The organism is Tardiphaga sp. 839_C3_N1_4 (genome assembly GCF_051811045.1).
Taxonomy (GTDB): domain Bacteria; phylum Pseudomonadota; class Alphaproteobacteria; order Rhizobiales; family Xanthobacteraceae; genus Tardiphaga.
Map to the genome: position 1 here is coordinate 163,282 of NZ_JBPWQD010000001.1, position 216,847 is coordinate 380,128.

Consider the following 216,847-nt stretch of genomic DNA (forward strand, 5'->3'; position numbering starts at 1 on the left):
GCAGAAGCTGAACCTGGTTGCGCAGATGATCCGCGGCCGTAAGGCCTCGGCTGCGCTCGCCGACCTGCAGTTCTCGCGCAAGCGGATCGCGGTCGACGTGAAGAAGTGCCTGGAATCGGCGATCGCCAATGCCGAGAACAACCATGACCTCGACGTTGACGCACTGATCGTCTCCGAGGCGCATGTCGGCAAGGGCATCGTGATGAAGCGTTTCAGTCCGCGCGGCCGTGGCCGTTCGGGCCGTATCTTTAAACCGTTTGCGCAGCTGACGATTGTCGTTCGTCAGGTCGAAGCAGAAGCAGCAGCGTAAGCAGGCGCAGGAGAATAAGATGGGTCAGAAGATCAATCCAATCGGTCTGCGTCTTGGCATTAACCGTACGTGGGATTCACGTTGGTATGCCGGCAAGAACGAATACGGCAAGTTGTTGCACGAAGACGTCAAGATCCGCGAGATCCTGCACAAGGAGCTCAAGCAGGCTGCCGTCGCCAAGATCATCATCGAGCGCCCGCACAAGAAGTGCCGCGTGACCATTCAGTCGGCTCGTCCGGGTGTTGTCATCGGCAAGAAGGGCGCTGATATCGACAAGCTTCGCAAGAAGGTTGCCGACATCACCTCGTCGGACGTGGTGATCAACATCGTCGAAATCCGCAAGCCGGAGCTCGACGCGACCCTGGTCGCCGAGTCGATCGCACAGCAGCTCGAGCGCCGCGTTGCGTTCCGCCGTGCGATGAAGCGGGCAGTGCAGTCGGCGATGCGTCTCGGCGCCGAAGGCATTCGTATCAACTGCTCAGGTCGTCTGGGCGGTGCGGAAATCGCGCGTATGGAATGGTATCGCGAAGGTCGCGTGCCGCTGCACACGCTGCGTGCGGATATCGATTACGGCGTAGCCACCGCGTTCACGACGTTCGGCACCTGCGGTGTCAAGGTCTGGATCTTCAAGGGCGAAATCCTCGAGCACGATCCTATGGCTCAGGACAAGCGCATGGCCGAGGGTGACAATTCCCGGCCGCGTCGCGACGCTGCTTGAGCGTTTAATTAGAAGGTTTGAGGGCGTAAGCCATGATGCAACCAAAGAAGACCAAGTTCCGGAAGGCGCATAAGGGCCGGATCCACGGCGTTGCGACTTCGGGCGCCACGCTGGCTTTCGGTCAGTTCGGCCTGAAGGCAATGGCGCCGGAACGTCTGACCGCGCGTCAGATCGAAGCTGCCCGTCGCGCGCTGACCCGTCACATGAAGCGTGCCGGCCGCGTCTGGATCCGGGTGTTCCCGGATCTTCCGGTTTCGAAGAAGCCCGCTGAAGTCCGAATGGGCTCCGGCAAGGGTACCCCGGAACTGTGGGTTGCGCGCGTCAAGCCAGGCCGAGTGATCTTCGAGATCGACGGTGTCACCACGCAGATTGCCAAGGAAGCGATGACCCTCGCTGCCGCCAAGCTGCCGATCAAGACGCGTTTCGTTACGCGCATTGCGGAGTAGAGCCATGGCCGAAATGAAAACCAGCGATATCCGCGCAATGAGCCCCGATCAGATGGACGACGCCGTCCTCAATCTGAAAAAGGAGCGTTTCAACCTGCGCTTCCAGCGCGCCACCGGGCAGCTGGAAAACACCTCTCGCCTTCGTGAGGCGCGTCGTGATATTGCACGAATCAAGACCATCGCCGCGCAGAAGCGCGACGGTAAGTCGAAGTAAGGGGCCGAACATGCCGAAACGTACTCTGCAGGGCGTGGTCGTCAGCGACAAGCAAGCCAAGACGGTTGTTGTTCGCGTTGACCGTCGCTTTACGCACCCGATCTACAAGAAGACCATTCGCCGTTCGAAAAACTACCATGCCCACGACGAGAACAACGAGTTCAAGCCGGGCGACATGGTGTGGATCGAAGAGAGCAAGCCGATGTCGAAGCTGAAGCACTGGACGGTTGTCCGGGGCGAACAGAAGAAGACTGCCTAAAAATCGCGCATTAGCGCATAAACAGAGGACGAGGTGCATCAATGATTCAGATGCAGACCAACCTCGACGTGGCCGATAATTCAGGCGCACGCCGTGTCATGTGCATTAAGGTGATTGGTGGATCCAAGCGCCGTTATGCATCCGTTGGCGACGTAATTGTCGTATCGATCAAGGAAGCCATCCCACGCGGGAAGGTGAAGAAGGGCGACGTCATGAAGGCGGTCGTCGTGCGCGTCCGCAAGGACATTCGCCGCCCGGATGGCTCTGTCATCCGCTTCGATCGCAACGCCGCCGTGCTGATCAACAATCAGTCCGAGCCGATCGGTACCCGTATCTTCGGGCCCGTGCCGCGTGAGCTGCGCGCCAAGAACCACATGAAGATCATCTCGCTTGCGCCGGAGGTGCTGTAATGGCTGCCAAAATTCGCAAGGGTGACAAGGTCATCGTGCTGAACGGTCGCGACAAGGGCCGTACCGGCGAAGTGTTCGAAGTACGCCCGACCGAGGGCAAGGCGCTGGTTCGCGGCGTCAACCTGGTCAAGCGTCACCAGAAGCAGACCCAGGCACAGGAAGGCGGCATCATCTCGAAAGAGGCGCCGATCCAACTGTCCAACATCGCGATCGTCGGCAAGGACGGCAAGCCGACTCGCGTTGGTTTCAAGATCCAGGCTGATGGCACCAAGGTGCGTATCGCCAAGCGTTCGGGAGCAGAGATCGATGTCTGAGACCGTCTACATTCCGCGCCTGCGCGTCGAATACGACAAGTCCATTCGTGCCAAGCTGACTGAACAGTTCGGCTACGAAAACGTCATGCAGGTTCCGCGCCTCGACAAGATCGTCCTGAACATGGGCGTTGGCGAAGCTGTGAACGACCGCAAGAAGGCCGAAACCGCTGCCGGCGACCTGTCGCTGATCGCCGGTCAGAAGGCCATCGTGACCTATTCGCGCGTTGCTATCGCGACCTTCAAGCTGCGTGAAAACCAGCCGATCGGCGCCAAGGTGACTCTCCGCAAGACGAAGATGTACGAGTTCATCGATCGTCTGGTGAACGTCGCTCTGCCGCGCGTGCGAGATTTCCGTGGCCTGAACGCCAAGAGCTTCGACGGCCGTGGCAACTACTCGCTCGGTCTCAAAGAGCACATCATTTTCCCGGAAATCGATTTCGACAAGGCCGGGGATACGCCGCTGGGCATGGACATCACGGTGTGCACCACTGCGCGCACCGACGACGAGGCCCGCGCTTTGTTGACCGCTTTCAATTTCCCGTTCCGGCAGTGAGTAGCTGAAAAGCTTCTCAAACGCGGTAACCCAGGAGCCAAGCATGGCAAAGAAGAGTTCGATCGAGAAGAACAACCGTCGGAAGAAGATGTCCGCGAACGCTGCGCCGAAGCGCGCGCGTCTCAAGGCCATCATCGCCGACAAGACCAAGCCGATGGAAGAGCGGTTCGCCGCAACGCTGAAGCTCGCCGAGCTTCCGCGCAATTCATCGCCCGTTCGGATCATGAACCGTTGCGAAATCACCGGTCGTCCGCATTCGGTCTATCGTATCAACAAGCTCAGCCGTATCGCGCTGCGTGAACTGGGCTCGAAGGGCCTGGTTCCCGGGCTCGTGAAGTCCAGCTGGTAAGGGGGGCGGAACATGTCGACCCACGATCCAATCAGCGATCTCATCACCCGTATCCGCAATGCGCAGATGCGTACCAAGTCCAAGGTTTCGACCCCGGGCTCCAAGATGCGCGCCAACGTGCTCGAAGTGCTGAAGAACGAAGGCTACATCCGTGGCTTCGCCAGCGTCGAGCATTCGTCGGGCCGCTCCGAGCTCGAGATCGAACTCAAGTATTTCGATGGCGAACCGGTCATCCGCGAAATCGAGCGTGTTTCGAAGCCAGGACGTCGTGTGTACGTCTCGGTGAAGAACCTGCCGCGCGTGAAGAACGGCCTCGGTATCTCCGTTTTGTCGACGCCCAAGGGAATTATGGCCGACCACGACGCGCGCGACGCGAACGTGGGCGGTGAAGTTCTCTTCACGGTGTTCTGAGGAAGGATCAGTCATGTCACGAGTTGGCAAGAAGCCAGTGGCGGTGACCGCGGGAGTTACCGCGTCCGTCGAAGGCCAGACCGTCAAGATGAAGGGCCCCAAGGGCGCTCTTCAGTTCGTCGTGCACGACGACGTGGTGGTGAAGATGGAAGAGGGCGCAATCAAGGTTGCTCCTCGCGTCGAAACCAATCGCGCCCGTGCACTGTACGGTACCGCTCGCGCGCAGATCGCGAATCTGCTCGAAGGCGTTACCAAGGGTTTCGAGAAGAAGCTCGAGATCACCGGCGTTGGTTATCGTGCGGCCCTGCAGGGCAAGAACCTGCAGCTGGCGCTCGGTTACAGCCACGATGTCGTATACGCGATCCCGGAAGGCATCACCATCACGGTGCCGAAGCCGACCGAGATCAACGTCGCCGGCAACGACTCGCAGCGCGTCGGTCAGGTAGCCGCGGAGATCCGCAGCTATCGTCCGCCAGAGCCTTATAAGGGCAAGGGCGTACGTTATTCCGACGAGTTTATCTTCCGCAAGGAAGGCAAGAAGAAGTAACGGAGCCGGTCATGTCGAAACTCAAGATTACGAATGCCCGGCGCAAGCAACGCGTGCGGCTCTCGCTCCGCCGGACTGCCAATGGCCGTCCGCGCCTGTCGATCTTCCGCTCGTCGAAGCACATCTACGCGCAGGTCATCGACGACCTGAAGGGCGAGACGCTCGCTTCCGCGTCGTCGCTGGAGAAGGCGATGCGCGAAACCGGCAAGACCGGTGCGGACGTCGATGCGGCGCAGGCTGTCGGCAAGCTGCTGGCAGAGCGCGCGGTCAAGAATGGCGTCAAGGAAGTGGTGTTCGACCGTGGTCAGTATCTGTACCACGGCCGCGTCAAGGCGCTGGCAGATGCGGCTCGCGAAGGCGGGCTCAGCTTCTAAGCGATTTCACTTTCGTTGATTTGCAAGTTGCAGATTTGAACGGACACAGGGTTAGAAGCGAAAGCTTCGCAAGGATTGGAAAACACCATGGCAGGTGAACGCGAACGCGGCGGACGCGACCGGGGCCCCCGGGAAGAGCGTGATAGTGAGTTCGTCGACAAGCTCGTCCACATCAATCGTGTGGCGAAGGTCGTCAAGGGCGGTAAGCGCTTCGGCTTTGCAGCTCTGGTCGTCATTGGCGATCAGAAGGGCAGGGTCGGGTTCGGTCACGGTAAGGCCCGTGAAGTTCCGGAAGCAATCCGCAAGGCAACCGAGTCGGCCAAGCGCAACCTGACGCGCGTCGCTCTGCGCGAAGGTCGCACGCTGCATCACGACATCGCTGGCCGTCATGGCGCGGGTCGCGTGTATCTGCGTGCTGCTCCGGCTGGTACCGGCATCATCGCCGGCGGTCCGATGCGCGCTGTGTTCGAAACGCTGGGTATCCAGGACGTGGTGGCCAAGTCGATCGGTTCGTCGAATCCCTACAACATGGTTCGCGCCACTTTCGACGCGCTGAAGCATCAGGATTCGCCGCGTTCGGTTGCTGCTCGCCGCAACATCAAGGTGTCCACCCTGCAGTCGCGCCGCGTTGGCGGTGACGCCGAGCTGGTTGCCGAATAACAGGCATGATTCGGAAAAGTGGATCTCCACTTTTCTGATAAGGATCATGCCCTCTAAAAAGACTTTTTGGAGTTATCACGATGGCCAAGGCCGCAAAGATGATCAAGGTCGAGCAGGTCGCCAGCGCAATTCGCCGGCACCACTCGCAGCGTTCTACGCTGATCGGCCTCAAGCTCAACAAGATCGGTCGCGTCAGCGAATTGCAGGACACTCCTGAAGTTCGCGGCATGATCACCAAAGTGCAGCACCTCGTCCGCGTGGTCGAGGATAAGTAAGTTCACGTCGTCTCACTGCGGCCGCCAGGTTGCCGCAGGGATGACACTGTTGACCTTCGAGGTCCGGATCTGCCGGTAAGCCTCGGGAAGACAGGGCGAAACAGGGAAAAGAACGATGAAGCTCAGCGATATCGCCGATAACGCCGGCTCCCGTAAGAAGCGTATGCGCGTCGGCCGTGGCATCGGCTCCGGCAAGGGCAAGACCGCGGGCCGCGGCGGCAAGGGCCAGACCGCACGTTCGGGCGTCCGTATCAAGGGCTTCGAGGGCGGCCAGATGCCGTTGCATCGTCGTCTGCCGAAGCGCGGCTTCAACAATATCTTCCGTCTCGATTACGCCGAGATCAACCTGGACCGCCTCCAGGACGCGATCGATGCGAAGACCATCGACATCAAGGCCGTGATCAACGCTGAATCGCTGGTGAAGGCTGGTGTTCTGCGCCGCTCGAAGGCTGGTGTGCGTGTTCTCGGCCGTGGCGAGATCAAGGCCAAGATCAACATCGAAGTGCACGGTGCCACCAAGACGGCCATCGAAGCCATCGAGAAGGCCGGCGGTTCGGTGAAGATCATCGCGCCGAAGAAGGCCGACGGCGAAGCTGCGTAACATCTGCGGCATCGCCTGCGTCTGTGGGCGGCCTTGCGTGATGTGGCAGTAGATTTTATCAATGCCGAGCACCAAATAATGTCCGGCCTCCGCTGCATGCCCCGCTCTTTCGGGGCATGATGGCGAAAGGGGCGCGGGAGAAAGCCAAACATGGTCTCTGCAGCAGAGCAATTAGCAGCAAACCTCAACTTTTCGGCCCTCGGCAAGGCCGATGAACTGAAGAAGCGCATCTGGTTCACACTGGGTGCGCTGCTTGTTTATCGGCTCGGCACCTATATTCCGCTGCCCGGCATCGATCCGGCCGCGTGGGAACAGGTGTTCAAGCAGCAGGCCGGCGGCATCCTCGGCATGTTCAACATGTTCGCAGGTGGCGGCATCAACCGCATGGCGATTTTTGCGCTGAACATCATGCCGTATATTTCGGCATCGATTATCATTCAGCTGCTGACCACCGTGTCGCCCCAGCTCGAAGCTCTCAAGAAAGAGGGCGAGGCGGGCCGCAAGACGCTGAACCAGTATACCCGTTACCTGACTGTCATCCTCGCCGCGTTCCAGTCCTATGCCATTGCGGCGGGTCTGCAGGGCGCAGGCAATGTCGTCAGCGAACCCGGCATGTTCTTCCTGATCTCGACCTCGGTGACGCTGACCGGCGGCACGATGTTCCTGATGTGGCTGGGTGAGCAGATCACCTCGCGCGGCATTGGTAATGGCATCTCGCTGATCATTCTGGCCGGCATCGTGGCCGAGCTTCCGTCGGCGATCGCCAATATGCTCGAACTGGGTCGTCAGGGCGCACTGTCGACTGGTCTGATCCTGGTCGTCATCGTGATGGCCGTGGTCGTGATCGCCTTCATCGTGTTCATGGAGCGCGCCCAGCGCCGCCTGCTGATCCAGTATCCGAAGCGTCAGGTCGGCAACAAGATGTTCGAGGGCCAGTCCTCGCATCTGCCGCTGAAGCTCAACACCTCGGGCGTGATCCCGCCGATCTTCGCGTCATCGCTGCTATTGCTGCCGGCGACTATCGCAAGCTTCAACGCAGGGAAGGGGCCGGAGTGGTTCCAGTGGCTGACCACGCAGCTCAGCCATGGTCGTCCGCTGTTCCTGATCATGTATGTGTCGCTGATCGTGTTCTTCGCGTTCTTCTATACGGCGATCGTGTTCAACCCGACCGAGACTGCCGACAATTTGAAGAAGCATGGCGGCTTCATCCCGGGCATTCGCCCGGGTGAGCGGACCGCGGAATACATCGACTATGTGCTCTCGCGCATTACTGTACTCGGCGCTGCCTATCTCGCCGTGGTCTGCTTGATCCCCGAGATCCTGATTTCCTACGCCTCGGTGCCTTTCTACTTCGGCGGCACGTCGCTGCTGATCGTGGTCAGTGTCACCATGGATACTGTGGCGCAGGTGCAGGGCTATCTGCTGGCGCACCAGTATGAAGGTTTGATCCGCAAGTCGAAGCTGAGGGGCCGGCGCAAATGAGGTTGATTCTTCTCGGGCCGCCGGGGGCGGGCAAGGGAACTCAGGCACATCGTCTTGTCGAGCGTCACAACATCGTTCAGCTGTCCACTGGTGACATGCTGCGTGCTGCCGTGGCCGCCGAGACCGAAGTTGGCCTCAAGGCCAAGGACATCATGGCCGCTGGCGGCCTGGTGCCCGATGATATTGTGATCGGGATCATCTCGGATCGCATCGAGCTGCCGGATGCCGCCAACGGCTTCATCCTGGACGGCTTCCCGCGTACCGTGCCGCAGGCCGAAGCACTGGATGCATTGCTGAAGTCCAAGGGGCTTCATCTCGATGCTGCCGTTGAGCTCCGCGTCAACGAGAGCGCGCTGTTGCAGCGTGTCGAAGCCCGTGTCGCCCAGATGATGGAGCGCGGCGAGACCGTACGCATCGACGATACGCCGGAAGTGCTGTCGAAGCGCCTGGCGAGCTACCGCACCTCGACCGAGCCGCTGGTCCACTACTATTCGGAAAAGCGGAAGCTGGTGACCATCGATGGCATGATGACCATCGAAGAGGTGACGGCTGAGATCAACCGCGTGCTGGCAGCGATTCTCGCCGCCGATGAGTCGGCGAAGAAGCCGGCCCGCAAGCCCGCCAAGAAGGCCGCTGCCGCCAAGCGTGGATCTGCTCCGGCCAAGAAAGCGGCCAAATCGGCCAAAAAAGCTGCGAAGGCAGTCAAGAAGGCCAAGAAGGCGCCGGTAAAGGTCGCCAAGAAGGCAAAGACGGCCAAGAAGGCCGTGAAAAAGACTGTCAAGAAAACGGTCAAAAAGGCGGTAAAAGCGATCAAAAAGGCTGTAAAATCGTCTTCAAAGGCGAAAACCAGCAAGTCCGCCAAAAAGCCAGCCAAGAAGGCCGGTAAAGTGGCCAAGAAAGCCGGCAAAAAGCGCGCCAAACGCTAGAGCAGGTTGACGAAGCGAAGTTGAATACTTTAATAAGGCCCTCATCCAGTCGGAAGATTCCAACGATGCCGGGCCCCACTGAAATCCAGGGGACGGGCGTCGTGTTCGCGTTTGTGAATACCCGCCCGACAAATGATGATAATGCCGGTTCGTGATGGACTGGTGACAGGAGAGAAGTTGTGGCCCGTATCGCCGGTGTAAACATCCCGACCAACAAGCGCGTGCTGATCGCGCTGCAGTACATTCATGGCATCGGCCAGAAGAACGCCGCCGATATCATCGAGAAGGTGAAGATCACTCCGGAGCGCCGCGTCAATCAGCTCAGCGACGCGGAAGTTCTGCAGATCCGCGAAGTCATCGACCGCGACTATCTGGTCGAGGGCGATCTTCGTCGCGAGACGGGCATGAACATCAAGCGTCTGATGGACCTCGGCTGCTATCGCGGCCTGCGTCATCGTCGCGGTCTGCCGGTTCGTGGCCAGCGCACGCATACCAATGCGCGCACCCGCAAGGGGCCGGCCAAGTCGATCGCCGGCAAGAAGAAGTAAGCTTTCGAATACGAGTTTGCGGAAGCGGATAATCATCCGCTTCTGCAATTATTTTTTGGTGTAGCCGCTGGCATTACGGCGGCGTTGAGATCCTCAGAAAGGTTAGAGATGGCAAAGGAAGCCGGACGTATTCGTCGCCGCGAGCGCAAGAACATTGCATCGGGCATCGCGCACGTGAATTCGTCGTTCAATAACACGACCATCACCATCACCGACGCGCAGGGCAACACGATTGCCTGGTCGTCGGCTGGCACGATGGGCTTCAAGGGTTCGCGCAAGTCGACCCCGTATGCAGCGCAGGTTGCTGCTGAAGACGTGTCGAAGAAGGCGCAGGAACATGGCATGCGCACACTCGAAGTCGAAGTCGGCGGTCCGGGTTCGGGTCGTGAATCGGCTCTCCGCGCGCTGCAGGCCGCGGGCTTCACGGTCACCTCGATCCGCGACGTGACCTCGATCCCGCACAACGGTTGCCGCCCGCGCAAGCGTCGGCGCGTTTAATACTTTTTGATCGCGGGTGGCTCGGCTGCCCGCGATCGCTTTTGCGATGCGACTTACGCGGACTGATCCGCGATCTCCAACGCCAGTGAGTTTGATGGCATGGGTGACACAGTGACGATCCAGAAAAATTGGCAAGAACTTATCCGGCCGAACAAGCTGCAGGTAACCCCTGGCAGCGATCCAACCCGTTTTGCGACCCTGGTTGCCGAACCGCTCGAGCGCGGTTTCGGTCAGACCCTCGGTAACGCACTCCGCCGCATCCTGTTGTCCTCGCTGCAGGGCGCTGCCGTGCAGTCGGTGCACATCGACGGCGTGCTGCATGAATTCTCCTCGATCGCCGGCGTGCGTGAAGACGTCACCGACATCGTGCTGAACGTGAAGGACATCTCGATCAAGATGCTGGGCGAAGGCCCGAAGCGCATGGTCGTGAAGAAGCAGGGTCCGGGCGTCGTGACCGCCGGCGACATTCAGACTGTCGGCGACGTGACCGTTCTCAATCCCGACCTGCAGATCTGCACCCTCGACGAGGGCGCGGAGATCCGCATGGAATTCACCGTTGCCGGCGGCAAGGGCTACGTCGCTGCCGAGCATAACCGTCCGGAAGACGCGCCGATCGGCCTGATCCCGATCGACAGCCTGTACTCGCCGGTTCGCAAGGTGTCGTACAAGGTCGAGAACACCCGTGAGGGCCAGATCCTCGATTACGACAAGCTGACGATGACCATCGAGACCAACGGCGCGCTGACGCCGGATGACGCGGTTGCTTATGCCGCGCGCATCCTGCAGGACCAGCTCAACGTGTTCGTGAACTTCGAAGAGCCCCGCAAGGAAGTTGCTCAGGAAGTCATCCCGGATCTCGCTTTCAACCCGGCTTTCCTCAAGAAGGTCGACGAGCTCGAGCTCTCGGTGCGTTCGGCAAACTGCCTGAAGAACGACAACATCGTTTACATCGGCGACCTCGTTCAGAAGTCGGAAGCAGAAATGCTCCGCACTCCGAACTTCGGCCGCAAGTCGCTGAACGAAATCAAGGAAGTGCTCGCCCAGATGGGTCTGCACCTCGGCATGGAAGTGCCCGGTTGGCCGCCGGAAAATATCGACGAGTTGGCCAAGCGCTTCGAAGATCACTACTGAGCATCACGAGCGGCGTGGCCGGGGTCTAACCCGGTCATGGCGTTATGGGCGAACGCAGGCAGCCCACCTGCAACATGATGTCCGACGAACCGTCGCGGCAAACTGAAATATAAGGAATATTCCAATGCGTCACGGCAAGGTTCATCGCAAGCTCAACCGCACCGCAGAACATCGCAAGGCGATGTTCGCCAATATGTGCGCGTCGCTGATCAAGCACGAGCAGATCATCACCACGCTTCCGAAGGCCAAGGAGCTCCGCCCGATCGTGGAGAAACTCGTCACCCTCGGCAAGAAGGGCGGCCTCCACATGCGTCGCCAGGCCATCAGCGAGATGAAGGATCAGGATCAGGTCCGCAAGCTGTTCGACGTGCTGGCCAAGCGCTACGCCGATCGTCAGGGCGGTTACACCCGCATCATCAAGGCCGGCTTCCGCTACGGCGACAACGCCCCGATGGCGCTGATCGAGTTCGTCGATCGCGACGAAGACGCCAAGGGTAAGGATTCGGGTCCGGTGCAGGGCTCGGCCGAAGCGGCGTAAGCCACTCACATCAGAATTTCGGAAAAGCGGCGCCTTGTGCGCCGCTTTTTTTGTTGTGCTTTCGTCTTTTGGATGCAGTTGCATCTTTCAATCCGCGTTCCGATATCAGATCCGTCATTCAAACGGAGCACGCATATGAAAATCGATCTGACGGGCAAGACGGCACTCGTGACGGGCTCGACCTCGGGCATTGGTCACGCCATTGCCAAGGGGCTGGCCGCCACTGGCGCTGAGGTTGTTGTGAACGGCCGCAGTCAGGGCAAGGTGGACGCGGCAATCGCTGCGATCACCAAAGTGGTGCCTGGGGCCAAGGTGAAAGGCGTCGCTGCCGACGTGTCGACAGCGGAGGGCTGCAACGCGCTCGCCTCGGTACTCCCCGAGGTCGATATCCTCATCAATAATGCCGGCATCTTCGAGCCCAAGGGCTTCTTCGACATTCCCGACGAGGACTGGACGCGCTTCTTTGAGGTCAACGTCATGTCGGGCATCCGTCTGTCGCGCGCCTACATGCAGGGCATGCTGAAGCGCAACTGGGGCCGTATCGTTTTCATCTCGTCGGAGTCCGGACTGAACATTCCCGGCGAGATGATCCACTACGGCATGACGAAGACAGCGCAGCTCGCGATTTCGCGTGGCCTCGCGGAGCTTACCAAGGGCACGGCCGTGACGGTCAATTCCGTGCTGCCCGGGCCGACCATGTCCGAAGGCGTCGAGACCTTCGTCAAGGATCTCGCCAAACAGAATGGGCAATCGGTCGAAGAGGCCGCTTCCAACTTCGTCAAGCAGCACCGCTCGACGTCGCTGATCCAGCGCTTCGCCACCGTCGAGGAGATCGCGAACATGGTCGTCTATGTCTCGTCGAAGGAGGCATCGGTCACCAACGGCGCGGCGCTGCGTGCCGAAGGCGGGATCGTGCAGACCATCGCGTAACCGTACGCCCTGGAAAAGTACAAAGGCGGCGCTGAAGCGCCGCCTTTGTTGATTGTGGGACCGTGAGCATTCAGCTCCGAACGGCAGAACCGTTTTACTCTTAGAAAGCCACCTGGGTGCGCATCGCGAACACGTCGTAATCGGCACCGGTGTTCACGTTGCTGTTGACGGCGAACTTGTCGACAGTGCCGTGGATCCAGTTGAACATGAAGCGCATGTTCTGGTTCACATACCAGTTCACGCCGACCGTGGTATTCTTCAGTTCACCGCCGCGAATGACACCGTCATTCAGGCTGGCGTAGCTGTACCGCACCGCCAGTTCCCATGCGCCGAGATCGCCGGTCGCGAAGTTGACCGGACGGGCTGGGTTGATGCCGCCGAAGGCGCCGGCCGATGTGTTGTACTTGTGCTGTTCGCCGGTGATGACGTAGCTGGCCTGGCCGTAACCGCCATTGAAGCTCAGGTCGGACAGACCGTTGCTGCGCTGGATGTTGTAGTCGAAGTATTCGCCCGACGCCATGAAGCTGCCGAACTTGACCGCGGCTTCACCGCTCAGCACACGGGCATTGTTCACGAAGTTCATGGTGCCGGTGTTCAGCAATGCGTTAGTCGCCGGATCGACGCGAACTTCGATGCGATCGGACATGCCGAGCGTGTTGTTGGTCACACCACCGGTCTGGGCGAGATACAGCGCGTCGAAGCCGACGAGGACGGTGCCGACTTCGTTGTTGATCGGCAGACCGACGGCGCGGAAGGTGGCGCCGAGCGGCTGCGGCTGGCTGTGATTGACGTTGAGGCCGGTCGTCGGACCGGTCACGTAAGCGCCGACCCAGTACTGATCGCCGAAGACCTGACCACCGAACGCGGCGCGGTTGTCGCCTGCCGCGAGGCTGGTCGCGAGAACCTGCGAAGCTGCGCGTTCCATGAACATGATGTTGTTCGAGCTGGTCGCTTCGTCCAGCGTATACGGCACGTCGATATAGCCGCCCTGGATCAACAGGCCCTTGACGCCCTTATAGGCGACATAGGCGTTGTTGAGAGTGACGTCGCCATCGGTGGTACCGCCGGCATCGACAATCACGCCGTATTCCCAATCCTTGTTGAAGGTGCCGATCAGGCCGAGACGGGCGCGACGGGCATTGATGCCGTCATTCACGCTCTGCGGGCTGGTCCCGGCCGACTTCGGCGAGAACGAATAGGCGGCAGTGTCGAGGTGCAGACGGCCGGTGATGGCGATGCAGTTCAGACCGTCGTCGGTGCAGAAGGTCGGACGGTTGCCGGGCATCGTCAGGTTCGCGTTGATGAAGGGCACAGCCTTCTTGTGCATGGCGGCGTTGGCATTCGCGAAGTTCTGCTTGACCGATTCCGTCTGCTTCTGGGTGGTGTTGGCCTGCTTCTGAACGTTATCGAGCTTCTTTTCCAGCGCGCGGAGCTGCGCTTTCAGTGCGGCGATCTCATCATTCGATGACTGCGCATGCGCCGGGCCTGCGGCCAGCGCGCCGATCACGCCGAGCGTGCCCAGGATTTTGTGTGTCGTGAAAGACATGGAGTACCCCTGTAGAAGACAAAATCCGACACGCCCCGCGAATTGCTCCGCAGGTGATGGACGCGTATGGATCTGTGTTTGTGATCTTGCGAAAGAGAACGTCCGGAGGCTCTCGCCAGGGGGCGTTCTCATTTTACAAGCGAGCTACCGTTGAGCTCGCGGGCAAACTAGGCAAGCTTTGCGACAGTTCTGTAAAACCCGCATCGCATTGTAGTGAACGACACTGCGGTGTCGCTTTTCGATCACAAGCGATTTAGATAATTAGCTATCTATATTAGCTATCGTATGAGAAGAGCGCATCCAGGGATGCGCTCTGTTGTCGTAGGTGTCTTCAGGCGAGAATTTCGCGGTAGCAGTTTCGTGATCACCAGCCTTCGAGCACGATCTTGCCGTGCGACTTGCCGGATTCGAGCAGCGCATGCGCGCGCTTGAGATTCGCGGCGTTGATGGTGCCGAAGGTCTTGTCGAGCGTCGTGCGCAGCACGCCCTTGTCGATGAGATCCGCGACGTCGTTGAGGAGGTAATGCTGCGCGATCATGTCGGGCGTCTGGAATGACGATCGCGTGAACATCGATTCCCAGTGCACCGAGACGGCCTTGCCCTTGAACGCGGACATGTTGAATTCAACGGGATCGTCGATCAGTCCGAGCTTGCCCTGCGGGGCGATCAGATCGGCAAGTGCCTTGTAGTGCTGCTCCGTCCCCGTGAGGCTGGCGATGAGGGCGACGGGCGGCAGTTTCAATGCGTCGATCTGCTCCTTCAGCGGCTTGCTGTGATCGATCACCGCATGTGCGCCGAGATCCTGGCACCACTTGATCGTTTCAGGCCGGGAGGCTGTTGCAACAACTGTGAGGCCGGTGAGGCGGCGTGCGAGCTGGATCAGGATCGAGCCGACACCGCCGGCACCGCCCATGATCAGCAGCGTGCGCGGATCGAGGCTCTTGCCGGGAGCGACGCCGAGCCGATCGAACAGCAGTTCCCAGGCGGTGATCGCGGTGAGCGGCAACGCCGCAGACTGTGCGAAGGAGAGCGAGGAGGGCTTGCGGCCGACAATGCGCTCATCGACCAGATGGAACTCGGCATTGGTGCCCTGACGCTGGATCGAGCCGGCATAGAACACCTCATCGCCCGGCTTGAACACCGTCACATCGGGGCCGACGGCATCGACGACGCCGGCGGCGTCATAACCGAGGATCTTGGTTTCGCCGGCCGGCGGCGCCGCGCGCTTGCGCACCTTGAAATCGACGGGGTTGGCCGAGATCGCCTTCACCGATACGCGGATGTCGCGACCGGTCGGTTCCGGCTTCGGAGCCTCAAAATCGACCAGCGCGTCAACTGCGTCGACCGGGAGGGATTTGGTGTAGCCGACTGCTTTCATTGGGTGCGCTCCATGCTTCTGGCGGGAATGTCCCACAGGAGGTGTCCCGAGGCGACAACAATTGCAAGTACTGTCATTTCAGGGATATAGTCACCGAATGGATACTATTGGATATTTGCGGTGAAACGGCGTGATTTCGGCAATGGGCCGGGCTGTCCGGTCGAGGTGACGCTCGATCTGATCGACGGCAAGTGGAAGGGCGTGATCCTGTATCATTTACAGCAGGGGCGGCTGCGTTTCGGCGAGTTGCGCAAGCTGATGCCGCGGATCACGCAGCGCATGCTGACCAAGCAACTGCGCGCGCTGGAAGAGGACGGGCTGGTCGTCCGGACAGTCTATGCCGAGGTTCCGCCGCGGGTCGAATATGCACTATCGGAAACCGGGCTCGGATTGCGCCCGGTTATCGATGCCCTCAAGGCGTGGGGTGACGCGCACAAGATGCGCCAGAAGTCGGCCGCGGTCGCAGCGCCCCAGCCGCGCAAAAAAGCGCCGGTGGAGAAGGATGTGCCGGCGGACGCAAGCTAGTTCCCGCCCTTCTATTGCCCCGCTCAGCAGCCTATATTCGCCGCGATTTCCTCAAAGAGGCCATGATGATCCCATTTTTCCGCAACGCTGCGACCGTTTCCGCTCTGTGCGCCATTGTCCTGTCGTCCGCACTCGCGCCGGCTGTTGCACAAGATCGCCGGGTCCCGACCTCACCCACTGAAATGAAGCTGTCCTACGCGCCGATCGTGCAGCGGGTGCAGCCGGCCGTGGTGAATGTCTATGCGGCCAAGACGGTGCAGAATCGCAATCCGTTACTGGACGATCCGGTGTTCCGCCGCTTCTTCGGCGGCCAGGGCATGCAGCCGGAACAGATGCAGCGTTCGCTCGGTTCGGGTGTGATGGTCGACGCATCGGGCCTCGTCGTTACGAACAACCACGTCATCGAAGGTGCCGACCAGGTGAAGGTGTCGCTGGCGGACAAGCGCGAGTTCGAGGCCGAGATCGTGCTCAAGGATAGCCGCACCGATCTGGCAGTGCTGCGCATCAAGGACAGCAAGGAGAAATTCCCGACGCTGGATTTTTCCAACTCCGACGATCTGTTGGTCGGCGATGTCGTGCTCGCGATCGGCAATCCGTTCGGCGTTGGCCAGACCGTGACCCACGGTATCGTGTCGGCGCTGGCGCGCACGCAGGTCGGTATCACCGACTATCAGTTCTTCATCCAGACCGATGCCGCGATCAATCCCGGTAACTCGGGTGGTGCGCTGGTCGACATGACCGGCAAGCTGGTTGGTGTGAACACCGCGATCTTCTCGCGCTCCGGCGGTTCGCAGGGTATCGGCTTTGCGATCCCGGCCAATATGGTGCGTGTTGTCGTTGCTTCCGCCAAGAGCGGCGGCAAGGCTGTGAAGCGTCCGTGGCTCGGCGCGCGGCTGCAGAACATCACGCCTGAAATTGCCGAAACGCTCGGCCTCAAGACGCCGTCTGGCGCGCTGGTCGTCAATGTCACCGCGAACAGCCCGGCGGCAAAGGCGGGCCTCAAGGTCTCGGATCTCGTGACCGCCATCGATGGCCAGGCCATCGAGGATCCGAATGCGTTCGAATATCGCTTCGCGACGCGGCCGCTCGGTGGCACCGCGCAGCTCGATGCACAACGTAGTGGCAAGCCTGTGAAACTGACCGTTGCGCTCGAGGCTGCGCCCGACACCGGTCGCGATGAGATCACGCTGACGGCGCGTTCGCCATTCCAGGGCGCCAAGGTTGCCAATATCTCGCCGGCCGTTGCCGACGAGTTGCGGCTGGATTCCAGCACCGAAGGCGTCGTCATTACAGAACTGACCGATTCCGCCACTGCGGCTGGCGTCGGCTTCCAGAAGGGCGATCTCATCATCGCGGTCAATGGCACCAAGATAGGCAAGACCAGCGATCTCGACAAAGTGACGCGCGAGGGCGCGCGGCTGTGGCGCATCGTCGTGGTGCGCGGCGGCCAGCAGATCAACGTTACACTCGGCGGATGAGCCCGAAACAACCCACGCCTTCTGCAAACCTGTTTGCCGCAGCCGGGCTGGAGCAGGACGCGCCGCGTCCGCTGCCGGAGCGGCTGCGGCCGCGTGTGCTGTCCGATGTGGTCGGGCAGGATCACATCCTTGGGCCCGATGGCGCACTGACGCGCATGCTGGAAACGCGTACGCTGGGTTCGCTGGTGTTCTGGGGACCGCCCGGCACCGGCAAGACCACGGTCGCGCGTCTGTTGGCGGATGCCACCGAATTGCAGTTCGAACAGATCTCCGCGGTGTTCTCCGGCGTCGCCGATCTGAAAAAAGTGTTCGAAGCCGCGCGTGCCCGCCGCGAGATGGGCAAGGGGACGCTGCTGTTCGTCGACGAGGTGCATCGCTTCAACAAGGCGCAGCAGGATTCATTCTTGCCTGTGATGGAAGACGGCACCGTGGTGCTCGTCGGTGCCACTACCGAGAACCCGTCCTTCGAGCTCAACGCCGCTCTGTTGTCGCGCGCGCGCGTGCTGGTGTTCCAGTCACTGGATGCTGCTGCCATCGAGAAACTGTTCGCGCATGCGGAGAAGGTCGAAGGCCGCGCTCTGCCGCTCGACGCCGAAGCTCGCGCTGTGCTGGTACGCATGGCCGATGGCGATGGCCGCGCCGCACTGACACTGGTCGAGGAAGTCTGGCGCGCTGCGCGGACCAATGAGATCTTCAATGCCGCGCAGTTGCAGGACATCCTGCAACGCCGTGCGCCGATCTACGACAAGTCGGCCGATGGCCATTACAATCTGATCTCGGCATTGCATAAATCGGTGCGCGGCAGCGATCCCGACGCGGCGCTGTACTATCTGTGCCGGATGTTAGACGCCGGCGAGGACCCGCTGTTTCTGGCGCGCCGCGTGGTGCGGATGGCCGTGGAGGACATCGGTCTTGCCGATCCGCAGGCGCTGGTGATCTGCAACGCCGCCAAGGACGCCTATGATTTTCTCGGCCATCCCGAAGGTGAACTCGCCATCGCGCAGGCCGTGATCTACATCGCCACCGCGCCGAAATCGAATGCCGCCTATATGGCCTACAAGGCCGCGATGCGGACCGCGAAAGAGGGCGGCTCGCTGCTGCCTCCGAAACACATCCTGAACTCGCCGACCAAGCTGATGAAGTCCGAAGGCTATGGCGACGGGTACCAATACGACCACGACACGCCCGAAGCTTTCTCCGGCCAAGACTATTTCCCGGAAGCCTTGGGGCGGCAGACCTTCTATGATCCGCCTGAGCGCGGGTTCGAACGCGAGATTCGCAAACGGCTGGATTACTGGACCAGACTGAGGAACGAGAGACAATCATGAGCCGTCGCGACAAGAAGCCTCTCGCCAAGCGTGGCCCCGGTGGTGAGCGCAGCAAGGCGCCGCGTGGCAAGGGCGCAGCACCGAAGCGCGCTGCCTCCAAGGCCGCCCCGTCGAACGGCGAGCGGCCGTCATTCGGCAAGGCCGGCCGCGTGAGCAGCGACCGCCCGATGAGTGCGCGTCCGCCGCGCGCCCGGGCCGGTGAGCGGCCGGAACGCTCGGAGTGGGCGGAGCGGCCGGAACGTGCCGAGCGATCCGAACGCCCTCAGCGTGCCGAACGAGCCGAGCGCTTCGATGCGCCCCAGCGGTCCGAGCGACCGGGCAGCAAGCGTCCACCAAGCGCGCGTCCTTCCGGTTCGCGTCCGGGTGGGAAGTCCGCGCCGCGTTACGGTAATGCGCCGCTCCGCGAGCCGCGGCCGCCTGTGGCCTATCTCGATGAAGAGCCAGCAAAGCCGGAAGTCGCGCCGGCGCCGCTCCCCACCGCCGTGCAGAACGTCATCGTCACGCCTGACGAGAACGGCATGCGTGTCGATCGCTTTCTCGAAGCGCATTTCCCCGGCCTGTCCTTCTCCCATATCCAGCGCATCGTCCGCAAAGGCGAGCTACGCGTGAACGGCAAGCGCGCCGACAGCAAGGATCGGTTGGAAGAGGGACAGACCGTCCGTATTCCGCCGCTGAAGCTCGATGCGCCGAAGGTCGTCGGTGAACTCTCCGAGGCTGCCAACAAGACGCTGCAGGCGCTCAAGGAGATGACGATCTACGAGGACGCCGACGTCATGGTGCTGAACAAGCCGGCTGGTCTTGCGGTGCAGGGCGGCTCGGGCATGACGCGGCATGTCGACATGATGCTGGAGGTGATGCGCGACGCCAAGGGACAGAAGCCGCGCCTGGTGCACCGTCTCGACCGGGAAACGTCAGGCTGCCTGCTGATCGCCAAGACGCGTTTTGCAGCGACCAAGCTCACCGGTGCGTTCCGCGAACGCTCCGCGCGAAAAATCTATTGGGCGCTGGTTGCCGGCGTGCCGAAGCCGAAGCAGGGCCGTATCTCGACCTATCTGGCCAAGGAAGAAAACGAAGAAGACACCATCATGCGCGTCGCCAAGCATGGCGACGAGGGCGCAAGCCATGCGGTGACCTATTACGCGGTGGTCGAAACCTCGGCGCAGAAACTCGCCTGGGTGTCGCTGAAGCCGGTGACGGGGCGTACGCATCAGTTGCGTGCGCATATGGCGCATATCGGTCACGCGATCGTCGGCGATCCGAAATATTTCAACATCGAGAATTGGCAATTGCCGGGCGGCATCCAGAAGCGCCTGCATCTGCTGGCGCGCCGCATCGTGATCCCGCATCCGCGTGGCGGCGTGATCGACGCGACGGCGCCGCTGCCGCCGCATATGCTGCAGTCGTGGAATTTGCTCGGTCTCGAACACGACCGGTTCGATCCGATCGAGAACGCACCGGAAGAGTAGGGCGTTGTCGGGCTCCGACAACATCACAGGCGCGACGCCAGCAACAACCGGGGCGCCGGAGTTCGACGCCGCGTTTCGCGCGCGTCTGCATGATCTGTTCGTGTGGCGCCGCGATATCAGGCACTTCAAGTCCGATCCACTGCCTGCGGGCTTTCTCGATCGCCTGATCGATACCGCGTGCCTTGCGCCTTCGGTGGGCCTGAGCCAGCCGTGGCGCTTCGTGATTGTCGATGACGCGTCACGCCGTCAGGCGGTGCTGGAGAATTTCAGCGCCTGCAATGCCGAGGCCTTGAGCGCCTATACCGGCGAACGCGCGCAGAACTATGCGACGCTCAAACTCGCCGGCCTGCGCGAAGCGCCATGCCACCTCGCGGTGTTTGCAGACCACGCGACGGATGTCGGCCACGGCCTCGGCCGCCGTACCATGCCGGAGATGGCGGATTATTCGGTGGTGACGGCGATCGCTACCATGTGGCTCGCCGCGCGGGCGGAGGGCATCGGCATGGGCTGGGTCTCGATCCTCGATCCTGCAGCCATCGCAGTGACACTCGATATACCCCGTGATTGGCGGTTGATCGGCTATTTCTGCATCGGCTATCCGGAGATTAATGATGATCGGCCGGAACTCGAGCGCGCCGGATGGGAATGCCGTCACACGGCAGCGGATCACATTGTCCGGCGCTGACACTTGATGTGATGCGGGATCGTGACGACATGAGGCAGATGAGACATCGCCCCATCCCGTTCGCTGTGGCGGCCGCCGTTGTGGTGGTGCTGTCCGCTGCGCCGGTATCGGCGCAATATATCGGAGTGCCCGGCAACCCGGCTTTGATCACGCCACTGCCGCCCGCACCGCCACCGCCGCGGATAGAAGTACCTGTCGTGCCGCAACTCGGCGATCTGCCACGACAACAGAATGTGCCGCAGGCGCGGCGCTCCTTCAGTGATCGCATCACCGACTGCCTTCAGGACGGTGCTGCTGCGGGTCTCGGCCCCAATGATCGTGCGACCTATTCGCGAGCCTGCGCTAATCGCTGACACGAGCGATTTGATCTCGCGTGGCGCCTGTCTGTCGCGTAAAGTATGGCGGGATAACAGGATCAAGACCATCGATGCGTGAATTGTTTGACGAAGTGTACGGCCAGTCGCAGCTCGATCCGCAAGAGGCCGTGCGACGGTCGACGCGAGGTCCGCAGCGCAAGCGCTTCTACAAGACCGTTGGGATGAGCGAGACGCCCGATGGTTTTGCCATCACGCTCGACGACAAGACCGTACGCACGCCGTCGCGCCATCCGCTGGTCGTTCCTACATCGGCCATTGCCGAGGTCATGGTCGCGGAATGGGATGCGCAGCAGGATGTCATCGACCCCACGAGCATGCCGGTGACGCGGCTGGCCAATAGCGTGATCGATGCGATCCGCGACGAGGCGCGGACCCTGGCGGTGGCCGACGATATCGCAAAATACTTCAGCACCGATCTGCTGTTCTATCGCGCGGGCTATCCTGAGGCGCTTATCGCGCGCGAAGCTGCGGCATGGGACCCTGTCTTGTTTTGGGCAGCCGATGATCTCGGCGCGCACTTCATTCTGGCCGAGGGCATCGTGCATGTCAGCCAGCCCGAACAGGCCATCGCATCTGCCCGTGCGGCGCTGCCGAGCGATCCATGGGCGATCGCCGCGCTGCATCTGGTGACGACGATCACCGGCTCGGCGCTGCTCGCGCTGGCGCTGCTCCATGGTCATCTGAATGCCGATCAGGTCTGGACCGCGGCCTTTGTCGACGAGGACTGGAATATCGAGAAGTGGGGCCTCGATGAGGAAGTCGCCGCGCGGCGCGCGGCGCGGCAGGTGGATTTCAAGGCTGCCGTGCTGGTACTGAAGGCGGTCGCACCGTCAGCGGGTTAATCGGAAGTTAACATCTATCAACTTCGTGCCGCTCTAAGCAACTGATAAATCGAAACTAATTAAGTCGATCTGGTCCGCGGTCCTGAGATGGTCCCGGGTCTGTTTACGAGGCGTTCTTCGGACGGAATGCTACGCGCTTCTCCATGACACGGCGGTGAGCTTCAACCATGTCGCGGTCGTAGATTTCCGTCGTCTCGGTTTGTGTGTGGCCGGCAAGCTTGCTGCGATCATCCAGCGATGCACCAGCCTTGCCACCTTCGGTAATTCCGCCAGCGCGAAGGTCCCGATTCCACAGCTTCTTCGGCAGGCCGGCGGCCTGGAAGTCTCCCTTCCATCCGTCCTCGAATTGGTCAGCGAAGTAGGGCAGGCCGGTTTTAGAATTGATGATCATCGGCCCCGACGCAGGGATGGCGGTCAGTTCTTCGCAGACCATCGGGCACACTGACAGGTCAAACGATACATCGACCTCGCTGGTGTCTTCGGTCTTCGTGGGCTTGACCCGTTCCAGGATCATCCCGGTGCCGATCGCTGACCAATTCATGCCGACCCACTTCATGCCCTTATGCAGGATAGCGGACGGCTTCGGATCCGACAGGGGGAGCCATTGGCCGATGATGTCCCATTGCCGCAGCGTGGTCTCGAACTGCAGCGCATAGACCAGAGCGCGTTCCGGTGCGCCGCGGGCGTGGGCCGCCTTTCGGGCCGCTGTGATCTGCTCGGCCGATGGAGCAAACGTGCGACGCTTGGGACGTGGGAATTCCAGCTCACCCAGCACGTTCTGAAAGTCCTTGACGCCCGCCATGCGGCAGACCACGCCAAAGCTCACAGCGGCCTTTAGAACCGCGAGAACCATGCGTGCGCGCGGCAGCCGGTCTTTCCCATCCTCGTCGTAGCGCCATTCGTTGAACCAGCGCTTGACCGCCCGGCCGTCTGACAGCCCAATACGGACCTCGCCGATGTGACGCTTGAGGCGCCCGATGTAGACGCCATAGGTGTGCTTCACCCCGGGCTTGAGCGCGTGGAAGGTGCTCTCTGGATCGGTCTCGTAGATCTCCAGCAGCGAGTTGAAGCGGCCATCAAAAACAGCGCCAGGCTTCATGGCGCCTTTCATCCACAGCAGCATCTCGTCCTGCAGGCGGCGCGCACGTTTGACCAGTGCCGCAGGATCGTCTGCAAGCGCCGACAGGTTGGCCGACTTCACCTCGTAGCCCTTATCGGTCGCTTTGGGATCAGCGAACCAGTACGGGACCGGCGGGCCGTTCTTGCGGCCTCGCCACTTCAGACCGGGACTTGCCGGCCGTTTTCTTTGGTCCATGGAAATTACCCTCTATTCCATTGGGAGCGAGCGGGGTCACGGCCGACAGCCCGTAATCGCTGTCGAGATAAGCTTTGACGGCGGGCACATAGCGGCCGCCCCACACGGGATCCAGCTTCGGCATTCCGTACCGCTCCTGCAATGAGGCAAGACCCGAAAACTCCCTCCTACGGTCGTATCCGAGTACGGCTTCCCCAATTTCCTCGTCCGTGGCGAACAAAGGGAGGTTGGCCCAGGTCTTCGGGACACGGCTCATGGAGCCTCCCCGAGTTTTTGCGGAAGGGGCGCGGGAGTGCGGCGCTCCGCAGTTCGCGCCCTGTCACGGTAGCGCATCGCCAAATCAAGCCACTCTTTACGACCCCCGCGGGCCAAGACTCCCTCAGCTTTTTGCGCGCGACGATGAAGGTCGCTCACCCTATCGCGAAGCTCCGCTATGGTGTTGTTGACCGCATCGGTGAACCTTTGCCAGTCGTTCAGCGATCCAGTTGTCCCGGTAGAGGCCATCCGTTCGATCTCGCGAGCAAGATCGGGGAAGAGTTCAAACGCGTTGTAAGCCGGGACATTGCGAAGTGAAGGGTATGGAGATTCAAACGGCGTGCCATCTTCCTGGTAAAGAAAGATGCCCGATTGAATCTTCACGAACCGCATGTCGTCAGAACTGACTAGCTCGGCCGAGTGTCCGAGCATGGTTTCAATAGGACGTTGCCAATCAATGGTGTCACTCACGTCACGCCCCCAGTTCCACGAGAAGCTCATCGTCTGACATGATCTCTTCGAGAGTCGGAAACTTGACTCCATTGCGTTCAAGAAATTTGATTTCGCTGTCGCGCTCTTGTTCGATCATTCGCACATTGTGTTCGCGCCACTCACGGGCCTTCTTAGTTTTTTCCTGCAAGACGCGAGCGCGCTCATGCGATAGACGAAGTTCAATTGCGTCGAGATGGCTGAAATCGGTCAAGTCGCTCTCCATCGGTTGATGGTTAGAAGATATCATCTATTCCATTCAGATCAATAGATGATATCAACAAAATCACCTCTTGTAACAATACGTGATATCATCTATATTCTTCGACATGGGCAGAACACAGATCAACGAAGAGCAAATCCCGGCACGCTTCCCGAAGGGGACGCGCGCGCGGATAGACGCGGTACTGGACGAAAAGGAGCCGGTCGCAGAATTCCTGCGAGTGGCCGTCGAGCGAGAGTTGAAACGCCGAGAGCGCAAGGCCTAGCCTCCCACGTCTTTAGAGGGCAACGAAACACCCTTCAGTGCCTCGTCCACCATCAATCGCCATATTTCCCCTGCCGCTATGTCCTTATCGAGGTCATCCATCTCGCCATAGATGTTGCGGTAAGGCCAACTGGCTACCCGCGCTGCAGCATCCATCTCCCAAGTCGCCTCCCGCGGCACGACGACCGAGCCCTGGAGCGCGGCGGTGAGGGCGGCGCGGACCTTGTTCGAGACAATCTCACGCGCGGCAATCACGGCTGGATTGTCAGAGTGCTGGTCTTCCTCGAATAGGCCCGGCTCCATGATCTCAGCCGCCAGCCTCACCGATTCATCACTGATCTGCGTCATGATTTATCTCCGGCGGAAGCGTGGCGAACACAAAGTCCCGAGAGCTCAACGATGACGTAGCCTTCGCTGTCGCTATCGAGTTCGCAAATGCAGCCCTTGGCCGGGAATGGCGCTCGACCAACATGTTGGCAGTTCGAGCATGTTTTTCCATGCGCACGTAGAGATATCAGCGCTCGCTCGCGTTCGGCGTGAGCCAGTTCACGCTTTTCTCTTCGGCGCTGTCTTGCGGCGGTGCTTATCATTTACCGTTGCCCTCCGTCGCAAACAACGCGATACCGGTCTGCAGATCGTCGATTAGCTGATCGCCGTCATCGGGTGGCCAGCTCATATTGCAGATGGTATTCCGGACAGACTTCTTGCACCGATCGCGCTCGGCCAAGACGGCGGCGTCGCGTTCGGCGCGAAGCTTGGTGATCAGGTCATCGATCTGAGCAGCTAGATCCCGCGTCTCTGATGCGAGCACATGGCTGTACTGACTTGCGATATCCCAAGCCTCTTTGCTGTGCTGTCTCATGGCCTGCCTCCATTGTCAGCGTCGATAGCGGCCTGGATGGAGTCGCCTTGATCCCCAAGGATGAAAAGACCGCTCATTTCGGCACGTTCCGCTTGTCGCGCGTGACGATAATTGTGGATTGATGGTTGCCGCGCATGGCGTCGATTACGTTGGGATCATCAACGCGGTGCGGCGGTGCTTCCGGGTCGCCCTCGCCATGCAGAAGGCGATATGAGTTGAAATCGTCGGCAAGCTCGCGGAGGCTGGCCACGTATTCCGGTTCATAACCAAGCCGCTGGCAGATATCAGCATAGGCGCGCAAGGCATCAGGCGTTGCCGGATCTCGTGCGCCGAGCACAAAATGCGGCCAATGCGGTATCGATCCATCGCGACGGACTACCAGAAACTTCCCTTCGGAAAACTCTTCTGTTTTCGCCCAGACCTTCATGACTGATCTCCTTGGGTTGATTGTTTATTGACCGCCACTGACGGGCTGGGTTGCGCGGTCTCATAATCATCAAAACCAAACGCGCCGGATTCGATCATGTTGACGAAAGCCTTGTCCGCCATGCGGTGGATCAGGGTGGTGCCATTCTCGCTTTCGGCGTTCAGCTCTCGGCAGAACTCCTTGGCGAACTCGGCCTGATCTGTGACCTTCTGGCGCTTATCGATCACATTAAGACCCCAAGCTCCGTCGATGGCGGTCTGCATAAATGCGAGCGGAAAGCGGATGACGACAGCGTCGCCCTCGATTGCGGCGTAACCGCCATGAACTCTTGGCTGCGTCATGACGCCTCAACCCCGCGGCTCGGTGCGAAAATCGGCTGGTTAGCTTCCCATCCGGACTTCAACCCAATCCGGTAGGCGTGCGCTTCGACAGAGCGCGGTGATTTATTCATCTTCTCGCTGATCTGACGGAAACTGAGCCCTGCAGCGGCTAATTCTCGGAGAGTGATATCCTCGTCGGCGGAGTAGTTGCCACGGCGATTTCGGTTTTGCTCCGTCCTAGTAGCCCAACGGCAATTGGCAGGCTCGTAATTGCCGTTATTGTCGATACGATCGAGCGTGTATCCAGGCCCAGGGCGCAAGCCCATATCAGCATAGAAGTTTTCGAACGAGTGCCATCTGTCGCACACGGAAATTCCACGACCGCCGTAATCGGCATAAGCCTTGTGACTGGTTCGCATACAGCGAGCGCGCATATGCTGCCAAACGTTGAACTCAGGGGTGTATGTTAGGCCGTGGGATTTCATGACTGCATGCCCCCGCTTGTTTCGTCATTGCGAGGCGGCGCGAGAGCTAAAATGGCATCGGCTTTAGCGAGAGCGTCAGCTTGCTTGTGCTGCAAAATGCGATGGTGACTTACATTTGTTGCGGAGACCCAGGCGGACGGGTCAATGACCTTGGCCATATCGTCACGCGATGGCTGCCACGCCGAGGCGGGGGCTGCAGATAGGGCGGCGTCAATGTGATCGACAACGGTCTCAGCCGGCGAGATGCGATTTGGCATCCACAGCGTGCAGCACAGCACCGCCGGATCGGCTTCCATGATCGCAGCGCGGACGTTGCGCAGCGCCTCGCGTTCAGCGGTCGTGGCAGTAGAACTTGGATCTGACGGCGGGACTTTCACCACGGCGGCAGGGCGCGATCCCTGCATCGTGTCGTCGCAATTCCGGTCATTGCCGGACCCAGCGCTATCAGTTGCTTCCCCGCATTTGCGCGGGCAACCGCTTGCGCCGTCAGAACTGGTGTAAAGCGGCGTCAGCCCGCGAACAACGCGGACATAGGGCGGCACATCACCCTCGCAGAAATCGGGGCTCTCGGTGCCGTCGCCGTTCGACTTCCAATAGAAGTGGCCAAAGGGCTTCCGCATGCATGGGGCAGCAAGGCTGAGCCCGCGCTCGGCCAGCATCTCGCGCATTTGGCCGGCCTTGAAGTCGCCAGTAAGCCCTTCGACGTACTCCCAGAACTGTTCTTGCGTCCATTTCTCACTCACTTTGCGCCTCCCTCAGCCAGGACGGCGCGGCCGGCGTCAGTCGCGATGGCGCGGATGCTGCCGAAACCAGCATCACGGACTTCGATAAGGCTAAGGTCGTGCAATCTGATCATTGGTTTGTAGCGATCGACGCAAGTGGTGCCGTTTGTGCAGGCGGCGTCACGTAGAAAGTCGATCTGAGGCTTTGTCAGCTTAGCCACGGGCGCCTCCCAATTGGTCATGGGAGCACACGGAAATAGTCTCCGAAGCCTCAGCGTTCATCGAAAGTAGACTGGCTTCTTCAACTGTGAGGCTGATCGTCGTTTGATTGACGCCATCGTCAGACAGAATGCAAAACCACTGTTTGTCGTCTGACCACCAAAACTTAATCTTCTGGAAGCCGGCAGAGGCGCGCTGTTGGTCGGCTAGGATGGCTTGCGTGCGCTTCCATCCTTCATCCTGAAGGCGTGCCAGATCGTTCACGTAGGATGCGATCCGCTCCGCAGTTTCGTAGACTTCCTGGCTCTCGCAGCCACTGGTCTGCGCATAGCGTTCCGGGCTCACCCCGTCAGCGTGGTTCGCGGCGTCGCAGTGGTCTTTCCCACACGAGCATAACAGGTGGGCGATGTCTTCCCATGCCAAGTTCATTTGACTTCTCCAGTGCTTGTTTGGTCATGGGAAGCCAGCGCCACATCTTCGCGCTCAGAAATCTGATCGATCAGGTCATCGATAGCGGCCTGTTTAGTGGCGCCATGGCCAATGAGACATCCTTCACCGTCATATGTATCGTCATCCACGGCCGACCAATCAAAGCTACGAACCGGTATGGGCGGATATTCGAAGGTGGTACGGATATTCATTATCTTGCCCCTGGTGTTACGTTTCTGACGGTAGAACTCGGATGCGTCAGGCAGTCGGACGCTTCTTGAGATACGTCGCAGACAGGGCATCAATGCCCTCAAGCACTGACTTGATCTCGCGCTGACTGATCTTCCCGTAGTTCTGGCCGGTCGGGGCCGCATGCTGGATCAGCAGATACAAGGCTTTGTCGTTGAGACGGCCTGATCGAAGCTTCTTGATACCTTCAGAGATCGCAACAATGGCATTTGCCATGACCTCAGTCGGTATTTCGTTTGGTCCGGTCTGCTTCACGATTACCTTTTTCATCACCTGTCCCATCGTCATTCCCCTAAATGTTTTTAGCTATTGATCGTTTGAGTTGGCCTGGCCGTCGTGCTGCGCGACCGGTGATGCACTCAAGTACCGCCTTGGTATTTGAATCCCACAACGGATCGTTAAGGGGCTCGTCGCATCCTCGCTTTGAGGGAGGCGTCTCGATGCACAGTCCCGAACTTGTTGACATCGGTGTGCGCTTGCTGGGCGCGGGGATAATTGTCGGCCTTGTCGTGATGGCTTTTGAGACCAGACTGCAAATTCACTTCTCGCGTAAGAGACGCCGTCAACTGAGTTTGCGATCAGAGGTGCGGTCACAGCGATTCCTCCGAGACGGAATGTCTAACGACAGGTCGGCTTGCTGAATTCTGGGGCGGTAGCTTTGAGAATCCACGTGAGGCTATTTTTTGTTTACGTGGAGTGAGCCCGAACGACTTCTTCAGAACTCGATCAGCTTTCTGCATGCGCGGATTGTCTTCGGTGCGCGTTTTATTGCTGGAGCAAGACGAACGGCACCAAACTCCGCAGTTCTCTAGGATAGGTTCGCCTCCGAGGCCGTCCGCGACGATGTGTTCGTATTCGATGTTGCCGGATCGGAGTTCGATCCCGCAGCTTTCGCACTGAGGGACGCCGGGAATGTTGGCAACGCCTTCCACGAGACACTGCTTGCAGGAGCGGGCGAACGCAGCCTTGCGTACAGGCAGAGGAAATTCGCGACGCTCGTGGCCTCGGGGACTAGCCATCAGGAAATCTCCCGAATGGCAGCGTCGCAATCGTCCTTGCTGATCTCGCAGCGCAGACGGCGCTCGGTGAGGCGATAGACCGCCTTCATCCATTCTTGCTCTGAGGCGTTTGCCTTGCCGCCGATCAGTTGGAGCGCTTCGTTGTGGCGAGTCTGCAGGGACCTCGGGCGATCATTCACGCGCGCCATCGCCTTCAGGTAGGTTTCCTGCCAGTCAGGGGCGAGCGTCGATGGCTCGTCCGTGGGCTGCAGGACGTCGTGCCCGCCTGAGACGACGTCCTGCGCCGCGACATTGCCGGACACGATACTATCCACCGGCAATTCTGATTGGGTGCCCGCGGCATCAATGGGGGCATCAGCCGCGGGCGTATCCGTCTGACCTTGGGGGGCGTCAGACGAAAGGGATTCCGCGGCGGGCATTTCACCCGCCTGGTCGTCTTGAGCCGCCACGACTGGCGTTGTCACGGTATCCACAACTTGGGATTTGGATTCCTGCTCACGTAGATCGGTTTGAGTGCTGGCGCCTCCTGTCGCTGGATGATCCTCGACTACGCCGCCGCGGGACTCGCGCTCGACGTGAGAAGCATTGAAGCCGCGGCCCCTGTTGCCCTTGAGCCGGTCGCCCACGTTGGGGCGGTCGCCAACTGGCTTGGCGTTGTCGGGGCCGACGTGGTCGCGCAGCTCTTCCTGGCTGTAGACGCCGAGGAGAACGTCGGGAAAGTACGCGCGGCAGAAGTCCCGGCTCGTGTTGTAATAGAGCTGCAGGTCCGGCTTGGTCTTCCAGAGCGGCGAGTTCTTAGGCTGAATCTTGGAGAAAGGCGGAGAGATATACTCCAAGGTCTCGCCGGTCTCCCGCAGCGTCGCCGAAACGATGCAGCGCCGGTCTTCACCTTCGCCGTCAAACTTGTGCTTAAGGCGCCCGATGATCGGCGCGCGTTGCTCGATGACAGCGTGCACAAGCTGGCTCTCATAGCCGATACGGTCGTTCACGACATAGGACTTGTTCGCCACAGCGAAGGGCGAGAAGCGCCATTCCAGCGCCTGCACGCAAACGGCAAGGCACATGCCTGGATTGCCGCGCAGATGCTTCGGCACCGCCGTGTCGGCGATCGCCATGCACTTGGCGAATTCCATGACTTCGACCATGTTCTGGAAGCGCAGGCCGCCAAGGGCGTCCGAAACCTCCAGCGCGCCGACGGCGACGCGGTCGATACGGTCTTCAATGCGAGCGATATCGGCCATTACTGTGCCTCTGCCATTTCAAGTTGGTGATCGATTTTGTTCTGGGCCCATGCGGGCAGGGCGAGGTATTCGGCGTCCGTGGCACCTGGGCCCGGCCAGTCGCCTGTCTCGAGGCACTTCGCGAATGTCTTGATCGCCTGGAAGTTTTGGCGCTCGCCGCGGGCGAGATCGTCGTCCTTCAGCGTGACGATGCGGGTACAGTAGGGCGGCGTCTTCTCGACGAACACGAACGAGAAGCTTTCGATGTCGCGGGCGGTCAGGGCGTGCCATCCGCCAGCAATAAGCGCGGCCTGCTGGTGATACCCATGCTCGGCAATTGCCCGCGCGAGATCGAGGCTCTGGACGCTGGTGGTAGTCTTGAGGTCGGCAAAGTCGCCGGCGTCGTTCGGAATGGCGTCAGGGCGCACCTTGAGCCATACGCCGGTGTCGTTGCAGCGCCAGACGATGGTGTGCTCGATCAGGCCGTTGAGAATGCCGGCGTCGATCAAGGGATGCCTAACCAGCGACCGGGCAATGCCCCTGATCGTTTCAATCTGTGCCGGAAGCAGTACCGTCCGACCTTCCTTGCGTTGTTTCTTCAGCCACTCGATACAGGTCTTGTTGTTGCCATTCCAAGCGCGACCGTCCGGCGCCTCGGTCGGCCGTTCGATGTAGTGCGTGTTGAAGTCGTCTTCACCGAGCAGCAGGTGATGCGCTGCGCGGCCGAAAACTAGGGCTTCGGTTTCCTTCTGCTCGACGCGATCGGGATTGTACGGGCTCTCGCACCAATAATGCGCAGGCGAGTCGTTCGAAATCTTGCGCAGGCCAGACGACGAGATCGACGGCGCGTCACACAAGTCAGCGCCGTGATAGACGTCGATCGGGACGCCCGAGTAAATGCCGGGCTGGCTGATGGGCTTGCCGTTCCAGGGAATGATTTTCATACGCGTGGCTTCCGATTGATGTGCTCGAGGGTGACGCGGACGAGCAGGTCGCTCATGATCTTGATCTGACCAGCGATCTTGCTGCAGTCCTCAGCGGCGAGCTTCTGAGTGACGGCGCTGCGATTGCGAGAGCCTTCACGCAGGTTGCGGACCTTGACGGTCAGGACGTTGAGTCCGAGCGCGATTTCCTCGACGGCAAAGCTGGTGCCGTGAAAGAAATTGGGTTCTGCCTCCGTCTTCGGAATTGGCTGGTGCTTGTTCATTGAAGCACCGCCAGGATTGCATTGCCGTTCAGGATGACCGCGGCGCCGAGGATGATGGCTACGACGACCAGCAACTCAGCAACCAGCGCTGTGGAGAAGGGCGTCATTGCTGCGCTCCCATCTCGACGGCTGTAACGGCAAGCTTGCGCTGCAGGTCAGCATCGTGGTCACCGATGCGGACAACCTTGCAGGCGGCCTCGGCGGCGGCGACGGACGCGAACAGGGTGACGAGCAGCTCGGCCTCAGAGCCGGAGAGGCTGAACTCGCCGTTGCCGGTGGCGCGCACGAGCGCAACGATGTCGGATGCGGTGTGCTGGGCCATCACGCGGCCCGCCGAAACGAATCTGCCGCCTGCTTCGAGACGAACATCTCAACGAAAACGTACTGCCAGTCGGTGAGGGGCTCGGCTTCGTTGGCCCAGACGTTCATCACGTCGCGGGCGATATCGCTGGTCACGTCGCGACTGGTGCCTTCAACGACATTGCACTCGATCACCTGCACCAGATCCTCGATCTGGCCGGCGGCGATGTCCTTGACGGTCGACGCGCGGTCGAGGTCCGAAACGCTGCGCTCCTGAACGACGTCGCCGGAATTGGCGGCAACCGTGCAGAGGTAAATCATTCGGTCGGCGATGGCGGGCATTGGCGGGCTCCGTGACTGATGAAGCCAATGTATCCATAATGGAAACTAACCGTCAAGATTAAAGTTGCCAAAACGGAAACTAAATTCTAAGCAAGCATCGTCGCCGTCGTGGCCGGGCCTGGAATCAGGCGGGGCTCACCAGATCAGGGCGACGGGCGCGGGGTCGAAAGTCCGAAGGTGCCGATCTGGAGAACTAGCGGAATGTCCGGGACCGTAAGGCCGGGCGGCAGCTCTACACCCGGCTCATCTCAAGGGTTTGAGCGCCTAGTCTCCTGAACCTCCTTGGATTATTTCCAAGGGGGTTTGGGGGTCTATGGCAGATACCCCGGTCTAAACTCAGGGTTTGAACGACAAGGTTTAAGATGAGAATCAATAACTTAACAGCACGTCTATTGGTGAATGATAGACCGGCTAATGTGGGCAGGCGCAAGGTTGCGTGAAATTGTACGTCAACGGCTGCGGAAGGTGCCTTTCGGTCTCTCGCTCGGATGCCGTGAGCTAGTCATGCGCGGGAGCGCCTTAACTCCGAACGGTAGGCAATAACTGCCGACCGCAAATCAGTCGGCCTGCAAGAAAATATTAAGATCAGGTTGATAAGTTCGGTGCATATTTTACCAATTCGGAACTTTCGTGGTATTTATTCAGGTTCCGAAACGCCGAAGAGCGAATCGCTACGAACGATCCGCTCTTCAAATTTGAAACCAGTCCACGGCGAGTGAACCGACCCCCAAACAAGGCGGTTTTACTACTGCTGGACAAAAAGTCCAGTCGCCGTGGTCGCATCTCACAGGATACGCGACCGAATGCAGTATGAACTCCAAATCTTCCAATACGAATCCGAGTTTCAGTTCCGCACCATGGATATTAATGGCGAGAACTGGTTTGTCCTCGCCGATGCTTGTCGAGCCTTGGACATAAAGAACGCTTCTGACGCAGCGAAGCGTCTGGATGAAGACGAGAAGGGTATAGCTCCGGCCGATACCCTTCGTGGCACCCAGAGCATGCTCATCATCAATGAGTCTGGCTTATTCTCTCTGATACTTCGATCCGATAAACCGCAGGCAAAACGGTTCAAAAAATGGGTGACATCAGAGGTTTTGCCGTCGATCCGCCGAACCGGATCTTACATCGGTACGAGCGTCCCTGCCTTCATCAATCGGTTCAACCAGAATTGGGATCGCGTTGAAGTCGGGTACTTTTCCGTGCTGTCAGAGCTCGCGATCCGTATATGGGGTCGTTTTGAGCAGGTCGGGTACAGGATGAAGGAGAGCACAGCTGCCGGGGTTGAGCTTCGACCGGATATCAGTGTCGGCATGCGGTTTGCTGAGTGGCTGCGGAAAAATCATCCGAAAGAGGCCTCTCGGTTCAAGGAGTATTCGCACTGGACGCCGGCAGGCGAGTTCCCCGCTCGCCAGTACGAAAATAAGCTGTGGCCGCTCTTCATCCAGTTCGTTGATACAGTCTGGCTGGCAGAGGCGGCGCCTCGATACTTTAAAACGCGAGATCCTAGCGCACTCGAATACTTGCCGAAGTTGCTACCGGCGCCAATGAAAAAAGCGTCCTGATGCGATAGAGAAAGCCCGCCCCAATCGGCGGGCTTTTTAATCCTCATCCGTGGTCACCAAGGAACCGTTCTATATAATCGATCATCTCACCAACATCTTTCGCGGTGAACTTTTCTGGATGCCCATGCGCAGCATTATTGCGCACGTCAGCGATCGAAGTGATGCGCTTCTGCACAAAAAGGCTGTATACGCCCGCTTTGGCCAAGTCCGAGTTCATCTTATCGAGCTTGCCAAGCGGCAGTTCTAGCTTTGCACAAAGGTCGCGAAGCTTGGACTCCAAGACGACGCCTGCAACCACTGCGGCGGGAGCGTAGTATCCCGACCTGAGAAGCTCTTGTGCTTGGTCAAGTTCATCACTGAATAGCTCTGCCTGGACGAGAGATCTAACTGCGTCCAAATAGCCGCCATCGTAATCCTCCTGGGCGGCGAGTAAAATGGCCTTAAGCTGCTGCAGTTCACTCCAGCTGTCGCGCCACGCGCGGTCCTTTTCTGTTTCAAGGAACTGTCGGTAGTGCTCGGAGCTGATGCCGCAGGCTGTTGCTAACAGGCTCTTGCACTTTACTTCCCAGCCGAGCAATGCGTTGCTGTCCACGCGTTCCGACCGGCCAGAGTGTTCGGAATGGTGTGTGGCGCGTGTCGCTTCAATCGCTTTCGCCTGATCAAGCAGTTCGGCAAATCGCGTCGATAGTTTCTTTACAGCCATCAACGCGTCTCCATGGTCTCTGGGACCATGTCCTCAGTTTTCATCAGGGACGGCCTCGACGAACTTCTTCCAGCTCTTGAACGTGTGATTGCCGTCGCCAAACTCCGCGAGAATCTTACCGTCTTCAAACTTTGCATACCGAATGCCGCGGTATTCAAAGTTCAACCCATCTTCGGCCGGCTTGGCGACGACATAGACGGGCATCCCGTGACCGACCAACCGAAGTGGGGTTTCTGCCATCAGCACCGCAAGGCCAAAAAAGATCACGCCGGCCATCCACATTAACGTGACGTAGATCGCCGTTAGAATCGGTGCACCGAGGCCAGCAAAAATTGCGATGCCCAGGCCAATGAAACCCCAAAGGCAGAAGAACACAACGCCCAGGCGGCGGAGAGAACTTGCGTTTGGCTCAAAAACGGTCACGACCGAGGTCTCATGCCGATAACCTTGGCAGCCCATTCGATCACGACGTTCTCAATAGGTGGTTCGTCCGAATTTGATAGCAGGGTGAAGGAGCCATCACCCTCGCGTCGAATTGTTTTCAGGAGAATACGGTCATCCGCCAAGCCCACAACGCACGGCTGATTGAACATATCCTCTGTGATCGGCGACCTGACATCGTCATAAAAGACGAGCCACCCGTCCATCCGCGGGCCCCAGCTTTTGCCCTTAACGACAACGGCGATGGTCCGGTCAGATGCGCCAGCAGGAGGCTCCACAGTCTCAAAATCCTCATCCGCATATTTGTAGAAATGGGTTTCTGCGCCAGCTCCGACATAACCCTTGAGCTTGACGGTCCGAGGAGGAGGAGGACTGACAAGCGCCTCTGCAATGTCCTCTGATCGGAGGTCGTCCTGGTGCTCGTCGTCTGGGGGGCCGTACTTGTCCCAGAACATGATCCGTTCAGCCGGCATTCTCAGTGCTGGAGCAAATTTCTCGGCCCATTGGCGCGTCAGTTCCCTGGCGCTGGGGCCATCTGTCCGCTCGAGCTTGCTGATTTGTCCCTTGGATACGCCGCTGGCCTTAACCAGGTCGTCCTGGCTCATTCGCCGGTATTCCCGTGCGTGGTACAGACCTGTGGGATTTTCTGGGGGACTTGCTCGACGTGCCATCCCCGTATTGTTTCCACAACGGAAGCCTTTTCTAGCTGCCAAAATGGAAACCAAACCTTGACAGTTTCCAATTTGGATACTATCAGAAGGTATGAAACTCGACGCATGGCTCTCCACGACCGGTACCCCCGACAACGAATTCGCCCGTCGCATCGGCGTCTCTCGCGTCACGTTGTTTCGGTTCAAAACGGGAAGGCGAGTCCCTGATCGCTCCACCATGGAGAAGATCAGCGCGGAAACGAGAGGCGACGTCGCGCCGAACGACTTCTTCGGGCTTGGCGCGACGTCGATTGCCCCAACGCCGGAGGCGATCGCATCATGATCGCGCTCCAGATACTCGCCGCTTGGACTATCACCTCATTCGCGCTTGCGCTGATCATTGGACCAATGCTTCGCCGGCGCGCAGACGAGCAGCTTGAGCCGTTAGCTCCCGAGCTCGATCAAAAGCCTCAGCCGGATAGATCGCCCATTCAGTTTCCAGTTGGCCCCGCGCTTTCGCGATCAACCGGTCTGACAGCCGCTGGAGCGTCTCGGCCATGACGTTCCTCGGCACGGCCTTGCAATCAATCAGCAGCGCCACGAGCGCCGCGAAGCTGTCTTCCGCAATCATCTGTCTGGTGCCGCCGATCATGGCGGTGCGCGCGTCTGCGTTCTGCATCTCGTCCTCACGCTACTGACTACCGCCTATAGAGCGCCCCGGCGCGTGCGCCGCAAAACAATCTGACGGGAGAACATTGATGACCGGCCGGCCATATACCCGCGCTGATTATCTCGCCATCAAGTCCGCAACGCGCCGCGCATGTGAAGATGCTGGTCCGCTGCATGAGATCGCCACCAATACGCGGTCGGATCCTGCGCAGCTTAGTCGCTACGGCAATCCAGAGCGCAACGAGTTCATTCCGCTCGACGTCGCTATGGATCTCGACGCGCTGTCCGGCGGCGATCGCATCCTTCGAGCTTGGGCTGAGCTCCGCGGCTACGACCTCGTGCGAGATGAGAAGGGCGTGGCAGTCGAAGATATGACCCGGCACATCGGTGCGGTCGGCGTCGAGTCCGGCGAGCTTATCTCGGAAATGTGCAACGCCATTGCCGACGCAAAGATCACACCGCGAGAAGCCGAAGCGATCGAACGCCGCGCAGAGGACGTGCTCGACAACGTCCGCCTCCTGCAGTCTGACATGCGCCGGGTGAGGGCAGTCTGATGGGCAAAACCAAGCTCAGCGCCGAAACCTGGACAGTCGACCGCATCGAAACGTTGCGTCGGATGCACAACGCGGGCAAGAGCGCCCGTGCCATTGCGGAGGAACTCGGCGGCTTCTTCACCCGCAGTTCGGTGAATAGCAAGCTGCATCGTTTGGGATTGATCCCCGGAAGCGGAGTTGCCTCCGAAGCAGCAAAGAGCGGCATCGTCGGAGCGACAGCCTACGGGATCATCCACCGCATCAAGGCAAAGCAGAACGGCACAGGCTTGCCCAACGCGCTGCTGAAGCTTCGGCCCGACGCCGATGTGCAGCCGCGGCATATAGGGTTCGACGAGTTGACCAAGTCGAGCTGCCGTTGGCCGTACGGCGACGGACCATTCACGTTCTGTGGCTGCGAGAAGATCCCGGCCGGCCCGTATTGCTACGCGCACGACGTCATGTCCAAGCCCGTGCCGCAACAGCAGGCCACAAAGCCGAGGCGCGCGGCATGATCGGCCTGACCGCAGTCCAGAAGAACGCCGTCACCTTCATGGTCCAGCACAACCAAGCGGCGGGCGTCTATCCCTCGTTCCAGGAATTGGCCGACCATCTTGGGCTTAAGTCCAAGAGCCGCGTTGCCGAGATCATGGACGGCCTCGAGGAACGCGGCGCGGTGCGCCGTATCCGCCGGCGCGCACGGGCTTACGAGGTTATTCCAGACGGGGAAGGGCGCGGCGTGCTCGTCGACGCCTCTCTCTGGTCGCCACTTGTCCGCTACGCAATTGCAGAAGGCTGCTCGCTAGAGACTGCCGTCAACCAATTCATCCGCGATGGATTGGAGTCGGCATGATTTCTCTAGGGAAAGTGCAGTCTGAGGGGACCGGCGTCCGACAATCTAGCAGCGATGTTCTCGCGCGCCATTCGAACTATTTCGGATGTGTTGTCTCTGAAGACCGTCTCGGCCTGATCGCGACTGGGCGAAGCGACTGTGACGGCGCAAGCAACGCGACCTTTCCCATCAGACATCTGAAAATAGAACGTGTAACCGGATTCCGAGTCCTGCTTTTGCATTGTGCTTCCCCAAGACGTGACGCCCCCGCGCCACAAGACAAGCCTGTAGGCGGTTTGCGGCGTCACTATGTCTCAAATTGGGTCGGGGGTGGGCATGGGTGAGAGCTCGGCGTTTCGCGGATTCCGTAATGACTATCGCGTCATCGCGGCCGACCCGCCGTGGCAGTTCAAGTCGAATAGCCAAGTGAAGCCCGGTCGCAATGCGATGCGGCACTACGACTGCATGACGCTGCCAAAGATCAATGCGCTTCCGGTGGCCGACATAGCAGCGCCTGACGCAATCCTATTCCTGTGGATCACGGGGCCGTTCATGGCGATCGGCGCCCATCTGCCTTTGATGAAGGCATGGGGGTTCAAGCCGTCGGGCATGGGCTTCGTCTGGATCAAACTCAATCCGAAGGCCGCATCGTTGTTTTTCCTGAAGGACGACCTCGCGATGGGAGGTGGATTCACAACCCGGAAGAACGCCGAGTTCTGCCTGATTGGAAAGCGTGGCCGCAGCGTGCGGCAGAACGCTGGCGTGCACGAGGTCATCATCGATCCGCGTCGACAGCATAGCCGCAAGCCGGATGAGTTCTTCGACCGCGTGAAGGCTTACTCCGATGGTCCATACCTCGAGATCTTTGGCCGGCAGTCGCGGCCAGGTTGGGACGTTTGGGGCAACGAGTCCACCAAGTTTGATCAACCAGCAGCAGCATAGGAGAGGCGCATGGGAAGGCCCAAGGGCAGTAAGAATAAACCGAAGGACGGCGAGACGCCGACCGTCGGCCACAACACCGCAGATTTAAGCGATGCCGAAAAGCAGGCGCTGCTCGTTCGCGGGATAGCCGATCTGGAAACGATGCTCGCCGACAAGGACGAGATCGTCGCAGAGATCCGCACGCATCGCAAACGCCTGATCTCTTACGGCTTCGATACATTCGAGATCGACTTCGCGCTGAGACTGCGCAAGTCCGAGGACGCCGAGGCAATCGAGCGCCGGCGCCGCGAGGCCGTCATTGCCCGCTGGCTAAACCATCCGATCGGCACCGAGCCCGAACTGCCGCTTGATCAGGTCGATCGCACGCCAGCCGTCGATGCCGCGTTCGTGGCCGGCAAGGTCGCCGGCGCAGAAGGCAAGTCCGCCAACTCGCCGCACGCGCTCGGCACCGAACAGAACGAACACTGGATGCGGGGCTGGCATGAGGCGCAGGCAAGCTTGGCGTCCGGCTTCAAAAAGCTGGAAACGGTCGAGACCGCGTCGGCCGCTGACGAAGAGCTCGAGGTCGCCTGATGCGTTTCGTGGGCCTCGACCAGGCACTCAGGAATTCCGGCGCCGCCGTTCTCGACGGTGATCGGTTCGTCTTGGCCGAGGCCTTCCACGCGCGCGCGCAAGGGCAGGGCGCCGCGTTCCGCGAATTCCGGAATTGGTGGTCCGGTTTCCTCGATCGGCATAATCCGGATTGGGTAGCGATTGAGGAGCCGCTGCGCTCGGACATGATGCGAACTGCCGTGGCGTATCGGCCAAACGATGCCTTTGGGCAGTCGGTTGTTAAGTCCAAGGTTCCACTGACCAACATGCAGACCTTGCTCGGACTCTATGGCGTGCGCGCGATCGCCATCGAGGTCTGTGAGGAAATGAAGATCGAATACGTCGAGATCAACAATCAGACGTGGCGAGGCGTGATCCACGGCAAGAAGCCGCCGAAGGGCACGGCCAACACCAGCGAATGGTGGAAGGCCCAGGCAATGATGCGCTGCAAGCAACTTAATTGGGCTGTGCCGTCAAAGGACGCGGCCGAAGCTGCCTGCATCGCTGAGTGGCTGCGGATTTCCATGAGCCCCGCCGGTCGGGCTCGGAACGCTGACTTGTTCTCGGGGGTGGCATGACGTCAAAGATTAGCATCCCGGTCGAAAACGTTAGCCAAATCCTTGTCGAAGGCGCGGATATAGCGAGCCAAATCAACCATTGTTTGGTGACGGTTTTCGATCAGGGATTCGCGTTGAGCCCCGGGAGGCGGATGCTGGAACATGTTGATGACGGTATTTATAGTTGCGGTAATCATGAGGTAGCCAGCCTTGTCGCCGATGTTAAGGTCGCGCCAAGCTTCGGCAACCGCGAAGTATTGAAGCGTCATACTAAGTTGAGGAATCGCTGCGTCCAGGAGCTTCATCTGCTCGGCGATCTTGAACGAATAACTGTAGTTTTCGGCAGCCGTGGAGCGAGGCCAAGAGAGCGCATCCACCATCCTCTTGTTGATGTGAGCCACAGTCGCGGCAGCATGAACTGTCTGGGACAGGACAATTGCTGCTGCGTATTTTGCTTCGGCTTGTCGAATATTGTTAGCGTCAGCCTTAAGCTCAAGCTCGCGGTCAAACCGCCATTTCTGTTCCTGAATGTCGGACTGAACCGCAAACCACGCTACAATCGCGGCTACCAGAGTCATCGCGCCGGCAACGACGTTCCCGGCAAAGCCGATCCAATCAGAGGATTTGATGGGGTCTCCACTTGCAATGGACACAGGGATCATCACGACAATCGTCGTGCCCAATGCAAGTGCCAGCGATACAAGCCAAGCAGGAGTGAGGCCGGGGAGATTCTTCGGTTCCATGCGATGAGCCTGCCCAAGCTGGGTTCCTTTGTCGAGGGGGCGTTTGCATGAGCCGACTCCCCGATTCCCGCTTCACTCAGTGGAGAGAACGCGCCGAGGCCGTCGGGCTTCTCGCCGCCGCCCAGAAGTTCGGCGCCAAGCTCAAGAAGCATGGAGCGGAATTTCAAGGTCCATGCCCATTCTGCAACGGCGTCGATCGGTTTGCGATCAACCTCGCCAAAGGCAAGTGGCATTGCCGCGGCCACGGGGGCGGGGCGTCTGTGGTCGCCATGGCTATGCACATAGGCGGCCTGTCGTTCAAGGACGCCATCGAAGTGCTTACTGGCGAGCCGCCACCGGATGGCGCTGCCAAACCTTTGACAGAGACCGAGAAGGCGGAGCTTAACCGACGTCGGCAGGAAAACGCCGATCATCAGCATCGACAGCAATTAATTGAGGCAGCCTACGAAGAGGAAACCCGAGAGGCCGCGTCGCGTATCTGGGAGGCTTCAAAACCGATCAGCGGCACACTCGCAGAGACCTATCTCCGTCTGTTCAACCTTCCGATGCCCCCTGCAGGCTGGCCGGACGTTCTTCGGTTTCATCCATCGCTTCCGTACCCTGGAAAGAGATCAATGCCGGCCCTAGTAGCAAGGGTAGACGATGTAGCCGGCCAACTGACCGGCGTATGGCGGGAGTACATCCGGAATGACGGTCGCAAGGCCGATGTTCCGAACCAGAAACTTGGCTTGGGTCCGGTTGCGGGGGGCGCAGTAAGGCTTGGAGGCCGCGCCGAGTACATCGGCGTAGCAGAGGGAGTGCGCACGGCGATGGGCGCTTGGGCGCTTTCTGGATTTGAGAAGCCTGTCTGGAGCTGCCTGAGCACATCAGGACTAATCGGCTTTGAGGCCCCGGTCGGAGTTGATCGCATCGTGATTTACCCCGATGCGGATCATCCGATGAAAAGACAGGGCAACAAGTTTATCGCTGCCGATCCGGCGGGCATAACTGCGGCCGGAGCAATGAAGCGGCGGCTGTGCTCAGAGGGTATTCGCACGGTCATTGCGGCGCTGCCGCCCGTTGGGAAAGACTATCTGGATCTATGGCAGGCTCAGGCGAGAGAGCAGGCATGACCGAAATCTTGAAACGATCGGCCGCTATTGGCCTTGGGGTGAAGCAGTACTTCACCGGCAAGCCTTGCCCCCAAGGCCATGTCAGCAACCGATATGTCAACGGTAAGGGATGCGTCTCGTGTGCGCAGGCGTCACGCTTGAAATGGGGTCGTGAAAACCCCGAAAAGGCAAGCGCCCAAAAACGCCGCCAATATCTAAAGAATAGAGACGCTCGCATTGAACAAGAGCGAGGCCGCCGGCAGAAGTGTGCCGCAGCAATTCGTGAAGCAAAACGGAAGCACTACCAAAAGAACAAGACTCAAATTCTGGCGGCTGTGCGGTCCTACGCTGCAAACAGCCGAGAGATGTTGCGCGAGAAAAACGCCTCATGGCGCAAGAGCAACAGGGAGCTTGTGGCGGCCTTAGACCGAAACAAGCGGGCCAGACGACGCGGAGCTGTCGGTGCGCATACTAAAGCCGACATCGAGGACATCGCGCTGATGCAGCGCAATCGATGTGCTTATTGTCGTTGAAACCTCAAGAGGACAAAGCGCCATGTCGACCATATCGCTCCTCTGATTAGGGGCGGCTCCAACGATCGCTCGAATCTCCAGATCCTTTGTGAGTTTTGCAATCTGTCTAAACACGCGCGAGACCCCGTCGACTTCGCTCAATCTCTGGGAATGCTTCTATGACGCCGGACGTAGTTGCTAACGAGCGGGCGTTCATTGGCGCGCTGCTGAGGTCCCCTGAATCCTACTGGGACGCAAAGAACTTCGTGCGCGCGGAGATGCTGTCGGTTCCCGAGCATCAAATCGTGTTCGACGCCGTCGGCGGATTGCTTGAGGCGGGCCGACGGGTCACGCGATCTACGCTTGAGGCGCGATTGCCCTCCGAGTATGGCGACGGCCTGCCGTTCATGCCGTTGGTCGCGGTGCTTAAGGAGAACGCCAGCGATGCCGGCCCGGCGTTGGACTATGCCGAACCCATCCGCGAGCACTTCGCTCGCGCCAAGATCAGGAAGGCGGCCGAGGCAGCGCTCAAGGACTGCAGGGACCTGAGCAAGCCGGCCGACGACATCCTGTCCAACCTCGAAGCCCATCTCATGGATGCGATGCAGGACAATACTGCGTCGACCATTAAGTCACTCGGGGAGGCGGCCAAGGCGTCGCTAGCACGCACCGCGGAGAACTACCGAATTAAGGGCGATGACGTTCAGGTCGGCATCCGGACGGGTATTGTGGAGCTCGACCGCCTTATGGGCCCGGTGATGGGTGGTGACCTCGTCACGATTGCGGCGCCGTCGGGGCACGGCAAGACCACGCTCGCCATGCAGATCATGCGGCACGCGTCGCGCGGACATCACGCCAAGCCATCGCTGATCATTAGCCAAGAGATGACGTCGGTCCAGATCGCCACCCGGACCCTCGCAGCATGGGCCGACATCTCAGTCCGCAAGCAGCGCGCCGGCGATATTGATGTGTTTCAGTACAACAGCCTGAAGGAAGCCGCGGCGAGCGCGGAAGAGGTGAAGCTCTATATCGACGACGCCGGACAGCAGCGGACATCGGCTATCTGCAGCAAGATCCGGTCATTTCACCGCCAACATGGCCTGGGCTGCGCCGCGATCGACCATATCCTCCTGGTCAAGCCCGAGAATCCACGTTGGACCAAAGTCGAGACGGTCGAATACGCGGCCATGGCCTTCAAGGAACTGGCCAAAGAGCTGGACATCCCAATCTTCCTGCTGGCGCAGCTCACCCGAGGGTCTCAGGACAAGGCGAATTCCTGGAAGTTCACAGATCAGGCGCTGTACGGCGGTGACGCCGTCAAACAGGCCAGCGACGTGATGCTCGGCGTTACGCTGCCCCGGAAATGGCTAAAGCAGCGCGAGCCAGACGAGGGCAGCCGCGATCACGATGAATGGGCAGGGAAGATGGAGCGCTGGCGGGATAAGGCCGAGATCGGCGCGCTTAAAATGCGCGATGACGACGATGGGCACTGGCTGTCCATGCCGTTCGACGGCGCCACTTACAGTTTTGGGACGCCGTCGTGAGTTTATTGTCCGATCAAGCGATGACGCGGTGCCAGTCTCAAGGCCGCCGCTGCCAACATCTGGTCCAGCCTTTCCCGTTGTTCGGCAGGAGGCTCATGTCGAAAAAAGCCGGCCGGCCGCCAGTTCCCGCCTTGCCAAAGTATCTGAATGCGCACGCCTTCGGGGATAACAGCGCCATGATGTTCCAAATCTCGCCTGACCAACAGCTCAATTTCGCGGGGCGTATATTCTCCTGCCATGGGTATCTCCGGTCAGTGACTACTACGGCCAAAAACCATCTCATTCATTTCCTGTTCCAGGGAGATCTGAGATGAACGCGGTCGTCCTCGCTGGGATCTGCGGAAGTATCGATCCCGCAGTTCGTATCATTGAGCCGCACGTCACCCGTACCCCGGGAACCACGAAGTGTGGCCGCGTGCTGGAACGGATATTGGACAAGCACGGCGAGGAACACGTCACCCTGTTGCTGCGGACCATCATGGAGTCCGAGAACAACAGGATGGCGCTGGTCGAACCAATCATCTGGGCAGTGTCCGACGTGATGTTGGCCAACCCACGCTGGCCGGACAAGGGCATGAAGTGGCTCGAGGTCTTCGACGCCATCGACCTGTGCGACGTCTGGGCACGCGCGAAGGAGGCTAATGGAGCGCCGCCGGAGCGTCACGGCATTGCCAGCAAGATCACCGAACTGCTCCAAGACCGCTTCGGCGAAGGCAAAGAGGAGAAGCTGCTATGAACTATGAGCCCGAGGTGATCCGCGCGCGCTTCGTCGAGGCGGCATATACGGAACGGTTTCTGTCCTCCGCCGTCGCGCCGACGTGCAAGGGGTACTGGCCCGAGTTCATTCACGACACAGCGGACAAGGAAGGGTGGGACGACGCTGCCCATCTCGACAATGCCGCCAAGCGAATGGGCAGGGCGTCCACGGGTGCCATATCCCGGCATCAGGAATGTCTCGACTGGACCCGCACAATTCTCAAGGACGAATTGCGGCGACACGTCCTGTGGTCATGGGCATTCTGCAAGGCGAACGGATGGGACTTCGGCGCTCGCTGTAATCGCAAAGGATGGGCGCGCCCGACCGCCTATCGCCGCCTAAGTGCGTCAATCGAGGCCATTTCATATCGACTTCATATGGAGAGCGTCTTCGTGCGCTTGCCGGATGATAAATGGCTGAGACACGAAACCTCAGATATGGCACCTATTTCAAGCACACTGGGGAATAGCGACAACGCTTCCCCAGCAATCCCAAACAAGCCATATCGAACCGAACCATCCCTCGATCTGATCCAGACGCAGGAAGATGCGGACCTATTCGCCGCCTGGCTGAAGAAGCGGAACGAGCGAGAAGCCCGCCGCCGCGCAAAGCTCGGAATGGACGAAGAGTGATGCGGACCAACTATCCCACGCGCGAGCTAGGTCGGCAGATCGATTACGAGGCGATGAAGCGGAGAGCGTTTGAAGATCAGGGCGTCGTCGTCGCCAATCTAGATGATCCGCGCCTCGATACTTTCGAGCGGCAGTTTCTTAGAAATATCGGGCGGAAGATATTTAAGGCGTCTCCAGACTAAACGCGGCTATGGACCTCGATCAGCCTGCCGACGGATCTGAGGAGTTCGTCGCAAGCGGCCGATATTTTATTTAAAGATGGGAAGTTTCCGGGCATTCGCTTCGGATATCGGAACATGTGAGAGGCGTGGTAGGGGCTCAGGGCGTCAATAATCCCCGATGCGCTGCCTGATAGGTTCAAGCCGTAGTCCGCAGACAACAGGCGCAGCGATCTAAGATCGTGTGAATGTTTCCACATCTTCAGCGGCTCGTGACGGCGATATTGCAAAAGGGTTTTCAGTCCGTTTTCGATTGAGAAGCCGAGTAGCGTGAATATCGGCGCCAGAGGTAGCGGCATTTCCCCCCAATCCTTCGCAATAAGGGCTTCCGCTGCTATCGAGAAAGCCACAGCGGTTGCGAGCGTGTCTGTATCGGAGAGGGGCTCATCAGGTTCAGTCAAGGGCGCACCGCATTAGCATTCTTATATCTCGCTTCCCAGGAGGGGGCACAAACCTTGCGACCAGATCAATCTAGATCGTGCGTCGTGATAGTCGGGACCCTATCTCCAGCACGCGCCTTGGCCCGTTCTAGTGCCAGCGGCGTGGGGGCGTTCTCCATCACCATCACGGACCCAGCAACTCGAAAGGTCCCGCAGGTCCCGCAGCTGTATTCGACAAAGTCGCCTGTGCTGGGGTTTGCCTCGCACTCCAGCGAGCATATCGGGCAGTTGTCGCGCATCGGAGACCGCCTTTGAGAACAATCAATCAAAATCAATCTTGCTTCGAACAAATGGCCGGAGGCGAAGTGCTATCTCCCGCGCGTCATTTTGGACCGCCGGCTTTGAAATCATGCCTGCGGCCATTGCACCTCAGCGACCGAATGTTCCAGCCTTGCCTCGAGGTTTATTCATGAGATCATGACGTGTTTCTTTCGACTTCCCACAAGCAACATCAGTACATTTCCAAACTTCGCGTTGCCCATGCATGTCAACGTGGTCCAGACGGAATGATGCGGCGCCGCAATAGGGGCAGGAATCCCCGGGGCGCTTCCCGCCAGTGAGTTGTTCCAAAGCGGCCACTTTTTCCTCAAGGGCTTTGATACGTTCTGGGGCAGTGCCAAGCTCCTTCCATAAGGGGATATCCGCCAGCATTTTCCGGAAATCTTCGAGGATGCCCATGTCTAGCCCTTCGGAACGCTGAATATAGCAATGCGTACTTTGCCCTTATTGATCGTGTCGATAAGGGTGCCTACAAAAACGCGCTTCGTGTCTGCGTTGACCAATCGATAAGGGCCGTTGAGCATCTTCTCGCCCCGCTTGGTCGGGTAGCCTTCGATAGTGACGCTGGACTTTCTTGCGACGACCGGGCCGCGCTTCCGCACCTTCTTTGCTGCTTTGGCCAACGTATGCTCTCCATGAAAAATAGATAAAGTAGATGGCGAAGGGTAATAAAACCGGTGGTAGGCGTAAAGGTACGCTGAACAAGGCCACACAGGAGATTACTACCCTGGCCCGGGCTCATGTGCCTGCTGCACTGCAAGAGTTGGGCAGGCTCGCCACGGAGGCTCAGAGCGAAACCGCCCGGGTCTCCGCCATCGGCATGATCCTCGACCGCGCATACGGCAAGCCATCTCAGGCCATTCAGCATTCCGGCTCCGTCGGCACATACGACCTCACCAAGGTAACGGATGAAGACCTCGACCGCCTTGAAGCCATCCTCGGGCCGATTGCCCTCGCTGGCAGAGATCAGGGCGGAGAAGGCGAGGCGGGAGGCGAATAGGGAGCGTGAACGAGTAGCGCGCGACGCTGAGGGCATCCGTGCCCGGTGTCAGACGCTCGCCGGTTTCGTCAAGGAAGCCTGGCACGTCCTCGAGCCCAATGCGAAGTACAGCCATAACTGGCACATCGATGCGATCTGTGACCACCTCGAGGCCGTGACCGACGGTCGGATCAACCGGCTTCTGATCAACGTCCCGCCAGGCAGCATGAAATCGCTGCTGGTGTCAGTGCTCTGGCAGGCATGGGAGTGGGGCCCGAAAGGACTTCGGTCGCTCCGGTATCTGACCACGGCGTTCAACGATACGCCGGTGAAGCGGGACACGCGCAAGACGCGCGACCTGATCCTCTCGGAATGGTATCAGTCGCTTTGGCCTGAGGTTTCGCTCATCCGCACCGGTGAGACGTCATTCGCCAACAACTCTACCGGTACCCGAGAGGGCGTCCCATTCGGCTCGCTGACATCTCAGCGCGGCGATCGCCTAATCATCGACGACCCGCACTCGGTAGAGACCGCAGAATCGGAAACCGAGCGCAACACCACGACCCGTAAGTTCCGAGAAGGCGCCATCAACCGCCTGAACGATCAGGAACGGTCGGCAATAGTTGTGATCATGCAGCGCCTGCATGAGGACGACGTCTCGGGCACCATCATCAAGCTGGGGATGGGGTACGTCCATCTAATGCTGCCGCTGGAATTTGAGCCAGCGAGAGCTTGCAATACAGTTATCGGGTTCAAGGACCCGCGGAAGAACGAGGGCGATCTGCTCGATCCGGTGCGCATGCCGCGCGCCACGGTCGACAAGCTGAAGCGAGACACCACTGCCTACGCTCTGGCCGGACAGTATCAACAGAGGCCCGCACCGCGCGAAGGTGGCATCTTCAAACGCCACTGGTTTGAATTCGTGCCTGCATCGCCCGCCGGCGCCCGCAAGTGCCGCGGATGGGACTTAGCAGCCAGCAAGGCCAAGGTTGGTTCATCCGCTTCAGGTCCGGCGTACACCGCCGGCGTCAGGCTGAGCGAACTCAATGGCGTCTATTTCATCGAGAACGCAGTGCGGGAGCGCGGTGGGCCGGCTGATGTGGATCGGTTGATCAAGTCGACTGCGCAGGCCGACGGCGCAGCGGTTCAAATCAGCATCCCGCAAGATCCGGGGCAGGCTGCCAAGGGCCAGGTGCTCGCGTTCGCCAAGCTGCTTACCGGCTTCAACGTCAGGTTCTCGACTGAGACGGGCGACAAGGAGTCCAGAGCGCTGCCAGTGTCGGCACAGGCCGAGGTCGGCAACGTCAATATCGTGAAGACAGGCGTCGCCAGCAAAGATGCGTGGATCGACCCGTTCTTGGAAGAAATCAGTCTGTTCCCGTCGGGGACATTTAAGGATCAAACGGACGCTCTCAGCCGCGCATTCGGCGAACTGTTGAAGCCAAAGGCTCCGGTCGCGCTCACAGGCTCTTACCAGGTATCTCGCTAAATGGCCGGCAACGTCGCAGCAAAGGACGATCCATCGACGCCGTCCCGCGACCATAAGGCTATGGCGGACGACTGGCGCATGATCCGTGATATCCTCGCGGGTGCTAAATGGATCAAAGAAGCGGGCATCCGCTATCTGCCGCGGTTTCAGAAGGAGTCGCAGACCGCCTATGATCTGCGGCGCGACAGCACGCCGTGGCGTCCCGAGTTCGTGGACGCGCTGCGGTCCCTCTGCTCGAAGCCGTTCTCGAAGGAGGTCGTTGTCAACCCTGACGCACCGGACGCGGTCCAAGGCAAGGCGGTCGACCAGAAGACGAAGAAACGGCAGGGCGGGTTCGTCGACGACGTGGATGGACAGGGCAATAGCCTGCATGTCTTTGCCCGTGACACCTTCGCCAATGGTGTGGCATTCGGGCTTGAGGCCATCTACGTGGCGTGGTCGGCCGATCAGCCGCTGCGCACTCGAGCGGAAGAGCAATTGGCCGGCGCGCGGCCGTACTGGATCCACATCCGGGCCGAGAATATCCTTGCGCTTTACTCGAAGCGTATAGGCGGCCGCACCGTCGTCTCGCACATCCGCATTCTTGAGTGCACCGTCGAGCAGGACGGCTTTGAAGAGATCGAGGTTCAACGCGTCCGTGTGTTGGAACTGAATGCAGCCAATCAGCCGGTGTGGCAGTTGTTCAAAGCCAATGCCGACGGAGGCTTCGTTGCCGAAACACAGCCGGCGCCATTGCTGGGCGTCAGTGATATTCCCGTCGCTCTGTTCTTCACGGGCGAGCGCTCTGGCAATTACCGCGTTCGCCCACCGCTGATCGACCTGGCGTGGATGCAGATCGAGCTCTATCGGGCCATGTCTCGCAAAGAGCAGATCTTGACGCTCGCAGGTTCGCCCATGCTCAAGGCCAAGGGCATGGTACCGCCGCAGCCATCGCAGGTCACGGACGCGTCGGGCCGCGTGATCGACGTCCCTGCACCGCAGATTGAAGTTGGACCCGGAACAGTCCTCTTCGCCCCGCCCGCGGCGGAAGGCGTGCAATCGGATTGGGATTACGTCCAACCTGCTGCCGCGAATATGAAAGAGGTCCGCGAAGACGTCGACGGCATAATGGAAGACTTCCGGCGGCTGGCGCTGCAGCCGACCACGCCGAAGTCCGGCAACATGGTGGCGACGGGGCAGGCGATCGATGCAGCCAAGTCGCATTCCGCGGTTGAAGTCTGGGCCAACGGTCTCGTCGACGCGCTGAACCAGGCGCTGATGTACACTTGTCAATGGCTCAAGATTGCCGACACGGTGACCGCGGTCGTTCACACTGATTTCGGGGTCGACATTCAGGGCGCCGATGAAGCCAAGATCATCGGCGATGCTCAGAAGCGCGGTGTCTTGTCCAAACAAACCGAGCGCGCAGAACTTGCACGGCGCGGAATCCTTGGTCCTGACTTTGATGAAGACGAGGAAGTAGTTCGCATTGCTGGTGATGAAGAGGGGCTAGATTTAGAAGAAATTTTCAACCCAGTGAACGGAGAAACGGCCTAGCCGTTCGGCGGCCCGACATTAAGTCGCGAGCAGGTTCCGCTTGGTCCCCAAAGCGCACCGTGAGCAAGTCCAGACTGATCCTGAAACGTCACAGCGGTGAGATAGTATCCGTCGGGACATCTGATTGCGAGGCCCGGAACGGTGCGCGCGTCCTGCGATGCCTGAAGTAAACTCGATCGGGTACTGTTGACTAATTTATCGAGAGCCCTGTACCGCTCGTCGCTTACACCGACCAACGATGTCTTAAATTTCTCGTCGGCGAGAAGCGATTGAGAAACACCTTCAAAGCTCTTCTTTAGAAAACCGTCAACTTCGATTTGCTGAGCCGTTACTTTATCTCGTACCGTCTGTATATCCTTCGCCACTTTCTTTGTTTCGTCCAGCAAAGTCTCGGCCTGTCCACGGGCAAGAGTTGTAGATGTTGTCGTCGCAACGATAGAGGACAATGCCTGCCCATAGGCAGTGGCGTAAGCGCCACCGCGAGCTCCTTCGTTAAGAAGAAAGCCGACTATTGCTGAGAATATCGAGAGGGCGATCGCTGAAGGAGTTACGATCTTTATCATGTAGGAACGAATTGCGGACTTTGCTTCCTCACTTAGTAGGTCCGGCTTTGTGTCAACAATCGGTTCCGGCACATTCGTATCCTTTGCATAATAAGCCTGCGCTAAAAAGATCAGCTGCCCTTCCCAGGGGGTTGGGTAGCCAGAGGCGCAAAGCGCTGCTGCATCTCTGGGCTCATTCGTTCTTGCATGGTTACTGCGTTGCAGTAGTCGGGATAGGGTCCGCGCACGGCAAAGCACTTCATCCAGTCCGGTCCTGCTGCGGTCCCGACTTTAGCTTTGTCCTTCTTAGCGTCCGCCGATTTGGAATCGTTTTGATTGCCGGCGCTCGCGGCACCCTTCGGCAGTTCTAGAATATTCTTGAACTTGATGGTGACTTGGTTTCCACGGGTTCCTGAAGCGACAATTTGATCAGAAAAGCTAGCAGTTATGGGCACAGGGACCACAGCGGCAGGTACAGATGCTCCCACCTGCAGTCCCGTGGTCTCGGTGGACTGTGAGGAAACGTTGAATGTGACCGTCGCCTCGGAAGGATAAAGTCCAATCTTTGGCTGATTAGGATATCGTCCTCGCGCTTCGTGCAGCGACTCTGTCACCTCCATCACGGCTTGGCGAAGTGTGATGGCATTGGGATTTGCTACTTCTGTCGGCGTCACACACCCGCCCAAGCTTACGCTCGCCGCAGCAAGCACCACGACCACCGACCTCATAGTACGCCCCCATACTGTGCGGACTGATGCTATTTGAGAATACAACCTAGAGTCTAGTGCGATTTTGCCCCTCTGCGAAAGCAGAACGGGCGCAAGGCGGCGGATGCCGCGTATCACCGGGCGGATGCCCAGAGGACCACATGAAACTCAAACTCGATGACGCCGGCCACGTAGTGGTCAGCGAAGGCAAGCCTGTGTACGTGCACGACGACGGCAAGGAAGTGACTTTTGACGCACCCGCGACCGTTGCCAAGATCGGCCAACTTAATGGCGAGGCCAAAGGCCATCGCGAGCGAGCTGAGGCAGCGGAGGGAAAGCTGAAGGCGTTCGAGGGTATCGAAGACGCCGAGGCAGCTCGCAAAGCGCTCGAGACAGTCAAAAATCTGAAGGACGGCGAGCTCGTCACGGCAGGCAAGGTCGAAGAGATTAAGGCCGCGGCAAAGAAGGCCGCCGAAGATCAGGTCGCCGCCGCCGCGAAGGCGAGTAACGAGAAGATCAAGGAACTCGAAACCAAGAGCACGACTCTTGAAACCGCACTCTTCACAGAGAAGGTTGGCGGCGCCTTCTCGCGATCCAAGTTCATTGCTGACAAGCTGGCGGTGCCCGGCGACATGGTCCAAGCCATGTTCGGCAATCGCTTCAAGGTCGAGAACGGCAAGATCATCGGCGTCGGTGCGGACAATCAGCCCATCTACTCTCGCTCCAAGGCCGGCGAGATTGCCGACTTCGACGAGGCGCTCGAAAGCATGGTCGACGGTTATCCGCAGCGGGACCACATCCTGAAGGGCACCGGTAACCAGGGGGACGGCGCTCGCCATCCCAACGGCGGAGGTGGCGGCAAGGATTTGTCAGGTCTCTCTCCTGCAGCCCGCATTACGGCCGCCCGTGCTTCGGGACAGGCCAAGCGGCAGTAACAACCGAGACTTCACGACGGCTGCAATTCGGATGATGCGCGGCGCTTGAGGCGGATGCCTCGATCTACCTCAACACCAATCACCCATCATCAAAGGAATCTGAATTATGGCTCTGACACTCGTCGAGGCCGCCAAGATCAATAGCGGCGACGTCGTGAAGTCGGCGGTCATCGAGATGTTCGCTCGCGAGAGCGATGTGCTCATGACGCTGCCCTTCGAAGGCATCCAGGGCAACGCCCTGAAGTACAACCGGGAAGCCTCTCTGCCTGGCGTCGCATTCCGCGGCGTGAACGAGAGCTTCTCCGAAAGCACCGGCGTGCTGAACCCGATCACGGAAGCGCTGACGATCTCGGGCGGCGATCTGGACGTGGATCGCTTCATCATCGCCACCCAGGGCGAGGGCGTTCGCGCCACGCACGAGCAGATGAAGGTCAAGGCTCTGGCCGCCGGCTGGACCGCGAAGTTCATTAAGGGTGACAGTGCGACCAACCCGCGCGAGTTCGATGGTCTGCAGAACCGGCTTACCGGAGCGCAGGTCATCTCGGCCGGTTCCACCGCCGGTGGTGCAGCGTTGTCTCTGGCTTCCCTGGACGAACTGATTGATGCCGTGGACAACCCCACGCATCTAATCATGTCCAAGGCCATGCGCCGGAAGATCACCGCGGCCGCTCGTACACCCGCGGTTTCGGGCTACGTCACCTATGACAAGGACGCCTTCGGGCGCCGCGTCGCGCAGTACAACGACCTGCCCATCCTGGTCGCTTACGGCGCAAATGGCGGTGACGAAATCCTGCCCTTCAACGAAGCGGCGGCATCTGGTGCGGCGACCGCATCCTCCATCTATTGCGTCTCCATGGGCGACGGTCGTCTGACCGGCATCCAGAACGGCGACATGGATGTTCGCGATCTGGGCGAGCTTCAGTCCGCTCCGGTCTTCCGCACCCGCGTCGAGTGGTTCTCGGGCATCGCGATGTATCACGGCCGCGCCGCCGCCCGCCTGAACAACGTCGGCAACCTCGCAATCGTGGCGTAAGGGGAGATCAGCACAATGACCATCCGAGACTCTTACACCTACGACAACCTGACGCTCCTGAAGGACGCTGGGGCCATCACGGCCGATGGCGCTGCGACGGTCGGCGGTCAGGCTCGTTTCCTCGACCTTGGCGACGCCATGACCGAGGGGCACTTTATCGTCGATACGTCGGCGATTGACCTCACTAGCGCGGATGAAACCTATCGAGTCATCCTGCAGGGTTCGAACACGACCAACTTCGCCGCGACCGTCGAGCTTGCCTCGCTGGTCGTCAGCGCGGCAGGTCGCGCGGCGGCTCCATTCCAGACCCGGATCGGTTCCACCAACTACCGGTATGTTCGCGCATATACTGACGTTGGCGGCACCACGCCGAGCCTGAACTTCACCGCCTTCCTCGGCAAGTAAGGAGAGACTCAATGCCCAAAATCACTCTCAAGAACGGCGAGACCGGCGAGCTCGAAAGCTTCGAGCCAGTGGATGCACGCGAGATCCTGGCCAATCCGGAATCGATCTATTCGGTGCCGGACGACACAGTCGCCGGCATCGGCGGCCCGAGTGTCGCAACAGAGCTCAAGGAGGGTGCAAGCGCTCCTCAGCTGCAGGGCGGCGATGCAGAGATGCAAACCGGTCTGTCGATCGACAAGTATGGCCGCGAAGCTGTCGTGAAGGCAGAAGTTGGCAACGCCGGCGATATTGCACGCGTAGACGGCGAGCACGTGCCGGCTCCGCGCCGTAAGGGCGGTCGGCCGAAGAAGGCCAAGCCCGCTGAACCGGCTCCCGCCGAGTAACCATCGTGGCACTGGTCGTCGAAGACGGCTCTGGCGTCGAGGGGGCAAACGCCTACCTCGACGCTGCCGATTTCAAGGCATACGCCGACGCGCGGGGCATGCCCTATGAAGGCAAGTCCGATGACGAGATCGAACAGGCTCTCATCCGCGCAACCGGTTGGCTGGACGCGACCTATCGCAGCCGTTGGCCGGGAGTTCGTCTGAATGGCCGGGCTCAAGCGCTCGCATGGCCGCGGTCAGACGCGGCCGACGCGGACGGTGAAGAAATTAGCGATGATGAAATCCCTCAGGAAGTTCTCGATGCGACTGCGGAAGCCGCGTTCCGGGAACTGACTGAACCGGGCTCGTTGTCGCCCGATCTTGAGCGGGGCGGCGCGATCCGCCGGCTGAAGGCCGGTTCGGTCGAGGTCGAGTATGCCACAACCGCATCGGCCAGAACCACGTTCACCACCATCGACGGGGTACTCGCCGGGCTGCTCATCGCAGAAACCTCGTCGGGATACACGGCAATGGCGGTGAGGGCGTGATATCTTGGCTTCCAGCGAACATCACGGTGGATTTAGCGCGCCGCCCATCATCTTAGTTTGATTGACGTTGCCAGTTGGATCTTTGGTGTAGCCAGACCGCTGGTCAAGGCCCTGTCGAATGTTCAACTCCTTGAGCTTCTCTGTATTTCTTTCAAATAGCGTTTTTTCATTTTGTGCGATCGATTGTCGGTAATCATATTGGGAGATCTTTGCCGGGAGCTTCGCGTTCCAAGTGTTTCGGAAGACTACGGCTTCTGACTGTAAGAAGGGCATACCCCCTGGGCAGAATGGTCCATGACAAGTAGGTCGGGGAGGCGGCGCAGGCGGGCCGCAATTAAGATCATCGCAGTGGGGCTTGACAGCAGTCGTCGTAAGATTCCCGACCTTCAACATGTTCTTGTAGATCGCAGACTGGCCGTTTGGGTTTGTTATGATGACAATGGTCTTCGAAAGGTCGATTTCGTTCGTTGGCAAAACGAAGTTCTGAGAATGGGCTGGCACTGAAACGCACGCGAAAGCTACTCCGGCAATGACGTATCTTTTCACTTTATTCTCCCCATAATACTGCAGCATTCTATGGGTGCAGTACTTCTGAACACAACCCCCTTGATCATGCTGGAATATTCTGATGGGTTCATTGCTCGCAGGCTCATTGGCCAAAACGATCGGTGAGGCGTTCAACGGCCTTTTCTTGCCGGCGTCGCTAGTGCGTGATTTGCCGCAGATAGGCGAAGACCCGGCTGACCCGCTGCCGCCCACGCAGGCGTCGTACCCTTGCAAGGCGATCGTTGAAGGCTACAGCGATTACTTCAAGGCCAACAATCTAGTGAATGCTAGTGATCGCAAGGTGCTGATCTTGGCCACGTCAATTGGTGTCAAGCCTGCCGCGGGAGACCGCGTCACGATCTCCGGCATCACCTTCACGCTTCAAGATGTGAGCACTGACCCTGCTGAGGCCGTCTGGACCTGCCGCGGAACGATGTAAAGCGCTCTTCGATATGATCGGACCAGATCTGATGCTCTACTTCAGATCAAGTTGAAATGAGGCCCCAATACTTGGTGCAGGGCGCGATTGCGGGTGGCAATGTTTGAAGCCCATTCCGCATTTTTACACAGTTCTCTCCTGAAAGAGAGCAATACTCTAAGTGAAAGCCTTTATCTTCTGGCCACTCCATCCCCAAACTACTCTGCCACTTCCCGACGATTATTTTATCGGCGTGACCGAATGCTGTCGTCGCCTTTTCAACGCTGGTTGCGTCAAACAGTGTAATCTTGTGGCCCGGAGGAATGATTGATCCGGTGGCTAGCCAATTCGATTCCAAGGCGACGTCATTACAATGTTCTCGATTGCTTGCGCCGCAGATTGCAGGAATCGAAGAAAGCCGGTCCGCGAGCAGAACGGCGCTAATAACATTGAAATTGTCGGTTTGATGCTGTGCGTCGCGTAAGCGTGGGGACCAAAAACGATCGCCTAAAAAGTAGCTGAAGGCTTTTATCTCAGCTGTTCCAGGGCCCAAATTCACAAGACCGATGCCGGCTTGCAAGATTTCAATTTTCAGGTGCGGCGCTTGTGAGAACTGTCGTTCACGACGGTCTAAGCACGCATTGTACATCGAAGAAGTCAACAGCGACGCTGATACAGCTAATGCGCACAGTGCAACGACCGCCGACATACCGGTGGCCGTAGCTGAAGCTATCGTAGCTTTCGTTGATGCGGGCCTTCGAACCTTTGCTTCGCGATCAGGGCTTGGTTGATGTTTTGGGACCGAATGATCGTTGGTTTCCTGTTTGTGATGGTCGTGAGAATGTGGAGTGCCGGGCACCATAGCCTCCGACTGGAATAGAGATAATCTGTGAAAACGTCGTTTGAGGATATCATCGAACATTGGGACGGACGATTGCGCAAGGCGTTTCTGGATGCAGTCCAGCTCATGCGTAATGGTGCCCAGATCGAGCAGATCGCTCGAATGTTGGATAAAGGCGATGTAGAGGGAGCGCTCCGAGCGGTTGGCCTTGATCCGAGCCAGTTCCGCGTTTTCGACAAGGCCATCGTGGATGCTTTCGAGGCCGGAGGCGCGGCAACCGCTTCGTCCATTCCGACCTATAAGGATGCACAGGGTTTTCGGGTGAAGATTCAATTCAACATCCGCAACCCGGCGGCGGAGGACTGGCTTCGAAACCACTCGGGCAACCTGATCCGCGAGGTCTTTGACGACCAGAATCAGATGATGCGCGACGTCATGGTTAGCGGGATGTCGAAAGGGACGAACCCGCGAACTGTTGCCCTGGATCTCGTCGGGCGCATCGGTGCCAACGGTGTAAGACAGGGTGGGCTGATTGGTCTGACCCGCTCTCAGATGCAGTGGGTCGTCAATTATGCCCACGAGCTCACCGATGACCCGCTGAAGTCTCTTACCCGGACCTTGAGAGACAAGCGTTTCGACAAGACGGTGAAGGCATACGCGGCACGCGACGAAGAAGTTCCGCTTCGGCTCGCGACGAAGATGCTGCGGGCTTACAACAACCGCGCGCTGCGCTATCGGGCAGAGACCATCGCGCGCAAGGAGGCGATCACAGCGCTGCACACGGCGCAGGAGCAGGCCATGCAGCAGGCGGTGCAGTCTGGCGCCATCGCGTCGAGCACAATCACCTATGCGTGGCGCACGGCGCGCGACAAGCGGGTCAGGGACACACACTTCTTCATGGACGGGCAACACAGGCCTTTCGGATTACCGTTCGTTACCGGTTCGGGAGCGCGACTGCGTTACCCCGGCGATCCAGCGGGGCCGGCCGCAGAAGTGATCAACTGCCGCTGCTGGCGTGAACCGAAGGTGGATTTCTTAGCCGGGATCAAATGATGTCTGTCGTCGAGAACGTCAATTTCGCGGCAACGGTCGACGATTGGGTGAAGGAGACTGAGGCGCGCATGCTCGCGGTATTCCGCGAGAGCACTCAGCGTGTCGTCTCTATGGCGGCGAATGGAGTGCCAATTGACACCGGCTTCGCGCGGGCATCCATTCGCGCATCAACCGAACAGATGCCGCCAATAAACGCGGGTGCTGTGCCGCCTCGACGGCGCCGAGAAGATGAGGAACGCGGCTCTTTGCACAGCGTGGATCTCGGCAGCGTCGTCCTGACGATCAATGGCGCCCAGCTCGGCGATACCGTCTATGCGGGCTGGACGGCCGCCTATGTGATTTATCTGGAATATGGCAGCTCGTTGCAGGCCCCAGCCGGTTTCGTTCGTCTCGCGGCCGCTCAATGGCAAGTCACGGTTGATCAGGTGACACAGGAGGCGAAGGGGAGAGCGGGTCGCTCTTAGCGTCGGCATCCTCAGCGGCCTTCAGGAGCCCATTCTGCAGCATCAGCAGCGCAAAGCGGGCGGATTCAAGCGCGGTGTTCGCACTCACCGTCCTGCCGGGCTCCGTCCCAAGCAACTGGCGTGCGGCGTCAAGTCGCTCATGAGCCTCGTTATCTGAAAGCGATTTAGGCAATGGCTGAACCCGTTGAGGTGGCGATCGATAAGGCGTTGATCGAACGTGCCAAAGCTTTCGCAGCGGCGCAATCTCCCGCTCTCACAATTTCGCTGCCAAACGTTGCGTTCACGCCGCCAGCTGAGAACCAGACTGCAAAATGGCTGCGCGCCACCTTCCTGCCGGCGCCGTCCTTTGAGGTCGGCATCGCCTTCAATGCGCATGTGCAACACTACGGCATCTTCCAGATCGACGTGTTCCACGGCATCGGCGCCGGGGAATATGCACCCGGACGCATTGCCTCGGACATCATCAAGTATTTCCCGCGCGGGCTGCGATTGGCTCAAGACGGCACGTCGACCCTGATCAATCGCGCCCCTTACCGCGGATCACTGCTGAAGGACGGATCATGGATCATGATTCCGATCAGCATCCCCTACCTGTGCTTTGCACGGCCATAACCCTGGAGAATATCAATGGCTGGAACTGACCTTTACCCGGTGGCGGGTGCCAAGCTGTATATCGGTGGCGTGCTGGCCACTAAGGCTGCGGACTTCGTTGCTGCCGATTTTGCCAGCCAGACGTGGACGCTCGTCGACGGTTGGGAGCAGGTCGGCGACATCGGCGACAGCGCCGCGCTGATCTCGACCGACCTCGTCAACCGCGGCCGCACCATTAAGCAGAAGGGCACGACCAATGCGGGCTCGATGCAGAACGTTTTTGCCATCCTGACGGGTGATGCCGGCCAGCAAGCCATGATCGCAGCGTCCAAGTCCAAGTCGAACTACGCCTTCAAGATCGATTGGGGTGACGCCCCCGCCGTCGACGCCGATCCGGTCACCGTCACCATCGCTTCGCCCGGCGTGTTCACCGACACCGCACACGGCTTTGTCGGCGGTGAAACGATCAGCTTCACCACCACGGGCGCGCTGCCGACTGGCCTGACCGCCGGCACCACCTATTACGTTCTCGCGTCCGGTCTGACCGCAAACTCCTACTCGGTCGCTGCTACGCCGGGCGGCGCCGCCATCGCCACCACCGGCAGCCAGAGCGGCGTGCATACCCGGACGACGGTGCCGACCAGCACGCTGAATTATTTCGTTGGCCTCGTCATGGGCGCAGCGAAGAGCAGCGGCACCGCCAACAACATCCGCAAGCTGAACCAGACGATCGAGGTCAACTCGAACATCGTCGAAGTTGCGGCCGCGGCATAGGTGATCGATGTCTGACGTTGAGATTGAACTGAACGGCAAGTTCGAAACCCTCCGCTGCACGCTGAAGGCCGGCAAGTTGGTCAACAGCGGGGGCGGCTTCGGTGAGGTGCTGCGCAAGCTGGCCGTCTTCGACATGGACGCCTATGTCCACGTCGTTGCGGCGGGCCTCGGGCGCAAGCCGGCGGACGTAGAGGAAGCCGTCTACAAGACCGGCCTCGTCGACCTCACCGAGAAGCTGTCCGAGTTCGTCATGCTGCTCGCCAACGGCGGGCGGCCTCTGGCGGCAGGCTCCGGAGACGGCGCCGCGGGGGAAGCGTAAGCCACGCGGAATATCACGCGTGGCTCGAAGAGATAGCCGCGGGCTGGCTCGGCTGGTCCGAGGAACAAGCTCTCAACACCTCGATGCCCTACATCGAGACCGCTTATCGCGGTCGCATGAAAATGCTGCAGGCCTGTTTCGGCGGGGGCGACGCTCCACCACCGGACGATAAGCCAAAGCCCACCGAGAAGATGACCCCAAAGTTGTTCGCCGCCATGTTCGGCGGGCGCAAAGGATAACCATGGCCGACGTTGCCCAGCTTGGCATTGCCGTAGATAGTTCTCAGGCGAAATCTGCCACGGGCGATCTGAAGGGCTTGGCCGCAGCTGCCAACTCGGCTGAGCAGGCCTCAAGCAAGCTCTCCCAGGCTGGTCAGAAGTCGGAGAGCGCCCTGCGTGCGATGGACGCTGCGGCAAAGCGCGCCGGGGTCTCCACGGAGGAAATGCAGCGGCGCACGGACGCGTTCAATGCCTCAACCGCGAGAATGGCCGTGGCATCGCAGTCCGCACAGAAGGCTATCGTCAATCTCTCAACGAGTGCAAAGCAGGCGGCAAACGACAACGCCGACCTTGGCAAGAAAACCGAGGCGACGACCAGCACCATGGATAAATTCGCGTTGCGATTTACGCGGGGGCTCATCGCTGGCGCGGCTTTGACCGGCATCAAGGAGGCTGCGCAGTTCGTCTGGAACCTGAATTCCGCGCTTGCTGCGACAGCGGACGTTGCTCAACGAACCAATGTAGGCGGGCAGCAGTTTCAGGGCCTGCAGACCGCGGCGGCTTACAAGGGCGTTGGAAGCGACGCATTCAATTCGGCGATGCTCGCATTCAATGGCCAGGTCGACCAAGCAAAACACGGACTTGGCGACCTCCAAACGCTGCTCCGGTCCAACGGCAAGACGGTAAGCGACACCGCCACCACGTTCGGTGTCGTTGCAGACATGGTCAAAAACGCTGGCTCTGAAGCGCAGAAGTTCAGCATCCTTCAGCAGGCCGGACTGCCGGCGACGCGTGAGTTCGCAAAGCTGATGGAGCAGGGCGCAGACTCGATCACAAAGCAGTCCCTCGCAGCTACGAAGCTCACCGACCAGCAGCTTGATGATGCTCGTCGTCTCGACGAACGATTCCAGCAGATGTGGGTCAATTTTTCCCAATGGGGGAAAAAGTCGGCGCTCGACGTCCAGACCGGCTTGAACAACCTGAACACGCCATTTGCCCATCAGGGGACGTGGCTCGGTGGCAAGCTCCAGGGTATGGGCTTTGACCGGCCCGAAGATCCCAACAGCGCGCGCAACCAGGGCCTCGGTCTACTTCGGCAGGGCATGGGCACGCAGCTCGGCCAGAACGCGGCCAACGGCATCTACAACGCGACGGGCGCGTTTGGGGCTGGCCCGACCGACAAGAAGACATTCGATCCCGCGTTGGCGAAGCAGCAGATTGCACTTGAGCAGCAGCGGCTGGGCCTATTGGCGCCGCTTGCTACCGCAGAAGATGTGGTCCGACAGAAGCAGCTCGAGATCAACGCAGCCGCGCTCAACAACGTCAGCATTTCCAGGCAGCAGGCGGATAGTCTCAAACTGATCGCACTTGCGCAGTTCGAGCAGTACCGGATCCAACAGCAGGCCTCCGTCGGCGTGTTCGATTTTGCCAAAGCGCAGAAGGCCGCGAACGACAACCTGCAGGCTCTAGTCGCGCAGAAGCTGCTCGATCCGAACAACGTCCAGCAGTGGGCGGCGGCTAACACGATGGCTGCAAAGAGCGTTGAACAGTTGCGTGACGCGGCTGCTGTGGCCGGGGCGCCGCTAGATGGCCTGCAGCGTCTCGCTAACGAGGCTGGGAGCGCTCGGACGCAACTGGACCAGTTCGCCACCACGTCGGTGAATGCAGTTTCGCCGGCGCTGACCGATATGCTCATGGGCACCACGTCGCTTGCCGACGGTTTCAAGAATTTGGGCAACACCATCGTCAGGGCTGCAACGGATGCTGTGATCAAGCTGACGATCATCAAGCCGCTTATCGACAGCCTGCAGTCCTCGCTGAGCGGTGGTGGTCTGATGAGCTTCTTGGGCATCGGTACCGGCACGGTGGCAAACGGGGGAATTATGTTAGGCGGGCCGAGCGGTCCGACGCCGTTCGCAGCAGCCAATGGCGGCACGTTCGGACCGGGCTGGGGCGTGGTTGGCGAGCGCGGGCCCGAGCTTATCAACGTTCACAGCCGCGGCGTCACGGTCGTTCCAAACCACATCTCTAAGCCATACCTGCCAGGTTTTGCCGACGGCGGAATGCTGAACTCAGCGGGCGGGGTCAAACGCCTGCCGTTCGGGCAGAACAACGCACCGGTGAGCGTTAACATCCACAATGCGCCCGCCGGCACGACGGCGACGGCAGACACACGCCGTGGCGACGACGGGTCCATCAACATCGAAGTCATGCTCGATGCGGCCAATGCCAAGAATTTGGCAAACCCGGGCAGCGCGTCAAGTCAAGTTCTAAGCCAACGCGGCAGATTGGTACGTCGCGGTGGTTGACGCATGGCCTGCCGAATTTCCCCAGGAACTTGAGCAGAATGGCTTCTCTGAAGGCGTCGGCGATGGCGTGCTTGAATATCAACCGGATCAGGGGCCATCCATCAGCCGCCGCCGCACGAGCGCCGTCATGCGGCCGCTCTCGGGGACCATGCAAATGAGTGCGGCCCAGATTGCAACACTTCGAACGTTCTTCGACACCACGCTCATGGGTGGGGCGCTGCCGTTTGAATTTCCCGACCAAATTCAGGACGGAACGTTGCTGGTCAAATTTCCGAAGGGGGCGGGGCCCTCCTGGTCAGCCCTGAGCGGTGAGCTGTACCGGGTACAGCTATCGATGATGGTGCTACCGTGAGAGTGCTGTCACTCAATTTGCGCGAAGCGTTGTTTGGCCAGGAGTCCGGCGAGGTGCCGATCTTCCTATTGGAGATCACGCACCCGGAGCTGCCAGAGCCAATCTTTCTTACTACAGACCCGACGACGCGGCTTGGTACCGATCCGCTGGCCTATGGCACGATTAGTCGGGGCAACACGTATCTGTACGCGGGCATCGAGGTGACTATTCCAGATGAGCAGGACAAGTCACCGCCAGCCTCGAAGCTGACGATCGCCAACGTCGGGCGTGACCTTGTGCCGCTCGCACGTTCCGTGAATTCACCCCCATCGGTGAAAATCGAAGCCGTACTGGCGTCTGACCCGGACGTGGTTGAGATGAACTGGCCGGCACTCGACATGTCCAACTTGACCTACGACGCCTCGACGTTGCAATTCGATCTGACTATGGATGCGCTGACCAGCGAGGCTTATCCAGCAGGCGAATTCCTGCCGTCGTTCTTTCCTGGTCTCTTCATCTAATGACCTTCGATCGTTTTGTCGGCCTCCCATACGCCGACAAGGGCAGGGGTCCGACATACGATTGCTGGGGCCTGCTGCTGGCTGTAATGCGCGAACTGCGCGGCATCGAGCTCCCGTCCTATTCCGATCGATATGTCACTGCTGAAGATCGCGAGGCTTTGGCGGCGCTGATAGCCGACGAACTCGACCCGTGGGACGAGATTATCGCCGGGCAAGAGCAGGCCTTCGACGCCGTCCTGATGCGTGAAGGGCGTTTCCCGCGCCATGTGGGCATCGTCACCGAGCCGGGCCGGCTGCTCCATGTGTCGGCCGGCGAGACCAGCATGATCGAACGCTATCGCGAAGGCCCGCTGAAGCATCGGGTCGTGGGCTTTTATCGGTATCGAGACCATGAATGAACGCTCTCATCAAAGCACCGCTGCACGGGGAGATCATCGCGCCCGAGGCGTCGGTGCGCGCGATCGGCAAGACGCATCCGTTGAACGGCGGACGCATAGAGTGCCACGTTCGCGCGGGTCTTTCGGTCACCGAAATCCTGATGGAGGCACTGGCCAGCCGCCCAGGTATGGTTCTCCGGAGGGATTTCATTGTCCACATTGACGGGCATGTAATCAAGGAGCGCCTCTGGTCGCGTGTTCGCGTCAAGGCGGGCGCTACACTGACCTTCACGTTGCGGCCTCAGAACGGCAACCTCCTGCGCTCCGTTCTGTCGCTCGTGGTGGTCGTCGCAGCGTTCGCCCTTGCGGGCCCTGCTGGCAGTTGGTTGGCAGGAACGGCGCTGGGGACATCTATCGGGCTGAGCGCATCGGTCGCCGGCGCGTTGGTATCCGGCGGCATTGTCTTGGCCGGGACAATGGCGCTCAATGCGCTATTCCCGACGCGGCCTTCAGATGCTGCAGCATCCCTTCCGGGCTCGCTGAACTCCATTCAGGGCGCGCAGAACCAGGCGAGCCCGTTCGGTCCGGTGCCCGTGGTGCTCGGCCGGCATCGGCAGGCGCCGTACTATGCAGCGAATACCTACACCGAGTTGCTGGGTGATGATCAGTATCTCCGGCTGCTGTTCGTCTGGGGCTACGGCCCGATGGAGGTCACAGACCTTCGTATTGGCGACACGCCGATCACGTCATTCGCAGATGTGGAAATCCAGCATCGTCCTGGCTATGCCGATGATCCTGTCATCGACCTCTATCCAGGCCCGCTCGATGAGCAGGTGCTGTCCATCGAGCTCAAAAGCGTCGAAGGTTGGCAAGTCCGCACCACGGCCGACGATACGGACGAGATTGCTGTAGATGTCGCTGCGCCGCAGGGCATCTACATCATCAATGCAAACACCGGAGAGCAGGACAATTACGGGGTCCTTATCTCGGCTCAATACAGCCTTGAAGGCCAGAACAACTGGGTAGGGATCGGCACCTTCAACATCACGCGGTCGACCAGCCCTGTGCGGCAAGGCATGCGCGTGGCAGTGCCGCGCGGCAAATACGACGTCCGGCTGCAGAAGGCGAGTGCCGACGCCAATAATGACAAGGTCAAGGATCAGGTGTTCTGGACTGTGCTGCGCAGCTTCCGCCGCGCGCCGCCGATCACCTTTCCGAAGCCGCTGTGTCTGACGGCCATCCGCGTCCGTGCAAGCGGGCAGCTGTCCGGCGTCATCAACTCGCTGAACGGCCTTTGTCAGTCACTGGTCCCCGCGTTCGATGGCGCGAACTGGAACGCCAACACCGCCTCGCAGTGGCCGTCCGATTTGTTTCGGCATGTGTTGCAGGGTCCGGCCAACGCGCGGCCCGTGCCGGACTCGCAGATCGATATCGGCAACCTGCAGGCATGGTGGTCCTACTGCGTCGCCAACGGGTTCAAATTCAACCAGGTGCTAAATTCGGTCGGATCGGTTTACGATAAACTGTGCGACATCGCCGCGGCTGGCCGGGCAGTGCCGACCTTCATCGACGGCAAGTGGGGCGTCATTTGGGACCGGCCCACCGACACGCCGGTGCAGCACTTCACACCGCGCAACTCGTGGGGGTTTCAGGGCCAACGCACCTATGCGCAGCAGCCGCATGGCTGGCGGGTCAACTTCATCAACGAGAATAACGGTTTCACGTCGGACGAGCGCATTGTCTATGACGACGGATATGATGCGAGCAACGCGACGCTGTTCGAGGGCCTGCAGTTTCCAGGCGTCACTGATCCCGCATTAGCCTGGAAGCACGGCCGCTTTCACATCGCTCAGAACCGGCTCCGGCCGGAGAAGATATCGCTCAACGTCGGCTGGGAGCATCTGGTCTGCACGCGCGGTGATCGCGTCCGCGTCACCCATGATGTGCTGCTGATCGGTCTGGCGTCAGGGCGAGTGAAGTCCGTCGACGGCCAGGTTGTGACCTTCGACGAGGTCCTGACGGTCGAAGCCGGCAAGACCTATGGCTTCCAGTTCCGCGTTCCGGAGGATGCGCGGTCGCTCAATCGATCGGTCGACCCGACGACGGGACCCGGGGAGTATTCAAGCCTGACGCTGGTTGGCGACCTGTCGCTGATCAAGCGCGGCACATTGTTCGGCTTTGGTGAGAGCGAGCAGGAATCGGCCGTCTACCGTGTGCAGGGCATCACGCATCAGAAGGATCTGATCGCAACCCTGACGCTGGTAGACGACGCCCCGGAAATCTCGCTCGCGGATAAAGGGGCGATACCCGACTACAACCCGAACGTCACGATCCCGCCGGACCCGTTTACGCTGGCCCCGCAGGACTTCCGTTATCTTGAGGCGGTCGACGGGCAGGGCAATTCGGTTCGCGCCATCATCCGCCTGTCGTGGACGGCGGCGCGGCGCGGCAAGATTGCCTCGTCCGAGGTGCAGATCGCGCGGGGCGACGCGGCATGGCAACCGCTGACCGTGCTGGCCTATCCGCAGTTCTCGGTGGATGTTCCGCTCGAAGCGCCCGGCCTCTGGAATTATCGCGTCCGGTTTATCTTCGACGACAACACCGTCTCCGGGTGGGCGACGCTCTCGAACCTGACGCTGCTCGGGCTTTCGGCGCCTGCGCCAGATGTGACGGTGATCCGCGGGGCGGTCTATGTCGACGATAATGGCTCGATCTCATGGGACGAGGTCGTCGATTACAGGCCACTGCGTTACGCCGTGCGGAAGGGCGACAGCTGGGAGGCCGGCCTTGAGCTCGGCACGGTGGCGCATCCACCATTCCCGGCACACGGCAACGGTCTCTATTGGGTCAAGGCCTATGTCGGCCCGGACCAGCAGCGGGCGTACAGTGTCAATGCTGCTGCGGTCGAAATCGTCGGCTCGTCTCTGGTCCGCAACGTCCTGGCGGTGCGGGACGAGCAGGCCGACGGCTGGAATGGTGTCTTCACGGGCACGGTGGCCAAGTCCGGCTCCCTGATCCGCACAGGCGGTTCAAGTGACTATCTCTCGATCGCGGACTTCCTCGCTGCGCAAGACGTCCTTAATGCCGGCGGGCAGGGCAACGGCACCTATGAGATCCACCCGTCCCGCTATGTGGACGCCGGCCGCGCAACGGCCTGCCGGGTCACCATCACATGGAAAGGCACCAGCCAGGTCGTCACCGACGATTATCTGGCCAACCCTGACATTCTCAGCAGCCCGGACATCCTGGCGACCGGCAACGGCGACTTGGTCCAGGTCTATCCAGAGGTCTCCGTTGCGCAAAACGACGTGGTGGGCGACGTGTTCGCGCTCGATCCCGTCGACAACCCCGGCAACGACATTTTTGCCGAACCGGACGTGTTCAGTTCTGACGTGTCGTTCGGCCCATGGGTGAAATATGAACCGGGCCTCTATGTCGGGCGGCACTTCCGCGCGCGGCTGGTGCTGAACACGCTGGACCCGCAAATCGTCGCAATAGCTCTGGCATTCACGATGACGGTCGACGTTCCAGATCGACTTGATACGTGGGCGCTTGTCGCGGGCGTCGGCACGTCACTGAACGGCATCACAGTGCCATCAACTGGGCTGGCGCTCGTCTTTGCATCGAATGGCAAGACGATTGCGGAGCCGTTCAACGGCGGGCCCAACACGGACTACCTGCCGGCGATCCAGATCACCAACACGTCGGGGTCGCTTTTCACCTTCGAGGTAACCAGCCTGACGAAGAACGGCTGCACCATCATCCCGCGCCTCGCCGGTACGCCGACCGACGCGCCCAAGACCAACATCACCATCCAGGGCTGGTGATCTTCTAGCCATCAAAGGACTGAACGAATGAAGGCTCTCCGCTTTCTGCGAGCGCTCCCGCTTGCGTTGCTGATGATCGCGCCCGCGCGCGCCGACCAAGGAACCATCGTCGGTCCCGTCGTGGGACCGAAGACGATGGCCGAGGTGATGACCACGATCAACGGCGCGCTGCTGGCGATCCAGTCGTGCAACTCGGGAACATCGGCGCCGGCCAACGGTCCAGGCGCCGCGCCCAAGGCGTTCCAGTGCTGGGCCGACACCAGTGCCTTGCCAGTCGTCACCTATAAGACCCATGACGGCACGTCGTGGGTGGCCTTTGGTCAGCTCAACACGTCCACCCATGTTTGGACGCCGTATCGCAATGGCGCGCTGATCGCTGCGGTGGCGACCAGCTCCAGCGCGGCCGACCTGACGACCGGCACGCTGCCGGCTGCGCGGTTGCCCGTTCCCACGGCGTCAACGCTTGGCGGCGTGCAGTCCAAGACCTGTTCGGCCTCGCAGTGGCTCAACGAGATTTCAACATCGGGCGTGCCGAACTGCGCCCAACCGAATTTCACCGATCTCGCGGGGACAGCGGCGGTCGCGCAATTGCCGGCGTTCTCTGGAATGTCCGCGGCAGCCGCGGCGGCCGACGCCGATACGTTCCCGACCAACCAGGGCGGGGGAAACCTTAAGCAGACGCTGGCCGCTATCAAGACGTGGATCAAAGCCTGGATCGTCAAGGCTGATGTCGGTCTCGGCAACGTCGACAACACCAGCGACGCCACGAAGTGGGCTTCCGCCAAGACATTCACTAACACGACCTTCAATTGCGGTTCGACGGGCAACGTCTGCACGGTACGGCTGGCGTCCGACATCACCGGATTCGGCACCGGCGTTGCGACCGCCCTCGGCGTCAACATCGGCTCGGCCGGCGCGCCTTTGCTGTTCAACGGCGCCGGCGGAACGCCATCATCGATGGTCGGGACCAATATCACCGGCACCGCCGCGGGCCTGACCGCCGGCAACGTCACCACCAACGCAAACATGACCGGCGACGTGACGTCGGTCGGCAACGTGACCACGCTGACGAATGCTCCCGTGATCGCGAAAGTGCTGACCGCGTTTGCTGCCGGCGCCGGCACCGTTTCGCCGTCAGACTCGATCCTGACGGCTTTTCAGAAGGTGGTGGGCAACATTGCGCTGAAGCTCAACGCAGCTAGCCCATCGATGACAGGGACGGCTGACGTCCAAGGAACACTGAAGCTCTCATCCTTCGTCACGTCGACGCAGCTGACGGCCAACCAAAACGACTACACGGCCACAGATGGCAGCAACACTTGCGCGACCAAGACCTCCCTGCGGATCTCGACCAATGCGTCCCGCAACGTCACGGGGCTGTCCTGCTCGCAGGCCGAGGGTGATATCCGGATCATCCATAATGTCGGCTCGTTCAATGCTGTCCTAACCAATCAGGACGCGGGTTCGACGGCCGCAAACCGCTTCCTCTTTGGCGGCGACATGACGCTCGCGGCCGACACGTCGGTGACCATCAAGTACGACGGCGTAGCTTCGCGCTGGCGGGCTATCACGACACCAGGCGCTGGGGGCGGCGGCGGCGGCGTCACCGGCGTGACGATCGCCGCCGGGCAGGGCGTCGGCCTCTCCGGCACCTGCGCTATCACCACGACCGGCACATGCACGGTTGCGGTCGGCGACAACATCCTGATCAATCCGGAATTCCGGATCAATCAGCGTGGATATGCATCGGCCGCCACTTTGGCGTCTGGCGCAAAGGGACACGACCGATGGAAGGCTGGCAGCAGCGGCGGCGATTATTCGTTCACGCAGTCGGCTGGTCCGACGCAGATCACCATCGCGGCCAACAAGACGCTGATGCAGGTCGTTGAAGACAAGAATGTTGAGGGCGGCACATACACTCTGAGCTGGACCGGAACGTGCCAGGCGCGCTTCGGCATCAATACGGCGACGCCTTCGGGCTCGTATTCGGCCGGGCCGGTGACGATCAGCGGACAGACCGGCGGCACGACCATGGCCGTTGAATTCGGCAATGGCGCAAGCAGCTGCACGCTCGGGAAAGTCAAGCTGGAAGCCGGCGCTGTGGCGTCGCCCTATCGGATGCGCAGCATCACTGCCGAACTCAGTGAGAGCTATCGATATTACTGGAAGCTGATCAACGGCAACGACGATGTCGCCGGCACTGTGCGGACAGGATCCGACGCAAACGTCATGATCCAGTATCCGGTCGTGATGCGCGCGAACCCGACAATCGCCTATGTCTGGGCAATCAGCGGGGCGACCACAAGCTCGGTGCGTGTCGGCACGCGATCATCCTGGCTCACCAGCGCCACGAACTCGGACTACATCGCATCGTTTACAGCCGAGTCTGAGCTGTGATCGCGCGCGGATCACATTAGCAATCTCCCACTGAACGAAGGACTTCCCCGATGAAAACTCGGTTGATGGCGCTCGCGATCGCGGGTGTGATTACGCTCTGGTATGCGCAACTCGCTCAAGCCGCGCAGGGCTCCGGCTGCCTACCCACGACAGGCACGGTCTCCGGCCTGACGATGACGCAGAAAATGAACGATGCCATCGCGGCATTGACGTCGTTCTTCTCGGGTGCTTCGCCGCCGTCGACTGATTGCTCTGCAGCTCCGGTCAAAGGGCAGGCCTGGCTCGACACCTCGGTGACGCCTAACGTCGAGAAGCGCTATGACGGTACCAATTGGGTCGTCGTCGGCTCCATCGACAGTGTGAACCACGTCTGGTCGCCGCCAGTCGGGGGCGGGACGTCTTCGATCACAGCCAACACCACGACCGACATCTGCGCATCTCCGTCCGCGCTGCAAACCATCACCGGAACGACGCCGATCACGTCGTTCGGCTCGGCCTGCGCGGTCGGCGTGCGCAAGACGCTGATCTTCAACAGCGCCACGCCGATCACCTATAACGCGACGTCCATGATCTTGCCGGCGCTACGGGATTACACGGCTTCTGCGGGGGATGCAGCCGAGGCGGTGTACCTTGGCAGCGGAAACTGGCGTGTCTTGACGGTCAACAGGATCGATGGCGGTGCCGTCACCAATCCGGCGGTCCCTCTGGGGACCGTGCTGCATGGTGATTTTGCGACCATTCCGGCCAAGACCGTCGTCGGTCAGGGACAGGCAATCGCACGGGCCAGTTTTCCTGACTACTTCGCGGCGATGACACGGTCGCAGACCGGGACGCTGACGTCGGGCAACAACACGATCACGTCCGTTCCCAATACCGCTGGCCTCGGCGCCGGCATGCCTATTGAAGGCGTTGGCATTCCATCGGGAACGACTATTGCCAGCGTCACGTCTTCGACCATCGTTATGTCGTCGCCCAATACCGCGACCGTAACGGGTTCGCAGACCGTGCGAACGATTATTCCTGGCTACGGCATCGGGGGAGACAGCACGACGATCGGTGTCAAAAATTGCCAAGGCGTGGCGATCGTAGGTCGGGATTCTGGAGCCTCACGATTGCCCGGTGCGAGCGTCTACAACACGCTGCTGGGCAGCGCCACCACGACGCTAAACACTATCAACCTGCCGCCCTACACGCCTTCGGGCTTGGTTTCGACGGGGTTTAGTTCGCCGCAGCAGTTCTATGGTGGCACGCAAGCCTCCAACATTCAGCAAGGTGCAGCTAGCTTCGTTCCGTTTGCTGCGGTGAGCGCGACGACGCTCGATCCGAATAACTGGGGTCTAAATTCCTCATTTTCAGGTTCCGCGCAAGGCGGCACGAGCACGCCATTTACTAACGTGCAGCCGACTTCCGTTGCTGAATGTGTAGTTGCGGTGCTGCCCTAAGCGGTCACGAGCCGAGCCGCGATATGAGAGCTGCCAGCCTGCGATGCAGCCCTCTCAGGATCTTCAGCGTCGTCGGGTATCGCTCCGTCTTGCGCTTGGTTTCTGTTTCTCGCTTGGCGATATAGACGGTGCCGATGCTTGTATCGGGGCAATGGCGCCGTTCGACAGCCCATCCACGTCGATTGAGGCTTTTACGGAAGTACGTTTCCGTGAAGCCAAGCTCCAGCCATCCGAAATTCCGGATAGCCCAAAGCGTTTGACCGTCCGATCTAATGCCCCACGGAGCATGGAAGGCGTCAGTGATCGGCTCAGCAGCAAACACCACTATGCCGCCGGGGTTGACCAGATCATCGAGTATATCAAGAAGGTCGTTGTGTCTGGCGCAATGGTGGAAGCACTCAAAGAAAAGGAGGGCATCAAACTTGCGCCCCAGATTCGCGGCGTCGAGGAAATCACCTTGAATTACTCGGAGGCTCAGAGACTTCCGACGTGCACGCTCTTCTATCAAAGCGACAAAATTCTTCTCAATCTCGATGCATGTGACATCATAGCCAGAACGTGCGAGCGCGATGCTCGTATTCCCCCAACCCGGTCCGAATTCGAGGACAGAAGATCCGGCCTTTAGCTCCATGCACTTGATGATGAATCCGATTCCCATCAAGTGATCGCCAATCACCTGCCAGCCTTGCGTCACGTAGGGGAATGGTACGTCGGCCGATGTGATGGGATCGAAGGACGTAACTTCGTTGGCGGTCGAATAGGTCTTACCGGCGATCTTTTCATAGATCGCGAACTGCTCGTTTCGATATTCGTCGCTGTCTGGATCTTCGGCCTTTGGCGCCGAAAATTCCATGCAGAACCCGTCAAACTCTTCACGCAGCTTGGCGTCCGAGATGCGCCGGGCGTCCTCCAGTCGCACAAGGTGTCGGTCAAGTTCGTCGAGATCTGCAATGACCTTCATCGCTTGGCGCCTCCGGTGCTCTGCTGAACACAGCCCGCGAAAGTGCGGGCCCTAGCCGAGCAATTACCACACCGCTCTTAAACAGGAAATCCACCATGACAATCGCCGCACTCGTTGCGTCCGGACCCTTGCGCGTGGGCGCAACGGGGCCGGCCGTGACAGCCGTACAGCTCGCTTTGCGCAACGCGGGGTACGACCTCGAAGCCGATGGCGGTTTCGGAACCATCACGCAGACGGCCTTGAAGGCCTTCGAGGCGAGCCACGGGCTGGCGCCAGATGGGGTGGTGGACGCGCCGACGGCTCAGGCGCTCGACAAGATTGCCCCGCCGCCGTCGGTGCTGAAGGTCGCGCCCTGGCTCTCGACGATGCGCGCCATCACCGGCACGAAAGAAGCCCCGTCCTCGAAGGACAACCCATTCATCATCGAGATGGCGCACGAGATCGTGCGGCGTTATCCGGACCTGAAGGGTAACGTCGGTTGGTACAATCACGACAGCATCCCGTGGTGCGGCCTGGGCATCGGTTACGTCTTCGCCGTGAATGGCATCAAGCCGGCCAGAGCACCGCTCTCAGCGCTCGCGTGGGCAACTTGGGGCCAGCGGCTCAAAGTGCCGACACCCGGCGCTGTGATGGTCTACAGCCGCACCGGCGGCGGCCACGTCACGCTCTATGAGTCCGAAGACGCGAATTATTACTACTGCCGCGGCGGCAACCAGTCCGACAGCGTGAATGTCACCAAGATCCCGAAGTCCCGCCCCATTGAGGCGATCCGCTGGCCCGCCGGCGTGCCGCTGCCGACTGCTGGCCGCAAGATGGGAGTTACCGGGCAGGCGGTGAAGGCGGGGTCGGAGGCTTGATTTCCGATTGGTCCTCAAGCATGGCGCGCGCCCGTTCCAAGATCCTGCGTGCGGCAGCTAGTTTGGCTACCTGTTCACCATTAGATCCGACGACCGTTGTTCCGTCTTTTGTGATCATGGCTCTCGTACTCATTGATACCAAATCGGCAGGTAGACGAGGCTGACGATCACAGCCGCGGCCGCAAGGGCCGCGAGGATCAAATCGTTCGTTTCTTCCCGATCATTTTCCGGCAGCCGCATCTGATCATCCTTTGAGCAGACAATCACGGCAGCCGCTTTGTGTTCCGCCGCGCGACTGCATCGCGCATCCTGTCGGTGGCCGAGCTATTTGACGATCGACGCGATGGCCTCGAATGAGATCCCGGTGAGCAGAACAGCCCCGTAAATCGCGATCATCGCTAGCTCAAGTTTTCTGCGCATTTGCATCTCTGATTTCCAGCGCAGTCCGTACCGCGCTCGGCGGCCTCCGAGCAAATTGAAACCCTCAAAGGTGAAACTATGAAGCGCTTTGTTCTGGCGGCCCTTGCGGCTGCCCTCTTTGTCGTGGCCGCACCGGCCGCATTTGCTGCCTCGATCGACATCGGCCAAGCCATCAACGGCAGCCTGCAGGAAATCGTCAACGGCGTCGTGACGGCTCTGATCGCCGGTTTGATCGGCTGGGTGGCCATTGTCGTGAAGAATAAGTTCAACATCGATATCGAGGCCAAGCACCGCGAGGCAATCACGGCCTTCGTTCAGCGGCAGGCCTCGAGCCTGATTGCGATGGGTGCCGTCAAGCTGGATGGCGTGAAGGTCGAGGTCCAGAACGCAGCTCTCGCCGACGCGGCCAACAAGGCCTTAGCCGCCATCCCGGACGCCTTGAAATTCTTCGGCATCACGCCGGCGTCGATTCAGCAGCGGATCATCGACATGTTGCCGAAGGAACCCGCGGTGGCACAGGCGCAGGCCGTGGCCATCGACGTGGCGAACCCGGCGACGCCGAGCACCGCCGATCCCTCCGGCGCCTGAGCCATGCTCGCGATCATCGCGGCCTGGGCCGCAAAGGAGGGCGTCGGGCTTGTGCTCGGCGCTCTCGCCAAACTCGCGCTCGATGCCTGGAATTCTTATCAGGCAAATCAGGCGCTACGGCAGGCGGGCGCCGCAGAGGCCGTCAACAAAGCGAACGTGGAAACGGTGGAGACCAAAGATGCGATGGAAGCTGTTCCTCGTCCTTCCGACGACAGCGTTGCTGACAGCCTGCGATCCGGGAAGTTCTGACGTTGTTGTCAAGATCGTGTGCCCGACGATCATGCAGTACGACGCCAAAACCCAGGAGCGGGCGCTGGCTGAGTATCAGGCACTCCCGGCAAGGTCAGCCCTCAGGCAATTCATCGGGGACTACAAGCGCCTCCGGGACCAGGTCACCGTCTGTCGGACGCGGTCGGCAACGTAGTGAGCATTGGAATGGAAAATGGCCTCGCATGGGCCGCCGTCGGTGCCGCGGCCGGTGTGGTGATGTGCTCAATCGGATTCGCCACGTTCTGGATGAGCATCCAGCGCCAGATCACTGAGGCGAAAACAGAGGCCAGCGCCGCCGGGCTGCGCGGCGTTCAGGCCAACCTGAAGATCGACACGATGCAAACCAGCCTCTCCGACTTCAAAGTCTATGCTGAAAAGGAATTCGTGAACCACGACGACCTGAAGGAACTAGTCGGCCGCCATGAGGCGCAGTTCGATAATCTGCGCGAGGACCTGAAGGGCATCACCACGCGCTTAGATCGGCTGCTTGAAAGCCGAATTCCCCCGGGAGCTCACGCCTAAACGAAACGGCCCAGCGGCGAGAATTCAACCGCCGGACCGCCTCGCCGAGCTCGGGTGCGGAATGATCCCGAGTCCGTCGATAGAAATTCAGGGAGGCTCGGCGGCGTTGAGTTGGGGACAGGGGAGACCGCCGAGCCAGGTCAACAGCCTCTGCAAAAGATGCTGACCGGCGAGAAAAGAGACAATTACGATTCTCGTTCCAGCAGGCCTGGCAAATGAAACGGCCCGACGCTCAACCGAATCCATGAGCGCCGGGCCTGCCTAGGGCGATCTGGAATCAATCCTCAGCCCGGAATTTCTGCATCACAACCAAAGGAAACTCAATGATCCGCCTGGTCTCGGCGTGCGTTTTGCTGTGCGCATTTTTCATTTCTCCAGCCTCTGCCTAGGACTTTCTCGATGGGTGGTCTCGATCAACGTCACCCTGACCAGGGAGGAAAGCCGTCAAGCTCGATGCGCTCTATCTGGGTTTCCTGAAGGAGGGAAAACCGGAAGCGGAAGCCGCGCGCCTGGCTCAAGAGAAGTTCGACGCTTTGAACATAAGCCGCTCCAAGGCAGACCAACACCCATGAACCGGTTTATCATCTTTGCGTTGCTGTTCCCGCCGATTGGGATGCTCGTCTTCCAAAGCCCCGACTTGGTCTCGAAAGGCATTCCTGCGAGCGAGGAGTGGTTGGCGTGGGTGATTTCATCGTACCCCATCGCAATCGTCCCGGCGTTGTTGATGGCGTGGGTAGACCAGGTACTGTCGAAGCAACCCCTCCACCCTTTGAAAACAACAGCAGTGGGAGGTCTGGCTTCCTTACTGGTTCTCGTCTTCCTAGGTGGACTTTCGGCGTTTTGGTCAAGTGTGATGGCCATTCTTTTGGGCGCAGTTCCAGCGGCGGTGTGTTCGTGGCTGTCGGATAAGCTGCACCGCCAGCCAGTACGGCGTCGGTGACGGCTACCATGGCAAGCGGACGGCTTCCGGCGAACGGTTCAACACCTACGCCTTGACGGCCGCGCACAAGACCAGGCGCTTCGGCAGCCACGTCACAGTCACGAACAAGGCCAACGGCCGCTCGGTGCGGGTGCGCATCAACGACCGGGGCCCATTCATCAAAGGTCGCTGCATCGATCTGTCTCGAGCAGCGGCCAATGCGATCGGCATGGGCGGTACCGCAAGAGTCACTGTCCAGGTAGCACAGTAGGCCGTCGGAGTGGCCTGAAGTTTGCACCTATGCGGCAGTGATTGACGCATGGAGCTCTACGATGTGGACAACATTGATGGTTTGCTTCGCTTGTTTTTTGATCGGGGGGGGTATGCGGGCCTCTGCTTTGGCTACTGTGCCGGCAGGGAAGTGATCCGAGAAGAAGTGCGACAGATGCTGAACGGGTCGGGGGCGATCGCAGATGGTCAACCACGTCCCTGATCATATTTGCGGCGGCAGTGCCTTCTCCGCAAAGTGAGCGAAGGCGAACGTGGCCCCTCCTTAATTTGCAAGCGACCTCATTCCGCTCGTAGGATCTCGGCAATCACCCTTATTCTGAAGATAGGTTTTCCGAACTCGTCCAGAACCTCAATGCTCTACTCAGGGATAACGGTAAGTTTGATAGCGATGTCCCGGGCAAAATCCGCCAGCACCGAAGCGGCCTCTTCGCGCGCGGCTGACTCGTCGATCAGGTTATCGGTCCGACGTGATCGATATTGGAAAATCCGCCCCCGATTTTGAAATAGAAGTCGGGCATCGTTTTGAAATAGCGAGCGGCCTATTTCGGCCAGTTCCGATTTGCTGGTAGCGCTCGGTGATCCGGTGGCCTTAGCGATTGGAAATTTAGGATTAATCCCGATGGGCTGATCGACAACACAAACGAGATAAATAACGATGCGACTAACCAAAGTCGAAATGAATACGGCGGAACCGGACGGCGTATCGAGCCGGAACCCGCATCAGAAAGCCGTCCGGTGTCATGTCCGGGCGGCTTTTTTGTTATTCGATCGGTCTATGGTGGCCGTCGGAGAAACTGCCTATGGCATCAACAACCTATTATGTCGCGCTTCCCTTCGCCCCGGGCCCCGATGGGCCGGTGCCCGGTGAACCTATCGAGTGTCAGTCAGCGCTTTCAGCCAAGGCCACTGCGCGAGCGCTCAGCCACACTTCCAAGTACGTCGGCGCCATAGCATTTCAACGGACTGGCGACTTTAATGAAGGTGAATACGGTGGCGCCGAGATCATCGAGCGGTATGGCAATGCGCCTAAAGACCTGTCCGCGCTTTAGTCCCGTTTAATTGGCCGGCACCAGCGATGGTGGCGGGCGTTTTTTTGCGACTATCCGGGAAGGACACCTCCACTGGTGTTCCGCTTCACCAGCGTTTTCATGTCTTTCAGCTCAGCCTCGGTCCAATCCCGACGAGGTCAGGCTGCTGCCGCCTTTTTCGCGGTCTTCTTCGCTTTCTTTGCCACGCGTTTCTTATAGTACGACCCTCAGGCGCCCATAGCCCTTCCGCAAGCGCTCCTGAGCGGCGACGACATCTTGATGGTCCAGAATCTCGAGCATGCGCGCGAGGGTGTCCAGCGAGTCGCGCGGTCCAGGTTGGATATAGTCGCGCAGCACAGCCTGAGCGTCTTCCACGGCCTTGTTGATGATGTCGATGTCGCGCATCACAAATCCTCCCGGAATCCCTTAAACACCGGATGGCGTAGCTTTCCTTCGGCCGATCTCGCCTTGTACTCTACCTCCGCCAATAGCGATGGCTTCACCCAGACGGCGTTAGGCTTCTTGATTTTCTGACTGTAGGCCTGAGCCTTCTGCACCAACGGTGCCAGGCGCTTGCGAACGTCGGTAACAGTGCCGGGGGTAAAGCCGTGATCGACTTTGCCGGCATAGATTAGTTGGTCGCCGTCCTGGCGGCCTACGTAGAGTCCGTCGAAGCGGTTATCCTTCAGAGAAAAGCCGACAATCTGCAGAGTTTCGCGCTGTCGGCATGTCATCTTGACCCAGGCGTCAGTCCGGTCGGATGTGTAACGGCTATCGCGCCGCTTCGAGACGACGCCTTCCAAGCCCATCTCGCACGCGGTCTTAAGCATGTGTGCGCCGTCGATATCGAAGCTCTGGCTGAGCAAAATATCGGTGCCCTTAAGCACCTTCTCTAACTCGGCCTTTCGCGTGACCAGCGGTGCTTTCCGCATGTCGTACCCGTTTAAATACAGGAGATCGAAGGCATACATCACAAGCAGGTCCGAGGGCCGGCCGGCGCGCAGCACTTTCTGCAGGACAGCAAAGTCTGTTGTCCCATCCTCCGCTGGCACAACGACTTCACCGTCGATGATTGCCGACTTAGTTTTCAGATGCCAAGCATTGGTCGCAATCTTCTTGAAACGATCAGTCCAGTCGTGGCCGCGGCGCGTGTAGATGTGAATGCCTTCGTTCGCGATGTGCAATTGCACGCGATAGCCGTCGAATTTTACTTCATGTATCCAGCGGTCACCCGACGGCACCTTGCCGATCGAAGATGCCAGCGCGGGCGCAATGAATCCCGGGAAGGCCGCTTTCACGCCACCTTCCGGGACTTTCGGTTTAGGATAGGGCATCTTACGGCCTAGGAGCTTCGGGTACTGCAGATGGTTGCGGCGCCGGATTTCTCAGCGTCTGCGGCGAGACGCATAGAATGCCTCGCTCCGCTTCGTCAGCGAGCAAACGGAGCAGGCGAGCCGTGTCCTGATCCTTTTCCGCCAGGGCTAGTCGACGATAACGGACGGCCCGGGGATTGGTCATGCGAGCCTCAAATTCAACTGTCGCTCGCGGCCGGCATGGCGGATGACGAAATCTTCAATAGTCGATGAGACATCTTCATGGGCAGCGTCGGCGAGGCGCCTGATCTCCCGAGCAATGTCTTCGGACACGTCGTCAGCCCAATGCTCGAATGTATTGAAGGCAACGACCCGCTGCGGATCATTGTACTGGCCGGACAAAAGGTCTTTGATCACGGTCTCTAGGTCGGTTTCCCCTGCGTCGGCCTCGCGCCACGCGCATCCAGATCGCTCAAAGCAGTCCAGGACGAGGTATACGTTCTGATCGCCGACAATCGGCACAATAGAGGGTGTCCACCGGGACTGACGCATACTGGAACTCCAACGCAACTGACGGCGGATTCAAGCTTGCTGCCGGTGATTCGTTCCGAAGATGCCGGGAACTAGTTGATAGAATTCTCGTTTTCAGTTCGCCGCGGTATTGCGGTGCTCGGGAGGCGACAAGAATGGCTACGAACAAACCGACGGGCGACAATGCTCGCAAAGGCGCCGTGAAAAAGCGCAGCCAGACCAAGACAACGATGGGCGGTGCCACTACCTGGACGAAGCGGGACAAGACTTCCGGCGAGTTCATGGCCGTCAAGAAGGCCAAGAAAGCTGCCCCGAAGAAGGCCGCTGCCGCAAAGAAGACCGCTAAAAAGACGACGGTGGCGAAGAAGTTTAAGGGGGTTAGGCGGGAGAAAAAGTAGGTGGCGAGCCCTAACGACTCGGCAACTCCTGTCCGTAAGCGGTCGGTCATGATTGACGGACACAAGACAAGCGTAAGTCTGGAGGATGAATTCTGGGATTCGATCAAGGAGATCGCTGCCGAGCGTGAACAGCGACTGACAGAGCTTATCAATGTCATCGCTGAAGGCCGCGATAGCGCAAACCTGTCGTCGGCTCTGCGAATTTTTGCGCTAAACCACTATAAGCAGACGCGAAAGCGATAAGCAGAGCAACGGTTGTTTGGCTTAGACGGAGGGCTCAGCCAAACAACCCAAAGGCCCATCCCAGGACACCGAATAGCGGAATTAAGGCTATCCCGATCAGTATCAGGGGCGCAGGCTCATTCCCGTCGTCATTCGGTTTGAAAAACTTCATGAGTAGTCCCCGCCTCAATCTGAAGGCCGACGGCCAGTATGTGAATTGAGTGGACCTTTGCGTTCGCGAAGCAGGCCTTCCGGGATGGGATCATCAGCGCCCGGTAACGGTTGGCTTCGGACATCAGCACCATGCTGAGCTGCCTCATGGGCCGTCGGGGCATCCTTCACTTGATAAGGTTGCTGCTTCCCCGCAGGAGAAATCGGGTCGTAGGTGCCGCTGCGCAGGTCGCGGCCGTCGGTATGCATGTCGTTTGCCATTAGAACCTCCTTTTCCAGGGCCCAATGATTAGCAGACGGTGTCGTTCCGCGGGCATCGATCATAGGCGCTACGAGACGGCCTGCGGCGTAACGCAGCACGGAGTGGCGGAACATCGTGTGAGCGGAAGGGTTCGATCTCTGATGCGAAACGAAAGAGTATAATGCCGACAGGTCAGTCAACGCCGCCACCGCGCGGAGCAGGGAAGTTCGCCGTCATCGCGGCGGTGATCGTCGGGATGATGATCATCGTGATTTTTGTCGGCATGAATATGCAGCACGCGCAGACTGCAAAGGAGCAGGAGGCGGGACAAGTGAAACCGGCCGATGCGCCTATGACTGAAAACGACCTTGGTAAATTGCCCGCGAAGCCGAATTAACTGCGGTTAGGATGTCCCATGCGGCAAAGGCCATATGTAATAGCTGCCGTATTTCTTCTTTTGGTGCTCGGAGGGGCGCTGATCTTGCGCAACTCTGGCACCCCCACGCCGCCCGACCAGGCCTTCAAAGCACAGCGAGAGTAAGCTAGGCGTCCTGCGGGTGATCTGTGCCGGGAAGTTCACCTTCGGGCGTTTGGTCATTCCACATAAAGAACCCACCGCATTCGTGCATTTTGATAATGCCGTCAGCAATAAGCTTGTCTCGACCGATCGTGTATTCGGCAACGCTCGCCTTATCTTTCCATATGAAAGTTGAATTCCACTCGCCAACGGGTATGCGGCCTTCGTCGATACGGAGCGTCTTGGCGATCTCAAGCAGTCTGGCGGCTGCGGTTTCAGGATTGGCGTAGGGACGGTCTTTTACGTGCTTCTCGAACGGCTTGCTCATGGGGTAGACGCTTCGTCTTTCTTGGTGCCGCGAGCGACGACCTTGAGAACGCCGTCCGGGAGGGGGCGCTGCAGCTTCATGGCGTCGTCGGTTGACGCCGTCATCCAGGTTTGAAGATCTTCTGGCGTCGTCAGGATGACGGGCATGGCTTTCGGATGGATTGCGCCGACTTCGGCGTTCGGCTCGGTGGTTAGGAAGGCAAAGAGGTCGTTGGTCGTCTCGCCCTCTTTGACCTTCCGAACCGATGTCCAGTTCGTCCAGATTCCCGCGAAGAATGCCAGAGGCCTTGCCTCGTCGAACGCAAACCAGATGTCGCCGCCCTCAGCTTTGTTGAACTCGCTGAAGGATGTGAATGGCACAAGGCATCGGGACTCGACCCCCAGCCATCGCTTCCAATGCTTGCTGTCGAGGTTGCGGATGTTCGTTGTCCCGCTGTCCGGCTCCATCCGTAGCAATTCCTTGAAGTCGACTGGCTTACCTTTCTCCTCAAGCTTGGCCGCGCGCTTCTTGGCCGCCTGCATTTGGGCGAATTGCGAGGAGGGCATGCCCCAGCGCGCGAGCGTCAGTTCAGTCGCGCCGGCATTGTTGCGCACAATCGGCGCTGAATAGTCTGGGAAAATGCCGGGCATAGTCGGAAGATTGCCGGTGGTGTCGCGGTCGACCTTGAACAAGTTGCGGATCGCCGCCTGGTTCTTCGTCATCGAATAGAGATTGCACATGGGATTATAGTGCCGAGAAGACATCGCCCGGTCCAGCTCAACTGGCTCCTTGGCAGGCTTTTGCATCTCCAAATGTCCAGGCGAGATCTATGGGCATTAATTCGGCCGCAGCACCACCTTGATGACGCCGTCCTCCTTGTCCCGGAATTTTTTATACATCGCCGGCGCGTCCTCGAGGTTCGCCGGGTGCGTCACGACAAAGCTCGGATCGATATCACCCGCCTCAATCCTTTTCATGAGCGGCTTGGTGTAGGCTTGGACATGGGTCTGGCCGGTCTTGATGGTGAGGGCTTTGTTCATTGCCGCTCCCAGCGGGATCTTGTCGCCCATGCCGACATACACACCCGGAATGGATACGGTGCCGGCCTTGCGGCAGCACATGATCGCCTGGCGAAGAACGTGAACGCGGTCCGTGGCCAGGAACGTCGCCGCCTTGACCTTGTCGAGCACGGCATCGGCCGACCCGTGTCCGGACGCTTCGCAGCCGACCGCATCGATGCAGCTATCAGGGCCGCGCTTGTCGGTTCGTTTCATCAACTCGTCATAAACGTCGGTTTTTGAAAAATCGATTGTTTCCGCACCGCCGGCTTCCGCCATCGCCAGCCGCTCGGGCACTTCGTCGATCGCAATGACGCGCCCGGCGCCGAGCATGAGGGCGGAGCGAATCGCAAACTGCCCCACGGGACCGCAGCCCCAGATCGCAACGGTGTCACCTGGCTCGATCTGTGCGTTGACTGCAGCCATATAACCGGTCGGGAAGATATCTGACAGGAACAGTGCTTGCTCGTCCGTTACGTTGTCCGGCACCTTGATCGGTCCGACATCGGCCATTGGGACGCGGAGATATTCGGCTTGCCCGCCGGCATAGCCGCCGAGCATGTGGCTGAAGCCAAAAAGTCCTGCCGGCGAATGCCCCATGGCCTTGGCGGCAATTTCGGCATTCGGGTTCGTCCGATCGCAGCAGGAGAAGAGGCCCTTTTGGCAGAACCAGCATTGGCCGCAGCTGATGGTGAAGGGAACGACGACGCGATCACCGATCTTCAGATTTGTCACTTCTGAGCCGAGCTCGATCACTTCGCCCATATTCTCATGCCCAAGGATGTCGCCACTCTCCATGGTCGGCTGATAACCATCAAGAAGATGAAGGTCCGAGCCGCAGATCGCGCACGCGGTGATTTTGATGATGGCATCCCGCGGATGTTGGATCTTGGGATCCGGAACGGTATCGACGCGAACGTCGCCTTTGCCGTGCCAACACAATGCGCGCATGGTGAAACTCCATTTTAAAGGATGGCATGCAGTCGCTGGTCATGCCTTCCGAGCGCAACAGAAGCGGGAAAGCAATGTTCCTAACTTGATCGAAGGTTTCTCGCTTGAATGCGGAAGATGATGTGAACGGCTCCGCCGAGCGAGGCCAGCGGCATAGGTTGATCCAAACTCGGCCGCTGAGCCGGAACAGGCCAAGACCTACGTTCCCGGGAGCCGCCCGGTGATGTGTTCGATATGGGCCATGGTCTCTTCGTGGATGCCGGGGTTGAACATCGCGCCACAAGCGCACCGGATCGGGCCTCGACCCAGCTTGTTGCGATATCCAGCATCCCACAGCGCGTACTTGTTGGCAGTCCACTGTCTCTGCCGGCGCGAGGCTTCGAATTCAGCCTCGGTGCGTTGTGGCAAGAACGTCTTCCAGGCGGCAAAAAAGGCGGCGTGGGCCGTTTCGAAGGTTGACGCCTCGCCCCTGAAACATTGGTCGTGATGGATCGGATAAAAGCCGCATGACCATTTCCAAATGGCAGACCTCTCCGAGCTCGGATTCCAGTCTTGCTGAGAGACGGTACCGACATCTACGTCGCCGTAGCGGATTATCCACGTCTCAAGTGGGGCGTCGGTGCGATGGCGGGTAAGCTCGAGCATCACGGCCGCTCCGGCGCGTGCCGTTGTCCGGGTGCCAACTGCAGCAATGTCGCGAGTGGCCGCTTGCCGCCTTTCGCGCATCGCTGGCAGCGCAGGCGGGTCGCGAGGTCGTGGATGCATGTCGTGTCGACGTGCGGTAGCTCTGCGAGGCTAACATCGCGCTTGGCCCGGCATCTTGAACATTCTATCTCGAGCCACGGAAAGCCGCCGTTCAGTGCCTGGTCGACGGTCGGTGATGGATCGATCGGCTCGCCGTCCGCCCACATGCGCTCGTTCCAGCTTTCGCAGGATAGCTTGTCGGCTTCCCTGATCAGCGCTTCACCCTTCGCGCGTAGCTCGTCCGATTGACGTGCAAGCATCAGCGTCACGCCGCGCGCCTTCGTCAGCTCTTTATTGAGAGCCTTGCGATCGCCGCCTGATAGGGGCGTGGGGTGATATTTCGGAGCCATATGGGCGTCCAAGCGTGCCGGTCAAAAAATGAAAAATCAAAAGCGCTATGTCGTCTCAAAGGACGGCCAGCAACCGTCCTCTTCGAGGCGTCCTGTTCGTTCCCGGCAGCCGTTGTCGAGCAGCTTCATGCCGACATCTTTCCAGGTGGTATGCGCACCGTAAAGACGCACCGCATCGACGGTCTGAATTTCTACGATGCGGTCACAGCGGCGACACGCCACGCGCAGGACGTGCCGGGGAATTTCAGAGAGACGTCGCTGCTGGATAGGGACACCGGTGCGGATCTGGCCGCGGGGGTCCCGGATGATCGAGTTCCAATATTCCTCCGGCAGATCGTCCGCCGGTCCAGGCGTTGGCGTCGCCGGCTCGGGTGGGCGGCTCGGCCTGGAAGCCAGCCTTTCCATCTGTTTTGGCGTCGGCATACGCCAGCTCGCGGGTCTATCGCTCATGCCCTCAATTAGAACATATAGAGAACAAAAGTCGAGTCCGTAGAGGTTGAATTTTGGGCGCTCGGAGCTTCCGTTGGGAGGTCCAAGACCATAACGGCAGGGTTTATTGCTCACGGCGAAGCTCTGACGGTTGCTTTGGCCAGGCCGAAGCTGGATCGGCTAGACACGCCGTAATTGCGCATGTCCCTAAGTAAGGCCGCCTACTGAGGCGGCCTTAGTTCATCTTGCTGAGCTTCCGAATGATCGCACGAAGGTCGTTCGCGTATTCCTCAGCAATCCGCCGCGCCTCCTCCAGCCGGGATGGTCCGGGCTCCTTCGCCTCAGTCTCGTTCGATTGGTCGCGCTTAGCCATGAAGTCAAAAGTCGATCCGGCATGGGACGTTCCTTGAGCCAGATCAAAAGTTAGCTCACTTCGTCTGGCCGTGCATCGCGGGTAAACTGTCACCTTCGCGGGCCGCGTTCTCCTCATTGGCGATAGCGTCTCTGATCATCCGGTTTACGGCAGGGCTCTTAACCCCAAACCGTTCTGCGATCAGCGACGAAAGAACCCCCGATCGATGTAATTCAAGAACCTTTCGGCAGCGTGCTTGGTAGTCTGTCACGTAATGTTCCCAGTCTGGGGGGGGGGCGCTATGGCCCGCCTCTCAATGAGGGAATATTTTGCAAACTTGCCCGGGAAAGTCCTGTGCACTTTGTGCCAAAAACCAGATCAGGCCACTGCCGTTTTCAAAACAGGCCACTGAGGTCGGAAACAGGCCAGTACCCTTGCCCGCGGCACCGCAGCTCGGAACGATTCTCGTAATCTCACATTCGATCGGTGAGGCTGTGCCCCAACGTGGCTTCGAAAAGGCCTGTCGCATTGGAGTCTTCCGGTGCGGCGGGCTTTTTGTTGGTCAGTGGGTATTGGTGTCTTTCCATGTTTGGCGCGGAACGAATTCAATTCCTGCCGTTTGATTAGGCATGAGAAGTCCTCACCAGCTGGTTCACCTCGCTGTACTCATGGAAGAGGCGATCCAGATTGCATGGGATTATCTGGAACGGGCGGGCAAGATCGAGGACGCAGAGTTCTGCAGTCACATTCTGCTTCACTCTGTCGAAACAATGATACGGCAGGGCATAAGGAATCGTCTGCTGCTCTCAAACAGAGCCATTACTCAGTACATGGAAGCTCTCGACGCTCGCACGCTTCAAGCGGCCTCGTAGAAAGGCAATGACGATGGTGATGGGTGGAAATCGAATATATCTCAGGCGCCAGCAGACGGGCTTTGGATGCTCGTCGAGAAGTGGCTGGCTTATCGTCAGGCTGAAAGATGTCGACGGTCGAACCGACGGACCCAAGAGAAGTAAATGGCGACGATAACCTAGGACTTGGCGTCCTCGTCATTTTCCTGCTGGTACTAGGCTTGCCCGTAATGCTCTTGTGATCAAAGCCAAGCGACGGACAATAGAAATGCCGCTGTCGCAATGAGTGCCGCGCGGCTGTCCCCGCCGCAATCGCATTGAGAGCATGTGCCGTAGCGAAGCGGATGTGCACCCAATCTACAAGAGCATATTGCCAGGATCAGATATGCTGCGCAGAATCGCTCAAGGCTAGAGGCGGAACTCCCTGCGGCGCTGGCCGTCATGTTGGCAGCGGTCGCTAAGGTATACGGTCCCTCTACCAATCCCTTTGAGTCTGATGGAGCAGGTCGCTGCGTTGGTGGTGAAGACGCTGAGATGACCTAATCGTTTCCCGTGATATCAAGATCGAACGGGAGGCCCTACCGGGGCCGGTAAGATGGAATGGCATGCCCAATCGTCTTGAGACCCGCGATCCCGTCGGGATGGTACTGCCGTTGGGCAAGCGGAACAATAGGCGCGAGTCGGCATTGCAGAACAATGGAAGACAGGCTCTACCGAGTCCTTCTCGCGTTCGGCATAGTCGGGCTGATTACAGCATTCGTGGTTTTGCTCCTCCTAGGGCTTTATTGGGCAGTAGGTAGTATTTGAGCGGGCCGCCTCAGTGGGCGGCCTCTTTTATATGTGGCCTCAGGGTACGGTGTAGGGAGCCGGCGTGAACAAGCACTCATGACAGCTTGGTCCTGAGGCGGCAGTCCCAGTATTTCTCCACCATGATGCCCGCTATCAAAATAGCGAAACACACGAGACAAAAGACTGCCAGCCGACTGTTGGTTTTCATCCCTCCATTTTATGGCGGGGAGGGCGTCACGCGAGAGGCGTGGTGTTCTCGCCAGAGTGTTGAAGCGCCATAGAAAATAATGGGGGATCCGCGCGCTCAGCTCCAGTTCAGAAAGGAACAGGTAAATGGTGACTGGGGCTTTTGAATTACAGGGAATACCAGATGAAGTTAAAGTTGGCTGTTTTCGGGCTGCTCGCTCTAGCAGGCACGGCAGTATCAGGTGCGGCATCGGCGATGCCGCTCGGTCTGGCAACCGGCGCAGGTGTCGGACATAACACTGAGCAGGTGAGGCTGGTTTGCGACCGCTTCGGACGTTGCTTCCGCACCCCCGGCTATGCGCCCCGATACGGATACGGTCCACGGTATGGATACGGTCCACGCTATGGCGGGTGGGACCGGGGCTGGCGTGGCGGGCGCCGCTGGTAAATCATATCAGGGGCCGCGAAAACGCCCTTATCGTTTTTGGGCTCCAGCCGGGATCACTTAACGATCTTGCTCAAGAGCGCGCACCCGCGGTCACTGTGGCGCCGGCGGAGAAAACGGCGGCGATGCTACGCCGACGCCGCGATATAACGGCTTCTGCCGAGAAATCCCGCGCGCGGCATCTCCGCCAGAGCGTCAACACGGGTCAGGGCATGACCATGAAAGGCTTCCTCAAGACGAAAGAGGCCGCCCACTGAGGCGGCCTTTTCACATCAGGTCCTGACCGCAAAGCGCTCGCTGGTATTGCACTTGGCGCATTCGAAGGTGCGCAAGTCCATGCCTGGTTCAGTAGGCTCAATGGAGGCAAGCCGCATAGGCATGCCGCATTAGAACAAGGCAGGATTCCGATTTCAGCGCGGCTGAATAAGGGATTTGGATGCATTGATGACATGATGCTTCCCTCTAGTCGGCGGGAGCACAACACTCTCAGTCACCGGTATAGGCCACGAAGGGGCCGGTGATGGATGAACTAGACGCCTCATAAGTCCGGTTGTCGACTTAATTCAAATCAGGCCACTGTTGTTTTCAAAGTAGGCCACTGAGGCCAGAAACAGGCCACCACGATTGGTGGTGGCTTCACTCAGCCGCTATGACGGCTTCCAACCCTTCAGGTCTTCGATAATCTGCCGGAAGGCGATTTTGACTTCAGAAACTTGAGCCAGATTTGGCAGTCTGATCTCGCCCGGCAGATCACCGCTGCCGGCGCTGCCGTGCACCGCAAGTATGGCGTTCTCGAAGCCGCGCACATCGGGGTCTCCAGCGAGAAATTCGTGTTGAGGGAAGGCTGCGTCCAACTCTGCAATGACGCGTTCGAAAGCAGATGAAGATGCGTCAGGCGTCAGCGTGAAGATGAACGTGGTCATTCAGTTAATCTTCCGATATCCCGCGTCAGTCAGCTTTACATGATCGTCGATGACCTCGGCCAAGCCCATCTCAAGCAGCTCCTGCAACTGGTCTTCCGTGATCGGCAACAGCTTTAGCCGGCCACCGTAAATGTCGCGGAGTGTCCAGAGCAGTTCGATTTCATCCTTCCAGTTTTTCAACTTGCTCTCTTGGGTTGATCGCCAGCACGCCGTGGAAGGGGGCAGGGGTTGTGTTTTTCCGAAAACTCGCCTGTGTGGCGGATTTGTGACAGCATTTAGGCGCGCCTTTTCGTACCAAATCAACGTTGGAATCGCTAAAAAGGAACTCTCGATGAAGAAGATGTTGCTGGCCACTGTTGCGTTCGCCACTTTAAGCACCGCATCGGCGTTTGCCGCTGATCTGGCGGCCCGCCCGTACACCAAAGCCCCCGCGGCTCCGGTCGCAGTCGGTTACAATTGGTCGGGCTTCTATGCTGGCGTCATGGGCGGCTATAGCTGGTCGGATCGCATCCGCGTTGACGGTTTCACCGCTGCGTCGAGCGACATCAATGGAGGCTTTGGCGGCGGCACCATCGGCTACAACTGGCAGACGCCGGGCAGCAACTTCGTTTGGGGCCTTGAGGTCGACGCGGCAGGCGGCGACGTCAAGTACCGCGAAACGGGGTTGTTCGGCATCGTCCCGGTTACCGCGGAAGATAAGATCCGCGCCTTCGGCAGCGTCACGGGTCGCCTTGGTGTGACCTCTGGGGCGGCTCTTTTCTATGTAAAGGGTGGCTACGCCTGGGCTGATAATCGCCTTTCATTCACCACTCCTGGCGTGACGCTCTTCTCAGAGAGCAAAGTTCACTCGGGCTGGACCGTCGGCGGCGGCGTCGAGTATATGTTCGCCCCGAACTGGTCGCTAAAGGGCGAGTACATGTACGCTGACTATAGCAGCGAGCGTTACGGCACCGTGCTCACCGGTTTCACGGACCTTGGGGTGACGACGCACACTGTTAAGGGCGGCATCAACTACCATTTCAACTGGGGCGGCTCGAACTTCTAAGTCCGACCACTGAATTCACAAGATCGGGGCCCGGCGAACGCCGGGCCTTTCTTCTGTGATAATCCCCGCCAATGGCGATGAGGCGCTACCGGGATTGGTCAGACGCTGGAGTCGGCCAGACCGCGGCGCCGGTCGAGATGCTACGAACAGTGATTTTGTGAGGGGCATTGCTTCTGTGCAGCCTCTCAGCAACCTCGACAGCGATCTTGAGATCGGCATAGGTGCCGCCAGTGCGCTGTTCGTTTACGAGAACCTCATAGTCGCCTGGCTCAGTGCGCATGTACTGTCCAATCCCATACTCATTCGCGCCGGAGCAATCGTGCACTCCGTTAGATTACCGACGGCGGGCTGGTAGGCACGGCGATCGGTCACAGTCGCATCAGAACGAGCCGTCCCTTGGTCCCTGGTGTGTCTGAAGGATTAGCACTACGCCGAAGAGGAAGATGCCCAAAGTCATAAGATCGAAAAGATGGTCCTGCATCGCGCCATTTTACACGATGGAGGGGAGGGCGTCACGGAGGCAGGCCGCAACGCATCGGCAGCTTCAAAAATTCATTTAATCAGTGCCCCCTCATCGAGAACCTGCAGGTCCTAGTTAAGGCTCAGAAGGACATTTCTTGTCAAAGAGGGGTGAATTCACCTGAGCGGAACCATTTGATCGAATGCACATTGTGTGGGCATCGGTATCTATTCCGGAGCCGCTTCAATGGGAATTTCAAAATGATTGATACTGTTGTCGTGCAGCCGGCTGCCGCTGGCCTGGATGAGCCTTCCGTGGCGGGTGTTTCGTGGGCTGCAGTTGCGGCTGGTGCCGTCGTTTCGCTCGCGTTAACACTCGTTCTTATCGCTTTCGGGGCAGGGCTTGGATTATCTGTCGTGTCACCCTGGTCCTCCAGCGTCTCGGCTACGACATTCAAAATCACGACGGGGATTTATCTAATCGTCATTGCTATGATCTCGTCGTCGATCGGCGGATATCTCGCTGGTCGTCTGCGGTCGCGCTGGATTGGCGTTCATTCAGATGAAGTTTATTTTCGCGACACCGCGCATGGATTTCTGGCATGGGCATTTGCAACGGTGCTCGGGGCAATACTGCTCGCTTCGCCAGCGACGACAGTTTTGAGCGGCGCGACGTCGGGAGTTGCTGCTGGTGCGACCGCGTCTGCAGCGCAGGCGGGACCCGCCGAAGGCTACATCGACGCACTATTGCGTCCATCGACACCCTCCGGCGATGGTAACGGTGCTGACGCGCGCGGTGAACTGTCCCGCATAATGGCCTCTAGCCTCCGAGCCGGTGAGCTGAAGCCTGCCGATCGCGCTTACGTCAATAAAGTCGTGGCCGCTCGCACAGGTTTGAGCGAAACCGACGCGGACAAGCGCGTTACCGAAGTCATCAATGATGCCAAGGCCGCTGCCGATACTGCTCGCAAGGCTGCAATGCAGCTCGCCTTTTGGCTCACGGCTTCACTATTGATCGGCGCTTTCTCTGCCAGCTTGGCGGCGACCGAGGGTGGTGGGCTTCGTGACGGAACTTGGAAAACGCGGCGCACGCGATAAGGAGAGAGAGATGCCTATTTTGCTATGGCTACTTGGAATTCCGATCCCGCTGATCATTCTGGTTCTGCTGCTTAGATGAATTTAGGCCCCGCGGTGCGGGGCCTTTATTTCATTGGTCATGTGCGCGGTACCCAAGCCCAATCGCCCACTCGGCGTTCGATATAGCCTTTTCGCCAAAGCGAAATCTTGACGTCCTTCCAGGCTTTGGACTGCAGGTTTTTGTCGTCTCCGTTGTGTCGGATATGCTGAAGCGCGCGGATCTCGATATCCGTCAACTCCGCCGTTTCATACACTGCTGCCGCCATCATCAGTCGTCCTTATTCGGAAGTGTGAGGGTAGGGTTCAACGATCTCGACGCCGGCCGCGCGAGCCAATCCTACCATGTTCGCAGTGCCGGAACCGCCGGGGAATGCCACGACTAGATCAGGCTTCCACTCCAGCATTCGCGCATTGCGGATCGGCCCGGCGCGCTTGCCATACTTCTCCCATTCCGCATGGCACACAAAGCGTTCAATCGCGGGTTTGGAAGTAGCCCATTCCTTCGCGAGTGTATCAGCGCCGACCGCGCCGCCTTGCATCAGAGCGGTTATAGGCCGTTCCGCGTGCAGCCTGTCCAGCGCACGCCAAACCTGCGCCGGCTTGAAATAGTCTCTGCCTCCACAAACCAGCACTCTCATGGCATCGTGTTCCTATTCCAGAACCAAAAGAGCCTACCGGAAATCACCGTACTTCTTCCGAAGGGCGCGCATATAGAAATAGTCCCGATAGAACTCAAAGCGCCACTTGCCGCCACATCGCTGGATCGTGACGACCGGATTGTGGTCGGAGTGCTGGTAAGCGCAGAACGACCAGCCCATGCCTTTGACGCGGCTGAAGTGAACGCTCGGCTTCCATTTCCATACGGGCGGGCAAGTCATCTGCTCTCACTCCATGCCGCTGGCGGCGCGGCGGTTCAGCCGGAAGATTTGGACCTCAGCCTCGATTTGGTCCGTAGGGCATCCGACTTCATTGAGAAGTTCCCGATACTCTTCAACAGCCAAGGCCTCAGTAGCGAGGTTGATGTCCGAGAATTGTTGAACAGTCACGATTGTGCCCATCAGTGTCACTCCATGATGGCGGAAGGGGATGCCCACGCCGCCAGAATATAGGCGACTGCTTCAGCATCCGTCTTGAAGCGCGCGACGATCTTATTGCCATGCTTTACGCGAAAGTCGTCCTCAGCAGCGACGAAGGTTGAGTACGTGCGAGCCGGGCTCTTGCGCTTGGCCGGAGCAGGCTTCTGTTTGATCTCGGGCTGGCAGTGGTAGCAGCGTCGGCGCTGAGCCTTCGACGGCTCCATGGCGAGTTCGCCGCAGGACAGAGGACGATTGATGACGTGGCCGCAGGCCAGCTCTTCGGTGAGATAGGTGGGACGGGCGACAATGGCGCGGAGGGGGTGTGTAGCAATCGAATTCATGTCGCTCTCCATCAGTTGATGGTTGAGTTATAAGCGGTACCGGATATACTGTCAATAACCGATACCGCTTATAGGTGGATTTTGACAACAATTCCGATACCGGATACTTCCCGGCGCATGGGTAGGCCGCCGCTGGGGATCAAACCGACGCAAGTTCGTCTCTCGGAAGAGACGCGCGAGCGGATTCGAGAAATCGTCGGTGAGCAGGGGATGGCTCAATTCATCCGTGAGGCTGTCGAGCGCGAATTGAAGCGGCGGGAAAAAGACCGCTGAGCCACGGACCCGCGTTTCTGGGGGCAGTGCTAGGCGGTGACCCGTTCAAGCCAGGCCTTGTAGTGGCGCACGGATTCGTCGGTCGGCTTGGCGATGACAAGCAAGGCCTTCCGCTCGTCATCCTCCAGGTACAGGCAATGGCTGATAGCGATCAGCGCATCCATCTCGCCGGCAAAGATCTGGACGAAGCCCTTGACCGCCTCGAAGCTGCCAGTGACGTCGAGCGCTCCGCTTTGGAATGCGTTGCGCAGGTATTCTTTCGCGACTTCGGCTTGATAAGTCATTGGGCTTCCTCCGTGTTTGTGGGTGACTATTCGGCCGCTTGAGCGGATTTCAGTTCGCCGTGCTCGTCCCTGTACCGCCACCAGATGGCCTCCAAGTCATCGAGGGACTCGCGGGGCCAACCGATCTCCAGGCACTGGCTCAGCCACTTTGCGCAGGCCATTCGCGCTTCGACCTTGGTCATGGTTTCCATCCTTACTGATGTGTGCGCCACAGCATTTCGCTGGCTAGGCGTTCGAGTTTGTCGGGGTGCTCGGTCCCGCCGATCGCCTGTGCCGTGCGACCGACAAACCAGCCGATGAGCTGCGGCCGCTCGCGCGCCTGTGTGACTTTGTCCGGGTTCTCTTGAATGAGGGTCTTAAGCGCCGCTTGCGCGCGCTCGCACTCCTTCTCCCATTCCCACTTGGCGCCTAGGGCCACTCCCATCACTCGACCTCCCGCGGCCGGATCTGCGTCGTTGCCGGCGCTCCGTGCTTGATGGCGGCTATCTCGGCGAGGGTGGCGACGAGGGCGAAGAGCAGCTTCTCGCGCAGCTCGGGCGTCTCGGCCTTCTCGGCGTTTTGCAGCTGCTCAATTGCGCGGCTGGCTCGGGAGCCGATCGGACTGTCGGCCTTATGCTCGTTCCGCAATGCGATGAGCTGCTTTCGGGCTTCGGTGATGTCGGTCATGGTTGATCCTTTGTTTTCGACGAATTCGATAAACTCTGGGACCGCGGGCCAGTTTTCTCAATGGCTTAGAATTAATCGGAAGTTAACGACCGTTAACTAGCGTAGCTGCACCATTGTCCGGTGCCGCTCACCATGCCGACTCCCGTCAACTCGATCTTACCGGTTGTGTCCGCGCAAGGCGTGGCGAGCGAAGTCGCGTTTCAGCCCGGCAGCGTGATTGCCGGCCGCGTGCTGTCAGTCTCACCAGACAATCAGGTTCGTATCGCCATCGGGCACAGCACCATCGACGTGCAATCGCAGGTGCCGTTGCAGGCCGGGCAGGTGCTGCAATTCGCTGTGTCGAAGACGGACAATGGCAATGTCCAGCTTGCCGTCGTCACCCCGCAGAACACAGGTGCAGGGAAGGCGGGTGGCGCGTCCTCCGGCAATGTGACGCTCGCGCCAGACCTGCCAATCAATCTCGCCAATGCCATCGCCACCTCCAAGATCCAGCTGACGTCGCTGGAAGCACAGGCGGTCTCCACCGCCACCCAAAGTGCCGTGACGCAGCAGGCGAGCCTGGCCACGCTGTTTGCCAATCTCGGTGCCGCCACTTCCCTGAAGGGGCTGCCGCAGCAGTTGCAGCAGGCGGTCGCGCAGGTACTGGCGCAACGTCCGCCGCTCGACGCCCAACTCACCGGCGAGGAAGTCAAATCGGCGTTCCAGAGTTCCGGCCTGTTTCTGGAGTCATCGCTGGCCAAGGGATCGCTGCCGCAAGGCGGGCTGCCCGACATGAAAGCGGCATTGATCGTGTTGCGCCAGGCGTTGGCGACGACGCTCGCCACAGCGAGTCCGACCCCGAGCACAACGCCAGCGACGGCGAATGCAGCGACACCGGTGGCTACGCCGGAGCAGCCAGCATCGGCATTGGCAAACGCGCTCCCCAATGTCGTGGCGCAGGTGACCGCACAGCAGGCGCAAGCTGCTGCAGTGACCGCGGCCATGTTGCCCAAGGCCAGCATCAAGAACGATCCGCTGCAGCAGGCTGGACTTCTCGCAGACGAGCCCGTGCTCGATGTTGTGGCTCAAAGCGCGCCGACCGTGGCAAAAGCTCCCGAAGCGGCTGCGCAACTGACGGCGAACCGGGCCGCGTTCAACTTGCTTCGCGACGCGTTGCAGACGGCTCCCAAGGGCATGGGTAGCGCGGCATCGCTGGTGTTCGACGACAGCATGATGATGGATCTGCTGCCCGCCGCGAAGGCGCCAGCGGGCCAGACAACTGCCGACACCAGCCTCGCACGCAACACCCTGCCGCCGCCGCCGTTGCGTGGTGGGCTGCCGACGGCGCAAGCGATGGCACTGCCGACGCTACCGGCAAACGCGCCGCTGGGCACCACCGTCCATCATCTGCTCGCGGATACCGATGCGGCACTGGCGCGCCAAACCCTGCTGCAGGTGGCATCCTTGCCGGATCGTGCGGACGGTCTTGCGGCGCCGCGACTCGATCAGGCATCGCCGCGCTGGAGTTTTGAAATTCCGTTTGCGGTGCCGGCTGGCACGGCCATGGCGCAATTCGAAATTTCGCGTGATGGCGGCAATGGCAGCAAGGCCGAGGCGGCCAAGCAGGTTTGGCGTGCGCGCTTTTCGCTCGATGTCGAGCCCGCTGGCCCGGTGCATGCACTGGTTTCGCTGACCGGCGACAAGACATCGGTGCGGATGTGGGCGGAGCGGCCGGCAACGGCGCTGCAGTTGCAGGCCGGTACGGCGCAGCTCAATCAGGCGCTGATCCGCGCCAATCTGCAGCCCGGCGACATCGTGGTCCGCGAGGGCGCACCGGTGCAGCCTGCGCCCGCTTCGGCCGGGCACTTCCTGGATCGCGCGCTATGATCGTGCAGCCGAAAAGATCGCTCGCCGTCGCGCTGCATTACGACAAGACCGGTGCGCCTGTTGTCACCGCGAAAGGCAAGGGCGCGATCGGTGAGAAAATCATCGAGGTTGCCAAGGCCCACGACATTCCCATCGAGGAAAACGAAGTGCTGGCCGGTGCACTCTCCAACGTCGAGATCGGCGACGAGATTCCGGCCGAACTCTACAAGGCTGTCGCGGAAGTGCTGGTCTTCGTGCTGCGGCTGTCGGGCCGCGCGCACTAGCTTCGTCATTCGGCTGCGATACATGTCAGATCATTGAGCTGTTCTGCGCCGTCCTTTCGAGGCTGGTGATCTCGCATCCGCGAGCTCTCACCCCTCAATCCGCCCGATACGAATGTAGATTTGTTGCAGCGCATTTTCTTTCGCGCGCAAGCTGATGCTTGCCAAGTTCCAGCTTTGTGCAACTATGGAAATTGGAACAGGTGCATGCTCGCCTGACGCTGTTGGAATGAGGGATCACGTGAGTGAGACGCTGCATCAGAACGCTCCGCATCATCTGCCTGGCTTCATCACTGCTCCCGGCGAAACTGACACGCTCATGGTGGTGGTCGGAATCGTTCTGATCGGCTCCGTCATGATGGTCGGCAATCTGTATCTGCGCCTGCACAGTATGCCAGAGCGCATGGCGCACAAGTCGCAGAAGCTGCAGTTTGAAATCGTGGCCGTGTTGGGTTTGATCGCGTTGTTCACCCACAACCATCTGTTCTGGATAATCGGGCTGTTGCTGGCGATGATCGATCTGCCGGATTTCAGCACGCCACTGCGTAGTATCGCAGGATCGGTGCGGAAGATTGCCGACGGCGATGCTACCAGCGATCCCATCGAATCTTCTGGTGAACCACCACCGCTCCCCATTGCGGCGGAAACATCGAGCCCTCCCGGCGAAGCCGGAGGGCACGGTCATGCTTGAGCTTCTCCTCTGCTCGCTGCTGACGGTTTTTCCGGACTATCTCTATCGTCGCTACGCACAAGGCAAGCGCCTGGGCCGGGAGATCACGTTCTATTCGGTGTGGTTCGAACTCAGATGGGGAATCACGGCCTGCGTGATGCTGACGGTTGCTCTGATCACGGTGATCTTTTATTTTCATCCATCGACGACAAGCGCGACCTTGTTCTATCGGACCGTGCCGATCCTCCCCGAGGCCAATGGCCGCGTGGCGGAGGTGCACGTCCAGTTCAGTGCCCCGGTCAGGAAAGGCGACGTGATCTTCCGGCTCGATAACGCCAAGCAGGAAGCGTCGATGGAGACCGCGCGGCGCAAGATTGCCGAGGTCGATGCAGCCATGCTGGCGGCGCAGGCCGATATTCTGAAGGCCGAAGGGCAGGCGCAGGAAGCCAAGGGGTCCTTTCAGCAAGCGTCGGATGAACTCGATACCAAGCGTGAGTTGCAGAAGCGCAATCCCGGCATAGTGCCGCAACGTGATATCGAGAAACTCGAGGTGCTGCAGGCAGGCCGCCAGGGAGCGCTCGACGCGGCTATGGCTGCGCGACAATCCGCGATGACACGTGTCTCCGCGCTGCTGCCGGCGGAGAAGGCCAGCGCGCAGGCGGTACTTGCAGAGGCGCAAGTTGATCTCGACAAGACGTTCATTCGCGCAGGCGTCGACGGACGCGTCGAGCAGTTCACGCTTCGCGTCGGCGATGTCGTCAATCCGGTCATGCGATCAGCGGGCATTCTCATTCCCGAGAATGCGGGCCGCGTGCTCTCGGCAGGGTTTGGGCAGATTGAAGCGCAGGTGATGAAAGTGGGCATGGTTGCCGAGGCGACCTGTATTTCGAGGCCGTGGACCGTCATCCCGATGGTGGTGACCGGCGTACAGGACTATATCGCGGCCGGTCAGTTCCGTGGCGGCGAGCAGTTGGTGGAAGCGCAGCAAGTCCGCGCGCCGGGCACCATCCTCACGTTCCTGGAGCCGATCTATCAAGGCGGCCTTGACGGCGTGACGCCTGGCAGCAGTTGTATCGTCAATGCCTATACCAGCAATCATGACGCCATCGCCGCGAAGGGGATCGGCTCTTTCAAGTGGCTGGCGCTTCATGCCGTCGATGCCGTTGGGGTCGTCCACGCGATGTTGCTGCGTATCCAGGCGTTGTTGCTTCCAGTCAAGACACTGGTGATGAGCGGTCACTGAGCTCCGCGTGTTCTGCGGGGCGAGGCAGTAGTTCCGGGACGCTCCGGAACTGGCGCTGTGATGCCCGTTGAACTAGCCTTCGTGAACAATAAAAAAGCTCACGGAGGAAATCATGAAATTGACGCTCTGGATGTCGTCCATCGGACTGTCGTCGCTTGCAGTTGCAGCGGCCAGCGGCTGGTTTGCCGCCACGATTTTTGCGCAGCCTGCCACCAGCAAGGAGCCGCGCTTTCCGCAGCTCACCATGGATCAGCTCGACGCCAGGCAGAAGCCGCTCGGCGAACAGGTGATGAAGGTCTCAAGCGTGGGGCTCGCTGGATAATCCGATGATGCGCAGCCCGGTGCTCGGGCAAAAGCTGTTCGATCTGTTCGCCTATCTGCGCTGGGATACGTCCGTTCCCGTCAAGCTCAACGAATTCGCGATCATCATTGTCGGGCGGCAATGGCGCTCGCAGGTCGAATGGTTCGCGCATGCGCCGCTCGCGCAGAAAGCGGGATTGTCGCCTGAGATCATCGCCGATCTCAAGGCCAACAAGCGGCCCGCCAACATGGCTGAGGACGAGGCGACGGTGTACGACTTCGTCACCGAGCTCACGACCACGCACAAGGTCTCCGACGAGACCTATGCGCGTGCCAAGAAGATCTTCAACGATCAGCAGATCGTCGATCTCACGGCCGTGGCTGGCAATTACGTGATGGTGGCGATGTTGCTGGCGATGGCCGAGGAGAGCACACCGCCCGGGAGGGAGGCGCCGTTCAAGCCCGGCGAGCCGTGAGGCCGCGCGTCAGGCAGCCTTGATAGGATTGCCGGTTGTCGGGTTTTCCGCCGTGGCCGGTGCGGTCGCATCCTTGCCGATGCGGCCGAGATGGGTGAAGCGGAAACCGGCGTCGTATTTGAGGCCGTAGCCGAGCGCGCGGTCGAAGCCGATATGGGCGAACCAGACCAGTGCGATCGAACCGGCGATCGGCTCGGCGGTGGCGATACCGGCGAGCGCGAGCAGCAGCGGCGCGATGGTCGCATGCACCAGGTTATAGATCCCTGCGCCGATCCGCGGGCCCGCCAGATAGGCCAGCATGCTGAGGTCCGGGACGAAGAAAAACAGGGCGTAGATCTGCCAGGGCCCACCCGAGATCCAGTAGAACAGCGTCATTCCGACAAACAGTGCCACGCCTTCCCAGCGCAGCAGGTCACGCACGCCACCCGTGGCTGCGCCACTGTTTTCATTGATCACGATATTGGTCATCCGGCGCTCTCCCTTGTCTGATCCGGATATAGGCAGGATCGCCGCCGGCGCCATGCGATTTTGGGGGATTCAACCCTTCCTGATGGGCGTTTCCACCGCCGAAAACCCCATGCTAGAACCTCGCCCAAACCCTGCGGTCGCCGCGGGCGATAACACGTGACATTGACGGGCTGGAGCACATGAAAGACATCCTGGACACCCTCGAAGCGCGGCGTGCAGGCGCCAAACTGGGCGGCGGCGAGAAGCGAATCGAGTCGCAGCACAGCAAGGGCAAGCTGACCGCCCGCGAGCGCATCGAGCTTCTGCTCGACAAGGGGTCTTTCGAGGAATTCGACATGTTCGTCGAACACCGCTCCGTGGAATTTGGCATGGAAAAGTCCAGGATTCCCGGGGACGGCGTCGTCACCGGCTGGGGCACCGTGAACGGCCGCAAGACTTTCGTCTTCGCCAAGGATTTCACCGTGTTCGGTGGTTCGCTGTCCGAGACCCACGCGCTCAAGATCACCAAGCTGCAGGATATGGCGATGAAGGCGCGGGCGCCGATCATCGGCCTCTATGACGCCGGTGGTGCGCGCATCCAGGAAGGTGTCGCGGCCCTCGCGGGCTATTCCTACGTGTTCCGCCGCAACGTGCAGGCCTCGGGGGTGATCCCGCAGATCTCCGTCATCATGGGACCCTGCGCCGGCGGCGACGTCTATTCGCCCGCCATGACCGACTTCATCTTCATGGTGAAGAACACCAGCTACATGTTCGTCACCGGCCCCGACGTTGTGAAGACGGTGACCAATGAGGTCGTCACCGCCGAAGAACTCGGCGGCGCCAGCGTGCATGCCACGAAATCCTCGATTGCCGACGGCGCTTTCGAGAACGATGTCGAGACGCTGCTGCAGATGCGCCGGCTGATCGACTTCCTGCCCGCCAACAACACCGAAGGCGTGCCGGAATGGCCGAGCTTCGACGACATCGAACGCACGGATTTGTCGCTCGATACGCTGATCCCCGACAATCCGAACAAGCCCTATGACATGAAGGAGCTGATCCTCAAGGTCGTGGACGAGGGCGACTTCTTCGAGATCGCGGAGACCTTTGCCAAGAACATCGTCACCGGCTTCGGTCGCATGGCCGGCAAGACGGTGGGCTTCGTCGCCAACCAGCCGATGGTGCTGGCCGGCGTGCTCGACAGCGACGCTTCGCGCAAGGCCGCGCGCTTCGTGCGCTTCTGCGACGCCTTCAACATTCCGATCGTCACTTTCGTGGACGTGCCGGGTTTCCTGCCGGGCACTGCGCAGGAATATGGCGGCCTCATCAAGCACGGCGCCAAGCTGCTGTTCGCCTACAGCCAGTGCACCGTTCCCTTGGTGACCGTGATCACCCGCAAGGCCTATGGCGGCGCCTTCGACGTGATGGCCTCGAAGGAAATCGGCGCCGACATGAACTACGCCTGGCCGACCGCGCAGATCGCGGTCATGGGCGCCAAGGGTGCGGTGGAAATCATCTTCCGTCAGGACATCGGCGACGCCGACAAGATCGCCGCGCGCACCAAGGAATATGAGGACCGCTTCCTGTCACCCTTCGTCGCCGCCGAGCGCGGCTATATCGACGACGTGATCATGCCGCACTCCACCCGCAAGCGCATCGCCAGGGCGCTCGCGATGCTGAAGGATAAGCATTTGGAAGTGCCGATGAAGAAGCACGACAACATGCCGTTGTAGCGGCGTCACGCTGGAGGGGGCTCACATGCAGATAACACGAGCGGCTGTTTGTCTTGTTGCGTTCATGCTGCCTTCCGTCGCCGTTCAGGCCGCGTCCGTCAACATCGTGGCACTCGGCGCCAGCAACACCTACGGTTACGGCCGCGGCAGAACCAATGGCGGTGTCGAGCCGTCGCAAGCTTTTCCCGCGCAACTTGAGGCGATGCTTCGGGCGCGCGGAGTCGATGCCTATGTCGCGAACGCCGGAATTCCCGGCGATACGACTGGCGGCATGCTGCAACGGCTCGGTTCGGCCGTGCCGGACGGTACGCAGATCGTCATTCTCCAGCCCGGCGGCAACGACGCGCGACGCGGCGAAGGCGCCAGCCGCGCGGGCAATATAGCTGCCATCCAACAGCAACTGGCGGCGCGCCATATCAAGGTGATCATGACCGGCATGGCCGCGCCGGCAAGCACGCGCGATCCCGATGGCCAGCATTTCAACGCCAGCGGCCACGCGGCAGTCGCGTCATCGCTCGTGCCAAGAGTAATGGCGGCGATGCGGGGGAAATAGCCGAACAATCTTAGCCCGGATGAGCGCAGCGAAATCCGGGAGGAATTGTCCGACGCGGTCCCCGCATGTCGCTTCGCTCGTGTGGGCTACAGGGCACCCTTACGCCGCCATCGGCTTCATCCGCTTCCGCGAAGCGCTTGCATCTTTCGGAATGGGGAGCGAACGTATCCATCGCTTGCCATCGGGCATCGTCGATATTGTAGTAGTCGTCCCTGACAGGAAAACAGGCGGAGCCGCGCATGACCAAGCACCGCATCTGGATCAACCATGTCCTCGCAGCCGTGACGCTCATTAGCGTGACCTGCGGCGCGGCGATGGCCGACGAGACGGTCAGCGTCGGCGGGTCGCGGGCGGTCTTGATCAGGCCGAAGGCGCTGCGCGCCAGTGTGATCCTGATGCCGGGCGGCAGTGGCGCCATCAGCCCGGGCGAGCACGGCGAGATCAATGGGCTGCAGGGCAACCAGCTCGTGCGCACCCGCAGCGCCTATGCGGCGCGCGGTCTTGCGGTGCTGGTGATGGACGCCGGGACGGATCTCTCCAGCGCGGTGCAATATATGGCCGCGATCAAGCGTCCGGTGACGGTGGTGGCGACCAGCCGTGGGACGCAACGTGCCGCCGAAGGCATTGCACGCGGTGCGCGGCCGGATGCGCTGGTGCTGACCTCGGGCTTTCTCAGTGCGGAGTCGGGCAGTGGCAGCAATGTGATGTCGATCATCGGCTCGCCCTCGGCGTTGCCGCGCACGCTCGTCATCCATCATCGCAATGACGGCTGCAAGGTTACCGCGCCGGCCGGCGTCGATCCGTTCGTGAAATGGTCGGCCGGTCGCGCCCGCGTGGCGTGGCTGAGCGGCGGTCGCAATGACGGCGATCCGTGCGAGGCGCGGGGATATCACGGCTTCAGCGGCCTCGACGGTCAGGTGGTCGGGCTTGCTGCCGGCTTTCGATAGTCTCGACGTCTGAATATGTGAGTTCCGGCGCGCATTCAGTTTCCATTCATGCCGCTGGTCCGATCCTGATGTCCTCACGGATATCAGGAGAGATCGCGATGGAACGCCGTCATTTTCTGAAGATCGCCTTCGGCTTTGTCGCGGGCGCCGGGTTGGTCGCCCAGACTGTCGTCCAGGCCCAGGCCGCGCCGCTGCTACCGACCAATCCGCTCGACAACCACAGATCTGAAAGTGAACCGCAGCCGGCGGTGGCCTCACAGGACGATGTTGATCGTCTGCAGCCGGAACAGGTGCGCTGGCATCGCGGCTGGCGGGGACGGCATTGGGGGTGGCGCCGCAGGCATTGGGGTTGGCGCCGTCGCCGCTGGGGCGTCCGACGCCGTTACTGGCGTCGTCGTTACTGGCGCCGCCGCTACTGGTAGAGCAAGCCCGTTTGCGCTGACGCTCAGTCTCTCCAGGGCGTCAGCGGTTTGGTCTGGCCGGGTTCAATGCCGCTCAGGTGGCGACGCACGTTGTCATAGCTGCGATCGCCGGGGGCAAAGGTCTGCGAGCCGTCAGCCGGCTTGCCGTCCACCGTGCGGGTGAAATGCAGCACCAGGCTGTCATCGGCATTCATGGTGGCGCTGCCATAATAAGGCATCGACAGCCGCGCGTCCTCCGCCATGGCCGCGCCAGCCATGAGTAGAATGGGGAGGGTGAGAAACAGACGGGTCATGACACCTCCTGCTGTGAGGTTGTGATGGAGGCTCAGGAAGATGGCGGGGATTTGTCCGCCGCCGGTCACCGCATGCACGGATTTGTGTTACAGGTCGCCGTCATCCGCTACCGACGAGTCCCATGCCCCATACCGAAGCCCTGCTGTTTCCGCTCGCCATGATCGCGCTCATTGCCGAGGCGGTGACGGCTGCGCTGGCGGCCGGGCGGCGCAAGATGGACTGGCTTGGCGTCGCCATGCTCGGCTGCATCACTGCGCTCGGTGGTGGTTCGGTGCGTGACATGCTGCTCGGGCACTATCCGCTGTGGTGGGTGAAGAGCCCGTATCTGCTGCTGCTGACCGGTGGTGCGGCGCTGGTGACCATCGGGCTCGCACGGGTGGTGCATCGCTTTCACGCGCTGTTTCTGGTGCTCGATGCCATCGGTCTCGTGGTCTTCACCATCATGGGCTGCAACATCGCACTCGCCATGGATCAGCCGCTGCTGATCGTGGTTGTGGCCGGGATGATCACAGGCTGCGTCGGCGGCGTGCTCCGCGACGTGCTGTGCAACGACGTGCCGCTGCTGTTTCGCGCCGAACTTTATGCCAGCGTGTCGATCGTCACGGGGCTTCTGTATATCGGCGGCATCAAATACGGATTCAGTCCCGATCTGGTGACGCTGGTTGCCGCCGTGACCGGACTGGTGTTCCGCCTGCTGGCAATCCGGCTGAAGCTGGAAATGCCGAAATTCATCTATGACAGCGACGCCAAATAGCGTGCTGCGTCAGCGCAGCCCCATGCAGCTCGCATAGAACGTCGTCGTCGCCGGCCAGTCGGAAAACACCCCGCGCACGCCGACATCCTTCGCCAGTACATCGAGTACGGTGAGCGTATCGCCGTCGCGGTCGATGGCGGGTTTGACCGAACGATGGAAGAAGCTGCCGCCGTTGGCCAGTGGCCCGTCGCGCTCCAGCGACCATGTGATCAGATCGAGCCCGGCATCGCGCGCTGCTTTGGCGTAGGGGGATGGTGCAATCTTGTTGGCGCCGTCGAGCGTCAGCAGCATATAGATCGGCGGCGCGAGAATCCTGACGCCGGCGGCCTTGAGTTCGGCCATCGACGGTTTCCACGTCTCTGCGCGCATGTGATCGAAACCCTGTGTTTCGTAGCGGCCGTCGAGATAGACCGCCTGCGCGCCGAAGTCCGGAGCGGTGCGGATCCAGAACTTGATGTCGTTGAGATCGAAGCTCTGGGCAAATACGTCGCCAGGCGGAATGCCAGCGGCGCGATATTCGTCGAGCATCTGGGTCGCGTATTTCTCCTGACTGTAATCGCCGTCGAACGGCATCGGCACTTCCGGCGCCTTCAGCTCGGGCGTGAATTTGGCGCCGAGGCTCCTGATCAGCGCGATACTCTCGGCATGGGTCATCAACGTGCCCGAGCTCGCATAAAGGTCGGTGCGCCAGCGCGGCGTGCCATTCTGATAATCCGCAACGGTGGTCGCTGACGTGTTGGCGGCATCCATTTTCGCCGTCAACGTCCTGAACTCTGCCAGCGTGATGTCGCTGGTACAGCATTTCGCCGACGCCTTCCTGCCGGTGGCGGGATCGGCAGGGCTGAAAGGTTGCGTGCATTTGTTCGCCAGCGCCGGCACCGAAAGAATGTTCGTTGTCGTGTGCAGGTCGCATTGCGAATGACGGCAGACCAACTGGCGGTCCTTCGTAAAGGTCACGTCGCATTCGATTACGCCCGCACCCATGCGTGCGGCGGCCAGATAGGACTCGCGGCTGTGCTCGGGGAATTGCAGCGGCGCGCCGCGATGGGCGATGGAAAAATCGCTCTTGCGAAACGGCCCGGTGCAGGTGCTGAGCTTTGCCTTCAGCGGGCCGTCTTTCATCTTGTCGACGAGATAGAACGGCCGCGGGCCGAGCTGCGGCTCGGGCAGGGGAATGGTCTCGGCGCGGCTGGTCGTCAGCGATGAGAGGCTGAGGAGCCCGGCCAGAATGAGACGACGCAAGGCGCGCGACATGACGATCTCCAGAATAGCGAAGCGCTATTCTGTCATCTTCGTGTGACGGCCGTAACCGCCGCGTGGGCAACAAAAAACCCCGCCAGTGGCGGGGTCTTCGTCGTCAGGATTGTGCAGCGATCACCAGCGGCGGATACAGCGGCCGTAGGGATTGCGGAAGAAGCCGGGTGGGCAGTAACCCGGGCCGCGCGGCGGCGGACCACGAAACATCGGGCGGCAACCGCCATAGGGACCGCGGGCATAGCCGGGGCCGCAACCCTGAGCCACCTGGATCACGCCTGCTGTGTCTGCAGCGCTCAGCGGAGCCAGAGGCATTGCGCTGGCGGCACCGATGCCCCCGACGCTAACGGCAAACAAGGCTGCCGCAAAGATCGTCTTCATTCGTGTTCTCCCTCGATGGTGCCGCGATGCGGCGCAGAGAATAATGATGGCATCGCATCACCCGCTGCAGAACTCTTACGGGGCAAGAAAATTGCTAGGGATCAACGCTGCACAGCACGATTAAGCCGATTCGATCTGAATACAGCATGAATGTTTCGGGATGTCTGCGTAGCAGGGCGCGGCAGTTGCTACTTCGCCGCGAGAAATGCGAGCATCAATTCGTTGAATTTCGCCGGTGCATCGAGAAACACGATATGGCCTGCGTTGGGCAACACCTCGGCCTTCGCGTTCGGCATCTTCGCCGCCAGCGCCTTTGCCAGATCGGCGTTCTGGCCCATCTTCGAGCGTAGCGCCTCCGGCGCATTCGGCTTGCCCGGTGCGTTGTGATCGTCGGCGCCCATGATGAACAGGGTCGGCAGCGCCATCAGCGGGATTTCGTGGACCACGGGCTCGCGATAAATGAGCTGCGCCGAGCTGACGAAGGCGCGCAGCCAGCGCGGATATTCCGGTGACCCCTTGATGTTGAAACGCGCGTCGATAAAGGGCGTTACCTGATCGGGTTGCATCTTCAGCGAATAGTTCACCTCGAGCTGTTTGCGGTAGCCCTCCGCCGTCAGCTTGTCTTCGTTCTCCAGAATCTTCTCGGTCGGCGTCGGCGGCACATAGAGGCGATAGTCCTCAAGTCCGATCGGCGCCGCGAGCAGCAGGTGATCGATGCGATCGGGATAAGCGCGGGCAACGCGCACGCTCAACATGCCGCCGAGGGAATGCGCGACGATGTCGAAATTTGCAATCCCGAGGTGATCCATCAGCGCGACGGTGTTGCGGGCGAGGTTGTCGAAATGCAGATCGCCTGATGGCTTCGACGATTTGCCGAAGCCGATCTGATCGGGGACCACGACGCGGTAACCGGCCTCGTTCAACGTGCCGATTACCGGCGCCCAGTAGCTCGACGGGAAATTGCGGCCATGCAGCAGCACCACAGTCCGACCATTGGGCTTGGCCGATGGCACGTCCATATAGGCCATGCGCACCTGCTCGCCGTCATTGACCAGCGGCAGCATGTTGACGGGGTAGGGATAGGGAAAGCCTTCGAGGCCAATGCCGTAAGGCTCGCGTGCCGCAGGAGGCTCGGCCGCTTGCGATGAGGTGAACGGCAGGGTTGCAATCAGTGCAGCGAGCAGCAGGCGGGTCATCGAGGAGCTCCGGGGGAAGGAAGGACCGGCGCGGTTTCAGGCTGCATTGCGGCAAAGGTAAGCCGGCGTCTTCACGTTTTCCGGATAGCGTCGCCGGTCGTGCCGAACAATGCCTCGAAGCGCTTCTCGCCGCTGCGGGTGAAATGCACCACGCGGCTGCCGGGTGAGGGATCTCTGGCCGCCCATTTCATGGCAGTAAATGAGATCATGATGGCGGCGCCAAGTGTCCCGGCCAGATGGTGGCGCCGCTCGCTCCAGTCGAGGCAGGCCTTGCAGACCGGCCGGCGCGGATGAGCCAGCGTTGCCGGATCTATCCTCAATTCTTCAGCAACGAACCGGCTGCCCTGGGTCGTGAGTTCGATGACCTGCTCGGTCTGCCGGATCAGTCTCTGTGCCCGCATACTGTCGAGCATCTGCACGCCGAGATCGCCGGCGAGGTGATCGTAGCAAATCCGTGCGCGGCGCAATGCCGGTTCTTTCGGCCCGGTGCGGAGACGGAGATGGCCCGCGCGGGCTGCCAGACCGGCCAGGCCTTCCAGCACGCCGGCGACATCGGGGCCGGTGAGGCGATAATAGCGATGGCGCCCTTGTTTTTCCGGCTCGATCAAGCCACCTGCTTCGAGCTTGGAGAGGTGTGAACTCGCGGTTGGCGCCGTAATCCCGGCTTCCTGGGCGAGTTCACTCGCGGTCAGCGCACGGCCTGTCATCAGCGCCGTCAGCATATTGGCGCGTGCAGGATCGCCAACAAGTGCAGCGACCACGGCGATGTCGGGGCCTGCTTTCATACTTCGACGCTAATCAAAGTATTGCGGTCGAGCAAGCGGCTATATCCAGGCATCTGCAGAGGGAGCCGTCATGACGATCACTGTCTTCATTCGCTATCAGATCGATCCATTCAAACGCGAATTGTTTGAAGCCTACGCCAAGCGCTGGCTGACGATTATTCCCAAATGCGGTGGTGATCTGCAGGGCTATTGGATGCCCCATGAAGGAACGAACAACGTCGCATTCGGCCTGATCTCGTTTCCAAGTCTCGCGGCCTATGAAGCCTATCGCGCCAGACTGCGGAGCAATGCGGAAGGCGTTGCGAATTTCGCGTCGGCCGAGGAGCACCAGTTCATCCTCGCAGAGGAACGCACGTTCCTGCGTCAGGTGAGCGCATAATCCATGTGCAACAAAGCCGCGGGCATCGATGCCCGCAGCCTTGTCTGCCCGGTCGCGCCGTTACTTCGGCGCGCCGCCCTTCGAGCTGTCGATCTCGGTGCCGGTCGGAGCCGATTGCGGAGCCTGCGGTCGCGCAGGTGCCGCACCGGTGGTGACGCCGGACTGCTTGTTGGTGGGCGTCACGTCACGTACGCCGGGTGCCACTGGCGGCTTCGAATAGGAGTCCGCGATGTTGTTGGTTGGCGCCGGCGCCTTTGGCGTGCTGTCCTGCGTCGCTGGCGCGGACTGGGACGCGGTCTTCGTCGCGTCGCCCGGAGTCGTGGATGTATTGTTCAAGCCGTAGAATACGGCGCCGAGCAAGACAACAACGCCAAGTGCATAAATAGCCATGCGGCTACCGCTCGCTGGCCCTTCCGCGAGTTCAGGATCGGCCTGCAGCTCATTGTCGAGCCGCGCAGGATTGCGGATGTCATCAGCGGGATTTGGACGATACGGATCATTGGGATGGGGAATGTTCGCCATGTCGTGTCCTCCTGTGCAGAGGGACAACCGTCAGATGAGGTGCATGTTCCCGCGATTGCGCCATTCCAGAGCCAGGTCCTATGTGGCAATGCAGCGTGATCGGGCCTGCTCATCAGATGTTAAGGCCTGGCTGCGACGCTGAGGCGATTATTGATTCGCAGAAGCGCGTGGCAGCCCGAATGTTCGATACGATTATCCTCCTGACGGGTCCTGCTGAGCACTCGGTCTTTACAACTTTGCTCCGTGGTCACAATCCGGCCCTTACGGTCCTTCCTGTTTTCACAGCTGAAGATCTGGCGGCGATCGAGCTCGACTGGCTGGGCCGGGCGCGGATGATTTCGTTCACCACTGGTGTGATAGTCCCCGGCGCGGTGCTCGATCAGCTTGGCTTTGGCGCCTACAATTTCCATCCCGGCCCGCCGCAATATCCCGGCTGGGCCCCGGCGCATTTTGCGCTCTACGATCACGCGACCGACTTCGGCTGCACGGTCCATCGCATGATTGCACGTGTCGATGCCGGACCGATCGTGGATGTCGAGGCGTTCCCAATTCCGGCTGATATCAGTGTCGCGGGTCTGGAAGAGATTGCCTATACGAAGCTGGTGCAGACTTTCTGGCGGATGGCACGCGTCCTGGCCACACAGCCGGACCCGCTGATCGAGCGGGCGCTGCGCTGGGGCAACACGCGTCACACGCGTAGGGCCTATGAGCAGATCTGCGATATCCCGGTAAGCATCGAGAAAGATGAACTGCAGCATCGGGTCAAAGTCTTCGGCACCGACCATTTCGGCATCGTGCCGACCATCGGTCTGCACGGCTTACAGTTTCGGGTCGTCGTGCCCGACACTGAAAGTGCTATTGCGGATGAAGCTGTCAAAGCCTAGTGGTTTGCCGCGAAGCTTTGGTGCTGCGCGGGCGGGGTCGCTGACGTGTGCGTCTTGGACACCTTGCCGTTGAATTCATAGAGCAGGAAACTCAGCACCACGAGTAGTCCCACGCCGATGATGGCCTTGGTCGGCTTGTGATCATGCTCTTCGCCACAATCCGGATGATAAGAACCGTCATTCGTCGACACCATATCGCTGCCGGCGAGTTCAGGCTGCGACGTCCAGGTATTCAGCTTCTGATTCATTTCCGTCCTCCATGCCTGATGTTGTCAGGGTGACCGGACAGCAATGGCCCGTAAAGGCCGATGTTCCGTTTCGGGGGCGCTATTAGCGGGATGCTGCCTTGCTGAGAGGCAGTGTTTCGAAATATTTCTGAAAAAGCTTTGGAACCCATCGCTCCCCGACGCGTTTCAACATCTCACCGGCATAGGTGACACGTTAGGGGCAGTTTCGGAATGAGTGGCGATAACGGCCGGTTTACAACCGGCGTACCGGGTCTCGATGCGATCCTGGGCGGGGGCGTTTTCGACGGCGGCATCTACATCATTCAGGGCGCCCCGGGCGCCGGAAAGACGATTCTGGGCAACCAGATCTGCTTCGCGCAGGCCGCGCAGGGGCGTAACGCGCTTTACATCACGCTGCTTGCAGAGAGCCACGCCCGCATGATCGGGCATATGCGGCGGATGACCTTCTTCGATGAAGCGGCAATTCCCGACCGCATGTCCTATGTCGGCGCCTTCAAGACGCTGGAAGACGACGGGCTGCGCGGGCTGCTCGATGTGGTTCGCCGCGAGGTGCGTACCCGGAATGCCAGCATTCTGGTGCTCGATGGCCTCATCACCGTCCATGAGAAGGCGCGTTCCGAGCTTGAGCTGAAGAAGTTCATCCACGAATTGCAGACCCAGGCGGCGTTCAGTAACTGCACCATGTTCCTGCTGACCAGCGCCTTCGACGCCGATGCGCATCCGCCTGAGCATACGATGGTGGACGGTCTCATCGAGCTGCAGTCGGCACTGCATGGCCGGCGCGCCGAGCGGTCACTTCAGGTCCACAAGCTGCGTGGCAGCTGGTTCATGGGCGGCAAGCACTCCTATCGCATCACTGAGAACGGCCACGCCATCTATCCGCGTATCGAGGCGCTGCTGGAGACGCCGAGCGTCTGGGACAGCGCCGACGGTCCGATGGTGTCCGTCGGCATTGGCGGCGTCGACAAGATGCTCGGCGGCGGCGTTGATACGCATTCGGTGACGGTGGTGCTCGGACCATCGGGATCCGGCAAAACCACGGCCGGTCTTCAGTTCCTGACCGGCGGTCCCGCCAATGAACCGGCCATGCTGTTCGGGTTTCACGAGAATCCGATGGCGCTGCGGATCAAGGCCGACAGCCTCAAGCTGCCGCTGAAATCGCGGGGCGACAAGGTTACGCTGATGTGGCGTCCGCAGACAGAAGCGGTGCTCGACGAGGTCGCAACCGAGCTGCTTGCGACCATCAGGCAGAACGGCGTGCGCCGTCTGGTGATCGATGGCATCGAAGGCTTCTCGAAGCTCACCGACGAAAAGGAGCGCATCGGCTCTTTTTTGTCGGCGCTGTGCAACGAGTTGCGCGCACTCGGTGTTACCACGCTGGCGACGGCAGAAACCGATCACGCTGGCATGACACCCGGGCAGCCGCTCAAGGGCGTCAATCAGACGGGTCTCTCCGCGGTTGCCGAGAACATCATCGCGCTGCATCTCGCAGCCCTGCGCTCGGAAAACCATCGTCTGATGACCATTCTGAAATCGCGTGACCGCCGGACCGATATGCGCATGCGTCGATTTGAAATTCTCGACGGCGGCATCGTTCTTGATGTCGATTTCCAGAGCGCGGAGCGCATCCTCAGGGACATTTCTAGTCAGGGACCTGCACCAACTCCATCGACGGATCTTAAGTTGACTGGAGAATAGCGGTGCGAACTGTCCTGATTGTCGAGGACGAATGGGCGATCGCGGACTGGCTCGAAGTCCTGTTGAGCGAATACGCCTTCAATGTCCTCGTAGCCGGCAACGGCCGTGAGGCGCTCGACATTCTGCATCGGGACACGCCCGATCTCGTGCTGACCGATTTTATGATGCCGTTCCTCGACGGCGCCGGCCTGATCGCAGCGATGGGGCAGGAGGAGCGCCTGCGCATCATTCCGGTGGTGGTCATGACCTCGCTGCTGGAACATGTGGTGCGCGACCGGGCAGGGCGTTTCCGCGCCTATCTGCGCAAGCCGTTTCGCGAGGCCGATCTGATGAAGATCATCAGTGAGATATTCCCGGGCGAGGCCTGAGCCTCCTTTGGCAGATCGTGCTGCATCGCACTGCAGCGTGAAGCCGTTACGTCCTTGCGTCAAAGGCCTTTGCGGCGACACAACGTGACAAGTCTACCGGCCGCATTCATCACGAAATTGCGTTCTTTGGACGCGGGGCTCCATTGCCCAGAATTGTGGTGCGCCCCGTTCAAAATCCAACATAGACTGTTTCTAAGGGAGTCGAACGACCCCAGATAATAGGCGCGAGCAGGCCGGACGACACAGTCCGGGGCGATAGCCCGAGGCCGCAGTGACGAGGGTGGGAATGGGAATTAATCAAGGCGCGATCAGTCTCGATCAGAAATACACCCAGGGCTCTGGCCACATTTTCCTGACCGGCATTCAGGCGCTGGTGCGCCTGCCGATGGCACAGGTTCGCAGGGACCGCGCGGCGGGTCTCAACACCGCAGCCTTTGTTACCGGCTATCGCGGCTCGCCGCTCGGCGGCTACGACCAGCAGCTCGTGGCGGCGCGCAAGCATCTCGATCAATACGGCGTCAAATTCCAGCCCGGCGTCAACGAAGATCTCGCAGCCACCGCGATCTGGGGCACCCAGCAACTCAATCTCTCGCCCGGCGCCGAATATGATGGCGTGGTCGGCATCTGGTACGGCAAGGGCCCCGGCGTCGATCGCTGCGGCGACGTCTTCCGCCACGGCAACGCTGCCGGCTCGGCGAAATTCGGTGGCGTGCTCTGTCTCGCCGGCGACGACCACGGCGCCAAGTCGTCGACCGTGCCGCATCAGTCGGACCACGCCTTCATCTCGGCGCTGATGCCCTATCTCTACCCGTCGTCGATCCACGAGATGATCGAGATGGGCCTGCTCGGCATTGCCATGTCGCGCTATTCCGGCTGCTGGGTTGGCATGAAGGTGATCACCGAGACCGTCGAGACCACGGCGGAGATCAACCTCAACGACGAAATGACGCCGTTCAATATTCCGACCGATTTCGAACTGCCGCCGGATGGTTTGAACCTGCGCTGGCCGGACGATCGCTATGTGCAGGATCGCCGGCTGCAGGATTATAAGGGCTTCGCAGCGATCGCCTTTGCCCGCGCCAACAACATCAACCGCGTCACCATGGACTCGCCGAATGCGCGCTTCGGCATCATGGCCTCCGGTAAGAGCTATGAGGACGTGCGCCAGGCACTCCGCGAACTCGGGATCACCGAAGAGGTCGCAGCAAAGATTGGTCTGCGTCTCTACAAGATCGGCATGCCGTGGCCGCTGGAGCCGGAAGGCGTACGCAAGTTTGCCGTCGGCCTCGAAGAGATTTTCATCGTCGAAGAGCGCCGCGAGATTGTCGAGAACCAGGTCAAGCAGGAGCTGTTCAACTGGCGCGATGATGTGCGGCCACGCATCGTCGGCAAGATGGATTCTCACGATCATCGCTTCCTGCCATTCGCCGAAGAGCTGAGCGTCGCCAAGGTTGCGACCTCGCTGGTGGATCGTCTGCTGGCGATGGAGATCGATCCGGAGATCGCAGCACTGCTGCGTGCCAAGGCCGACTGGTTTCACGGCCGCGAGGCTTCGCAGGTCCAGAACGTCGTACCGATCACGCGCACGCCGTATTTCTGTTCGGGCTGTCCGCACAATACCTCGACCAAGGTCCCGGAGGGCTCGCGCGCGCTGGCCGGCATCGGCTGTCATTTCATGACGCTGTGGATGGATCGCTCGACCGAGACCTTCACCCATATGGGCGGCGAGGGCGTGCCATGGACCGGCATTGCGCCGTTCACCAAGGAGAAGCACATCTTCGCCAATCTCGGCGACGGCACCTACTTCCATTCCGGCTCGCTGGCGATCCGCCAGTCGATCGCCTCCAAGGCGAACATCACCTACAAGATCCTCTACAACGATGCCGTGGCGATGACCGGTGGTCAGCACCATGACGGCGACCTGTCGCCGCAGAAGATCACGTTCCAGCTCCACAGCGAGGGCATCCGCGAGATCTATCTCGTGTCGGAGAATCCCGATGCCTATCCTGCCAACACCATTGCGCCGGGCGTGAAGCTGGCGCATCGCGACGAACTCGACAAGGTCATGAAGGCCTGCCGCGAAGTGCCGGGCTGCTCGGCCATTGTCTTCGTGCAGACCTGCGCCGCCGAGAAGCGTCGCCGCCGCAAGAAGGGCATTCTCGAAGACCCGCAGCGCCGCGTGCTCATCAACCCGGCAGTCTGCGAAGGCTGCGGCGATTGCTCGGTGCAGTCGAACTGCATTTCGGTGGAGCCGCTGGAGACCCCATTGGGTCGCAAGCGCACCATCAATCAATCGTCCTGCAACAAGGACTATTCGTGCCTCAAGGGTTTCTGCCCATCCTTCGTCACCGTCGATGGCGGCAAGCTGAAGCGCAAGGCGCCCGTCGAACTCGGCGCCATCGGCGCGCTTCCCGAACCGGCCATGCGGCCGACCCTCGACAAGCCCTATAACATCGCCGTCGGCGGCGTTGGTGGCACCGGCGTGCTGACCATCGGTGCGCTGCTTGGCATGGCCGCGCATATCGAGGGCAAGGCCTCGATGATCCTCGATATGTCCGGCCTCGCGCAGAAAGGCGGCGCGGTGCTCAGCCATGTGCGTCTCGCCAACGACACCGGCGACGTCACCTGTTCGCGCATTGTCACCGGCACGGCGGATGTCCTGATCGCGGCCGATGAAGTGGTGGCCATCGCCAAGGACACGATCTCGCTCTGCGAGAGCTCGCGCACCTTTGGCATCGTCAACACCCATCTCATTCCGATCGCGGATTTCGTGCGCAACCGCGACTTCAATTTCCAGTCCCGCAAGGTCAACAACGTGCTGGAAATGTCGCTGCGCAAGGAATCGACATTCCTCGATTTCACCAAGGCAGCCGAAGCACTGCTCGGCGATTCCATCGCGACCAACATGATGATGATGGGCTTTGCCTATCAGCAGGGGCTGCTGCCGCTGCAGGCAGCGTCGATCGAGCAGGCCATCGAGCTCAATGGCGTCTCGATCAAGATGAACATGCTGGCGTTCCAGCTTGGCCGTCTTGCCGCCGCCGATCCTGCACGGCTCGCGGGCATGCTCAAGGGTGCCGATGAGACGATCGCGCCAAAGACGCTGGATGAGATGAGCCTGGACGAGATCGTCGCCCATCGCAGCGGATTGCTCACGGACTATCAGAACAGCAAGCTCGCCGAGCGCTATCAGGCGATGGTCGATCTGGTCCGCGAGGCCGCCATGCGTGGTGGCTATGACGATGAACTGCCGCGCGCGGTGGCGATCAACTACGCCAAGCTGCTTGCCTACAAGGACGAATACGAGGTCGCGCGGCTCTATACCGACGGCAAGTTCGAGAAGCAGCTGCGCGATCAGTTCGAGGGTGACGTCAAGATCAGCTTCAATCTCGCGCCGCCGATGCTGCCGGGTACCGATGCGTCGGGGCGCCCGAAGAAGCGCGCCTTCGGCGCCTGGATGCTGCCGCTGTTTCGCATTCTGGCGAAGCTGCGCACCTTGCGCGGTACGCCGCTGGATGTGTTCGGCTACAGCGCCGACCGCAGACTGGAGCGCGACCTGATCGCCGGCTACGAGAAGGACGTCGCCACGGTGTTGAACCTGCTGTCGCCGCTGACGGTGGATACGGCCGTGCAGCTTCTCTCGCTGCCGGACAGCATTCGCGGTTACGGCCCGGTGAAGGAAGCCTCGGTCGTGGCGGCGAAGGCGCGCTATGCCGAACTCGCCAAGGACCTCGCCAATCCGCCGCCGGTGCCGCGCCAGATCGCGGCGGAGTAGGGCTCCTGCTTTTCCCTCCCACTGCGCGGCTTCGCCGCTTGGGGGAGGGATATCGCGCCCGCCTGCGCGTCTCAGCTTCTTCGAATGTCAAACAGCCACTGCCCTTCAGACATGCGTCATCGCCCCCATTGTTAGCGGCGCGGGGGCGCCGTCGTGTTTCGCATTCCCACCCTCCCTTGAGAGGGCGTGCGGAACGCCGGGTGCCCGTTGCACCCTTGGGCCTGATGCGATGCGGTCTTCCGCAAGGGGGTAATGCATCAGGACTTTCGGATTCGCCGAGCAAGTGCCCGACGTTCCGCCTGCGGTGTTTTTTCAGCCTGCTTGCACTTTGCCTTGGCGAACGATCCGATCACCAAAATGATGGTCCCACGGCGGAGGGACAGGGAGCCTCAAGCGAGTGAGCCGGACGCGTTTCGATTTGGTCGTCCGTCACACTGTCCAGAGGTTCTTTCCATCCGAAGGTCGGCCGTCTCCTTGCCAGTGGCAGTGCTGGCGCAGATCCGTCCTGCCCGAAGACAGACGTCACCTCCAAACCGCGTAACGCCGCATCTCCGGCGTCCACCGCATCCCACCCCGCGAACGTGACGATCGCGATCGCCCCTCTCGGTGGGGCAGGACGGAGGGGAATATAAACCTGATGGGGATTTTGTCAATGAGGGTAGGAAAAAATGTTTAGACACCCAAAACTCGTCATTCCGGGGCGTGGCCGGCTCTTGCCGGACGCGAACCCGGAATCCCAGCATGGGAGTCTCCGATCGCGCCAAACACTTCGAGATTCCGGGTTCGCACTTCAGCGGCTCCGCCGCCTCCGTGCGCCCCGGAATGACGAGCGAGGACAAAGGCCCGGAATCCCGGAATGACGGGGCAGGACGAAAGCCTCACACCCCGATATTGTCGATCAGCCGCGTCGTGCCGATCCTTGCAGCCACCAGCAGGCGCACCGGGCCGTCTTTCATCGAGGTCACTGGCGCCAGTGACTCCGCATGGCGCGCTTCGAAGTAGTCGAGTGCGAAGCCCGCAGCGATGATCATCGCGGCGCCACCGGCCATGGCGGCTTCAAGGCCATCGCCCGCCTTCAGGCGCTTGGCAGTTTCCTTCATCGCCTTGTAAAGCACCGGCGCGGTGGCGCGGTCTTCCGGCGAGAGATAGACGTTGCGCGACGACATCGCGAGACCGTCGCGTTCGCGCACTGTGGTGGCGCCGGTCACCTTGACGCCGAGATCGAGATCCCGCGCCATGCGCGTTACGACCTTGAGCTGCTGGTAGTCCTTCTCGCCGAAGAACGCCATGTCCGGTCGCACCTGCGTGAACAGCTTGCCGACGACTGTCGCGACGCCGCCGAAGAAATGCGGACGGAAGCGATCTTCAAGGTCGGCGGTGGCCGGGCCTCCGGTCGTGATCTTCGTTGCGAAGCCTTCCGGATACATGACCTTGGCGTCGGGATTCCAGATCAGGTCGACGCCGGCTTCGGTGAGTTTGGCGACGTCGCTTTTCCAGGTCCGCGGATAGGAGCCGAAGTCCTCGGTCGGGGCGAACTGCGTTGGATTGACGAAAATCGACACCACGACCTTGCCGGTGCGGCGTTGGGCGAGGCGCACCAGGGAGACGTGGCCGTCATGCAGCGCTCCCATGGTCGGCACCAGGCCGATGGTCGCCTTGCGTGCCCGCAGGCCGTCGAGCGCCTTGCGGAGGGCGGGCAGGGTGCGGGCGACGATCGGGGTGCGGGGCATTGCGGCTCGTTCTTGTTGTTGGCTGCGGCGGATGAGGGCGTGCGCGCCCTGCTTATCAAAGCTCGCGGGATCACCCAAGCCTCACGATACCAGGCTGCCGGGTGTCCTGATGCCGCAACCGGCCGCCGGGATTCATGATTAAGCGCGGCTGATCGCCCGCAGAGCTGGATGCCCCTGTATTTAGCTTGACCCTTGCCACGCCTCGCGATTTGAAGATGATCGAAGGATCGCGCGATGTTGATGCAAACCACCCAGGGACAGTCCGGCACGGCGCATGTGATCGTGCTCGGCAATGAGAAGGGCGGGTCGGGCAAATCGACCACCGCGCTTCACATTGCCGTGGCGCTGCTGAAGGCCGGTCAGCGCGTCGCCACCATCGATCTCGACAGTCGCCAGCAGAGCTTCACGCGCTATATCACCAACCGCGCAGCCTGGGCGCAGAGCGCCGGACTTGCGCTGGAAGTGCCGACCCATAGCTGCGTCAAGCTCGGCGAGACGATGCAGATCGCCGACAACGAAGCCTTCGAACTCGATCAGTTCATGACCGCGGTGAGCGCGGTGGAGCGTACCCACCATTTCATCGTCATCGACACGCCTGGCAGCGATACCTATCTGATGCGTCTGGCGCATTCGATGGCCGATACGCTGGTGACGCCGATCAATGACAGCTTCCTCGATTTCGACGTGCTCGGCGCTGTCGATGCCGCAAGCTACAAGGTGATCGGCGAAAGCCACTATTCGAAGATGGCGCGCGAAGCCCGTCGCAAGCGCCGTCAACACGATGGCTCCACCACCGACTGGATCGTGGTGCGCAACCGGCTCTCGGTGCTCGGCTCGCGCAACAAGATGCTGGTTGCCGGCGTCCTCGATCAACTCTCGCTGCAGCTCGGTTTTCGCGCCATCGACGGTCTCGCCGAGCGCGTGATGTACCGTGAGTTCTTCCCGCGTGGCCTGACGGCGCTCGACGATCTCAACGAAGTCACGCTCGGGCGTCGCCCGAGCATGGGCCATGTCACGGCGCGCGAGGAAGTCATCGAACTGCTGCGCAAGTTGAAGCTGCCGCTCGATGAGCGTGGCCGTCGCCGCGCCGCCAATCGCGCCGAGTGGTTTGCGCAGGTCGACAAGCCGCTGGATGTTCACGACATCCTTGGCAACTGAGTCGCGTTCACTGTGCAAAGCCAGCGCGACCCGTTCGGCAGGCTATGAACGATCCCGCACTCAACTTTATCCTGATAGTACAGGTATCATTGTCTTTTGCCGGGGAACGAGTAGCCCGTGCGACAGTTGATTTGTCGTTGAAATAAGGGCGTTTTTGAAATTCCGATCCCTTGCGAAATTCGTTCAAAATCGCTCAATTCGACCATGGCTTTCTTTAGCAGGTGCACAAGAAACGGGTGCGGCGCACAATAACATGGCTCGGAATTCACAATATTTAGCCTTTCTGTCACCGGGCTGTGACATATATGCTGTTGAAGCAGCCGCTTGAGGGTCGTCCGACCCCATAAGTGCTGTAGCCGGCTGAGACTTCTCTCTAGCTGGCCGATCAGGGACGAACATGAAACGCGGACTTCTCATTCTGCTTTCGGTTTGCGTGCTGGCCACCGCCGCGTATTTCACCGCGTCGAAGTGGGCCATTCGGCATGAAACGCTGACGTTCTTTGACGCGACGCGTAATCGTCCTGTGCAGGTCGACATTGCCGTTCGCCGCGATAAGGAAATGCAGGCCAATGCCGGCATGATCACCTTGCCGGTCGCGGTTCTCAATCACGGTAACACCGTCAAGTTCACCGAATACTCGTTCCTCGCGAACGTGTTTGCGGCGCGCGGTTATATGGCCGTCAGCATCCAGCACGATCTCGATACCGACGCTCCGCTCGTGACCAAGGTCGGCGAGCTCTATGTCGGCCGTCTGCCGGTCTATGAGCGTGGCGTTCAGAACATCAAATACGCGGTGAAGGAGCTGAAGAAGATTCAGCCGAACTCCGACTACGATCATCTGACGCTGGTTGGCCATTCCAACGGCGGCGACATCTCGATGTTCTACGCCAAGGAATTCCCAGATGACGTCAAGAAGGTCGTAACGCTGGATAACCTGCGCGTGCCGTTCATGACCGATGGCAAATTCAAGATCCTGTCGTTCCGTTCGCATGACTCGGTGTTCAAGCCGGATCCTGGTGTCGTGCCGGATGACGAGATCTGTGAGAAGGCCGGTATCACGGTCGTCAACACCGGCGCGCAGCACACCGACATGAGCGACCGCGGACCGGAAACCCTGAAGACAAAGATTCAGGGTCTGCTCGACAAGTTCCTTGACGACGACAGCAAGCTGTCGCCGGTCACCGGCAAGCCGAAGATCATCGAGCAGCCCGCTCAGCAGAGCAGTGTGACTGACCCGAACAAGATCGCGCAGTATACGCCGAGCGTGAACTGAGTTCTGTGCTGCGCGGTTGACCGCGCGGCCTATGCTCGCCACATGAAGCTTGCAGCAAACGCGAGTTGTCATGGCCAGCGATCCCACCATTCCCACGTCCAGGACCGATACGCTGACCCAGCCGTCGGCATCGGCCGACATCGCGGCATTTGTAGCAAAAGCGAAAGCGATGGCGCCGCATGCAGCGGGCGGCCGCGGGCGGCTGGTGTTTGCGCTCGATGCCACCATGAGCCGGCAGCCGACCTGGGATATGGCCTGCACGCTGCAGGCCGACATGTTTCGCGAGGCGGCATCGATCGGCAGTCTCGATATCCGTCTCGTCTATTTCCGCGGCCTCAGCGAGTGCCGTGCGACCGGCTGGATTTCGGACACCGCGCAACTGGCGCGGCTGATGGGCAAGATCGCTTGCCAGGGCGGTCAGACCCAGATCGGTAAAGTATTATCGGAGACGCGGCGCGAGGCGGTGGCCTCTGGCGTGCGCGCGCTGGTGTTCGTGGGCGACGCCATGGAGGAGTCCGTCGACGAGCTCTGCGCGCGGGCCGGTGAACTCGGCCTGCTGAAAGTGCCGGTCTTCATGTTTCAGGAAGGGCAAGACCCGGCGGCCGAACAGGCGTTTCGCGAGATTGCCCGGCTGACCGGTGGCGCCTGGTGCCGGTTCGATCCGGGAGCCGCTGCGCAGCTCCGCGAATTGCTGCGCGCGGTAGCCGCCTATGCCGCGGGCGGACGGGAGGCGCTGACCCGGCTGGCGTCGTCGGCGCCGGGTGCGGCAAAGCTGCTTGGCCAGATGCGATAAACGGTCTGCAAAACCGTTTCGCTGATCGCGGCAACCGACTATCTAAAGCTCATGCCTACTTTGATCGCTGGCGCGCTCGCCGTCTTCGTACTCTACATGCTGCTGCAGATGCTCCGCTCGGCCAACCCGGCAATGCTGGCGCGGGGGATCAAGCTGGCTGGCGGTGTACTGGCGCTGGCTGTGGCGGCCTTCACCGGGATCAAGGGCGAACTGGCCGTGGCGATCCCGCTCGGAATCTTCGGCGCGGGCCTCTTGGGCTGGGCGCCGTTCGGCACCGCGGGCTTCAGCAATATCGGCGGCATGTTCGGAGGCGGGACCAAATCGTCCGGCCAGACCTCGCAAGTCCGCTCGGCGTTTCTCGACATGACCCTCGATCACGACAGCGGCCAGCTCAGCGGACGGATCGTGGCCGGCCCCTATGCGGGTCAGTCGCTCGATGCATTCGACCTGGCGCAACTGGCGGCGATGATGACCGGCTTCGACGCGGAGAGCGTGGCGCTACTTGAAAGTTATCTTGACCGCCGGTTTCCCGCTTGGCGTCAGAACGCGCAGGGCGATACGGCAGGGCGGCACGACCGCGCGGCGTCTGGCAGTAAAATGACGGAAGAGGAGGCTTATCAGATCCTTGGCGTGAAGCCGGGTGCGACCCGCGACGAGATCAGCCGCGCGCACCGATCCCTCATGAAGAAACTGCATCCCGACCAGGGGGGCTCGACGTACTTGGCGGCCCGTGTCAACGAGGCCAAGGACACTCTGCTTCGCACGCATCGCAGCTAACTCCAGCACGCTTTTACGCTACAACTGCGAGCAGCTTCCGTTTCTCTGAGAACGCCCCATCGCCCGCCGTTGTCCGGCATGGTCGATCAATCCCTGTCTGAATTTGTAGCGGCTAAGTCTTGACGAGAAGTTGTCGCCACGGGGATTTATGGTGACCAAAAGCAAAATGGCCGGGACAATGTCCCGGCCATTTGCTTATCCGACGGTATCAGTCGATCAGTTCTTGATGGTGATGCAGGAGATCTCGGAACGCTTCAGCGTCTTGCAGACGGCTTCGGCTTTTTCGCGGTCGAGGCCGGCGAAGCGGGCGCGGTAGAGTTTCCTGTCGCCCTTGCCGACGACGGCTTCAGTGAACGGGTCGGCCTTGCCGAGCAGGCCACGGGCTTGTTCACGCGCGGCGTCGAGACGGATCCGTGCCTCGCTCTCGCTCTCGAGTGCACCGACCTGGATGATCCAGCCGGTGTGGATCGCGGCGGGCTTGATGGCGCCGCCCTGTTGTACCGTCTGCGGAGCCGGAGCCTGAGGGGCCGGCACGTTACGCGGGGCAGGGTCGGCATAGGCCATCTGGGTGCCGCTCTGAGCGCTTCCCTGGGCCGGCAAGACGCCGAGAAGCCCATTGCCGGTCCCGAAGCCTGCCGGCTGGCGCGGCATCTCCGAGCGGGCATAGAGCGAGTTGGTGGTCTCGGGCGTGCGGGCGGTGGTTTCCGGGCGCGCCGCGATGGCATTGGTGGCGGCCGGAGGGGCGGGTTGCTCGCCGCCGGCGGAGGCCAGCTTGTACTGACCGGACTTGACCTGGACGGTGCGGACCCGAACCGGCTTCATCGGCTCTGACGAGCCGGGAATGGTCGCGATGGCTTCAGACTGGATGACACCTGAATTCAGCGGGCCGGGCTCGGGCTTGCGGGCCTGCGGCAGCGGCGCTGCCGGGGGCAGTGCTGCGGTGGCGGCAGCGAAGACGGACGGGCGGGCCACGGGCGTAGCGACACGAGCCGGCGGTTCGGAGACCGGTTCAGCGACGACCGGCGTCGCAGCAGCCACCTGAATGGCGCCGTTGACCTGTTTGGTTTCGGTCGGACGCGCCTGGGCTTCGGCTTCGGCGACCTCGGTCGCGGATTCGGACGGATTGCGCTCGGTGATCGCAGCCACGGTGCGGCGGGTGGCACCCTTGTCCAGGTTCTCGGCGAGCAGGTTGCGCATGGCGGCGTCACGGGCGCCGCCGCTGCGGCCGCCCAATACGACGCCGACCAGATGGCGGTTGCCGCGCTTCATCGACGAGACGAGGTTGAAGCCGGAAGCGCGGGTATAACCCGTCTTGATGCCGTCGACACCTTCGACACTGCCGATCAGGCGGTTGTGGTTGCGGATGTTGCGGCCGCGATAATTGAAGGAGGCGGTGGCAAAGTAGCGGTAATAGCGCGGGAAGCGATCCTGGATGGCGCGGCCGAGTACCGACTGGTCGCGTGCGGTGGTCACCTGCTCATCATCAGGGAGGCCGGAGGCATTGCGATACACCGTGCGGCTCATGCCGAGCGCGCGGGCCTTCTTGGTCATCAGCTTGGCGAAATCGTCTTCATCGCCGGCAATGGCTTCGGCGATCACAACGGCGGCGTCGTTGGCGGAACGGGTCACCAGCGCCTTGATGGCATCTTCGACGCGCAGCGTCTGACCGGGGCGCAGGCCCAGCTTGGTCGGAGCCTGCACGGAGGCGTGCTGCGAGACGTCCATTTCGCTGTCCAGCGTGAGCTTGCCGGATTCCAGCTTCTCGAACAGCACGTACAGCGTCATGATCTTGGTCAGCGACGCCGGATGCCGCGAACCATCGGGATTGTTGGACGAGAGAACCGCGCCGGAATTGCCGTCGACGATGATCGAGGAGAAAGCGGGATTGTAACTGGAGACGCGCGCGACGTGGCTTCGCGATTTATGACGCCGGCGGGCATCCGCACTGTCAGTCGTAAAGATGACTGCGATGCTGAGAGTTGCCAGCCCAAGAGCGCACACCCGCAGGGTGCGCGACGAAGCAAACGTTGTGCGAAGCATGGACTTCCCCGTCAGATCAGTCTCATTCCCCGGATCGTGAGGCTAAATTATGCCCAACAACCGGAGATGTGTCTCAGTTTTAAGCGTCAGCCTGAGCGGTTCTCTCGGCGGGATGGCAGAAGCATACGCGGCCATTCTGGCTAAGAGTATGTACTCATGCAGTTTTTGGGCTTTTTAGCCCCAACGCACCAATGCAAGAAATCAGGGTAGGTCCGGCGAGTTTCCAAAAGGTTAAGCAACCATTGCCAATCACCCGTGCATTTATCGCCAATGGTAAAAATTGTGCATCGCACAGGATTCTTGACGTCATTGTGCACCGCACGATAGATGGGCAGGTCAGATCAGACCGGGGTCCACCCGGCCGCGGCTGACCCGTCCAATCCGGGAAAGGATTTGCAGTGATCAAGGTCGAAGACATCCAGCAGTACGGCAAGGAGCAGTTCGAGAGTGCAGTCGCATCGGCGGCCACGCTTCAGAACGGTGCACAGGCTATCGCTGTCGCGGTTGGCGACTACACCAAGAAGTCGTTCGAGGACGGCAACGCCTTCGTGACCAAACTGTCTGGGGTGCAGTCGCTTGACAAGGTGCTCGAAGTGCAGACCGAATACGCCAAGTCCGCCTATGAATCTTTCGTCGCTGAATCGCACAAGATCAGCGAACTCTATGTCGATCTCGCCAAGCAGGCGTACAAGCCGTTCGAAGGCTTCGTCGCCAAAATGACCCCGGCGCGCTAAGCGATACGGTCTTCAAATCAAAACGCCCGGCCATGATGGCCGGGCGTTTTTGTTTGAAGGTGCACTCTGGGTTTTACTTGGAGACGCGCAACGCGTTCAGCGAGTTGCCGATCGCTTTGAACGCTGCGGCGATGCCGTCGTTTGTGCTTGTAGGAAAGAAATTTCCGGTATCGGCACAGGATTTCAGAACTGCGGACTCCGGATCGCCGCCCGTGTTGACCTGGATCGTATAGATCACGGTGTCCTGCTTGTTGGTCACCGGGTTCGGTTTTTTGATGTCGGCACACAGTAACTTCTGTCGATCGTCAACCAGTGTCGACCAATGGACGCCGTCACCGTACCATCGGTCCTTGGTATTCATGCCGTCCGACAAGATGATAAGTGCATCTGTGTATTTGTAGTTGGAATCCTTGGCCGGTGCCGGGAATGGATCGCTACCGATCTGCAAGGTGCGCCAGGCCCAGGCCATGCCGATCGGCTGGTTGGTGCCGCCGTTGGCAGACAAGTCTTTGATCTTGTCCGTGAGCTTGGTAACGTTGTCAGGACCATAGGCCGATGTCATCCCCAGAATGGCTGCCGGACATGCATCGTACTGATAGGCCGGATAGCGTGCTGTGCCCGACGGGGCTTCGTTGGTGGTGTCGTAAGGCTGATCGCGGTCAGTGACGCAGCCATTCCAGGCGTTCTTGTTGGAACTCGCATTCCAGGTTTTGTTAGCCGCTTGACACTCGGCTTTGGTGTCGTAGTTCGAACTGCTGCAGGATCCATATTCGTCCCATTTGAGCCAGGTCGCGTTCTTGTTCGACGCGCCGACATTGACCATCTGCGCAAACGGAATGATCGAGATATAGGTGTCCTCGGTCATGCGCGAGTTGGCGCTCAGCGTCTTGATAAGATCCGTTGCTGCCTTCTGCATCGCCTCCAATTTTCCGGTATTCATACCCATCGACCCCGTGACGTCGAGCGCCATGGCGACGCGCATGCGCGTCGAGCCCCAAGTCGTGGTCGAGCCGCTGCTGATCCCTAGTTGCGGGAGGCCGACCATCTTCATGAAGTCGGTTGCGACGGCACCGGAGCCGTTGACGGTGACGGTGGAGCCGTCCTTGGTGTTGGTCGTGTAGCTCGCCGTCACCGTGATCTGGCCGGCATTCGTGTTGGTGTACAGCGCGTTGAAATAGGCCTTCGCCTTGTTGGTGACATCGGTCGCCGACATGGTCGGATTGGCGGACAGGTCCTTCGAAACCATCAGGGCTGCAGAGTCGAGCGCCGCCTGCATCGCCGAGCGGGCCGCGTTGGCACGGGAGTAGTCGACGGCGGCGCCCACGAAGCCGAGCAGAGGCACCAGCGCAACGGCGAAGGTCATCGCGATATTGCCGCCGTCGTGGCGTGTAAATCGGGATGCGAGGCGCTTTGCCTGGCTCGACACGGACTGAATAAACATTGTCACCGCCAATGGTAGGTTTCTGGCGGTCATGTCGGCGGCTGCGGCTAAACAGGTGGTAAAGGTGTCCTCAGAAAATAGGTAAAAGGCCAACTATTGGTGCGCCGCTGCGCCGGCGCCCGGTATTATCGTGAACGACGGTTAAATGGCTGGTTGGCGGATCCGGTCAAATCGAGCACGATCGGTTAACCCTGACCGGACCGGGGGCCATCAGGGGAGGTGCGCGGCGAGCCATTCGGGGTGCTTGCAGTGCGCTTGCGAGAATGCCCACAGGAACCCATATTGGCTCCATCGGTCCTGTAACGGACAGCGTCGCACCCATGCGGCGACCCGGGGCGCCTCTGTGCCCGAGGCGTCCGGCAGCACGTCGTGGCTGGGGACGCTGTCAATTCGGGGCTGGCCAATATCGGCTAGGGACTTTTATACAGGCGCTATGTTCCAGAAACCTTCGAAATTCATGCCTGACGGCATCCTGATGCCTGTGGCCGGCGCCCCCGACGATCGCCGCCGGCAGCCGCGTGGCATGGCAGAGGACGACAACCGGTCCAATGCGCCCGGTGGGCCGGCCACCTCGGTCATCACCAAGGTCAAACCCAAGACCAAGCGTCCCAACCTGTATCGCGTGCTGATCCTCAACGACGATTACACACCGATGGAATTCGTCGTCCATGTGCTGGAAAAGTTCTTCCAGAAGGACGCCGAGGCGGCGACGCAGATCATGCTCCACGTTCATCATCACGGGATCGGGGAATGCGGCGTTTTCACCTATGAGATCGCCGAAACCAAAGTGACGCAGGTGATGGATTTTGCGCGCAAGCACCAGCACCCTTTGCAATGCGTGATGGAAAAGAAGTAGCCTCGCGTGAATTCCCGGAAACTGGGAACGGGTCTTGCATTGAACTGATGTGAGTCGAACGCGGTCGTTCGGCTGCGTCAACAGCGCATGTGACAATGCGCTGAAATGAACAGACGTGCTCTGCGGACGCGTCACAACAAGCAGCGGGAACCAGCCTTTCACCACGATCAGACATCACTATATGTGAGAAAGGTTCTTGTTGCCTGACCCGGCAACGACGATCATGATGGTGGGGGCCAACGAGGACGCGGAATGCCAACTTTTTCTCAAAGCCTTGAACAATCGCTGCATCGGGCGCTCTCGATTGCGAACGAGCGACACCACCAATATGCGACGCTGGAGCATCTCCTGCTGTCACTGGTGGATGACAGCGACGCAGCGGCAGTGATGCGGGCGTGCAGCGTCGATCTCGACAAGCTGCGCGGAAGCCTTGTCAATTATCTCGAAACCGAATTCGAAAACCTGGTGACGGATGGCGCAGATGACGCCAAGCCGACCGCAGGTTTCCAACGCGTGATCCAGCGCGCCGTCATTCACGTGCAGTCGTCGGGTCGCGAAGAAGTGACCGGCGCCAATGTGCTGATCGCGATCTTCGCCGAGCGCGAAAGCCATGCCGCGTATTTCCTGCAGGAGCAGGACATGACGCGTTACGACGCGGTGAACTACATCAGCCACGGCATTGCCAAGCGGCCGGGCGTTTCCGAGGCGCGGCCGGTGCGCGGCGTCGATGAAGAGACCGAGACCAAGAACGGCGACGACGCCAAGAAGAAGGGCGAGGCGCTCGACACCTATTGCGTCAACCTCAACAAGAAGGCGCGTGACGGCAAGATTGATCCGGTGATCGGGCGTACGGCCGAGATCAACCGCGCGATTCAGGTCCTGTGCCGTCGGCAGAAGAACAATCCGCTGTTCGTCGGCGAAGCCGGCGTCGGCAAGACGGCGATCGCTGAAGGTCTGGCCAAGCGCATCGTGGACAGCGATGTGCCGGAAGTGCTGTCCGCGGCCACCGTGTTCTCGCTGGACATGGGCACGCTGCTGGCCGGCACGCGTTATCGCGGTGACTTCGAGGAACGCCTGAAGCAGGTGCTCAAGGAACTCGAAGCGCATCCGAATGCGATCCTGTTCATCGACGAAATCCATACGGTGATCGGCGCTGGCGCTACCTCGGGCGGCGCGATGGATGCTTCAAATCTGCTCAAGCCCGCTCTGGCTTCGGGCGCGATCCGTTGCATGGGTTCGACCACCTACAAGGAATATCGTCAGCACTTCGAGAAGGACCGCGCACTGGTGCGCCGGTTCCAGAAGATCGACGTCAACGAACCTACCGTTGAAGATGCGATCTCGATCCTGAAGGGCCTCAAGCCGTATTTCGAGGACTATCACAAGCTCAAATACACCAACGAGGCCATCGAGGCTGCGGTGCAGCTCTCGTCGCGCTACATCCACGACCGCAAGCTGCCGGACAAGGCGATCGACGTGATCGACGAGTCGGGTGCGGCGCAGATGCTGGTGGCCGAGAGCAAGCGCAAGAAGACCATCGGCATCAAGGAAATCGAGACCACGATCGCGACCATGGCGCGGATCCCGCCCAAGAGCGTGTCGAAGGACGATGCCGAGGTGCTGCGGCATCTTGAGTCGACTTTGAAGCGCGTGGTGTTCGGGCAGGACAAGGCGATCGAAGCCTTGGCGGCATCGATCAAGCTGGCCCGGGCCGGCTTGCGCGAGCCGGAGAAGCCGATTGGCTCATATCTGTTCTCGGGCCCCACCGGTGTCGGCAAGACCGAAGTGGCGAAGCAGCTGGCGTCGTCGCTGGGTGTCGAGCTTATTCGGTTCGACATGTCCGAATATATGGAGCGACACACCGTGTCGCGCCTGATCGGCGCGCCTCCCGGCTATGTCGGCTTCGATCAGGGTGGTCTGCTCACCGATGGTGTGGACCAGCATCCGCATTGCGTGGTGCTGCTCGACGAAATCGAGAAGGCGCATCCGGATCTGTACAACGTGCTGCTGCAGGTGATGGATCACGGCCGGTTGACCGACCACAACGGCAAGCAGGTCTCGTTCCGCAACGTGATCCTGATCATGACGACCAATGCCGGCGCCGCCGACATGGCGCGTGCGGCCTTCGGCTTCACCCGCGGCAAGCGGGAAGGCGAGGATCAGGAGGCGATCAACCGGCAGTTCGCGCCGGAATTCCGCAACCGCCTCGATGCGGTCGTGTCCTTCGCACATCTGAATTCGGATGTGATCGGCATGGTGGTGGAGAAGTTCGTGCTGCAGCTGGAAGCCCAGCTCGCAGACCGCGACGTCACCATCGAACTGTCCGATCCCGCCAAGGCCTGGCTGATCCAGCACGGCTACGACGAGCAGATGGGTGCGCGACCGATGGGCCGCGTGATCCAGGAGCACATCAAGAAGCCGCTGGCCGACGAACTCTTATTCGGCAAGCTCAAGAATGGCGGTCATGTCCGCGTCGTCCTGAAGAAGGACGAGGCGGTGCTCGGTGTCGATCAGGAAAGCATCGGCTTCGAATTCGTCGACGGCCCCGTGACGCCGAAGCCGGAGAAGCTGCCGGCGAAGCGCGGCGCCGCCAAGAAGCCGAAGTCGGGCAAGGGTTCGGGTTCGGCCAAGGGACCGCTGGAGAAGGCGTAAGCCATCGGGCAATTGAACAAATGAAAACGGCCGGTGAGAGATCACCGGCCGTTTTTGCTTTGGGCTATTGGATTGTGCCGAGCTTACTGCCCCAGCAGTTTCTGAATCTGCTTTTGCAACTCGCGCTTTTTCTTCTCGCTCTTGCGCAGGCGCTCTTCGATGTCGGAGCTTTCCTTGCTCTCCACCGGCGGATCGGTGAAGGCGACGCCGACGATGTTGTCGCGCCACCAGACGATCCTGGCGAGGAACGAACGGCCCTTTCGCGCGATGTTGAGTGTCAGCTCATCCTTCGGCAGCCGCGCGCCGCTGCCAAATTCGATGCGGGCGCCATCCTCGGAAATGTCGCGCACGACACATTCCTTGGCCTTCTGGTCCTTGGACGCGACGGCACCGTAGATCACCTTGTCTCTGACGTTCTTGCGCCGCTCGTCCATGTCCTGAGGTCCCCTGAGGTTACAGGCGGGGACTGTACGCAGTTCCATCCGCCGGGGAAGGCTCTCGCGCGGATTGAGCAGATTTAACGTAAACCAAAGTTAAGGGCGATCGCCGAAAGACGGGGTGATCGGCCTCAGGGCGGGCTCAGCCCGCCGTCTCGCGCAATCCCCGGGCAATGTCCTTCTGCCTGTCGAATTCGGCCCGCCGGCGCGCCAGTTCCTCGGCGCTGAGCAGGGCGACATTGTTGTAGTCGCGCTTCCAGACAGCGTCCCTAGCCCAGCGCTGCGGCGACTGCAGGGTGGTCTGCGGACCCACGGCGGATTCCAGCAGGCGCAGCGCCAGTTCCAGGGTTTGCGCCTGCGAGGCCTTGTCATGTGGCTTGCCGGCGGAATTGCCGAGCGGGAAGTCGCTGAACAGGAAACGGGGCACGGCAGCGTGTTCGACAATGTCCTTGGCGCAGCCCGCTACCACAGTGGCAATGCCATTGGCCTCCAGCTCGCGGGCGACGAGGCTGATGGTCTGATGGCAGACCGGGCAATTCGGCACCAGCACGGCGACATCGACACTATCGGCCTTCGCGCGCTTCACGATCTCCGGTGCATCGGTCTCAAGGGTTACGCGATGGCTGCGATTGGTCGGTGCGCCGTAGAAGCGCGGCGCGACACTGCCGATGCGGCCCGATGCGGCGAGTGCGCGCAGCGCGGGCAGGGGAAACCAGGTGCCGCTGTCGTCCGCCCTCGTGTGCACGCGATCATAGGCGATGTGTGAGATGCGCAGGTCATGATCGATCGACGTGTCGCCGTCATAGACCTGATAGAATTTGGCGCCGCCGTTATAAAGCGCACCCGGACCCTGATCGCCCTTGGCGGGATCGAAGGGCGCTGCGGTGGTGACGATGGCGACGCGCGACTGCGCCAGCGGTTTCCTGAGCGGTTGGAACGGCGCGTCGACGTAATGGGCCCAGCGATAGGGAACGTCATAGCCGATCGCCTGATAATAGGCGCGGGTACGGGCCATGTACTGGATCGGAACATCGTCGTCGCTGGCAAAGCCGGATGTGTCATCGCGCGCGTCGGCCATTGTTTGCACTCCCGCTTTTGCCGTCTTTCATTCATAGCTAGCTGCTGGGGTCCCGCTGTCAAGGCGCGGGGAATCCGCGCGGGATCAGGCATGGCGTTCGGAAGCATCATCGGCCGGATAATCTGCCTCGCGGCGCTATTGCTTGCGCCGGTCGCGGGCGCACGCGCCCAAGAGCTCCCGCTCAGCGAATTGGCGAAGCCCGGCGCGGACCGGATGATGCCAATGACGACTCCGGAGAAGCCCAATCTGGCGCGCGACAGCGGCGCGCGCGAGTCGATGTGTCTGATGATCGAGTCCGCGGCGCGGGCCAACGACCTGCCGCTGGAGTTCTTTGCCCGTGTGATCTGGCAGGAAAGCCGGTTTCAGCCCGATGCCGTGGGTCCCGTGACGCGCAATGGCCAGCGCGCGCAGGGCATCGCGCAATTCATGCCGGGCACGGCCAATGAGCGCCGTCTGCTCGATCCGTTCGATCCGGTGCAGGCGCTGCCGAAATCGGCGGAGTTTCTCAGCGAACTGCGCAACCAGTTCGGCAATCTCGGCCTTGCGGCTGCGGCCTATAATGCAGGACCGCGCCGCGTGCAGGACTGGCTTGACGGCAAGGGATACATGCCCGGCGAGACCCGCAACTACGTCTCCGCGATCACTGGCGCGACAGTGGAGGACTGGCAGGCTGCGGGGCGCAACGGCAAGATGCCGCCGCGTGCCGCGACGTCGAGCTGCCGTGAACTGATGGCGCTGCTGCAACGCGCGCCCAATCCCTTCGTCACACAACTGGAAGCGCGCGTGACGCTCGGCGAAAGCAGGCCGTGGGGCGTGCAACTGGCGGCAGGCTTCAATCGTGATCGTGCTCTGATGTCCTACGCGCGCGTGATGTTGCGTTTGCGCACGGTGGTCGGCGAACGCGATCCCAACCTCTTGAGTTCGCTGTTCCGAAGCCGCGGCACGCGAACCTTCTATCAGGTGAGGATCGGGACCGACACGCGTGACGAGGCCAACGATCTCTGCGGCAAGATCCGCCGGGCCGGGCAGGGCTGTCTGGTGCTGCGCAACGGCAGAGCGTGACTGCTGGCACCCTATGCATTGGCGCCTCTTGACGCCGGCGGCTTTCGGCAGCCTATGACAGACCGGATCAACCAAGAAGAAACAAACACACGTGTCGCTTCCTGCACTGGATTCACCGAGATGGCAGGGCAGTGCGGCGGCCTTTCTTTACGGCATGCGGTCGATCACCACGACCATCCTGACGCTGGTCTTGTTCGCGACCTATATCGGCATCGGCGCGCTGGCCCATGACACGCATTTCAGCCTGTTCTGGGCGCTGGCCAGCACATTGTTCGTCTGGGCCGGTCCCGCACAGATTATTCTTCTCGTCGCACTCGGCTCTGGCGCCACAGTGATCCAGGCGGCGCTCGCGGTGACCGTAAGCGCGATCCGTCTGTTTCCCATGGTGGTGTCGGTGCTGCCGATGCTGCGTATGCCGGACACGAAGAAGCGGCAACTGATTCTGCCATCGCATTTCATCGCAGTGACGCTGTGGGTCGAGTGTTTCCGGTTGACGCCGCTGGTCCCGCGCGAGCGACGCATCGCCTTCGTCAACGGTCTCGGCCTCGGACTTGTGCTGTCGTCGCTGACCGCGACGTTCATTGGCTATCATCTCGCGGCCAATCTGCCGCCGCTGTTCGGCGCGGCGATCCTGTTGCTGACGCCGCTGGCATTCCTGCTGTCGACGGCGCGCAACTGCAAGCAGCTCGCCGATGTCGTGGCGCTCGTGCTCGGTCTAGCGCTGTTTCCTGTCGTGTCGCTCTTCAACACCGGCGTCGATATTCTGATATCCGGCGTCTCGGCCGGGACCATCGCCTATGGCGTGCATCGCTGGAGGCGGCGATGAGCGAATTCATCGGCGACTGGCATGCGCTCCTTGTGCTGCTGCTGGCGGGTTTCCTGCCCAATGAGGTCTGGCGCATGCTTGGCCTGTGGCTCGGCGGCGGCGTCGATGAAGAGTCCGAGATACTGATCTGGGTGAGGGCGGTGGCCACCGCGATCCTCGCCGGCGTCATTGCGCAAATTCTTGTCGTGCCGCCCGGCGCGCTCGCGAGCGTTCCGCCGCCGTTGCGCTATGGCGCGGTCGCTGTCGGTCTCGTCGTCTTTGTCGCCTTCCGGCGCTCGATCTTTCTCGGCGTCGCATGCGGCGAGCTGGTGATGGTCACCGGCAAATACATCCTCGGTTGATAGAGGACAGCGTCAGGCTGTATCGGCCTTGTATGACTGCGTGAACGCGATAGTCTTCGCCCAACTTAAAAACAATGCGTTGGGAGACGATATGAGATTTCGCGTGCAGTCCGCCCTGGTATCCGGCCTCGTTATTGCGGCGATGGCCATCACTGCGCCGCTTGCCCGCGCGGCGGAATATCCGACGCGCGTGATCAAACTCGTGGTGCCCTATGCGGCGGGCGGTCCGACCGATGTGCTTGCGCGTCTGGTGGCGGATTATCTTGGGCGCGATCTGAAGCAGACGACGGTCGTCGAGAACAAGCCGGGCGCCCAAGGTGCCATCGCCGCCGAAGCGGTCGCGCGTGCAGAACCCGATGGCTACACGCTGTTTGTCACGGCTGCATCCATCATGGTGCTCAACCCGCTGCTCTACAAAAAGCTGTCCTACGATCCGCAGAAGGATCTGCGGATGCTGACAGTTGTCACCGACCTCCCTGTGGTGATGGAAGTGCACCCGTCCGTACCCGCCAAGACGGTGAAGGAATTCGTGGCTTACGCGAAGGCCAATCCGGGCAAGCTCAATTTTGGCTCGGCCGGCACCGGCGGCACCATTCATCTCGCCGGCGAGATGTTCAAGCAGATCGCTGGCGTAGAGATGACCCATGTGCCGTACAAGGGGGCGGGACCGGCGCTGACCGATCTGCTCTCCGGCAATATTCAGGTGATGTTCGATACGCTCTCCACCGCGCTGCCGCCGGTGAAGGCCGGGTTGCTGCGCCCGCTTGGCGTCAGTTCGAAAGAACGCAGTCCCGATCTGCCTGATGTGCCCACCGTCATTGAAAGCGGCTATCCCGATTATCAGGTCGGCGTCTGGTTCGGCCTGGCGGGATCATCGAAACTGCCGGACGATGTCGTGAAGACCGTCATGGCCAGCATGGATCGTGCATTGAATGACACTGCGTTCCGCGCCTCGCTGGAAAAGATCGGCTTCCCGGTGCTGCGACCGAAGACGGTCAAGGAGATCAACGAATTCGTTGACGAAGATCGGGCGCGGTGGTCGAAGGTGATCAAGGCGCAGAATATCTCGCTGGATTGATCGACAGGATGCAAGAACGGTGACCGATGGTTCGTGAAAGTGAAATCCGCGCCGGCGAACTCGCCGTCGATGCACCGAAGCCGAACCATGCGGGCCTCGTCTATATCGGGCGCATCCGCACGCCCTGGACGTCGCGGCTGGAAACGCCGCGGCAGGGTCGCCATGACGGCCCGGTGTGCCGGCTCGAGATCTTCGAACCATGGGTGCCGGGGCTGAAGGATCTCGACCTCTACAAGCATCTCGAAGTGATCTACTGGCTGCATCTGTCGCGCCGCGACCTGGTGCTGCAGAGCCCCAAGAACGACGGCAACGCGCGCGGCATTTTCTCGCTGCGCACGCCGGTGCGGCCGAACCCGCTCGGCACATCCATGGTGAAGCTGGTGGGGATCGAGGGATCGACCGTGCTGGTGCGCGGGCTGGATTGTCTCGACGAGACGCCGTTGCTCGATATGAAGCCGGACCGCTGCGAATTCACGCCGCTGGCGCCGCCGCAGCCGGGGGACTTCCAGACGGAGTAGGGCTCGGCCGCCCGCTCTCTGCCCTCATCCTGAGGAGCGACCTTCTGGTCGCGTCTCGAAGGATGGCCGCAAACTCAATCATGGTTCGAGACGGCGCCCGAGATGGGCGCCTCCTCACCATGAGGATGGTGTTTGACGCTACAGCGCTGCCAGTGCCGCGATGAGTTTCGTCGCGTTGTCTTCCAGCACCTTCGGGTCTTCCTTGCGCGACGCCGGCGGCAGCAGGCCGACATTGTCGTGGCGTGGCATCACGTGCATGTGCAGATGAAACACCACTTGGCCGCCGGCGGCTTCCGAATATTGTGCGACGGTCATGCCGTCGGCCTTGAAGGCCTGTTTGCAGGCCGCCGCGATCTTGTGGGCGGCGCGGATCACATGGGCATAGTCGTCAGGCGTGATGTCGAAGATATTGCGCGCAGGCGCTTTGGGGATCACCAGCGTGTGGCCGGGGGAGCGCGGCATGATGTCGAGGAAGGCCAGCACGTGGTCGTTCTCGTAGACCTTGTAGCAGGGGAATTCGCCGCGCAGGATTTTGGCGAAGATGTTGTTCGGGTCATACGCGGTCATGGAATCCTCCGGAAAATTTCGGCGCAAATTTGGGCGACTGTCGCCGCCAGAGGGGAGCCGGTCAAGACGGCTTAATCCTGCTCGTCGCCCTTCCTGAACGGGCCGGCTTCGGTCAATTCGCGGACGGCCTCCGCGACATATTCGCGCTCGCGCTGAAGATATTCGCCGACAGCCTGACGAAGCCCGCGATCGGCGATGTAATGCGCCGAATAGGTGGTCTGCGGCAGATAGCCTCGTGCGATCTTGTGTTCGCCCTGGGCGCCAGCTTCGACGGTCTTCAACCCGCGGCGGATGGCGAAGTCGATGGCCTGATAGTAGCAGACTTCGAAATGCAGGAACGGATGATGCTCGATGGCACCCCAGTGGCGGCCGAACAGCGTGTCCGAACCTATAAAATTGATGGCGCCGGCGATCCACTTGCCGTCGCGCTTGGCCATGATCAGCGCGACATCGTCGCTCATGCTCTCGGCGATCAGCGCATAAAACTCGCGTGTCAGATAGGGGCGTCCCCATTTGCGCGAGCCGGTCTCCATGTAGAAGGCGAAGAACGCGTCCCACGCATCCTCGGTGATCTCGCTGCCGGTGAGGGGATGGATGGTGATGCCATTGGCCAGCGCATCGCGGCGCTCGCGCTTGATCGCCTTGCGATGGCGCGAATTCAGCGTTGCCAGGAAATCGTCGAAACTGCTGTAGCCGTCATTGCGGAAATGAAACTGCTGGTCGGTCCGCTGCAGGAAGCCGCGTGCGGCGAGAAATTGCCATTCGCTCTCGCGCGCGAAAGTGACATGGACAGATGATGCATCGGTTGCCTCACAGAGACCGACGAGGCCGCCGGCCAGCGCCGCGCCCACGCGTTCCACATCCACGCCGTCGCGGATCAGCAGGCGCGGACCGGTGGCAGGCGTGAACGGAACCGAGGCCTGCAGCTTCGGGTAATATTGCCCGCCGGCGCGCTCATAGGCATCGGCCCAGCCGCGGTCGAACACGTATTCGCCCTGCGAGTGCGATTTCAGATAACAGGGCACGACGCCGACGATGCGGCCCTCGCTCTTGGCGATCAGATGGCGCGGACCCCAGCCGGTGCGGGCGCAGGCCGAATTCGACTTCTCGACGGCCGCGAAAAAAGCGTGAGACACGAACGGGTTGTAATTGGCTTTCGAGGTGCAACCGTTGGCCGCCGGGGCCAGCGTATCGAGGCTCTCAATGCCACCGAGATCGGCATGGCCGGTGGCACAGGCATCCCAGTCCGTGGCCGGAATCTGGCTGATGGACGCCACTGCTTCGAGGGTAATGTCCGATGACGTCATCAATCACTTGAACCGGTCATATGCGATCAACCGTCGCGGTGACCGCTCCTAAGATTGTGCATCGCGCCGGACACTTCAAGTCCCGGCCGCAACGCCTTCAGTTTACGGCACGAATCCTTCGAAGGTCATCTGGTCGGCATAACGGGCGGTGATGGCGCGCTGTTCCGGCGTGCGCACGGTCCAGGTCAGGAGCGCGCAGCCGAACAGGTTGCGGGCGATCCAGGGCGCCGGGGCTGGCAGTTCCTTGACCCAATAGGAGACGAAATGCGGCCGGGTACGGAAGGCGTGGCGGAGATGGCGCATGCCGTCGCGCTGGGCCTGCGTCAGTGTCAGCCACTCGCCGTCGTCATAAGTGCGCTGGGCGGTGATGCCGCGCGGGATTTCGGGCGCGATCTCGCGCATCGCGAGAACCTGATCGGGATCGAATGACATCCAGGCAACCGGCCCGCGATAGGTCTTGAGAATCTCGGCGACGCGGGCGACCAGTTTGCGGTTGCTGTCGAAATGGCTCTTGATCTCGATCACGAGCCCGACACGGCCGTCGATCAGTGCAAGAAGATCGCCGAGCGACATCATGCGCTCGGGCGTGTCCTTGAAATTGATCTGCTTCAGTTCGGCGGATGTCTTCGCGAGCAGGGGACCGGAGCCCTCGGTCAGGCGTCCCAACTCATCGTCATGATGCACCATCGCCTCGCCGTCGGCGGTGAGCTGCACATCGGTCTCGATGCTGAAATTGCCTGATATGGCGGCGTGCATGGCGCCGGGCATGTTCTCGATAATGCCGCGGGTGCGATCGTGCAGGCCACGATGCGCGACCGGCCGGGCGATGAGCCAGTCAGGTGCGCGCATCGGGATTGTCCTTGAATGCGTCCTGGATCAGATGACTTCGAACACGGCATCGACCTCGACCGCGCAATCGGCGGGGAGCGAGGCGACGCCGACAGCGGCGCGGGAATGACGGCCCTTGTCGCCGAAGGCGGCGACCATCAGGTCCGATGCGCCATTGATGATCTTCGGCGCGTCGATGAAATCCGGCGTCGAATTGACGAAGCCGCCGAGACGGACGACGCGGGCAACCTTGTCGAGATCGCCGAGCGCAGCCTTGACCTGCGCCAGGATGTTGATCGCGCAGCCGCGCGCCGCATTGACGCCCTGTTCAAGCGTGACGCCGGCGCCGAGCTTGCCCTTGGCAATCAGCTGGCCGTCGGCACCCATGCAAATCTGGCCGGAGACGAACAGCAGATTGCCCGTGCGGACGAAGCCGACATAGTTCGCCACCGGGCTCACCGGCTCGTGAAGCTTGACCCCTAGATCCGCAAGTTTCTGCTCGACCGTTCCTGCCATCGTGATTCCCCAAACAATTGATGATGTGCCCGAACAAAAGTCCCCAAAGGGTTCAGGCGCTCTCTGTTTCACCCATACCGTCCCGCCGCGCAAGTGACGATCCGGCGACACCGGGCCGCCCCGCAATAGTGCGGTTCTGGCAAGATTTGCTGCAGAATATGCCATTTGCGCAGTGCAAATCCGGCGCGGCCGTAGTTGCGACGCAATAGGACGCTCTCTATTGTTGTAGTTCCAGAATCCAGGGAAAACCCATGCGCCGCATTTCCTCCGTTTCGCGATTCCAGGCTGCCTCGCTGGCACTGGCGATGGCGACTTTCGTGGCGCCGGTGTCGGCATTCGCGGCTCCGCCCGCTGCGGGCACGCCGTTTGTCGCGCACCAGGCGCTGTATGAACTGAAGCTGTTGAAGTCGCGCGGCAATGCCAGCGTGAACAGCGCCAGCGGCCGCATCCTCTATAATTTTACCGGCAGTGCCTGCGAAGGCTACACGTCGGATTTCCGCCAGGTCTCGGAGCTGAACAGCGGCGAGGACAAGACCACGCTGAGCGATCTGCGCTCCACCAGCTGGGAAGCCGGTGACGGCAAGAGCTATCGCTTCAAGATCGACACCCGCATGAATGATGGCGATGCCAGCGCCGTCGACGGCATTGCGGAGCGCGAAGGCGATCACGTCACGGTCAAGCTGAAGCAGCCGGTGGCGAAGACCTTCACGCTGGAGGGGGCCACCGTATTTCCGACCGAGCAGATTCACCGCATCATTGCCGCCGCGCGCGAAGGCAAGTCGGTGCTGGAACTGAATGTCTATGACGGGTCGGATACGGGCGAGAAAGTCTACAGCACGCTCACGGTGATCGGGCAGGCGATCACCGGCGATCGCAAGGTCAACGAGCCCGATCCCTCGACCGGCGATGACGGCATGAAGAAGCTGACGCGCTGGCCGGTCACCGTCAGCTACTACGACAAGTCAGCGAAATCCTCCGACGGCGGCGAGCAGACGCCGGTCTATGCCATGTCGTTTGAACTCTATGAGAACGGCGTCTCGCGGTCCCTGGTGCTGGACTACAATGACTTCGTGATAGGCGGCGCCATGAGCAAGTTCAATGTGAAGGACAGCAAGCCTTGTAAGTGAGGGGCTGGCCTTTAAGCGAAAGGGGGACTTTAGCTTTTTGCTCAGTCCTCTCAATTGTCATCCCCGCGAAGGCGGGGATCCATAACCACGGTCGACAAAGTTAGAACTCTGTGAGCATCTCCGGCGCTCAAGTTTTGAACTTGGAGTCTATGGGTCCCCGCCTTCGCGGGGACGACAGCCATAAACCTAAAAGCCTATCTCACTCAGCCCGCGATAGCCGCATGCTGTCCAGCAAACGCAGCCCACCACCGCTTTCGCTCTTCAGCAGCTTCTTCACCGCGCTCGATGCCGCGATCTCGTAATGATCCGCATAGGCTTCGTGGTTCTTCTCGATATCGTCGAGACGATACAGATAGTTCACCATCAGACTGGCGGACTCGCGCAGGCCCTTGGCTGAGGTGTCGCCGAGCCAGTCGATGCGCTCCAGTCGTGCGCCATTGCCGAGATGGAAGCGGGCAACGGAATCGATCGGGCCGCCGCGCGGGCTCTTGGCCTTCAGGAAGTAATGCGCGGCGAGCTGCTCCATCACGGGCTTGAGCTGCGCGGTCAGCGCCGTGTCGTTGACCCATAGCGGATCGGCGAGCATGTCGACCAGCGCCTGGTCTTCATTGGACAGGTTGAGATCGTCGGCCTTCTTGAGCCACTTCATGAAGCCTGGCACCGGCGACAGCGTCACGAACGTATCGAGCTTCGGCAATTCGCGGCGCAGTTCCTCGACCACCTGCTTGATCAGGAAGTTGCCGAAGGAAATGCCGCCGAGACCGCGCTGGCAGTTGGAGATCGAATAGAAGACTGCGGTGCGCGCGCGCTCGATCGGCACTGGTTGGCGATCGACCGCGAGCAGCGGCGCGATGGCGCCTGGAATGGTTTCGGTGAGCGCAACCTCGACGAAGATCAGCGGTTCATCGACAAGCGCAGGGTGGAAGAATGCATAGCAGCGGCGATCCACGGGATCGATGCGGCGGCGCAGATCATCCCAGTCGTGGATCTCATGCACCGCTTCATATTTGATGACTTTTTCGAGCACGTTGGCGGGCGTGGACCAGTCGATCTTGCGCAGCACCAGAAATCCCCTGTTGAACCAGGATGCCAAGAGATGAACGACGTCGCGATCGACGGCGTTGAGGTCTTTGTTACCATTCTTCAGATCGAGAAGATCTTCACGCATCTTCACGAGTTCGCTGGTCGCGTTCGGGGCGCGGTTCAGCCGGCGAAACAGTTCCTGCCGCTGCGGTTCGGATGCGAAATGCAATTCGCCGGAGATGTCGCCGCTGGGCTTGGCGCGCCATGCCTCGATCGCCTTCTCAAGCTTGTCACGATCGGGACCGTAATTCTGTGCAAGGTTTTCGAAGAAGGTGAGGCGGCCGGCCTCGTCGAGACTCTTGTAGCGATCGAGCACGCCGCGCGCGAGGGCCGTGCCGGACGCTTCGCCGCGTCCTGACAACAGCTCCGCACAGAGTTCGATCAAGTCCGATGCGTTCTGTTTGGGATCCACAGATGCGGGACCGAGCCGCAGCAGAGTGCGTCCGCGTTCCGAGATGGATGCGAGGAGATCGGAGAAGAAGGAGTCATTGCTCATGGTGAATCAATTCCCGGGCTGGCGGTCCAACCAGTCTGCTTCAATATAGCCCATAGCGAGGCATATTGCGCGATCATTTGAAGCATGAAACAATTGTGAGTGGGGAGCGCTTCGGCAAGAGAATTGCATTCGTTTCTGACTGCGGCCGGATCGCTGAAAACAGAGGAATTCAGGATGAAGCGGATCGCATCGAAGCGTGGCGTTGTGGCGGCTCTGGCACTCGGAGCGTTGCTGAGCAGTGGCTCGGCATTTGCCCAACAAACCATCAAGGTTGGCTGGACCATTCCGGCCGAAGAATCCAAATACTGGATGATGAAGCGTCCGCAGGAATTCGCGGATCTCGGCAAGAAATACAATATCGAGTGGGTGCAGTTTCAGGGCACCGCGCCGATGACGCAGGCACTCGCGGCCGGCGCGCTGGATTGCGCGACGCAATCGGTGCTGGCGCTGGCGCAGGGCGTGCAGAGCGGTAACCTCAAGGCTTCGATCGTTGCGCAGCATGTGTTCGAGAAGCCGGGCAGCTTCTCGGTCTATTGGGCGGTAAAGGACGACTCGCCGATCAAGACCATCGCCGACCTCAAGGGGAAGACGATGTCGATCAATACGCTCGGCTCCGGCATCTATGGCCCGATGGCGATCCTCTTGAAGCAGGCCGGTCTCGATCCCGCCAAGGACGTCAAGCTGGTTGAAGTCGGCTTCGCGCTCTCGGAAGAAGCGCTGCGTTCGGGCCGCGTCGATTCCGCCGTGATGAATCAGCCATTTGCCGCGCGCATGGAAGCCAAGGGCGGCACCCGCAAGCTGTTCTCGCTGTCGCAGCAGCAGGACGGCATCGTGCACATTCTCGAAGCCTGCCGCGCCGACTTCATCGAGAAGAATCCGGAACTGGCCAGGATGTATGTGCGCGATCTCACGCTGGGCATGCAGAAGGCGCTGGCCAATCGCGATGAAACGCTGAAGGTCGTCAATGAAGTGATGAAGGCGCCGATCCCGGTGCTGGAAACCTATCTGCTGAAGGATAACGATTTCGCCAGGGATCCAGGTGCTGCGCCGAATTTCGATGCGATCCAGAAGATGCTCGACACCTATGTCGAATCCGGAATGCTGCCGAAGAAGCTCGACGTCTCCGAGCTGAAGGGCAAGGTCGTCGCGCCGATCAAGTAACGGCGTCGCTTACTTACAAACAATGACACTTTCTCCGTCATGCCCGGCCTTGTGCCGGGCATCCACGTCTTGGCCACAAGGAAGGCGTGGATGGCCGGGACATCCCGCGAAGCCGCGCTTCGCGCTTTGCCCGGCCATGACGTGGAGAGAGCAGCGCTTGATCGCGATCGTTATTGTGAAGTTGTATCGTCGGACATGCCGCTGTCGATTAGGAGATCGAGCGCGTATTTGATGGTCGCGCGCTCATCGTCGTTGAAGCGCTTCAGCAGTTCTGCCTCATGTTCGAGCGCAGCCTTCTGCACGGGCTTGACGCGCGTACGGCCTTTGGCAGTGAGGTACAGTGTCACGCGGCGGCGATCGTTCGAGGTGCTCTTACGCTTCAACAGCTCGTCGCGCTCCATACGGTCGAGCACTTTCGTCAGGCCCGGCTGCTTCATCAAGGCCATCGCGGCGAGTTCGCCGACCGACAGGCCCTCGACATCGGCGAGGCAGGCCAATACGCGCCATTCCGGCACCGTGAGGTCCCATTCTTTCAACCGCGCGTGAAACGAGCTGGACACGTTGAAGCTGGCGCGCGCCAGGAGATAGGACAGGTAGCTGCGCGCAAAACTGTTGCTGGCCAGGGCCGGCGCCCGTGGCTGTGCCTTGTCGATGCGGCGGAGTTGTCCGGAGTGGAAGACGAGGGGGTCGTGATTGCGCTCGACGAAGTGCACGACTTCACCGACCAGGATCGTGTGGTCGCCGCCGGGATAGCGCGCCCAGGTCTTGCATTCGAAGATCGGTGCGAGGCCCTCGATCAGCGGTGCACCGCTGATGCCCGGCGCATGGGCGATATCGGCAAACTTGTCGGAGCCGCGACGGCCGAACCGCATCGCGAGCTCGCCATGATCGGCGCCGAGAAAGTGAATGGCGAAGGCATCAGCCTCGACGAAGGGATCGTGGCTGGGCGACGATTTGGCGACGCTCCACAGCACCAGCGGCGGATCGAGCGAGACCGACGAGAAGGAGTTCGCGGTCATACCGACGGGATGGTCGCCATTGGTGGCGGTGACCACGGTGACGCCGGTCGGAAACTGGCCCAGTGCCTGACGAAACGTCGCGGGGTTGACCGCCTGCGCCTTGTCCACGAGCTTGTCGTCCGCGACCTTGTCCTGCGCCGTCTTGTCAAACGCCGTTTTGTCAAAGGCCATGGAATTCGCCGCTCCGCGACACCCGCGACTGCCCAAAATACAGCGCCGGATTGTCCTTCAAGATTAAAAATATTCCTTTTCATATAACATGACCGCGCCTATCATCCAACCATAATCGCTTTAAAACACGGAGAAACGGCATGCTGGCGGATCGCATCGAGGCGAAATGGATCGACGCATTCTGCGAGATCTTCGAACGCTGCGCGGTCAAGCCCGGCGACACTGCCGCCATCCTCTCCGAGACGCAATCGCGCGCGCTGAATGTGCACATTGCCGAATTGGCATTGCTCCGCATGGGCGCGCGGCCGTTCCACGTCGTGGTGCCGACGCCGCGCAACAAACAGGTGGTACCGATCCGCTCCACCGGCGCGTCCGAAGCGATCCAGCAGCTTGGCCCGGTGGTATCAGCGCTGCAGCAGGCCGGCTTCGTGGTGGATTGCACCATCGAAGGCCTGATGCATGCCAAGGAAACACCGGAGATCCTGAAGGCCGGCGCGCGCATTCTCGTGATCTCCAACGAACATCCGGAAGCACTCGAGCGCATGGTGCCGGACTCGGCGCTCGAGAAGCGCGTGCGCGCGGCGGCGAAGATGCTGCGCGGCACGAAGCACATGAAGGTGACGTCGAAGGCGGGCACTGATCTGGACGTCAACATGGAAGGCGCGGCCACCGTCGGCGTCTGGGGCTGGACCGACAAGCCGGGCACGCTGGCGCATTGGCCGGGCGGCATCGTGGTGAGCTTCCCGAAGAGCAAGACCATCAACGGCACGGTGGTGATGGACGCGGGTGATATCAACCTCACCTTCAAGCGCTACCTGACATCGCCGGTGAAAATGCTGTTCAAGGACGACTATCTCACCGAGCTGACCGGCGAGGGCGCTGACGCCGAGATGATGAAGCGCTATCTCGCCGCTTGGGGCGACCGCGAGGCCTATGCCGTGTCGCATGTGGGCTGGGGCATGAATCCCAATGCGCGTTACGAGGCGCTGCAGATGTATGACCAGCGCGATACCAACGGCACCGAGATCCGTGCGGTGGCCGGCAACTTCCTGTTCTCCACCGGCGCCAATGAATTCGCGGGCCGTTACACCGCGGGACATTTCGATCTGCCGATCTTCAAGACGACGATCACGCTCGACGGTGTCGATGTGATCAAGGACGGCGTGGTGCAGGACGTGTTCGGCTGAGTCCGAACACGTCGCTCCAGGCTCGGGCTATCCGGCCAGAGGAACGATCCCTTCTGCTGCGATCAAGCCGGCCCGAGGCAGCCGATAGCCCTTAACAATTGCATAGATCGCGGGGATCACAATCAGTGTGAGCAGCGTCGACGAGATCATGCCGCCGATCATCGGCACCGCGATGCGCTGCATGATCTCCGAGCCCGTGCCGGTGCTCCACATGATCGGCAGCAGGCCCGCCATGATGGCAACCACCGTCATCATCTTGGGACGGACGCGTTCGACCGCTCCCTCCATGATGGCGTCGTACAGGTCGTTGCGCGTCAGAGGCCGTCCTTCAATGTCCCGTCTCGCCTGGATCGCGGTCAATGCCTGATTCAGATAGATCAGCATCACCACGCCGGTCTCGGCGGCAACGCCGGCCAGCGCAATGAAGCCGACGACGACTGCGACCGACAGGTTGAAACCGAGCCACCACATCAGCCAGAGGCCGCCGACCAGCGCGAACGGCAACGACAGCATGACGATCATCGTTTCGGTGATCGACCGGAAGTTCAGGTACAGCAGCAGGAAGATGATCAGCAGCGTCACCGGCACGACGATCTTCAGGCGCGCCGTCGCACGTTCGAGATATTCGTACTGGCCGCTCCACATCACGTAGTAGCCGGGCGGAAATTGAATGCTCGCCTGGACGGCGCGCTGCGCGTCGGCCACGTAGCCGCCGAGGTCGCGATCGCGGATGTCGACATAGATGTAGGTGGCCAACTGTCCGTTCTCTGTCCGGATCGACGTCGGCCCTCTCGCCAGCGCAATCCTGGCCACCTCGCCGAGCGGGACCGCGCCACCTCCGGGCATCGGCACCAGCACGTCGCTGGCGATAGCCTGCGGGCTGTCTCTGAGTTCGCGGGGGTACCGCATGTTGACGGTGAAGCGTTGCCGGCCTTCCACGGTCGTCGTCACTGTCTGGCCGCCGAGCGCGGTTCCGATCACGTCCTGGACGTCCTGGATCATGATGCCGTAGCGCGCCAATGCCTCGCGGTCCGGTGTCACATCGAGGTAGTAGCCGCCGATGCTGCGCTCGGCGTAGGCGGACGATGTGCCCGGTACCGCCTTGAGCACCTGCTCGATCTGCTTCGCAAGTCGGTCGATCTCGACGAGGTCGGTGCCGATCACCTTCACGCCGATGGGCGTGCGGATGCCCGTCGACAGCATGTCGATGCGGGCCTTGATCGGCATGGTCCAGGCATTCGACACGCCCGGAAACTGCAGCGCCTTGTCCATCTCGGCGATCAGTCCATCAACCGTGAGACCGGATCGCCACTCTTCCTTCGGTTTGAGGTTGATGATCGTCTCGAACATTTCGGAGGGCGCCGGATCAGTCGCCGTGGCAGCGCGCCCCGCCTTGCCATAAACCGAAGCGACTTCCGGAAACGACCGAATGATCCTGTCCTGCATCTGCAGCAGTTCTCCGGCCTTGGTGACGGAGATACCCGGCAGCGTCGTCGGCATGTACATGAGCGTGCCCTCGTTGAGATTGGGCATGAACTCGGTGCCGAGCTGACGTGCCGGCCAGACACTCGCCACGAGAACGGCGACGGCGAGCAGGACGACCAGCGTCTTCGCGCGCATCACAGCGGTGATGACAGGCCGGTAGACCCAGATCAGAAAGCGGTTGATCGGATTCTTGTGTTCCGGAACGATCCGGCCGCGGACGAAGATGATCATCAGAGCCGGGACCAGCGTCACCGACAGGATGGCGGCGGCCGCCATCGCAAACGTCTTGGTGAACGCCAGAGGGCTGAACAGACGTCCTTCCTGGGATTCCAGCGTGAAAATCGGCATGAACGACACGGTGATGATCAACAGGCTGAAGAACAGTGCCGGGCCGACTTCGGAGGCTGCCTCGATCAGGACCTCGACACGCGATTTGCCGGGATACGCGCGCTCGAGATGTTTGTGGGCGTTCTCGATCATGACGATGGCAGCATCGACCATGGCGCCGATGGCGATCGCGATGCCGCCGAGACTCATGATGTTGGAGCCAAGACCGAGCAGCTTCATGGCGCCGAACGCCATCAGCACGCCGACCGGCAGCATCAGGATCGCGACCAGGGCACTGCGGACATGCAGCAAGAACAAAATACAGACAAGGGCGACGACCACGCTTTCTTCGAACAACGTGTGCTTGAGCGTCGCGATGGCGGCGTTGATCAGGTTGGAGCGGTCGTAGACCGGAACGATCTCGACGGAATTCGGTAGACTGCTGGCGATCTCCTTGAAGCGCTTCTTGACGTTCTCGATGACGTCGAGCGCGTTGACACCAAAACGCTGCAGCACGATGCCGCTGGCGACTTCGCCTTCGCCGTTCAGTTCGGTGATGCCGCGCCGCTCGTCGGGGCCCAGTTCGACGCGCGCGACGTCGCGCAGCAGGACCGGCGTGCCGTTGTTCGTCTTGAGCACGACATTGCCGAGGTCGTTGATCGACTTCAGATAGCCCTTGCCGCGGATGACATATTCGAATTCGGACAGCTCCACGGTGCGGCCGCCGACATCGGCGTTGCTGGCGCGAATAGCGTCGCGCATTTTCTGCATGGTGATGCCGAGGTCGCGCATCCGAAGCGGATCGAGCACGACGTTATATTGCTTGACGAAGCCACCGACGCTGGCGACTTCGGCGACGCCTTCGGCTTTGGCGAGCGCAAATTTCAGATTCCAGTCCTGGATCGCCCGTGTGTCGGCAAGGTTCAATTCCTTGGACATCACTGCGTATTGGTAGACCCAGCCGACGCCGGTGGCGTCGGGGCCCATCGTCGGCGTGACGCCGGCGGGCAGGCGGGATGTAGCTCCGTTCAGGAATTCGAGAACGCGCGACCGGGCCCAGTAGATGTCGGTCCCGTCTTCGAAGATGACATAGACGAACGACACGCCGAAGAACGAGAATCCGCGCACCACTTTCGACTTCGGCACCGTGAGCATTGCCGTCGTCAACGGATAGGTGACCTGATCCTCGATCACCTGCGGCGCCTGGCCGGGGTACTCGGTATAGACGATGACCTGGGTGTCGGAGAGATCCGGGATGGCGTCGAGCGGCAGATGTGCCAGCGCGTAGATGCCAGCGGCTGCGGCGAAGCCTGTGCCGAACAACACCAGCAGCAGATTGCGCGCCGACCATGCGATGACGCGGGCGATCATTGTGGGCTCCTCGCGTCGGAAAAGCCCTTCAGTGCCGTCTTCAGATTGCTTTCCGCATCGATCAGGAAATTGGCCGAAATGACAACTGGTTCGCCGTCTGCGACGCCCTCGCGGATTTCGACATAGCCGTCGCCGCGACGGCCGAGTCCGACGTCGCGCGGTACGAAGCGGCCCTGTCCTTTGTCAATGAACACCGATTGCCGGGTGCCGGTGTCGATCACAGCGCTCTCGGGGACGGACACGACCGGATCCGCACTTCCGGTCTCGATCGAAGCGTCGATATACATGTCCGGCAGCAGAGCGAGATCGGCGTTCGCGAGTTCGATACGAACGCGCGTCGTCCGGGTCTCGCGATTGACCTGCGGGTAGATCACGTTGACCTTGCCTGCAAACTGCCTGCCGGAAAGGCTGCGCGTCCGGACGTTCACCGGCTGTCCGACGACGATGGCTCCAAGATCGCGTTCCGCGACATCGACCATCGCCCAGACCAGCGATGTATCGGCGATACGAAAGAGGATGTCGCCGGGTTGCGCGCGCATGCCTTCGATGGCGTTGCGCTCAAGCACGATGCCGTCCTGCGGGGCGGCCCATGCGATGGAGATCGGGACGATACGGCTCTTCTCGATTTCGGCAATCACCGTGTCCGGAACATCGAGATTCATGATCCGCTGACGCGACCCGCGCCCATACAATCCGTCGCCGCCCGTCGTCTTCGACGTGATGGTGGCGACGTATTCCGCCGCAGCGGACGAGATCGCGGGGCTGTAGATATCCATCAGGGGCTGCCCGCTGCGGACCTTCGTGCCGGTGGTGACATCGGCAACCTTCTGCACCCAGCTTTCCGCGCGCATCGAGATCACGGAGATACGCCGCTCGTCGAGCTGGATCGTACCGGGTGCGCGGATCGTCGTCCGGATCACGCGCCTGGCGGCTGGCTCAGACTTCACGCCCGTGCGCTGTATCTTGCCCGGAGAGAGCTTGACCGATCCATCGTCGGAATCGTCGCTGTCGAAGACCGGGATGTAATCCATCCCCATGGAGTCCTTCTTCGGCGTTGGCGACGTGTCCGGCAGTCCCATCGGATTGCGGTAATACTTGATCTTGCGCTCCGTAGCCGCGGAACTCGGATCCGGCATCGGCTCGGCTACGATATCCTCGAAGCTGATGTCAGCGTTTGCCGGAACGGCGCGGTAGTTGCGGCCGTCCGGCGTTTTCTTCGGCGTCGACGAGTATGCGGGCTTCCCGTCTGGATCTTGATAGTAGATCGGCGCGCCGGCTTCCTGCGCATCGGCGGGGGTGACCAAGGCGAGGGTGTGCGCCGGTGGCCGCTGCGCGATGATGAATCCGCCTCCGGCCGCCGCGATGAACGCGGCGGCGGTGCCAGCTAAAACGGCGCGGTTCATTTCTGCGCCGTGATGACGAGCTTGTTCTCGACGGAGCCGGTTTCTCCCTGCACCTTGGCGCCCAGAGAAAGCTGCCAGCGACCGGCCATTCCGAAGGTGGCCTTGAACTTGTAGGTGCCGGGCTCGGCCCCCGATACTGGCGTGACCTTGGTGGCCATCTCCTGCATGCCGTCAGGAGCCATGTCGAGACGAGTTGCAAAAATGACGGCATCCGGCACGGGCTTGCCGGTCTTGGTATTCATCAGGCGGACGGTGATGATCTTGTCGGGGCCGGCCTGAACGGACTGGTCGACGAGCTCGAACGCGTAGTCCTTGATATCAGCCAGTGCAGCCGTGCTTGCGCCGCCCAAAGCGACAGCGATCAACGCAGCCCGTAAGGCGCGCGGGGAGTGAGACGTCTTCATGGTTTGGTATCCTCGATCGAATCTGATGTGCCGCGAACGGCATGCGTCATCCGCGCGCCAAGAGGCACGCGGCAGCGACGGCGCTCAGCGCCGCTCAGATCGAAGTGCGAGGAGGGTGGTCTGGAGGGGGGCGGTTGACACCATCGGTCAGCGCGTCATTCAGCACCGAGTGGTAGGTTCGGACGGCGTGGCGAACCGTCATGGGGGGCGCCAAAGAGGGCCCCGCCTGGGCGGTCTTCAACGCGCAAATCGCGAGAAGTGGACAGTCCTGGCAATCCTTACTCTTCTGTTCGGATGGGCAGCAGGGCATGTCTCCAGACATCGCCGACATGTCGGTCATCGTGGCCGACGGCCCCTTGGCAGCCGCCGGAGTCACCACCGGCGCCACCGAGAGACCGATGGTCACGAAGATCGCTAGAAAGAATTTCAGGAGTCGACGAAGATCCATATTCGACCATCTCACGGCCACCACAGCGTGGGAAGCCCGGACCCATCACAAGTTCGCAATCCCTATGGGGATTATGTCCTTGGCTTCTCCGGCCCGTCATAGGCGATGCCGCGGATCACCGCGGCACTGCCGAACTTCTTCCTGAGGTCGTCCATTGCCCGTTCGGCATGCGATGAACGGCGGTCGAGCATGTTGTCGTCGCCGGCCTCGTTGCCGGGCTTGAGCGCGCTGACACCAGTGCCGATCAGGCGAAAGGCCGTGCCGTCGATTTCTTTCGCCAGCATCTCGCGGCTGATATCGAAGATCCGCGCCGCCATCTGCGTTGGCGACTGGATCGACTGCGAGCGGGTGCGCTGGCGGAAATCCGCGGTCTTCAGTTTCAGCGTGACCGTGGTGCCGGACAATTCGCTGCTCTTGAGACGCGATGAAACCTTTTCCGACAATCGCCACAGGATCTTTTCCAGCGTGGCGTAGTCGCGGATGTCCTCATTGAACGTCGTCTCATTGGAAATCGTCTTCGCGCCGCGATCGGCGACAACAAGGCGGTCATCGATGCCGCGGGCGAGGCGCCACAGCCTGCGGCCTTCGCCGCCGAACTGTTTCATCAGGTCGGTCTCGTCGGCCTTCTGGATATCGCTGATCTTGCGGAATCCACGCTGCGATAGCTTCTCGGCCGTCGCGGGGCCGACGCCGTAGATGAAGCTGACGGGTCTGTCGGCGAGCATGGCCACGGCATCGTCCTGATCGAGCGTGGCGAAGCCGCGTGGCTTGTCGAGATCGCTGGCGATCTTGGCGAGAAACTTGTTCACCGACAGACCGACCGAAACAGTGATGCCGACAGTTCGCTCGATATCGGCGGCGAATTTTGCCAGCACCTTGGCCGGAATCATGCCGTGGACGCGCTGCGTGCCGGACAGGTCGAGAAAGGCTTCGTCGATCGACAGTGGCTCGACCAGCGGCGTCAGCGCCTGCATGGCGTGGCGGACCTCGCGGCCGACCCGGACATATTTCGCCATGTCGGGTCGCACCACGACGGCGTCGGGGCAGAGATCCAGCGCCTTGAACATCGGCATCGCCGAGCGCACGCCATAGGTGCGCGCGATGTAGCAGGCCGCGGACACCACACCACGCTTGCCGCCGCCGATGATGACGGGCCGATCCACGATGTCGGGATTGTCGCGCTTCTCGACGGTGGCGTAGAACGCGTCGCAATCGATATGCGCCAGCGTCAGCGACGGCAGCGCATGGTGTCGCACCAGGCGCGGCGACCCGCATGACGTGCAGCGCTTGACGCGTGCATCCAGATCCACAAGGCAATCCCGGCAGAAGCAGCGCGGTCCGCTTAGCTCCGACGGGGAGGGGCTCACGTAAATTCCTGCCCGCGGGGATCGAGCGCCTGCCGCGCGGCGGCGATGGTGGTGGGGTCCAGTTGCGACGACGCCGAAAACGCCTTCACGGTCTCGTCGTCGCGCAGCACGAAATCGAGCACGCTGACGAGGAACTGTGGATCCTTTGCAGCCGAGCGGAGAGTCTCCGGACCGATTCCACTCTCGGACAGGAACAGGCCCAGCCGCTCAGGTTCCCCGGCAACGAAGGACAGCGCCTGAATCGCAACGATTTCAGCAACTTCGCTGGGGTGGCGCTGGGGTTTTTTCATCACGCGTGTTTGCCTTTCCGTAACTTATCGTCTCTATTTTAAGTCATCATGCCCGAGTCACCGGGGCGATTCCAGTTGCAGGGATACGCGCGGTACACGGGCACTTCGGCGGGGTGGCCGAAGTGAATTTGGAAGTTCGCTTCGAACATCACATTGGCCGGTGACGCAGGGCAATCATGCTCAGCGAAACAAGAACGCTCGTGTTCTGGATTGGAGGGCGGGATGGCAAAAACCGTCCTGATCGTGGAGGACAACGAGCTCAACATGAAGCTCTTCCGTGACCTGCTGGAAGCCCATGGCTATCAGACAGTCGGCACGAGCAATGGCTATGAAGCGCTCGATCTTGTCCGCTCGCTCCGCCCCGATCTCATCCTCATGGATATTCAGTTACCACAGGTCTCCGGTCTCGAAGTAACCGGATGGATCAAGAAGGATCCTGCGATCAGCATGATCCCCGTCGTCGCCGTCACAGCCTTCGCCATGAAGGGCGACGAAGAACGTATCCGCGAAGGCGGCTGCGAAGCCTATTTGTCAAAGCCCATTTCGGTCGGAAAATTTATCGAAACCGTGCGTCGGTTCATCGGTTAGGGAGTTCCCTATGTCAGCGCGTATTCTTGTCGTCGATGACATCCCCGCCAACGTGAAGCTTCTGGAAGCCCGTCTCTCGGCGGAGTATTTCGACGTCATCACCGCGTCCAACGGCGCACAGGCGCTGGAAGTCTGCGCGCGTTCCGAATGCGACCTGATCCTGCTCGACGTCATGATGCCCGACATGGACGGCTTCGAAGTCTGCCGTCGCCTGAAAGCCAATCCGAAGACGCATTTCATTCCGGTGGTCATGGTCACCGCGCTGGATTCGCCGTCCGATCGCGTGCGCGGCCTCGAAGCCGGCGCCGATGACTTTCTCACCAAGCCCGTCGCCGATGCCGTGCTGGTGGCCCGCGTACGCTCGCTGACGCGTCTAAAGATGATGACCGATGAGCTGCGCATGCGCGCCATCACCTCGCTGGAAATCGGCATGCAGGCGCCTGAGCGCAGCGCGGTGTCTGATCTGGGTGTGGGTGGACGCATTCTGCTGGTCGACGATCGTCCATCATCCTATGAGCGGCTCGCGCCTGTCCTGTCGGCCGAACACACCGTCGATGTCGAACCCAATCCGACCGAGGCGCTGTTTCATGCCGCCGAGGGCAATTACGATCTGCTCATTGTCTCGCTGAGCCTTGAGAATTTCGACGGTCTGCGGCTGTGCAGCCAGGCGCGTTCGCTGGAGCGCACGCGGCAGATTCCGATTCTCGCGATTGCCGATGCCGATAACAATCCGCGGCTGCTGCGCGGTCTCGAGATCGGCGTCAACGACTACCTGATGCGCCCGGTGGACAAGAACGAGCTGCTGGCCCGCGCCCGCACGCAGGTGCGCCGTCGCCGTTACACCGATCATCTGCGCGACAACGTTCAGCACTCCATCGAAGCCGCGATCACCGACGGTCTGACCGGACTGCATAATCGGCGCTACATGGAAAGCCATCTGCAAACGCTGGCAGAGCAGGCGGCGACCCGCGGCAAGCCCTTGGCGCTGATGATGCTCGACATCGACTTCTTCAAGTCGATCAATGACAATCACGGCCATGATTGCGGTGACGACGTGCTGCGCGAATTCGCCGTGCGCATTCGCAAGTCGATCCGTGGCATCGATCTGGCCTGTCGCTACGGCGGCGAGGAATTCGTCATCGTCATGCCCGAGACCGACATGCACGTCGCCAGCATGGTGGCCGAGCGTCTGCGTCGCTCGATCGCAGGCGAGCCGTTCTCCATCGACAAGGGCAACAAGCGCATCGAGGTCACGATCTCGATCGGGTTGTCGACGCTGGAGAAGAAGGGCGAGCCCGTCGCCGACGTGCTCAAGCGTGCGGACGTGGCGCTGTATCGCGCCAAGCACGACGGCCGCAATCGCGTGGTTGCTGCGGCGGCCTAAGCCACGATCAAAGACGCGTTCTGGCCGATGGCTGCGACCATCGCGACGGCGGCGAGATCGGGCGTGATCCCGTATCGAAGGTCTGTGTGACCTGCCGGGCCGCGCAGTAAGCCGGGCGCGTCATGCGTGCGCGCAGATAGGCGTCGGCTTCTTTCGTCGGCAATTCCTTATCGATCACGAGTTTGTCGAGCGCGCAGGCGAGGGCATCCGCGCCGGGCTTGGTGCCGGTGGCGTCGCAGGTCCAGCCGGAGAGGAACACAGTTCTGGTATCGAAGCGCGAGCTGAAGGCGAGGCACTGTTTCCAGCGGCCATCGGTCTCGACGCGCGTTTCGACGGCATGGACAGGGCCGTAGCGCGTTTCCAGATCGAAGTGCGTGGAAAGCGTCTGGAAGCGCATGTTGCGCAAAAGCTTTGTTTCGCGCGGTTCAAAAGTCGGCCGCGTCTGGAGGCCGCCCGGGGGCGGGAACGCGATCGCCACGGTGAGATCGATCCCGCGATGATCCAGTGCCCCGTATTGCATGACCTCAACACGGCCAAGCAGTCCACTGGTGATGATATCGGAGCTGACGGGTAACCGTGTGAAGCTGCCGTCAGTGATCCTGAAAGCTGGCTTGTCCTGGACCACCTGGACGCGATTGCCCCAGAGCCAGATCACCCCGAAGGCGATGAGCCCGAACACGATCATTCCGAAAAAATAGAATGCGTAGCGAACGAAAACGCCCGCCAGAGACACCGCAGACGTGAACTGGCCAGCCGTCGTGTCTGTATCGCGGAAAGACAAGGGTTGCTCCCGATGCAAATCAATTGCGTCGAATGATACCGACTTGTCGCACGAAATGACGTGAATACCGTTTCAATCGCAGGCTTCATGCCCGCCATAGTTGTGGCAGGGTAAATACGGTGCTGCGCGCATCGCTAAAATTGAAACGATTGGCCTGGGCTTCTTACTTAACCTCGCCCCGCCTAGCGAAGCTTCGCTTCGCCGGGAGCGGGGAGAGGTTAAAAAGAAAACGGGGCCCGAAAGGGCCCCGTTCAAAATCCGTCAGCAGCTGTATTCAGCGCTTACTTGATCTTGGCTTCCTTGAATTCAACGTGCTTGCGCGCGACCGGGTCGTACTTCTTCTTGACCATCTTGTCGGTCATGGTGCGCGAGTTCTTCTTGGCGGTGTAGTAGAAGCCGGTGTCCGCGGTGGAAACGAGCTTGACCTTGATGGTGACCGCTTTGGCCATGGCAGAACCTCTGAATGTCGGGAATCGGGTGACAGCCAGAGAACTGGCCGTGTTGGGGCGCAACCTAGCCCCGAACGCCCCAAAGTCAAGGTTTTCCGGGCGGAAAAACGGACCGAATCCGGGCCCTTAACCCGGAAAGAACCGGTTTTCAGGCTGCGGCGGGGCTGAATTGCCCGCCATTGGACATCAGAGCGTCTTGTAGAAAAAGCTGGCCGCATCCCGGGTGCTATTGTCCGGGCTGGTGGCGTAGCCAGGAACCTCGCCGAATTTGGTCCAGCCGAGCCTGGCGTAGAGCCGTTCGCCGGCGCCGCCCGTGGCGGTATCCAGTGTCAACAGCGTACGGCTGATCCGATGCGCTTCGTGTTCTGCCGCCAACAGCAGTGCCGCGCCAAGTCCCTGACGCCGGGCGCGACGATGCACCAGCATCTTGGCGATGTCGGCGCGGAAGGCCTGGTTCTCCTGCGGTGCCAGGATCAATTGCACGGTCCCGTCGACGCGATCCCCGGCCTCTGCCGTAAAGATCAATCGTTCGCCGCGGGTGTGGCTGGCAAGCGCGCCGTCCCACCACGCTTCGGCCTTCGCGCGGGTCATCGGCCAGACGAAATTGACCGAGGCACCACCTTCGGCAGAATCGACGAGGAGATCGATCAGGCCATTACGTTTGGACCATGCCTCATGCGGCGTGAGGAGACGGATGACATGCGCGCTCATAGAATTGTCCGGGATGGGGATCGCAGCACAACGGGCGGGAGCAGTAGCTGATGCGATCCCTCGCAGCGGAGTCAAGTTGCAGAGGGAAAGAACCGGTTTTCCGGCCGTGGAAGGCCCAAATTCTCCCGGAGGGTGGTCCCTTCATATTCGGTACGGAAAATACCCCGTCGCTGCAGTTCCGGGATCACCCGATCAACGAACTCGTTCAGCCCCTCCGGCAGATAGGGGAACATGATGTTGAAGCCGTCGGAGGCCTCGGTTTCCAGCCATTCCTGCATCTCGTCGGCGATGGTCTGGGGCGTGCCCACGAAGGCGGAGCCGCCATAGCCGCCGAGGCGCTGGGCAAGCTGGCGCACGGTCAGGTTCTCGCGCCGGGCGAGGGCGATGACGCGCTCGCGGCCGCTCTTGCTGGCATTGGTTTCGGGAATCTCGGGCAGCGGGCCATCGGGATCGAAGACGGAGGCATCGGTGCCGAGATTGATCGAGAGCGAGGCGATGGCATTGGCGTAATGCACCTTGCTGTCGAGCAGCGCGCGTTTCTCTTTGGCTTCATCCACGCTGTCGCCGACTACCACGAAGGCGCCGGGCAGGATCTTGAGATGGTCGCGGTCGCGGCCGAGCGCGGCCATGCGGCCCTTGATATCGGCATAGAGCTTTTGTGCTTCGCCGATCGGACCGCCGCCGGTGAACACGGCTTCCGCGGTTTCGGCGGCGAGCTGCTTGCCGTCCTCCGATGCGCCGGCCTGTACGATGACCGGCCATCCCTGGACGGGCCGGGCGATATTCAGCGGGCCGCGGACCGAGAGATACGGACCCTTGTGATCGAGCACATGCATCTTCTCGGGATCCATGAAGATGCCGGTCTCGACATTGCGGATGAAGGCATCGTCGGCAAAGGAATCCCAGAGGCCGGTGACGACGTCGTAGAATTCGCGCGCGCGCTTGTAGCGCTCGGCATGCTCCATGTGATCGTCCAGGCCGAAGTTCAGCGCGGCATCGGGATTCGATGTGGTGACGATATTCCAGCCGGCGCGTCCGCCCGAGATATGATCCAGCGAGGCAAAGCGGCGGGCGACGTGATAGGGCGCGTCAAAGGTGGTGGAGCCGGTGGCGACGAGGCCGATATTGTCGGTGACGGCGGCCAGTGCCGACAGCAGCGTGAACGGCTCGAACGACGTCACGGTGTGGCTGCGCTTCAGCGCCTCGACGGGCATGTTCAGCACCGCGAGATGATCGGCCATGAAGAAAGCGTCGAACTTGCCGGCCTCGAGCTTGCGGATCATCTGTTTGAGGAAGGGAAAGTTGAAGTTGGCGTCAGGCTGAGCGCCGGGATAGCGCCATGCGCCGGTATGGATGCTGATCGGGCGCATGAAGGCCCCGAGCTTCAACTGACGCTTCGCCATCTGGAATTCCCCGTGATGCTGGTCGGGAACAGATAGGGACGCCGACGCGCGCAGGTAGATGCTGCTCACGAGAAGATTATTGCGATTTGGAATGAGGGAGGAGACTGTTTAACCCGTCATTCCGGGGCGCGGCCGCCTCTTGGCGGACGTGAACCCGGAATCCCGGAGTGATGATTACTAAAAGATTCCGGGTTCGCGTGCAGCTGGCGCTGCCCGCGCCCCGGAATGACGAGCTTGTGGTTGAGTGTGCGCCGCTACACTCGCTTCGGATTGACCGTCGGGTCCATTGCGAATTGCGTTTCCAGGTAGTCGATCATGGCGCGGGTCTTCTGCGGCACGAAGCGGCGCGAGGGATAGACCGCGCTGATCGGCACCGGTTTCGGCTCGAAAGCTTCGAGCAGCACAATGAGACGACCGGTCTCGATCTCATCCCTGAAATGCCAGATCGGCACGAAGCCGATGCCGAGGCCGGACATCACGGCTTCGCGAATGCCTTCCGAACTCTGCGTGCGCACCGGTCCGGTGGCTTCGATGGCGATCGGGCCGTCCGGACTTTCGAAGCGCCAGGTCACGCCGCCGGTGAAGCGCGTATAGGGGATGCAATCATGCCCGATGAGATCGTTCGGATGCGCAGGCGGCGTCTTGCCGCGCAGATAGGACGGCGACGCCACCAGGATGCGGCGTGTCACGCCGATCTTCCTGGCGATCAGGTTCGGGTCGGTCACGACGCCGGAGCGGATCGCGAGATCGATGCCGTCCTCGACCAGATCGCTGAAGCCGTCACTCATCACGAGGTCGACGCTGACGTCGGGGTAGCGCGCCAGAAAGCCCTTCAGATGCGGGATCACCCGCAGCCGTCCGAACACCACGGGGAGGGCCAGTTGCAACGTGCCTGATGGTCTGGCCCGGCGTCGTCCCACCGCGCCCTCGGCCTCGGCAACGGCTTCCAGCGCCAGTTTGGCGCGCTCGTAGAAACTGCGGCCATCATCGGTGAGCGTCAGCTTGCGCGTGGTGCGGGTGAACAATCGGGTGCCGAGATGGTCTTCCAGCGTTGCCACTTGGCGGCTGACGGTCGGCTGGCTGGAATTCTGCTCCTCAGCCACACGGGTGAATGAGCCCGCTTCGACGACGCGGATGAAAGCCTGGAAAAGGGCGACTGTATCGGTCATTCATCCAGAATACGGATAAATAATATCCGAACAAGCCCATAACCGCCAACGAGCGAATGGACGATGTTCTCCATGTCGGACGGCGATGGCGCCGCCCCAAATCAAAGGAGAGCATCATGACCCGCAAACTCGAAGGCAAAATCGCAGTCGTCACCGGTGGCAGCGCCGGCATCGGCCTGGCCGCGGCGCAGCGTTTCATCGACGAAGGCGCCACCGTGTTCATCACCGGCCGCCGCCAGGCCGAGCTCGATGCCGCCGTGAAGCAGCTCGGTCCGAAGGCCGTCGGTGTGCGGGCGGACGCGGGCAAGCTCGCCGATCTCGCGCATCTGTTCGATACGGTGAAGGCTGCCAAGGGCAAGATCGACGTGCTGTTCGCCAATGCCGGCGGGTATGAATTGAGCGCGTTCGGCCAGATCACCGAAGACGTCTATGACAAGATGTTCGACATCAATGTGAAGGGCGTTTTGTTCACGGTGCAGCAGGCACTGCCGCTGCTCTCCGACGGCGCCTCGGTGGTTCTCACCGGCTCGGTGTCGGGATCGAAGGGCATGGAGTCCTTCAGCGTCTACAACGCGACCAAAGCTGCAATCCGTTCCTTTGCGCGCAGTTGGACCGCGGATCTCAAGGCACGCCGGATTCGCGTTAATGTTGTCAGCCCCGGACCGATCCAGACGCCTGGCCTGGACGCGTTCGCGAATGATGACGTGAAGGGCTTCCTCAAGACGCTGGTGCCACTCGGTCGCCTCGGCACCGCGGACGAAGTCGCGAAGGCGGTTCTGTTCCTGGCATCGGATGACTCCAGCTTCGTCGCCGGCGCAGAATTGTTCGTCGACGGTGGCCTCGCTCAGATCTGACGATGGGCTTGGCAGAGCAGGAAGGCGCCGCATATGCGGCGCCTTCCCACGTCAGAAACTGTGCATGTGTGCGCTGGCGCGATACTCGCTCGCCATCAGTTCTTCGTTTTCAGCAACCTGAATCCACGAGATGGCGAGTTGTAGCAATGCACGAATTTTGCGTGGGTCAGCTTCCACGCTGGCGCGCTGGCTGAGTGCCGACGCCTTGCGACGATATTCCAGTGACGCGCGCGTGAATGTCGAAGACTCGACCTGCGGCGTCCAATTCATCTGTCCCATAACTGGGAATTCCTGTGAGCAAGACAACGGTAGCTTACCGCGCCACACCAGTTATCCCACTAAGGAAACAGTTAGAATTAGAATAGGTCGAAAAGCGAGACCTGTTACTTGATTAACTCAGCTTTCGCCGGGCAGCATATCGAGTTGCATCTTGCCGCTGTACCAATGGAAGAAGGGCAGTGGCGCGTCGTGACGGAGCGGGCCGGTGGCGAGACGCTGCTGCAATTGATTGAGCACGTTCTTCGTCATTGCGTGCGCGTCGGCGAGATGTGCGGAGCCGAGTTCGACCCAGACCAGTTCCACCAGTTCGGCATCGGCATGCACGACGCCCTCGACGCGATGCGCGATCGACGACGCATCCGCTGTGAAGAAACGCGTATCGAAGCGCTTGATGCGGCCGGGTGGTGTGATGGCGCGCGCAATCAGAAACAGGCCGGAGGGATCGGGCAGCAGACCTGCATCGCTAAAAGCTTCCCATACGCCGGGGAGCTTCCTGGTCGCGCCATCAACCTTGCGGCCGAGGCAGAGGCCGGTTTCTTCGCAGGCTTCGCGGATCGCAGCGACGGCGAGCGAACGCGCGCGCGACGGCGGCGTCTTCGGGCTGCCCTTCATCAAGTTGGCTTCAAGCTCCGGCGGCAAAGGTGCAGCCACCGGAATCTTGTTGTCGGTCGTATCGACACTGCCGCCGGGGAAGACGAACTTACCGGGCATGAACACGACCTTGTCGTGACGCTTGCCGACAAGCACTTTCGGAATCGGGCCGGAGCGATCGACCAGCATCAGGGTCGCAGCGTCGCGCGGACGCTTATAGGGATGGTGGTCGGCTTCCTTGCCGATCTCGACTGCGTCGCTCATTCCGTCTCCTGAAATTCTTCTTATTAGGCGATGTTCAAGGGGACGGAGAACGTATCAGTCAGCCGCGCCGTCGCCAAATCCATGCATGCGGAATGCCCACTGCAATCCGACCACGGCGCCCTTGACCGGCTGCAACAACAGCAGCGACGCGATCAGTGTGATCGGCAGGTAGATCGCGAGTTGCAGCGCGACCGATGGCGAATAGTTGGTCTCGATCCACAATGCGATCGGCACCACGATATGACCGACGATGACGATCACGAGATAGGCGGGAAGATCATCGGCGCGGTGCGCGGAGAAATCCTGTCCGCACTTGTCGCAGTGATCTGCGGTTTTCAGGAAGGCGCGAAACATCTTGCCTTCGCCGCAGTTCGGGCAACGACAGGCGAAGCCGCGCTTCATCGCGGTCCACACATTGCGTTTGGCGGAGGAATCCAGCGTCGCGCTCCAGATTTTCGGTGTGGTCAATGTCATCATGACGTTACCCCTTTTTCGGCTTGCCGGGGTTGCCACCGGCGCGAGCCTTGTCAGCTTTGGCAGCCTGCCGGGCATTACGACCGGGTTTGGCTTTCTTGGGCGCCTTGACCTTCTTCGACGACTTGTAATTCGTCTTGGCACCCGGATGACGCGGCCGGTCTGCAGCGTCATTGCTGCGGGCATGTTCGCGTCGGCGGTTCCGTGGGGCGGTATTGCCCTCGGAGAGCATTTCGAACCGCAAGGCACCTGCAACGGGGGCTGCCTCGACCAGACGGACATCGACGACGTCGCCCAGCCGATGCATGGCGCCACTGCGTGTACCGACGAGGGCGTGGCGAGCTTCGTCATAGTTGAAGTATTCCGTGCCCAACGTGCGGATCGGGATCAGGCCATCGGCGCCGGTCTCGGTCAATCGGACAAAGAGTCCAGCCCTGGTGACGCCGGAAATCCGGCCCTGGAAGCTCATACCGATCTTGTCGGCCAGGAAGTGCGCGATCAGCCGGTCGGACGTCTCGCGCTCGGCCTTCATGGCCCGGCGTTCGGTGGCCGAAATCTGCGCCGAGATTTCGCTCAGCGTTTCCACGGTTTCGCTCTCGGGCAGTGCGCCTTCGCCGAGCCCGAGCGCACGGATCAATGCGCGATGCACGATCAGATCTGCGTATCGCCTGATAGGTGAGGTAAAATGCGCGTAGCGGCGCAGGTTCAGACCGAAATGTCCGTAATTCTCGGCGGCATATTCCGCCTGGGCTTGCGAGCGCAAAACCACTTCATTCACCAGCGGTTCGGAATCCTGACCTTTGACCTGTGACAGCACCCGGTTGAATACCGATGGCCGCAATGCGCCCGCTTTGGCGAACGGCATGTCGAGGGTCTTGAGGAATTCCTGCAGGTTGTGAACCTTCTCCACCGAAGGCTCATCATGTACCCGATAGATAAGCGGCAGAGCCTTCTTTTCAAGCGTTTCGGCTGCGGCGACGTTGGCCAGGATCATGAACTCTTCGATGAGCTTATGCGCGTCAAGCCGCTCCGGTACGATGACGCGATCGACGGTACCGTCCTTCTTCAGCAGGATTTTTCGCTCGGGGATGTCGAGATCCAGCGGCTCGCGCTCGTCGCGCGCGAGCTTCACCTGTGCATAGGCCGCGTAAAGCGGCTTCAGGATCGGTTCGAGCAGCGGGCCGGTAGTATCGTCGGGATGGCCATCGATGGCGGCCTGCGCCTGTGCGTAGTTCAGCTTGGCCGCCGAACGCATCAGGACGCGATGGAACGTATGCGACTTCTTGCGGCCATCGACGCCGATCACCATGCGTACGGCGAGGGCGCCGCGCGGCTCGCCCGGCACCAGCGAACACAGGTCATTGGAGATGCGCTCCGGCAGCATCGGCACGACGCGGTCGGGGAAGTAGACGGAGTTGCCGCGGATCAGCGCATCGCGATCGAGCGCCGAGCCGGGACGCACATAGAAGGCGACATCGGCGATGGCGACGGTGACGATGTATCCACCCGCATTGTGCGGATCGGAATCGAGCTCCGCGTAAACGGCGTCGTCGTGATCTTTCGCATCCGGCGGATCGATGGTGACCAGCGGCACGTCACGCCAGTCTTCGCGTCCTTGCAATGTCGCAGGCTGCGCGGCTTCCGCTTCCTTCAGCGCATCGCGGGAGAACGCCTGCGGGATATCGTGCGAGTGGATCGCGATCAGGCTGACCGCCTTCTCGGAGGAGAGCGAACCGAGCCGTTCCTTCACCTTGCCGGAACCGAGGCCGTAGCCGCGGGTGCGAATGAGATCGACACTGACGAGATCGCCGTCCTCGGCGCCGTTGGCGTCGGATGCCGCGATGTTGAGTTCGCGCCCGGCCTGCTTCTTATCGACCGGGATCAATCGTCCGCCGCCATTTGGCAGCGCGCGATAGATGCCGAGCAGGCGCGTGCGTGCACCTTCGAGCACCCGCACGACGCGGCCCTGATAGCTGGCTAACTCGCCATCGTTCTCGATCTTCTCGATGCGCAACAATGCGCGGTCACCAACACCTGCCGCGGTGCCGGGCAGGGGACGGCGCGGCGTGTGAATGCGAATTTTTGGTACGACGCCGTCTGCCTCGTCCCATTCGACGGGCGTGGCGATCAACTCGCCATCGGCGTCACGCGAGGTGATGTCGACGAGCACGGTCGGCGGCAGCGCCGCGGGCTCGCGCACGCTGCGGCCCTTTTTGGCGATGGCGCCTTCGTCGGCGAGTTCGCGCAGCATGCGCTTGAGCTCGACACGGGCGGCGTTCTTCAGTCCGAATTCACGCGCGATCTCGCGGGTGCCGATCTTGCCGGGATACGCGCGAACGAACGCGACGATGGCATCCCTGGTTGGAAAGCTGCTGTCACGTTTCTTGTTCACAATTATCCGTTCTAGCCAGCGCTTTTCTTCGCGACCGTTTTCGCGGCCTTCTTCTTGGCAGGCGATGTCTTCGCCTTCACCGGCGCGCGCGCCTTGCTGGCGGCAGCCGTTTCAGCCTTGGGTTTAGCTGTGGCTTTCTTCGCAACAGCCTTCTTGGCCGCCGGCTTCTTCTCGGCCGCGTCGGCCTTCTTGGCGACAGCCTTCTTCGCCGGTGCTTTCTTGGTGCCGCGCTTCGGCTTGATGCCGCCCTTGGCCACACGCTCGTCGATCAGCGCGATCGCCTCTTCGAGCGTGATCGTCTCCTGCGTCTTGTCGCTCGGGATCGTCGCATTGACGCCGCCCGCGGTGACATAGGCACCGTAGCGTCCGCCCTTGACGGCAACGCCGCCGAGGGTCGGATGGTCGCCGAGCGGCTTGCCGGGATCGGCGCCGAAGCGACGACCTGATGGGCCCTTGGCGATTTTCTCGGCGATCAGCGTGACCGCGCGATTGAGGCCGATGTCGAACACCTCGTCGCCGGCCTCGAGGCTGGCATAGGTCTTCTCGTGTTTCACGAACGGCCCGAAACGGCCGAGGCCCGCGGAGATCGGCTCGCCGGTTTCCGGGTGCTTGCCGATCTCGCGCGGCAGCGACAGGAGCTTGAGTGCCAGATCGAGTTCGACATCGCTGGGCGACGTGTTCTTCGGAATGCCGGCACGCTTCGGCTTCTCGCCTTCTTCGTAATCCTTGGTGTCGCCGAGCTGGATGTAAGGCCCGAAACGTCCGGCCTTCACCGCGACTTCGAGACCTGACACCGGATCGGGGCCGAGCACGCGGTCAGCATTCGCACCGGAGTCCGCAGCGAGCGGACGCGTGTAGCGGCATTCCGGATAGTTCGTGCAGCCAACGAAGGCGCCGAACTTGCCGGCCTTGAGATTGAGGCGGCCGGTGCCGCAGGTCGGGCACTGGCGGGGATCGCCGCCATCTTCGCGCGGGGCGTAGATGTGTGGGCCGAGCATCTCATCGAGCGCGTCGAGCACCTGCGCCACGCGCAGATCCTTGATCTCGTTCACTGCGCCGATGAAGTCGGTCCAGAAATCCTTGAGCACCTGCTGCCAGGAGATCTCGTTGTTGGAGATCCTGTCGAGGTTCTCTTCCAGCGCCGCGGTGAAATCGTATTCCACATATTTGGCGAAGAAGTTTTCGAGGAAGGCGACGACGACGCGGCCCTTGTCCTCGCCGTACAGACGCTTCTTCTCGAGCCGAACGTAGCCGCGATCCTTCAGCACCTGCAGGATCGATGCATAGGTCGAGGGACGGCCGATGCCGAGCTCTTCCATGCGCTTGACCAGCGATGCTTCCGAGAAGCGCGGCGGCGGTTCGGTGAAATGCTGGGTAACCGCGAGGTTTTCTTTCTTCAGCGCTTCGCCTTCGCTCATGGCGGGCAGGCGGCGTGAATCTTCATCCTCGGCGTCGTCGTCCTTGCCTTCCTGATAGACGGCAAGGAAACCATCGAACTTCACGACCTGACCGGTGGCACGCAATTCGAGCAGGCGTGATCCCGCCCTGGCAGCGATATCGACGGTGGTGCGCTCCATCTCGGCGGATTCCATCTGGCTGGCGATGGTGCGCATCCAGATCAATTCATAAAGCCGCGACTGATCGCTATCGAGACGGCCGCGCAGGCTCGCCGGGCGACGCGACATATCGGTCGGACGGATCGCTTCGTGCGCTTCCTGCGCGTTCTTGGCCTTGCTCGTATATTGCCGCGCGGCGTCCGGCACATATTGCTTGCCGTAGTCTTCGCCGATGACAGAGCGGGCCTGCGTGATGGCGGAGGGGTCGATCTGCACGCCGTCGGTTCGCATATAGGTGATGAGACCGGTGGTTTCGCCGCCGATGTCGATGCCTTCATACAGACGCTGTGCAATGCGCATGGTGTGCGCCGGCGCGAAGCCGAGCTTGCGGCTGGCTTCCTGCTGCAGCGTCGAGGTCGTGAACGGCGCTTGCGGATTGCGGCGCGCGGGTTTTGCATCGACGGTGGAGACCGTGAAGTTTGCGGCTTCGATGGCCTTCTTGAAGTCTTCGGCTTCCGCACCGGTTCCGATATCGAGACGCTGGATCTTCTTGCCGTCAGCGCCGACCAGGCGGGCTTCGAAACTCTCGCCGCGCGGCGTCGCCAGCGTGGTCACCAGCGACCAGTATTCGCGTGGGATGAACTTCTCGATTTCCTGCTCGCGGTCGCAGACGAGGCGCAGTGCGACCGATTGCACGCGGCCCGCGGAACGGGCGCCGGGCAGCTTGCGCCACAGCACAGGAGAAAGCGTAAAGCCCACCAGATAATCGAGGGCACGGCGCGCCATATAGGCGTCGACCAGTGCGCCATCGATCTCGCGCGGGTTCTTCATCGCGTCGGTAACGGCCTGCTTGGTGATCGCGTTGAACACCACGCGCTCGATCTTCTGATCTTTCAGCGCGCGCTTCTGCTTGAGGACTTCGAGCACGTGCCAGGAGATCGCTTCGCCTTCGCGATCAGGGTCGGTCGCGAGAATGAGCTTGTCGGCGCCTTTGACCGCCTTGGCGATGTCGTTCAGCCGGCTGGCGGCCTTGGGGTCGATCTCCCAGATCATCTGGAAATTGGCGTCGGGATCGACCGATCCGTTCTTGGCGGGAAGGTCGCGGACATGGCCGAACGACGCCAGGACCTCATAGTCCTTGCCCAGATACTTGTTGATCGTCTTGGCCTTTGAAGGCGACTCGACAATGACGAGATTCATGTGATTCCAATAACTTACAGGGGGAATCCGGCTTGGGTCTGCGAGAGTCGCGCCAGCCGTTTCGCGGCGAACATGGGTGCGAAGGGGTCCCGTGTCAAATCGTGAGTTGTTGATGGCCGCGGCTGGGGGTTCCCAATCATTTACCAAGGGTTGCAAAATACAACCATTAAGGGTACGATTTGATGCTTCGTTGGTGCTGATTTCGCCCGGACTGCCCGGCTAGGGAATGCCTATGACACCGCCCATACCGGACGATCAGGCGCAGGGCGATGGCGGGCCCGAGGAGGCGGCACTCTATATAAAGAGTGCGGTCCGGGATTTGTCGCGGATGGCGCGCCGGCATCGCCACGACATGCTCGCTTACCTGCTCGATATGGCGCATCTGGAAACCGAGGAGATCCTGCGGCTGCGTGACTTGCGTAAGCCGTCAGGCCGTTGAGGGCACGATCGTGGTGTCGCCATAGCCGAGCAGCCTGCCGTCGGCCGCATGCAGTTCCAGCTTCTTGATCTGCTTGCCGGTCTTGCGATCGACCATGATGGTCGTCGGTTCGCCGGGTTTGAAAGCGTAGTCCTCTCCCCATTGACGCAGCGCCACCATGATTGGATGGACGGCCTGGCCTTTCGGGGTCAGGACATAGTCCTGATAAGCGCTGCCGTCGGCTGCCGGCTCCAGTTTCAGGATGCCGTCCTCCACGAGGGCTTTCAGCCTGACGGCGAGAATGTTCTTCGCCAGTCCGAGACTCTTCTGGAATTCGCCGAAGCGGCGCGCGCCCAGCATGGCGTCGCGGATGATCATCATTGTCCAGCAGTCGCCGATCACCTCCATGGAGCGGGCGACCGGGCAGGTGGAGTCCTTGAGACTGGTGCGTTTGGCCATGCAACTTTCCTGCGACGGAAAAAGAAAATCTTGCGATCGACTGGTCGAGTGGTTGCATTATGAAACCACTCGCTCTAAATGTCCATGTGGTTTTAAAAAGCAACCACTTGATCATCAGGAGATCACCATGCGTTTGGCGAACAAGACGGCGCTCATCACGGGCGGCAATAGCGGTATCGGACTGACCACGGCGAAGCTCTTCGTCGCTGAGGGCGCCAAGGTGGCCATCACCGGCCGCGACAAGGCCAAGCTGGACGCGGCAGTGGCCGAACTCGGCCCGAATGCGATCGGCATCGTCGCTGATGCGACTGACATCGCTGCTACAGAGAACGCCGTGACCAAAGCGGTCGAGAAATTCGGCAAGCTCGACATCGTATTCGCCAATGCCGGCATTAGCGCGCATACGCCGGTGGGCGGCACCGCGCTTGATGTATTCGAGTCCGTTTTGAAGACCAACATCACCGCCGTGTTCTTCACCGTGCAGGCGGCAGCCGCGCATCTCAACGATGGCGCGTCGATCATTCTCAACGGTTCGGTGATCTCGGTACTCGGCAATCCCGGCTATGCCGCCTATGCCGCGAGCAAGGCCGGCGTGCGCGCGATGGCCCGCGTGATGGCGTCCGAGCTGTCGCCGCGCAATATCCGCGTCAATGTCGTCTCGCCCGGCGCAACCGCGACGCCGATCTGGGACCGTGTTGCGCCGACGCCGGAAGCTTTCAACGCATTCGAGAAGCGCCTGTCGCAGACCATCCCGCTCGGGCGTTTCGGCAAGCCGGAAGAGGTCGCGAAGACGGTGCTGTTTCTGGCATCCGACGATTCATCGAACGTGCAGGGGGCGGAGATCTTTGTCGATGGCGGCGTCACGTCATCGCCAGCCGGCGCACCGGCGTTTCGTGGCTGATTGCTGATCAAACAGTACAAGAGTGCCGGCGTCTCTCGAACGCGTTCGAGGTACGTCGGTATCTCCTGAAGATAATGTTTGAATGCGCTGAACCATTGTGGCTGCCGGTCAGACATTTGAAGCGGGCTGGAGCGACGCACAGGAGGCCACATGACCAAAGTCGCGCGCATCTCCGAACCTGCGGTCATTTCTGCACGTACCGAAAGTCACCCACTCGCGACGGTCGCGCTGTTTAGCGCAATCGGCTTGTTGATCTCGTTGAGCGTTTTGTTGCTCGATAAATATGTGCCGGGTGAGTGGTTCTGAGGTCTCGCTTCCCGACGAGCAAGACCGCTTGAACCGGCAGGCCGGTTCAAGCTCGCTATGGGAGTGTTGGGTTAAGCCGCGTGCAGATCCGTCGCTGCCTGCAAGGCACCGGCAACGGCTTTCTCGCGTAGCTCCGGTCCCATCATGATGCCGTCGGCGGCGATGAATTCGAGATTGGTGACACCGATGAAGCCGAACACCCAGCGCAGATAGGTTTCGAGATGTTCGCCGGCAGCCGTCGGCATGTCCGCGCCGTAGAAGCCGCCGCGTGAAATGGCGACGATGACGCGCTTGCTGCCCGCGAGGCCTTCGGCACCCTTGTCGCCATATTTGAATGTCTTGCCGGCGACGAGGACACGGTCGATCCAGGCCTTGAGCTGGCTCGGGATGGTAAAGTTGTACATCGGTGCGCCGATCACCACGATATCGGCAGCAAGAAACTCCTCCAGCACGGCACTACCGGCGGCGAGATCGGGCTGAAGCGCCGCATCGGGCGCTGCGCCCTGCGCGACGGCGAGATGGGAGCCGGACAGATGCGCCAGCGGCGTGGTGGTGAGATCGCGATAGGTGGTCTCGAGGCCGGGATTGGCCTTCGCCAGCCGGTCGGCGATGGCGGCGGATACCTGCCGGCTGACGGAGTGGGGGCCGAGCACGCTGGAATCGATATGGAGCAGTTTCATCTGGGTCATCCCTGGTATAGGTTTGTAACTGACGCTAGATGAGTGACTGTCAAAAACTGCGCAAGAAGGCACAATTTTGAAACCCGAGCACAAAAAGGTGCCTGCTTTGCCGGCGATTCCGCATCAGGAAAGCGACTGCCGCGGCGTCGCGTCAGTGTTGGCGCGGGTCGGCGACAAATGGAGCGTGCTGGTGATCATGCTGCTCGGGGACGGCCCGCGGCGCTTCAACGAATTGAAGCGCATGATCGGCGGCATCTCGCAGCGGATGCTGACCCTCACGCTGCGCGGGCTTGAACGCGATGGGCTGGTGACGCGCACAGTGTTTCCGACCGTGCCCCCGCGTGTGGACTATGAACTCACGGATCTCGGCCGAGGCCTGAGCGATCCGGTCATGAAGCTCGGCGCATGGGCGCAGCAACATCTGTCCGATATCGACACCGCGCGGAAAAACTTCGACGGGCGCAATTCGGAGGACTGAGTCCTCAGATCATCGACACCAGCCCGCCACCGTGACGCTCGAGCCGTCCGGCAAGCTCGAGCTCCAGCAGCACGATGCGGACGGTGGCGGCCGACGTGCCGGCGAGGCGGATCAGATCGTCGATGCCGATCGGGCTTGGACTGAGCAAGGCGATGACGCGCGCGCGATCGCTGCTGTCTGGTTCATCGAATGACGTGACGTCGTCCGGTTCGCGGCTCGACAATTCGATCGGCCGCTCCATGATCGGTGCGACCGCATTGATCACATCGGAGGCTTCGGTCACGAGCGCCGCGCCCTGCTTGATGAGGTCGTTGGTGCCGGCGGCGCGGGGATCGAGCGGCGAGCCCGGCACGGCAAACACTTCGCGGCCCTGTTCGGCAGCCATCCGTGCGGTGATCAGCGAGCCCGAGCGATGCGCGGCTTCGATGACCACGACGCCGAGCGCGGCGCCGGAGATCAGACGATTGCGGCGGGGAAAATCGCGGGCGCGCGGGACATGGGCGAGCGGCATCTCCGAAATCGCGCCGCCGTTGTCCAGCAGGGCGAGCAGCAGGTCCTCGTGTTCGGGCGGATAGATCTTGTCATGACCGCCAGCCAGCACCGCGACGGTGCCTGCATTCAGGCTGGCGCGATGCGCGGCCTGATCGATGCCGCGTGCGAGCCCCGACACGATCACGAAGCCTGCGTCGCCGAGATCGCGCGCCAGTCTCTCCGCGAATTTCAGTCCTGCGCCGGACGCATTGCGCGAGCCGACGATGGCGAGCATTGGCCGCATCAGCGCATCCACCTTGCCGCGGATGCCGAGCAGCGGCGGTGCGTCGTCGATCCCCGCCAATCGCGGCGGGTAGCCGGGCTCACTGGGCGCGACGAGCGCGACACCCATCTTGCGTCCGAGGTCGAGTTCACGCTGGGCATCGTCGGTGCTGCAGATCCGGCCGGCGCGGGTCGCGCCGCCCCGGCGCGCCAGATCGGGCAGCTGCTCCAGCGCGCCGCGTGCGCTGCCGAAATGGCTGATGAGCGACCGGAAGGTGCGCGGCCCCACATTGTCGCTGCGGATCAGCCGCAGCCAGTCGAGCCGCTGGGCGTCCGTGAGCTGTCTGCTGCCCTGTGAGATGCTGTCCAAACCATGCTCCCCCGGTGGAGAGCATCCATCAACTTAAGGATGCATTCAATTGACATTCGCACTTAAGGTGCGAGAGTAGGGGTGAGCCCTGATGGCTTGTGTTCAGTGATGGCAATGCTTTGGGACGTGAACAACTTCCAGCGGATCGGCGCATCGAGCAACGCCGCCGTTGGGCGTGAGTTCGAGGAAGCGGCGCAGATCTTCTTTCATTCCGAGGGCGTGCAGCTTGCGCGCAATTTCGTCGTACCCGTCGGCCACCGGCTGCAGAAGAACAAGCGCTTCGATCTCGGCAGCGCCAGCCCGCGCATCCTGGTCGAATGCAAGTCCTACACCTGGACAGTGTCCGGCAATCGGCCGAGCGCCAAGATCCGCGGCATGAACGAAGCCATGCTGCTGTTCGGCGCGGCGCCTCGCGACTATCGGAAGATTCTGTTCGTGCTCAAACATCTTCACCCGCATTCGAAGGTGAGTCTGATCTCGCATTATATCAAGAACAACGGTCACCTGATCAGCCGCGGCATCGAGATCTGGGAGTTCGATCTCGACGCGAAGCAGGGCGCGCGGGTGTTTTGAGCGAGTGCGCGGGAACGCTTGTGGTTGTCTTGGGTGATGAACTATTTCGGCCAGCGGATCACTAACAGCTGCATTCACAGCAGTGAGTTCCGTCGTGCCCAGCCACACCGTCGATATCGAAGCCCTCGCACAACTGCGTCCGGGAATGCCTGTATCGCGTCTGTCGCAAGCGCTGGGGGCGCATTGGCGCCCGCTGACGCCGGGCGATGAAGGCTGGGTCAGACCAGCGCGCGATGTGGTCGGTGGTTTCTCAGCGCGGGTCGATATTCACGGCGTCATCCGCCATCTCAACATACATGCCGCGTTCCCTAAACCGGCGATGGGCGATCAACTGCAGCTAGGCATGACGCTACAGGCGGCGAAAGCCGAATATCCCTCGCTTGCTTTTGTGCAGGACATCGCCGGTGTGTCTCAGACGTTGCAGCTTTACGGCGCATCGGCGGCCGACGGGATGCAATTGACTGCGTTATTCCGCGACGAACGACTGCTCGGTCTTCAACTCTTCTACCCGGATGCGATCTATGTGGCGGAGATGCCCGCTCTTGTACCACCCGATCTGCCGGCCGGTGCACCATTCGCCGATCCGAATTTCAAACTGGTGGTGCTTGATGCGCTTCTGGAAGTGGGATTGATTGATCTCGGAAGTGCTTCCCAGTTTTTGTCGCAGGTGCTGGGCCGGCCCTTTGATCCGCGCGACGATAGCCAGTGGCCGCACAAATGCCAGCCTGCTTACGATTATCTCGTTCGTATCCCGCTCACACCGGATCAGCTGTCAGCGGTGACAGCGCTGTGTTTCGACGCCGGCAATGCGATCTATGACTACATCTGGCCGGGGTGGAGCGGCGAGACCGCCGATTTTTATGTGCGCAGCCTGGAAGGCATCGAGCAGCTGACACATCTACGAGATTTCAACGATATCGCATTGCTGGAAGCGAATGATCTGAGCCCGCTTTCACTTTTGCCCGATTTACGTTCGCTCGATCTGGGGTCGGGAACGAAGCTGCCGGCTGCGACCCTGCTGAGTCTCCCGGCTTTGGAGCGGTTTGCCTGTTATGAAAACGACGCGCCAGATCGTGTGGCGCTGGAAGCGCTCAAGGCGAAAGGCGTCAAGGTTCACCTGCATTGATTGCAGCAGAACCAAAAAGGACGGGGTTCTACTTCTGTCCGATCTTGCCTTCGGTGCCGTTCAGCAGTCGCTTGATGTTCTCGCGGTGCATGAACCACAGCAGGAGCGTCAGTGCGGTGGCCAGCACGGCGAGTTGCGGGGCTTTTGCCCACCACAGGAAGATCGGCGTGATGGCGCTGGCGGTCAGTGCTGAAAACGACGAGTAGCGCGAGGTGAAGGCGCAGGCGAGCCAGGCGAGACAGAACACGATGGCGGCAGGCCAGTACAGGCCGAACATGATGCCGATATAGACAGCAACACCCTTGCCGCCCTTGAAGCCGAGCCAAACCGGGAAGAGGTGCCCCAAGAAAGCGAAGAGACCGGCGATCATGGCCGGGACGGGACCGCCGACGCTGCCGGCGATGATCACGGCGACGGTGCCCTTGAGGGCGTCGAGCAGCAGCGTGGCTGCAGCGAGGCCCTTGCGGCCGGTGCGCAGCACGTTGGTGGCGCCGATATTGCCGGAGCCAATGGTGCGGATGTCCTGTGTGCCGGCGAGCTTGGTCAGCACCAGCCCGAACGGAACCGAGCCGAGGAAATAACCGAGCGCGGCAGCGAATATGTAGAGAACGATCATTGGACCTCTATTCTAAGACGCGCTTCGCACTTTCGTGCTCCCAGACGCGCTTCGCGCTTTCGGTGCCCTGAGACGCGCTTATGGCGTCAGACGTGCTCGTAAACGGTGCGTCCGCCAACAATAGTGCGTGCGACGCGCCCCGTGAAGCGGGCTTCGTCGAATGGCGTATTCTTGCATTGCGACTTCAGGTCCGCGGGATCCAGCACCCACGGCACATCGGCGTCAATGACAATGATGTCGGCGACAGCGCCGGGGCGCAGCGTGCCGCCGGGCAGGCCGAGCAGTTCGGCCGGGCGTGTCGACATCGCACGGATCAACTGGGTGAAGGTGAGCTCGCCATTGTGGATCAGCCGCAATCCCGCCGACAGCATTGTTTCGAGGCCGATGGCACCCGGCGCGGCTTCTGCAAATGGCAGCCGCTTGGTCTCGACGTCCTGCGGATTGTGGTCGGACATGATGACGTCGATCAATCCTGACGCGACGGCCTCGACCAGCGCGCGGCGGTTCTCTTCGGTGCGGAGCGGCGGCGACAATTTGAGATAGGAGCGATAGGGCCCGATATCGTTTTCGTTCAGCGTCAGGTGATTGATCGACGCGGAGGCGCTGACACGCAAGCCGGCGTCGCGGGCGCGCTTCAGGATCTCGATGGATTCGATACAGGTCAGGGAGGCCGCATGGTAGCGCCCGCCGGTGAGGGCGACGAGACGCATGTCGCGCTCCAGCATGATGGCTTCGGCAGCATTGGGAATTCCCATCAGGCCGAGCCGTGACGCGCGCTCGCCTTCATTCATCACGCCTTCGCCGACGAGGTCGGGATCCTCGGTGTAATGCACGATCAGTGCGTCGAAATCGCGTGCATAGGTCAGCGCGCGGCGCATGATCTGCGCGTTGGTGATGCTCTTGTCGGCATCTGTGAAAGCGACGGCGCCGGCCGCTTTCAGCAGCCCGATCTCGGTCATCTCATGGCCTTCGAGGCCCTTGGTCAGCGCGGCCATCGGATGGATGTTGACGATGGCGGTGTCGCGGGCGCGCCGCAGCACGAAGTCGACGGTGGCTGAGTTGTCGATGGTCGGCGAGGTATCCGGCTGGCAGATGATGGTGGTGATGCCGCCGGCTGCGGCTGCACGGCTGGCAGAGGCGAAAGTCTCACGGTGGCTGGCGCCGGGTTCGCCGACGAAAGCGCGCATGTCGATGAGGCCGGGCGCCACGACCTTGCCGGCGCAATTGATGATGTCGGTGCCTTCGGGCACGCCGGCCGCGCCAATGCCGCGGCGGGCGTCGCGGATCATGCCATCGGCGATCAGCACATCCCCGGGACCGTCGAGGTCACATGACGGATCGATCAGGTGCGCATTGGCGAGGAGGATAGGGCGGCGGTCTGTCAGCATGGCGTCACGCGTTCGGCAGGTTGCGCGCGAGCGCTTCGAGCACGGCCATGCGGACCGCCACGCCCATCTCGACCTGTTCGCGGATCAGCGACTGCGCGCCGTCCGCGACGAGGGAGTCGATCTCGACGCCGCGGTTCATCGGGCCGGGATGCATCACCAGCGCATCGGGCTTGGCGTAAGCGAGCTTCTTCTGGTCGAGGCCGAAATACTGGAAGTATTCGGCAGAGGACGGCACGAAGGAGCCGTTCATGCGCTCGCGCTGCAACCGCAGCATCATCACGATGTCAGCGCCGTTGAGGCCTTCGCGCATATCGCGCGCGACCTCGACGCCCATGCGTTCGATGCCCGGTGGCAGCAGCGTGGAGGGCGCGACGACGCGGACGCGTGCGCCCATGGTGTTGAGCAAGAGAATGTTGGAACGCGCGACCCGCGAATGCAGCACGTCGCCGCAGATCGCGATCACGAGACCTTCGAGCCGGCCCTTGTTGCGACGGATGGTCAATGCGTCGAGCAGTGCTTGCGTTGGATGTTCATGGGCGCCGTCGCCGGCATTGATGACGGAGCCGTCGACCTTGCGCGCCAGCAGTTCAACCGCGCCGGAGGCATGATGGCGCATCACGAGAATGTCCGGATGCATCGCGTTCAGCGTCATCGCGGTGTCGATCAGCGTCTCGCCCTTTTTGATCGAGGACGATGACACCGACATGTTCATGACATCGGCGCCAAGCCGCTTGCCGGCCAGTTCAAACGATGACTGGGTGCGTGTCGAATTTTCGAAAAACAGATTGATCTGGGTGCGACCGCGCAGGCTGGAGCGCTTTTTGTCGACCTGGCGGTTCAGCTCGACATATTCCTCGGACAGGTCGAGGAGGCCGGTGATATCCGCGGCGGAAAGGCCCTCGATGCCCAGCAAATGCCGGTGTCCGAGGACGAAAGAGGATTTCGTGGCTTGGGTCATTAAAACGAAAGCTATAGGCAGAGTTGAAAAGCGGAGCAAGCGCGATTCGGCCGGTTTCGGGTTATCCCCCGGTCAGTCCGGCGGCAGGGTAAAGATGATGAGACCAAATCCCTGCAGAATCGCCTTGGTTGGAGCTCCGGAACCGGTCATGAGAGATGCTCTGAACCAAGTGGTCGCGACGGTTTCGGCGTCGCTTTTTCTGGCCTTCGGCGCTGTCGTCGCGCATGCGCAAAACCTGCCCGATGATTTCGTGTTCCTGCGCGATATCGATCCCTCGATCCGGCAGGACATCCGCTATGCCGGCGTCAACAATTTCGTCGGTCGCAAGCTCAGCGGCTATGATAGCGCGGAATGCGTGGTGAAGCGCCCGGTCGGCGTCGCTCTGCAAAAGGTGCAGCGCGAACTTCTGGCGCAAAACCTGTCGCTGAAAATGCTGGATTGCTATCGGCCGGCGCGGGCGTCGCGCGACATGGTGGCGTGGGCGCGCGATGGCAACGAGACACCGGCGCAGAAGCGTTACAATCCGTCCTTCAGCAAAGCCGATCTGTTCAGGCTCGGCTATATCGCCGAGCGCTCCGGCCACTCCACTGGCGCGGCGCTCGATCTGACGCTGGTCGATCTGCGCGCGCCGGCGTCGCCGACATTTGATCCGAACAAGGCCTATGCAAGCTGCATCGCGCCGGAAGCACAGCGCGCTCCCGAGGGCAGTGTCGATATGGGCACGGGTTACGATTGCTCCGATGCCAAGGCGCATACCGGATCGCGCGCGATTTCACCCGCGCAGCGGCGCTGGCGCGATCTCTTGGTGACTGCGATGGGCAGGCAGGGCTTCGTGAATTATTCCAAGGAATGGTGGCACTTCTCGCTGCCCGGCACAGGCGTGCGCGCCTACGATTTCCCGATTGCACGGCAGGCAAGATAGCCCCGTGAAATCCCGGTCAATCCGGCGTAAAATGATTCGCAATACCGCCTCCAGCCGGAACTGATTCATGACCGACGTCACCTCTGCCATCCATGCGGTGCTTAACCAGTCGCCACCGTTCGAGGGCGTCAATCTGTTCGAGCTGGACCGGCCGCTCGTGGAAGCGGTTGCGATGAATGAGGGCTCGTTCGCCTATGTCGACCACGCCGAATTCGGTCAGCTGTGGGGATCGGCCGAGATGGCGCAGCGCGCGCGGCTGGCCAACGAGAATACGCCGAAGCTGCGGACGTTCGATGCGCGCGGCAACAGGCGCGACGAGGTCGAGTTTCATCCGGCCTATCACGAATTGATGGCGCAGAGCGTCGCTGCGGGCATTCACAACTCGACATGGACGCGTGACGGCAAGTCCGCACGCGGCGCGTCCGAAGTGGCGCGCGCGGCAAGGTTCTTCATGGCGGCGCAGGTCGAGACCGGACATCTGTGTCCGATCACCATGACGCGCGCCGCGGTGGGTGCATTGGCTTCGCAGCCCGACGTGCTGGCACAGGTCATGCCCCGGATTGCCAGCCGCGATTACGATCCGAGCTTTGCGCCTTGGTCGGCCAAGCGCGGCATGACGCTGGGCATGGGGATGACCGAGCGGCAGGGCGGCACGGATGTGCGCAGCAACATGACGCGCGCGGTGCGCGACGGCGATGCGTATCGTATCAGCGGCCACAAATGGTTCATGTCAGCGCCAATGTGCGACGCATTCCTTGTGCTGGCGCAGACCGGGGACGGGTTGAGCTGTTTCTTCATGCCGCGATACCGGCCGGACGGTTCGCTCAATGCGCTGAATTTCCAGCGCCTGAAGGACAAGCTTGGCAATCGCTCCAATGCCTCGTCTGAAGTCGAATTCAACGACGCCTATGCTCTGCGCGTCGGCGACGAAGGCAAGGGCATCCGCACCATCATCCAGATGGTGCAGCTGACGCGGCAGGATTGCGCCACAGCATCGGCCGGATTGATGCGCTCGGGCCTCGTTCATGCGCTGCATCACGCAAGGCACCGCAGCGTGTTCCAGAAACACTTGGCCGATCAACCGATGATGCAAAGCGTGCTTGCTGATATGGCCCTGCATGTCGAGGCATCCACCGCGCTGGTCATGCGGCTGTGCCGTGCGTTCGACGTGGCACCGGAGGATGCGTCCGAGGCGGCCTATATGCGCTTCCTGACGCCGGTCGTGAAATACTGGGTCTGTAAGTCGGCGCCGGGCTTCCTTTACGAGGCGATGGAATGCATGGGCGGCAATGGCTATGTCGAGGACGGCATTCTGGCGCGGCACTATCGCGAGGCGCCGGTCAATGCGATCTGGGAAGGCTCCGGCAATGTGATGTGCCTCGATGTGCTGCGGGCGCTGTCGCGCGAAGGCGACGCATCGACCGCGGTGCTGCAGGAGCTGATGCTGGAGACGCGCGGACTGCCCGGCGCGGCCGACACTGCGGCCTTCATCATCCGCACCTTGCTGCGGCCCGATAGCGAGCGTGTTGCGCGGCAAGCAGTGGAATCGCTGGCGTTGCTGGCGGCCTGCGCCGCGCTGAACATCGTGCATCCGCCCCATGCTGAACTATTTGCGCGGACACGCCTCGATGGTGCGCGCAACGCGATCTATGGCACCGCTGAATTGACCGAAGCTCAGGGCCGGGGACTGCTCGAGCGGGCGTTGCCGCAGTGAGTGCACTGGAGACGCCGATCGCTCTCGTTGTACCCTCGGATCTGCCACCCGCGACAAAGCCGCCGCGGGTCTGGAAATTCTGGGGCACGTGCCTCTGGGGGCTGTTCGCTTTTGCAGCGATGTTCGTCGGTCAGTTGACCGTCGTCGCCTATTACCTGCTGATCAAGGATGCGCCACTCGATGCGACGCTGCTGATCAAGGCGATGAGCAGCGGCACGACCATCGCCGCGTCCGTTCTCATGGGGCTTCCGGCCGTGTGTCTGGCGCTGTGGCTGGCGACGCGCATGGCGCGGCAATCCTTCGCGGACTATCTGGGGCTACGCGGCACGTCCTGGAAAAACTACGTCATCGGCACGGTGGCGCTGATCGTGCTGGTCGGCGCCTGGGAGCTGGTCGCAAAAGGCATGGGCCGCGACTCCGCGCCGACTTTCATGCTGGAAGTGCTGAAGTCGGCCCGCGCCGACGGCGCGCTGTGGCTGCTCGTGATTGCGTTCTGTGTCGGCGCGCCGATGACCGAAGAGTTCTTCGCGCGTGGCTTCCTCTATCGCGGCTGGTCGGAATCGTTCTTGCGGCCGTTTGGCGCCATCGTGGCGTCATCGCTGGTCTGGACGGCGATGCATCTGCAGTATGACTGGTTTTTCTTCGTCGAGATTTTCACCATCGGCCTGCTGTTCGGCTATATGCGCTATCGCAGCCACTCGACATGGCTGACGATCTTTCTGCACGGCCTCAACAATTTGGCGGCGACTGTTCAGACGCTGCTCATCGCGAACGGCGTGATATCGCCCTAGAGCATGATCCCGAAAAGTGGGAACCGGTTTTCGGGATCATGCTCAAAAAAGAAAAACCTATTCCGCCAGCGCAATGAACACCGGCATGGTCAGCACCGCCAGCGTGGTTTGAATGGTCAGGATCTGCGCCAACAGAGGCGCGTCGCCGCCCATCTGTCGCGCCAGAATATAGCCGTTCGACGCCGATGGCACCGACGCGCAGCAGACGACCACCGCGAGGTTGGTACCGGACAGGCCGAACGCGATGCCAAGGCCCATGGCGATCAGCGGCATCACGGCGAGTTTCAAGACGACTGTCAGTGCTGCAGCCATGCCGGGCTTGTGCAGGCCTTCGAGTTGCAGACCGGCGCCGACGATCAGCAGGCCCATCGCCAGCGAACAGCGCCCGAGCGCATCGAGGAATTCGTGTGCGGGGCGCGGCACGGGCAATCCGGCCAGGTTGATCGCGAGGCCGATCACGCAGGCCCAGATCAGCGGGTTCTTGGCGATGGTCAGCAGCAGCGCCGGCCAGGACAGCCGTTGCGGCGAGGCGTAATGCGCCAGCACCCAGACCGCTAGAATATTCAGGAGCGGGATCATCGCCACCATGGCGACGGAGGCCAGCGTGATACCAAGATCGCCCCACAGATTGCCGGCGACCGAGAGTGCCACGAAGGTCTGCCAACGCGTGGCGCCCTGAAACAGCGAGGTGAAGGCCGGCCCATCGAGGCCGATGGCCCGCGCCAGCAACGGACGCAGCGCCAGACATAGCGCGGACATCAGGATGACGGAGAGCAACAAGGCACCGCCGACACCTGCGATCGGCACCGACGCCAGATTTGCCCGCGCCAGCGTGTCGATCAGCAGGGCGGGGAACAGCACGTAATAGACGAGCTGTTCCAGCCCGACCCATTCGATATTCTGTTTCAGCAGCAGGCGCCGCAGCGCGTAACCGAGCACGATGAGCAGGAAGACCGGGACGAGAGCGGCAAATACCGTCAGCATGGGGTCAGCGAATATCCGGCGTGCGCAGCAAGGCGGCGAGGCGATCTAGCGCGCCCTGAAGAATAAAGATCGCGGCATGTTCGTCGATGACCTTGGCGCGCTTGGCGCGGCTAACATCATTGGCAATTAGTTCGCGCTCGACCGCAGATGTGGAGAGCCGCTCGTCCCAGAAGGCGATCGGCAGTTCAGTCAGTTTCGAGAAGTTGCGGGCGAAGGCGCGCGTCGATTGCGCGCGCGGTCCCTCGCTGCCGTCCATATTGATGGGAAGACCGAGCACGAAGCCACAGATGTTACGCTCGCCGGCCAGCTTGATCAGGCGCGCGGCATCCGCCTTGAAAGCGGTGCGCTCGACAGTCTCAATGCCGGTCGCGAGACGGCGATCGGGATCGGACACCGCGACACCAATGGTCTTGGTACCGAGATCGAGACCGATCAGCGCGCCGCGGGCGGGCAGATGTGCGGCGGCTTCGACGAGGGGAAGGATGACTGCAGGCATGGTCCCGCATAACACGCGGAGCCATCAGATCAAACGCTGCGCCGCAATTATCGGCGCGGACGGCGGCTGCGCCATTCCCCGGCGGTCATTTCCCAGATTTCCGAGGGCCAACGGCCGGAGACGTAATCGCGCTCCTCGGTGGCGATCACGCGCATGCCGGACGTTTCCGAAATCCGGCGCGATGCGGTGTTGGCGATGGCCTTGATGACGCGCAACACGGGCCGCTGCAGCGTATCGAACCAGAAATCTGTCACGGCGTCGCTGGCCTCGGTCATCAGGCCTTGTCCGTGCCAGGCGGGATCTAGCCAGAAGCCGCGGTTGTCGTCGTCACCGTCACGAACATTGATCATACCGATCAGCTGATCCGGTGCGGTCTTCAGGCGGATCGACCAGTGCCATTCGGTGCCACGCTCCATGCCCGGCAGCACGACATCGCGCAGGAAAGTGAAGGCGCCATCAGCCGGGTAGGGCCATGGCACGCGGCTGGCCAGGAAACGCACCACCTCCATCTGCGGGAAAAGCCTTTGCACAGCATCGGCATCATCCAGGCTCAGCGGGCGCAGGATCAGGCGCGGCGTCGTCAGTTCGGGAATGGCAGCGGTCATCGGTCGCGTTTCACATCGGTGGTGATTTGCGGCAAGGTAGCATCGTTCCCGCGTTTCTGCGTCTTACGTCACGAGCCCGATCTATGGACGCTCTCAGCCTGTTCGGATTGTTTGCAGTCAGCGCCATGCTGGTTTGCTATGCGCTGGAGGCACGCAGTCCGTGGTTCACGCTGGCCTTTGCCGGCGCCTGCGGGCTCGGATCGCTCTATGGCTTCCTGCAGGGCGCCTGGCCGTTCGGGCTGGTGGAGGCGATCTGGGCCGGCGTGGCGCTGCGCAAGTGGATGCTCATCCCCCGCGCAACCGCATAGCTCGCGCGGGCGTGGCCGTGTTAGCCTGAGTGTGGCTCGGCAATGATGCGCGCGCCACTTCCTCAGGTCTGTCCCAAGATCGTCACTGCTTTGCCGCTGGATTCAGAGGCATTGCCGCAAGATTGTCGCAAGAATCCGGAGATCCCCCATGTGGCCCGACCGCCGACTGATCGACCTTTTCGGCACCGAATTTCCCATCGTGCAGGCGCCGATGGCCGGCGTGCAGGATGCCGATATCATGATCGGTGCAGCGGAGGGCGGCGCGCTGGCCTCGTTGCCGTGCGCAATGATCTCGCCGGAGAAAGCCCGTGAGCAGATCAATATCGTGCGCCAGCGCGTCTCCGCGCCGGTCAACATGAATTACTTCTGCCACACGGCGGTGGACGCTGATCCGGCACGCGAGGCCAACTGGCGCAAGCGGCTGTCGTCCTATTACACCGAACTCGGGCTCGATCCGAATGCAGACATCAATGCGGCCAACCGTGCGCCGTTTGACGAGGCGATGTGCGCGCTGGTGGAAGAGCTGAAGCCCGAAGTGGTCAGCTTTCACTTCGGCCTGCCGGCCCCGGCGCTCTTGAAGCGCATCAAGGCAGCCGGCTGTCGGGTCATCGCCTCGGCGACCATCGTCAAGGAAGCCGTCTGGCTCGAAGAGCGCGGCGTCGACGCGGTCATCGCGCAGGGCGCGGAGGCCGGCGGTCATCGCGGCATGTTCCTGACCGAGGATATCACAACCCAGCCCGGCCTGTTCGCGCTGCTGCCGCAGATGGTGGACGCGGTGAAGGTGCCGGTGATTGCGGCGGGCGGCATCGCCGATGGGCGCGGAATCGCGGCAGCCTTTGCGCTCGGCGCAGCCGGTGTGCAGATCGGCACCGCCTATCTGCGTACGCCGGAATCCAAGGTGAGCGGGCCGGGTCGTGCAGCCCTGGCCGGGGCGTCGGATGCCTCCACCGTCATCACCAACGTCATGACTGGCCGTCCAGCCCGGGGCGTCATCAATCGCGTGATGCGCGAGGTCGGGCCGGTCTCGCCCGATGCGCCGGCATTCCCGCATTCGGCGACCGCGCTGGGGCCTCTGAAAGCCGCTGCCGAGAAGCTCGGACGGGCCGATTTTACCAATCTCTGGGCCGGACAGTCGGTGGGAATGGGCAGCGAACGGCCTGCGGCAGAGCTGACACGGTCACTGGCGGCCGCCGCATTGGCGCGAATGGCTGAATTGCGGGGCTAGGGCGCCAAACAAGGCGGAGGCGTCCGCCGGTTGCGGCGCGAAACCTCCGTCTGCTATACGGCGGGCAGAATTCGCCCAGAGGCCCTATATAATGTCCGTCGATGCAGCCACTGTTCGCCGTATCGCGCATCTTGCGCGGATCGCGGTCACTGATGCCGAAGTTCCCCATCTGCAGGGTGAGCTGAACGCGATGCTGGCCTTTGTCGAGCAGTTGCAGGAAGTGAATGTCGACGGCGTCGAGCCGATGACCTCGGTGATGCCGATGGAAATGAAGAAGCGCGCCGATGTCGTCAATGACGGCGAGATCGTCGATGCGGTGACGGCGAATGCGCCGGAGTCGGAGGATCATTTCTTCCTGGTGCCGAAAGTCGTCGAATAATCGCGCAAGAACCGTTCGGACGGAAACCGCCATGTGTCTGCTTTGCGACGATGAAAAGTCCTATCAGCTCTATATGGACTACCTCGACGAGATGGAGCGTCAGGGGAAGGTCAAGGACGTTGACGCGGCCATGGATGCCATTCTCGACAAGGTTCAGGCCGCACAGGAGGCTGACGACAAGCTCCGCCGCAGCTCTTTCAAAAAAGATGCACCTGAAAACGACAAGACGCTCTCTCCCTTCTTTTGCAGCCCGGTCAATAAATAGATGACAGATCTGACGTCGCTGACACTCGCCGAGGCGCGTGACGGCCTTGCGACCAAATCCTTCACGTCAGTCGAACTGACCGATGCGCATCTCAAGGCGATGGAAGCCGCGCGCGTGCTGAACGCCTATGTGCTGGAGACGCCGGATCAGGCGCGCGCCATGGCGCAGGCGGCCGACGCGAAACTCGCCAAGGGCGAAGGTGGCTGGCTCGGTGGCGTGCCGCTGGGCATCAAGGATCTGTTCGCGACCAGGGGCGTGCGCACAACCGCGTGTTCGAAGATCCTCGGCAATTTCGTGCCGCCTTACGAGTCGACCGTGACCGCACAGCTGTGGCGTGACGGGGCCGTGATGCTCGGCAAGCTCAACAATGATGAATTCGCCATGGGCTCGGCGAACGAGACTTCGTTCTTCGGTCCGGTGATCAATCCGTGGCGACGCGAAGGTTCCGACGTCAATCTAGTGCCCGGCGGCTCGTCCGGTGGCTCGGCATCGGCCGTTGCCGCAGGGCTCTGTCTCGGTGCCACTGCGACCGACACCGGCGGTTCGATCCGCCAGCCCGCGGCCTTCGCCGGCATCGTCGGCATGAAGCCGACCTATGGCCGCTGCTCGCGCTGGGGCACGGTCGCCTTCGCATCGTCGCTCGATCAGGCCGGGCCGATCGCGCGCACCGTGCGCGATACCGCGATCCTGATGCGCTCGATGGCCGGCTACGATCCGAAGGACTCCACCTCGGTCGATCGCGAGGTGCCGGACTATGAGGCAGCCATCGGGAAGTCCGTGAAGGGCATGAAGATCGGCATTCCCAAGGAATATCGCATCGACGGCATGCCGGCCGAGATCGAAAAGCTTTGGTCGGAAGGCGCTGCGCAGCTCAAGGCCGCCGGTGCCGAACTCGTCGACGTGTCGCTGCCGCACACCAAATACGCGCTGCCGGCCTATTACATCGTCGCGCCCGCCGAAGCCTCGTCGAACCTCGCGCGCTACGACGGCGTGCGCTACGGCCTGCGCGTGCCCGGCCGCAGCATCAGTGACATGTATGAGAATACCCGCGCTGAAGGCTTTGGTGCGGAAGTGCGCCGCCGCGTGATGATCGGAACCTATGTCCTCTCGGCAGGCTATTACGACGCTTACTATCTCCGCGCGCAAAAAGTCCGCACGCTGATCAAGCGCGACTTCGAGGAGTGTTTCGCCAAGGGGATCCATGCCATCCTGACGCCGGCGACGCCGTCGGCGGCATTCGGCATCGGTGAGAAGGGCGGCGCCGATCCGATCGAGATGTATCTCAACGACATCTTCACGGTGACGGTGAACATGGCCGGCCTGCCGGGCATCGCGGTTCCCGCGGGCAAGGATGCGCAGGGATTGCCGCTCGGATTGCAGCTGATCGGCCGTCCGTTCGATGAGGAGACGTTGTTTTCGCTCGGCGAAACCATCGAGCAGGCATCGGGGCGCTTCACGCCGCCCAAGTGGTGGGCCTGACATCATCCGGCTGCTTCAATTACACCTGTTGCGCGTTTGACATTGCGTTTTGCGGTGCACTTGGTCATGGTTTGTCCATGAGCATGGACCGTGCATGAGCACCGACGACGGGCTTCCGCCTTCCCAACAGGTCGATCAGATTCTGGGTTCCCCGAAGCTTGCGCAGGCGATCGAGAATGATCGCTACAAGCATCTGCTGGATCATGTTCCCGTTGCGCTCGCCATCTCGCGCGGATTGGGCAGCGATCAGCAGGTTGTCTACATCAACAAGGCCTTCGAGCAATTGATGGCAATGGCGCCGGCCGATGTCGAAGGCCAGAGCTGGACCTGCCTCGACGGCTTTCTCAACGAAGATAATCAGAGCCAGACACTCGGCGAGGCAATCCGCGACGGCGAGGACTTCATCGGCGTGTTCCGGCCGTCGGTGCCGGTCGATCGGCTGGTGATCGTGCAGGCCTATGCCTCGGTGATCGAGAGTGACGACGGCGTCGAGAATTTCCGGATCGCCGCGCTGGTCGATGTCGGCGGCCGCGAGCGTGCGCAGATCGAGCAGTTCGAGAACCAGATCCGCGACCGCGACATGCTGATGCGCGAGCTGCAGCACCGGGTGAAGAACAATCTGCAGCTCATCACCGCGCTGGTGCGGCTCGAAGCCCGCTCGGCAGTGGAAGGCGAGGCGGTTGCGCTCGGCAGGCTGGCGAGCCGAATTGATGCGCTGACAGTGCTGTACCGGACGCTGTCCGACGAGAACGCCGCAGCCGATATCGATCTCGGACAGTATCTATCGGACATCGCCAATGCGGTGATGGCTGCTAGCGCGACGGCGGATATCACGCTTGATGTGCAGGTCGGCTATTGCCCGATGTCGATCAATATCGCGATGCCGGCGGGACTGTTGGTCAACGAGATGCTGACCAACGCGCTGAAATACGCCTTCATCGGCCGTGCCGGCGGTCAGATCAAACTGATCTGCAAGCTGGAAGGCGGCCACATCACGGTGGTTGTCGCCGATGACGGCGTCGGTCTTGGCGAAGGTCAGGAATGGCCGTCGCCGCGCAAGCTCGGCGCGCTGATCCTGCAGACGCTCAAAGAGAATGCGCCGAACGTGAAGTTCAACGCCGAGAGCATTCGCGGGCAGGGCAGCTGGTTCACGCTGGTATTTGATGCCGCGCCGGGCACGCAGCTGAACTGAGGATTGGCGCCGCGCCATTTTGGCGCGCACCTTGTTTCACCATTCATTAGCCACGTTGCTGGCGCGATTGGTGCCGGATCGTCAGTTTGCATCGAATTGCAACGCTTTACGGTAATATCTGATTGAGATTCCGGATTGGGGACCGTCCGGACACGGTCCGTGCCGTTTGGTGCGGCCGTCTTGTGGGATCGGTAGAGAAGTGATGAGTGCGTTGCGTTCGATCGGTGTCGTGGTCACGACCTGTGCGCTGCTGCTGGGCTGTACGTCGGTCTACAACCTTCCCGCCAACGTGCCGCTGGCCGGCGCCTCCCTCGATCCCAATCTCGACGCCGTTTTCAAGGATGCTGCCGAGCAGGACGACCTGCTGATCGGCTTTTCGTTCTCAGGCGGCGGCACTCGCGCCGCGGCATTCTCGTTTGGCGTGCTGGAGGAGCTTGGCAGCATCCGCATGCGCGGCGCTTCCGACACCATGCTGGAACGCATCGATTTTCTGTCCGGCGTCTCCGGCGGATCGGTGACCGCCGCCTATTTCGGCCTCAAGAAGCGCGCCGCGCTGTCGGACTTCCGTGAACGTTTCCTGCTGCAGAATGCCGAGGCCGGACTGACCACGCAGTTGTCCCTAGGTACTATCGGCCGTGCCTTGGGCGGCGGCATCAACGACTCCAAGGGCTTCACCAGTTGGCTCGACGCCAACCTGTTCCAAAATGCGACTTTTGGCAGCCTGCGAAATAGCGGTTCGCCACGGGTCTGGATCAACGCCTCGGATATCTATAACCGCGTGCCGTTCGTGTTCGACAACACGGCGTTTGCCGCGATCTGCAGCGATCTCAGCAAGTATCCGCTGTCGGGCGCCGTGGCTGCGTCGGCCGCAGTGCCGCTCGCCTTTGCGCCGGCCGTGGTGCAGGCCTTCCCCGGCACATGCAACGAGCCGCTACCGCCCTGGGTCGCGCGCGCAGCCGCGAACCGCAATGCTTCGCCGATGCTGAGTGCCTATTCCAAGGCAGTGATGCGTTACCGCGACGGCGCGGTGCCTTACATCAAGCTGATGGATGGCGGCCTGGTCGACAATTACGGCGTCTCTGCGCTGACTATCGTGCGCGAATCCTCCGAGACACCCTATGGCCCGATGACACCGCAGCAGGCGGTCCGGCTGCGCCGCGGGATATTTATGGTGGTGGATTCCAAAGTCGGTCTCTCCGGCAACTGGATCAATACGGTGGAAGGGCCTGAAGGCGTCGATCTGATCAAGGCTGCGGTGGACACCACTATGGATGCGAGCATCGGCTCCAGCTACACCGCATTCGACCGAACCATGAAGGACTGGCAATCGTCGCTGATCAAGTGGCGCTGCGGCTTGTCGGCGGCAGAGCGTGCCCGTTATGGCGCGCGGCCCGGCTGGCGCTGCACCGATCTGGAGCTCTTCGTCGGCCGGCTCGGCTTCGATCAGCTAGATCCGGCGCGTGCCGCAGTGCTCGAAGCCGTTCCGACGCGTTTCCAGCTGCCGCAGGGGCAGGTCGATGACTTGATACTCGCCGGTCGCGAGACGTTGCGTGCCAGCTCCGTGTTCAGGGCTTTCGCTTCGGGGATATAGCCGGCCTCCTAACGGAATGCGACAAGCGGTTCTTACCCGCTCATGCGTTCCGGGAGTGGATGTTACGCAGCGCGATCGAGATCAAGCGGGTGGCGATAGATTGCATCGCGAATATCGACCTTGCGTGGCAGCAGACCAAACCTGAAGAAAAGATCGGCTGCCTTCTGCTGCTCGGCGATGAACCTGTCGTCGACCTGATGGATGCCCCATGGGCGCTGTGCGATGTGCTTTTCCCATTCGGCGGCGTCGAGCGGACCCCCGGCGACGCGTGCGAGGATCGCTGCAGCATCTGCCGGATGCTGCGCAATCCAGCGATCCGTTTCGTGCAAGGCGCTCGCTGTGGCCGCAATAATGTTCGGATTATCGTCGGCGAAATCGCGGCGTGCGAAAAACACCGACGGGTTGGTGACGAGATCGCCGGTGTTGGCGATGGCCCGGATCTCATCCGCGCCGCCACGAAGTCCTCCGCCTGAAACCCACGCATCGATGTCGCCAGCCAACAATGCCTGACGTGACTCCGGCTCGGTAAGATCGAGCGGCAGAATATCGTTCCAGGTCAGGCCGGCACGGTCGAGCGCTGTTGCTAGCAGGGCCTGCAGCCACGAGCCGACACCGAGCGAGATCGTCTTGCCGGCGAGATCGGCAACCGTTTTCACCGGACTGTCCTTGCGAACATAGATGCCGCCGACTGCGCGCGCTTCTGATGCGGCGAAAGTAACGATCGGTACGCCTTTGGCTTGCGCTGCGATCGGCGGCGTCAGGCCGGTGCCGCCGATCTGGATCAGATTGGCGCCGACATATTCGACCGTGCGTGCGCCTGCCGCGATCTTCACCCATTGAACGCTTCCGCCTCGCTCCGACAGGCGCTTTTCGAGCAACCCGTTCTGGCTGAGCACAAGAAGAGACGGATTGTTGGCGTGGACGCCAATGCGAAGAACAAATGTCATTACATCTCTCCTGATAGCAGCGTGTTCATTTCAAACTACACTTCGGCGCTCTTTTTCGGTCGTTCATCCATCGATGATGGTCTATCGAAGTTTCGCAACGCGCTCGATTTACTTACAGGAGATGCCGATGACTGTAACGACGGAACGTCTGGCAACGCGTGAGTTTGAAAAATCATCCTCCGTCAATGAGCTCTGGTACACGCGTTGTCCTGTGCCGACGGCGTCTGGCATCGCGCTTGATCTAGGGCTGCTGCGCGATGAATTCGCGACATCCGGAATCGTACTTCGATCGATCCGCGATTCCGAAGATCCGCGCGTCAACATTTCGCATTTCGATCATTCACTGCCAGGTCTGTTTCGCGAAGGCGGCAACATTCCCGCGATCTGGGCGCGGTCCGAAGGACGCGACACGGTAACCGTGGCGCTGACATGGATTGATGAATACCAGGCCATCGTCGTTCGCGCGGATTCGGACATTCATTCTCTGGCCGACCTTCGCGGCAGAAAGATCGGTCTGCCGCGGCAAGACGGCCAACGCGTCGATTTCGCGCGCGCCATGTCGCTACGGGGCATCGAGACCGGTCTCGGGATTGCCGGGCTGCACCTCGGGGACAGCGAGCTTGTCGATATCACCAGTAGTCAGCCGACATTCGCCGTGGCGGCCGGCGTCGCCAATGGCCGCTTCCACGAGCTTGAGGCAAATGCGCTCGTGCGCGGCGAGGTCGATGCAATCTATGTGAAGGGCGCGCCGGGGCTCGGAACGGTGAGAGCGCACGGTCTGCGGCCACTGGTCAATCTCGCGGAGCAGGACGATCCGTTGCTGCGCGTCAACAACGGCAATCCGCGACCGGTGACGGTCGATCGGCGCACCGCGCTCGAGCGCCCGGATCTGGTGGCACGCTATCTCGCTGTGCTGCTGCGGGCGTCGCACTGGGCAAAGGGGCATCCGGCCGAGGTGTTCGACATCATCGGCAAGGAGGTTGGGCGCTCCGCCGACGAGGCGCGCGCGGCCTATGGATCGGCTGCGGCGCGGAGTTTCGGGCTCGATCTCTCGGATGTGAGGAAAGGGGGCCTGGCAAACCAGAAGGATTTCCTGCTGCGCCACGGCTTCATCGTCAGGGATTTCGACGTGGCCAGCTGGATCAATCCGGAGCCACTCGCGCTCGCGCATGAGCTGCTCAAATAAGGCTGAGAGGTTACGATGGAGATCTATTGGTACCTGATCCCGCAAGATGGCCCGTATCCCTGGAACGCTAAGGGCCGTCGCCCGGTCGATCATGACTATCTCGCGCAGATCGCACGCGCGGTCGATCATCTCGGCTATACGGGCGCGCTGCTGGCGACCGGTGGCGGTGAGCATGATGCCTGGGTACTGGGCGCGTCGCTGATTCCGCTCACCAAGCGCATGAAGTTCATCATTGCCGTGCATCCGGGCATTGTCGCGCCGCTGATGCTGGCACAGAAGGCGGCGACCTTCGACCAGTTTTCCGACGGCCGACTGATCCTCAACATGGTCACCGGCGAGCAGCACCAGATGCCGCCTTATGGCATCGAGCTCGCGCATGACGAACGCTACGCGCTCACCGACGAATATTGGGGCCTGTATCGCCGGCTGATGGCGGGCGAGGTGGTCGATTTCCAGGGCAAGTACCTGAACCTGCGCAACGCCCAGCTCAAGCTACCGGCAGTGCAGAAACCTTATCCGCCGCTGTTCTTCGGCGGCTCGTCGGAGCCCGCGCTGTCCGTCGCGGCGCGCCATGCTGACACCTATCTGACATGGGGCGAGCCGCCGCCGCAGGCTGCGGAAAAGATCAAGACGGTGCGCGAGCGTGCGAAGGCGCTTGGCCGCAACGTAAAATTTGGAATCCGGATCAATCTGATCGTCCGCGAGACAAAGCAGGAAGCATGGGACGCCGCGCAGTGGCTGCTCGACCGCATGGACGACACTGCGGTGGAGGGCGCTCAGGCACGTAACGTAGCGTCCGATTCCGTCGGTCAGCGCCGGATGCGGGAGATCGTCGGCACGCGGAAGCCCAAACGCGCGCAGGAGCTGGAGATCTATCCGGATATCTGGGCCGGCTTCGGACTGGTGCGGAACGGGCCAGGCACCGCCATCGTCGGAGATCCGGAAACGGTCGCGGCGCGCATCCTGGAATATCGCGATGTCGGTTTCGACACCTTCATCGTCTCTGGCCAGCCTCTGCTCGAGGAAACCTACCGGGTGGCGGACCTGCTGCTGCCGCTGCTGCCTTTCGATCGCGGCGAACGGCGCCAGGCCGAACACGCGATCGGTCCCTTCTTCAATGCTGCACGAGGATGACGATGTTGCGCTCCACTTTCCTGCGGGCGGCTGCCGCCGCGTTTCTCATCGGGCTTGCCTCCACGTCAGCGAGCGTGGCCGCATCTCCGGCGACGCCGGTGACAGTCCGGCTCGGCTTCCTGCGCGGACCTGAACCGCTGTCGATCAGCCGTCTGCGCGGCACGCTGGAGAAGCGTCTGGCGGCCAGGAACGTCAAGATCGCCTGGGTCGGGCCGTTTATCGCCTATGCGCCGGCGGCGGAAGCCTTGAATGCCAACGCGATCGACATCACGATCGGAAGTTCAAGCGCGGCAATCTCGTCGCTGGTCGGCACCGCGCCGATTTCGCTGTTCGCCTATCAGTGGGATGCCGGGGATTCCTCGGGCATCGTGGTCAGGAACGGCTCGGACATCAAGACCGTCGCAGATCTCGCCGGCCGCTCGGTGGCAGTCAATCGTGGCGGCACCGGCGATTATCAACTGACCAAGGCCCTGGAAAAGGCGGGTGTGCCGTCCTCGGGGGTCAAGCGCGCTTTCCTCAGCCCGGTGGATTCCGCTGCCGCCTTTGCCAATGGCCATGTGGACGCATGGTCAGCCTGGAGCATCTTCTTTCCCACCGCGCTGGTCGACGGGGATGCCCGCGTGATTGCGCAGGCGAGCGATTTCGGTTCGCAGAATGCCGTCGTCTATGTGGTGCGGACGCCGTTCGCGGCTGAGAATCCGGACATTCTCAAGGATGTCCTGGAGGACCTGCGGGAGTCGGCGCGGTGGGCGCAGCAGAATCGCGATGAAGCCGCGCGCCTGTGGGTGCAGGAGCTGAAGCTCAGCCCGGCAGTCGCCACCCGGGTGGCGAATTACCGGAACGACGAACCCGTCCCGGTCGGCGAGAAGGAACTGGTGGCGCTGGAGAGCCTGAATGACTGGCTCGTGGGCAGCAAGCTGCTGCCGAAGCCAGCGGCGATCAGGGATCACGTCATCGCCGTGGGCCGCTGACGCTCGAAGACCGGCCCGGTCGGGCCGTAGCAATGCTGCGGGAACGCGCGGGGAGGGGTTTTCCCGCGCCTCGTGTCGCGGTAGAAACCGCTCCATGAACGCACCTGTCAAACCTTCGAAGCTCATCAAGGGCGCCACCGGCGACTGGGAAATGGTCATCGGTCTGGAAATCCACGCCCAGGTCAATTCCCACGCCAAGCTGTTCTCCGGCTCGTCCACGGAGTTCGGTGGTTCGCCGAACAGCCATGTGTCCCTCGTCGATGCGGCGATGCCGGGCATGCTGCCGGTCATCAACGAGGAATGCGTGAAGCAGGCGGTGCGCACCGGCCTCGGCCTGAAGGCGCAGATCAACCGGCGCTCGACCTTCGACCGCAAGAATTACTTCTATCCGGACCTGCCGCAGGGCTACCAGATCAGCCAGTACAAGTCGCCGATCGTCGGTGAGGGCGAGGTGACCATCGAGTTGGATGGCGGCGAGACCGCCACCATCGGCATCGAGCGCCTGCATCTCGAACAGGATGCCGGCAAGCTGGTGCACGATCGCAACCCGTCGAGCACCTCGGTCGATCTCAACCGCTCGGGCGTCGCGCTGATGGAGATCGTCTCCAAGCCTGACATGCGTTCAAGCGAACAGGCCCAGGCCTATGTGTCGAAGCTGCGCACCATCCTGCGCTATCTCGGCACCTGCGACGGCGACATGGAAAAGGGCAACCTGCGCGCCGACTGCAACGTCTCGGTCCGCAAGCCCGGCGATCCCCTGGGGACCCGCTGCGAGATCAAGAACGTCAATTCGATCCGCTTCATCGGGCAGGCCATCGACTACGAGGCGCGCCGCCAGATCGGCATCCTGGAGGATGGCGGCAGCATCGAGCAGGAGACGCGGCTCTACGACCCGAACAAGGGCGAGACACGGTCGATGCGCTCCAAGGAAGAGGCGCATGACTACCGCTACTTCCCGGATCCCGACCTGCTGCCGCTGGAATTCAGCGAGGACTATGTCGCCGCGCTGCGAGCCGAGCTGCCGGAACTGCCGGACGAGAAGAAGGCGCGGTTCATTAGCGCGTTCGGCCTGTCGGCTTATGACGCCGCCGTGCTGGTGGTCGAGCGCGAGAGTGCCGAGTTCTTCGAGACGACGCTCGCCGGGCTTGCCGACAAGGCGCGCGACGGCAAGCTCGCCGCCAACTGGGTGATCAATGAACTGTTTGGGCGCCTCAACAAGGAAGGCCAGGGCATCTCGTCGTCACCGGTGTCGGCGGCGCAGATGGCCGCCATCATTGACCTGATCGGGGCAGGCGTGATCTCCGGCAAGATCGCCAAGGACCTGTTCGAGATCGTCTGGACGGAAGGCGGCGACCCGCGCGCGCTGGTCGAAGAACGTGGCATGAAGCAGGTGACGGACACCGGCGCCATCGAGAAGGTGGTCGACGACATCATTGCAGCCAATCCCGACAAGGTCGCGCAGGCGCAGGCCAAGCCGGCTCTGATGGGCTGGTTCGTCGGCCAGGTGATGAAGTCCTCCGGCGGCAAAGCCAATCCGCAGGTCGTCAACGACCTCCTGAAGAGCAAGCTCGGCATCTGACGATCGCCATTCGATGACGACGGCGCCGCCTTGAGCGGCGCCGCTTTCGTTTGGGCGGACCTTGCTGGCGCGTCGTAACCTGCGTGATAAACGGTCGCGCGCGCGGAATCAGATCGCGAATCGGCGTGGTGTCGGTCGACAGAAAGTGCGGTTGTGGCCAGCACCGATAAGTCGCGAACGCGTTTTCTGAAAAAATATTTTCATTGCCAAAAATACCGACTCAGAGTCCGCGGCACCTGTTTTCAGTGCCCCGACTCAGGTCTGGGGGCGGCAGAAGTTTGTGTAGTTGTTTGATAGTACGAATTGCGGGCGTACGGAAAAAATAAGCACTTTTTGCAATCTTGACATTTGTGGACGTAGCGTTTCCGGGCGTTTCTCGCGTCGCCTCGCGTGCCGGATTTCAAGTTGTGACTGGGCCCGTGGGGGAAGTGGCGCGTTGCGCTCATCAACACTTCCTTAAGCGGGAGACTGTTCTTTTGAAATCGTTGGTGTATTCGGGATGAAGTGCATTTCGATTCCCGAGTGCACGCAGCGATCAAGTCATCTCTTTATGGAGGGCAACATGGCCAAGAAAGCTACGAAGAAGGCAGTCAAGAAGACCGTCAAGAAGGCAGCGAAGAGCGCTGTGAAGAAGACCGCGAAGAAGACCAAGAAGGTCGCCAAGAAGAAGTAACTTCTTCTGCCACGATCGACGCCGGTGGCAACGCCGGCGACGTCACGAGAGCCTCGACGACAATTTGCTTCTCGAAGCGGATATTGATCGCAGCTCTGGTCGACGAAAGAGGGTGTCGGCGAGACATCAGGTCAAACGGCTGGACCGTCACTCCGGGGCAGAGCTTGCTCTTCCCGCGAACCGGTCCGGCAAAGAAGCCGGTCATTCCGTGATTGGCGTTCTTTATTCGGTGCGGATCATTGGTCCGCAGTTTCATCGGTGGCTCCGGCCACATGAGATATGATCCTGACGTGTTGCCGACGCCCTCGTTTTTGCCGGTGCGGTTCATCCCCGGCGCTTTGAATGTCCCGATCCCGAATAGCTTTTGATCTGCTCGCTGTGCATTGGCGTCGTCGCATGCGCGGAGCAGGCCCTTTTTAATATCCCTGGTCGCCGACGCTTACCTCTGGTCGCCGACGCTGCCGAGATGGTTACGGCATCCCCAAACAGCAGGGTAAACCGAATTCCGCGAAAATGCAGAAAACCCGCATAAATACTGGGTTTCTGACCGCGTACGGGCCGATTCAGGCTTCGGCTCTTCAGATTTCGTTCATCCCGATACTTAAACTGCTCTTCAAATTTGATCGGTCATATTGATCCCAACAAGCCGGCAAACGGCGGTTGGGATTGCATCAAATAACGGACGGGAGCCGCGCTCGGTTGGGGGCGGCAAAAGCAAAAAAAGGAATGACCGATGTTTCAGGGGCAGATCGATTTTGAAGCTGCGATGCCGATCGCAGAAACCGCCATTCAGGACGTGCTGTTCGAGCGCGGTCTGTATTGGGCGTCTGGCCGCTCGGGGATCGTTGACCTCGTCGCCGCGCACAAGTGGTTCAACCTCGCTGCCCTCAAGGGCCGGGTCGATGCCATTCCGATGCGCCGCGAAGTGGCCGAGATGATGTCGGATGTCGAGATCGCTGCCGCGCAGCGTGATGCCCGCGCCTGGCTGTCGACTATCCACTAATCCGACTGCGCGTTTTCGCGGTGGTTCGGCAGGTGCGATGCCCGCCGGGGCAGCGCGATGAGGCGCTACTTCTTGACGATGGTGAAGATGCCGTCGGTCTCCGGCTCCGCCACATAGCGGTTGTCCGGCGTCGAGAAGCGGATGCGCAGTTTGCGGGTCGCGTCGGCAAAGCCGATCGTCCATCCCTCATAGAGCCGCCACGCCGTGATTTCGTCCATGACGGGGAAAGTCCTGGCGCAGTCCTTGGCCACGTCGATCTGTGAGCCGCCGATGGTGCTTTCGCTCTTCAAAACGACGCGGCAGCGTTTCCTGCCCTTGGTGTCCTGGAGCTCCCAGGCTCCGTAAATATCCTTGAGCAGCGCCGGATCGACCTCCTTGAGATCCATCAGCTTGAGGGTCTGCCCCGATGCGGCAGATGAGATCGTCATCCCGACGGCAATCACGGCAGCCCATTTCATATCGCGCACTCCCTCGCATACGTCCAAATGTACCGTAGCCACGTCACGGCCTTGTTACGAGCATCACGGTTGTAACGGGCATGTGCGCCCCAATGTCTGTCTCGTCGCTTGCAACGAGGCCGAAAGGCCGCGCAACAAAAAGGACAATGCCATGTCGACGAAGAAACTCACGCTCCCATCGATCATCCGCGCCAGCGGCTTTGCGAGTCTGGTGGTTATTGCCGTTGGCGCAGCCCAGCCTGCAGTTGCTGCATCGGCGTCCGTATATCCGCAATGGATCGGCGCGCCCGCTGCTGTCACATCCACCGATATCAGTGCGGCACGCAAGAACCGGCAGGTGAGGCGCACATTTCCGCGTGATGCCTATGGCAGCTATGTTGGGGCGCCCGGCGGGGTATCGCAGTCCTATCCCGGCTACGGCTATGGCGTTGGAGACAATTCGCGGAACCAGACCTGGTAGATCCGTCATCCAGCACGTGACGACTCGGCGGCGACCGCGAGCGTCGTCCCGGTCGTTTGCGGCGGAAAGCCAAGCAGCCCGCGCGCACAAGATGCGTGTCGCCACGCATCAGTTGATGATTTCACCTCGTTCGTCCGAGCGCAGTGCGGTCAGACGTTCTCTCCACACCTGTAGTGCTTCGGGCGTCAGCGCGCAAATCCGCGATTGTACCGTGAAAGAACGGTCCCTCGTCCAGCACTTCGGTCATCGTCTTTATCTTGTGAGTCTGCTTTTAGTCAGTGAGCTAAGGGTGCCAACGTCCGCGATGAGGTCGATAGCTGTCGTCGCTGATCTTCAAGACATATCAGACTGTAGCGTAGAAATGGCGGTGCCCGGGCTTGTCCCGGGCATCACCTATTTGCGCGTGACCTACCTAGCATGTGGTGACTTTCGGTCTCGTAAGGTTCATGCTGACTGCCGGTCCATAGCAATCTCTCTACTTGACTCATTTGCTGGCATTGGAACGATTAGATTCGCTGAATCAGTCACTACCAAATCTTTGCGACGATCGATGCGGAAAATTTGTACCATTGGCCTTGCAAAACGGAACGCTGCCACGATCGCAAATAAGTAAGCCCAATATATTCTAAATATTTGTAGGACGGCCGCTATCTGAGCGTTGGGAAATTCCGCTTGAGTGTCATCGACCCAGGCATTGAATTGGGTTTTCTTGCGCTCGATGGCAAACCACTCGGCGCCGAACAGCATCTCATCTTTGTTGGAGGATGACCAATGGTTGCCACCAACAGATGAGTACTTGGGCAACTGCCTATCGAAACTTATAAAATGGACGGGAAAGGCAAAGCGAAAGCTTTCGCCACGCGAAACTTCGGCGCTTTCGCAAACAGTCTTTAACTTATCCGGAGGGATCGCAGGTTTCCGCTCCTTCGAAAATTGCATGCACCATTTTTGGTGGAAGTCATTTGAGGCATGGCCAATTTCCATGCGTGTTGCATTAAGAAATCTATAGCCATCTCTCAGGGCGGCAATCGAAGAGTCGAGCCGGAACGCAAACACAATAAGAACCAGAGTAACGATGCCGCCGAAGATCCAACACGCATCTACGATCTGCCAGCGTCTCTCATTCATGAGGTCTGCTCTCGCGAGGAGGAGAGCAGCGATGAATGTCAGCAGCAAAATCGTGGGTACATTGAAATGCGCTGGCCCCTTTACGAGGTTTGACCCCTTCTCAAGCAGAAGCAGGAGTTCTTTGACAGACGTCGCGTCGATCCGACCAAGCATGAAGGCGCATGCGAGGGCGACGCCGACAAATAGTATGGCTTTCTTGCTCACGCTCACCCCCGTTTCACGTCAGTGAAGCACAGGGTGCAACCTTGGGGAATAGCTCGGTGCCACCGATGTGGGGAGGCCTGTCAGCTTCTCATCGGCGGGTTCTTTTATCAGAAGTCGACGGCGCCAGGCAGACCGAACCAGCCGAACAACATTGCTGCGATAGAGAGCAGCAGGCCGATTCCACCGAACACCACGATGCCGGAGTTAAATTCAGCCCTGCGCCGGGTTACTGGTGCTCGCGGTGTTGAAAGCCAATCGAGAACGGTCATGGAACCCTCCGAAATTGCCCAGCTTGACAGTTTGTCGCAGGGGAGGCGGGAAGGTTCATACCTAGAGGGCTGTGAATTGCGCCGGCCGGTCTATTTTTGAAAGAAAGGGGTCAGTTGTCGTGCATCCAAGAAATGGATGATTTCAGATGACTCGCTCCCGCGCGTCACGATACCTGCAAACCCCGCAAAGAAGCCCTTGGCGTCTTCTGACAAATGAAAGACTGGAGCTCCGCTTAGCCCGTCCGACGAAAACCCACTAAGTCGGCTCATTCTTAGGCGATGCAGGCCCCTAGCGTTGCTGGGCTCAACGTAAGACGCACTGGTGACGATCTGTTGAACATTGATGTGGGGGATTTCATAATCAACGTTGCGGAGGCTGGTGGGATACCCAAAGAGGAAAAACGTCGACTCCTTGTCGCCATTCCAGCAGTCGTTCTTCTGTAGATCGAAAAACTCTGGCCCCATGTTTGCGCCAACGTAATTAGTTGGCTCGAATTTCATCGCTCGCAGATCGTGATATTCCTCGTCGACATCGCCAGGGGTCGATTCTCGCCAAACGATGGCCGAGCTAGAGACCAATATCGTTCCAGTTTTGTCTGTCGATATAACGACGTCGTCCGGCGGATAGTCTTTGATCTGGTGGTGACAGCAAAACAACAGGCACTCCCCGTTCAATCGCACCGCTGTCGCGGAGCCCACGAGGGAATAGGGGTGTTCATCGGAATGGTTGATGCAAAACAGGAGCTTCCCGTAGCGCGCTAAAGTTTGCTCGACTTGTTTGCCTGGTATCCACAAACGCCCAACCCGGACCGCCGTGTCGCGCAATCGGTCAAGAAGCGGTTGAATTGGAGCACGCAATAGCCAGCACTCCAGGTCGGATCACAATATTCCAGCAAGTCAGAGGGAGTGTACGTTGAAACGTGCGCAGGCTACCTCAACAAACAAAATCGCTAAATTTTTCAATAGCTTACATGAGATGGTGGCGGAGCCGGAGGGATTCGAACCCTCGATACCCTTGAGAGGTATGCCGCTTTAGCAAAGCGGTGCCTTCAGCCACTCGGCCACAGCTCCATCATTGCTGCATATGCCCGACACCGTCGCGAGCCGCAAGCGCCAGTTCGCAGTCTTCGGCGCATGTTCGCAGAAATCGGACACGTCAGATGTGGATGTGACTTTATAGTCTTCAGATGCCGCGTCCGCTCGTGGTGGATATTTGCCGCCGGGAAACGGCCCCGGAACCGTTTATCGATGGCCATCCGCCGTTCCGCAGTTGAAGCGAGACGATTCGGCCGATGGATCGGAGAGTCGGCCAGATACGTCGAATGCGAGCATGAATGTGTTTTTGCTCGTTACGGGGCGCGTCTGTGCCCTGAAATGCGACCCTAGAAATTCTGATGTTGAAACAATTGCTTGCCAAGAATGCGCGTTCACGAGCCCGTGTGATTTAAGCAACACAGCCCGGGAAACGGCCGAATGGAGGCCGCTTTGAGGCGTTCCATTGTTGCGAAGCGAGAAACCTTAGGAGATGGTCTCGGTGCGACGGAGGGGGGCATCCCGAGGTCGTCCCGTAAGGTGGTTCGTCCTGAACCTCGTCGGCACGCTTTGTGCGACGGGTTTTGTGATTCGGAGCGTTTGCGGGTTGTCAGGGATTAAGGGGACTTGTCTTCAGGGTGGCCTCCACCCCGTTGCAGAACCTTCCCTAAAGCAACTTGGAGGTTTACATGAAGACGATTAAGGGCCTTATTCTCGGCTCGACGGCAGCTCTGCTCGCCGTTGGCGGAGCTCAGGCAGCCGATCTTCCCGTCAAGGCCAAAGCGGTCGAATACGTGAAGATCTGCTCCCTCTATGGCGCGGGTTTCTACTACATCCCGGGCACCGATACCTGCATCAAGATCGGCGGCGCGATCCGTTTGGACACCTCGTTCAACGCCGCAGCTTACGACACCCCGTTCTGGCAGGGTGGCGCTGGTGGCAATAATCTTTGGACCAAGGATTATTTCATCACCCGCGAGCGTATCAACCTGACCACCGATACCCGCACTGCCACCGAATACGGTGTCCTTCGTACCTACGCGAACATCCAGTTCGACTTCTCGCAGAACCGTGAATCGATCGCTGGCGGCTTCACCGAAGTCGACTACGCCTTCATCCAGTTCGCCGGCTTCACCTTCGGTAAGGCTGTCTCGCAGTTCGATCCGCAGTGGGCCCTCAACAAGCCTTACATCTCGTCGGGCTTCATGGCTGGTTCGAACAACACGACCGGTATCCCGCAGATCGCCTACACCGCTTCGTTCGGTAACGGCGTGTCGGCGACGATCTCGCTCGAAAACGCTTCGGCCTACCGCAACGCAGGTCTCTGGAACACCAACACCTTCATCACCGGACCGGGCGCGAGCACGTTCACGGGTGCGTTCTACGGCACCAACTCGAACACCTTCCTGGGCAACGCCTACGGCGGCAACCACATTCCTGACGTTGTCGGCAACATCCGCCTCGACCAGGCTTGGGGCACGCTGCACTTCGGCGCTGCGATGCACGCTGCAACTCCGGGCTTCTACGGCGCGAACGAAGCTACCGGTCACGCTGACGACAAGTACGGTTTCGCAGTCAACGGTGCGGTTGAATTCAAGAACCTACCCACCGGCGCTGGCGACACTCTGAAGCTCGAAGCAACCTACGCCAAGGGCGCAGCGAAGTACGCGATCGCTGGCGGCACCACCGACACCTCGGGCGGCGGTCGTTTCGCGAAGGTCGACGGCAACACCATCGGCTTCGGCTATGTTCTGGACGGCGTGTACACCACCAACGGCCAGATCATCCAGAGCGAAGCCTGGTCGGTCGCTGGCTTCTACGAGCACTACTGGAACCCGGCATGGCGCACGTCGCTGTTCGGCAGCTACAGCAGCATCTCGTATGGTGACGGCAATGCTCTGATGCTCGCCGCATTCCAGGGCCTGACCACCGGTGGCCCGGGCACCAGCAGCTCGTCGGCTGCAGCCTCTCGTGCTGGCACCTTCGCCGGCACGGGCAACTTCGACTTCGCTGTCGCCCAGATCGGTACCCGTACCGCCTGGACCCCCGTCAAGAACCTGACCCTGTCGGCTGAATTCACCTACAGCCGCCTCGAGCAGAACCTGAACGGCACCTACACCGTGAACAGCATGTCCGGCAAGCCAGCTGGTACGCTCCTGAACACGAGCAACCAGAACCTCTACAACGGTTCGGTGCAGATCCTGCGCTCGTTCTAATATCGACTGCCTCACGGCAATCGCTATCTGAAACAAAGACCCCCGGCAGGAAACTGCCGGGGGTTTTTGCTTGCGTGGATGACGTTGACCGCGACGCTGCGACCTCTCCATGTCATTGCGAGGTCGAAGAAGGCTGCGAAGCCAACTTTCCTCTTAGCGAACGACAAAGCGATCCAAGCGGCCCGAAGCAAAGGCTGGATTGCCTACTCGCAAGTGTCTTTGCAATGACGGTGGTGAGTTCGTGCTGTTGTCGTGCGCTATTCGACGCTGCTGCTGGCGCCGCGATGCAGGTCGGCCTCGATCTGCAGCCGTGAGCCACCGCCGAAGCGGGCGCGATAGACCTGCAGGTTCTCCATGATGCGCTGGACGTAGTTGCGCGTTTCCGAGAACGGAATCGACTCGACCCAGTCGACCGGATCGACCTTGGGGTCACGCGGATCGCCGTAGCGTTCAATCCACTTGCGGACGCTGCCGCGGCCAGCGTTGTAACCGGCGAAGGTCATGATGTAGGAGCCGCGATAGTCTTCGAGCAGGCCACCGAGTTCGGCGGCGCCCAGCGTAGCATTGTAGACCGAATCGCCCTTGAGGCGCGCGAGGTCATAGGTGCCGCCGTGTCGCTTGGTGACGTATTGCGCCGCGCTCGGCGTCACCTGCATCAGACCATAGGCCTGGGCTGGCGACACGACGGCCGGATTGAAGGCGCTTTCCTGCCGCGCGATCGCATAGACGACAGCGGATTCGACTTCGGGCCCGATCGGGCGATAGCTCGGAATACCCGTTGTCGGATAGGCGTAGTGATCGAACGGCAGGCCGCGATTGAGCGCCGCCTTGCCGACCAGCAATGTGCCGCGGGCATCCTTGTTCTGTTGCGCCAGTTCGGCAAGGCCGAGCACAGCTTCCGGATCGCCGTTCTCGCCGACATCGCCGAAGATCGGAATAGCGACTTCGCGCTCGTCGATGGCGTAGAGCAGTTGCACCGCGCGGACGATTTCCAGTCGATCGAGCCCGCGTGCGCGGGCGGTCAATGCACCGCTGATGTCGAGCTGCTGCAGGCCAAGCTTCGCGCGCGCGAGCTGGCCGTAATAGCTGGTGGATTGCTCCGCCGCGCGCGTATAGGCGGCCCGCGCTTCCTGGCTGCGGCCCGCGGCTTCCGCAGCGCGGCCCTGCCAGTAACCGGCGCGGGCGAGAGCTGTCGGATTGACGCTGCCGACGCCGATACGTGCGAAGTGCTGAGCGGCAGTTGCGGGATCTTTCAGGAAGCGTAGCGCGATCCAGCCGGCGGTGAATTCCTGCTCGGTCTTGTAGATATCGCGCGCGGGCAGGGCAGCATCGCGCGCCACGAGATAGGCCGAGCGATGTTCGCCGACGTCGAGTAACTTGCGCGCCGTGAGACGTCGCTCGATCCACCATTCGTCGAGATTGTGCAGGCGCTGCGGTTCGTGTGGCGCTGCGATCATCAGCCGCGCTGCTTCGCCAAATTTCTCTTCGCGGCGCAGCTGCTGAATGCGGCTGAAGATATAGCCGGGATCGCTATGCAGCTCGGACGGCACTGCAGCGAGCAATGCGTTGGCGTTCGATGCCTTCTTGGTGACGCCGATGCGCGCCCGGGCCAGCGCCATCTGCGCGCCGCCGAGGCGCTTGGCAGAGCGTAGGGCGGCATCTGAATCGCTGCCATAGAGCAGCATGTCCATGCGGGCCTTGTGATCGCCGGGCGTAATCAGCGCACCGAACATGTCGATGGCCATGCTTTCGGTATCGCCCGATATCGGATCGCTGCGCCACGCATCACGGATCAGCCGCTCCGCGCCGGCACGGTCGCCGCGCGCCAGCAGCGACTTGGCGAGCGCGAACTTGCCCTTGGCGGAAATCGGCTTCTCGCTCTCGAAATAAGATTGGATCGCGGAGTCGTCGCGCTTGTCGTCCCACAGCGCCGCTTCGATGCGGCGTCGCAGGAAAGTCTGCGACGGCCAGCTCGGATTGGCGGCGACGAAAGCGCGGTAGCGCTCGACCGAAGCGCCGTTGTCATCGCTGCGCAGATAGATCCATTCGCCGAGCTTGCGCGCCACTGGATCGCCAATCGTTTGCACGACCTGTGCGGCTTCCGAACCCTTGCGCTTGCGGATCAGCTCGATGACGTTTTCGAGCGTTTCGGCATCCGCCTGTGGCGTGGATGTTGTTGCCGCGACGGCGGCGCGGGCGACCGGCTTCTTGGCAGCAGGGGGAATCGCCGCATGCTGGCGTGTGGCGGGCTGGATTACGGGAGCCGGGCTCGCGGCATCTGGCGCGAGCGGCTTCGCCGGCGCGGCTACGGCCGTGGGGGCCTGTGCGGCGCTGCGTGCAATGGGGCGCGCCTTCGGCAATGGAACCTTGGTGGCCGCCCAGGCCTCGACGGCCAGCACCGATACCCCGACCGCCAGCGCCAGACCGGAGCCCAAGGCCGTCCGCCGCGCAGTCGTGGAGAGGAGCAGGTGCTTCACGGCGTTCCCTCGCGGCGAATCAGACAATCGCACGCATTCCCATGATGTATTTGATTGAAACGGTGACCAAATCGTCAATTTCTGTAACCGCTTGCTCCTCTCTGCCCGGCCACGGCGGCGAAATCACGGCCAAACAGCCGGTAAACCGCGCTGAAACCGCTTCGGGCGGTCTTTCGCCGCAGCCGCAGACTCGATAAGACTTGCTGTTCAATCAATCGGTTCAAGCAGACGGCTAAAGCCGCATCGCGTTCGGAGCAGACCATGGCAGCCACCAAGACGAATTTCCGGGGGTCTTACACCGCGCTGGTCACGCCGTTCAAAGATGGCGGGCTGGACGAGGCGGCCTTCCGTGCGCTCGTCAGCTGGCAGATCGCCGAGGGCAGCAACGGTCTCGTTCCGGTCGGCACCACGGGCGAGAGCCCGACGCTGAGCCACGAAGAGCACTACAAGGTCGTCGAATGGTGCATCGACGAAGCCAAGGGCCGCGTGCCGGTGATCGCTGGCGCCGGGTCCAACTCCACCAAGGAAGCGGTGGCACTGGCAAAGCACGCCGAGAAGGCCGGCGCGGATGCGGTGCTGGTGGTGACGCCGTACTACAACAAGCCCACGCAAGAGGGCATGTATCAACACTTCAAGGCGGTGAACGACGCGATCGGCATTCCGATCATCATCTACAATATTCCGCCACGGTCGGTGGTCGATATGTCCGTGGACACCATGGCGCGCCTGTATGAGCTGAAGAACATCGCCGGCGTGAAGGATGCCACTGCCGATCTCGCGCGCGTGTCCAAGCAGCGTCACGCGATGGGACCGGATTTCATCCAGATGTCCGGCGAAGACATGACTGCGCTGGCCTATATGGCGGCTGGCGGCCATGGTTGCATTTCGGTGACGGCGAATGTTGCGCCGAAGCTGTGTGCCGATCTGATGTCGCTGGTGCTCAAGGGCGACTATGCCGGGGCGCTGAAGATCCAGGATCGCCTCACGCCGCTGCATGACACGATCTTCAAGGAGCCGGGCCTCGCCGGCGCCAAGCACGGCCTCGCTTTGCTGGGCCGTATCAAGGAAGAGGTACGTCTGCCGCTGATGACGGTGACGCCGCCGACCGGCAAGGTGATCCGCGACGCCATGGTCTTCGCGGGCCTCATCAACTAGGCATCTGCATCAATCAGATGTTGAGTGACTTTGGCTGCGTCATCTCTCCTTATTTGTAAGTGCGTACGCGTCGTTCGTTGAAAACAAAAAGGAATTGCAGATGCTGAAGGAATTTCGCGATTTCGCGATGAAGGGCAATGTGGTCGATCTTGCCGTCGGCGTGATTATCGGCGCCGCGTTCGGTGCGATTGTCTCGTCGATGGTGGCTGACGTCATCATGCCGATCATCGGAGCGATCACCGGCGGTCTCGATTTCTCGAATTACTTCACGGGTCTCTCGAAATCGGTTACGGCAACCAATCTGGCCGACGCCAAGAAGCAGGGCGCCGTGCTGGCCTGGGGCAGCTTCCTGACCCTGACGCTGAACTTTATCATTGTCGCCTTTGTCCTGTTTTTGGTGATCCGCTTCATGAACCAGCTTAAGCGCAACGATGCCGCCAAGCCGGTTGAACCGCCGAAGCCGACCCGTGAAGAAGAACTGCTGACCGAGATCCGCGACCTCCTCAAGAAGGCTTAAGCCTTCTTGAGTTCAAGAAGGCCTGAGCCCAAGGCTTGGGTCGGGCATTCGCGGCACCTATATTCGGTCAGCACGCTGAAAGTATTGAACGATGGCCGAAAAGAACGAACGCCCGATCAAGGTGATCGCCGAGAACCGTAAGGCGCGGTTCAACTATGCCGTCGAGGATACGGTCGAGGCGGGCATCGCCTTGACCGGGACCGAGGTGAAGTCGATCCGTAACGGCAAGAGCACCATTGCGGAATCCTACGCCGATCCGAAGGACGGTGAGATCTGGCTGATCAACTGCAACATCCCTGAATATCTGCAGGCCAACCGCTTCAACCACGAGCCGAAGCGGCCGCGCAAGCTGCTGCTGCATCGCAAGCAGATCAACAAACTGATGGGTGCGGTAGAACGCCAGGGCATGACCCTTGTGCCGTTGAAGATGTACTTCAACGAACGCGGCCGGGTTAAGCTGCAGCTCGCGCTGGCCAAGGGCAAGCAGCTCCACGACAAGCGTGCGAGCGAGAAGGACCGTGACTGGGGCCGCGAGAAGGGCCGTCTGTTGCGCGCGCGGGGATAAGGCTGGGCGTCGCCCATTCTTTCAAACAAGAGGATGAGATGACGCAAGGCAACCTGCTCGAAGTCGACTGGAGCAAGATTCCGGCACCGGAAGACGACGGTGCCGCCAATCATCTGGCCGGCATGACGATCCCGCCGGTCAGCCTGCGCGCTACCAATGATACCGCGGTGACGCTCTCCGAACTCGCCGGCCGCACCGTGGTGTTTGGCTATCCGCGCACCGGCGAGCCCGGTAAAATCGGTCTGGTCGATGACTGGGACATGATCCCCGGCGCGCGTGGCTGCACGCCGCAAACCTGTTCGTTCCGGGATCTGTTCGCGGAGCTGAAGGCCGCTGGCGCCAAGCATGTGTTTGGCCTGTCGACGCAGAGCAACGAATATCAGACCGAAATGGCCGGGCGGCTGCATCTGCCGTTTCCGGTGTTGTCCGACAAGCAACTTGAGCTGAGCGACGCACTCAGCCTGCCGACCATGGAGGTTGCCGATCTCATGTTGATCAAGCGCATGGCCATGATCATCGATGACGGCAAGATCACCCATGTGTTCTATCCGGTGTTTCCACCGGACCGGAATGCGGGCGATGTACTGGAGTGGCTGAAGGCGAACCCGGTTTAGGCCTACGCTAAATCCGCCTTCACCTTCGCAAACACCGCCCGGAACATCTCTGGCGTCAGCACGCGCGTGTTCGTGTTGTAGCGCGAGCAGTGGTAGCTGTCGTAGAGCTTGAAGCGGCCGACGTCGTGGACGGCGCCGTGCGCAAAGGGCGCTGTCACGGCCCGAATGCCGAGCGTCCTCAGCATCGTGTCGTGGGCGACGCGGCCCAGCAGCACGATGGCGCGCAATCGCGGCATGGTGTCCATCGTGGCAATCAGAAACGGCCGGCAGGTGGTGATCTCGACGGGCAGTGGCTTGTTCTGTGGTGGCACGCAGCGCACGGCATTGGTGATCCGGCAATCCTGCAGCATGAGCCCGTCATCAGGGCGTGCTTCATAGGTGCCGGAGGCAAAGCCGAAATCCAGCAAAGTCTCGTAGAGCAGATCGCCAGCATAGTCGCCGGTAAAGGGGCGCCCGGTACGATTGGCGCCCTGCACGCCGGGAGCGAGGCCCACGATCAGCAGTGCTGCGTCCGAGGTGCCGAACGACGGCACGGGGCCGTTGTAGCCGCTTGGATCCTTCTCGCGCACCGCCATACGGTAGTCGACGAGACGTGGGCAAAGAGGACAATCGCGCCCGGGGTCGGTGGGAGTACCGGCGGAAATCGCGGAGGCGACCACCGCCGGCTGTTGTCTGCTGAGTTGCGTCTTAGTCTTCGAAATCTTCATCGCCTCGTGGCGCCATGGTGGTCGCGCGCTGCAGGAATTGCGGCGTCTGGTGACGCGGTTCGCGCGGAGCAGGGCGCTCTGCCGGATCGCGGCCGAGCTTGCTCTGCAGCTCCATGAGATCGGTAAACACGTCTGCCTGCCGGCGCAACTCGTCGGCGATCATTGGTGGCTGGCTCGAGATGGTGGACACCACGGTGACGCGGACGCCGCGACGCTGCACGGCTTCGACCAGGGAGCGGAAGTCGCCATCGCCCGAGAACAGCACGATCTGGTCGACATGTTCGGCCAGTTCCATGGCATCGACGGCGAGCTCGATGTCCATATTGCCCTTCACCTTACGTCGGCCGGACGCATCGATGAATTCCTTGGTGGCCTTGGTTACCACCGTATACCCGTTGTAATCGAGCCAGTCGATCAGCGGGCGAATCGACGAGTATTCCTGATCCTCGATAATGGCGGTGTAATAGAAGGCCCGGACGAGGGTTCCGCGGCTCTGAAATTCCTTGAGGAGGCGCTTGTAGTCGATGTCGAAGCCGAGGGTCTTGGCGGTGGCGTACAGGTTGGCGCCGTCGATGAAGAGTGCGATCTTGTTAGATGTGAGGGACATCAAGTTTTCTCATGTGGTTTGTTGTTGTTAGCGTTTTTGGCGCGACTTCGTCGTTGCGCATTTGAATCACATTTGTCGTCCGCTCTTCGTCGGATCGGCTTTATTGACGCCACGCAATCAGCTGGTCTGGAACTGCCCGAATATGCCGATCCATCTTCCCTTGCAATGAAGCCTTTTGGTGTCGAGATATCCGCTTCTGGCCAGATGGTGCCACCGCTTCTGCGGTCTTTTTGAGGGTACCATAGTGCGGCAGAAAACCAAGCCAAGAAGGACGCAATTCCAAATTGGTCCTTGCGAATGCCGCAAAGCCCCTATACGTACGGGACTTAATCATCATATTCGGTCCCACAACAAACGGAGCGACATTTTATGGCGCGCGTAACCGTCGAAGATTGCATCGATAAGGTCGACAACCGGTTCGACCTGGTGTTGCTGGCAGCACACCGGGCACGAATGATCTCGTCCGGTTCACAACTTACGATTGATCGCGACAACGACAAGAATCCCGTTGTTTCGCTGCGCGAAATCGCTGATCAGACCATTTCTCCGGAAGATCTCCGTGAGGAACTGGTCCATTCGCTGCAGAAGTTTGTGGAAGTCGACGAGCCAGAACCGGATACGATTCCGCTGATCGGTTCCGCCGGCGCCAGCGTCGATGCCGACGATACCGAAGTGGCCGTTGAGCGCATGACCGAAGAAGAGCTCCTCAAGGGTCTCGAAGGCCTCGCTCCGCCGGAAGAGCAGCCCGAAGAAGACGAGTAAAGCGATACACACGGTTTTTTGCTTAACCGTTTTGATTATCAGTCATCACAAAGGCCCGGACATGCGTCCGGGCCTTTGCTTTTGCAGTCCGTTTCGGGGCAAACTTGAGATGAAGAATCCAGGTTGCTGCTGACCGGATCGAACGAGGCTAGGATGGCGACTTCGCGCCGTAATAAACGGCAGATGCAGGCTGCGAACGACACGGTCGCCGCGGTCTCGCCAGTTTCGCCTGAACCGTCCGCAGAGACGCCAATTCCGGCCAAGGTGCCGCGGACGTCCCGTGTCCGGATGATGCGGCAATACGATCTGGTGGACCGCGTCCGGGCCTATAATCCGAACACTGACGAGGATCTGCTCAACCGCGCCTATGTCTATGCCATGGTCGCCCATGGCGAGCAGACGCGGGCATCAGGCGACCCGTATTTCTCCCACCCGCTGGAAGTGGCGGCGATCCTCACCGACCTTAAGCTCGACGACGCCACCATCGTGGCGGCGCTACTGCATGACACGATCGAGGACACCGAGGCCACCCGGACCGAAATCGACAAGCTGTTCGGCGCCGAAATCGGCGCGTTGGTCGAGGGGCTGACCAAACTGAAGCGGCTCGAACTGGTATCGCGCGAAGCCAAACAGGCCGAGAACCTGCGCAAGCTGCTGCTGGCGATCGCCGACGACGTCCGGGTCCTGCTGATCAAGCTCGCCGACCGTCTGCACAATATGCGGACGATGGAGTTCATGCCGCCAGCCTCGCGCCGCCGCATCGCCGAGGAGACCCTCGACATCTATGCGCCGCTCGCCGGCCGCATGGGTATGCAGGCGATGCGCGAGGAGCTTGAGGAACTGTCGTTCAAGGTGCTCGATCCCGACGCCTATCTGGTGGTGATGCAGCGCCTGGACTCACTGACCGAACGCAATCGCAACCTCATCGACATGATCGAGAGTCATCTCTCCACGAAGCTGGAGAAGAACGGCATCACGGCGCGGGTCACCGGCCGACGCAAGAAGCCGTTTTCGATCTGGACCAAGATGAAGCGCAAGTCGGTGGGCTTCGAGCAACTGTCGGACATCTACGGTTTCCGCGTCGTGCTGAAGGACATGGAGGCGTGCTACCGCGCACTCGGTGTGGTGCACACGACCTGGCCCGTCGTGCCTGGCCGCTTCAAGGACTACATCTCGACGCCGAAACAGAACGACTATCGCTCGATCCACACCACGGTGATCGGCCCCGGCAACCAGCGCGTCGAACTGCAGATCCGCACCGAGGAGATGAACAGCATCGCCGAATACGGCATCGCCGCGCATGCGTTCTACAAGGACGGCATCGGCTCGCCGACCGAAATGCTCAAGCGCGAATCCAACGCGTTTTCGTGGCTGCGCCATACCATCGGCATTCTCTCGGAAAGCACCAATCCGGAAGAATTCCTGGAGCATACCAAGCTCGAACTGTTCCACGATCAGGTGTTCTGCTTCACCCCGAAGGGCAAGCTGATCGCGCTGCCGCGCAATGCCAATGTGGTCGACTTCGCCTATGCCGTGCATACCGACGTCGGCAACAGTGCGGTGGGTTGCAAGATCAACGGCAAATTCGCGCCGCTGTCGTCCGAATTGCAGAATGGCGACGAAGTCGAAGTCCTGACGTCGGCTGCACAGCAGGCACCGCCATCCGCCTGGGAGGGCCTTGCAGTCACCGGCAAGGCGCGCGCCGCCATCCGCCGCGCGACGCGAACGGCGGTGCGTGATCAATATGCCAGCCTTGGCCGCCGTATCGTCGAGCGCCTGTTCGTGCGCGCCAAGATGGAATATTCGGACGACCAGCTGAAGGGCGCGCTGCCGCGTCTGGCGCGCACGTCTATCGACGATGTGATGGCCTCGGTCGGCCGCGGCGAATTGCGCGCCGCCGACGTCGCGCGTGCGATGTATCCCGACTACAAGGAAGAGCGCATCGGCCGTTTCTCGGCCAACAACAAGAAGTCCACGGCGGACAAGGTCAGAACGCCCGATGGCGCGGCACGCTTCACCTCGATCATCTCGATCGGCGGTGTCAATTCCGACCTGCCGGTGAAATTCGCTCCGAACGGTGGCGCCGTGCCCGGCGATCGCATCGTCGGCATCGTCACGCCGGGCGAGGGCATCACGATCTATCCGATCCAGTCACCGGCACTGAAGGATTTCGAGGAAGAGCCGGAGCGTTGGGTCGATGTGCGCTGGGATATCGATGAATCCTCGCCGCAGCGTTTCCCGGCCAGACTCTTTTTGCAGAACGTCAACGAGCCCGGCAGTCTGGCGCAGATCGCTCAGGTCATCGCTGACCATGACGGCAATATCGACAATATCAGCATGCATCGCCGCTCGCCCGACTTCACCGAACAGACCATCGATCTTGGTGTCTACGACCTCAAACATCTCAGCGCGATCATCAATCAGTTGCGCGCCAAGGCCGTTGTCGCCAAGGTCGAACGGGTCAATGGGTAGCGTCTTCCCCTAAGGTTTTCTGGAATTCCGTCATGTCCTCATCCTCGCTACGCCTCGGCGTCAACATCGACCACGTCGCGACCTTGCGCAACGCGCGGGGCGGCAAGCACCCGGATCCTGTCCGCGCTGCGCTGGAAGCCATTTCGGCAGGTGCCGACGGCATCACGGCGCATTTGCGTGAGGATCGTCGCCACATCCGCGACGCCGATATGGAACGACTGAAAGCGGAGATCTCCAAACCGCTGAATTTCGAAATGGCAGCGACACCGGACATGGTGCGGATTGCGCTGGCGGTGAAGCCTCATGCTGTCTGTCTGGTGCCGGAGCGGCGTGAGGAGCTGACCACCGAAGGCGGCCTCGACGTGGTCGGCCAGCGTGAATCACTGGAGCCGTCGATCGCGCGCTTCACTGAGGCAGGCGTGCGGGTGTCGCTGTTCATTGCAGCCGATCCCAAGCAGATCGAAATGGCCGCCAAACTGAAGGCCCCCGTGATCGAACTCCACACGGGCGCCTGGTGCGATGCGATCACCGATGGCGACACCGCGAAGGCCGCCCATGAATGGCAGCGCATTGCCGCCGGCGCCAGGCTGGCGAAATCCGCAGGCCTGGAAGTGCATGCCGGCCATGGCCTCGACTATGCCACCGCCGAGACGATCTCGGCGCTGCCCGAAATCATGGAGCTGAACATCGGCTACTATATGATCGGCGAGGCGCTGTTCATCGGTCTGTCCGATACGGTGCGTCTGATGCGCGCCGCGATGGATCGCGGGCGGATGCAGTCCAAGAGCGCGTCATGATCATCGGCATCGGTTCCGATCTGATCGACATTACGCGCGTTGCCAAGGTGATCGAACGCCATGGCGACCGCTTTCTCGATCGCATCTTCACCGAGGCTGAGCGGGCGCGGGCGCAGCGCCGCGCGAAGAGCGAGAGGATGGTCGTAGCGACCTATGCCAAGCGTTTCGCCGCCAAGGAGGCCATGTCCAAGGCGCTGGGCACCGGCATCCGTCAGGGCGTCTGGTGGCGGGATATGGGCGTCGTCAACCTGCCGGGTGGTAAACCCTCCATGAAGCTCACCGGCGGTGCACTGGTCCGACTGCAGGCTCTGATACCGCCGGGGCTTGATGCCCAGATCGATCTGTCGATCACGGACGATTGGCCCCTGGCGCAGGCTTTCGTCATAATTTCGGCCGTCCCGTCGCCCAAGCCCTGAGGGCTGGCCGGGAGCCGCACCTGAAGCGGTGCGATCACGAGCCGGCACGTCAAACTGGCGGGAAATAGCGGCTTTTCGGGGCGGTTCATTGCACCGTTACCAACAACCGTTTAAACCTGCCAGGATACCGAACCGACGCCAATTCTCGCTGACGCCGCTCATGGCATTTGCAGGACTTTGCCGTAATTATATGAATCTAATGCATTTTTCGTGCGAGGCGCGCCGCCGCTTTGCCCCAAAATGCGCTATCAGCCGCGCGGCGACGCTGCGGGAATCGGGAAAGCGATGAGCGTGACATCCGGGACGAAGACTGAAAGCGGCGTCGGCGAGACCATCCGTGTTGTCATCAACGCATTGCTGATCGCGCTGGTGATCCGGACCTTCCTGTTCCAGCCCTTCAACATCCCGTCGGGCTCCATGAAGGCCACGCTTCTGGTCGGCGATTACCTGTTCGTCTCGAAATATTCCTATGGCTACAGCCACTTTTCGATCCCGCTGTCGCCGAACATCTTCTCCGGCCGCGTCTTCGGCTCCGAGCCGTCGCGCGGTGACGTCGTGGTGTTCCGCCTGCCGAAGGACGACTCCACCGATTACATCAAGCGCGTGATCGGGCTGCCCGGCGACCGCGTCCAGATGAAAGAGGGGCTGCTCTACATCAACGAGAAGCCGGTGCAACGCGAGCGCATGAGCGACTTCGTCGGCGAAGATCCGTGCGGCTCCGATGCCACGGCGCGGGTGAAACGCTGGAAGGAAACCCTGCCGAACGGCGTCACCTATGAGACGCTCGATTGCGTCGACAACGGCTTCTACGACAACACCAATGTCTACACCGTGCCGCCCGGCAACTTCTTCATGATGGGCGACAACCGCGACAATTCCACGGACAGCCGCGTGCTGTCGGCCGTCGGCTATGTGCCGTTCGAGAATCTCGTCGGCCGCGCGCAGATGATCTTCTTCTCGATCGCCGAAGGCGAACATGCTTGGCAGATCTGGCGCTGGCCGACCGCCGTGCGCTGGAATCGAATTTTTTCTATCGTGCGATGACCGACGACTCCAACAATCCCATCGATACCGCGCCGAAAACCGACGAATTGAGCCCGACCACCGAGGCTACGCCGGAGACGGCGGCTGCCCGCAAGAAGAAGTCGCGCGCGGCAGCCAAGGCGGCCGCGGCCGAGATCGAAACGCGGATCGGTCACAGCTTCAAGGACCCGCTGCTGCTGGCGACGGCCTTCACCCATGTGTCGGCCCTGAAGTCGCAGCGCAGCCGGACCGAGAGCTACCAGCGTCTCGAGTTTCTTGGCGATCATGTGCTTGGCCTCGTGGTCTCCGACATGTTGTTTCGCGCTTTCCCGAATGCGGATGAAGGCGAGTTGTCGAAGCGGCTCGCCGACCTCGTCCGCAAGGAAGCATGCGCCGACGTCGCGCGGCTGTTGGGTCTCCTCGAGGGTATCAAGCTCGGCACGGTCGGCGCCGGCGCCGGTCAGCGGTTGCGCAAGTCGGTCCTCGGCGATATCTGCGAAGCTGTGATCGGCGCGATCTTCCTCGATGGTGGCTATCCGGCTGCTGAAAGTTTCGTGCAGCGCAATTGGACCGAGCGTATGCGCAAGCCGGTGCGTCCGCTGCGCGATCCGAAGACGGTGCTGCAGGAATGGGCCCAGGGCCGCGGCCTGCCGACACCGGCCTATCGGGAGGTCGAACGCTCCGGTCCGCACCACGATCCGCATTTCAGGATCGAGGTGGATGTGAAGGGTTTTGCACCGGCTGAAGGCGAGGGCGGTAGCAAGCGCGCCGCCGAGAAGGCCGCGGCGCAGGCAATGATTGCGCGTGAAGGCGTCAGCAGTGGCGGCAATGAAGGATAATGTCGTGAACGATGCTGAACCAGATCATGAATCCGAAGGGACACCAGCCGAGACCCGCTGCGGCTTCGTCGCGCTGATCGGCGCGCCCAATGTCGGCAAGTCGACGCTGGTCAATGCGCTGGTCGGCTCCAAGGTGACCATCGTCTCGCGCAAGGTGCAGACCACGCGCGCGCTGATCCGCGGCATTGTGATCGAGAACCACGCCCAGATCATTCTGGTCGATACGCCCGGCATCTTCCTGCCGAAGCGGCGTCTCGACCGGGCGATGGTCAAGACGGCATGGAGCGGTGCGCATGATGCCGACGTCGTCTGCGTGTTGCTCGATGCCAAAGCGGGCATCAACGAGGAAGCCGAGGCGATCTTCGCGCAGCTTGCGAGCGTCAATCACCCGAGGATCCTTGTCATCAACAAGGTCGACATCGTCTCCAAGGAAAAGCTGCTGAAGCTGGCGCAGATGGCCAATGAGCGGCTGAAGTTCGAAGAGACCTTCATGATCTCGGCGATGACCGGTGACGGCGTCGACGACCTGCGCCGCAGGCTCGCAGCCGACGTTCCCGCCGGCCCGTATCACTATCCCGAAGACCAGATGTCGGATGCGCCGATGCGGCATCTCGCGGCGGAAATCACCCGCGAAAAGATCTTCCGTCAGCTGCATCAGGAACTGCCGTATCAATCGACGGTGGAGACCGATAGCTGGACCGAGCGCAAGGACAAGTCGGTCCGCATCGAGCAGACGATTTTCGTCGAGCGCGAAAGCCAGCGCAAGATCGTGCTCGGCAAGGGCGGCGCGACGATCAAGCAGATCGGTGCGGACTCGCGCAGGGAGCTGACCGAGATCGTGGGTGCGCCCGTGCATCTGTTCCTGTTCGTGAAGGTGCGCGAGAACTGGGGCGACGATCCCAATCGTTATCGCGAAATGGGCCTCGAATTTCCTCACGAGTGATCGAGGAGCGATGATGGAAGTGCAGCCGACAAGATGACCGCTCCCGCCAACCTTCCGAAGAACGTCTTCTATTTCGAAGTCCTGCTCTACATGTCGCTGATCCTCGACGCGCTGTCGATCGCGTTCCAGGACCGCACGCCTGACCTCACGATGTCCGAGAGCACCATCATGGCGGCGAATCTGGTCGCCGCCTGCATGCTGTTGTTCTTCGTCTGGCTCGTGTGGCTCGCCGCCTATCGCCGCAAAGGCTGGCCGCGCTGGGTGCTGGTGGTGTCGCTGGCGTTCTCGGTATTGTCGCTGTTTCAGGTGCTTGGCCTGTACGGACTGCAGTTCGACAGTGCGATCGAGATCGTGTCATGCATCCTGACCGGCCTCGGACTATATTGCGCCTTCACTGGCGACGCGAAAACGTGGTTCAAGGCCTGATCGCATTTACTGCGGCGGCTGCCGAATTCCTGTAACCTGCCCCCATGGAATGGACCGACGAGGGCATCATCCTGGGCGTGCGGCGGCATGGCGAATCCAGCGCCATCGTCGAACTGCTGACCCGTAGCCATGGCCGTCATCTCGGCCTGGTGCGCGGTGGTGCGGGATCGAAGATGCGACCGCTGCTGCAGCCCGGCAATAGCGTGCAGGCGATATGGCGGGCGCGGCTGGACGAACAGCTCGGCTATTACCTGATGGAAGGCACGTTGATGCGTGCCGCGACGCTGCTGGGTTCGTCCCATGCGGTCTACGGCATCACCCATCTCGCGTCGCTGGCGCGGCTGCTGCCGGAGCGCGATCCGCATGAAGACATCTACGAGACGCTGGAGCGCATCCTGGATGACTTCGATGATGTCGGCGAAGCCGCGCTCCATGTGATCCGGTTTGAGCTGGCGATGCTGACCGAACTCGGCTTCGGCCTCGATCTGGAGAATTGCGCCGCCACCGGCGTGACCTCTGACCTGATTTACGTGTCACCCAAATCTGGCAACGCAGTGTCCCGGACCGCGGGCGAACCGTATCGCGACCGGCTGATGCGGTTGCCGTCATTCCTGCGCAAGAGTGAAGACGGCCAAAACAGCATCTCCGACCGCGACCTGCAGGACGGCTTCGACCTGACCGGGCGCTTCCTGCTCCGCAACGTACTGGGACCGCGTGGGCAGGGTCATTCCGACGCCCGCGAAGGGTTCATCAACGCGGTGACGCGGCACCTCGCGCGAATCTCATCGTCCTGAGGCAAGTTCGACATTGGCGAATGCCGGATTCGCGTCTATGTTCCGCGTGTTGACGGGTTGATAGGAAGATATCGCGTCCAGATGCTGGTTCGTCTGACCAGAGTGCAGCGGCTGAGAGCAGGGTGGTTTGTCGCCCTGGTCTATCTGTTGTGTGTGCTGGCGCCGACGATCTCCTTTGCCTTGCCGGGACAGCACCCGGTCGCGCCGTGCCTGACTGGCGAAAGTCATATGACCGGCATGGTTCATGTTAACAGCAGCGCGTCTGCGCACATGCATGGGGATGGTCACGCGCACGATCATTCTGTCGCGCACGCATCAGCCGCACACGCTGATGGCGACCACGCATTGACGGCGATTGACGATGCCTCCGGTTCGCAGAAAGTCCCGCATTCACCGAACGGTCCATGCTGCGGCCTGATGTGTATTTCCGCGCTGCCGGCACCGCTGACTGACATAGTGACCCCTTCGGTGCCGACGGTCCTTCGTGTCACCGAAGGCTATCGCGCGGTCACCGACAGCACGCCCGCCCGGCTCTACCGCCCTCCGATTTCCTGACCTGATCGTATCGACGCGGTGCCGCGCCCGTTAAGGGCACGCGCGCCTGTGATCCATCGTCATTTCAGGAAAATAACATGCTTGCGCAGCTTGGGGCGAAGCTCGCCGCCGTTTGTTCGGTGGCCGGGAAGCTATTCGATATCAGATTGGGAATCCTTGCAGCGACGACCGCTGCCAGTATGTCGCTCGGTGGCTGCATGCCAACGACCGTGCCGTTGGCTGGCGCCGATCCGGCAGATCCCGGCGCCAAGGTCGCTGGTGTCGGCTATCGCTCCACGGTGGCTCCTTACAGCAGCCTCCGGCCGGTTGCCCCGTCGGCATGGCGGGAGCAGAACGACCGCGTCGCTCCTGTGCCGAAATCTGGCCGGTAGGGGGCACTCATGTTCAACAAGCATCACACGTCGCGCACGCATGCGCGCCAGTTCGGTTCAAGGTCTGCAGCCGGCATTACGCTGCTGTCGACGCTGTTGCTGGCGGGATGTGCATCGTTCTCGCCTGATGGCGGTATGGGCGTCGTCGCCGGGGTCGCAAGCGAGACCATCAACAAGGACGTGATTACGATCCGGACGCCCGATGACGCACAACGTGCCGATGCAACCGTCAAAGCCCTGCTGCGGCGGCCACTGACAGTCGACAGCACGGTGCAGATCGCGTTGCTCGGCAATCGCGGCCTGCAGGCTGCGTATAATGAATTGGCGCTTGCGGAAACGGATTTCGTCGGTGACAGCCTGCCGCCCAATCCGACATTCTCGATCTCGCGCATTTCCGGAAACGGAGCGCTGGAGATCGAGCGACAGGTCGTCGGCGATATTTTGGCGCTGGCGACACTGCCGTTCCGCTCCGAGATCGCCCGTCAGCGATTCCAGAAAGCGCAATTGCGTGCGGCTGCAGAGACGCTGCGGCTTGCCGCTGACGTCAGACGCACTTACTACCGCGCCGTCGCTGCCAACGAACTTGTCGGCCTGCTGACGGACGCCAAGTCGACGGCGGAAGCTACAGCGCAACTCGCGCAGAAGCTGGGCGAGACCGGGTCGCTGAACAGGCTCGACCAAGCCCGTGAGCAGGTATTCTACGCGGAGACGACCGCCGATCTCGCAACGCTCCGCCAAGAGGCCACGAGTTCGCGCGAGCGTTTGATCCGTCTGCTCGGTCTCTGGGACGGCGACATCGGCATCAGACTGCCGCAAAAACTTCCAGTACCGCCGCGCCAGCCGCTGTCGTTGCCGCGCATCGAGGTCGATGCTGTTGCACACCGCATTGACCTGCAGATCGCCCGCATTGAACTCGCCGCTCTCGCCAAGTCGCTGAACCTCACTGAAGCAAGCCGGTTCGTGACGTTGCTCGACGTCGCCGGTATCGACCGCAGGACGCGCGATCCGGAGGGGGCGCCGTTCCGCGAACGCGGCTTCGACGTGCAATTTCAGATTCCGATCTTTGACGGTGGTGAAGTGCGCGTTCGACAGGCGGCAGAGACCTACAATCAGGCCTTCAACCTGTTGACCGAGAAGGCCGTGAATATCCGCTCGGAAGCGCGCGATGCCTTCAGGGTCTATCGCTCGACCTACGATATCGCCGGTCACTACCAGCGCGAGGTACTGCCGCTGCGCAAGATCATCTCGGACGAGATGCAACTGCGCTTCAGCAGCATGCAGGTCGATGTATTCGCGCTGCTGACCGAGGCCCGCCAACGCATCGCGGCGCTGCGCGCCGCCATTGAAGCCAAGCGCAATTTCTGGCTCGCGCAGTCCGAACTGCAAAGCGCGATCAATGGTGGTGGCCGCGGCGAACCATCATCCGAAACAAGATCCGCGACGGCCGCGCAGGCGTCCAGTGGAGGAGGGCACTGAAATGGAGAAAACCATGTTGTCCCGACGAAATTTTCTCGGCACCGCCACAGCGCTCGCTAGCGCTGCTGCGGTCACCGGCCGCGTCCAGGCGGCGAATATTCCCGAAGCGCCCACGATGGACAAAGTAACAATGCAGCCACCGCTGCATCCGTCGAGCGGGCCCGACTACAATCCGGTGGTTACGCTCAACGGCTGGACATTGCCGTGGCGTATGAATGGCGACTGGAAGGAATTCCATCTCGTCGCCGAGCCCGTCGAGCGCGAATTTGCCGACGGCATGAAGGCCTATCTCTGGGGTTACAACGGCCAGTCGCCCGGGCCGACGATCGAAACCGTCGAAGGGGACAAGGTTCGCATCTTCGTTACCAACAAACTGCCGGAGCACACCACCGTGCATTGGCACGGCGTGATCCTGCCGAGTGGCATGGACGGCGTCGGCGGACTGAGCCAGCCGCATATCAAGCCCGGCAAGACCTTCGTCTACGAATTCGAGATGAAGCATAGCGGCACGTTCATGTATCACCCGCATTCGGACGAGATGGTCCAGATGGCGATGGGCATGATGGGGATGATGGTCGTGCATCCCCGCGACAACAGCTTCCGGCCCGTCGATCGCGATTTCGTCTTCATCATGAGCAGCTATCTCATCGATCCCGGCACCTATCTGCCGAAGGTCAACGAGATGACCGACTTCAATATGTGGGCGTGGAACAGCCGCGTCTTTCCCGGCATCGATCCGTTGCCGGTTCGGCTCGGCGATCGCGTGCGGATACGGGTCGGCAATCTCACGATGACCAATCATCCGATCCATCTGCACGGCCACAAGTTTGCGGTCAGTTGCACGGATGGCGGATGGGTGCCTGACAGCGCGCAATGGCCGGAAGTCACCACTGACGTGCCGGTGGGGGCGATCCGCGCATTCGATTTTGTCGCCGACAATCCCGGCGACTGGGCGTTCCACTGCCACAAGTCGCATCACACCATGAATGCGATGGGTCACGACGTCAGAAACCTGATCGGTGTCTCCAAAAAGGATCTGGCGAAGGCAGTCGGCAAGCTCGCGCCGGATGCGATGGTGATGGGATCCACCGGCGGCGCCATGGGCGAGATGGAGATGCCGGCGCCAGACAACACACTGCCGATGATGACGGG

Annotated in this window: 254 protein-coding genes, 1 tRNA gene and 1 pseudogene (2 of these 256 running past the window's edge); 151 read left to right on the plus strand and 105 right to left on the minus strand. The window is 60.9% G+C overall.

What is annotated here, in order from left to right; translation table 11 throughout:
* The 22 genes from rplV to AB8A38_RS01010 form a co-directional block, all read left to right on the plus strand.
* Positions 1–310: the 3' portion of a 50S ribosomal protein L22 gene (gene rplV, locus AB8A38_RS00905; RefSeq protein WP_068731486.1), read on the plus strand. It extends 77 nt beyond the left edge of the window; only the last 310 of its 387 coding nucleotides appear in the window; its start codon lies beyond the left edge, outside the window; its stop codon occupies positions 308–310.
* Positions 311–329: 19 nt separating this feature from the next.
* Complete coding sequence (rpsC, locus tag AB8A38_RS00910) at positions 330–1,028, plus strand: 30S ribosomal protein S3 (RefSeq protein WP_068731624.1); 699 nt, start codon at positions 330–332, stop codon at positions 1,026–1,028.
* A 32-nt stretch (positions 1,029–1,060) separates the two neighbouring features.
* Positions 1,061–1,474, plus strand: a complete 414-nt coding sequence (gene rplP / locus AB8A38_RS00915) for a 50S ribosomal protein L16 (RefSeq protein ID WP_089268171.1) — start codon at positions 1,061–1,063, stop codon at positions 1,472–1,474.
* A gap of 4 nt (positions 1,475–1,478) precedes the next feature.
* On the plus strand, positions 1,479–1,688 hold the full coding sequence (gene rpmC, locus AB8A38_RS00920; protein WP_089268172.1) for a 50S ribosomal protein L29: 210 nt from the start codon (positions 1,479–1,481) through the stop codon (positions 1,686–1,688).
* A 10-nt stretch (positions 1,689–1,698) separates the two neighbouring features.
* Complete coding sequence (gene rpsQ, locus AB8A38_RS00925) at positions 1,699–1,947, plus strand: 30S ribosomal protein S17 (protein WP_089268173.1); 249 nt, start codon at positions 1,699–1,701, stop codon at positions 1,945–1,947.
* 41 nt (positions 1,948–1,988) lie between these two features.
* Entirely contained in the window at positions 1,989–2,357 is a 369-nt protein-coding gene (gene rplN, locus AB8A38_RS00930) for a 50S ribosomal protein L14 (RefSeq protein ID WP_068731479.1), read from the plus strand.
* Complete coding sequence (rplX, locus tag AB8A38_RS00935; protein ID WP_068731477.1) at positions 2,357–2,671, plus strand: 50S ribosomal protein L24; 315 nt, start codon at positions 2,357–2,359, stop codon at positions 2,669–2,671. The genes rplN and rplX overlap by 1 nt, the downstream gene beginning before the upstream one ends.
* Positions 2,664–3,224, plus strand: coding sequence for a 50S ribosomal protein L5 (rplE, locus tag AB8A38_RS00940; RefSeq protein ID WP_089268174.1), 561 nt, complete (start codon positions 2,664–2,666; stop codon positions 3,222–3,224). The genes rplX and rplE overlap by 8 nt, the downstream gene beginning before the upstream one ends.
* 43 nt (positions 3,225–3,267) lie before the next feature.
* Positions 3,268–3,573: a 30S ribosomal protein S14 gene (gene rpsN / locus AB8A38_RS00945; RefSeq protein ID WP_089268175.1), complete on the plus strand. Its 306-nt coding sequence runs from the start codon at positions 3,268–3,270 to the stop codon at positions 3,571–3,573.
* Positions 3,574–3,585: 12 nt separating this feature from the next.
* A complete protein-coding gene (gene rpsH, locus AB8A38_RS00950) occupies positions 3,586–3,984 on the plus strand; it encodes a 30S ribosomal protein S8 (RefSeq protein ID WP_089268176.1) in 399 nt (132 codons plus the stop codon).
* A 13-nt stretch (positions 3,985–3,997) separates the two neighbouring features.
* On the plus strand, positions 3,998–4,531 hold the full coding sequence (rplF, locus tag AB8A38_RS00955; protein WP_089268177.1) for a 50S ribosomal protein L6: 534 nt from the start codon (positions 3,998–4,000) through the stop codon (positions 4,529–4,531).
* Positions 4,532–4,542: 11 nt separating this feature from the next.
* Positions 4,543–4,905, plus strand: a complete 363-nt coding sequence (gene rplR, locus AB8A38_RS00960; RefSeq protein WP_068731467.1) for a 50S ribosomal protein L18 — start codon at positions 4,543–4,545, stop codon at positions 4,903–4,905.
* Positions 4,906–4,992: 87 nt separating this feature from the next.
* Entirely contained in the window at positions 4,993–5,565 is a 573-nt protein-coding gene (gene rpsE, locus AB8A38_RS00965; RefSeq protein ID WP_068731465.1) for a 30S ribosomal protein S5, read from the plus strand.
* Positions 5,566–5,645: 80 nt separating this feature from the next.
* Positions 5,646–5,840, plus strand: coding sequence for a 50S ribosomal protein L30 (rpmD, locus tag AB8A38_RS00970; RefSeq protein ID WP_068731463.1), 195 nt, complete (start codon positions 5,646–5,648; stop codon positions 5,838–5,840).
* 115 nt (positions 5,841–5,955) lie between these two features.
* Complete coding sequence (gene rplO, locus AB8A38_RS00975; protein ID WP_068731461.1) at positions 5,956–6,441, plus strand: 50S ribosomal protein L15; 486 nt, start codon at positions 5,956–5,958, stop codon at positions 6,439–6,441.
* Positions 6,442–6,591: 150 nt separating this feature from the next.
* Positions 6,592–7,923, plus strand: a complete 1,332-nt coding sequence (gene secY, locus AB8A38_RS00980) for a preprotein translocase subunit SecY (RefSeq protein WP_089268179.1) — start codon at positions 6,592–6,594, stop codon at positions 7,921–7,923.
* Positions 7,920–8,849 carry an adenylate kinase gene (locus AB8A38_RS00985; protein ID WP_315842705.1) on the plus strand — a complete coding sequence of 310 codons (930 nt, stop codon included), beginning with the start codon at positions 7,920–7,922 and terminating at the stop codon, positions 8,847–8,849. The genes secY and AB8A38_RS00985 overlap by 4 nt, the downstream gene beginning before the upstream one ends.
* A gap of 179 nt (positions 8,850–9,028) precedes the next feature.
* A complete protein-coding gene (gene rpsM / locus AB8A38_RS00990; protein ID WP_068731455.1) occupies positions 9,029–9,397 on the plus strand; it encodes a 30S ribosomal protein S13 in 369 nt (122 codons plus the stop codon).
* 108 nt (positions 9,398–9,505) lie between these two features.
* Entirely contained in the window at positions 9,506–9,895 is a 390-nt protein-coding gene (gene rpsK, locus AB8A38_RS00995) for a 30S ribosomal protein S11 (RefSeq protein ID WP_068731453.1), read from the plus strand.
* Positions 9,896–9,994: 99 nt separating this feature from the next.
* Positions 9,995–11,026 carry a DNA-directed RNA polymerase subunit alpha gene (locus AB8A38_RS01000; protein ID WP_089268181.1) on the plus strand — a complete coding sequence of 344 codons (1,032 nt, stop codon included), beginning with the start codon at positions 9,995–9,997 and terminating at the stop codon, positions 11,024–11,026.
* A 124-nt stretch (positions 11,027–11,150) separates the two neighbouring features.
* Entirely contained in the window at positions 11,151–11,564 is a 414-nt protein-coding gene (gene rplQ / locus AB8A38_RS01005; RefSeq protein WP_068731449.1) for a 50S ribosomal protein L17, read from the plus strand.
* A gap of 135 nt (positions 11,565–11,699) precedes the next feature.
* The gene (locus AB8A38_RS01010) at positions 11,700–12,494 is read left to right on the plus strand and encodes an SDR family NAD(P)-dependent oxidoreductase (RefSeq protein WP_439084610.1); all 795 of its coding nucleotides are present in this window, start codon (positions 11,700–11,702) and stop codon (positions 12,492–12,494) included.
* A gap of 100 nt (positions 12,495–12,594) precedes the next feature.
* On the opposite strand, the gene AB8A38_RS01015 is transcribed toward AB8A38_RS01010, so the two are convergent.
* Both AB8A38_RS01015 and AB8A38_RS01020 read right to left on the minus strand, forming a co-directional pair.
* Positions 12,595–14,040: a porin gene (locus AB8A38_RS01015; RefSeq protein ID WP_439084611.1), complete on the minus strand. Its 1,446-nt coding sequence runs from the start codon at positions 14,038–14,040 to the stop codon at positions 12,595–12,597.
* Positions 14,041–14,404: 364 nt separating this feature from the next.
* Positions 14,405–15,418 carry a zinc-binding alcohol dehydrogenase family protein gene (locus AB8A38_RS01020; protein ID WP_439084612.1) on the minus strand — a complete coding sequence of 338 codons (1,014 nt, stop codon included), beginning with the start codon at positions 15,416–15,418 and terminating at the stop codon, positions 14,405–14,407.
* A gap of 120 nt (positions 15,419–15,538) precedes the next feature.
* Between AB8A38_RS01020 and AB8A38_RS01025 the strand changes: the two genes are divergently transcribed.
* The 7 genes from AB8A38_RS01025 (at position 15,539) to AB8A38_RS01055 (ending at position 22,119) form a co-directional block, all read left to right on the plus strand.
* A complete protein-coding gene (locus tag AB8A38_RS01025; RefSeq protein WP_439084613.1) occupies positions 15,539–15,943 on the plus strand; it encodes a winged helix-turn-helix transcriptional regulator in 405 nt (134 codons plus the stop codon).
* A gap of 65 nt (positions 15,944–16,008) precedes the next feature.
* On the plus strand, positions 16,009–17,421 hold the full coding sequence (locus AB8A38_RS01030; protein ID WP_439084614.1) for a DegQ family serine endoprotease: 1,413 nt from the start codon (positions 16,009–16,011) through the stop codon (positions 17,419–17,421).
* Positions 17,418–18,749, plus strand: coding sequence for a replication-associated recombination protein A (locus AB8A38_RS01035; RefSeq protein ID WP_439084615.1), 1,332 nt, complete (start codon positions 17,418–17,420; stop codon positions 18,747–18,749). Before AB8A38_RS01030 ends, AB8A38_RS01035 begins: the two co-directional genes overlap by 4 nt.
* The gene (locus AB8A38_RS01040; protein WP_439084616.1) at positions 18,746–20,215 is read left to right on the plus strand and encodes an RluA family pseudouridine synthase; all 1,470 of its coding nucleotides are present in this window, start codon (positions 18,746–18,748) and stop codon (positions 20,213–20,215) included. Before AB8A38_RS01035 ends, AB8A38_RS01040 begins: the two co-directional genes overlap by 4 nt.
* Positions 20,216–20,219: 4 nt before the next feature.
* Positions 20,220–20,900, plus strand: a complete 681-nt coding sequence (gene bluB / locus AB8A38_RS01045) for a 5,6-dimethylbenzimidazole synthase (RefSeq protein WP_439084617.1) — start codon at positions 20,220–20,222, stop codon at positions 20,898–20,900.
* Between the two features lie 38 nt (positions 20,901–20,938).
* A complete protein-coding gene (locus tag AB8A38_RS01050) occupies positions 20,939–21,253 on the plus strand; it encodes a hypothetical protein (protein ID WP_315842698.1) in 315 nt (104 codons plus the stop codon).
* 74 nt (positions 21,254–21,327) lie between these two features.
* Positions 21,328–22,119: an ATP12 family chaperone protein gene (locus AB8A38_RS01055; protein ID WP_439084618.1), complete on the plus strand. Its 792-nt coding sequence runs from the start codon at positions 21,328–21,330 to the stop codon at positions 22,117–22,119.
* 103 nt (positions 22,120–22,222) lie between these two features.
* On the opposite strand, the gene AB8A38_RS01060 is transcribed toward AB8A38_RS01055, so the two are convergent.
* From AB8A38_RS01060 to AB8A38_RS01135, 16 genes are all read right to left on the minus strand, one after another.
* Positions 22,223–23,434 (minus strand): hypothetical protein, encoded by a 1,212-nt coding sequence (locus AB8A38_RS01060; RefSeq protein WP_439084619.1) that lies wholly within the window; start codon positions 23,432–23,434, stop codon positions 22,223–22,225.
* 252 nt (positions 23,435–23,686) lie between these two features.
* On the minus strand, positions 23,687–24,160 hold the full coding sequence (locus tag AB8A38_RS01065; RefSeq protein WP_439084620.1) for a hypothetical protein: 474 nt from the start codon (positions 24,158–24,160) through the stop codon (positions 23,687–23,689).
* A gap of 1 nt (position 24,161) precedes the next feature.
* On the minus strand, positions 24,162–24,392 hold the full coding sequence (locus tag AB8A38_RS01070; protein ID WP_439084621.1) for a hypothetical protein: 231 nt from the start codon (positions 24,390–24,392) through the stop codon (positions 24,162–24,164).
* Positions 24,393–24,662: 270 nt separating this feature from the next.
* Positions 24,663–25,013 carry a hypothetical protein gene (locus tag AB8A38_RS01075; RefSeq protein ID WP_439084622.1) on the minus strand — a complete coding sequence of 117 codons (351 nt, stop codon included), beginning with the start codon at positions 25,011–25,013 and terminating at the stop codon, positions 24,663–24,665.
* A gap of 238 nt (positions 25,014–25,251) precedes the next feature.
* Entirely contained in the window at positions 25,252–25,527 is a 276-nt protein-coding gene (locus AB8A38_RS01080) for a hypothetical protein (protein WP_439084623.1), read from the minus strand.
* A 73-nt stretch (positions 25,528–25,600) separates the two neighbouring features.
* Positions 25,601–25,954 carry a hypothetical protein gene (locus tag AB8A38_RS01085; RefSeq protein ID WP_439084624.1) on the minus strand — a complete coding sequence of 118 codons (354 nt, stop codon included), beginning with the start codon at positions 25,952–25,954 and terminating at the stop codon, positions 25,601–25,603.
* Positions 25,951–26,295 (minus strand): hypothetical protein, encoded by a 345-nt coding sequence (locus AB8A38_RS01090; RefSeq protein WP_439084625.1) that lies wholly within the window; start codon positions 26,293–26,295, stop codon positions 25,951–25,953. Before AB8A38_RS01090 ends, AB8A38_RS01085 begins: the two co-directional genes overlap by 4 nt.
* Positions 26,296–26,755: 460 nt before the next feature.
* Positions 26,756–27,502: a hypothetical protein gene (locus AB8A38_RS01095; protein WP_439084626.1), complete on the minus strand. Its 747-nt coding sequence runs from the start codon at positions 27,500–27,502 to the stop codon at positions 26,756–26,758.
* Positions 27,503–27,694: 192 nt separating this feature from the next.
* Positions 27,695–28,129 carry a hypothetical protein gene (locus tag AB8A38_RS01100; protein ID WP_439084627.1) on the minus strand — a complete coding sequence of 145 codons (435 nt, stop codon included), beginning with the start codon at positions 28,127–28,129 and terminating at the stop codon, positions 27,695–27,697.
* Positions 28,126–28,341, minus strand: a complete 216-nt coding sequence (locus AB8A38_RS01105) for a hypothetical protein (protein WP_439084628.1) — start codon at positions 28,339–28,341, stop codon at positions 28,126–28,128. Before AB8A38_RS01105 ends, AB8A38_RS01100 begins: the two co-directional genes overlap by 4 nt.
* A 46-nt stretch (positions 28,342–28,387) precedes the next feature.
* Positions 28,388–28,660, minus strand: a complete 273-nt coding sequence (locus AB8A38_RS01110; protein ID WP_439084629.1) for a hypothetical protein — start codon at positions 28,658–28,660, stop codon at positions 28,388–28,390.
* A 736-nt stretch (positions 28,661–29,396) separates the two neighbouring features.
* A complete protein-coding gene (locus AB8A38_RS01115; RefSeq protein WP_439084630.1) occupies positions 29,397–30,638 on the minus strand; it encodes a hypothetical protein in 1,242 nt (413 codons plus the stop codon).
* Positions 30,638–31,561, minus strand: coding sequence for a PD-(D/E)XK nuclease-like domain-containing protein (locus tag AB8A38_RS01120; RefSeq protein ID WP_439084631.1), 924 nt, complete (start codon positions 31,559–31,561; stop codon positions 30,638–30,640). The genes AB8A38_RS01115 and AB8A38_RS01120 overlap by 1 nt, the downstream gene beginning before the upstream one ends.
* Positions 31,558–31,824 carry a hypothetical protein gene (locus AB8A38_RS01125; RefSeq protein WP_439084632.1) on the minus strand — a complete coding sequence of 89 codons (267 nt, stop codon included), beginning with the start codon at positions 31,822–31,824 and terminating at the stop codon, positions 31,558–31,560. The genes AB8A38_RS01120 and AB8A38_RS01125 overlap by 4 nt, the downstream gene beginning before the upstream one ends.
* A gap of 103 nt (positions 31,825–31,927) precedes the next feature.
* Positions 31,928–32,146: a hypothetical protein gene (locus AB8A38_RS01130; RefSeq protein WP_439084633.1), complete on the minus strand. Its 219-nt coding sequence runs from the start codon at positions 32,144–32,146 to the stop codon at positions 31,928–31,930.
* Positions 32,146–32,466: a hypothetical protein gene (locus tag AB8A38_RS01135; RefSeq protein WP_439084634.1), complete on the minus strand. Its 321-nt coding sequence runs from the start codon at positions 32,464–32,466 to the stop codon at positions 32,146–32,148. Before AB8A38_RS01135 ends, AB8A38_RS01130 begins: the two co-directional genes overlap by 1 nt.
* A gap of 803 nt (positions 32,467–33,269) precedes the next feature.
* Here AB8A38_RS01135 and AB8A38_RS01140 point away from each other — a divergent pair.
* Positions 33,270–34,031: a BRO-N domain-containing protein gene (locus AB8A38_RS01140; protein WP_439084635.1), complete on the plus strand. Its 762-nt coding sequence runs from the start codon at positions 33,270–33,272 to the stop codon at positions 34,029–34,031.
* Between the two features lie 43 nt (positions 34,032–34,074).
* Here the strand turns inward: AB8A38_RS01140 and AB8A38_RS01145 are convergent, their stop codons facing one another.
* The 3 genes from AB8A38_RS01145 to AB8A38_RS01155 are packed head-to-tail and all read right to left on the minus strand — an operon-like array spanning position 34,075 to position 35,780.
* Positions 34,075–34,734 (minus strand): DUF4145 domain-containing protein, encoded by a 660-nt coding sequence (locus AB8A38_RS01145; protein ID WP_439084636.1) that lies wholly within the window; start codon positions 34,732–34,734, stop codon positions 34,075–34,077.
* A gap of 33 nt (positions 34,735–34,767) precedes the next feature.
* A complete protein-coding gene (locus tag AB8A38_RS01150; protein ID WP_439084637.1) occupies positions 34,768–35,157 on the minus strand; it encodes a hypothetical protein in 390 nt (129 codons plus the stop codon).
* Positions 35,154–35,780, minus strand: coding sequence for a phage repressor protein (locus AB8A38_RS01155; RefSeq protein WP_439084638.1), 627 nt, complete (start codon positions 35,778–35,780; stop codon positions 35,154–35,156). Before AB8A38_RS01155 ends, AB8A38_RS01150 begins: the two co-directional genes overlap by 4 nt.
* 157 nt (positions 35,781–35,937) lie before the next feature.
* Here AB8A38_RS01155 and AB8A38_RS01160 point away from each other — a divergent pair, with 157 nt between their 5' ends.
* A complete protein-coding gene (locus AB8A38_RS01160) occupies positions 35,938–36,168 on the plus strand; it encodes a helix-turn-helix domain-containing protein (RefSeq protein WP_439084639.1) in 231 nt (76 codons plus the stop codon).
* A 54-nt stretch (positions 36,169–36,222) separates the two neighbouring features.
* On the opposite strand, the gene AB8A38_RS01165 is transcribed toward AB8A38_RS01160, so the two are convergent.
* Entirely contained in the window at positions 36,223–36,504 is a 282-nt protein-coding gene (locus AB8A38_RS01165) for a hypothetical protein (RefSeq protein WP_439084640.1), read from the minus strand.
* A gap of 79 nt (positions 36,505–36,583) precedes the next feature.
* Here AB8A38_RS01165 and AB8A38_RS01170 point away from each other — a divergent pair, with 79 nt between their 5' ends.
* The 6 genes from AB8A38_RS01170 to AB8A38_RS01195 all read left to right on the plus strand — a co-directional run bounded on the left by AB8A38_RS01170 (position 36,584) and on the right by AB8A38_RS01195 (position 39,967).
* Positions 36,584–37,048, plus strand: coding sequence for a phage regulatory CII family protein (locus AB8A38_RS01170; protein WP_439084641.1), 465 nt, complete (start codon positions 36,584–36,586; stop codon positions 37,046–37,048).
* Positions 37,048–37,539 (plus strand): GcrA family cell cycle regulator, encoded by a 492-nt coding sequence (locus AB8A38_RS01175; protein ID WP_439084642.1) that lies wholly within the window; start codon positions 37,048–37,050, stop codon positions 37,537–37,539. Before AB8A38_RS01170 ends, AB8A38_RS01175 begins: the two co-directional genes overlap by 1 nt.
* The gene (locus AB8A38_RS01180) at positions 37,536–37,877 is read left to right on the plus strand and encodes a hypothetical protein (RefSeq protein WP_439084643.1); all 342 of its coding nucleotides are present in this window, start codon (positions 37,536–37,538) and stop codon (positions 37,875–37,877) included. Before AB8A38_RS01175 ends, AB8A38_RS01180 begins: the two co-directional genes overlap by 4 nt.
* Before the next feature lie 315 nt (positions 37,878–38,192).
* A complete protein-coding gene (locus AB8A38_RS01185; protein WP_439084644.1) occupies positions 38,193–38,798 on the plus strand; it encodes an MT-A70 family methyltransferase in 606 nt (201 codons plus the stop codon).
* Between the two features lie 9 nt (positions 38,799–38,807).
* Positions 38,808–39,371: a hypothetical protein gene (locus AB8A38_RS01190; protein ID WP_439084645.1), complete on the plus strand. Its 564-nt coding sequence runs from the start codon at positions 38,808–38,810 to the stop codon at positions 39,369–39,371.
* Complete coding sequence (locus AB8A38_RS01195; protein ID WP_439084646.1) at positions 39,371–39,967, plus strand: hypothetical protein; 597 nt, start codon at positions 39,371–39,373, stop codon at positions 39,965–39,967. Before AB8A38_RS01190 ends, AB8A38_RS01195 begins: the two co-directional genes overlap by 1 nt.
* Positions 39,968–39,969: 2 nt before the next feature.
* Here the strand turns inward: AB8A38_RS01195 and AB8A38_RS01200 are convergent, their stop codons facing one another.
* Complete coding sequence (locus AB8A38_RS01200) at positions 39,970–40,689, minus strand: hypothetical protein (protein WP_439084647.1); 720 nt, start codon at positions 40,687–40,689, stop codon at positions 39,970–39,972.
* Between the two features lie 47 nt (positions 40,690–40,736).
* On the opposite strand from AB8A38_RS01200, the gene AB8A38_RS01205 reads away from it, so the two are divergent.
* The 4 genes and pseudogenes from AB8A38_RS01205 to AB8A38_RS01220 all read left to right on the plus strand — a co-directional run bounded on the left by AB8A38_RS01205 (position 40,737) and on the right by AB8A38_RS01220 (position 43,836).
* On the plus strand, positions 40,737–41,801 hold the full coding sequence (locus tag AB8A38_RS01205; RefSeq protein ID WP_439084648.1) for a DUF7146 domain-containing protein: 1,065 nt from the start codon (positions 40,737–40,739) through the stop codon (positions 41,799–41,801).
* The gene (locus AB8A38_RS01210) at positions 41,798–42,313 is read left to right on the plus strand and encodes a hypothetical protein (protein WP_439084649.1); all 516 of its coding nucleotides are present in this window, start codon (positions 41,798–41,800) and stop codon (positions 42,311–42,313) included. The genes AB8A38_RS01205 and AB8A38_RS01210 overlap by 4 nt, the downstream gene beginning before the upstream one ends.
* Before the next feature lie 21 nt (positions 42,314–42,334).
* A pseudogene (locus AB8A38_RS01215) lies at positions 42,335–42,475 on the plus strand (HNH endonuclease); the annotation flags it as partial.
* A complete protein-coding gene (locus tag AB8A38_RS01220; RefSeq protein ID WP_439084650.1) occupies positions 42,472–43,836 on the plus strand; it encodes a replicative DNA helicase in 1,365 nt (454 codons plus the stop codon). The pseudogene AB8A38_RS01215 and the gene AB8A38_RS01220, both read left to right, overlap by 4 nt.
* 2 nt (positions 43,837–43,838) lie before the next feature.
* Here the strand turns inward: AB8A38_RS01220 and AB8A38_RS01225 are convergent, their stop codons facing one another.
* The gene (locus AB8A38_RS01225) at positions 43,839–44,075 is read right to left on the minus strand and encodes a hypothetical protein (protein WP_439084651.1); all 237 of its coding nucleotides are present in this window, start codon (positions 44,073–44,075) and stop codon (positions 43,839–43,841) included.
* 71 nt (positions 44,076–44,146) lie between these two features.
* Between AB8A38_RS01225 and AB8A38_RS01230 the strand changes: the two genes are divergently transcribed.
* Genes AB8A38_RS01230 through AB8A38_RS01240 form a run of 3 tightly spaced genes read left to right on the plus strand, consistent with a single transcriptional unit; the run spans position 44,147 to position 45,407 of the window.
* The gene (locus AB8A38_RS01230) at positions 44,147–44,572 is read left to right on the plus strand and encodes a hypothetical protein (protein WP_439084652.1); all 426 of its coding nucleotides are present in this window, start codon (positions 44,147–44,149) and stop codon (positions 44,570–44,572) included.
* Complete coding sequence (locus AB8A38_RS01235; RefSeq protein WP_439084653.1) at positions 44,569–45,225, plus strand: DUF6362 family protein; 657 nt, start codon at positions 44,569–44,571, stop codon at positions 45,223–45,225. The genes AB8A38_RS01230 and AB8A38_RS01235 overlap by 4 nt, the downstream gene beginning before the upstream one ends.
* Complete coding sequence (locus AB8A38_RS01240) at positions 45,225–45,407, plus strand: hypothetical protein (RefSeq protein ID WP_439084654.1); 183 nt, start codon at positions 45,225–45,227, stop codon at positions 45,405–45,407. The genes AB8A38_RS01235 and AB8A38_RS01240 overlap by 1 nt, the downstream gene beginning before the upstream one ends.
* Here AB8A38_RS01240 and AB8A38_RS01245 read toward each other — a convergent pair.
* The 3 genes from AB8A38_RS01245 to AB8A38_RS01255 form a co-directional block, all read right to left on the minus strand.
* Positions 45,404–45,844 carry a hypothetical protein gene (locus tag AB8A38_RS01245; protein WP_439084655.1) on the minus strand — a complete coding sequence of 147 codons (441 nt, stop codon included), beginning with the start codon at positions 45,842–45,844 and terminating at the stop codon, positions 45,404–45,406. The two genes, AB8A38_RS01240 and AB8A38_RS01245, sit on opposite strands and share 4 nt — an antisense overlap.
* A gap of 408 nt (positions 45,845–46,252) precedes the next feature.
* A complete protein-coding gene (locus tag AB8A38_RS01250; RefSeq protein ID WP_439084656.1) occupies positions 46,253–46,561 on the minus strand; it encodes a hypothetical protein in 309 nt (102 codons plus the stop codon).
* 2 nt (positions 46,562–46,563) lie between these two features.
* A complete protein-coding gene (locus tag AB8A38_RS01255) occupies positions 46,564–46,785 on the minus strand; it encodes a hypothetical protein (protein ID WP_439084657.1) in 222 nt (73 codons plus the stop codon).
* 32 nt (positions 46,786–46,817) lie between these two features.
* Between AB8A38_RS01255 and AB8A38_RS01260 the strand changes: the two genes are divergently transcribed.
* Genes AB8A38_RS01260 through AB8A38_RS01270 form a run of 3 tightly spaced genes read left to right on the plus strand, consistent with a single transcriptional unit; the run spans position 46,818 to position 50,166 of the window.
* On the plus strand, positions 46,818–47,162 hold the full coding sequence (locus AB8A38_RS01260; RefSeq protein ID WP_439084658.1) for a hypothetical protein: 345 nt from the start codon (positions 46,818–46,820) through the stop codon (positions 47,160–47,162).
* A complete protein-coding gene (gene terL / locus AB8A38_RS01265; RefSeq protein ID WP_439084659.1) occupies positions 47,071–48,630 on the plus strand; it encodes a phage terminase large subunit in 1,560 nt (519 codons plus the stop codon). Before AB8A38_RS01260 ends, terL begins: the two co-directional genes overlap by 92 nt.
* Entirely contained in the window at positions 48,631–50,166 is a 1,536-nt protein-coding gene (locus AB8A38_RS01270) for a DUF4055 domain-containing protein (protein WP_439084660.1), read from the plus strand.
* Here AB8A38_RS01270 and AB8A38_RS01275 read toward each other — a convergent pair.
* Positions 50,163–50,801 (minus strand): hypothetical protein, encoded by a 639-nt coding sequence (locus AB8A38_RS01275; RefSeq protein ID WP_439084661.1) that lies wholly within the window; start codon positions 50,799–50,801, stop codon positions 50,163–50,165. The genes AB8A38_RS01270 and AB8A38_RS01275 overlap by 4 nt on opposite strands.
* 38 nt (positions 50,802–50,839) lie before the next feature.
* The gene (locus AB8A38_RS01280; protein ID WP_439084662.1) at positions 50,840–51,436 is read right to left on the minus strand and encodes a hypothetical protein; all 597 of its coding nucleotides are present in this window, start codon (positions 51,434–51,436) and stop codon (positions 50,840–50,842) included.
* A gap of 173 nt (positions 51,437–51,609) precedes the next feature.
* On the opposite strand from AB8A38_RS01280, the gene AB8A38_RS01285 reads away from it, so the two are divergent.
* The 5 genes from AB8A38_RS01285 to AB8A38_RS01305 all read left to right on the plus strand — a co-directional run bounded on the left by AB8A38_RS01285 (position 51,610) and on the right by AB8A38_RS01305 (position 54,698).
* Positions 51,610–52,350 carry a DUF6651 domain-containing protein gene (locus AB8A38_RS01285; protein WP_439084663.1) on the plus strand — a complete coding sequence of 247 codons (741 nt, stop codon included), beginning with the start codon at positions 51,610–51,612 and terminating at the stop codon, positions 52,348–52,350.
* Between the two features lie 106 nt (positions 52,351–52,456).
* A complete protein-coding gene (locus AB8A38_RS01290) occupies positions 52,457–53,383 on the plus strand; it encodes a major capsid protein (RefSeq protein ID WP_439084664.1) in 927 nt (308 codons plus the stop codon).
* Positions 53,384–53,398: 15 nt separating this feature from the next.
* Positions 53,399–53,788 (plus strand): hypothetical protein, encoded by a 390-nt coding sequence (locus tag AB8A38_RS01295; protein WP_439084665.1) that lies wholly within the window; start codon positions 53,399–53,401, stop codon positions 53,786–53,788.
* A gap of 11 nt (positions 53,789–53,799) precedes the next feature.
* Positions 53,800–54,171, plus strand: a complete 372-nt coding sequence (locus AB8A38_RS01300; RefSeq protein ID WP_439084666.1) for a hypothetical protein — start codon at positions 53,800–53,802, stop codon at positions 54,169–54,171.
* A 5-nt stretch (positions 54,172–54,176) separates the two neighbouring features.
* The gene (locus AB8A38_RS01305; RefSeq protein WP_439084667.1) at positions 54,177–54,698 is read left to right on the plus strand and encodes a DnaT-like ssDNA-binding protein; all 522 of its coding nucleotides are present in this window, start codon (positions 54,177–54,179) and stop codon (positions 54,696–54,698) included.
* A 21-nt stretch (positions 54,699–54,719) separates the two neighbouring features.
* Here the strand turns inward: AB8A38_RS01305 and AB8A38_RS01310 are convergent, their stop codons facing one another.
* A complete protein-coding gene (locus tag AB8A38_RS01310) occupies positions 54,720–55,244 on the minus strand; it encodes a hypothetical protein (RefSeq protein WP_439084668.1) in 525 nt (174 codons plus the stop codon).
* A gap of 82 nt (positions 55,245–55,326) precedes the next feature.
* Between AB8A38_RS01310 and AB8A38_RS01315 the strand changes: the two genes are divergently transcribed.
* Positions 55,327–55,683: a hypothetical protein gene (locus tag AB8A38_RS01315; RefSeq protein ID WP_439084669.1), complete on the plus strand. Its 357-nt coding sequence runs from the start codon at positions 55,327–55,329 to the stop codon at positions 55,681–55,683.
* Positions 55,684–55,729: 46 nt separating this feature from the next.
* On the opposite strand, the gene AB8A38_RS01320 is transcribed toward AB8A38_RS01315, so the two are convergent.
* On the minus strand, positions 55,730–56,371 hold the full coding sequence (locus AB8A38_RS01320) for a hypothetical protein (protein ID WP_439084670.1): 642 nt from the start codon (positions 56,369–56,371) through the stop codon (positions 55,730–55,732).
* A gap of 180 nt (positions 56,372–56,551) precedes the next feature.
* Between AB8A38_RS01320 and AB8A38_RS01325 the strand changes: the two genes are divergently transcribed.
* The 12 genes from AB8A38_RS01325 to AB8A38_RS01380 all read left to right on the plus strand — a co-directional run bounded on the left by AB8A38_RS01325 (position 56,552) and on the right by AB8A38_RS01380 (position 71,126).
* The gene (locus AB8A38_RS01325) at positions 56,552–57,556 is read left to right on the plus strand and encodes a phage minor head protein (RefSeq protein WP_439084671.1); all 1,005 of its coding nucleotides are present in this window, start codon (positions 56,552–56,554) and stop codon (positions 57,554–57,556) included.
* The gene (locus AB8A38_RS01330) at positions 57,556–58,020 is read left to right on the plus strand and encodes an HK97 gp10 family phage protein (RefSeq protein ID WP_439084672.1); all 465 of its coding nucleotides are present in this window, start codon (positions 57,556–57,558) and stop codon (positions 58,018–58,020) included. Before AB8A38_RS01325 ends, AB8A38_RS01330 begins: the two co-directional genes overlap by 1 nt.
* Positions 58,021–58,191: 171 nt before the next feature.
* A complete protein-coding gene (locus tag AB8A38_RS01335) occupies positions 58,192–58,632 on the plus strand; it encodes a phage tail terminator-like protein (RefSeq protein ID WP_439084673.1) in 441 nt (146 codons plus the stop codon).
* A 15-nt stretch (positions 58,633–58,647) separates the two neighbouring features.
* Complete coding sequence (locus AB8A38_RS01340) at positions 58,648–59,385, plus strand: hypothetical protein (RefSeq protein WP_439084674.1); 738 nt, start codon at positions 58,648–58,650, stop codon at positions 59,383–59,385.
* Positions 59,386–59,392: 7 nt separating this feature from the next.
* Positions 59,393–59,704, plus strand: a complete 312-nt coding sequence (locus tag AB8A38_RS01345) for a hypothetical protein (protein WP_439084675.1) — start codon at positions 59,393–59,395, stop codon at positions 59,702–59,704.
* Between the two features lie 241 nt (positions 59,705–59,945).
* On the plus strand, positions 59,946–62,231 hold the full coding sequence (locus tag AB8A38_RS01350) for a hypothetical protein (protein ID WP_439084676.1): 2,286 nt from the start codon (positions 59,946–59,948) through the stop codon (positions 62,229–62,231).
* The gene (locus tag AB8A38_RS01355) at positions 62,224–62,583 is read left to right on the plus strand and encodes a hypothetical protein (RefSeq protein ID WP_439084677.1); all 360 of its coding nucleotides are present in this window, start codon (positions 62,224–62,226) and stop codon (positions 62,581–62,583) included. Before AB8A38_RS01350 ends, AB8A38_RS01355 begins: the two co-directional genes overlap by 8 nt.
* Before the next feature lie 2 nt (positions 62,584–62,585).
* Positions 62,586–63,083 carry a DUF1833 family protein gene (locus AB8A38_RS01360; RefSeq protein ID WP_439084678.1) on the plus strand — a complete coding sequence of 166 codons (498 nt, stop codon included), beginning with the start codon at positions 62,586–62,588 and terminating at the stop codon, positions 63,081–63,083.
* A complete protein-coding gene (locus tag AB8A38_RS01365) occupies positions 63,083–63,481 on the plus strand; it encodes an NlpC/P60 family protein (RefSeq protein ID WP_439084679.1) in 399 nt (132 codons plus the stop codon). The genes AB8A38_RS01360 and AB8A38_RS01365 overlap by 1 nt, the downstream gene beginning before the upstream one ends.
* A complete protein-coding gene (locus AB8A38_RS01370) occupies positions 63,478–67,287 on the plus strand; it encodes a host specificity factor TipJ family phage tail protein (RefSeq protein ID WP_439084680.1) in 3,810 nt (1,269 codons plus the stop codon). The genes AB8A38_RS01365 and AB8A38_RS01370 overlap by 4 nt, the downstream gene beginning before the upstream one ends.
* Before the next feature lie 27 nt (positions 67,288–67,314).
* Complete coding sequence (locus AB8A38_RS01375) at positions 67,315–69,684, plus strand: hypothetical protein (protein WP_439084681.1); 2,370 nt, start codon at positions 67,315–67,317, stop codon at positions 69,682–69,684.
* Positions 69,685–69,734: 50 nt separating this feature from the next.
* Entirely contained in the window at positions 69,735–71,126 is a 1,392-nt protein-coding gene (locus AB8A38_RS01380) for a hypothetical protein (protein ID WP_439084682.1), read from the plus strand.
* A gap of 4 nt (positions 71,127–71,130) precedes the next feature.
* Here AB8A38_RS01380 and AB8A38_RS01385 read toward each other — a convergent pair whose 3' ends face one another.
* Positions 71,131–72,087, minus strand: coding sequence for a class I SAM-dependent methyltransferase (locus AB8A38_RS01385; protein ID WP_439084683.1), 957 nt, complete (start codon positions 72,085–72,087; stop codon positions 71,131–71,133).
* 95 nt (positions 72,088–72,182) lie between these two features.
* Between AB8A38_RS01385 and AB8A38_RS01390 the strand changes: the two genes are divergently transcribed.
* The 7 genes from AB8A38_RS01390 to AB8A38_RS01420 all read left to right on the plus strand — a co-directional run bounded on the left by AB8A38_RS01390 (position 72,183) and on the right by AB8A38_RS01420 (position 77,003).
* Positions 72,183–72,944 (plus strand): NlpC/P60 family protein, encoded by a 762-nt coding sequence (locus AB8A38_RS01390; protein ID WP_439084684.1) that lies wholly within the window; start codon positions 72,183–72,185, stop codon positions 72,942–72,944.
* A 498-nt stretch (positions 72,945–73,442) separates the two neighbouring features.
* Complete coding sequence (locus AB8A38_RS01395; RefSeq protein ID WP_439084685.1) at positions 73,443–73,952, plus strand: hypothetical protein; 510 nt, start codon at positions 73,443–73,445, stop codon at positions 73,950–73,952.
* A 3-nt stretch (positions 73,953–73,955) separates the two neighbouring features.
* Positions 73,956–74,201, plus strand: coding sequence for a hypothetical protein (locus AB8A38_RS01400; protein ID WP_439084686.1), 246 nt, complete (start codon positions 73,956–73,958; stop codon positions 74,199–74,201).
* Positions 74,202–74,387: 186 nt separating this feature from the next.
* Positions 74,388–74,744, plus strand: coding sequence for a hypothetical protein (locus AB8A38_RS01405; RefSeq protein WP_439084687.1), 357 nt, complete (start codon positions 74,388–74,390; stop codon positions 74,742–74,744).
* Positions 74,745–75,312: 568 nt separating this feature from the next.
* Positions 75,313–75,684, plus strand: a complete 372-nt coding sequence (locus tag AB8A38_RS01410; RefSeq protein ID WP_439084688.1) for a hypothetical protein — start codon at positions 75,313–75,315, stop codon at positions 75,682–75,684.
* Positions 75,650–75,934 (plus strand): septal ring lytic transglycosylase RlpA family protein, encoded by a 285-nt coding sequence (locus tag AB8A38_RS01415; protein WP_439088443.1) that lies wholly within the window; start codon positions 75,650–75,652, stop codon positions 75,932–75,934. Before AB8A38_RS01410 ends, AB8A38_RS01415 begins: the two co-directional genes overlap by 35 nt.
* An 820-nt stretch (positions 75,935–76,754) precedes the next feature.
* A complete protein-coding gene (locus AB8A38_RS01420) occupies positions 76,755–77,003 on the plus strand; it encodes a hypothetical protein (RefSeq protein ID WP_439084689.1) in 249 nt (82 codons plus the stop codon).
* A 192-nt stretch (positions 77,004–77,195) separates the two neighbouring features.
* On the opposite strand, the gene AB8A38_RS01425 is transcribed toward AB8A38_RS01420, so the two are convergent.
* The 3 genes from AB8A38_RS01425 to AB8A38_RS01435 all read right to left on the minus strand — a co-directional run bounded on the left by AB8A38_RS01425 (position 77,196) and on the right by AB8A38_RS01435 (position 78,847).
* Positions 77,196–77,387: a hypothetical protein gene (locus AB8A38_RS01425; RefSeq protein ID WP_315844431.1), complete on the minus strand. Its 192-nt coding sequence runs from the start codon at positions 77,385–77,387 to the stop codon at positions 77,196–77,198.
* Positions 77,387–78,316, minus strand: coding sequence for a non-homologous end-joining DNA ligase (gene ligD / locus AB8A38_RS01430; RefSeq protein WP_439084690.1), 930 nt, complete (start codon positions 78,314–78,316; stop codon positions 77,387–77,389). The genes AB8A38_RS01425 and ligD overlap by 1 nt, the downstream gene beginning before the upstream one ends.
* Positions 78,317–78,496: 180 nt before the next feature.
* Positions 78,497–78,847, minus strand: coding sequence for a hypothetical protein (locus AB8A38_RS01435; RefSeq protein WP_439084691.1), 351 nt, complete (start codon positions 78,845–78,847; stop codon positions 78,497–78,499).
* A gap of 134 nt (positions 78,848–78,981) precedes the next feature.
* Here AB8A38_RS01435 and AB8A38_RS01440 point away from each other — a divergent pair, with 134 nt between their 5' ends.
* Both AB8A38_RS01440 and AB8A38_RS01445 read left to right on the plus strand, forming a co-directional pair.
* Positions 78,982–79,224 (plus strand): hypothetical protein, encoded by a 243-nt coding sequence (locus AB8A38_RS01440; RefSeq protein ID WP_439084692.1) that lies wholly within the window; start codon positions 78,982–78,984, stop codon positions 79,222–79,224.
* Positions 79,225–79,467 carry a ribbon-helix-helix domain-containing protein gene (locus tag AB8A38_RS01445; RefSeq protein ID WP_439084693.1) on the plus strand — a complete coding sequence of 81 codons (243 nt, stop codon included), beginning with the start codon at positions 79,225–79,227 and terminating at the stop codon, positions 79,465–79,467.
* Positions 79,468–79,632: 165 nt separating this feature from the next.
* On the opposite strand, the gene AB8A38_RS01450 is transcribed toward AB8A38_RS01445, so the two are convergent.
* Positions 79,633–79,878, minus strand: coding sequence for a hypothetical protein (locus AB8A38_RS01450; protein ID WP_439084694.1), 246 nt, complete (start codon positions 79,876–79,878; stop codon positions 79,633–79,635).
* Between the two features lie 161 nt (positions 79,879–80,039).
* Between AB8A38_RS01450 and AB8A38_RS01455 the strand changes: the two genes are divergently transcribed.
* A complete protein-coding gene (locus AB8A38_RS01455) occupies positions 80,040–80,255 on the plus strand; it encodes a hypothetical protein (protein ID WP_439084695.1) in 216 nt (71 codons plus the stop codon).
* Between the two features lie 145 nt (positions 80,256–80,400).
* Here AB8A38_RS01455 and AB8A38_RS01460 read toward each other — a convergent pair whose 3' ends face one another.
* From AB8A38_RS01460 to AB8A38_RS01495, 8 genes are all read right to left on the minus strand, one after another.
* Positions 80,401–80,703, minus strand: coding sequence for a hypothetical protein (locus AB8A38_RS01460; protein ID WP_439084696.1), 303 nt, complete (start codon positions 80,701–80,703; stop codon positions 80,401–80,403).
* On the minus strand, positions 80,700–81,422 hold the full coding sequence (locus AB8A38_RS01465) for an SOS response-associated peptidase (protein WP_439088444.1): 723 nt from the start codon (positions 81,420–81,422) through the stop codon (positions 80,700–80,702). Before AB8A38_RS01465 ends, AB8A38_RS01460 begins: the two co-directional genes overlap by 4 nt.
* A 96-nt stretch (positions 81,423–81,518) precedes the next feature.
* Positions 81,519–82,691: a zinc-dependent alcohol dehydrogenase gene (locus AB8A38_RS01470; protein ID WP_439084697.1), complete on the minus strand. Its 1,173-nt coding sequence runs from the start codon at positions 82,689–82,691 to the stop codon at positions 81,519–81,521.
* 198 nt (positions 82,692–82,889) lie between these two features.
* Entirely contained in the window at positions 82,890–83,336 is a 447-nt protein-coding gene (locus AB8A38_RS01475; RefSeq protein WP_439084698.1) for a hypothetical protein, read from the minus strand.
* The gene (locus tag AB8A38_RS01480; RefSeq protein ID WP_439084699.1) at positions 83,336–83,785 is read right to left on the minus strand and encodes a hypothetical protein; all 450 of its coding nucleotides are present in this window, start codon (positions 83,783–83,785) and stop codon (positions 83,336–83,338) included. Before AB8A38_RS01480 ends, AB8A38_RS01475 begins: the two co-directional genes overlap by 1 nt.
* A 45-nt stretch (positions 83,786–83,830) precedes the next feature.
* The gene (locus tag AB8A38_RS01485) at positions 83,831–84,208 is read right to left on the minus strand and encodes a hypothetical protein (RefSeq protein WP_439084700.1); all 378 of its coding nucleotides are present in this window, start codon (positions 84,206–84,208) and stop codon (positions 83,831–83,833) included.
* A 3,276-nt stretch (positions 84,209–87,484) separates the two neighbouring features.
* Positions 87,485–87,760, minus strand: a complete 276-nt coding sequence (locus AB8A38_RS01490) for a hypothetical protein (protein ID WP_439084701.1) — start codon at positions 87,758–87,760, stop codon at positions 87,485–87,487.
* Positions 87,761–88,114 (minus strand): hypothetical protein, encoded by a 354-nt coding sequence (locus AB8A38_RS01495; protein ID WP_439084702.1) that lies wholly within the window; start codon positions 88,112–88,114, stop codon positions 87,761–87,763.
* On the opposite strand from AB8A38_RS01495, the gene AB8A38_RS01500 reads away from it, so the two are divergent.
* Both AB8A38_RS01500 and AB8A38_RS01505 read left to right on the plus strand, forming a co-directional pair.
* Positions 88,092–88,805: an outer membrane protein gene (locus tag AB8A38_RS01500; protein WP_439084703.1), complete on the plus strand. Its 714-nt coding sequence runs from the start codon at positions 88,092–88,094 to the stop codon at positions 88,803–88,805. The two genes, AB8A38_RS01495 and AB8A38_RS01500, sit on opposite strands and share 23 nt — an antisense overlap.
* A gap of 720 nt (positions 88,806–89,525) precedes the next feature.
* Complete coding sequence (locus AB8A38_RS01505; protein ID WP_439084704.1) at positions 89,526–90,362, plus strand: hypothetical protein; 837 nt, start codon at positions 89,526–89,528, stop codon at positions 90,360–90,362.
* 116 nt (positions 90,363–90,478) lie between these two features.
* Here the strand turns inward: AB8A38_RS01505 and AB8A38_RS01510 are convergent, their stop codons facing one another.
* From AB8A38_RS01510 to AB8A38_RS01550, 9 genes are all read right to left on the minus strand, one after another.
* Positions 90,479–90,670: a hypothetical protein gene (locus tag AB8A38_RS01510; protein WP_439084705.1), complete on the minus strand. Its 192-nt coding sequence runs from the start codon at positions 90,668–90,670 to the stop codon at positions 90,479–90,481.
* 9 nt (positions 90,671–90,679) lie between these two features.
* Positions 90,680–91,039 (minus strand): DUF2493 domain-containing protein, encoded by a 360-nt coding sequence (locus tag AB8A38_RS01515; RefSeq protein ID WP_439084706.1) that lies wholly within the window; start codon positions 91,037–91,039, stop codon positions 90,680–90,682.
* Positions 91,040–91,072: 33 nt separating this feature from the next.
* A complete protein-coding gene (locus AB8A38_RS01520) occupies positions 91,073–91,279 on the minus strand; it encodes a hypothetical protein (RefSeq protein ID WP_439084707.1) in 207 nt (68 codons plus the stop codon).
* Between the two features lie 6 nt (positions 91,280–91,285).
* Positions 91,286–91,459 carry a hypothetical protein gene (locus AB8A38_RS01525; RefSeq protein WP_439084708.1) on the minus strand — a complete coding sequence of 58 codons (174 nt, stop codon included), beginning with the start codon at positions 91,457–91,459 and terminating at the stop codon, positions 91,286–91,288.
* 5 nt (positions 91,460–91,464) lie between these two features.
* Complete coding sequence (locus tag AB8A38_RS01530; RefSeq protein WP_439084709.1) at positions 91,465–91,818, minus strand: hypothetical protein; 354 nt, start codon at positions 91,816–91,818, stop codon at positions 91,465–91,467.
* Positions 91,819–92,120: 302 nt separating this feature from the next.
* The gene (locus AB8A38_RS01535; protein WP_439084710.1) at positions 92,121–92,375 is read right to left on the minus strand and encodes a hypothetical protein; all 255 of its coding nucleotides are present in this window, start codon (positions 92,373–92,375) and stop codon (positions 92,121–92,123) included.
* A 26-nt stretch (positions 92,376–92,401) separates the two neighbouring features.
* Entirely contained in the window at positions 92,402–92,557 is a 156-nt protein-coding gene (locus tag AB8A38_RS01540; RefSeq protein WP_439084711.1) for a hypothetical protein, read from the minus strand.
* 11 nt (positions 92,558–92,568) lie between these two features.
* Positions 92,569–92,799, minus strand: a complete 231-nt coding sequence (locus AB8A38_RS01545; protein ID WP_439084712.1) for a hypothetical protein — start codon at positions 92,797–92,799, stop codon at positions 92,569–92,571.
* Complete coding sequence (locus tag AB8A38_RS01550; protein WP_439084713.1) at positions 92,799–93,041, minus strand: hypothetical protein; 243 nt, start codon at positions 93,039–93,041, stop codon at positions 92,799–92,801. Before AB8A38_RS01550 ends, AB8A38_RS01545 begins: the two co-directional genes overlap by 1 nt.
* 132 nt (positions 93,042–93,173) lie before the next feature.
* Here AB8A38_RS01550 and fliK point away from each other — a divergent pair, with 132 nt between their 5' ends.
* The 6 genes from fliK to AB8A38_RS01580 all read left to right on the plus strand — a co-directional run bounded on the left by fliK (position 93,174) and on the right by AB8A38_RS01580 (position 97,856).
* Positions 93,174–94,907: a flagellar hook-length control protein FliK gene (fliK, locus tag AB8A38_RS01555; protein WP_439084714.1), complete on the plus strand. Its 1,734-nt coding sequence runs from the start codon at positions 93,174–93,176 to the stop codon at positions 94,905–94,907.
* Entirely contained in the window at positions 94,904–95,170 is a 267-nt protein-coding gene (locus AB8A38_RS01560) for an EscU/YscU/HrcU family type III secretion system export apparatus switch protein (RefSeq protein ID WP_093761235.1), read from the plus strand. The genes fliK and AB8A38_RS01560 overlap by 4 nt, the downstream gene beginning before the upstream one ends.
* A 238-nt stretch (positions 95,171–95,408) precedes the next feature.
* Positions 95,409–95,858, plus strand: coding sequence for a hypothetical protein (locus tag AB8A38_RS01565; RefSeq protein WP_439084715.1), 450 nt, complete (start codon positions 95,409–95,411; stop codon positions 95,856–95,858).
* A complete protein-coding gene (locus tag AB8A38_RS01570; RefSeq protein ID WP_439088445.1) occupies positions 95,851–97,080 on the plus strand; it encodes an HlyD family secretion protein in 1,230 nt (409 codons plus the stop codon). The genes AB8A38_RS01565 and AB8A38_RS01570 overlap by 8 nt, the downstream gene beginning before the upstream one ends.
* Before the next feature lie 112 nt (positions 97,081–97,192).
* The gene (locus AB8A38_RS01575; RefSeq protein WP_439084716.1) at positions 97,193–97,402 is read left to right on the plus strand and encodes a hypothetical protein; all 210 of its coding nucleotides are present in this window, start codon (positions 97,193–97,195) and stop codon (positions 97,400–97,402) included.
* Between the two features lie 4 nt (positions 97,403–97,406).
* Complete coding sequence (locus AB8A38_RS01580; RefSeq protein ID WP_439084717.1) at positions 97,407–97,856, plus strand: carboxymuconolactone decarboxylase family protein; 450 nt, start codon at positions 97,407–97,409, stop codon at positions 97,854–97,856.
* Positions 97,857–97,865: 9 nt separating this feature from the next.
* On the opposite strand, the gene AB8A38_RS01585 is transcribed toward AB8A38_RS01580, so the two are convergent.
* Positions 97,866–98,324, minus strand: a complete 459-nt coding sequence (locus AB8A38_RS01585; protein ID WP_439084718.1) for a DUF4260 domain-containing protein — start codon at positions 98,322–98,324, stop codon at positions 97,866–97,868.
* A gap of 179 nt (positions 98,325–98,503) precedes the next feature.
* Here AB8A38_RS01585 and AB8A38_RS01590 point away from each other — a divergent pair, with 179 nt between their 5' ends.
* The 4 genes from AB8A38_RS01590 to AB8A38_RS01605 all read left to right on the plus strand — a co-directional run bounded on the left by AB8A38_RS01590 (position 98,504) and on the right by AB8A38_RS01605 (position 101,958).
* Positions 98,504–100,036, plus strand: coding sequence for an acyl-CoA carboxylase subunit beta (locus tag AB8A38_RS01590; RefSeq protein ID WP_439084719.1), 1,533 nt, complete (start codon positions 98,504–98,506; stop codon positions 100,034–100,036).
* Positions 100,037–100,061: 25 nt separating this feature from the next.
* Positions 100,062–100,589 (plus strand): GDSL-type esterase/lipase family protein, encoded by a 528-nt coding sequence (locus tag AB8A38_RS01595; protein ID WP_439084720.1) that lies wholly within the window; start codon positions 100,062–100,064, stop codon positions 100,587–100,589.
* Between the two features lie 314 nt (positions 100,590–100,903).
* Positions 100,904–101,536: an alpha/beta hydrolase gene (locus AB8A38_RS01600; protein WP_439088446.1), complete on the plus strand. Its 633-nt coding sequence runs from the start codon at positions 100,904–100,906 to the stop codon at positions 101,534–101,536.
* A 98-nt stretch (positions 101,537–101,634) separates the two neighbouring features.
* Positions 101,635–101,958 carry a hypothetical protein gene (locus AB8A38_RS01605; RefSeq protein ID WP_439084721.1) on the plus strand — a complete coding sequence of 108 codons (324 nt, stop codon included), beginning with the start codon at positions 101,635–101,637 and terminating at the stop codon, positions 101,956–101,958.
* A 23-nt stretch (positions 101,959–101,981) separates the two neighbouring features.
* Here AB8A38_RS01605 and AB8A38_RS01610 read toward each other — a convergent pair whose 3' ends face one another.
* Positions 101,982–102,251, minus strand: a complete 270-nt coding sequence (locus AB8A38_RS01610) for a hypothetical protein (RefSeq protein ID WP_139212566.1) — start codon at positions 102,249–102,251, stop codon at positions 101,982–101,984.
* Positions 102,252–102,373: 122 nt separating this feature from the next.
* Here AB8A38_RS01610 and AB8A38_RS01615 point away from each other — a divergent pair, with 122 nt between their 5' ends.
* Positions 102,374–103,006, plus strand: coding sequence for a trimeric intracellular cation channel family protein (locus AB8A38_RS01615; protein ID WP_439084722.1), 633 nt, complete (start codon positions 102,374–102,376; stop codon positions 103,004–103,006).
* A gap of 9 nt (positions 103,007–103,015) precedes the next feature.
* On the opposite strand, the gene AB8A38_RS01620 is transcribed toward AB8A38_RS01615, so the two are convergent.
* The 4 genes from AB8A38_RS01620 to AB8A38_RS01635 all read right to left on the minus strand — a co-directional run bounded on the left by AB8A38_RS01620 (position 103,016) and on the right by AB8A38_RS01635 (position 106,622).
* Positions 103,016–104,260 carry a glycerophosphodiester phosphodiesterase family protein gene (locus AB8A38_RS01620; protein WP_439084723.1) on the minus strand — a complete coding sequence of 415 codons (1,245 nt, stop codon included), beginning with the start codon at positions 104,258–104,260 and terminating at the stop codon, positions 103,016–103,018.
* Between the two features lie 120 nt (positions 104,261–104,380).
* A complete protein-coding gene (locus AB8A38_RS01625; RefSeq protein WP_089268198.1) occupies positions 104,381–104,641 on the minus strand; it encodes a GCG_CRPN prefix-to-repeats domain-containing protein in 261 nt (86 codons plus the stop codon).
* 188 nt (positions 104,642–104,829) lie between these two features.
* Positions 104,830–105,837 (minus strand): alpha/beta fold hydrolase, encoded by a 1,008-nt coding sequence (locus tag AB8A38_RS01630; protein WP_439084724.1) that lies wholly within the window; start codon positions 105,835–105,837, stop codon positions 104,830–104,832.
* A gap of 71 nt (positions 105,838–105,908) precedes the next feature.
* On the minus strand, positions 105,909–106,622 hold the full coding sequence (locus AB8A38_RS01635) for an ArsR/SmtB family transcription factor (protein WP_439084725.1): 714 nt from the start codon (positions 106,620–106,622) through the stop codon (positions 105,909–105,911).
* 70 nt (positions 106,623–106,692) lie between these two features.
* Between AB8A38_RS01635 and AB8A38_RS01640 the strand changes: the two genes are divergently transcribed.
* Positions 106,693–107,001 (plus strand): NIPSNAP family protein, encoded by a 309-nt coding sequence (locus AB8A38_RS01640; RefSeq protein WP_439084726.1) that lies wholly within the window; start codon positions 106,693–106,695, stop codon positions 106,999–107,001.
* A 60-nt stretch (positions 107,002–107,061) separates the two neighbouring features.
* Here the strand turns inward: AB8A38_RS01640 and AB8A38_RS01645 are convergent, their stop codons facing one another.
* The gene (locus AB8A38_RS01645; protein ID WP_439084727.1) at positions 107,062–107,523 is read right to left on the minus strand and encodes a hypothetical protein; all 462 of its coding nucleotides are present in this window, start codon (positions 107,521–107,523) and stop codon (positions 107,062–107,064) included.
* A 179-nt stretch (positions 107,524–107,702) separates the two neighbouring features.
* Here AB8A38_RS01645 and AB8A38_RS01650 point away from each other — a divergent pair, with 179 nt between their 5' ends.
* Entirely contained in the window at positions 107,703–108,407 is a 705-nt protein-coding gene (locus AB8A38_RS01650) for a formyltransferase family protein (RefSeq protein WP_439084728.1), read from the plus strand.
* On the opposite strand, the gene AB8A38_RS01655 is transcribed toward AB8A38_RS01650, so the two are convergent.
* Positions 108,404–108,655, minus strand: coding sequence for a hypothetical protein (locus AB8A38_RS01655; RefSeq protein ID WP_439084729.1), 252 nt, complete (start codon positions 108,653–108,655; stop codon positions 108,404–108,406). The two genes, AB8A38_RS01650 and AB8A38_RS01655, sit on opposite strands and share 4 nt — an antisense overlap.
* Before the next feature lie 210 nt (positions 108,656–108,865).
* On the opposite strand from AB8A38_RS01655, the gene AB8A38_RS01660 reads away from it, so the two are divergent.
* The 3 genes from AB8A38_RS01660 (at position 108,866) to AB8A38_RS01670 (ending at position 114,496) form a co-directional block, all read left to right on the plus strand.
* Positions 108,866–110,353, plus strand: coding sequence for an RAD55 family ATPase (locus AB8A38_RS01660; RefSeq protein WP_439084730.1), 1,488 nt, complete (start codon positions 108,866–108,868; stop codon positions 110,351–110,353).
* A gap of 2 nt (positions 110,354–110,355) precedes the next feature.
* Positions 110,356–110,721 (plus strand): response regulator, encoded by a 366-nt coding sequence (locus AB8A38_RS01665; protein WP_439084731.1) that lies wholly within the window; start codon positions 110,356–110,358, stop codon positions 110,719–110,721.
* Positions 110,722–111,007: 286 nt separating this feature from the next.
* Positions 111,008–114,496 (plus strand): indolepyruvate ferredoxin oxidoreductase family protein, encoded by a 3,489-nt coding sequence (locus AB8A38_RS01670; protein ID WP_439084732.1) that lies wholly within the window; start codon positions 111,008–111,010, stop codon positions 114,494–114,496.
* A gap of 878 nt (positions 114,497–115,374) precedes the next feature.
* Here AB8A38_RS01670 and panC read toward each other — a convergent pair.
* Complete coding sequence (panC, locus tag AB8A38_RS01675; RefSeq protein WP_439084733.1) at positions 115,375–116,226, minus strand: pantoate--beta-alanine ligase; 852 nt, start codon at positions 116,224–116,226, stop codon at positions 115,375–115,377.
* A 234-nt stretch (positions 116,227–116,460) separates the two neighbouring features.
* On the opposite strand from panC, the gene AB8A38_RS01680 reads away from it, so the two are divergent.
* The 4 genes from AB8A38_RS01680 to AB8A38_RS01695 all read left to right on the plus strand — a co-directional run bounded on the left by AB8A38_RS01680 (position 116,461) and on the right by AB8A38_RS01695 (position 120,227).
* Positions 116,461–117,384, plus strand: a complete 924-nt coding sequence (locus tag AB8A38_RS01680) for a division plane positioning ATPase MipZ (protein ID WP_439084734.1) — start codon at positions 116,461–116,463, stop codon at positions 117,382–117,384.
* Between the two features lie 397 nt (positions 117,385–117,781).
* A complete protein-coding gene (locus tag AB8A38_RS01685) occupies positions 117,782–118,657 on the plus strand; it encodes an alpha/beta fold hydrolase (protein ID WP_315842673.1) in 876 nt (291 codons plus the stop codon).
* A 70-nt stretch (positions 118,658–118,727) separates the two neighbouring features.
* Positions 118,728–119,450, plus strand: a complete 723-nt coding sequence (locus AB8A38_RS01690) for a VWA domain-containing protein (RefSeq protein ID WP_439084735.1) — start codon at positions 118,728–118,730, stop codon at positions 119,448–119,450.
* Positions 119,451–119,501: 51 nt separating this feature from the next.
* On the plus strand, positions 119,502–120,227 hold the full coding sequence (locus AB8A38_RS01695; RefSeq protein ID WP_439084736.1) for a DnaJ domain-containing protein: 726 nt from the start codon (positions 119,502–119,504) through the stop codon (positions 120,225–120,227).
* A gap of 216 nt (positions 120,228–120,443) precedes the next feature.
* Here AB8A38_RS01695 and AB8A38_RS01700 read toward each other — a convergent pair whose 3' ends face one another.
* Positions 120,444–122,267: a serine hydrolase gene (locus tag AB8A38_RS01700; protein WP_439084737.1), complete on the minus strand. Its 1,824-nt coding sequence runs from the start codon at positions 122,265–122,267 to the stop codon at positions 120,444–120,446.
* 398 nt (positions 122,268–122,665) lie between these two features.
* On the opposite strand from AB8A38_RS01700, the gene AB8A38_RS01705 reads away from it, so the two are divergent.
* The gene (locus AB8A38_RS01705; protein ID WP_068734393.1) at positions 122,666–123,001 is read left to right on the plus strand and encodes a phasin family protein; all 336 of its coding nucleotides are present in this window, start codon (positions 122,666–122,668) and stop codon (positions 122,999–123,001) included.
* Positions 123,002–123,074: 73 nt separating this feature from the next.
* On the opposite strand, the gene AB8A38_RS01710 is transcribed toward AB8A38_RS01705, so the two are convergent.
* Complete coding sequence (locus AB8A38_RS01710; RefSeq protein WP_315842670.1) at positions 123,075–124,442, minus strand: TadE/TadG family type IV pilus assembly protein; 1,368 nt, start codon at positions 124,440–124,442, stop codon at positions 123,075–123,077.
* Positions 124,443–124,965: 523 nt separating this feature from the next.
* Between AB8A38_RS01710 and clpS the strand changes: the two genes are divergently transcribed.
* On the plus strand, positions 124,966–125,298 hold the full coding sequence (gene clpS / locus AB8A38_RS01715; protein WP_068734422.1) for an ATP-dependent Clp protease adapter ClpS: 333 nt from the start codon (positions 124,966–124,968) through the stop codon (positions 125,296–125,298).
* 252 nt (positions 125,299–125,550) lie between these two features.
* A complete protein-coding gene (gene clpA / locus AB8A38_RS01720) occupies positions 125,551–127,950 on the plus strand; it encodes an ATP-dependent Clp protease ATP-binding subunit ClpA (RefSeq protein WP_315842669.1) in 2,400 nt (799 codons plus the stop codon).
* An 83-nt stretch (positions 127,951–128,033) separates the two neighbouring features.
* Here clpA and AB8A38_RS01725 read toward each other — a convergent pair whose 3' ends face one another.
* Positions 128,034–128,384, minus strand: a complete 351-nt coding sequence (locus AB8A38_RS01725) for a PilZ domain-containing protein (protein WP_068734400.1) — start codon at positions 128,382–128,384, stop codon at positions 128,034–128,036.
* A 145-nt stretch (positions 128,385–128,529) separates the two neighbouring features.
* On the minus strand, positions 128,530–129,465 hold the full coding sequence (locus AB8A38_RS01730) for a glycine/sarcosine/betaine reductase selenoprotein B family protein (protein ID WP_439084738.1): 936 nt from the start codon (positions 129,463–129,465) through the stop codon (positions 128,530–128,532).
* Between the two features lie 213 nt (positions 129,466–129,678).
* Here AB8A38_RS01730 and AB8A38_RS01735 point away from each other — a divergent pair, with 213 nt between their 5' ends.
* From AB8A38_RS01735 to tsaA, 5 genes are all read left to right on the plus strand, one after another.
* Positions 129,679–130,527, plus strand: coding sequence for a transglycosylase SLT domain-containing protein (locus AB8A38_RS01735; RefSeq protein ID WP_439088447.1), 849 nt, complete (start codon positions 129,679–129,681; stop codon positions 130,525–130,527).
* Positions 130,528–130,618: 91 nt separating this feature from the next.
* Positions 130,619–131,353 (plus strand): AzlC family ABC transporter permease, encoded by a 735-nt coding sequence (locus AB8A38_RS01740; protein ID WP_439084739.1) that lies wholly within the window; start codon positions 130,619–130,621, stop codon positions 131,351–131,353.
* A complete protein-coding gene (locus AB8A38_RS01745; RefSeq protein ID WP_439084740.1) occupies positions 131,350–131,694 on the plus strand; it encodes an AzlD domain-containing protein in 345 nt (114 codons plus the stop codon). The genes AB8A38_RS01740 and AB8A38_RS01745 overlap by 4 nt, the downstream gene beginning before the upstream one ends.
* A 91-nt stretch (positions 131,695–131,785) precedes the next feature.
* Positions 131,786–132,772 carry a Bug family tripartite tricarboxylate transporter substrate binding protein gene (locus AB8A38_RS01750; RefSeq protein ID WP_439084741.1) on the plus strand — a complete coding sequence of 329 codons (987 nt, stop codon included), beginning with the start codon at positions 131,786–131,788 and terminating at the stop codon, positions 132,770–132,772.
* A 26-nt stretch (positions 132,773–132,798) separates the two neighbouring features.
* The gene (tsaA, locus tag AB8A38_RS01755) at positions 132,799–133,290 is read left to right on the plus strand and encodes a tRNA (N6-threonylcarbamoyladenosine(37)-N6)-methyltransferase TrmO (RefSeq protein WP_439084742.1); all 492 of its coding nucleotides are present in this window, start codon (positions 132,799–132,801) and stop codon (positions 133,288–133,290) included.
* A 138-nt stretch (positions 133,291–133,428) separates the two neighbouring features.
* Here tsaA and AB8A38_RS01760 read toward each other — a convergent pair whose 3' ends face one another.
* The 4 genes from AB8A38_RS01760 to AB8A38_RS01775 form a co-directional block, all read right to left on the minus strand.
* Positions 133,429–133,857, minus strand: a complete 429-nt coding sequence (locus AB8A38_RS01760; protein ID WP_089263737.1) for an HIT family protein — start codon at positions 133,855–133,857, stop codon at positions 133,429–133,431.
* 71 nt (positions 133,858–133,928) lie between these two features.
* Positions 133,929–135,167, minus strand: a complete 1,239-nt coding sequence (locus AB8A38_RS01765; RefSeq protein ID WP_439084743.1) for a GNAT family N-acetyltransferase — start codon at positions 135,165–135,167, stop codon at positions 133,929–133,931.
* A gap of 99 nt (positions 135,168–135,266) precedes the next feature.
* A complete protein-coding gene (locus AB8A38_RS01770) occupies positions 135,267–136,013 on the minus strand; it encodes a glycerophosphodiester phosphodiesterase (protein WP_439084744.1) in 747 nt (248 codons plus the stop codon).
* 27 nt (positions 136,014–136,040) lie between these two features.
* Positions 136,041–136,508 (minus strand): RidA family protein, encoded by a 468-nt coding sequence (locus AB8A38_RS01775; RefSeq protein ID WP_092144382.1) that lies wholly within the window; start codon positions 136,506–136,508, stop codon positions 136,041–136,043.
* Positions 136,509–136,759: 251 nt separating this feature from the next.
* Between AB8A38_RS01775 and AB8A38_RS01780 the strand changes: the two genes are divergently transcribed.
* Positions 136,760–137,635, plus strand: coding sequence for a cell envelope integrity EipB family protein (locus AB8A38_RS01780; RefSeq protein ID WP_439084745.1), 876 nt, complete (start codon positions 136,760–136,762; stop codon positions 137,633–137,635).
* A 199-nt stretch (positions 137,636–137,834) separates the two neighbouring features.
* Here the strand turns inward: AB8A38_RS01780 and AB8A38_RS01785 are convergent, their stop codons facing one another.
* The gene (locus tag AB8A38_RS01785) at positions 137,835–139,214 is read right to left on the minus strand and encodes a malonyl-CoA decarboxylase (protein WP_439084746.1); all 1,380 of its coding nucleotides are present in this window, start codon (positions 139,212–139,214) and stop codon (positions 137,835–137,837) included.
* A gap of 174 nt (positions 139,215–139,388) precedes the next feature.
* Between AB8A38_RS01785 and AB8A38_RS01790 the strand changes: the two genes are divergently transcribed.
* Complete coding sequence (locus AB8A38_RS01790) at positions 139,389–140,375, plus strand: ABC transporter substrate-binding protein (RefSeq protein ID WP_068732554.1); 987 nt, start codon at positions 139,389–139,391, stop codon at positions 140,373–140,375.
* A gap of 170 nt (positions 140,376–140,545) precedes the next feature.
* Here AB8A38_RS01790 and AB8A38_RS01795 read toward each other — a convergent pair whose 3' ends face one another.
* A complete protein-coding gene (locus AB8A38_RS01795; protein ID WP_439084747.1) occupies positions 140,546–141,565 on the minus strand; it encodes a flavin reductase in 1,020 nt (339 codons plus the stop codon).
* A 140-nt stretch (positions 141,566–141,705) separates the two neighbouring features.
* On the opposite strand from AB8A38_RS01795, the gene AB8A38_RS01800 reads away from it, so the two are divergent.
* On the plus strand, positions 141,706–142,752 hold the full coding sequence (locus tag AB8A38_RS01800; protein WP_184517767.1) for a peptidase M29: 1,047 nt from the start codon (positions 141,706–141,708) through the stop codon (positions 142,750–142,752).
* 27 nt (positions 142,753–142,779) lie between these two features.
* Here AB8A38_RS01800 and AB8A38_RS01805 read toward each other — a convergent pair whose 3' ends face one another.
* The 5 genes from AB8A38_RS01805 to AB8A38_RS01825 form a co-directional block, all read right to left on the minus strand.
* Positions 142,780–145,935, minus strand: a complete 3,156-nt coding sequence (locus AB8A38_RS01805) for an efflux RND transporter permease subunit (RefSeq protein WP_439084748.1) — start codon at positions 145,933–145,935, stop codon at positions 142,780–142,782.
* Positions 145,932–147,338 (minus strand): efflux RND transporter periplasmic adaptor subunit, encoded by a 1,407-nt coding sequence (locus AB8A38_RS01810; protein ID WP_439084749.1) that lies wholly within the window; start codon positions 147,336–147,338, stop codon positions 145,932–145,934. Before AB8A38_RS01810 ends, AB8A38_RS01805 begins: the two co-directional genes overlap by 4 nt.
* Positions 147,335–147,742: a FixH family protein gene (locus AB8A38_RS01815; RefSeq protein ID WP_439084750.1), complete on the minus strand. Its 408-nt coding sequence runs from the start codon at positions 147,740–147,742 to the stop codon at positions 147,335–147,337. Before AB8A38_RS01815 ends, AB8A38_RS01810 begins: the two co-directional genes overlap by 4 nt.
* A gap of 519 nt (positions 147,743–148,261) precedes the next feature.
* Positions 148,262–149,563, minus strand: coding sequence for a DNA polymerase IV (locus tag AB8A38_RS01820; RefSeq protein WP_439088448.1), 1,302 nt, complete (start codon positions 149,561–149,563; stop codon positions 148,262–148,264).
* Positions 149,554–149,847 carry a DUF3572 domain-containing protein gene (locus AB8A38_RS01825; RefSeq protein WP_116661868.1) on the minus strand — a complete coding sequence of 98 codons (294 nt, stop codon included), beginning with the start codon at positions 149,845–149,847 and terminating at the stop codon, positions 149,554–149,556. The genes AB8A38_RS01820 and AB8A38_RS01825 overlap by 10 nt, the downstream gene beginning before the upstream one ends.
* A gap of 222 nt (positions 149,848–150,069) precedes the next feature.
* Between AB8A38_RS01825 and AB8A38_RS01830 the strand changes: the two genes are divergently transcribed.
* Positions 150,070–150,435: a response regulator gene (locus tag AB8A38_RS01830; RefSeq protein ID WP_068732379.1), complete on the plus strand. Its 366-nt coding sequence runs from the start codon at positions 150,070–150,072 to the stop codon at positions 150,433–150,435.
* Positions 150,436–150,445: 10 nt separating this feature from the next.
* Positions 150,446–151,819, plus strand: coding sequence for a PleD family two-component system response regulator (locus AB8A38_RS01835; protein WP_439084751.1), 1,374 nt, complete (start codon positions 150,446–150,448; stop codon positions 151,817–151,819).
* A gap of 7 nt (positions 151,820–151,826) precedes the next feature.
* On the opposite strand, the gene AB8A38_RS01840 is transcribed toward AB8A38_RS01835, so the two are convergent.
* From AB8A38_RS01840 to AB8A38_RS01860, 5 genes are all read right to left on the minus strand, one after another.
* On the minus strand, positions 151,827–152,600 hold the full coding sequence (locus tag AB8A38_RS01840; protein WP_439084752.1) for a hypothetical protein: 774 nt from the start codon (positions 152,598–152,600) through the stop codon (positions 151,827–151,829).
* Positions 152,601–152,881: 281 nt separating this feature from the next.
* Entirely contained in the window at positions 152,882–153,049 is a 168-nt protein-coding gene (gene rpmG / locus AB8A38_RS01845; protein ID WP_068732385.1) for a 50S ribosomal protein L33, read from the minus strand.
* Between the two features lie 186 nt (positions 153,050–153,235).
* On the minus strand, positions 153,236–153,760 hold the full coding sequence (locus AB8A38_RS01850) for a GNAT family N-acetyltransferase (protein ID WP_439084753.1): 525 nt from the start codon (positions 153,758–153,760) through the stop codon (positions 153,236–153,238).
* 71 nt (positions 153,761–153,831) lie between these two features.
* Positions 153,832–155,163, minus strand: coding sequence for an LLM class flavin-dependent oxidoreductase (locus AB8A38_RS01855; RefSeq protein WP_439084754.1), 1,332 nt, complete (start codon positions 155,161–155,163; stop codon positions 153,832–153,834).
* Positions 155,164–155,417: 254 nt separating this feature from the next.
* Positions 155,418–156,332 carry a LysR substrate-binding domain-containing protein gene (locus AB8A38_RS01860; RefSeq protein WP_439084755.1) on the minus strand — a complete coding sequence of 305 codons (915 nt, stop codon included), beginning with the start codon at positions 156,330–156,332 and terminating at the stop codon, positions 155,418–155,420.
* A 116-nt stretch (positions 156,333–156,448) separates the two neighbouring features.
* Here AB8A38_RS01860 and AB8A38_RS01865 point away from each other — a divergent pair, with 116 nt between their 5' ends.
* A complete protein-coding gene (locus AB8A38_RS01865; protein ID WP_439084756.1) occupies positions 156,449–157,186 on the plus strand; it encodes an SDR family oxidoreductase in 738 nt (245 codons plus the stop codon).
* A gap of 51 nt (positions 157,187–157,237) precedes the next feature.
* Here AB8A38_RS01865 and AB8A38_RS01870 read toward each other — a convergent pair whose 3' ends face one another.
* The 5 genes from AB8A38_RS01870 to topA form a co-directional block, all read right to left on the minus strand.
* The gene (locus AB8A38_RS01870) at positions 157,238–157,465 is read right to left on the minus strand and encodes a hypothetical protein (RefSeq protein ID WP_092144352.1); all 228 of its coding nucleotides are present in this window, start codon (positions 157,463–157,465) and stop codon (positions 157,238–157,240) included.
* Between the two features lie 117 nt (positions 157,466–157,582).
* Positions 157,583–158,320, minus strand: coding sequence for an NUDIX hydrolase (locus tag AB8A38_RS01875; protein ID WP_089263756.1), 738 nt, complete (start codon positions 158,318–158,320; stop codon positions 157,583–157,585).
* 54 nt (positions 158,321–158,374) lie between these two features.
* On the minus strand, positions 158,375–158,797 hold the full coding sequence (locus AB8A38_RS01880) for a DUF983 domain-containing protein (protein ID WP_439072145.1): 423 nt from the start codon (positions 158,795–158,797) through the stop codon (positions 158,375–158,377).
* Between the two features lie 4 nt (positions 158,798–158,801).
* Positions 158,802–161,186, minus strand: a complete 2,385-nt coding sequence (rnr, locus tag AB8A38_RS01885; RefSeq protein WP_439084757.1) for a ribonuclease R — start codon at positions 161,184–161,186, stop codon at positions 158,802–158,804.
* An 11-nt stretch (positions 161,187–161,197) separates the two neighbouring features.
* Positions 161,198–163,942, minus strand: a complete 2,745-nt coding sequence (gene topA, locus AB8A38_RS01890; RefSeq protein ID WP_439084758.1) for a type I DNA topoisomerase — start codon at positions 163,940–163,942, stop codon at positions 161,198–161,200.
* 232 nt (positions 163,943–164,174) lie between these two features.
* Here topA and AB8A38_RS01895 point away from each other — a divergent pair, with 232 nt between their 5' ends.
* Entirely contained in the window at positions 164,175–164,381 is a 207-nt protein-coding gene (locus tag AB8A38_RS01895; protein ID WP_315842642.1) for a hypothetical protein, read from the plus strand.
* Here the strand turns inward: AB8A38_RS01895 and AB8A38_RS01900 are convergent.
* The gene (locus AB8A38_RS01900; protein ID WP_315842641.1) at positions 164,370–164,819 is read right to left on the minus strand and encodes a winged helix-turn-helix transcriptional regulator; all 450 of its coding nucleotides are present in this window, start codon (positions 164,817–164,819) and stop codon (positions 164,370–164,372) included. The genes AB8A38_RS01895 and AB8A38_RS01900 overlap by 12 nt on opposite strands.
* A 127-nt stretch (positions 164,820–164,946) precedes the next feature.
* Here AB8A38_RS01900 and AB8A38_RS01905 point away from each other — a divergent pair, with 127 nt between their 5' ends.
* A complete protein-coding gene (locus tag AB8A38_RS01905; protein ID WP_315842640.1) occupies positions 164,947–165,720 on the plus strand; it encodes an SDR family NAD(P)-dependent oxidoreductase in 774 nt (257 codons plus the stop codon).
* 150 nt (positions 165,721–165,870) lie between these two features.
* The gene (locus AB8A38_RS01910; RefSeq protein WP_170849816.1) at positions 165,871–166,026 is read left to right on the plus strand and encodes a hypothetical protein; all 156 of its coding nucleotides are present in this window, start codon (positions 165,871–165,873) and stop codon (positions 166,024–166,026) included.
* A 71-nt stretch (positions 166,027–166,097) separates the two neighbouring features.
* Here AB8A38_RS01910 and AB8A38_RS01915 read toward each other — a convergent pair whose 3' ends face one another.
* Entirely contained in the window at positions 166,098–166,706 is a 609-nt protein-coding gene (locus tag AB8A38_RS01915) for an FMN-dependent NADH-azoreductase (protein WP_315842639.1), read from the minus strand.
* A gap of 97 nt (positions 166,707–166,803) precedes the next feature.
* Between AB8A38_RS01915 and AB8A38_RS01920 the strand changes: the two genes are divergently transcribed.
* Entirely contained in the window at positions 166,804–167,184 is a 381-nt protein-coding gene (locus AB8A38_RS01920; protein WP_315842638.1) for a winged helix-turn-helix transcriptional regulator, read from the plus strand.
* A 4-nt stretch (positions 167,185–167,188) separates the two neighbouring features.
* Here the strand turns inward: AB8A38_RS01920 and dprA are convergent, their stop codons facing one another.
* Positions 167,189–168,307, minus strand: a complete 1,119-nt coding sequence (dprA, locus tag AB8A38_RS01925) for a DNA-processing protein DprA (RefSeq protein WP_315842637.1) — start codon at positions 168,305–168,307, stop codon at positions 167,189–167,191.
* A gap of 108 nt (positions 168,308–168,415) precedes the next feature.
* On the opposite strand from dprA, the gene AB8A38_RS01930 reads away from it, so the two are divergent.
* Entirely contained in the window at positions 168,416–168,880 is a 465-nt protein-coding gene (locus AB8A38_RS01930; protein ID WP_439084759.1) for a hypothetical protein, read from the plus strand.
* A 94-nt stretch (positions 168,881–168,974) separates the two neighbouring features.
* Positions 168,975–170,006, plus strand: coding sequence for a DUF6892 domain-containing protein (locus tag AB8A38_RS01935; RefSeq protein ID WP_439084760.1), 1,032 nt, complete (start codon positions 168,975–168,977; stop codon positions 170,004–170,006).
* 28 nt (positions 170,007–170,034) lie between these two features.
* On the opposite strand, the gene plsY is transcribed toward AB8A38_RS01935, so the two are convergent.
* The 3 genes from plsY to AB8A38_RS01950 all read right to left on the minus strand — a co-directional run bounded on the left by plsY (position 170,035) and on the right by AB8A38_RS01950 (position 172,968).
* Positions 170,035–170,622 carry a glycerol-3-phosphate 1-O-acyltransferase PlsY gene (plsY, locus tag AB8A38_RS01940; protein ID WP_439084761.1) on the minus strand — a complete coding sequence of 196 codons (588 nt, stop codon included), beginning with the start codon at positions 170,620–170,622 and terminating at the stop codon, positions 170,035–170,037.
* An 86-nt stretch (positions 170,623–170,708) separates the two neighbouring features.
* Complete coding sequence (locus tag AB8A38_RS01945) at positions 170,709–172,010, minus strand: dihydroorotase (RefSeq protein ID WP_439084762.1); 1,302 nt, start codon at positions 172,008–172,010, stop codon at positions 170,709–170,711.
* Positions 172,011–172,014: 4 nt separating this feature from the next.
* Positions 172,015–172,968 (minus strand): aspartate carbamoyltransferase catalytic subunit, encoded by a 954-nt coding sequence (locus tag AB8A38_RS01950; RefSeq protein ID WP_089263769.1) that lies wholly within the window; start codon positions 172,966–172,968, stop codon positions 172,015–172,017.
* A gap of 148 nt (positions 172,969–173,116) precedes the next feature.
* Here AB8A38_RS01950 and AB8A38_RS01955 point away from each other — a divergent pair, with 148 nt between their 5' ends.
* The 3 genes from AB8A38_RS01955 to AB8A38_RS01965 all read left to right on the plus strand — a co-directional run bounded on the left by AB8A38_RS01955 (position 173,117) and on the right by AB8A38_RS01965 (position 176,395).
* A complete protein-coding gene (locus AB8A38_RS01955; RefSeq protein WP_439084763.1) occupies positions 173,117–173,890 on the plus strand; it encodes a M15 family metallopeptidase in 774 nt (257 codons plus the stop codon).
* 67 nt (positions 173,891–173,957) lie between these two features.
* The gene (locus AB8A38_RS01960; RefSeq protein WP_439084764.1) at positions 173,958–175,604 is read left to right on the plus strand and encodes an isovaleryl-CoA dehydrogenase; all 1,647 of its coding nucleotides are present in this window, start codon (positions 173,958–173,960) and stop codon (positions 175,602–175,604) included.
* Complete coding sequence (locus AB8A38_RS01965) at positions 175,601–176,395, plus strand: lysostaphin resistance A-like protein (protein WP_439084765.1); 795 nt, start codon at positions 175,601–175,603, stop codon at positions 176,393–176,395. The genes AB8A38_RS01960 and AB8A38_RS01965 overlap by 4 nt, the downstream gene beginning before the upstream one ends.
* Positions 176,396–176,452: 57 nt before the next feature.
* On the opposite strand, the gene AB8A38_RS01970 is transcribed toward AB8A38_RS01965, so the two are convergent.
* From AB8A38_RS01970 to AB8A38_RS01980, 3 genes are read right to left on the minus strand one after another with little or no spacing between them, the layout of a single operon-like run.
* A complete protein-coding gene (locus AB8A38_RS01970) occupies positions 176,453–177,379 on the minus strand; it encodes an AEC family transporter (RefSeq protein WP_439084766.1) in 927 nt (308 codons plus the stop codon).
* A gap of 4 nt (positions 177,380–177,383) precedes the next feature.
* Positions 177,384–177,875 (minus strand): Holliday junction resolvase RuvX, encoded by a 492-nt coding sequence (ruvX, locus tag AB8A38_RS01975; protein WP_068732426.1) that lies wholly within the window; start codon positions 177,873–177,875, stop codon positions 177,384–177,386.
* 47 nt (positions 177,876–177,922) lie between these two features.
* Entirely contained in the window at positions 177,923–178,480 is a 558-nt protein-coding gene (locus AB8A38_RS01980; RefSeq protein ID WP_439084767.1) for a GNAT family N-acetyltransferase, read from the minus strand.
* Positions 178,481–178,563: 83 nt separating this feature from the next.
* Here AB8A38_RS01980 and AB8A38_RS01985 point away from each other — a divergent pair, with 83 nt between their 5' ends.
* The 7 genes from AB8A38_RS01985 to AB8A38_RS02015 all read left to right on the plus strand — a co-directional run bounded on the left by AB8A38_RS01985 (position 178,564) and on the right by AB8A38_RS02015 (position 184,919).
* Positions 178,564–178,788, plus strand: a complete 225-nt coding sequence (locus AB8A38_RS01985; protein ID WP_068732430.1) for a hypothetical protein — start codon at positions 178,564–178,566, stop codon at positions 178,786–178,788.
* A 148-nt stretch (positions 178,789–178,936) separates the two neighbouring features.
* Positions 178,937–180,013 (plus strand): NAD(P)H-dependent flavin oxidoreductase, encoded by a 1,077-nt coding sequence (locus AB8A38_RS01990; RefSeq protein ID WP_439084768.1) that lies wholly within the window; start codon positions 178,937–178,939, stop codon positions 180,011–180,013.
* A gap of 91 nt (positions 180,014–180,104) precedes the next feature.
* Positions 180,105–180,392: an Asp-tRNA(Asn)/Glu-tRNA(Gln) amidotransferase subunit GatC gene (gene gatC / locus AB8A38_RS01995; RefSeq protein WP_093761362.1), complete on the plus strand. Its 288-nt coding sequence runs from the start codon at positions 180,105–180,107 to the stop codon at positions 180,390–180,392.
* Between the two features lie 31 nt (positions 180,393–180,423).
* Positions 180,424–180,657 (plus strand): hypothetical protein, encoded by a 234-nt coding sequence (locus AB8A38_RS02000; RefSeq protein ID WP_068732436.1) that lies wholly within the window; start codon positions 180,424–180,426, stop codon positions 180,655–180,657.
* Positions 180,658–182,136, plus strand: a complete 1,479-nt coding sequence (gene gatA / locus AB8A38_RS02005) for an Asp-tRNA(Asn)/Glu-tRNA(Gln) amidotransferase subunit GatA (RefSeq protein WP_439084769.1) — start codon at positions 180,658–180,660, stop codon at positions 182,134–182,136.
* 94 nt (positions 182,137–182,230) lie between these two features.
* Positions 182,231–183,328, plus strand: a complete 1,098-nt coding sequence (locus AB8A38_RS02010) for a sensor histidine kinase (RefSeq protein WP_315842623.1) — start codon at positions 182,231–182,233, stop codon at positions 183,326–183,328.
* A 202-nt stretch (positions 183,329–183,530) separates the two neighbouring features.
* Complete coding sequence (locus AB8A38_RS02015; RefSeq protein WP_439084770.1) at positions 183,531–184,919, plus strand: patatin-like phospholipase family protein; 1,389 nt, start codon at positions 183,531–183,533, stop codon at positions 184,917–184,919.
* Positions 184,920–184,981: 62 nt separating this feature from the next.
* On the opposite strand, the gene AB8A38_RS02020 is transcribed toward AB8A38_RS02015, so the two are convergent.
* On the minus strand, positions 184,982–185,866 hold the full coding sequence (locus AB8A38_RS02020; protein WP_439084771.1) for an aliphatic sulfonate ABC transporter substrate-binding protein: 885 nt from the start codon (positions 185,864–185,866) through the stop codon (positions 184,982–184,984).
* Positions 185,867–185,993: 127 nt separating this feature from the next.
* Between AB8A38_RS02020 and AB8A38_RS02025 the strand changes: the two genes are divergently transcribed.
* The 5 genes from AB8A38_RS02025 to AB8A38_RS02045 all read left to right on the plus strand — a co-directional run bounded on the left by AB8A38_RS02025 (position 185,994) and on the right by AB8A38_RS02045 (position 192,412).
* Positions 185,994–187,052 carry an ABC transporter substrate-binding protein gene (locus tag AB8A38_RS02025; RefSeq protein WP_439084772.1) on the plus strand — a complete coding sequence of 353 codons (1,059 nt, stop codon included), beginning with the start codon at positions 185,994–185,996 and terminating at the stop codon, positions 187,050–187,052.
* 15 nt (positions 187,053–187,067) lie between these two features.
* Positions 187,068–188,186 (plus strand): LLM class flavin-dependent oxidoreductase, encoded by a 1,119-nt coding sequence (locus tag AB8A38_RS02030; RefSeq protein WP_439084773.1) that lies wholly within the window; start codon positions 187,068–187,070, stop codon positions 188,184–188,186.
* A gap of 2 nt (positions 188,187–188,188) precedes the next feature.
* Positions 188,189–189,157 carry an aliphatic sulfonate ABC transporter substrate-binding protein gene (locus tag AB8A38_RS02035; RefSeq protein WP_439084774.1) on the plus strand — a complete coding sequence of 323 codons (969 nt, stop codon included), beginning with the start codon at positions 188,189–188,191 and terminating at the stop codon, positions 189,155–189,157.
* Positions 189,158–189,251: 94 nt separating this feature from the next.
* Entirely contained in the window at positions 189,252–190,736 is a 1,485-nt protein-coding gene (gatB, locus tag AB8A38_RS02040) for an Asp-tRNA(Asn)/Glu-tRNA(Gln) amidotransferase subunit GatB (protein ID WP_439084775.1), read from the plus strand.
* Between the two features lie 1,406 nt (positions 190,737–192,142).
* Positions 192,143–192,412, plus strand: a complete 270-nt coding sequence (locus AB8A38_RS02045) for a hypothetical protein (RefSeq protein ID WP_439084776.1) — start codon at positions 192,143–192,145, stop codon at positions 192,410–192,412.
* Positions 192,413–192,477: 65 nt separating this feature from the next.
* Here the strand turns inward: AB8A38_RS02045 and AB8A38_RS02050 are convergent, their stop codons facing one another.
* Positions 192,478–192,870 (minus strand): AprI/Inh family metalloprotease inhibitor, encoded by a 393-nt coding sequence (locus tag AB8A38_RS02050; RefSeq protein ID WP_439084777.1) that lies wholly within the window; start codon positions 192,868–192,870, stop codon positions 192,478–192,480.
* A gap of 151 nt (positions 192,871–193,021) precedes the next feature.
* Between AB8A38_RS02050 and AB8A38_RS02055 the strand changes: the two genes are divergently transcribed.
* A complete protein-coding gene (locus AB8A38_RS02055; RefSeq protein ID WP_439084778.1) occupies positions 193,022–193,330 on the plus strand; it encodes a hypothetical protein in 309 nt (102 codons plus the stop codon).
* A gap of 444 nt (positions 193,331–193,774) precedes the next feature.
* Here AB8A38_RS02055 and AB8A38_RS02060 read toward each other — a convergent pair whose 3' ends face one another.
* The 4 genes from AB8A38_RS02060 to AB8A38_RS02075 form a co-directional block, all read right to left on the minus strand.
* On the minus strand, positions 193,775–194,662 hold the full coding sequence (locus tag AB8A38_RS02060; RefSeq protein WP_439084779.1) for a hypothetical protein: 888 nt from the start codon (positions 194,660–194,662) through the stop codon (positions 193,775–193,777).
* 107 nt (positions 194,663–194,769) lie between these two features.
* The gene (locus AB8A38_RS02065; protein WP_439084780.1) at positions 194,770–194,931 is read right to left on the minus strand and encodes a hypothetical protein; all 162 of its coding nucleotides are present in this window, start codon (positions 194,929–194,931) and stop codon (positions 194,770–194,772) included.
* A 90-nt stretch (positions 194,932–195,021) separates the two neighbouring features.
* On the minus strand, positions 195,022–195,789 hold the full coding sequence (locus AB8A38_RS02070) for a hypothetical protein (protein ID WP_439084781.1): 768 nt from the start codon (positions 195,787–195,789) through the stop codon (positions 195,022–195,024).
* Between the two features lie 122 nt (positions 195,790–195,911).
* Positions 195,912–196,002, minus strand: a tRNA-Ser gene (locus tag AB8A38_RS02075).
* A 650-nt stretch (positions 196,003–196,652) separates the two neighbouring features.
* Between AB8A38_RS02075 and AB8A38_RS02080 the strand changes: the two genes are divergently transcribed.
* On the plus strand, positions 196,653–198,179 hold the full coding sequence (locus AB8A38_RS02080; protein WP_439084782.1) for a porin: 1,527 nt from the start codon (positions 196,653–196,655) through the stop codon (positions 198,177–198,179).
* 257 nt (positions 198,180–198,436) lie between these two features.
* Here the strand turns inward: AB8A38_RS02080 and AB8A38_RS02085 are convergent, their stop codons facing one another.
* Entirely contained in the window at positions 198,437–200,656 is a 2,220-nt protein-coding gene (locus AB8A38_RS02085) for a lytic transglycosylase domain-containing protein (RefSeq protein WP_439084783.1), read from the minus strand.
* 261 nt (positions 200,657–200,917) lie between these two features.
* On the opposite strand from AB8A38_RS02085, the gene dapA reads away from it, so the two are divergent.
* The 4 genes from dapA (at position 200,918) to AB8A38_RS02105 (ending at position 203,507) form a co-directional block, all read left to right on the plus strand.
* Positions 200,918–201,811: a 4-hydroxy-tetrahydrodipicolinate synthase gene (gene dapA, locus AB8A38_RS02090; RefSeq protein WP_439084784.1), complete on the plus strand. Its 894-nt coding sequence runs from the start codon at positions 200,918–200,920 to the stop codon at positions 201,809–201,811.
* 100 nt (positions 201,812–201,911) lie between these two features.
* Entirely contained in the window at positions 201,912–202,328 is a 417-nt protein-coding gene (mscL, locus tag AB8A38_RS02095; protein WP_089263809.1) for a large conductance mechanosensitive channel protein MscL, read from the plus strand.
* A 91-nt stretch (positions 202,329–202,419) separates the two neighbouring features.
* A complete protein-coding gene (smpB, locus tag AB8A38_RS02100; RefSeq protein ID WP_068732465.1) occupies positions 202,420–202,893 on the plus strand; it encodes an SsrA-binding protein SmpB in 474 nt (157 codons plus the stop codon).
* A gap of 38 nt (positions 202,894–202,931) precedes the next feature.
* Positions 202,932–203,507, plus strand: coding sequence for a peroxiredoxin (locus AB8A38_RS02105; RefSeq protein ID WP_439084785.1), 576 nt, complete (start codon positions 202,932–202,934; stop codon positions 203,505–203,507).
* A gap of 2 nt (positions 203,508–203,509) precedes the next feature.
* Here the strand turns inward: AB8A38_RS02105 and AB8A38_RS02110 are convergent, their stop codons facing one another.
* Together AB8A38_RS02110 and AB8A38_RS02115 are read right to left on the minus strand one after the other, a co-directional pair.
* Complete coding sequence (locus AB8A38_RS02110) at positions 203,510–204,214, minus strand: uracil-DNA glycosylase (protein WP_439084786.1); 705 nt, start codon at positions 204,212–204,214, stop codon at positions 203,510–203,512.
* Positions 204,195–204,821, minus strand: a complete 627-nt coding sequence (locus tag AB8A38_RS02115; protein WP_068732474.1) for a LabA-like NYN domain-containing protein — start codon at positions 204,819–204,821, stop codon at positions 204,195–204,197. Before AB8A38_RS02115 ends, AB8A38_RS02110 begins: the two co-directional genes overlap by 20 nt.
* 369 nt (positions 204,822–205,190) lie before the next feature.
* Between AB8A38_RS02115 and rpoZ the strand changes: the two genes are divergently transcribed.
* The 13 genes from rpoZ to AB8A38_RS02180 form a co-directional block, all read left to right on the plus strand.
* Positions 205,191–205,583, plus strand: coding sequence for a DNA-directed RNA polymerase subunit omega (gene rpoZ / locus AB8A38_RS02120; RefSeq protein WP_068732476.1), 393 nt, complete (start codon positions 205,191–205,193; stop codon positions 205,581–205,583).
* A gap of 153 nt (positions 205,584–205,736) precedes the next feature.
* Positions 205,737–208,055 carry a RelA/SpoT family protein gene (locus AB8A38_RS02125; RefSeq protein WP_439084787.1) on the plus strand — a complete coding sequence of 773 codons (2,319 nt, stop codon included), beginning with the start codon at positions 205,737–205,739 and terminating at the stop codon, positions 208,053–208,055.
* Positions 208,056–208,087: 32 nt separating this feature from the next.
* Complete coding sequence (locus AB8A38_RS02130; protein ID WP_320444513.1) at positions 208,088–208,852, plus strand: pyridoxine 5'-phosphate synthase; 765 nt, start codon at positions 208,088–208,090, stop codon at positions 208,850–208,852.
* The gene (acpS, locus tag AB8A38_RS02135) at positions 208,849–209,268 is read left to right on the plus strand and encodes a holo-ACP synthase (protein WP_439084788.1); all 420 of its coding nucleotides are present in this window, start codon (positions 208,849–208,851) and stop codon (positions 209,266–209,268) included. The genes AB8A38_RS02130 and acpS overlap by 4 nt, the downstream gene beginning before the upstream one ends.
* Before the next feature lie 285 nt (positions 209,269–209,553).
* Entirely contained in the window at positions 209,554–210,312 is a 759-nt protein-coding gene (gene lepB / locus AB8A38_RS02140; protein ID WP_115029240.1) for a signal peptidase I, read from the plus strand.
* Positions 210,249–211,130 carry a ribonuclease III gene (gene rnc / locus AB8A38_RS02145; RefSeq protein ID WP_439084789.1) on the plus strand — a complete coding sequence of 294 codons (882 nt, stop codon included), beginning with the start codon at positions 210,249–210,251 and terminating at the stop codon, positions 211,128–211,130. The genes lepB and rnc overlap by 64 nt, the downstream gene beginning before the upstream one ends.
* Complete coding sequence (era, locus tag AB8A38_RS02150; RefSeq protein WP_439084790.1) at positions 211,120–212,073, plus strand: GTPase Era; 954 nt, start codon at positions 211,120–211,122, stop codon at positions 212,071–212,073. The genes rnc and era overlap by 11 nt, the downstream gene beginning before the upstream one ends.
* A 33-nt stretch (positions 212,074–212,106) precedes the next feature.
* The gene (locus AB8A38_RS02155) at positions 212,107–212,499 is read left to right on the plus strand and encodes a hypothetical protein (RefSeq protein ID WP_315842609.1); all 393 of its coding nucleotides are present in this window, start codon (positions 212,107–212,109) and stop codon (positions 212,497–212,499) included.
* Positions 212,500–212,543: 44 nt separating this feature from the next.
* Positions 212,544–213,293 (plus strand): DNA repair protein RecO, encoded by a 750-nt coding sequence (gene recO, locus AB8A38_RS02160; protein WP_439084791.1) that lies wholly within the window; start codon positions 212,544–212,546, stop codon positions 213,291–213,293.
* Positions 213,294–213,374: 81 nt separating this feature from the next.
* Entirely contained in the window at positions 213,375–213,848 is a 474-nt protein-coding gene (locus AB8A38_RS02165; RefSeq protein WP_439084792.1) for a hypothetical protein, read from the plus strand.
* A 77-nt stretch (positions 213,849–213,925) separates the two neighbouring features.
* Positions 213,926–214,219: a hypothetical protein gene (locus AB8A38_RS02170; RefSeq protein WP_439084793.1), complete on the plus strand. Its 294-nt coding sequence runs from the start codon at positions 213,926–213,928 to the stop codon at positions 214,217–214,219.
* 9 nt (positions 214,220–214,228) lie between these two features.
* Complete coding sequence (locus tag AB8A38_RS02175; protein ID WP_439084794.1) at positions 214,229–215,695, plus strand: TolC family protein; 1,467 nt, start codon at positions 214,229–214,231, stop codon at positions 215,693–215,695.
* A 13-nt stretch (positions 215,696–215,708) separates the two neighbouring features.
* Positions 215,709–216,847, plus strand: the 5' portion of a protein-coding gene (locus AB8A38_RS02180) for a multicopper oxidase family protein (RefSeq protein WP_439084795.1). It continues 247 nt past the right edge of the window; the window shows 1,139 of its 1,386 coding nt (coding positions 1–1,139); it begins with the start codon at positions 215,709–215,711; its stop codon lies beyond the right edge, outside the window.

Excerpts from the sequence above, each read along its gene's own strand:
- rpsC (WP_068731624.1), top strand. The coding sequence starts at position 330 with ATGGGTCAGAAGATCAATCCAATCGGTCTGCGTCTTGGCATTAACCGT.
- rplP (WP_089268171.1), top strand. The coding sequence starts at position 1,061 with ATGATGCAACCAAAGAAGACCAAGTTCCGGAAGGCGCATAAGGGCCGG.
- rpmC (WP_089268172.1), top strand. The coding sequence starts at position 1,479 with ATGGCCGAAATGAAAACCAGCGATATCCGCGCAATGAGCCCCGATCAG.
- rpsQ (WP_089268173.1), top strand. The coding sequence starts at position 1,699 with ATGCCGAAACGTACTCTGCAGGGCGTGGTCGTCAGCGACAAGCAAGCC.
- rplN (WP_068731479.1), top strand. The coding sequence starts at position 1,989 with ATGATTCAGATGCAGACCAACCTCGACGTGGCCGATAATTCAGGCGCA.
- rplX (WP_068731477.1), top strand. The coding sequence starts at position 2,357 with ATGGCTGCCAAAATTCGCAAGGGTGACAAGGTCATCGTGCTGAACGGT.
- rplE (WP_089268174.1), top strand. The coding sequence starts at position 2,664 with ATGTCTGAGACCGTCTACATTCCGCGCCTGCGCGTCGAATACGACAAG.
- rpsN (WP_089268175.1), top strand. The coding sequence starts at position 3,268 with ATGGCAAAGAAGAGTTCGATCGAGAAGAACAACCGTCGGAAGAAGATG.
- rpsH (WP_089268176.1), top strand. The coding sequence starts at position 3,586 with ATGTCGACCCACGATCCAATCAGCGATCTCATCACCCGTATCCGCAAT.
- rplF (WP_089268177.1), top strand. The coding sequence starts at position 3,998 with ATGTCACGAGTTGGCAAGAAGCCAGTGGCGGTGACCGCGGGAGTTACC.
- rplR (WP_068731467.1), top strand. The coding sequence starts at position 4,543 with ATGTCGAAACTCAAGATTACGAATGCCCGGCGCAAGCAACGCGTGCGG.
- rpsE (WP_068731465.1), top strand. The coding sequence starts at position 4,993 with ATGGCAGGTGAACGCGAACGCGGCGGACGCGACCGGGGCCCCCGGGAA.
- rpmD (WP_068731463.1), top strand. The coding sequence starts at position 5,646 with ATGGCCAAGGCCGCAAAGATGATCAAGGTCGAGCAGGTCGCCAGCGCA.
- rplO (WP_068731461.1), top strand. The coding sequence starts at position 5,956 with ATGAAGCTCAGCGATATCGCCGATAACGCCGGCTCCCGTAAGAAGCGT.
- secY (WP_089268179.1), top strand. The coding sequence starts at position 6,592 with ATGGTCTCTGCAGCAGAGCAATTAGCAGCAAACCTCAACTTTTCGGCC.
- AB8A38_RS00985 (WP_315842705.1), top strand. The coding sequence starts at position 7,920 with ATGAGGTTGATTCTTCTCGGGCCGCCGGGGGCGGGCAAGGGAACTCAG.
- rpsK (WP_068731453.1), top strand. The coding sequence starts at position 9,506 with ATGGCAAAGGAAGCCGGACGTATTCGTCGCCGCGAGCGCAAGAACATT.
- AB8A38_RS01000 (WP_089268181.1), top strand. The coding sequence starts at position 9,995 with ATGGGTGACACAGTGACGATCCAGAAAAATTGGCAAGAACTTATCCGG.
- rplQ (WP_068731449.1), top strand. The coding sequence starts at position 11,151 with ATGCGTCACGGCAAGGTTCATCGCAAGCTCAACCGCACCGCAGAACAT.
- AB8A38_RS01010 (WP_439084610.1), top strand. The coding sequence starts at position 11,700 with ATGAAAATCGATCTGACGGGCAAGACGGCACTCGTGACGGGCTCGACC.
- AB8A38_RS01015 (WP_439084611.1), bottom strand. The coding sequence starts at position 14,040 with ATGTCTTTCACGACACACAAAATCCTGGGCACGCTCGGCGTGATCGGC.
- AB8A38_RS01020 (WP_439084612.1), bottom strand. The coding sequence starts at position 15,418 with ATGAAAGCAGTCGGCTACACCAAATCCCTCCCGGTCGACGCAGTTGAC.
- AB8A38_RS01030 (WP_439084614.1), top strand. The coding sequence starts at position 16,009 with ATGATCCCATTTTTCCGCAACGCTGCGACCGTTTCCGCTCTGTGCGCC.
- AB8A38_RS01035 (WP_439084615.1), top strand. The coding sequence starts at position 17,418 with ATGAGCCCGAAACAACCCACGCCTTCTGCAAACCTGTTTGCCGCAGCC.
- AB8A38_RS01040 (WP_439084616.1), top strand. The coding sequence starts at position 18,746 with ATGAGCCGTCGCGACAAGAAGCCTCTCGCCAAGCGTGGCCCCGGTGGT.
- AB8A38_RS01050 (WP_315842698.1), top strand. The coding sequence starts at position 20,939 with ATGAGACATCGCCCCATCCCGTTCGCTGTGGCGGCCGCCGTTGTGGTG.
- AB8A38_RS01055 (WP_439084618.1), top strand. The coding sequence starts at position 21,328 with ATGCGTGAATTGTTTGACGAAGTGTACGGCCAGTCGCAGCTCGATCCG.
- AB8A38_RS01060 (WP_439084619.1), bottom strand. The coding sequence starts at position 23,434 with ATGGACCAAAGAAAACGGCCGGCAAGTCCCGGTCTGAAGTGGCGAGGC.
- AB8A38_RS01075 (WP_439084622.1), bottom strand. The coding sequence starts at position 25,013 with ATGACGCAGATCAGTGATGAATCGGTGAGGCTGGCGGCTGAGATCATG.
- AB8A38_RS01080 (WP_439084623.1), bottom strand. The coding sequence starts at position 25,527 with ATGAGACAGCACAGCAAAGAGGCTTGGGATATCGCAAGTCAGTACAGC.
- AB8A38_RS01085 (WP_439084624.1), bottom strand. The coding sequence starts at position 25,954 with ATGAAGGTCTGGGCGAAAACAGAAGAGTTTTCCGAAGGGAAGTTTCTG.
- AB8A38_RS01090 (WP_439084625.1), bottom strand. The coding sequence starts at position 26,295 with ATGACGCAGCCAAGAGTTCATGGCGGTTACGCCGCAATCGAGGGCGAC.
- AB8A38_RS01100 (WP_439084627.1), bottom strand. The coding sequence starts at position 28,129 with ATGAACTTGGCATGGGAAGACATCGCCCACCTGTTATGCTCGTGTGGG.
- AB8A38_RS01105 (WP_439084628.1), bottom strand. The coding sequence starts at position 28,341 with ATGAATATCCGTACCACCTTCGAATATCCGCCCATACCGGTTCGTAGC.
- AB8A38_RS01110 (WP_439084629.1), bottom strand. The coding sequence starts at position 28,660 with ATGGGACAGGTGATGAAAAAGGTAATCGTGAAGCAGACCGGACCAAAC.
- AB8A38_RS01115 (WP_439084630.1), bottom strand. The coding sequence starts at position 30,638 with ATGGCCGATATCGCTCGCATTGAAGACCGTATCGACCGCGTCGCCGTC.
- AB8A38_RS01120 (WP_439084631.1), bottom strand. The coding sequence starts at position 31,561 with ATGAAAATCATTCCCTGGAACGGCAAGCCCATCAGCCAGCCCGGCATT.
- AB8A38_RS01125 (WP_439084632.1), bottom strand. The coding sequence starts at position 31,824 with ATGAACAAGCACCAGCCAATTCCGAAGACGGAGGCAGAACCCAATTTC.
- AB8A38_RS01130 (WP_439084633.1), bottom strand. The coding sequence starts at position 32,146 with ATGGCCCAGCACACCGCATCCGACATCGTTGCGCTCGTGCGCGCCACC.
- AB8A38_RS01135 (WP_439084634.1), bottom strand. The coding sequence starts at position 32,466 with ATGCCCGCCATCGCCGACCGAATGATTTACCTCTGCACGGTTGCCGCC.
- AB8A38_RS01140 (WP_439084635.1), top strand. The coding sequence starts at position 33,270 with ATGCAGTATGAACTCCAAATCTTCCAATACGAATCCGAGTTTCAGTTC.
- AB8A38_RS01145 (WP_439084636.1), bottom strand. The coding sequence starts at position 34,734 with ATGGCTGTAAAGAAACTATCGACGCGATTTGCCGAACTGCTTGATCAG.
- AB8A38_RS01155 (WP_439084638.1), bottom strand. The coding sequence starts at position 35,780 with ATGAGCCAGGACGACCTGGTTAAGGCCAGCGGCGTATCCAAGGGACAA.
- AB8A38_RS01160 (WP_439084639.1), top strand. The coding sequence starts at position 35,938 with ATGAAACTCGACGCATGGCTCTCCACGACCGGTACCCCCGACAACGAA.
- AB8A38_RS01165 (WP_439084640.1), bottom strand. The coding sequence starts at position 36,504 with ATGCAGAACGCAGACGCGCGCACCGCCATGATCGGCGGCACCAGACAG.
- AB8A38_RS01170 (WP_439084641.1), top strand. The coding sequence starts at position 36,584 with ATGACCGGCCGGCCATATACCCGCGCTGATTATCTCGCCATCAAGTCC.
- AB8A38_RS01175 (WP_439084642.1), top strand. The coding sequence starts at position 37,048 with ATGGGCAAAACCAAGCTCAGCGCCGAAACCTGGACAGTCGACCGCATC.
- AB8A38_RS01180 (WP_439084643.1), top strand. The coding sequence starts at position 37,536 with ATGATCGGCCTGACCGCAGTCCAGAAGAACGCCGTCACCTTCATGGTC.
- AB8A38_RS01185 (WP_439084644.1), top strand. The coding sequence starts at position 38,193 with ATGGGTGAGAGCTCGGCGTTTCGCGGATTCCGTAATGACTATCGCGTC.
- AB8A38_RS01190 (WP_439084645.1), top strand. The coding sequence starts at position 38,808 with ATGGGAAGGCCCAAGGGCAGTAAGAATAAACCGAAGGACGGCGAGACG.
- AB8A38_RS01195 (WP_439084646.1), top strand. The coding sequence starts at position 39,371 with ATGCGTTTCGTGGGCCTCGACCAGGCACTCAGGAATTCCGGCGCCGCC.
- AB8A38_RS01200 (WP_439084647.1), bottom strand. The coding sequence starts at position 40,689 with ATGGAACCGAAGAATCTCCCCGGCCTCACTCCTGCTTGGCTTGTATCG.
- AB8A38_RS01205 (WP_439084648.1), top strand. The coding sequence starts at position 40,737 with ATGAGCCGACTCCCCGATTCCCGCTTCACTCAGTGGAGAGAACGCGCC.
- AB8A38_RS01210 (WP_439084649.1), top strand. The coding sequence starts at position 41,798 with ATGACCGAAATCTTGAAACGATCGGCCGCTATTGGCCTTGGGGTGAAG.
- AB8A38_RS01220 (WP_439084650.1), top strand. The coding sequence starts at position 42,472 with ATGACGCCGGACGTAGTTGCTAACGAGCGGGCGTTCATTGGCGCGCTG.
- AB8A38_RS01225 (WP_439084651.1), bottom strand. The coding sequence starts at position 44,075 with ATGGCAGGAGAATATACGCCCCGCGAAATTGAGCTGTTGGTCAGGCGA.
- AB8A38_RS01230 (WP_439084652.1), top strand. The coding sequence starts at position 44,147 with ATGAACGCGGTCGTCCTCGCTGGGATCTGCGGAAGTATCGATCCCGCA.
- AB8A38_RS01235 (WP_439084653.1), top strand. The coding sequence starts at position 44,569 with ATGAACTATGAGCCCGAGGTGATCCGCGCGCGCTTCGTCGAGGCGGCA.
- AB8A38_RS01240 (WP_439084654.1), top strand. The coding sequence starts at position 45,225 with ATGCGGACCAACTATCCCACGCGCGAGCTAGGTCGGCAGATCGATTAC.
- AB8A38_RS01250 (WP_439084656.1), bottom strand. The coding sequence starts at position 46,561 with ATGGGCATCCTCGAAGATTTCCGGAAAATGCTGGCGGATATCCCCTTA.
- AB8A38_RS01260 (WP_439084658.1), top strand. The coding sequence starts at position 46,818 with ATGGCGAAGGGTAATAAAACCGGTGGTAGGCGTAAAGGTACGCTGAAC.
- terL (WP_439084659.1), top strand. The coding sequence starts at position 47,071 with ATGAAGACCTCGACCGCCTTGAAGCCATCCTCGGGCCGATTGCCCTCG.
- AB8A38_RS01270 (WP_439084660.1), top strand. The coding sequence starts at position 48,631 with ATGGCCGGCAACGTCGCAGCAAAGGACGATCCATCGACGCCGTCCCGC.
- AB8A38_RS01280 (WP_439084662.1), bottom strand. The coding sequence starts at position 51,436 with ATGAGGTCGGTGGTCGTGGTGCTTGCTGCGGCGAGCGTAAGCTTGGGC.
- AB8A38_RS01290 (WP_439084664.1), top strand. The coding sequence starts at position 52,457 with ATGGCTCTGACACTCGTCGAGGCCGCCAAGATCAATAGCGGCGACGTC.
- AB8A38_RS01295 (WP_439084665.1), top strand. The coding sequence starts at position 53,399 with ATGACCATCCGAGACTCTTACACCTACGACAACCTGACGCTCCTGAAG.
- AB8A38_RS01300 (WP_439084666.1), top strand. The coding sequence starts at position 53,800 with ATGCCCAAAATCACTCTCAAGAACGGCGAGACCGGCGAGCTCGAAAGC.
- AB8A38_RS01315 (WP_439084669.1), top strand. The coding sequence starts at position 55,327 with ATGGGTTCATTGCTCGCAGGCTCATTGGCCAAAACGATCGGTGAGGCG.
- AB8A38_RS01320 (WP_439084670.1), bottom strand. The coding sequence starts at position 56,371 with ATGTCGGCGGTCGTTGCACTGTGCGCATTAGCTGTATCAGCGTCGCTG.
- AB8A38_RS01330 (WP_439084672.1), top strand. The coding sequence starts at position 57,556 with ATGTCTGTCGTCGAGAACGTCAATTTCGCGGCAACGGTCGACGATTGG.
- AB8A38_RS01335 (WP_439084673.1), top strand. The coding sequence starts at position 58,192 with ATGGCTGAACCCGTTGAGGTGGCGATCGATAAGGCGTTGATCGAACGT.
- AB8A38_RS01340 (WP_439084674.1), top strand. The coding sequence starts at position 58,648 with ATGGCTGGAACTGACCTTTACCCGGTGGCGGGTGCCAAGCTGTATATC.
- AB8A38_RS01345 (WP_439084675.1), top strand. The coding sequence starts at position 59,393 with ATGTCTGACGTTGAGATTGAACTGAACGGCAAGTTCGAAACCCTCCGC.
- AB8A38_RS01350 (WP_439084676.1), top strand. The coding sequence starts at position 59,946 with ATGGCCGACGTTGCCCAGCTTGGCATTGCCGTAGATAGTTCTCAGGCG.
- AB8A38_RS01365 (WP_439084679.1), top strand. The coding sequence starts at position 63,083 with ATGACCTTCGATCGTTTTGTCGGCCTCCCATACGCCGACAAGGGCAGG.
- AB8A38_RS01370 (WP_439084680.1), top strand. The coding sequence starts at position 63,478 with ATGAACGCTCTCATCAAAGCACCGCTGCACGGGGAGATCATCGCGCCC.
- AB8A38_RS01375 (WP_439084681.1), top strand. The coding sequence starts at position 67,315 with ATGAAGGCTCTCCGCTTTCTGCGAGCGCTCCCGCTTGCGTTGCTGATG.
- AB8A38_RS01380 (WP_439084682.1), top strand. The coding sequence starts at position 69,735 with ATGAAAACTCGGTTGATGGCGCTCGCGATCGCGGGTGTGATTACGCTC.
- AB8A38_RS01385 (WP_439084683.1), bottom strand. The coding sequence starts at position 72,087 with ATGAAGGTCATTGCAGATCTCGACGAACTTGACCGACACCTTGTGCGA.
- AB8A38_RS01390 (WP_439084684.1), top strand. The coding sequence starts at position 72,183 with ATGACAATCGCCGCACTCGTTGCGTCCGGACCCTTGCGCGTGGGCGCA.
- AB8A38_RS01395 (WP_439084685.1), top strand. The coding sequence starts at position 73,443 with ATGAAGCGCTTTGTTCTGGCGGCCCTTGCGGCTGCCCTCTTTGTCGTG.
- AB8A38_RS01400 (WP_439084686.1), top strand. The coding sequence starts at position 73,956 with ATGCTCGCGATCATCGCGGCCTGGGCCGCAAAGGAGGGCGTCGGGCTT.
- AB8A38_RS01405 (WP_439084687.1), top strand. The coding sequence starts at position 74,388 with ATGGAAAATGGCCTCGCATGGGCCGCCGTCGGTGCCGCGGCCGGTGTG.
- AB8A38_RS01410 (WP_439084688.1), top strand. The coding sequence starts at position 75,313 with ATGAACCGGTTTATCATCTTTGCGTTGCTGTTCCCGCCGATTGGGATG.
- AB8A38_RS01420 (WP_439084689.1), top strand. The coding sequence starts at position 76,755 with ATGGCATCAACAACCTATTATGTCGCGCTTCCCTTCGCCCCGGGCCCC.
- AB8A38_RS01425 (WP_315844431.1), bottom strand. The coding sequence starts at position 77,387 with ATGCGCGACATCGACATCATCAACAAGGCCGTGGAAGACGCTCAGGCT.
- ligD (WP_439084690.1), bottom strand. The coding sequence starts at position 78,316 with ATGCCCTATCCTAAACCGAAAGTCCCGGAAGGTGGCGTGAAAGCGGCC.
- AB8A38_RS01435 (WP_439084691.1), bottom strand. The coding sequence starts at position 78,847 with ATGCGTCAGTCCCGGTGGACACCCTCTATTGTGCCGATTGTCGGCGAT.
- AB8A38_RS01440 (WP_439084692.1), top strand. The coding sequence starts at position 78,982 with ATGGCTACGAACAAACCGACGGGCGACAATGCTCGCAAAGGCGCCGTG.
- AB8A38_RS01450 (WP_439084694.1), bottom strand. The coding sequence starts at position 79,878 with ATGGCAAACGACATGCATACCGACGGCCGCGACCTGCGCAGCGGCACC.
- AB8A38_RS01455 (WP_439084695.1), top strand. The coding sequence starts at position 80,040 with ATGCCGACAGGTCAGTCAACGCCGCCACCGCGCGGAGCAGGGAAGTTC.
- AB8A38_RS01460 (WP_439084696.1), bottom strand. The coding sequence starts at position 80,703 with ATGAGCAAGCCGTTCGAGAAGCACGTAAAAGACCGTCCCTACGCCAAT.
- AB8A38_RS01465 (WP_439088444.1), bottom strand. The coding sequence starts at position 81,422 with ATGTGCAATCTCTATTCGATGACGAAGAACCAGGCGGCGATCCGCAAC.
- AB8A38_RS01470 (WP_439084697.1), bottom strand. The coding sequence starts at position 82,691 with ATGCGCGCATTGTGTTGGCACGGCAAAGGCGACGTTCGCGTCGATACC.
- AB8A38_RS01475 (WP_439084698.1), bottom strand. The coding sequence starts at position 83,336 with ATGCTCGAGCTTACCCGCCATCGCACCGACGCCCCACTTGAGACGTGG.
- AB8A38_RS01480 (WP_439084699.1), bottom strand. The coding sequence starts at position 83,785 with ATGGCTCCGAAATATCACCCCACGCCCCTATCAGGCGGCGATCGCAAG.
- AB8A38_RS01485 (WP_439084700.1), bottom strand. The coding sequence starts at position 84,208 with ATGCCGACGCCAAAACAGATGGAAAGGCTGGCTTCCAGGCCGAGCCGC.
- AB8A38_RS01490 (WP_439084701.1), bottom strand. The coding sequence starts at position 87,760 with ATGACCACGTTCATCTTCACGCTGACGCCTGACGCATCTTCATCTGCT.
- AB8A38_RS01500 (WP_439084703.1), top strand. The coding sequence starts at position 88,092 with ATGAAGAAGATGTTGCTGGCCACTGTTGCGTTCGCCACTTTAAGCACC.
- AB8A38_RS01505 (WP_439084704.1), top strand. The coding sequence starts at position 89,526 with ATGATTGATACTGTTGTCGTGCAGCCGGCTGCCGCTGGCCTGGATGAG.
- AB8A38_RS01510 (WP_439084705.1), bottom strand. The coding sequence starts at position 90,670 with ATGATGGCGGCAGCAGTGTATGAAACGGCGGAGTTGACGGATATCGAG.
- AB8A38_RS01515 (WP_439084706.1), bottom strand. The coding sequence starts at position 91,039 with ATGAGAGTGCTGGTTTGTGGAGGCAGAGACTATTTCAAGCCGGCGCAG.
- AB8A38_RS01520 (WP_439084707.1), bottom strand. The coding sequence starts at position 91,279 with ATGACTTGCCCGCCCGTATGGAAATGGAAGCCGAGCGTTCACTTCAGC.
- AB8A38_RS01525 (WP_439084708.1), bottom strand. The coding sequence starts at position 91,459 with ATGGGCACAATCGTGACTGTTCAACAATTCTCGGACATCAACCTCGCT.
- AB8A38_RS01530 (WP_439084709.1), bottom strand. The coding sequence starts at position 91,818 with ATGAATTCGATTGCTACACACCCCCTCCGCGCCATTGTCGCCCGTCCC.
- AB8A38_RS01535 (WP_439084710.1), bottom strand. The coding sequence starts at position 92,375 with ATGACTTATCAAGCCGAAGTCGCGAAAGAATACCTGCGCAACGCATTC.
- AB8A38_RS01540 (WP_439084711.1), bottom strand. The coding sequence starts at position 92,557 with ATGACCAAGGTCGAAGCGCGAATGGCCTGCGCAAAGTGGCTGAGCCAG.
- AB8A38_RS01545 (WP_439084712.1), bottom strand. The coding sequence starts at position 92,799 with ATGGGAGTGGCCCTAGGCGCCAAGTGGGAATGGGAGAAGGAGTGCGAG.
- AB8A38_RS01550 (WP_439084713.1), bottom strand. The coding sequence starts at position 93,041 with ATGACCGACATCACCGAAGCCCGAAAGCAGCTCATCGCATTGCGGAAC.
- fliK (WP_439084714.1), top strand. The coding sequence starts at position 93,174 with ATGCCGACTCCCGTCAACTCGATCTTACCGGTTGTGTCCGCGCAAGGC.
- AB8A38_RS01560 (WP_093761235.1), top strand. The coding sequence starts at position 94,904 with ATGATCGTGCAGCCGAAAAGATCGCTCGCCGTCGCGCTGCATTACGAC.
- AB8A38_RS01570 (WP_439088445.1), top strand. The coding sequence starts at position 95,851 with ATGCTTGAGCTTCTCCTCTGCTCGCTGCTGACGGTTTTTCCGGACTAT.
- AB8A38_RS01575 (WP_439084716.1), top strand. The coding sequence starts at position 97,193 with ATGAAATTGACGCTCTGGATGTCGTCCATCGGACTGTCGTCGCTTGCA.
- AB8A38_RS01580 (WP_439084717.1), top strand. The coding sequence starts at position 97,407 with ATGATGCGCAGCCCGGTGCTCGGGCAAAAGCTGTTCGATCTGTTCGCC.
- AB8A38_RS01585 (WP_439084718.1), bottom strand. The coding sequence starts at position 98,324 with ATGACCAATATCGTGATCAATGAAAACAGTGGCGCAGCCACGGGTGGC.
- AB8A38_RS01590 (WP_439084719.1), top strand. The coding sequence starts at position 98,504 with ATGAAAGACATCCTGGACACCCTCGAAGCGCGGCGTGCAGGCGCCAAA.
- AB8A38_RS01595 (WP_439084720.1), top strand. The coding sequence starts at position 100,062 with ATGCAGATAACACGAGCGGCTGTTTGTCTTGTTGCGTTCATGCTGCCT.
- AB8A38_RS01600 (WP_439088446.1), top strand. The coding sequence starts at position 100,904 with ATGGCCGACGAGACGGTCAGCGTCGGCGGGTCGCGGGCGGTCTTGATC.
- AB8A38_RS01605 (WP_439084721.1), top strand. The coding sequence starts at position 101,635 with ATGGAACGCCGTCATTTTCTGAAGATCGCCTTCGGCTTTGTCGCGGGC.
- AB8A38_RS01610 (WP_139212566.1), bottom strand. The coding sequence starts at position 102,251 with ATGACCCGTCTGTTTCTCACCCTCCCCATTCTACTCATGGCTGGCGCG.
- AB8A38_RS01615 (WP_439084722.1), top strand. The coding sequence starts at position 102,374 with ATGCCCCATACCGAAGCCCTGCTGTTTCCGCTCGCCATGATCGCGCTC.
- AB8A38_RS01620 (WP_439084723.1), bottom strand. The coding sequence starts at position 104,260 with ATGTCGCGCGCCTTGCGTCGTCTCATTCTGGCCGGGCTCCTCAGCCTC.
- AB8A38_RS01625 (WP_089268198.1), bottom strand. The coding sequence starts at position 104,641 with ATGAAGACGATCTTTGCGGCAGCCTTGTTTGCCGTTAGCGTCGGGGGC.
- AB8A38_RS01630 (WP_439084724.1), bottom strand. The coding sequence starts at position 105,837 with ATGACCCGCCTGCTGCTCGCTGCACTGATTGCAACCCTGCCGTTCACC.
- AB8A38_RS01635 (WP_439084725.1), bottom strand. The coding sequence starts at position 106,622 with ATGAAAGCAGGCCCCGACATCGCCGTGGTCGCTGCACTTGTTGGCGAT.
- AB8A38_RS01640 (WP_439084726.1), top strand. The coding sequence starts at position 106,693 with ATGACGATCACTGTCTTCATTCGCTATCAGATCGATCCATTCAAACGC.
- AB8A38_RS01645 (WP_439084727.1), bottom strand. The coding sequence starts at position 107,523 with ATGGCGAACATTCCCCATCCCAATGATCCGTATCGTCCAAATCCCGCT.
- AB8A38_RS01650 (WP_439084728.1), top strand. The coding sequence starts at position 107,703 with ATGTTCGATACGATTATCCTCCTGACGGGTCCTGCTGAGCACTCGGTC.
- AB8A38_RS01655 (WP_439084729.1), bottom strand. The coding sequence starts at position 108,655 with ATGAATCAGAAGCTGAATACCTGGACGTCGCAGCCTGAACTCGCCGGC.
- AB8A38_RS01660 (WP_439084730.1), top strand. The coding sequence starts at position 108,866 with ATGAGTGGCGATAACGGCCGGTTTACAACCGGCGTACCGGGTCTCGAT.
- AB8A38_RS01670 (WP_439084732.1), top strand. The coding sequence starts at position 111,008 with ATGGGAATTAATCAAGGCGCGATCAGTCTCGATCAGAAATACACCCAG.
- panC (WP_439084733.1), bottom strand. The coding sequence starts at position 116,226 with ATGCCCCGCACCCCGATCGTCGCCCGCACCCTGCCCGCCCTCCGCAAG.
- AB8A38_RS01680 (WP_439084734.1), top strand. The coding sequence starts at position 116,461 with ATGTTGATGCAAACCACCCAGGGACAGTCCGGCACGGCGCATGTGATC.
- AB8A38_RS01685 (WP_315842673.1), top strand. The coding sequence starts at position 117,782 with ATGAAACGCGGACTTCTCATTCTGCTTTCGGTTTGCGTGCTGGCCACC.
- AB8A38_RS01690 (WP_439084735.1), top strand. The coding sequence starts at position 118,728 with ATGGCCAGCGATCCCACCATTCCCACGTCCAGGACCGATACGCTGACC.
- AB8A38_RS01695 (WP_439084736.1), top strand. The coding sequence starts at position 119,502 with ATGCCTACTTTGATCGCTGGCGCGCTCGCCGTCTTCGTACTCTACATG.
- AB8A38_RS01700 (WP_439084737.1), bottom strand. The coding sequence starts at position 122,267 with ATGCTTCGCACAACGTTTGCTTCGTCGCGCACCCTGCGGGTGTGCGCT.
- AB8A38_RS01710 (WP_315842670.1), bottom strand. The coding sequence starts at position 124,442 with ATGTTTATTCAGTCCGTGTCGAGCCAGGCAAAGCGCCTCGCATCCCGA.
- clpS (WP_068734422.1), top strand. The coding sequence starts at position 124,966 with ATGGCAGAGGACGACAACCGGTCCAATGCGCCCGGTGGGCCGGCCACC.
- clpA (WP_315842669.1), top strand. The coding sequence starts at position 125,551 with ATGCCAACTTTTTCTCAAAGCCTTGAACAATCGCTGCATCGGGCGCTC.
- AB8A38_RS01725 (WP_068734400.1), bottom strand. The coding sequence starts at position 128,384 with ATGGACGAGCGGCGCAAGAACGTCAGAGACAAGGTGATCTACGGTGCC.
- AB8A38_RS01730 (WP_439084738.1), bottom strand. The coding sequence starts at position 129,465 with ATGGCCGACGCGCGCGATGACACATCCGGCTTTGCCAGCGACGACGAT.
- AB8A38_RS01735 (WP_439088447.1), top strand. The coding sequence starts at position 129,679 with ATGATGCCAATGACGACTCCGGAGAAGCCCAATCTGGCGCGCGACAGC.
- AB8A38_RS01745 (WP_439084740.1), top strand. The coding sequence starts at position 131,350 with ATGAGCGAATTCATCGGCGACTGGCATGCGCTCCTTGTGCTGCTGCTG.
- AB8A38_RS01750 (WP_439084741.1), top strand. The coding sequence starts at position 131,786 with ATGAGATTTCGCGTGCAGTCCGCCCTGGTATCCGGCCTCGTTATTGCG.
- tsaA (WP_439084742.1), top strand. The coding sequence starts at position 132,799 with ATGGTTCGTGAAAGTGAAATCCGCGCCGGCGAACTCGCCGTCGATGCA.
- AB8A38_RS01760 (WP_089263737.1), bottom strand. The coding sequence starts at position 133,857 with ATGACCGCGTATGACCCGAACAACATCTTCGCCAAAATCCTGCGCGGC.
- AB8A38_RS01770 (WP_439084744.1), bottom strand. The coding sequence starts at position 136,013 with ATGCGCGCACCTGACTGGCTCATCGCCCGGCCGGTCGCGCATCGTGGC.
- AB8A38_RS01775 (WP_092144382.1), bottom strand. The coding sequence starts at position 136,508 with ATGGCAGGAACGGTCGAGCAGAAACTTGCGGATCTAGGGGTCAAGCTT.
- AB8A38_RS01780 (WP_439084745.1), top strand. The coding sequence starts at position 136,760 with ATGCGCCGCATTTCCTCCGTTTCGCGATTCCAGGCTGCCTCGCTGGCA.
- AB8A38_RS01785 (WP_439084746.1), bottom strand. The coding sequence starts at position 139,214 with ATGAGCAATGACTCCTTCTTCTCCGATCTCCTCGCATCCATCTCGGAA.
- AB8A38_RS01790 (WP_068732554.1), top strand. The coding sequence starts at position 139,389 with ATGAAGCGGATCGCATCGAAGCGTGGCGTTGTGGCGGCTCTGGCACTC.
- AB8A38_RS01795 (WP_439084747.1), bottom strand. The coding sequence starts at position 141,565 with ATGGCCTTTGACAAAACGGCGTTTGACAAGACGGCGCAGGACAAGGTC.
- AB8A38_RS01800 (WP_184517767.1), top strand. The coding sequence starts at position 141,706 with ATGCTGGCGGATCGCATCGAGGCGAAATGGATCGACGCATTCTGCGAG.
- AB8A38_RS01805 (WP_439084748.1), bottom strand. The coding sequence starts at position 145,935 with ATGATCGCCCGCGTCATCGCATGGTCGGCGCGCAATCTGCTGCTGGTG.
- AB8A38_RS01810 (WP_439084749.1), bottom strand. The coding sequence starts at position 147,338 with ATGAACCGCGCCGTTTTAGCTGGCACCGCCGCCGCGTTCATCGCGGCG.
- AB8A38_RS01815 (WP_439084750.1), bottom strand. The coding sequence starts at position 147,742 with ATGAAGACGTCTCACTCCCCGCGCGCCTTACGGGCTGCGTTGATCGCT.
- AB8A38_RS01825 (WP_116661868.1), bottom strand. The coding sequence starts at position 149,847 with ATGAAAAAACCCCAGCGCCACCCCAGCGAAGTTGCTGAAATCGTTGCG.
- AB8A38_RS01830 (WP_068732379.1), top strand. The coding sequence starts at position 150,070 with ATGGCAAAAACCGTCCTGATCGTGGAGGACAACGAGCTCAACATGAAG.
- AB8A38_RS01835 (WP_439084751.1), top strand. The coding sequence starts at position 150,446 with ATGTCAGCGCGTATTCTTGTCGTCGATGACATCCCCGCCAACGTGAAG.
- rpmG (WP_068732385.1), bottom strand. The coding sequence starts at position 153,049 with ATGGCCAAAGCGGTCACCATCAAGGTCAAGCTCGTTTCCACCGCGGAC.
- AB8A38_RS01850 (WP_439084753.1), bottom strand. The coding sequence starts at position 153,760 with ATGAGCGCGCATGTCATCCGTCTCCTCACGCCGCATGAGGCATGGTCC.
- AB8A38_RS01855 (WP_439084754.1), bottom strand. The coding sequence starts at position 155,163 with ATGGCGAAGCGTCAGTTGAAGCTCGGGGCCTTCATGCGCCCGATCAGC.
- AB8A38_RS01860 (WP_439084755.1), bottom strand. The coding sequence starts at position 156,332 with ATGACCGATACAGTCGCCCTTTTCCAGGCTTTCATCCGCGTCGTCGAA.
- AB8A38_RS01865 (WP_439084756.1), top strand. The coding sequence starts at position 156,449 with ATGACCCGCAAACTCGAAGGCAAAATCGCAGTCGTCACCGGTGGCAGC.
- AB8A38_RS01870 (WP_092144352.1), bottom strand. The coding sequence starts at position 157,465 with ATGGGACAGATGAATTGGACGCCGCAGGTCGAGTCTTCGACATTCACG.
- AB8A38_RS01875 (WP_089263756.1), bottom strand. The coding sequence starts at position 158,320 with ATGAGCGACGCAGTCGAGATCGGCAAGGAAGCCGACCACCATCCCTAT.
- AB8A38_RS01880 (WP_439072145.1), bottom strand. The coding sequence starts at position 158,797 with ATGATGACATTGACCACACCGAAAATCTGGAGCGCGACGCTGGATTCC.
- topA (WP_439084758.1), bottom strand. The coding sequence starts at position 163,942 with ATGAATCTCGTCATTGTCGAGTCGCCTTCAAAGGCCAAGACGATCAAC.
- AB8A38_RS01895 (WP_315842642.1), top strand. The coding sequence starts at position 164,175 with ATGACACCGCCCATACCGGACGATCAGGCGCAGGGCGATGGCGGGCCC.
- AB8A38_RS01900 (WP_315842641.1), bottom strand. The coding sequence starts at position 164,819 with ATGGCCAAACGCACCAGTCTCAAGGACTCCACCTGCCCGGTCGCCCGC.
- AB8A38_RS01905 (WP_315842640.1), top strand. The coding sequence starts at position 164,947 with ATGCGTTTGGCGAACAAGACGGCGCTCATCACGGGCGGCAATAGCGGT.
- AB8A38_RS01910 (WP_170849816.1), top strand. The coding sequence starts at position 165,871 with ATGACCAAAGTCGCGCGCATCTCCGAACCTGCGGTCATTTCTGCACGT.
- AB8A38_RS01915 (WP_315842639.1), bottom strand. The coding sequence starts at position 166,706 with ATGAAACTGCTCCATATCGATTCCAGCGTGCTCGGCCCCCACTCCGTC.
- AB8A38_RS01930 (WP_439084759.1), top strand. The coding sequence starts at position 168,416 with ATGGCAATGCTTTGGGACGTGAACAACTTCCAGCGGATCGGCGCATCG.
- plsY (WP_439084761.1), bottom strand. The coding sequence starts at position 170,622 with ATGATCGTTCTCTACATATTCGCTGCCGCGCTCGGTTATTTCCTCGGC.
- AB8A38_RS01945 (WP_439084762.1), bottom strand. The coding sequence starts at position 172,010 with ATGCTGACAGACCGCCGCCCTATCCTCCTCGCCAATGCGCACCTGATC.
- AB8A38_RS01950 (WP_089263769.1), bottom strand. The coding sequence starts at position 172,968 with ATGACCCAAGCCACGAAATCCTCTTTCGTCCTCGGACACCGGCATTTG.
- AB8A38_RS01955 (WP_439084763.1), top strand. The coding sequence starts at position 173,117 with ATGAGAGATGCTCTGAACCAAGTGGTCGCGACGGTTTCGGCGTCGCTT.
- AB8A38_RS01960 (WP_439084764.1), top strand. The coding sequence starts at position 173,958 with ATGACCGACGTCACCTCTGCCATCCATGCGGTGCTTAACCAGTCGCCA.
- AB8A38_RS01970 (WP_439084766.1), bottom strand. The coding sequence starts at position 177,379 with ATGCTGACGGTATTTGCCGCTCTCGTCCCGGTCTTCCTGCTCATCGTG.
- ruvX (WP_068732426.1), bottom strand. The coding sequence starts at position 177,875 with ATGCCTGCAGTCATCCTTCCCCTCGTCGAAGCCGCCGCACATCTGCCC.
- AB8A38_RS01980 (WP_439084767.1), bottom strand. The coding sequence starts at position 178,480 with ATGACCGCTGCCATTCCCGAACTGACGACGCCGCGCCTGATCCTGCGC.
- AB8A38_RS01985 (WP_068732430.1), top strand. The coding sequence starts at position 178,564 with ATGGACGCTCTCAGCCTGTTCGGATTGTTTGCAGTCAGCGCCATGCTG.
- AB8A38_RS01990 (WP_439084768.1), top strand. The coding sequence starts at position 178,937 with ATGTGGCCCGACCGCCGACTGATCGACCTTTTCGGCACCGAATTTCCC.
- gatC (WP_093761362.1), top strand. The coding sequence starts at position 180,105 with ATGTCCGTCGATGCAGCCACTGTTCGCCGTATCGCGCATCTTGCGCGG.
- AB8A38_RS02000 (WP_068732436.1), top strand. The coding sequence starts at position 180,424 with ATGTGTCTGCTTTGCGACGATGAAAAGTCCTATCAGCTCTATATGGAC.
- gatA (WP_439084769.1), top strand. The coding sequence starts at position 180,658 with ATGACAGATCTGACGTCGCTGACACTCGCCGAGGCGCGTGACGGCCTT.
- AB8A38_RS02010 (WP_315842623.1), top strand. The coding sequence starts at position 182,231 with ATGAGCACCGACGACGGGCTTCCGCCTTCCCAACAGGTCGATCAGATT.
- AB8A38_RS02015 (WP_439084770.1), top strand. The coding sequence starts at position 183,531 with ATGAGTGCGTTGCGTTCGATCGGTGTCGTGGTCACGACCTGTGCGCTG.
- AB8A38_RS02020 (WP_439084771.1), bottom strand. The coding sequence starts at position 185,866 with ATGACATTTGTTCTTCGCATTGGCGTCCACGCCAACAATCCGTCTCTT.
- AB8A38_RS02025 (WP_439084772.1), top strand. The coding sequence starts at position 185,994 with ATGACTGTAACGACGGAACGTCTGGCAACGCGTGAGTTTGAAAAATCA.
- AB8A38_RS02030 (WP_439084773.1), top strand. The coding sequence starts at position 187,068 with ATGGAGATCTATTGGTACCTGATCCCGCAAGATGGCCCGTATCCCTGG.
- AB8A38_RS02035 (WP_439084774.1), top strand. The coding sequence starts at position 188,189 with ATGTTGCGCTCCACTTTCCTGCGGGCGGCTGCCGCCGCGTTTCTCATC.
- gatB (WP_439084775.1), top strand. The coding sequence starts at position 189,252 with ATGAACGCACCTGTCAAACCTTCGAAGCTCATCAAGGGCGCCACCGGC.
- AB8A38_RS02045 (WP_439084776.1), top strand. The coding sequence starts at position 192,143 with ATGTTTCAGGGGCAGATCGATTTTGAAGCTGCGATGCCGATCGCAGAA.
- AB8A38_RS02050 (WP_439084777.1), bottom strand. The coding sequence starts at position 192,870 with ATGAAATGGGCTGCCGTGATTGCCGTCGGGATGACGATCTCATCTGCC.
- AB8A38_RS02055 (WP_439084778.1), top strand. The coding sequence starts at position 193,022 with ATGTCGACGAAGAAACTCACGCTCCCATCGATCATCCGCGCCAGCGGC.
- AB8A38_RS02065 (WP_439084780.1), bottom strand. The coding sequence starts at position 194,931 with ATGACCGTTCTCGATTGGCTTTCAACACCGCGAGCACCAGTAACCCGG.
- AB8A38_RS02080 (WP_439084782.1), top strand. The coding sequence starts at position 196,653 with ATGAAGACGATTAAGGGCCTTATTCTCGGCTCGACGGCAGCTCTGCTC.
- dapA (WP_439084784.1), top strand. The coding sequence starts at position 200,918 with ATGGCAGCCACCAAGACGAATTTCCGGGGGTCTTACACCGCGCTGGTC.
- mscL (WP_089263809.1), top strand. The coding sequence starts at position 201,912 with ATGCTGAAGGAATTTCGCGATTTCGCGATGAAGGGCAATGTGGTCGAT.
- smpB (WP_068732465.1), top strand. The coding sequence starts at position 202,420 with ATGGCCGAAAAGAACGAACGCCCGATCAAGGTGATCGCCGAGAACCGT.
- AB8A38_RS02105 (WP_439084785.1), top strand. The coding sequence starts at position 202,932 with ATGACGCAAGGCAACCTGCTCGAAGTCGACTGGAGCAAGATTCCGGCA.
- AB8A38_RS02110 (WP_439084786.1), bottom strand. The coding sequence starts at position 204,214 with ATGAAGATTTCGAAGACTAAGACGCAACTCAGCAGACAACAGCCGGCG.
- AB8A38_RS02115 (WP_068732474.1), bottom strand. The coding sequence starts at position 204,821 with ATGTCCCTCACATCTAACAAGATCGCACTCTTCATCGACGGCGCCAAC.
- rpoZ (WP_068732476.1), top strand. The coding sequence starts at position 205,191 with ATGGCGCGCGTAACCGTCGAAGATTGCATCGATAAGGTCGACAACCGG.
- AB8A38_RS02125 (WP_439084787.1), top strand. The coding sequence starts at position 205,737 with ATGGCGACTTCGCGCCGTAATAAACGGCAGATGCAGGCTGCGAACGAC.
- AB8A38_RS02130 (WP_320444513.1), top strand. The coding sequence starts at position 208,088 with ATGTCCTCATCCTCGCTACGCCTCGGCGTCAACATCGACCACGTCGCG.
- acpS (WP_439084788.1), top strand. The coding sequence starts at position 208,849 with ATGATCATCGGCATCGGTTCCGATCTGATCGACATTACGCGCGTTGCC.
- lepB (WP_115029240.1), top strand. The coding sequence starts at position 209,554 with ATGAGCGTGACATCCGGGACGAAGACTGAAAGCGGCGTCGGCGAGACC.
- era (WP_439084790.1), top strand. The coding sequence starts at position 211,120 with ATGAAGGATAATGTCGTGAACGATGCTGAACCAGATCATGAATCCGAA.
- AB8A38_RS02155 (WP_315842609.1), top strand. The coding sequence starts at position 212,107 with ATGACCGCTCCCGCCAACCTTCCGAAGAACGTCTTCTATTTCGAAGTC.
- recO (WP_439084791.1), top strand. The coding sequence starts at position 212,544 with ATGGAATGGACCGACGAGGGCATCATCCTGGGCGTGCGGCGGCATGGC.
- AB8A38_RS02165 (WP_439084792.1), top strand. The coding sequence starts at position 213,375 with ATGCTGGTTCGTCTGACCAGAGTGCAGCGGCTGAGAGCAGGGTGGTTT.
- AB8A38_RS02170 (WP_439084793.1), top strand. The coding sequence starts at position 213,926 with ATGCTTGCGCAGCTTGGGGCGAAGCTCGCCGCCGTTTGTTCGGTGGCC.
- AB8A38_RS02175 (WP_439084794.1), top strand. The coding sequence starts at position 214,229 with ATGTTCAACAAGCATCACACGTCGCGCACGCATGCGCGCCAGTTCGGT.